This is a genomic window from Streptomyces araujoniae, assembly GCF_050871195.1.
Classification (GTDB): domain Bacteria; phylum Actinomycetota; class Actinomycetes; order Streptomycetales; family Streptomycetaceae; genus Streptomyces; species Streptomyces bacillaris.
In genome coordinates this window covers 1138740-1367994 of the sequence record NZ_CP194070.1, presented here as the reverse complement: position 1 = coordinate 1367994, position 229255 = coordinate 1138740, and the positions used below count along the sequence as shown (strand labels likewise).

The following is a 229255-nucleotide window of genomic DNA, read 5'->3' as shown; positions in this document are numbered from 1 at the left end:
GTGGAAGCCCTGTGAGGGGTGGAGCTGACTGGTACTAATAGGCCGAGGGCTTGTCCTCAGTTGCTCGCGTCCACTGTGTTGTTCCCGGGTTGCGAACAGTTATCGCGCCGGTTGAACAGCTTCACTACTTAATTGAAGAGTGTGCTTGTTCGCTAGAACCCGATAGGGTTTCGGTGGTCATTGCGTTAGGGAAACGCCCGGTTACATTCCGAACCCGGAAGCTAAGCCTTTCAGCGCCGATGGTACTGCAGGGGGGACCCTGTGGGAGAGTAGGACGCCGCCGAACAATCTTTCAAGGACCCCTGGTCCCAGCGTTCACGCTGGGACCAGGGGTCCTTTTGTTTTTGTCGAAGCGCGTCCGACGGTCGGCTGCGCGAGAATGTCTGTGGTACCCGAAGACAGGAGTCACACCCATGTCCACCAACTCTCCCGACGATCGTCCGGAGCGCGAGCCGCGCCGCCGGGACGGTGGTGACCGGGGCGGTTACCGCGGTGGTCGTGACGACCGGTCCGGTTCCGCGGGTCCTCGTCGCGACAACGACCGCGACTTCCGCCGTGATGACAACCGGGGCGGTGGCTCCGGTGGCGGCTTCCGTCGCGATGACAGCCGTCCTTCCGGTGGCGGTTTCCGGCGTGATGACCGCGACCGTGATCGTGACCGTGGACCTCGTCGGGATGACCGGCCGCGTGGTCCGCGTCGCGATGACGACCGTCCCAGTGGTGGTGGGTTCCGCCGTGACGACAACCGGCGCGACGACAACCGGGGCGGCGGCTACGGCGGCGGCTTCCCTCGCGATGACCGGGGGGGAAAGGCCGGCAGCGGCTTCCGTCGTGATGACAACCGTGGTGACGGTTCCGGCGGCGGTTTCCGTCGGGACGACCGGGGTGGTAGCGCCGGCGGCGGTTTCCGTCGGGACGACCGGGGTGGTAGCGCCGGCGGCGGGTTTCGGCGTGACGACGACCGTGGTGGTCGTGGGTTCGAGCGTCGTGACGACCGTCCCCGTGGCCCGCGTCGTGACGATGACCGTCCCAGTGGTGGTGGGTTCCGGCGTGACGACAACCGCCGTGATGACAACCGCGGTGGCGGTTCCGGCGGTGGGTTCCGTCGGGATGACCGGGGTGGTAGCGCCGGCGGCGGTTTCCGTCGGGACGACCGGGGTGGTAGCGCCGGCGGCGGGTTTCGGCGTGACGACGACCGTGGTGGTCGTGGGTTCGAGCGTCGTGACGACCGTCCCCGTGGCCCGCGTCGCGATGACGACCGTCCCAGTGGTGGTGGGTTCCGCCGTGACGACAACCGCCGTGACGACAACCGGGGCGGCGGCTACGGCGGCGGCTTCCGTCGCGATGACAGCCGTCCTTCCGGCGGTGGCTTCCGGCGTGATGACCGCGACCGTGATCGTGACCGTGGGCCTCGTCGTGATGATGACCGTGGTGGCTACCGAGGTGGTCGCCCCGGTGGCGGTGGCGGGTTCGAGCGTCGTGACGACCGGCCGCGCGGTCCGCGTCGCGACGACGACCGTCCGGGCGGCGGCGGTGGCTTCCGCCGCGACGACAACCGGGGTGGCTCCGGTGGCGGGTTCCGGCGGGACGACCGCGACCGTGACCGGGACCGCGGTGGTTACCGGGGCGGGCAGCGGGACGACCGCGGCCGCGGCGGGTTCCGTCGCGACGACCGGGACCGTGACCGCGACCGGGAGCCGATCAAGCGGCTGCCGATCCCCGAGGACGTCACCGGCGAGGAGATCGACAAGGACGTCCGCCAGGAGCTGATGAGCCTCCCGAAGACCCTGGCGGAGGACGTCGCGCGCAACCTCGTCATGGTGGCCCGGCTGATCGACGAGGACCCCGAGGAGGCGTACGCGTACTCCCGCATCGCCCTGCGGCTGGCCTCGCGCGTCGCCGCCGTCCGGGAAGCGGCCGGATTCGCGGCCTACGCCACGCAGAGGTACGCGGAGGCGCTGGCCGAGTTCCGGGCGTCGCGGCGGATGACCGGGTCCGTGGAGCTGTGGCCCGTCATGGCCGACTGCGAGCGCGGCCTCGGCCGGCCCGAGCGGGCGATGGCCATGGCCGGTGAGCCCGAGGTGCAGAAGCTGGACAAGGCCGGGCAGGTCGAGATGCGGCTCGTCGCCGCCGGGGCCCGTCGGGACATGGGGCAGATCGACGCCGCCATCGTCACGCTGCAGAGCCCCGAGCTGGCCTCCCACTCCATCCAGCCGTGGACCCCGCGCCTCCGTTACGCGTACGCGGACGCCCTGCTGGAGGCCGGGCGCGAGGACGAGGCACGTGAGTGGTTCGGCAAGGCCCTGGAGGCCGACAAGGACGGCTCGACCGACGCGTCGGACCGGCTCGCCGAGCTGGACGGGGTGGAGTTCGTCGACGCCCTCGGGGACGACGAGGACGAGACCGCCGACGCCCCTGAGGCGGCCACGGCTGACGCGGCGGACCAGGACGAGCGCGGTGACGAGCCGGGCAAGGACTAGGCCCTAGGACGCAGAACAGGAAAGGGGCGGTACTCCCTCGGGAGTACCGCCCCTTTCCTGTGTGCCCGTCGGTCTTCTCAGTCGAGGGTCAGACTGCGCATGACCAGGCCCGTCGCCGGCTTCGGGCCGAAGGACGTGGACTTACGGGGCATGGTGACCCCCTGCCGGGCCAGATCCCGGACGGTCTCCTCGCGTACCGGATGCATGAGCACCGCCGTGGCACCGAGGCGTTCGGCCTGTTCGACGGCGGCGCCCGTGTCGTGGATGTAGCCGATGTGCCCGGGGGCGTCGGGGATCCGCCAGACCTCGTCCAGCAGCGCCGAGTGGAGCACCGTCGCGTCCAGCGTGCGCCACGCCTCGGGGCGGTCCGTGCGGATCGTCCGGGCCAGCAGCTCCGGGTCCGGGCGGTCCACCAGGTGGAAGCCGCCGTCGCCGGCGAGGAGGAACGCGTTGCCCTCCGCCGCCGCACCGGCCAGGGCGTCCAGCGCGCGGGGCAGCGGGCCCGCCACCGTACGGAGCCGGAAGAGGCCCGACAGCCCTTCGAGCGCCCGGGCCACCGGCAGGCCGCGCAGCAGGCGGTGGATCGCGCGGACCTGGAGCGGGTGGCGGGCGGTGTCGACGAGGAGGACGAGCCCGAAGTCCCAGGGGCCCGGGGCGGACTGCTCCCGCTGGAGCCTGAGGTAGGTGGCCCAGCGGTGGTGCCCGTCGGCGATCAGCGCCTGGTGGCGGGCGAGATCCGTCTCGATCTCGCCGCGCTCGGCCGGGTCCGTGACCGCCCAGAGGCGGTGGTGGAAACCGTCCTCCGTCGTGGTGGAGAGCAGCGGAGGCCGCTCGGCCGTCCGCTCGATGACCGCCGCGGCGCCCGTGGCCGAGCCGTCGCCGCGGTAGGTCAGCAGCAGCGGTTCCAGATGGGCCTGGGCCGTGCGCATCAGCTCGGCGCGGTCCGCCACGATGTCGTCCATGACGTCCTCGTGCGGCAGCACGATCCCGTCGGCCGCGGGCGAGAGCGCCAGGGCGCCGATCACGCCGCGCTGGAGGATCCCGTCGGTGCGCTGCTCGTAGACGTAGAGCGCGGGCTCCGGGTCCGGGGCGATCACGCCCTCGGCCAGCCAGCGTTCCAGCGTCCTCGCCGCCTGCCGGTGCCGCTCCCCGGCGGTGTCCGCCTGGGGGAGGATGAGGCGCACGATGTTGTGCGGGTCCGCCGACTCCAGGTGGTGCAGACCGTCGGGCCTGACGACCACGTCGTACGGGGGCGAGGTCACCGCGGCCAGGCTGCCGACCCGCTCGGGGACGTAACGCAGTCCGCGGAACGGGATCAGCCGCAGCCCCTGCTCGTCGGGACCTGAAGTGTTCATTTGAGCATCGTATGTGTGCACGGGGCATGCGCGATGATCGGGGGAGAGACGTGGATGAGGAGCAGAGCCATATGAGCCAGAGCCAGAACCAGGGGCCGGGCACGGGCCCGCAGCACGACAGGGATCGGCCCGCCGGGAGCGGTACGGCGCTGAGCGCGGCGTACGACACGGCTCTCCTCGACCTGGACGGGGTCGTGTACGCGGGCGGCGAGGCGATCGTCCACGCCGTGGAGTCGCTGACCGCCGCCCGGGACGGCGGGATGCACCTCGCGTACGTCACCAACAACGCCCTGCGCACACCGGACGCGGTCGCGGAGCACCTGACCGAGCTGGGGGTGCCCGCCGAGGCCGCCGATGTGATCACCTCGGCCCAGGCGGTCGCCCGGCTGATGGCCGATCAGCTGCCCGCCGGGTCCCGTGTGCTGGTCGTCGGAGGCGAGGGGCTGCGGGTCGCCCTGCGGGAGCGCGGTCTCGTACCGGTGGAGTCGGCGGACGAGGATCCGGTGGCCGTGGTGCAGGGGTACGGCGGGCCGGAGCTGGCGTGGGGGCGGTTCGCGGAGGCGAGTTACGCCGTGGCGCGCGGGCTGCCGTGGTACGCGTCCAACACCGACCTGACCATTCCGGGCGCCCGGGGCATCGCACCCGGCAACGGCGCCGCCGTGGAGGTCGTACGGATCGCCACCGGCGCCGAACCGCAGGTGGCGGGGAAGCCGTTGCCGCCCATGCACCGGGAGACCGTGCTGCGGACCGGGGCGCGGCGGCCGCTCGTCGTGGGGGACCGGCTGGACACGGACATCGAGGGCGCGTTCAACGGGGGAGTGGACTCCCTGCTGGTGCTCACCGGGGTGACGGACGCGGCGCGGTTGCTCGCCGCGGAGCCCCGGCACCGGCCGACCTACGTGGACCGGGATCTGCGGGGGCTGCTGACCGGGCAGCCCGAGGTCGTCGCGGAGGGCGAGGCGTTCCGGTGCGGTGGATGGACCGCGGCCGTACGGGACGGGGAAGGGCTCGTCCTGGACGGGGACGGCGATCCGCTCGACGGGCTGCGGGCGCTCTGCGGCGCCGCGTGGACCTCCGCCGGGGGTGGGGCGTTCGGGCCGGACACCGGGAAGGCCGTGGCGCGGCTGGGGCTGTAGGCCCCGGGGGTCGCGGCCCCCGGCCGGGGCTGGTCGAGCGGACCGGGACCGGACCGGCCCCCGGGCGCCGGTGTGAAGACCCGGGGCGTCAGCGTGAAGATAGGCTAACCTAACTTGATGCTGGCCGGGGGTCCGTCCGGCTCCGATCCACCGGACACCCTCCGACTCCGGGAGTAACGACCATGCAGCGCCTCACCGCGGAATCGGTGACCCTCGGCTACGACCAGCGGATCATCGCCGAGGATCTCTCGGTCGAGATACCCGACAACTCCTTCACCGTGATCGTCGGGCCCAACGCCTGCGGCAAGTCGACGCTGCTGCGCTCGCTCGCCCGGATGCTGAAGCCGAGCCGGGGGCAGGTGCTGCTGGACGGGCAGATCATCCACCAGCTGCCCGCGAAGAAGGTCGCCCGGACGCTGGGGCTGCTGCCGCAGTCCTCCATCGCGCCCGACGGCATCACCGTCGCCGACCTCGTCGCCCGGGGCCGCTACCCCCATCAGGGGCTGCTGCGGCAGTGGTCGCCGGAGGACGAGAGGGTGGTCCAGGAGTCCATGGAGTCCACCGGGGTGGCCGGGCTGGCCGACCGTTACGTGGACGAGCTCTCCGGCGGTCAGCGGCAGCGGGTCTGGATCGCCATGGCCCTGGCCCAGCAGACGCCGCTGCTGCTGCTCGACGAGCCGACGACGTACCTCGACATCCAGCACCAGATCGATGTCCTCGACCTCTGTGCGGAGCTGCACGAGACGCAGGGGCGCACGCTCGTCGCCGTACTCCACGATCTGAACCATGCCGCGCGGTACGCCACGCACCTCATCGCGATGCGGGACGGGGAGATCGTCGCGGAGGGGGCGCCGTCCGACGTGGTCGACGCGGCGCTGGTGGAGCGGGTGTTCGGGATGCGGTGCCAGGTGATCGACGATCCGGAGACCGGGACGCCGCTCGTGGTGCCGGCGGCCAGGAAGGCGCGTCAGGCCGCCGCCTGAGGACGGTGGGCGCGGGCGGCGTCCTGGTGGGCGCTCCGTCCTCGATCGCCGGACGGGCTTGATCTTCTACAGCAGCGATCTCAGCTTCAGCAGGTCCCTGAGGCCCGCCTCCAGGCGGACGCGGCCCGACGCCCACGCCTTGGCGAAGTGGAGATCGCCGTCGACCAGGGCGACCAGGTCGTCGCCCGTCATCGTGAGGCGGATCTCGGCCTTCTCGCGGGGCGGCCCCTCGACCGTGTCCCCGACCTCGATCCGGCCATCGGCCAGGCGGCCGGTGAACGTGATGCCGAGGTCCTTGATGTGACAGCTCAGCGAGCGGTCGAGCGCGGCGGCGCCGCGTACGTCGCCGTCGGCCGCCGCGAGGTTGTCGGAGAGTTTGTCGAGTGCGCTGCGGCACTCCGCCATGGTCGCCATCGTGCTCGACGGTACACCGGCCCGTCGCGGTAGCGTTTCGGCATGAGCGACTGGATGCCGGAGGCCGAGGGGCCCTCCCACGAGCCCGCCGAGCCCGCGCCGCTGGGCGTCGGGCGCACCCCCACCGGCCGGGCCGAGGTCGACGTCCTCCTGGAGCGGCTGGCCGACGCGGACCACCTCCCGGCGGACGGGCACACCGAGGTGTACGAGGATGTACACGGTGGCCTCAAGGACGCGCTGACCTCGCTGGACGCCCGTCCCGCCGCCGTACCCGGGCCGCCCGGTCCGCCAGCCGTATCCGGAACCCCATCCGCGTACGACCACACGCACGACCACAGGAGCTGAACCGAACGTGGCAGGAGTGGCACGTCGCCGCCTCGACGCCGAGCTGGTACGCCGTAAGCTCGCCCGCTCGCGCGAGCACGCGAGCCAGCTGATCGCCGCGGGGCGGGTCACCGTCGGCCGGACCACCGCGACCAAACCCGCCACCCAGGTCGAGACGGCCGCCGCGATCGTCGTGGCCAAGGACGACGACGACCCCGAGTACGTCTCGCGCGGCGGGCACAAGCTGGCCGGGGCGCTGGCCGCCTTCGTCCCGCAGGGGCTGGCCGTCGAGGGGCGGCGGGCGCTGGACGCCGGGGCGTCGACCGGCGGGTTCACCGACGTCCTGCTGCGGGCCGGGGCCCGGCAGGTCGTCGCCGTCGACGTCGGGTACGGGCAGCTCGCCTGGTCGCTGCGGTCGGATGAACGCGTGGTCGTCAAGGACCGTACCAACGTACGGGAGTTGACGTTGGAGGACATCGACGGGGAGGTGGTCGACCTGGTGGTGGGGGATCTGTCCTTCATCCCGCTCGGGCTCGTGCTGCCCGCCCTCGCCCGGTGCGCGGCCCCCGACGCGGACCTGGTCCTCATGGTCAAACCGCAGTTCGAGGTGGGCAAGGAGCGGCTCGGCAGCGGGGGAGTGGTGCGCAGTACGGAGCTGCGCGCCGAGGCGGTACGTGAAGTGGCGCGCCGGGCCCGGGGGCTCGGCCTCGGGGTGTGCGGGGTGACGGCCAGTCCGCTGCCCGGCCCCTCGGGGAACGTCGAATACTTTCTGTGGCTGCGGGCCGGCGCACCTGAGCTGGATCCCGCGGATGTCGACCGTGCAGTGGCGGAGGGGCCTCGTTGACGACGAATGTGACGACGACGAATGTGACGACGAACGCGGAACGGACGGTCTTCCTTCTGGCGCACACCGGCCGCCCGGCCGCGATCCGCAGCGCGGAACTCGTCGTGCAGGGGCTGCTGCGCAACGGGCTCGGTGTACGGGTCCTGGCGACCGAGGCGGCCGATCTGCCGCTCCCGGAGGCCGTGGAGACGGTCACCGACACCAGCCCCGCCGCCGTGGACGGCTGCGAGCTGCTGATCGTCCTCGGCGGGGACGGGACGCTGCTGCGAGGCGCGGAGTTCTCCCGCGCCTCCGGGGTGCCGATGCTCGGCGTCAACCTCGGGCGTGTCGGATTCCTCGCGGAGGCCGAGCGCGACGACCTCGACAAGGTGGTCTCGCGGGTCGTCACCCGTGACTACGACGTCGAGGAGCGCATGACGATCGACGTCCTCGTGCACAGCAACGGGGACGTCGTGCACACCGACTGGGCGCTCAACGAGGCGGCCGTGCAGAAGGTGTCGCCCGAGCGGATGCTCGAAGTGGTCCTGGAGATCGACGGGCGTCCGGTGACCGGCTTCGGCTGCGACGGGATCGTCTGTGCGACCCCGACCGGTTCGACCGCGTACGCCTTCTCGGCGGGCGGTCCGGTCGTCTGGCCGGAGGTGGAGGCGCTGCTGATGGTCCCGATCAGCGCGCACGCCCTGTTCGCCAAGCCGCTGGTGACCTCGCCCACCTCCGTGCTGGCCGTGGAGGTCCAGCCGCACACGCCGCACGGGGTGCTCTGGTGCGACGGGCGGCGGACGGTGGAGCTGCCGGCCGGGGCCCGGGTCGAGGTGCGGCGCGGGGCGGTGCCCGTACGGCTGGCGCGGCTCCACCAGGCCTCGTTCACGGACCGGCTGGTCGCGAAGTTCGCGCTGCCGGTGTCGGGGTGGCGGGGCGCGCCCCACTGACCGGCACGGCGGCCCTCGACGGCGCCCGCGGCCCTCGGGCACGCCCGGGAGCGCCCGGGAACGCTCGGGAACGCTCGGGAGAGTGAATCCGGGAGCGGGGGCCGTCGCGCGTCCGCCTCGGAACCTCGTAAGGTCGTGTCCGTGTTGGAGGAGATGCGGATACGGTCGCTCGGAGTCATCGACGACGCGGTGGTGGAGCTGTCACCCGGCTTCACCGCGGTGACGGGTGAGACCGGCGCGGGCAAGACCATGGTCGTCACGAGCCTCGGGCTGCTGCTCGGCGGGCGTGCCGACCCCGCCCTCGTACGGGTCGGGGCGAAAGCCGCCGTCGTCGAGGGCCGGATCACGGTGTCCGAGGGCGACGCGGTGGTGGCACGGGCCGCGGAGGCCGGGGCGGAACTCGACGACGGCGCGCTGCTCATCAGCCGTACCGTTTCGGCGGAGGGACGCTCCCGGGCCCACCTCGGCGGCAGATCCGTGCCGGTCGGGGTCCTGACCGAGCTGGCGGACGAACTGGTCGCCGTGCACGGCCAGACCGACCAGCAGGGGCTGCTCAAACCCGCGCGGCAGCGGCAGGCGCTGGACCGGTACGCCGGGGACGGCGTGGAGGTCCCGCACACCAAGTACGCGGCGGCCTACCGGCGGCTGCGGGCCGTGGCGGCCGAGCTGGAGGAGCTGACCACCCGGGCCCGGGAGCGGGCCCAGGAGGCGGACCTGCTGCGGTTCGGGCTGAACGAGGTCGCCGCCGTCGAGCCGCTGCCGGGCGAGGACGCCGAACTGGCCGCCGAGGCGGAACGGCTCGGGCACGCCGAGGCCCTCGCCTCCGCCGCCGCCCTCGCGCACACCGCGCTGGCGGGGAACCCGGAGGACCCGGAGAGCGTCGACGCCACCACCGTGGTCGCCGCCGCCGGGCAGGCGCTGGACGGGGTCCGGGCCCACGACCCGGCGCTGGCCGCGCTGGCGGACCGGGTGGGGGAGATCTCCATCCTGCTCGCCGACGTCTCCGGCGAACTGGCCGGGTACGCGGACCAGCTCGACGCCGATCCGCTGCGGCTGGCCGCCGTGGAGGAGCGCCGGGCGGCCCTCACCACCCTGACCCGGAAGTACGGCGAGGACATCGCGGCCGTGCTCGCCTGGGCGCAGGAGGGCGCGGGCCGGCTCACCGAGCTGGAGGGCGACGACGAGCGGATCGGTGAGCTGACCGCCGAGCGGGACGCGCTGCGCGCCGAACTCTCCGTGCTGGGGCAGGCGTTGACCGACGCGCGGACGGAGGCGGCCGCCCGGTTCGCGGAGGCGGTCACCGAGGAGCTGGCCTCGCTCGCCATGCCGCACGCCCGGGTCTCCTTCGCCATCCGGCAGACCGAGGCGGCGGACGAGGCGTCCGGCATCGACATCGGCGGGCGGTCCGTCGTCTACGGCCCCTCGGGCGCGGACGAGGTGGAGCTGCTGCTCGCCCCGCACCCGGGCGCCCAGCCCCGGCCGATCGCCAAGGGCGCGTCGGGCGGTGAGCTGTCCCGGGTGATGCTCGCGGTGGAGGTCGTCTTCGCGGGCTCCGACCCGGTGCCCACGTACCTCTTCGACGAGGTCGACGCGGGTGTCGGCGGCAAGGCGGCGGTCGAGGTCGGGCGGCGCCTGGCCAAGCTCGCCCGGTCCGCGCAGGTCGTCGTCGTCACCCACCTCCCGCAGGTCGCGGCCTTCGCCGACCGGCAGTTGCTGGTCGAGAAGACCGTGGACGGCTCGGTGACCCGCAGCGGGGTCACCGTCCTGGAGGGCGAGGACCGGGTCCGCGAGCTGTCCCGGATGCTGGCCGGCCAGGAGGACTCCGAGACGGCCCGCGCCCATGCGGAGGAGCTGCTGGCCACGGCGCGCAAGGACGGGTAGCGCGGTCGGGCGTACGGGTCCGGGCGGGGAGGTCCCTGTCCGGGCCCGGACGCGTGTGCTGGGCGGGGAGGTCCCTGTCCAGGTCCGTACGCGTGTGGGTGGGGGCCCTGTCCGGGCCCGTACGCGTCTCCTGGGCGCGGAAGTCCCTGTCCGGATCCGTACGCGCGCCCTGGGCGGGAATCACGTGGTCCGGATCCCCGCAGAGGTCTCCCGGGCGGAGGCCCCCTCCGGGAGCGTGGCGTGTGCCCTGCCCACGGCCCCCCGGCATGAACGGCTCCTCCACGGCAACCTCGCGCCCCTGATTTCACCCGTGAGAGTGGTGCCGTGTGGCCGGTTGTCGCTGCGGGGAGGGCAGCAACGTTCCGCCGGTCCCGGAACGTGCGTACGGGCTGGCATCCTTGGCGCTGTACCTACCGCCGACTCGGGGACCCCGGGAGCCAATCAACGTGTCACAGCTGCGTACGGTCCAAGTCCTGGGCGGCGGCAGTGCGGGCAGCAGCGCGCATGTCGGGTCGCTGGCCGCCGGGCTGGTGGCGCGTGGGGTGCAGGTCACCGTCTGCGCCCCGCAAGAGGTGGATCGCGCCTACGACTTCGGGGCGACCGGGGCCCGCTTCCTGCCGGTGCCCCGGCGCAGCGACCCGGCCGCCGTCGCCGCGCTCCGGGCCGCCTGCACCGGGGCCGATGTGGTGCACGCGCACGGGCTGCACGCCGCCGCCCGGACCGCCCTCGCGCTCAGCGGACGGAGCGTGCCGCTGGTGATGACCTGGCACACCCGGCGGTACGCCGAGGGGGCCCGCCGTCAGATCCTGCACCTGCTGGAGCGAAGAGCCGTACGGGCGGCTGCCGTCGTCCTCGCTCCCTCCTCCGATCTGGTGGACCGGGCGCGGCTCCGGGGGGCCCGGGACGCGCGGCTCGCCCCGGCCGCCGCTCCGTCGCCGCGCTCCTCCCAGGCCCCGCACGAGGGCAAGGTCCGGGCCGAACTGGGGGCGGTGGAGCGGCCGTTGCTGGTCGCCGTGGGCAGCCTCGTCCCGCACCACGGCTTCGGCACCCTGCTGGACGCCGCCCGCGTCTGGCGGGCACTCGACCCCGTACCGCTGGTGGTCGTCGCGGGGGAGGGGCGGGACCGGTCCGCGCTGCAGCAGCGGATCAGGGACGAGGAGTTGCCCGTACGGCTGGTCGGGTCCCGGGACGACGCCGGTGAGCTGATCGCCGCCGCCGATCTGGCCGTGCTGCCCAGCCGCTGGGAGGGCCGCTCGCTGCTGGCGCAGGAGGCCCTGCGCCTCGGCGTGCCGCTGGTGGCGACCGAGGTCGGCGGTGTGCCCGAACTGGTCGGTGAAGCAGCCGAGTTGGTTCCGTTCGGGAACGGGGAGGCGCTGGCGCGGGCGGTCGTACGGCTGCTGGGGGATCCGGAGCGGTGCGCCTGGCTGGCCGAGGCCGGCCGGGAGCAGGCCGCGGGCTGGCCCACCGAGGACGACACCATCGCCCATGTCCTCAGCGTGTACGACGAGTTGGCGCAGCCCTCCCCGCACCCGCGCTGATCTACGTGGTGTGGCGGCGGGCCCGCAGCGCCAGGCTGAGAGCCAGCACCGTCTGCGGGTCGTCCAGGTCCGTGCCCAGCAGCTCGCCGATCCGGGCCAGCCGGTTGTAGAGCGTCTGGCGGTTGAGGTGCAGTTCGCGCGCGGTCTCCGCCTTGCGGCCCGCGTGCGCCAGATACGCCTGGAGCGTCGGCAGCAGCGGCGGGCGCGAGGTGCGGTCGTGCTCGCGCAGCGGACCGATCGCCCGGTTCACGAACGCCGCCAGGTCCGGATGGTCCCGCAGCCGCCAGAGCAGCAGGTCGATGTCGAGCCGGCGGGCGTCGTACCACGGCCGGTCGTCAAGACCCTGCGCCGCGGCCGCCGTCTCCGCCGCGTGCCGCAGCCCCGCGCCCGCCGCCGCCCAGCTCCCCGCCACCCCGACCACGACCACCGGCGGCTGCGACCCGGCCCGGTCCAGCCCCGCCCGTGCCACGCCCGCCCGCAGCGCCGCCGCCACCCGGTCCGCGACCGCCGCCCGCTCGCCCTCCGACCGCAGCCCGAGCAGCAGCGGAACCCGCCCCTCCACCGGCCGTACGCCCAGCAGCACCGGGACCCCGACCGAGGCCAGCTCCTCCAGCACCGCACGGGCCAGCAGCGCCCAGTTGCCCGACGGGGACAGCTCGGGCGCCAGCCGCATCACGACCGGGAGCAGCGGGGTGTCCCCGGGCCGGAAACCGAGCACCCGGGCCTGGGCGGGGGCGTCCTCCGGGGTGATCCGGCCCTCCGCGAGATCCGTGAGGAAGTCGCCCCGGCCCCGGGCCGCCAGCTCCTCCTCCTGCCGGGCCTGCATCAGCACCACCGCGAGCAGCCCCGCCGCCCGCTCGGCCGCCATCCGGTGCACGGTCGCCAGCGGCCCCGCGACGGCGAGCAGCACCAGCCGGGCCCGTACGGCACCGGTCTCCGGACCGCCGCCGGGCACGTCCACCAGGAGCGCGCCCGTCGGCGGGGACTCCCGGGCCGCCCGGTCGCCGCGCATCCCCTCCCAGACCTGGAGCGGGTCCGCGCCCACCGGGCCGGTGCCCGTGGACGCCGCGTACAGGAGCCGGCCGTCCGGCGTCTCCAGGAAGACCGGGTTGGCGGTGAAGTCGGCCAGGATGCCGAGCACCTGCGGCACCCCGCCGCCGTCGAGCAGCGCCCGGGTGGCGCGCCGGTGCACCTCCTCCGCCTGCTGGAGCAGGGCGTAGTGCCCGTTGACGATCTCGGTGTGCACCTCCTCGGTCACCGCGACGAACGGCACCTCGCGGTGGAGCTGCACCAGCGGCAGCCCGGCCGCGCGGGCCGCGTCCACGATGGAGGCGGGCAGCCTGCTGAAGCGCGGGCCCAGCTCCACCACCAGGGCGGCGATCCCCCGGTCGGCGAGGCGGCGGACGAACGCGCGCTGCTCGGCGGGGCGGGTGCCCAGGCCCAGGCCGGTGGTGAGGAGCAGCTCGCCGCCCTTGAGCAGGGACGCGATGTTGGGCACCTCGCCCGCGTGCACCCACCGCACCGTACGGTTCAGCCGGTCCGCGCCGGCCACCACCTCCGGGAGCCCGGCGCGCAGCCCCGGCAGCTCCAGCGCCCGCTGCACGGTGATCCCGCTCTGGCTCTCCACGTACCCGGCCCGCTTTCCCCTTGTTCCCGCCGCCCGTGCCCCGGGCGTCCGTCCTGTTCAGGACGCTACCGCCCGGGGCACGGGGTGCGCATGGCAGGGGAGGCGCGGCGGGCGCGGGATCAGGCGGCCGTGGAGGCGCCGGACGCGATGCCGAAGGACGGGTCCGGCACCTCCTCGGGGGAGATCAGCGTGGAGGAGCGGCCGTCCACGCCCACCGGCACGTCCCCGTCGACGGTGACACGGCGGAGCTTGCGCTCGTGGGCGTCGGAGTCGTCCACCCCGTAGTGCTGGGTGGCCCGGTTGTCCCAGATGGCCACGTCGCCCGCCTGCCACTGCCAGCGCACGGTGTTCTCCGGGCGCTCGATGTGCGACTGGAAGAGGTCCAGGAGCACACGGGAGTCCTTGCCGGTCAGCCCGGCGATCCGCTGCACGAAGTTGCCGAGCAGCAGGTTCCGCTCACCGGTCTCCGGGTGGACGCGCACCACCGGGTGCTCGGTGAGGAACTTCGTCGAGGTGAACACCTCCTTGTACTGCTTCAGCGCCTCCGGCACCGCCTGCGGGCGCAGCGCCGCGTAGTCGTAGTCGTTGGAGTGGACCGCGCGCAGCGAGTCGGCCAGCACCCGGAGCGGCTCGGGCAGCCCCTCGTAGGCGGTGGCGGTGTTGGCCCACAGCGTGTTGCCGCCGTACGGGGGGATGACGATCGCGCGCAGGATGGAGAAGGCCGGGTAGGCGGGGACGAAGGTGACGTCGGTGTGCCACTGGTTGGCCCGGCCGCCGTGGTCGGAGTCGATGCCGAGGGAGTAACGGCCGTCGGCGGACGGCACGGTGGGGTGGGCGACCGGGGTGCCGAGCAGTTTGCCGAACGCCTCGTGGCTCTCCTCGTCCAGGTGGTCCTGGCCGCGGAAGAAGACGACCTTGTTGGCGAGGAGCGCGGCGCGGATCTGCGCGACGGTCTCGGGGGAGAGGTCCCCGCCGAGCCGGACGCCGGAGATCACGGCGCCGATGCGGCCACCGACCTTCTGGACGGTGACGGCGGAGGTGTCGGCGGGGGCGGTGGTGGTCGCGAAGGACATGGCGGGTTCCTTTCGGGGGGTGCGGGGCGGGTCCGGAACTTCCGGGCGGCGGCCCACACCCTTGATTAATCTTGGAGAGAAATTAATTCGGGCGGAGATCGGCCCCCACGGGAGAACCAGGGGTGAAGCGGGGGCCGGAGAGGAGGAGACCGATGGGAGGAATCCGATGGGAGGAATCCGCTGAGGGGGACCCGGTGAAGAGGAAGCGGGTGATGCGTGGAGCGGGCCGGTGCGGCCGGAGCGGCGTGACCGGTCAGGCGGCGGTACAGCGCCGGGGACACCCGGGCGCTGTCGCGGTGCGGCCGGCGTGGGCGGGCCGCGCGTCGGAAACGGCCGTCGCGAACATGCCCCGGAGAATTCCAGCGCCCCTCCGCGTACGTCAAGCGCCCGCCCCCGCCCCGCGAGGTCCCCGGCGGTGGTTGAATCGGCGCTTGCGCACGGCCCGGCCGCTGTCCGGCGACGTACCGTCAAACCGCCTCTGAGCAGCGGTTTTCCCGGCGATACCGGACAGGTCGGCCACCTCGCCCGACACCCGGGCGGGGACCCCGGCGCGATTTCACGCCGCCGTAACGTTGCGAGCGCCCCCGTGGCGCGGAACCGAAGGAAGCCCCATGACCGCCGTCCCCCGCCTCCCCCGGACGACGACCGGACAGCCCGACCGGACCCCCGGCCGGGCTCCGGACCGCGCGGCCGATCGGAACGCCGACCGGAACGTCGGCCGGGCTTCCGGCCGGGGTTCCGGCCGGAGCGCAGACCTGACAGCAGACCGGGCCGCCGACCGGTTCTCCCGGGCCACCGGCGACGGCCGGCGCGAGGCCAATGCCGCGACCGTGCTGCGCGCGGTGCTCGACCACGGGCCCGTCGCCCGCGGATCGATCGCCCGGCTCTCCGGCCTCAGCCCCGCCGCCGTGTCCCGCCAGTGCGTCGACCTCCTCCGCCTCGGCCTCGTCCGCGAACTGCCCGAACGGGTGGAGAGCGGCGGGGTCGGACGGCCCCAGATCCCGGTGGACCTGCACACGGGGGAGGACGGCGGCCCGGTGGCGGGCGGGGTCCACATCGGGGTGCCCTGGTCGTCGTTCGGCCTGCTGGATCTACGGGGCCGGCTGCTGGCCCGCCGCACCTTCCCGCACGACGGCATCGCCCCCGGGGACCTCTCGCGCCAAGTCGTCGCCGGGCTGCGGGCCTTCCTCGCCGAGGCCACCGGGGACCGCCACCTCCTGGGGGTCGGCGCCGCGCTCGGCGGGTGGGTGGACCCCGCGCTCGGGACGGCCGTGCGCCACGACACCCTCGGCTGGCACCACCGCCCGCTCGCCGCCGAACTCTCCCGGGGCCTGGGCGGGATCGACGTACGCATCGACAACCACGCCCGCGCCATCGCCCAGTCCGAGATCCTCTTCGGCAGGCCCGCCGCCCGCCGCAGCCTGGTCCACCTCTTCATCGGCAACGTGGTCGACGCGGCCCTCGGCATCGCCGGGGTGGTCCACCAGGGGCCGGGCTCCGGCGCGGGGGACGTCGCCCACCTGCCCGTACCGGACTCCACGGTCACCTGCCCGTGCGGGCGGACCGGCTGCCTGGAGGCGACGGCCTCCAACCTGGCCGTCGCCCGGACCGCCGTACGGCGCGGGATCGTGCCCGAGGCGGATGCGTTCCTGCTGGTGGACGCGGCGGCGGCCGGGGACCGGCGGGCCGACCGGCTGCTGCGCGAGCGGGCCCGCGCGGTCGGCCGGGCGACGGCGCTGCTGCTCGACGTCCTCAACCCCGACCTGGTCGTGGTCACCGAGCACTCCAGCCTGCTCAACCCGGAGTACCTGGAGGAGATCCGGGGCGCCGCGGTCGACCTCTCGCATGTCTGCAAGGACCCGGAACGGATCGTCGGTCCGCATGCCGGAATGGCCGTGCTGCCCGTGGCGGGCGGCACCATCGCGCTGAATCCCCTGTTCAGAAGCCCTCTGGCGGCTTCCGGGCGGTAGCCGTGCGGAGGGGACAGGAGGTGATTTCGTACCAGGATCCGGACAGACCAGGTTGACCGCCCGGCGAAGCCGCTGTCATATTGCTCCCGTGAACCCGGACATGCGCCTCATCTCCCGCAGGCACGTCGACCTCTGTCGACAGGCCAGCGCGGTCTGTGCCGTCCGCCGCTGACCCGGACCACCACCCCTCCTCGTCGACGGGCTTCCTCCGCGGAGCCCTTCCGGGCCTGGTCCCGCGCTGATCCGGCGCACTGAGCGCCCCTCTTCCCGTACGCCGACGGGCGGCCCTTCGCGGTCGGCCCGCTTCCGGGACGTACGTACCTCCGCCTTCCCCGCACCACCGCGTTCCGCGCGCCGGTGACCCCTGCGGGCGCGTCTTCCTTCAATTGCTCCCGCAGCGGAACGAATAGGCGCCACCCCCTGGCACCTCGCGTCACCCCGCGCACCCCGGGCCCACCCACCGTCCCTCACTGTCACAGGCAGGCTTCGATGACCGAGCTGTACCCCTCCCCGTCTCCGTCCCCCTCCGTTCCGTCCCCCTCCGCGGGACTCGCGGGACTCTCCCGGCGCTCCACCCTGCTCGCCGGCGGCAGCGCCCTGCTGCTCGGACTGGGCCTGACGGGCTGCCGCTCGGCGGTCTCCGAGAGCGCCTCCGCTCCGCGGGAGACCGGTGCCGTACCCAAGCGGGGCGGCGTCCTCGACCTCGCCGTCAACGCCGACTTCACACCGGGCCTGCTCTTCGCGCAGAGCGGCCAGTCCCTCCAGCAGCGGCTGATCTACAACACCCTGACCCGGTACGACGACAGCCTCACCCCCGAGCCGGAGCTGGCCACCTCCTGGACCTACGCGAAGGACGGGCGCAGCATCACGCTGAAGCTGCGCGACGACGTCACCTTCCACGACGGCCGGCCCTTCACCGCCGATGACGTGATCTTCGCGGTGAAGAACCTCCAGAACCCGGTCAGGGCAGCCCAGTTGCGCAGTACGGCGGCGGCGGTCAACGGGTTCGAGAAGCGCGGGGACCACGAACTGGTGCTCAAGCTCGCCCACCCGGTCAACAATCTCTTCGACCTCTTCGAGTTCATGATCATCACGGATGAGAAGACCGTCGAGGACGCCGTCACCGGCAAGAAGCTCATCGGCACCGGACCGTTCAGGCTGAAGAAGTGGAGCCCCGGCTCCGGGCTCAGCCTGACCCGCAACGACACCTACTGGCTGCCGGACCGCCCCTACCTCGACGGGGTGGAACTGCGGGTGATACCCCAGGCCGACGCGCTGATCTCGTCCCTGCGCTCCGGCCAGTCCCAGCTCTCCTTCGGCGTCCCCGGCAAGAGCCTGGGCGTCGTCAGGAGCGACCCCAAGCTGAAGATCACCAACTACGACACCGGAGCCGGCGCCATCTACCTCGGCGTCAACACCACGATCGCCCCGCTGGACGACCGGGCCGTCCGCCAGGCCCTCGCCCGGGCCATCGACCGGGACCGGCTCCTCGCCCAGACCCTCGGCGGCTACGGCCTCGCCTCCGCCGCCCCCTGGCCCAAGTCCTCGCCCGCCTTCAGCGAGGCCCACCGCACCCACTACACCCACGACCCCGGCAAGGCGCGCGAACTGCTGCGGTCCGCCGGGCACAGCAAGCTCGAACTGCCGCTGCTGCACATCGCGCTGCCCGGCGAGACCGCCGTCGCCGAGTCCATCCAGTACGACCTCAAGCAGATCGGCGTCCACGTCACCCTGGAGCCCACCGACGGGGCCACCGCCCAGAAGAAGCTGATCTCGCAGGAGATGCCGGCCCTGTGGACCATGGGGCACGGCTTCGCCCAGGTCCAGCCCTCCACCCTCGCGGTCAGCGCCTACCCCTTCAACGAGGCCAAGAACACCTCCAAGTACCGCTCCGCCGCCTATACGAAGGTGGTCCAGGAGGCCTGGACGCGGACCGGGGCGAGCGCGGCCGAGGCCAACGCCCTGCACGAGGGGATCTCCCGCATCCTGCTCGACGAGGCGTTCATCATCGACCTCGTCGTCCGCGGCCAGGTCCAGGTCAGCTCCGACCGGCTGCACGGCGTCGCGCTCAACAAGTTCTCCTATCTCAACCTCGACCACGCCTACCTGGTCTGACATGCGCCGCTATCTGCTGAGGCGGCTGCCCTCCGCCCTCCTCGTCCTGCTCGGGGCCTCCTTCCTCGTCTTCGCCATCCTCCGGCTCGTCCCCGGCGACCCGGCCACCTCGCTGGCCGGGCCCGACGCGGACGCGGCGACCGTCGCCGCGATCCGCGAACGGCTCGGCCTGGACGCGCCGCTGCTCTCCCAGTACGCCCACTGGATCGGCTCCCTGGCCACCGGCGACCTCGGACCCTCGTACGCGATCGGCGGCCAGGTCTCCGACCTGATCGGGGACGGGCTCGGCGCCACCGCCGAACTCACCGCCGCCGCCCTGCTGTTCGTCGTCGTGCTCGGCGGCGCCTTCGGCATCCTCGGCGCCACCTCGCGCAGCGGCTGGATCCGCGGCGCGATCCGGGTGACCACGACGGCCGCCCTCGCCGTACCGCCGTTCGTCAGCGGTGTCCTGCTGGTGCTGCTGTTCGCCGTGGTCCTCGGGGTGCTGCCGCCGGGCGGGCGGGTGGCCTTCCTCGGGGCGCCCGACCTGGCCGCCCAGTATCTGCTGCTGCCCGCGCTCTGCCTCGCCCTCCCCAGCGCGGCCGTCCTCGGCCGCTACCTCAAGGACGGCATCGAACGCGCGCTGGACGAGGACTACATCCGTACCGCCACCGCCGCCGGAGTCGCACCCCGCCGGCTGCTGTGGCGCCACGCCCTGCCCAACGCCCTCCCGCCCGTCGTCACCCTGCTCGGCATGCAGACCGGCCACCTGCTCGGCGGGGCCGTGCTCGTCGAGGCGATCTTCGCCTGGCCCGGCCTCGGCCAACTCGCCGAGCAGGGCCTCAGCCGCCGCGACTACCCGGTCGTCCAGGACCTGCTGCTCCTCCTGGTCGCCGTCTTCGTCGTCGTCCAGCTGCTCACCGACCTCGTCTACGCCTGGCTCGACCCCCGGATCAGGTGGGAGTGACCGCCATGACCTCGACCCCCGACCTCGCCCCGGCCGACCCGGCGACTTCGCGGAAACCGGCGCGGACCCCTCAGCAGGGGAGCATCCGCACGGGCTCGCGGAAGACCCCCGGGAAGACCTCCCGCCACCCCTACCGCGCCGCCCTCTCCACCGCCCGCGCCCGCACCGGCCTCGTCCTCGTCGGCGCGGTCGTCCTCGCCGGGCTGCTGGCCCCGCACCTCGCCGGGCACGGGCCCACCGACCAGAGCGCCCTGAGCCTCGCGGGCGTCGGCACCCCCGGCCACCCGCTCGGCACCGACGACCTCGGCCGCGACCTGCTCAGCCGGGTGCTGTACGGCATCCGCGCCGACCTCGGGATCATCGCCGTCGCCGTACCCGTCGGCGCGGCCCTCGGCTGCCTCTTCGCCCTGGCGGCGGCCGCGCACCCGGTCCTCGACACCGTCGTCCAGCGGATCTTCGACCTCATCCTGGCGTTTCCCGGGCTGATCCTGGCCCTCGCCGTGACCGCGATCCTCGGCCCGGGCCGGCTCCCCGTCGTCCTGGTCATCGCCCTCGCGGAGATCCCCGCGTTCGGGCGGCTGCTGCGCGGCGGGATCCTCGTCCAGCGGGAACGGGAGTACGTCACCGCCGCCCGGGTCGGGGGCAGTTCGGGCCCCCGGGTGCTCGTACGGCACATCCTGCCCAACGCCGCCGACCCGCTCGTCGTCCAGATCGCCGTCTCCCTCACCGTCGCCGTCTTCATCGAGGGCGCGATGAGCTTCCTCGGCGTCGGCGTCCGGCCGCCGGAGCCCACCCTCGGCTCGGTCCTGAGCCAGTCCATGCCCTATCTCGCCCAGGCCCCGCACTTCGCGGCCGGGCCGCTGATCACCGTCACCGCGCTCGTCCTCGGGCTCTCGCTCATCGCCGAGGCGCTCAACCGGGAGGTACGCCGATGACCGCCCAGCCGCACGTCGCCCAGCCGCACGCCGTCCATCCGGCGGCCGACCGGGCCCTGCTCGAAGTCCGGGACCTGGGAGTCGAGTTCACCGCTCCCGACGGCTCCGCCCTGCGGGCCGTGCGCGGGGTCTCCTTCACCCTGCGCCGGGGCGAGACGCTCGCCGTCGTCGGTGAGTCCGGCTCGGGCAAGTCCACCACCGCCCTCGCGCTCACCCGGATGCTGCCCGGCACCGGGCGCGTCTCCACCGGCTCGGTGCTGCTGGACGGCCAGGATCTCGCCACCGCGAGCGCCGAGGAGCTGCGGGCGGTGCGCGGCGCCCGGATCGGCATGATCTTCCAGGACCCGATGACGGCCCTGAACCCGGTCCTCACCGTCGGCCGCCACCTGGACGAGGTGCTGCGGGCCCACGGGCCCCGGGACCGGCACGGCCGCCGCGACCGGGCCGCCCGCCGGGCCCGCGCCGTCGAACTCCTCGACCGGGTCGGGATCCCCGAGCCCCACCGCCGTATCGACGACCACCCGCACCAGTTCTCCGGCGGCCAGCGCCAGCGCGTCCTCATCGCCATGGCGCTCGCCGGGGAACCGGACGTCCTGCTCGCCGACGAACCGACGACCGCCCTCGACGCCACCGTCCAGGAACAGATCCTCGCCCTCCTCGCCGACCTCAACCGCGAGACGGGCACCGCCCTCGTCCTCATCACCCACAACATGGGCGTCGTCGCCCGCTCCTGCGCCCGCGTCCTCGTCATGTACGGCGGCACGGTCGTCGAGGACGGCCCGACCGCCGAAGTCCTCACCCACCCCCGCCACCCGTACACCGCCGGTCTGCTGGCCGCCGTCCCCCGCCTCTCCGCCCCCTCCGGCACCCGCCTCACCGGCATCCCCGGCTCCCCGCCCGACCTCACCCTCCTCGGGGACGGCTGCGCCTTCGCCGCCCGCTGCACCCTGGTGGAGGACCGCTGCCGTACGGGGGTGCCCCCGCTGGTGGCGCTGACCGACGGCGTACGGGCCGCCTGCCTCCCCGCCGCCGGGCGCACCGCACCCCTGCCCGCACCCGCCCCGCCCGCCCGGATCGACCGGCCCGCACCCGGGGCCGTGGTCCTGGCGGCGGACGGGCTGCGCAAGACGTACGGGCGGCGGGGCGTGCGCGGACGCGGGTTCACCGCCCTCGACGGGGTGTCGCTGACGCTGGCCGAGGGCGAGACCCTGGGCATCGTGGGGGAGTCCGGCTCCGGCAAGTCCACCCTCGCCCGGGTCCTCGCCCACGCCCACCCCTCCGACGGCGGCACGCTCCACCTGCGCGGCCAGGACATCACCCGGCCCGCCCGGCGCGAGCTGCACGCGGTGCGCCGGCAGATCCAGATGGTGTTCCAGGACCCCTACGCCTCGCTCAACCCCCGGATGACGGTCGGCCGGATCGTCGCGGAACCGCTCATCGCCTTCGGCCTGGGCGACCGGGAGGAGCGGGAGGCCCGGGTCGCGGAGCTGCTCACCCTCGCCGGGCTCGACCCGGCCGTCGCGGACCGCCACCCGAGCTCCTTCTCCGGCGGTCAGCGCCAGCGCATCGGGATCGCCCGCGCACTGGCCCCCGGCCCGTCCGTCCTCATCTGCGACGAACCCGTCTCCGCGCTCGACGTCTCCGTCCAGGCCCAGATCGTCGGCCTGCTCACCGACCTCCAGCGCGATCTCGGCCTGGCCCTGGTCTTCATCGCCCACGACCTCGCCGTCGTCCGGCAGGTCAGCCACCGCATCGCGGTCATGCACCGGGGCCGGATCGTGGAGACCGGCAGCGCCGACGACGTCTGCGAGCACCCCCGGGACCCGTACACCCGGGCCCTGCTGGCTGCGGCACCGGAGCCCGTACCCGTGACCCCCGTACTCCGGAAGGCCGGGGTGCCGGTATGAGCGCGTGCTGCACCCCGGGACGCGCCTGTACGGGAGGAGCGTCCGCGGCCGTCCTGCCGCTTCCGGCGGTACGCCGGCCGGCCACCATCGAAGCCGGGCGGATGACCGAACTCCCCGGCGGCACCTTCCGGATGGGCGACGCCTTCGGCGAGGGCTACCGCGCCGACCGGGAGGGGCCGGTACGGGATGTCACCGTGGCGCCCTTCGCCATCGACACCACCGCCGTCACCAACGCCGCATGGGCCGCCTTCGCGGAGGCCACCGGCTACCGCACCGACGCCGAACGGTACGGCAGCAGCTACGTCTTCCACCTGCTGCTCCACCCCGAGGCCGCCGGGCGCCATGTCATCGGCCGGGTGCCCGGCGCGCCCTGGTGGCTCGGCGTCACCGGGGCGTCCTGGGCCGCACCGGAAGGGCCGGGCTCCGACCTCGCGGACCGGGCGGACCACCCGGTCGTCCACATCTCGCACGGTGACGCCCTCGCCTACTGCGACTGGACCGGCACCCGGCTGCCCACCGAGGCCGAGTGGGAGTACGCGGCCCGCGGCGGCCTGGACGGCGCCCGCTACCCGTGGGGCGACGAACTCACCCCCGGCGGACGGGAGATGTGCAACACCTGGCTCGGCCGCTTCCCGCACCGCTCGGACCGGCCCGGCGGCCATACGGGCACCGTCCCCGTGACCGCGTACGAACCCAACGGCTACGGGCTCCACAACACCTCCGGCAACGTCTGGGAGTGGTGCGCCGACGCCTTCGGGCCCGGTGAGCGGGTCATCCGGGGCGGCTCCTACCTCTGCCACGCCTCGTACTGCAACCGCTACCGGGTCGCCGCCCGCTCCCGCAACACCCCCGACTCCTCGACCGGCCACGGCGGCTTCCGCCGCGCCCGCGACCTGACACCACCCGGCACGACGGAAGAGGGGGCCACCGCGTGACGGCCCGTTCCACCGGGGGCACGACCGGCCCCCGTACCCCGCTCGCGGAACTCCCGGCCCGACCGGCCGCGGCCGACACCGTCCGCCGGACCGTCCCCCGCCTGCCCGCCACCGAGCCGCTGACCGTCCGCGGCGGCCCCGCCCTCCTGCGGACCGCCGCCCTCACCGGCCACCCGGGGCGGGGCCGGTCCGCCGCCGTCGCCGACGAACCGGCCCGCCTCCTCCCGCTGCCCGACCACCACCGCCCCCGCCACGACGGAGAGTCCCGCCGATGACCACCGACCCCACCCGCCGCGACCCCTACGCCGGCTTCCCCGGCCGGATCGGCCGCACCTTCGCCGAGTCCGAGCCCTCCTGGCCGCCGCGCCCCGCACCCGGCGAGAAGGCCCCCAACATCGTGGTCGTCCTCGTCGACGACATGGGGTACAGCGACATCGGCCCGTTCGGCTCCGAGATCGCCACGCCGACGCTCGACACCCTGGCCGAGGAGGGCGTCCGGCTCTCCAACTACCACACGATGCCGCTCTGCTCCCCGGCCCGCGCCGCCCTGCTCACCGGCCTCAACCCGCACCGCGTCGGCTACTCGATGGTCGCCAACTCCGATCCCGGCTTCCCCGGTTACGGCATGGAGATAGCCGACGACATCCCCACCCTGGCCGAACTGCTCCACGACACCGGCTACGCCACCTACGCGGTCGGCAAGTGGCACCTGGTCCGCGACTCCGCCTCCAACGCGGCCGACGACCGGGGGAACTGGCCCCTGAACAAGGGCTTCGACCAGTACTACGGCGTCCTCGAAGGGCTCACCAGCCTCTTCCACCCGCACCAACTGGTCCGCGACAACAGCCCGCTGGACATCGACGAGTTCCCGGACGACTACTACTACACCGACGACATCACCGACCAGGCGATCTCCATGGTGAAGTCGCTCCGCGCCCACGACCCCGACAAGCCGTTCTTCCTCTACCTCGCCCACAACGCCGTCCACGGCCCGCTCCAGGCCAAGCCCGAGGACATCGCCCGCCACCGGGGCCGCTACGACGAGGGCTGGGACGTCCTGCGGGAACGCCGCTTCGCCGCCCAGCTCGCCGCGGGCCTTCTCCCGCCCGGCACCGAACTGCCCGACCGCAACAGCGAGGCCGGACTCGACGTCCCCGCCTGGGACAGCCTCGACCAGGAGCAACAGAGGCTCTACGCCCGCTACATGGAGGTGTACGCGGCGCTCGTCGACAACATCGACCAGAACCTGGCCCGGCTCACCGGCACCCTCGAAGCGCTCGGCGAACTCGACAACACCATCATCGTCTTCACCTCCGACAACGGCGGCACCGGCGAAGGCGGCCTCGAAGGCACCCGCTCCTACTTCAGCCGCTTCGTCCACCACCCCGCCCTCCCCGGCGACTGGACCCCGGATGTCGACCGCGACCCCGGACTCATCGGCGGCCCGCGCAGCCTGGTCCACTACCCGCGCGGCTGGGGCATGGCCTCCAACACCCCCTTCCGGCTCTACAAGGGCCACACGTACGCCGGCGGAGTCCGCGTCCCCTTCGTCCTCTCCTGGCCCCGGGGCGCCCGCGAGGGCCTGCTCGCTCCGGGCGTCCGGGCCCAGTACCAGTACGTCACCGACATCGCGCCCACCCTCCTGGGCCTGGCCGGTCTGGAGCGCCCCGCCGAGCGGCGCGGGACCACCCTCCAGGAACCGGACGGCATCAGCTTCACCCCCGTCCTGGCCGACCCGGACCACGCCTCCACCCACCCCGAGCAGTACTGCGAGATGACCGGCAACCGCAGCTACTACCGCGACGGCCACAAACTCGTCACCCTGCACCGCCCCGGCACCCCCTACGACGACTCCGAGTGGGCGCTCCACGACATCCGCACCGACCCCACCGAGATCCACGACCTGGCCGGCGAACGCCCGGACCTGGTCAAGGAGTTGTCCGAGGCCTGGGAGGCGGCCGCCTGGCGCAACGGGGTCTTCCCGCTCCCCGACGGCACCGGCGCCCTCGCCCGCCGCAACCCCGCCGAACAGCGCCTCGCCCGCCCCCTCACCCTGCTGCCCGGCACCCCGGAGCTGGAGCGCTACCGCTCCTCACGGCTGGTCTCCCTGCGCTCCTTCGAGATCACCGTCGTCGTCGACGAGACGGGGGAGGGGGTGCTCGTCTCCCACGGCGACCAGGGCGGCGGCTACAGCCTGTACGTCGAGGACGGGCGGCTCCACCTCGCGTACAACGAGTACGGCGTCCTCCACGAGACCGACGCCGGACCGCTCGCCCCGGGCCCCCACGTCATCGCCCTCGCCGCCACGGCCGAGAAGGGGCTGCGCTGGTCGTTCACGGTCAGCGTCGACGGCGAGGTGCGGGCCGCCCCGCCCAGCGTCCACCAGCTCATCGGCATGGCCCCGTTCCAGGGGATCAGCGTCGGCGTCGACCGCAAGTCCCCGGTCTCCTGGCCCCTGTTCGAACGCCACCGCTCGTTCCGTTACGGCGGCATCCTGCGCTCGGTCACCTACACCCCCGGCGCACCCGGCCCCGACGCCCCGGAAGCGGTCGCCGCGGCGCTCAAGCAGGCGGCAGCGGCCTTCGAGTGAGCCGGCTCGAAGGAACCGGGCCCGGTGGTGGACTCCCGTGTCGTGCCAGGAGGGCGGTGATCCCGGCGCGGACGAACTCCCGGGCCTGTTCGGCGCGCCGGGCCCGCCGGCCGGCAGAAGCGGACGGGTTCTTCAGGAGGTTCGTCCCGTATCTGCGTCGGCGGATGTCATCCACGACGGCTGCCGGTGCTCCCATGGAGCACAGTTCGTCGAGAGCTTGCCGTTTGGTGATCAACCGGCCGTCGCGGAGGGTCACCGACGCCCTCGCGAAGGTCAGCATCCCCAGATCCACCCAGATGTCCTGGAGCCATAGCCCCGCTTTGGCGCTGCTGGTCACCGGCAGCCAGTAGTCCTCCAGCTCGGCCCGGATGAACTCCGCCAGCTCCCGGTCGCTGACCCTGGGCAGCAGGCCGGCCGGCGGCGGTCCGTGGAGGACGACTGCCCCCATGGACAGTTCGCGCCGGCTCACCGGGGTGACGGGACGCTCGAACCACTCGCCCTGAGCCCAGGTCGGATGGCGCCGAGCCGTATCGGTCGCGTCTCCCCGGGGCACATAGGTGCAGTGCAGGCTCCGGGCAAGGGGGACGTCGGCGATCAGACGTTCATGCACGGCTCGCAGCTCCGCCTGCTGAGCGCCATCGAGCTCCGTACCGACCAGGGCCACCAGATCGAGATCACTGCGGCCCGACTGGTAGTCCCCCAGAGCCAGCGATCCGTGCGCCCAGAGAGCGACCAGGGGCACCGCGGCTCCGGCATCGGACATGAAGCGTGCGAGCAGGGGCTTCACAGCGGTGGGAAGGTCGCGCATGGAGGTCGTCCTCGTGCGGAAGTGGTCAAGGGCGGCGGACGACGCGAGCAGGCGTTCCCGGCGGCCCGATCGACCGCCGGACGCCGTGGGCACGCCCCGGTCGTCTGCGTCGACGACGACCGGGACGGCGCGGAACACGGAGAGGGGAACTGTTCGTCCGCAGGGCCTCAGCCCACGTAAGCCCCGCTCGCCGTCAGCCGCAGGGCCGTGTCGATCAGCGGCACATGGCTGAACGCCTGCGGGAAGTTGCCCACCTGGCGCTGGAGATTGGAGTCCCACTCCTCGGCCAGCAGGCCCAGGTCGTTGCGGAGCGACAGCAGCTTCTCGAAGAGCCGGCGCGCCTCGTCGACCCGGCCGATCATCGCCAGGTCGTCCGCCATCCAGAACGAGCAGGCCAGGAACGCGCCCTCGTCGCCCTCCAGGCCGTCGACGCCCGCCTCCGCGCCCTCGGTGGGGTAGCGCAGGATGAAGCCGTCCTCAGTGGACAGCTCCCGCTGGATCGCCTCGATGGTGCCGATGACCCGCTTGTCGTCCGGCGGCAGGAAGCCCATCTGCGGGATGAGGAGGAGGGAGGCGTCCAGCTCCTTGGAGCCGTAGGACTGGGTGAAGGTGTTGCGTTCCTTGTCGTAGCCGCGCTCGCAGACGTCCCGGTGGATGTCGTCGCGCAGCTCGTACCACCGCTCCAGCGGGCCGTCGGCGTCCCCGGCCTCGATCAGCTTGATCGTGCGGTCGACGGCCACCCACGCCATCACCTTGGAGTGGACGAAGTGGCGCCGGGGGCCGCGCACCTCCCAGATGCCCTCGTCGGGCTCCTCCCAGTGCTTCTCCAGATACTCGATCAGGCGGAGCTGGAGGCCCATCGCGTAGTCGTTGCGGGTCAGGCCGGTCATGTGCGCCAGGTGGAGTGCCTCGGTGACCTCGCCGTAGACGTCCAGCTGGAGCTGGTTGGCGGCGCCGTTGCCGACCCGGACCGGGGCGGAGTTCTCGTAACCGGGCAGCCAGTCCAGCTCCGCCTCGCCCAGCTCCCGCTCGCCGGCGATGCCGTACATGATCTGCAGGTTCTCCGGGTCGCCCGCGACCGCCCGCAGCAGCCACTCGCGCCACGCCCGTGCCTCTTCCCGGTAGCCGGTGCGCAGCAGGGAGGAGAGGGTGATGGCGGCGTCCCGCAGCCAGGTGTAGCGGTAGTCCCAGTTCCGTACGCCCCCGATCTCCTCGGGGAGCGAGGTGGTCGGCGCGGCGACGATGCCGCCGGTGGGGGCGTAGGTCAGGGCCTTGAGGGTGATGAGGGAGCGGACGACCGCCTCCCGGTAGGGCCCGTGGTACGTACACTGGTCGACCCATTCGCGCCAGAACAGCTCCGTGGCCTCCAGCGACCCCTCCGGGTCGGGGAGGGCGGGCGGCTCACGGTGGGAGGGCTGCCAGCTGATGGTGAACGCCACCCGGTCGCCGGGGCCGACGGTGAAGTCGGAGTAGGTGGTGAGGTTCTCGCCGTAGGTGTCGGCCTGGGTGTCCAGCCAGACGGAGTCCGGCCCGGCTACGGCGACCGTACGGCCGTCCACCTTGTGCACCCACGGCGTCACCCGGCCGTAGCTGAACCGCATCCGCAGCTCCGAGCGCATCGGCACCCGGCCGCTGACGCCCTCCACGATCCGGATGAGCTGCGGGGCGCCGTCACGCGGCGGCATGAAATCGGTCACCCGCACGGTGCCGCGCGGCGTGTCCCACTCCGATTCCAGGATCAGCGAGTCACCGCGGTAGCGGCGCCGGTCCGCCGGGGGCGCTTCGGTCCCCTCGGCCCGCGCCGGACTCAGCCGCCAGAAGCCGTGTTCCTCGGTGCCCAGCAGTCCCGCGAAGACGGCGTGCGAATCGAAGCGGGGCAGGCACAGCCAGTCCGCCGTGCCGTCCCGGCAGACCAGGGCAGCGGTCTGCATGTCTCCGATGAGTGCGTAATCCTCGATGCGCCCGGCCACGTGCGTCTCCAGTCGAACGGCCATGTCGCCCCCGTCGGGGGCGCTTACTGGGGGAGGGTCTAAGGGGTCGTAGTGCAACAGACGGTCCCGTACCGGTTGAGCGGGGCTGGGTGTGCCGCCGGCCGGCCGTCTCGGCAGCGAATGTCCGAGCAGGATACGACGCGGTACGAAGATCCGCGCGACGGTCTTGACAACATTTCTGCGCTGATCGGGTGGGGCGTGAAACGACTGGGGTGATGCTGTGACGCCCCTGTGCAGGGTGTGGCCGGAAGCAGCCTCCCCCTGTCGCTGTTACCCTGGTAGCCCGTGGACCGGTGGTCGTATCCGACAGCGGACGAGGCCCCCGAACCGCAGCGACGGCACCCCGGAATCCCCGGTTCGGCGGCCGGTACGCACCTCACAACCGCGACCACGGGAGCCCCCTTTGGCTATGCAGCCCACATCCACGACGACCAAGCACATCTTCGTCACCGGGGGTGTCGCCTCCTCCCTCGGCAAGGGTCTGACTGCCTCCAGCCTGGGTGCCCTGCTCAAGGCGCGTGGCCTGCGGGTCACCATGCAGAAGCTCGACCCATACCTCAACGTCGACCCCGGCACGATGAACCCCTTCCAGCACGGCGAGGTGTTCGTCACCAACGACGGGGCCGAGACCGACCTGGACATCGGCCACTACGAGCGCTTCCTCGACGTCGACCTCGACGGCTCCGCCAACGTCACCACCGGCCAGGTCTACTCGCAGGTCATCGCCAAGGAGCGGCGCGGCGAGTACCTGGGCGACACCGTCCAGGTCATCCCGCACATCACCAACGAGATCAAGCACCGCATCCGCCGCATGGCCACCGACGACGTGGACGTCGTCATCACCGAGGTCGGCGGCACGGTCGGTGACATCGAGTCGCTGCCGTTCCTGGAGACCGTCCGCCAGGTCCGCCACGAGGTCGGGCGGGACAACGTCTTCGTCGTGCACATCTCGCTGCTGCCCTACATCGGCCCCTCGGGCGAGCTGAAGACCAAGCCGACCCAGCACTCGGTCGCCGCCCTGCGCAACATCGGTATTCAGCCGGATGCGATCGTGCTCCGCGCCGACCGCGAGGTCCCCACCTCCATCAAGCGCAAGATCTCGCTGATGTGCGACGTGGACGAGGCCGCGGTGGTCGCCGCGATCGACGCCAAGTCGATCTACGACATTCCCAAGGTGCTGCACACCGAGGGCCTGGACGCCTATGTCGTCCGCAAGCTCGACCTGCCCTTCCGGGACGTCGACTGGACCACCTGGGACGACCTGCTGGACCGGGTCCACAACCCCGACCACGAGGTCACGGTCGCCCTGGTCGGCAAGTACATCGACCTGCCCGACGCCTACCTCTCGGTCACCGAGGCCATCCGCGCCGGCGGCTTCGCCAACAAGGCCCGGGTCAAGGTCAAGTGGGTCACCTCCGACGACTGCCGCACCGCCGCCGGTGCCGCCGAGCACCTGGGCGACGTGGACGGCATCCTCATCCCCGGCGGCTTCGGCGAGCGCGGGGTCGACGGCAAGGTCGGCGCCATCCGCTTCGCCCGCGAGAACAAGGTCCCGCTGCTCGGCCTCTGCCTCGGCCTCCAGTGCATCGTGATCGAGGCCGCGCGGAACCTGGCCGAGATCCCCGACGCCAACTCCACCGAGTTCGACGCGGCCACCGCCCACCCGGTCATCTCGACCATGGAGGAGCAGCTCGCCTACGTCGAGGGCGCGGGCGACCTGGGCGGCACCATGCGGCTCGGCCTCTACCCGGCCAAGCTCGCCGAGGGCTCCGTGGTGCGCGAGGCGTACGCCGGTGAGCCGTACGTCGAGGAGCGCCACCGCCACCGCTACGAGGTCAACAACGCCTACCGCGGCGAGCTGGAGAAGAAGGCCGGACTGGTCTTCTCCGGCACCTCCCCGGACAACAAGCTCGTGGAGTACGTGGAGTACCCGCGCGAGGTCCACCCCTACCTGGTCGCCACCCAGGCCCACCCGGAGCTGCGCTCCCGCCCGACCCGCCCCCACCCGCTCTTCGCGGGCCTGGTGAAGGCGGCCGTCGAGCGCAAGGTCGGTGCGGGCGAGTAACACCGAGGCATTACGGTTGACCGGGGTACGGGTCCCGCTCGTGGGACCCGTACCCCGGTTTCTCGTTTCGGTACAGGGCACGTGGGAGGACGCACATGGGGATCCAGGACACGCCCGAGGAGTGGCAGGTCACGGCGACCGTCACCCCCTTCACGGGCAACAAGACCAGCGTCCGCACCGACCAGGTGGTGATGCCGGACGGTTCCGTCCACGGCCGCGACTACCAGGTCCACCCCGGCTCCGTCGCCGTCCTCGCGATCGACGAGGACGACCAGGTCATCGTCGTACGCCAGTACCGCCACCCGGTCCGCCAGCGGCTCTGGGAGATCCCCGCCGGGCTGCTGGACGTCCCCGGCGAGAACCCGCTGCACGCCGCCCAGCGCGAGCTGTACGAGGAGGCACACGTCAAGGCCGAGGAGTGGCGGGTGCTGACCGACGTCTACACCACGCCCGGCGGCTGCGACGAGGCCGTACGGATCTTCCTCGCCCGGGGCCTCTCCGATGTGGAGGGCGAGCGGTTCGAGGTCTCCGAGGAGGAGGCCGACATGGAGCAGGCCCGGATCCCGCTGCCCGAGCTGGTCCGCTCGGTGATCGCGGGCGACCTGCACAACAACTGCCTGGTCGTCGGGGTGCTCGCGCTCACCGCCGCCCGCGCGGGCGACGGCGTCGACTCGCTCCGCCCGGCCGACGCGCCCTGGCCGGCCCGCCCGTTCGAGGCCTGACGGACCGTCGGCCCCGCTCCCGGCCCATCGGCCGGAGGTGGCCGGATGCAGTCGGACAATCAGAAGAGATGCTGATCCGATCGAGGGATGTTTGCCCCGTGGTCGGCGCCGCTCGGCAGTGATCCACACCGCCGCTGAACTACGCTCGAAAGGCCCCGACCGGAGCTCCGGCGGGGCACCGCGTGCAGCGAAGTGGAGCGTGGCCCGTGACCGATCAGGCGGTGGACACCAGCGGCCCGGCCGAAGCTGCGGGGACCCAGGAGCCGCCCGGCGCCGCCCCGCCCCGATTCTTCGGCCGGGAACGGGAGTTGAAGGCCCTGAGGGCCGACATCGAACGCGTCGGCCTGGACACCCTGGCCGGCCGCAAGGCGCCCCGCGCCCGGGTGCTCCTCATCGCCGGCCGCCCCGGCTCCGGCCGCAGCGCCCTCGCGGCCGAACTCGCGGGCGCCCTCACGGGAACGGGGGCGGGCCCCGCCGACGCCTCCGGGCCCGCGACCGGAACGGGCGCGCTGCCGTGGGCCGTTGCCGGTACGGGCTGCGGCGACTACCCGGACGGGGTGCTCCGGGTCGGCCTCACCGAACCCGGCGGCGACCCCGTCCCCACCGAACGCACCGCGGCCGAGATCCTCGGACTGCTCGGGCTCGCCGTCCCGCCCGGCGCCGACCAGGACGAGCTGTCCGAGATGGTCCGCGAGGCCCTCGCCGTACGCCGTCTCGTCCTGCTGCTCGACGACGCGGCCGACGCCGAACAGGTCGACCCGCTGCTCCCGGAGAACCCGGACTGCCTGGTCGTCGCCACCGCCACCGGCCCGCTCACCGGCATCCCCGACGTCCGGCCCTGCACCCTCGGCGGCCTTGAGGCGGGCGCCGCCGTCCGGTTGCTGGCGCGCGCCATCGGCCAGGTCCGCATCACCGTCGACCCGCGCACCGCCGAGACCCTGGCCGAGGAGTGCGGGGGGCAGCCCGCCGCTCTCACCCTGATCGGCGGCTGGCTGGCCACCCGCCCGATGGCCTCCGTCGCGGACGTCACCAAGCAGCTCCACGACCTCCCGGACTCCGGAGACCCCCAGCCCGCCGGCGCGCGCCCGCTGGCCCGCGCCTTCCGCCTGGTCCACGACGCGCTGCCGCAGGCCGCCGCCCGGATACTGCGGCTGCTCGCCCTCGCGCCCGCCGGACTCGCCGACGCCCACACGGCCTCCGCGCTGGCCGGCTGCTCGGTCTCGGCCGCCGAGAAGACCCTGGACGACTTCGTGAAGCTCGGGCTGCTGCGCACGGACGGCGCCGCCCACCCCCAGTACGGCATCCCCGGCTGCCTCGCCCCGATGCTGCGGGCCCTGCTGGAGGAGCGCGACCGCCCCGCCGAGATCCAGCTCGCCCGCGCCAGGATGCTGGAGCGGACCGTACGGAGGCTCCAGGCCTGCCGGGCGGTCACCGAACCGGAGGGCACCACCGCCCACCGCAGGCTGGCGGGCCTGCCCCGCTCCCTGCGCTTCCCCAACGCCGAGGAGGCGGGCGTCTGGCTGCGGCTGCGCCAGCCCGCCCTGCTGGCCTCCGCCCGGCTCGCCGTGGCCGACGGTGAGCTGGACACCCTGGCCCGCCGCCTGATCGCCGCCCTGGTCCGGGCGCTCGCCGCACACCGGGGCACCGAGGCCGCCGCCCCCGAGCTGTACGGGCTGCACGGCCTGGTCCTGGACGTGGCCGAGCGCCGCGACCTGCCCCGCGAGCAGGCGGCGGCCCTGCTGAACCTGGCGGACCTGGACGCCCGGACCGGCCGCCCCCGTGACGCCCTGACCCGCTACCGGGCCGCCCTGGACGCCGGACGGGCCGCCGGTGACCTGTACGCGACGGGCCGCGCGATGGAATCCGTAGGCAGTACGTACGCCGAGCTGGGCGACTTCCACCGGGCCTCCGACTGGTACGGCCGGGCCCTCGCCCAGCGGCTCACCCAGGGCGAGCGGGCCGACGAGGCGCGGCTCTACGGGCGGCTCGGGGCCGTCCACAGCTACGCGGGGCGCTACGGCGAGGCGCTGCGGAACTGGCGGGCCGCCGCCGCGGGCCACCGCCGGCTCGGCGACCTGCCGGCCCAGGCGCGGGCGCTCAGCGAGGCGGCCCGGGTCCAGGAGTACGCGGGGCGGCCCCACGAGGCGCTGCAGACCTGCCGGGAGGCGGCCGAGCTGGCCCGTCACGCCGATGACGTGCGGCTTCAGGCGGCGCTCCAGCTCCGGCTGGCCGACACCCTGGACCGGCTCGGTGATCCGGCGGCGGCCCGGCTGCACCGGTCCGCCGCTGACAGATTGCTGGGAGAGGAGGGTTCTGCCTACGAAATCCGCAGTGCTTCGGTGGAAAATTAAGGCTTTGTAAGGCTAGACAGCGCGAAGTCCTTCATTAGACTGGCTCTGCCGCGTTACTCCGTGGCGTCTCCATTTATGATGTACCTATCCGGTATGCACCGCTGTGTCCGGATTACCCTCCGAGCCAAGGACCGTGATCGACGTGAAGGTCGGCATCCCCCGCGAAGTCAAGAACAACGAGTTCCGGGTGGCGATCACCCCCGCCGGAGTGCACGAGCTCGTCCGCCACGGCCACGAGGTCGTCATCGAGCGCGACGCCGGCGTCGGCTCGTCCATCCCGGACGAGGAGTACGTCGCCGCCGGCGCGCGGATCCTGGCCACCGCCGACGAGGTCTGGGCCGCCGCCGACCTGCTGCTCAAGGTCAAGGAGCCGGTCGCCGAGGAGTACCACCGCCTCCGCAAGGACCAGACGCTCTTCACGTACCTGCACCTGGCCGCCTCCCGCGAGTGCACCGACGCGCTGCTGGCCTCCGGCACCACCGCCATCGCGTACGAGACGGTCGAGACCGCGGGCCGTGCGCTCCCGCTGCTCGCCCCGATGTCCGAGGTCGCGGGCCGCCTCGCCCCGCAGGTCGGCGCGTACCACCTGATGCGCTCGGTCGGCGGCCGGGGTGTGCTCCCCGGCGGCGTCCCGGGCACCCACGCCGGCGAGGCCGTCGTCATCGGCGGCGGTGTCTCCGGCTGGAACGCCACGCAGATCGCCGTGGGCCTCGGCTTCCACGTCACGCTGCTCGACCGCGACATCAACAAGCTCCGCGAGGCCGACAAGATCTTCGGCACCAAGGTGAAGACCGTCGTCTCCAACGCCTTCGAGCTGGAGAAGGCCGTCGTCGAGGCCGACCTCGTCATCGGCGCCGTGCTCATCCCCGGGGCCAAGGCCCCGAAGCTGGTCACCAACGAGCTGGTCGCCAAGATGAAGCCCGGAAGTGTCCTTGTCGACATTGCGATCGACCAGGGCGGCTGCTTCGAGGACTCGCACCCGACCACCCACGCCGAGCCGACCTTCCAGGTCCACGGATCGGTCTTCTACTGCGTCGCCAACATGCCCGGCGCGGTCCCGAACACCTCCACCTACGCGCTCACCAACGCCACGCTTCCCTACATCGTGGAGCTGGCGAACCGCGGCTGGGCCGACGCCCTGCGCCGCGACGCCGCCCTGGCCAAGGGCCTCAACACCCATGAGGGGCAGGTCGTTTACCGAGAGGTGGCCGAGGCGCACGGTCTCCCGCACGTCGAGCTGAGCGCTCTGCTCGGCTGACGGGTCAACATCCCCCGTCAACATCGGGACTCCGGCCGGACCTTGCCGAGCAAGGTCCGGCCGGACGCGTACCGGGGTCCGTGGGGCCCGTGCGCAACTCGCCTCGAACGTAACCCTTTACCCGTTTCGTGCTGCGGCGAAATGTGCGGCTTGCTCGCTGTGCACCCTTGACAGCGGGGTGTTCGATTGCCGACACATCGGGCCGGGTCCGGCGGATTGTGTTGCTGCGGACCGGTGACACGCCATAGAGTCGCCAATCGTCGGCATGGTGCCACGCTGACCTATCGATAAGTTTCCTGGTCACGTCCAAGGAGGTAAGACGACTTGTGAATGAGTCGACAATTACTCCCGGGGGTGGTCAACCAGGGATGCCTGCACGGGGTCTGAGCCCGATCGGGCTCGAAGCTGTCGGCTCCGTCGCGGTCCGCACCTTCGCCACCCAACAGCACATGACGACAGCCCCCCAGATGATGGACGGCCTACACGTGAACGCCACGGCCGGCAACGAGAGTGGCCGGAACACCGACCGCTTCGCCGACTTCGCCGAGGTGCCCGAGGGGCACTTCTACGACCCCGACGCCGAGTACGAGCCCGACCCGGAGTACGCGGCCACGCTCGCGCCCGACGCCGCGCGCCAGCGCCGCGAGCGCATCGGCCCCACCGGACGGCCCCTGCCGTACTTCCCGATCCCGGGTCCCCTGACCGACCACGGCCCCGCGAAGATCATCGCGATGTGCAACCAGAAGGGCGGCGTCGGCAAGACCACGTCGACCATCAACCTGGGTGCCGCGCTCGCCGAGTACGGCCGCCGTGTCCTGCTCGTCGACTTCGACCCGCAGGGCGCCCTCTCCGTCGGCCTCGGGGTCAACCCGATGGAGCTGGACCTCACCGTCTACAACCTGCTCATGGAGCGGGGCATGGCGGCGGACGAGGTCCTGCTCAAGACCGCCGTCCCCAACATGGACCTGCTGCCGAGCAACATCGACCTCTCGGCCGCCGAGGTGCAGCTCGTCAGCGAGGTGGCCCGCGAGTCCACCCTCCAGCGCGCCCTGAAGCCGCTGATGGCCGACTACGACTACATCGTGATCGACTGTCAGCCCTCGCTCGGCCTGCTCACCGTCAACGCCCTGACGGCGGCCCACAAGGTCATAGTGCCGCTGGAGTGCGAGTTCTTCGCGCTGCGCGGGGTGGCGCTGCTCACCGAGACCATCGAGAAGGTCCAGGAGCGGCTCAACCCCGAGCTGGAACTCGACGGCATCCTCGCCACGATGTACGACTCCCGCACGGTGCACAGCCGCGAGGTCCTCGCCCGCGTCGTCGAGGCCTTCGACGAGCACGTCTACCACACCGTCATCGGGCGCACGGTCCGCTTCCCGGAGACCACGGTCGCCGGTGAGCCCATCACCACCTACGCCTCCAACTCGGTCGGTGCCGCCGCCTATCGCCAGCTCGCCAGGGAGGTGCTCGCCCGGTGTCACGCCGAGTGAGTCTGCCCGGGGCCGACGAACTGTTCCGTACGACCGGGGGAGGCATGGGCCTGCAGCCCTCCTCCCCGGCGGACCGGCGACGCAAGGCGAACGGCGAACCGCGGGTGCCCGCACCGGCGGGGGAGAGCGACCCCGCGGCCCGGCCCGGGACCGGTGAGGAGCACGCCTCCGCCGACGCCGACGACACGCGCGCCCGGGGCGGCGAGGGCGACCGCCGGACCGCCGCCGCTGCCCCCGCCGCTCCCGCGTCCGCCCCGGCCGGCGACCGGACCGCGGCCACCGGGCCGGCGGAGCAGTCGGCGGCCGTCCAGCAGCAGCGCAGGCGCGGCACCGGACGCGGGGCGAACCGCCGCCCCAGCGGCCGGGAGCGCCACGACGAGAAGATCACGGTCTACGTCTCCGCCGAGGAGCTGATGGACCTCGAACACGCCCGGCTCGTCCTGCGCGGCGAGCACGGCCTCGCCGTCGACCGCGGCCGGATCGTCCGTGAGGCGGTGGCGGTGGTCCTCGCCGACCTGGAGTCCCGGGGCGACGCGAGCATCCTCGTACGGCGGCTGCGCGGCCGCTGACCGGCGCCCCGCCGGTAGCCTGCCGGAGGGACCCGCCGACCCGGCGGGCCCTCCGCTCCCCGCACCACCCCTGGACCACCATGCCGACGCCCCCCGACCCCACCGCCCCGCGCCGCCGTGCCCTGGGGCGGGGGCCGGGAGTGGCGGAACCGCCCGCGCCGGAGCCGGAGGCCGTACGGGGACCAGAAGCCGTTCCCGTACCGGAAGCACCGGAGGCACCGGAGGACGCGCCCGAGCGGGTGCCCGAGCCGGAGGCCGTACGGGAGCCCGGGACGGCCCCCCTGCCGGAGCCGGAGGACGTACGGGAGCCGGACACCGCAGCGGAGACGGCACCGGAGCCCGGGGACGTACCGGAGAACTCGCCGGGACCGGGGGACGCGCCGGAGCGTGAAGGCGACGACAAGCGGTTCACCGTCCGGCTGGTGAACTTCGAGGGGCCCTTCGACCTGCTCCTCCAGCTGATCTCCAAGCACAAGCTGGACGTCACCGAGGTCGCGCTCTCCAAGGTCACCGACGAGTTCATGGCGCACATCCGCGCCATGGGCCCGGACTGGGACCTCGACCAGACCACCGAGTTCCTGGTCGTCGCCGCCACCCTGCTCGACCTCAAGGCCGCCCGGCTGCTGCCCGCCGCCGAGGTGGAGGACGAGGCGGACCTGGCGCTCCTGGAGGCGCGGGACCTGCTCTTCGCCCGGCTGCTCCAGTACCGGGCGTACAAGCAGATCGCCGACATCTTCAGCGGCCGGCTGGAGGCGGAGGCCCGCCGCCACCCCCGTACCGTCGGCCTGGAGGACCACCACGCGGAGCTGCTGCCCGAGGTGGTCATCAGCATCGGGCCCGAGGGGTTCGCGAAGCTGGCGGTCAAGGCGATGCAGCCGAAGCCCAGGCCCCAGGTGTACGTGGACCACATCCACGCCCCCCTGGTCAGCGTGCGGGAACAGGCGGGCCTCGTGGTGGAGCGGCTGCGGGCGGCCGGGGCGGCGGTCAGCTTCCGGATCCTCACCGAGGACGCGCCGGACACCCTCACCGTGGTGGCCCGCTTCCTGGCCCTGCTGGAGCTGTACCGGGAGAAGGCCGTCACCCTGGACCAGGACGAGGCGCTGGGCGACCTGCTGGTGACCTGGTGCGGCGGGGAGGGCGCGGAGCCGGTGGTGACGGACGAGTTCGACCAGGAGCCGAACGGGACGGCCGAGCAGGAGGAGGACGTACGGGATGAGTGAGCAGCCGGTCCAGGGGGACGGTACGGGCGCGGTCGCCTCGCTCGACCTGAAGCCCGCCCTCGAAGCGGTCCTGATGGTCGTCGACGAGCCCGCCACCGTCGACCAGCTGGCCAAGGTGCTCCAGCGGCCCCGGCGGGCCGTCGCGGACGCGCTGCGGGAGCTGGCCGACGAGTACACCGCGCAGCGCCGGGGCTTCGACCTGCGGCTCGTCGCGGGCGGGTGGCGGTTCTACACCCGCCCGGAGTACGCGGCGGCCGTCGAGGGCTTCGTCCTGGACGGCCAGCACGCGCGGCTCACCCAGGCCGCGCTGGAGACCCTGGCGGTGGTCGCCTACCGGCAGCCGGTGAGCCGGTCGCGGGTCTCGGCGGTGCGCGGGGTGAACTGCGACGGCGTCATGCGGACCCTCCTCCAGAGGGGTCTGGTGGCCGAGGCGGGCGCGGAACCCGAAACAGGTGCGATCCTGTACAGGACGACGAACTACTTTCTGGAGCGCATGGGCCTGCGAGGCCTGGACGAGCTCCCGGAGCTCGCGCCCTTCCTCCCGGAGGCGGACGCGATCGAGGCTGAGACGCTAGAGGGTGTGCCGTCGTTCGATCCGGACGCACCGGACACCCCGGATACTCACGCAGACGACAAGACGGAATTTTGATGCGAAGCAGTGGCAGGAACAGCGGAAGCGGCAGCGGCGGTCAGGGCGGCCGGAGCGGCGGCCAGGGCGGCGGCGGCCAGGGCGGGCGGCCCGGAGCCTCGGGCGGGCGTCCCGGCGGCCAGGGTGGTCGTCCCTCCGGCGGTCAGGGCGGACGCGGCGGCAGCCAGGGCGGGCGTCCCGGCGGCCAGGGTGGCCGGCCCTTCGGCCAGGGCGGGCGTTCGGGCTCGCAGGGCGGACGTTCCCAGGACGGGCGTGGCAGCTACCAGGGCGGCCGCGACGAGCAGGAGCAGCGCCCCCGCCGCCCCCGCCCCGAGGAGCGCCGCTACGACGTGGGCAACGACGCCCCCGGCGCCCGGGACGGCCAGGACGGCCCCCGCAAGGGCCGTGGCGCGGCGGCCCGCGGCGGCGCCAAGGGCGGCCCCAAGCCCGCACAGGGCGGCGGCGGCCGCAGCGGTGGCCCCCGTCGAGGCGCCCCGGCCCGCCCCCGCGAGCTGGACGCCAAGATCGAGCAGCGCAACCGCGACCGGTACGCGAACAAGCCCGACATCAAGCTCCCCAAGACCCACCCGGGCGCCGAGCAGGAGGGCGAGCGGCTGCAGAAGGTCCTCGCCCGGGCCGGCATGGGCTCGCGCCGCGCGTGCGAGGAGCTGATCGAGCAGGCCCGCGTCGAGGTCAACGGCGAGATCGTCGTCGAGCAGGGCATGCGCGTCGACGTCCACAAGGACGAGATCAAGGTCGACGGGCTGACCGTCGCCGCCCAGTCGTACCTCTTCTTCGCGCTGAACAAGCCCGCGGGCGTCGTCTCCTCGATGGAGGACCCGGACGGCCGCCAGTGCCTCGGCGACTACGTGACCAACCGCGAGACGCGGCTGTTCCACGTCGGCCGGCTCGACACCGAGACCGAGGGCATCATCATGCTCACCAACCACGGTGAGCTGGCCCACCGCCTCACGCACCCCAAGTACGGAGTGAAGAAGACCTACCTGGCCGCCGTCCAGGGCCCCCTGCCGCGCGACCTCGGCAAGCGGCTCAAGGACGGCATCCAGCTGGAGGACGGGTACGCCCGCGCCGACCACTTCCGGGTCGTCGAGAACACCGGCAAGAACTACCTGGTCGAGGTCACCCTCCACGAGGGCCGCAAGCACATCGTGCGCCGGATGCTGGCCGAGGCGGGCTTCCCGGTCGAGCGGCTGGTGCGGACGTCCTTCGGGCCGATCCCGCTGGGCGACCAGAAGTCCGGCTGGCTGCGCCGCCTCACCAACACCGAGGTCGGCATGCTGATGCGCGAGGTCGGCCTCTAGCAGCGCTCTTCTCCACGGCCCGCGGCCGGTTCTGTTCGAACTTTCCCGAACAGAACCGGCCGCGGGCCTTTTGCCGCCTCCGCCCACCCTTTATAGTCAGAGTGACTATTAAGAAGGAGGCGGGCCCGTGAGCCTCGCGGACATACTCGATCCCCTGCAACAGCCCCTGGTGACGGTCCTGGACACCCCGGTCAGCTGGACCGAGGTGCTGGGCTTCGGCAGCGGGGCGCTCTGCGTCTGGCTGGTGGCCCGCCAGCACATCGCCAACTGGCCGATCGGCATCGCCAACAACGTCTTCTTCATCCTGCTCTTCGCCCAGGCCGGGCTGTACGCCGACGCCGGCCTCCAGATCGTCTTCATCACCCTCGCCGCGTACGGCTGGTGGACCTGGACCCACGGGGGTGGACCAGGCACCACGACCCTGCCGGTGCGCAGGACGACCCGCACCGAATGGGCCTGGCTGCTCGCGGCGGGGGTGGTGGGGACCGCCGGGATCACCCTGCTGCTCTCCCGGGCCACCGACTCCACCGTCCCGTTCTGGGACGCCCTGACGACCTCGCTCTCGCTGATGGCGACGTACGGGCAGTGCCGGAAGCGGCTGGAGTCCTGGTGGCTCTGGATCGCGGCGGACGTGGTCTACATCCCGCTCTACGCCCACAAGGGGCTGTATCTGACCTCGCTGCTGTACGCCGGGTTCCTCGCGCTCTGCGTCGTCGGCCTGCGCAGCTGGCACCGCGACCTGACCGCCCGCACCGCCCGCCCGCTGGAGGTGGCCGCCGCGTGAAGCGCTACGGACACGGCCTGGTCCTCGGCAAGTTCTACCCGCCGCACGCGGGCCACCACCACCTCGTCGAGACCGCCCGGGACCGCTGTGAGCGGCTGACCGTGCTGGTCTGCGCCGCCTCCGTGGAGTCCGTCCCGCTCGCGGACCGGGTGGCCTGGATGCGCGAGGCGCACCCGGACGTCACGGTGGTCGGCGCGGTCGACGACACGCACATGGACGTGACCGACCCGGCGGTCTGGGACGCGCACATGGCCGTCTTCACCGCCGCCGTCCCCGACCGCGTCGACGCGGTCTTCACCTCGGAGGCGTACGGGGAGGAGCTGGGCCGCCGCTTCGGCGCCGCGTCCGTGCTCGTCGACCCCGACCGCACCCGCTTCCCGGTCTCCGGCACCGCCGTCCGCAAGGACCCCGTCGGCTGCTGGGACTTCCTCCGCCCGCCCGTGCGGGCCGCCCTCGCCCGCCGGATCGTGGTCCTCGGCGCCGAGTCCACCGGCACCACCACCCTGGCGCGGGCGCTCACCGGCCACTACCGCGCCCGCGGCGGGGTCTGGGCGCGGACGGGGTACGTCGCGGAGTACGGGCGCGAGTACAGCGAACGCAAGCTCGCCGAGCTGCGCGAGCGGTGGCCCGGAGCCGTCTGGGAGGACGTCACCTTCACCACCGACGACTTCCCCGCCATCGCCCGCACCCAGAACGAGCGCGAGGAGGCCGCCGCCCGCACCGGCTCCCCGGTCCTCTTCTGCGACACGGACTCCTTCGCCACCACCGTCTGGCACGAGCGGTACGTCGGCGGCCGCAACCCCCTCGTCGAGGAGATCGCGGACCGGGCCGCCCCGCACCACCTCTGGCTCCTCACCGACCACGAGGGCGTCGCCTTCGAGGACGACGGGCTGCGCGACGGCGAGGAGCTGCGCCCCTGGATGACCGACCGCTTCCGCGCCGAACTCACCCGCACCGGACGCCGGTTCGTCGAGATCACCGGCCCGCCCGAGGCCCGGCTCGCCGCCGCCGTCGCCGCCGTGGACGGACTCCTCGCCACCGGCTGGGACTTCACCGCACCCCTCCCGGAGAAGCGATGAGCACCGGCGTACCCGAGGGGTACGACCCGCACGCCTTCCCGCCGTTCGCGGTCACCGTCGACCTCGCGGTCTTCACGGTCCGGGACGCGGCGCTCCACGTCCTGCTGGTCGAGCGCGGCCAGGACCCCTTCCGGGGGCGCTGGGCGCTGCCGGGCGGCTTCGTCCTGCCCCGCGAGTCCGCCGACGAGGCCGCCCGCCGCGAACTGGCCGAGGAGACCGGACTCGGCCCGGACGCCGTGGACGCCCTCCACCTGGAGCAGCTGCGCACCTACACCGACCCGGACCGCGATCCGAGGATGCGGGTCGTCTCCGTCGCGTACGCCGCCCTCCTGCCGGACCTCCCCGAACCGCGCGGCGGCGGCGACGCGGCGAGCGCGCGATGGTGGGCGGCGGGCGCCACCGGACCGCTCGCCTTCGACCACGACCGGATCCTGGCCGACGCCCGCGACCGGATCGGCGCCAAGCTCGAATACACCTGCCTGGCCACGGAGTTCTGCCCGCCCGAGTTCACCCTCGGGGAACTCCAGCAGGTCTACGAGACGGTGTGGGGCGTCGAACTGGACCGCCCCAACTTCCGCCGCAAGGTCCTGGGCGCGCCCGGCTTCGTCCAGCCCGTCGACGGCCCCCCGCGCCGCACGGGCGGCCGGGGCAAACCGGCCGCGCTCCACCGGGCGGGCCGTGCCACGACCCTCCACCCGCCCCTGCTCCGCCCGCAGCCCGCCGACGCACCCCTCTCCCGCCCGGAAGGACGAACGCCATGACCATCGCCACCCGGAGACTGACCAAGCAGGCGGCCACCGGCTCGCTGACCGGGCTCGCGCTCGGTGACGCGCTGGGCTTCCCCACCGAGTTCGACGACGTGCCCTCGATCCTCGCCAAGTGCGGCCCGTGGCGGGGGATGGAGCTGCCGACCCCCGCGTTCGTCACCGACGACACCCAGATGACCATCGCGCTCGGCCGGTCCATCCGCACCGCCATGGACAGCGGACTGCTCACGCCGGAGCGCATGGTGGACCCGGTGCGCCGGGAGTTCATCGCCTGGTACCACTCGCCGGACAACAACCGGGCCCCCGGCACCACCTGCCTCACCGCCTGCCGCCTCCTGGAAACCACCGGCGTCTGGCAGGAGGTGAGCCAGACGCACTCCAAGGGCTGCGGCGCCAACATGCGGGTCGCGCCCATCGGCCTCGTCCCCGGCCTCAGCACCGAACAGCGTGCCGGGGCCGCCCAGCTGCAGGCCGCCCTCACCCACGGCCACCCCACCGCGCTCGCCGCCTCCGACCTCACCGCCCGCGCGGTCCTCCTGCTCGCCCAGGGCGCCGAACCGCTCGGCCTGATCGGCCAGTTGCGCAGCTACGCGTACGAGAACAGCGGCCGCTACCACACCCGCTGGCTGGGCGACCTGTGGCGGTACGCCGGGGACACCTCGCCCGAGGCCTTCATCAGCCGCGGCTGGGACGAGTGCCAACACGCCCTGGCCGCCCTCCAGGAGGCCCTGCGCGACCCGTCGCCGGAGACCGACCCGTGCGAGCGCACCGGCGACGGCTGGATCGCCGAGGAGGCCCTCGCGACCGCCCTGCACTGCTTCCTGCTCTTCCCCGAGGAGCCGCTCACCGCCCTGCGCCGGGCCGCCTGCACCCGGGGCGACTCCGACTCGATCGCCTGCCTGGCGGGCGCCTTCGCCGGAGCCCACCTGGGCGCGGGGGCCTGGCCCCAGGAGTGGTCGGAACGCATCGAGTACCGGAGCGACCTGCTCTCCCTGGCGGCGCTCTGGGACGCTTGAGCGACGAGACCCACTCCTCTCACCCCGGCGCGGGCCGGCCTTCCGGTGGTCGGCCCGCGCCCCGCCCCGGCCGACACCCCGGCGCGCCCGTACTACCGTGCCGACGCCCTCCGCACCCGTACGAGGAAGTCCTCCACCGCCGCCCGGTCCGGTCCGGGCGGCAGCGGGGAGGACTCCGCCGCCTCCTCGCTCTCCTCGGCCAGGCGGTTCATCCGGCGCTCCACCTCCGGCCACGGCACCTCGCCCCGCTTCACCGCGAGCAGTTCCCCGCGCGCCTCGCCCACCTCGATGCGCAGCTCACCGGTGCGCAGCAGGTCCCGGCAGCTCGCCAGCAGCCGGAGCAGGTGCATGGCGTGCTTCCAGCGGGGCTCCCCGTACAGCCGGACGTCCGCCTCCAGCTTTCTGCGCTGGCCCAGCGCGTAGCGGACGAACGTGGTGTGCGCCTGGCGGGAGAGGAACGCCCCGCGCAGGGCGAGCAACTCCCGGCCGGTGGCGTCCACGTACTCCACCAGCGGGGAGTGCAGGCACTCCAGCATATTCGGATTGGCCCGCAGCGCCAGCTCGCAGAAGCGTTCCAGCTCCCAGGAGAACTGCTCGGGGGCCGGGCCCTCGACATGGGTCGGGGGCTTGGTGAAGCCCCAGAACAGCGGGGTGGGGGCGGCGTACACCCCGCGCAGGTCGGTGTCGCTGTCCTGCGTCGCCAGCCCGAACGCGCGGGAGCCCATCACACACGCGTAGACCGTGTGGTCACGTACGAGAGCCTCGTCGGCGGGAGTGATCATGGCCGTGAGGGTACGTGGACGACGGGCCGGGCCACATCCGGAAATCCCCGGCCGGGGCGGGGGCGGCCCCGCTGCTCAGCCCAGCCGGATCGCCCCGTCCGTGACCGTGATCCGCTCGGCCGGCAGCGGGCGGGTCGCCGGACCGGCCTCGACCGCCGCGTCGGTGAGGGAGAACTTGGAGCCGTGGCAGGGGCAGTTGATGGTGCCGTCGCTGACCGTCGAGACCAGGCAGCTCGCATGGGTGCAGACGGCGGAGAACGCCTTGAACTCGCCCTCCTCCGGCTGGGTCACCACCACCTTCTGCTCCTTGAAGACCGTGCCCCCGCCGACCGGGATGTCCTCGGTCGAGGCGAGCTGCTGCCCGCCACCGGGGGAGGCGTCCGGGGAGGTGCCGGGCGAGGTGGCGGCCGTGTCCCCGCCACCGCCCCCGTCGGCGTCCGATCCGCAGCCGGTCACCAGGGCGGCGGCCCCTGCCGCGCCCGCCGCCAGGACCGTCCTTCGCCGTGCGTTCATGGGCTCTCCAGTTGTCAGGTGTGAGTGGGGGGATCCGTGCCCGCCATGGTGGCGGCGGGGAGCGCGGAGGTGAAGCAACCGGGCGGGCCGGAGGTACTTCCTGTACAGTCGTCCAGGAAATCGCCCCGGGAGGCCGTTCGCCATGCACATCGCAGCTCAGACCCTGGTCGCGCTCGTCGCGCTGATCCACGCCTACTTCCTGGTCCTGGAGATGTTCCTCTGGGACACCGACCGCGGCCGCAAGGCCTTCGGTACGACCGCGGCCTTCTCCCGCGAGAGCGCCACCCTCGCCGCCAACCAGGGCCTCTACAACGGCTTCATGGCCGCCGGACTGGTCTGGGGCCTCCTCGCCGCCGACCCCGTCGCCTTCCAGGCCCAGGTCTTCTTCCTCGGCTGCCTGGTCGTCGCCGGGGTCTACGGGGCCGTCACCGTCAGCCGGAAGATCCTCTACGTCCAGGCCGTACCGTCCGCGATCGCCCTCGGCGCGGTCCTGCTCGCGGGCTGAGCCCCGTTGACGCCCGCGGTCACCGACGGCAGCGCCGACCCCCGTACCGCACGCACCCGGGCCAGGCTCCGGGCGGCCCTCCTCGCCGCCTGCGAGCACCGGCCGCTCGACCGGGTCAGCGTCGCGCAGGTGGTGCGCGGGGCCGGGGTCGGACGCGCCACCTTCTACCTCCACTACGACGACCTGAACGCCCTCGCGGTGGACGCCTGCGCCGATGTCGTCACCGAGGCGGTCGACGCCCTGCACGCCTGGGAGGGCGCCCCGCCCGGCCCGGACGCGCCCCCGGCCCCGCTCGCCGCCCTCCTCGCCTCCGTCCACGCCCGGGCGCCCGTCTACCGCGGCCTCCTGCGCGAAGGCGGCGGCGGGCCGCTCGGCGAACGGCTCCACCGGGAGCTGCGGCAGCGCAGCCTCGACGAGCTGGACGCCCGCCGCCCGGCGGAACCCGGACACGACCTCACCGCGAGCGCGGTGGCCGGAATCTTCACCGGGACGCTGGCCGACTGGGTGCACGGGGAGATCACCGCCACCCCCGGGCAACTCGCCGGCCGGATCTGGCAGCTGCTCCTCGCGGTCCACGCCACCGCCCGTCTCACCTGGAGAGCGCGGCAGCCGGACCCCGCGAAGCCCCTCTAGGGTGATCAGGAGCAGCGCGGAAGTGAACGAGCGAGGAGTCAGGACGTGGCGGTACGAGCGGTCCGAGGCGCCGTCCAGCTGGAGCGGGACGAGGCCGGACACATGGAGGAGCGGGTCGGTGAGCTGCTCACGGCCGTCCTGGAGCGCAACGAGCTGGTCGCCGACGACCTGATCAGCATCTGGTTCACCGCCACCCCCGATCTGCACAGCGACTTCCCGGCCGCCGCCGCGCGCGGTCTCGGGATCGTCGACGTCCCCCTGATCTGCGCCCAGGAGCTGGACGTCGAGGGGGCCATGCCCCGCGTCGTCCGGCTCCTCGCCCACGTCGAGACCTACCTCTCCCGCGCGGAGATCAGCCACGTCTACCTCGGCGCCACCGCCGCCCTGCGCAAGGACATCGCCCAGTGAGAACCGCCCTCGTCATCGGAACCGGGCTCGTCGGCACCTCCGCCGCCCTGGCCCTGGCCGGACGTGGCATCCACGTCCACCTCGTCGACCACGACCCCGAGTCGGCCCGCACCGCCGCCGCGCTCGGCGCCGGGACCGACGAGCCGCCCGCCGGGCCGGTCGACCTGGCCGTGATCGCCGTACCGCCCGCCCACACCGCCACCGTCCTGGCCACCGCCATGCGCGACGGGGTGGCCCGGGGCTACCTGGACGTGGCCAGCGTCAAGGGCGGCCCGCGCCGGGAGCTGGAGGCGCTGGGCCTCGACCTCACCCCGTACATCGGTACGCACCCGATGGCGGGCAAGGAGCGCTCGGGCCCGCTCGCCGCCACCGCCGACCTCTTCGAGGGGCGCCCCTGGGTCCTCACCCCGACCCGGGAGACCGACACCGAGGTCCTCAACCTCGCCCTGGAGCTGGTCGCGCTCTGCCGGGCCGTGCCCGTGGTGATGGACGCCGACGCCCACGACCGGGCCGTCGCCCTGGTCTCGCACACCCCGCAGCTGATCTCCTCCATGGTCGCCGCGCGGCTGGAGGAGGCCGACGAGTCCGCCGTGCGGCTCTGCGGGCAGGGCATACGGGACGTGACCCGGATCGCCGCCTCCGACCCCCGGATGTGGGTGGAGATCCTCTCCGCCAACCCGGGCCCGGTCGCGGACGTGCTGGCCGGGGTCGCGGCCGACCTGGCGGAGACCGTGACCGCGCTGCGGGGTCTGGACTCCGTGGACGAGGAGCGGCGGCGCGCGGGCACCGACGCCATCGAGGGCGTGCTGCGCCGTGGCAACGCGGGCCGGGTCCGGGTCCCGGGCAAGCACGGAGCCGCCCCGGCCGCCTACGAGACCGTGGCCGTCCTCATCGGGGACAAGCCGGGCGAGCTGGCCGCGATCTTCGCCGACGCGGGCCGGGCCGGGGTCAACATCGAGGACGTCCGCATCGAGCACGCCACCGGGCAGCAGGCGGGCCTGGTCCAGATCATGGTCGAGCCGAGCGCGGCCCCCGTGCTCGCGGCGGCCCTGACCGAACGCGGCTGGTCCGTCCGCGGCTGACCCCGGACGGACGGGGACGTGGCCCCGCACCGGCGGGACCCTGACCCCGGACCGGCGGGGGCGCGTCCCAGGGGCGTACGGGACACGCGCGTCCCACCCGCCGGGGGCGCCGGCCGCCCCGTACGGTCCCCAGGTCTGAGCCGTACGGGGTACAAGGCCGCGCCCCGCACTCGGTAACCTGGTACGAGGCCTCCCGTGGCCCGTCCGTCCCCACCCCGTGTACCAGGAAGGTGTCCACCGCCGTGGAAACCGCAAGCTCCGCCGTGATCGTCGCCATCGACGGGCCCTCCGGCACCGGAAAGTCGAGCACCTCGAAGGCCGTCGCCGCCAAGCTCGGCCTGAGCTACCTGGACACGGGCGCGCAGTACCGGGCCATCACCTGGTGGATGCTGAACAACGGCATCGACGTCGCCAGCCCGGCCGAGATCGCCACCGCCGCCGCCAAGCCGGTGATCGTCTCCGGCACCGACCCGTCCGCCCCGACGATCACCGTCGACGGCGAGGACGCCTCCGGCCCGATCCGCACCCAGGAGGTCACCTCCAAGGTCAGCGCGGTCAGCGCGGTCCCCGAGGTGCGCACGATCATCACCGAGCTGCAGCGCTCCATCGCCGCGGGCGCCGAGGGCGGCATCGTCGTCGAGGGCCGGGACATCGGCACCACCGTGCTGCCCGACGCCGACATCAAGATCTTCCTCACCGCCTCCCCGGAGGCCCGCGCCGCCCGCCGGAGCGGTGAGGTCAAGGGATCCGACCTCGCGGCCACCCGCGAGGCCCTGATCAGGCGGGACGCCGCCGACTCCGGCCGCAAGACCTCCCCCCTCGCCAAGGCGGACGACGCCGTCGAGGTGGACACCACCGAGCTGACCCTCCAGCAGGTCATCGAGTGCGTCGTCACCCTCGTCGAGGAGAAGCGGACCGCCGCGTGAGCGACGCCACGGCGGCGCCGACGCTGCGCGGTGCCGCGGTCGGGCGGCGGATCGGCATCGGCCTGATGTACGGGCTCTGGAAGCCGCGGGTGCTCGGCGCGTGGCGGGTGCCCGCCGCCGGACCCGTCATCCTCGCGGTGAACCACTCCCACAACATCGACGGCCCGATGCTGATGGGCACCGCGCCCCGGCCGGTGCACTTCCTGATCAAGAAGGAGGCGTTCGTCGGCCCCCTCGACCCGTTCCTGCACGGGATCGGCCAGATCGAGGTGGACCGTACGACCGTCGACCGCACCGCCATCAGCCACGCGCTGGGCGTGCTGGCGGACGGCGGGGCGCTCGGGATCTTCCCGGAGGGCACCCGGGGCGAGGGCGACTTCGCCTCGCTGCGGGCCGGACTCGCGTACTTCGCGGTACGCGGCGGGGCGCCGATCGTCCCCGTCGCCGTCCTGGGAAGCACCGAGCGCCGCGGACGGCTGATACGGGGGCTGCCCCCGCTGCGCAGCCGGGTCGACGTCGTCTTCGGCGACGCCTTCGACGCGGCCGCGGGTGACGGGCGGCGGACGCGCAAGGCGCTGGACGAGGCGACCCTGCGGATCCAGGAGCGGCTCACCGCCCACCTGGAGAGCGCCAAGCGCCTCACCGGCCGATAGGCCAGACTTGACCTGACTTGAGTAGTGGACGGCGCTGATCGCGGTCCATCGATGATGATGCAAAGAGGAACGGACTTCATGAACGACCAGATTCACTCCGGCGGCTCGGACCACGAGCACGGAGAGCTTGGCGATGCCGAGTACGCGGAGTTCATGGAGCTTGCCGCGCAGGAGGGCTTCGACGCCGAGGAGGTCGAGGGCGCTCTCGGCGAGGCCGGTCACGGCCCGCTCCCCGTGCTCGCCGTCGTCGGCCGCCCCAATGTCGGCAAGTCGACCCTGGTGAACCGGATCATCGGCCGCCGCGAGGCCGTCGTGCAGGACAAGCCCGGCGTCACCCGCGACCGCGTCACCTACGAGGCCGAGTGGGCGGGACGCCGGTTCAAGGTCGTCGACACCGGCGGCTGGGAACAGGACGTGCTGGGCCTCGACGCCTCCGTCGCCGCCCAGGCGGAGTACGCCATCGAGACGGCCGACGCCGTGGTCTTCGTGGTCGACTCCACCGTCGGCGCCACCGACACCGACGAGGCCGTCGTCAAGCTGCTGCGCCGGGCGGGCAAGCCCGTCGTGCTCTGCGCCAACAAGGTCGACGGCCAGAGCGGCGAGGCCGACGCCACCGCCCTCTGGTCGCTCGGCCTCGGTGAGCCCTACCCGGTCTCCTCGCTGCACGGCCGCGGCACCGGCGACATGCTGGACGCGGTCCTGGAGGCGCTCCCGGACGCCCCGGCCCAGAGGTTCGGCACCGCCCCCGGCGGCCCCCGCCGCATCGCCCTGATCGGCCGCCCGAACGTCGGCAAGTCCTCCCTGCTCAACAAGGTCGCGGGGGAGGACCGGGTCGTCGTCAACGAGCTGGCCGGGACCACCCGCGACCCGGTCGACGAGCTGATCACGCTCGGCGGCATCACCTGGAAGTTCATCGACACCGCCGGTATCCGCCGCCGCGTCCACCTCCAGGAGGGCGCCGACTACTACGCCTCGCTGCGGACCGCCGCCGCCCTGGAGAAGGCCGAGGTCGCCGTCGTCCTGATCGACGCCGGCGAGTCCATCAGCGTCCAGGACCAGCGGATCGTCACCATGGCCGTGGAGGCGGGGCGCGCCCTCGTCGTCGCCTTCAACAAGTGGGACACCCTCGACGAGGAGCGCCGCTACTACCTGGAGCGCGAGATCGAGACGGAGCTGGCGCAGATCGCCTGGGCCCCGCGCGTCAACGTCTCGGCCGTCACCGGCCGCCACATGGAGAAGCTGGTCCCGGCGATCGAGACCGCGATCGAGGGCTGGGAGACCCGCGTCCCCACCGGCCGGCTGAACGCCTTCCTCGGCGAGATCGTCGCCGCCCACCCGCACCCGATCCGCGGGGGCAAGCAGCCGCGCATCCTGTTCGGCACCCAGGCGGGCACCAAGCCGCCCCGGTTCGTCCTCTTCGCCTCCGGCTTCCTGGAGCACGGCTACCGCCGCTTCGTCGAGCGCCGGCTCCGTGAGGAGTTCGGCTTCGAGGGCACCCCGATCCACATCTCGGTCCGGGTCCGCGAGAAGCGCGGCCGCAACAAGTAGCGCACACGGGAGAGCCCCGGCACGGCCCGTACGAAGGGACCGTGCCGGGGCTCTCCCGTACCCGCTCTCAGGACTCCCGGGAGCCCGGCGGAAGCGCCGCCGGCCGGGGGCGCCCGGCGTGCCGGCCCACCCGCTGCCAGGAGCCGAGGGTCCCGGTGTGGTGGCTCTGGGCGCCGCCGGACCCGGTCTGCCGGGCGGACCCGGGTGGGGACGGGTGGCCGGGCAGCGGGGCCCGGGAGGCGAAGAACCCCGCGCTGAAGGCCGGGAAGCGGAGGTTCTCCTCACCGCTCCGGTCACCCGGCAGCGCCCGGAACGAGCGCCGGTACTCGGAGTACAGCGCGTCGTAGATCGGGGTGGCGGAGGCACCCGCCGATGGATCCTGCGCGGGACGCATGGCAGGAATCTGGCTCTGGTGCTGGCGGGACGGGTCGTATGAGTGCACGTAGGTGCCAACGACCTCGTCGCCCGTCGGATGCGGTTCCGCCGGAGAAAACGCTGTTCGGCGGGGGTGCCCGAGCGGGGCGGACATGCTCAGGTCCCGGCCAGCGGCATCGAGGCGGCGACCAGGACCCCGTTGACCGCGGCCTTCTCCAGGGCGTCCCGGAGCAGGTCCTCGCGCGGCTGCTGGCCGATGGTGCCGGCCGGGGCGGCGAAGACCAGGACCTGCTGCGACTTGTTGACCGCGGCCCGCCAGCCGTCGGTGACCTGGAGCGGCTGGTGGGCCTGCCACCAGGCGACCGGGTTCCCGCCGCCGGAGCCAGGCTGCAGCACGGCGTGCAGCTGGCCCACGGCGAGCAGCACCGACCAGCCCGGCAGCGGCGCGGGCAGCGTGTGCAGGTCCGGCGCCGGGTGGAAGCCCTGCTCCAGCAGCAGCTGGAGGAACTCGTCGCCCCCGCTGCCGTCGGTGCCGGGCCGGGCGACCGGGCCGGTCGGTTCGACGACCAGGGCCGGGCGGACATCGTCCTCGATGAGAACGAGACCGCTGGTGATGCCGAGGACGGCCTGTTCGGGCATGCGCCCCTCCGTATTCTTCTGCTCGCTGCCGGTGATGCTGCGCACCGCGCCCTGGAGCTGGTCCTCCGCGACCTTGACGACCTGCGAGGGGATGCACGTCGCGTGGGCGAACGCGAGCACGGCCGTCTCGTCCCCGATGAACAGCACGGTGCTGGTGCGCTCCTGGTCGGAGTCGCCGGGGGTGCGGCAGGAGGTGCAGTCGTAGCTGCCGGGGGTGTCGTCGCCGACGAGCAGCCGGTCGGCTTCGTCGTCGCCGATCTCGGCGCGTACGTCCTGGCTGACGTCGAGCATGCGCGGCACGGGTGGCTCCTCGGACTCGGTGCGTGGGCCGGGGAGTTCCCGGCTCATGAAGAGACAACGGGCGATCCGCGGCCGGGGTCACGCACCGGCGGGGACGGAAGTGAGGGGCATGTCGACTCATCGCTACATCGACGAGTCGACCCCCGGCCTCTTCGGGGAGCGGCCCTCCGGCCCCTCGGAGAACTGGGCGGGGCGGTCGGACGTATTCTCCGGAGATTTTCCCCGGACGCAGGCAACCTCCCCGCTATTTCCCACGTCAAGCACGGAGGAATGCGGCGCCGGAACGGGGGCGGACAGGCGGCCGGGAAATCAACCGGCCGTCCCCGGCGAATGCGCGGGGACCGGACGCCGAGCGTTATCCGGACCCGCGGCTTCCGGGAACGGGCTGGTCAGCCGCGGTTCCGGCGGTGCGGCGGGGGTACCGGAGGGTGCGACGCATTCCACGGCGGAATCCGCCCGGATTCCGGACCCGTTCGAGGTGGTGGAACGGGGCGGCGGAACAGGTGGTGAACCACCGGGACATACAGTCACGCAGTACCGGCCCGACCAGGGGGAAACGGCGGCTCCATGCATATCTCATTTCTTCTGCACAACGCGTACGGCATCGGCGGGACGATCCGTTCGACCTTCACGCTCGCCCGCACCCTCGCCGAACAGCACGACGTCGAGATCGTCTCCGTCCTCCGGCACCGCGACACACCCCAGCTCGGCGCGCCCGAGGGCGTGACGCTCCGCCACCTCGTCGACCTGCGGAGGAAGAGCGGTACCTACGAGGGGGACGCGGCCGAACACGCCCGGCCCGCCGTGGTGTTCCCGCGCGGCGACAGCCGGCACAAGCAGTACAGCAGGCTCACGGACGCCCGGATCGCCGACCACCTCCGGACGCTCGAAGCCGATGTCGTCGTCGGCACCCGCCCCGGGCTGAACGTGCACATCAGCCGGCAGACCCGCCGGGGCCCGGTGCGCGTCGGGCAGGAGCACCTGACCCTCGACAACCACGGCTACCGGCTGCGGCGCGAGATCGCCCACCGGTACACCCTGCTCGACGCCCTCACCACCGTCACGCGGGCCGACGCCGCCGACTACCGCCGCCGGATGAAGCTGCCCGGCGTGCGGATCGAGGCCATCCCCAACGCCGTACCCGTGCCCGGCTGCCCGCCCGCCGACGGCGATCTGAAGTGGGTCGTCGCGGCCGGCCGGCTGCACCGGGTCAAGCGGTACGACCTGCTCGTACGGGCCTTCGCCCAGGTCGCGGCCGCCCGCCCGGACTGGCGGCTGCGGATCTACGGCGGAGCGGACGCCAGCGGCGACGAACAGGCCACGCTGCGCGCGCTCGTCGACCGGCTGGACCTGCACAACCACGTGTTCCTGATGGGCGCGGCCAGCCCGCTGGAGGCCGAGTGGCCCAAGGGGTCGATCGCCGCCGTCACGTCGGAGCGCGAGTCCTTCGGGATGACCATCGTCGAGGCGATGCGCGGCGGACTGCCGGTCGTGGCCACCGCCTGTCCGCACGGACCGGCCGAGATCATCGAGGACGGCGTCGACGGCTGCCTCGTACCGGTGGGCGACACCGACGCGGTCGCCGCCGCGCTGCTCCGGCTGATCGAGGACGACGGCCTGCGCCACCGGATGGGCCGCGCCGCGCTGGCCGCGTCGGAACGCTTCGACCCGGCGCGGATCGCCGAGCGCCACGAGAGCCTCTTCACCGAGCTCGTCGCCCGGGGCGCCGGCAGCCGGAGCCACGGCCCGCTGCGCACCGCGCTGCACCGCACCCGGGGCACCGTGCTCGACGGGGCGTACGCCCTCCGCTACAAGGCCGCCGACGTGCTCCGCAAGGGGAGGACCGCATGACCGCCACCGCCACCGCCGACGCGACCGTACGCGCCGACTGCGTCGCCGACCCGGCCGGAACGCTCACCTTCGACCTGACCCCCGCCACCGCCCCCGCCTCCGGGGCCGTACTGCTCCTGCGCCGGAGGGGAGGGGAGGGCACCACGGTCCGGCTCCCGCTGAGCAGCAGCGCCCCCGGCCGGCTGCGGGCGGTGCTGGAATCCGCCACCGACCTGCCCGAGGGTTGGTGGGACACCTACGTCGAGGAGCCCGGCTCCGCGGACCCGCCGGCGGTCCTGCCCGGTCTGCGGGATCTGCGCACCCTCGTCGACCGCACCCCCGACGCCGCCACCGCCGCCGTCCGCTGGCGGGTGCCCTACCCCACCCTCGACGGCCGCCTCGCGGTCCGCAGCTGGGTCCGCGCCCCGCACGCCGAGGCCGGCGCCATCCGCGTCGGCCCGGCCGGCATGAGCGTCGAGGGCGTGCTGTACGGGGCCGGGGCGGGGGAGGACGCCGTGGTCGAGGCCCGGCTCCAGGGGGACCCCGCGCGCCTCCACCGGGTCCCGCTCACCGCCACCGGGGAGCCGGGCGGCTTCGCCTTCACCCTGCCCTACGCCCCGCTGGTCACCGGCCCGGTCGCCGGGGAGCAGCTCTGGTGGCTCTGGCTGATCCCGGCTCCCGGAGCGAAAGCCGTGCGGATCTCGCGCATCCTGGACGACGTCTGGACCCGGCACAAGACCTTCGTCTACCCGGGCCGTCCGGTGGCCGGGGGCGCCATGGCCACCCCCTGCTACTCCGTCGGCAACGACCTCTCCGTGCGGGTGGAGCCCCGGCCCGCCACCGCCTGAGCCGGCCGGGGCCAGGGCTTGCGGACAGCTCCTGTCCGCAAGCCCTGGCAGACTCCTCCCCATGCTGGAGACCTCGGCACGACTGCTGCGCCTGCTCTCACTGCTCCAGGCCCACCGGGACTGGTCCGGCGCCGATCTGGCCGAACGGCTCGGCGTCACCCCGCGCACCGTCCGCCGGGACGTGGAGAAGCTGCGCGAGCTGGGCTACCCGGTGAACGCCAGCCCCGGAACCGGCGGCGGCTACCAGCTCGGCGCCGGGGCCGAGCTGCCGCCGCTCCTGCTGGACGACGAGGAGGCCGTGGCGGTCGCCGTGGGGCTGCGTACGGCGGCGGGCCACGGCGTCGAGGGCATCGGCGAGACCTCCGTACGCGCCCTGGCCAAGCTGGAGCAGGTGCTCCCGAACCGGCTGCGGCGCCGGGTGAGCGCGCTCGGCGCCTTCACCGTGCCGATGCTGCACGGGGCGGACGCCGAGACCGTCGACCCGGCGCTCCTCACCGAACTCGCCGGGGCCTGCCGGGACAGCGAGCGGCTCCGCTTCTCCTACCGCGCCCACGGCGGCTCCGACTCCCGCCGGACCGTCGAACCGCACCGGCTCGTCTGCACCGAGCGCCGCTGGTACCTCGTCGCCTGGGACCTGGACCGGGCGGACTGGCGGACCTTCCGGGTGGACCGGATCACCCCGACACCCCCGCACGGCCCCCGTTTCGCGCCCCGCACCCCGCCCGCCGAGGACCTGGCCGCCTATGTCTCCCGGGGCGTCTCGGTCTCCGCCTACGCGGCGCGGGCGGTGCTCCTGCTGAAGGCCCCGGTGGCGGAGGCCGCCCGGCGCGTCTCGCCCTCCGCCGGGGTGCTGGAGCCCGTCGACGAGCGGAACTGCCGGCTCACCGTGGGCGCGCCCGACCTGGAGGTCCTGGTGATCCACGTGCTGCTCATGGGGATCGACTTCGAGGTGGTGGAGCCGCCCGAGCTGATCGAGGTGATGGCCCGGGCCCGGGACCGGCTGGACCGGGCGCTCGCCGGATCGTGGGATTCCTCCCGGTTCCGCGCGGGAGGGGGAACCGTGGATGAAGCGTGAGGAAATGTAGGACAGGTATAAGGGAGCATGAATTCCCGGTGCTCCGCCCATTCGGGTGACGGGGCCCGGCCGGGTAAAAGCGCCAGGTCACCCAGGGGGTTTCCGGAGTGCGGCGTACGGCCCCGCGGTGCGGCCGTACGGGGGCCGCCGGCCATTTCGCACCTCCGCTTCCCGGCGGGCTGTCCGGGTGAATAGGGCGGGATATGGGCGTGTGGGGATTCTGTGACACAAGCGTGACCGCGACGGCACGTGAGCATGCCGGGCCGGGCCCCGCTCCGGCCTTCCGTCCGGCCCCGCGGCCGCCTACGGTGAGGGGTATGGCCTCTCTACCGACCCCTCCCGAACAGCCCGACGACGCCCCCGACGCGTATGTCGGCCTCGCCGCCGACGCCGCCGAGCAGCTGGCCAGAAGCCGTGGCTGGGACACGGTCCGGGCGGTCCCGCCGGGCTCGTTCATGACGATGGAGTTCCGCTCCGGGCGCATCAACTTCCAGGTCGAGGACGCCACGGTGACCCGCTGCTGGGTCGGCTGACGGCCCCCTGGCCCCGGATACGACCGCGTACGGCGAAGGCCCCGACCACCAGGGTGTGGTCGGGGCCTTCGCCGTACGCGGGGGGCCTTAAGGCCTCTGGCCGCCGGTCATCGGCCCGCCGGGCTCGCGGTGCTCCGGGAGCCGTGGTCCGGGTGCTGCGGCGGGCGGCGGCTGCCCGCCGGGGCCACCGGCGGCCGCTCCGGGCAGACGGTGGGGGTGTGCGCCCGCGCCCGGGCCCCGGTCGCCGTGGCGGTCGCGGTGGCCGTGGACCCTCCGGTCACCCTCTGCGCGGCGGCTGCGGCGGGCATGACGGGTGTCGCCGCCGCGCCCGCGAAGGCCGCCCCCTCGCCCGCGATCGACTGCGGGAGCAGCACCGGCTGCGGCCCGTCCTGCGGGGCGACCGCCGGACGGACGGCCCTGCGCCGGGCCCGCCACTGCTCGCGTACGTCGAAGATCCAGCTCTCCGTCCGGGCGATCAGCGGCTCGAACCAGGGCAGCGCCAGCAGGATGAGCAGGCCCGCCGCCCAGCCCAGCAGCACATCGCTGAGCCAGTGCGTACCGATGTAGACGGTGGTGAGGCCGACGCCCAGCGAGACGGTGGCGGAGAGCGCCGACAGATAGCGCCTGGCCCGGGGCGTGGTGGCCAGATAGGCGAGGATTCCCCAGGTCACGACGGCGTTGGCGGTGTGACCGGAGGGAAATATATCGCCGCCGGCGAACATCTCGGCCGAGCCGATCTGCGTCGCGTAGTGCGGGCCGAGCCGCCCCAGACCCAGCTTGACCGCGCCCACCGTCACGTTCAGCAGCAGCAGGGCCGTGCCGAGGACCAGGAGCGGCCGGAGCGTGTGCTGACGCCAGGAGCGCCAGCCCAGCCAGCAGGCGACCATCACCGCCGTCGGGCCGCGCTGGCCGAGCACGACGTAGTAGTCGAGGAAGGCGTGCAGTTCGGGCCACTGCTGGTAGGGCCGGAACAGCATGACCTTCCAGTCCAGGGCCACCAGCCAGGACGTCACGAGCACGGCGAAGACGATGGCGAGATAGAACGCCAACGTCCCGCCGAAGAGGGCGATGCGGTGACGGCTCATCCGCGGTGCCACTATCTTCGGCGGTTCCGGCTCCCGGTCCAGGCGGGCGAAGATGTCGGTACGCACCCAATCGACGTTACAGCGAGTGAGTGTGCGTGCAGGCCAATCCGGCCGCTTTGTGATGACGATGTGATGTGGACTTCGTCTCAGCGGGGTTACTTTTTCCGGCCCCGGAGAACAAACCCCGTGATCTTGCGTCCCCTTTTCCCGGCGTCCCGTTCGGAAGTGTGTTTGATCTTCCGGGCAATTTCGTACGGGGGGAATCCGCGGGAATTGATCCGGCCATTCGGGGGAGGGGCGCACCGCCGCACCCCGCCCCCCGGCCCGCCCGGCGGGGCGCGGTGCGGGGCCCCACCGGTGGGGCCGCAGTGGCGTACGACACACTGTGTGGCGGACCGGCGTATGAGGTGGACCACGTGTCAGCAGCCCGAACTCGCGTACGCTGACGGCGCACTCGCCCGTCGATGCCGGGCCCCGGAGACGCGACACGCCACAGTCCCCGCCGGTCCACCGAGCGCGAGGGACCCATCGGGAGGTACGGAGATGTCCGGGACGACCACGGCCGCGGCACGGCTGCGCAGCGCCGCCGACGGCGCCAACCGCTGGGTCGTCCTCGTCGTCCTCTGCCTCAGCCTGCTGGTGGTCGCGCTCGACGCGACCGTGCTCCACGTCGCCGTCCCCTCGCTCACCGAGGATCTGCGCCCGAGCGCCACCGGACTCCTGTGGATCGTCGACGCCTACCCCCTCGTCTGCGCCTCCCTGCTCATCCTCTTCGGCACGCTGGGTGACCGGGTCGGCAGGCGGCGCGTACTGCTCCTCGGCTACGGCCTCTTCGGCGCCGCCTCCCTGCTCGCCGTCAGCGCCGACACCCCGGCCGTCCTCATAGCGGCCCGCGCCCTGCTCGGCGTCGGCGGCGCGATGATCATGCCCGCCACCCTGTCGATCCTGCGCCAGGTCTTCCCCGACCGGCGGGAACGGGCGCTCGCCATCGGGGTGTGGACCGCGGTGGCCGCGGTCGGCGCCGCCACCGGGCCGGTCGTCGGCGGCTTCCTGGTCGAGCACTTCTGGTGGGGCTCGGTCTTCCTGATCAACATCCCGCTGATGGCGGTCATCCTGCCGCTCGGCCGCTGGCTGCTGCCGGAGTCGCGCGGCTCCCAGGACGGGCCGTGGGACGTGCTGGGCGCACTGATGGCCGCCGCCGGGGTGCTCGGAGTCGTCCTCGGCGTCAAGCGGCTGGGCGGCGGGGCGGCACTCCTGGACCCGGTCGCGCTGGTCCCGCTGGCCCTCGGGCTGGCGCTGCTCGTCCTCTTCGTACGCCGCCAGAAGCGCCGTACGCACCCGCTGATCGACATCTCGATGTTCGCCCGCCCGGCCTTCTCCACCGCCGTCGGCTGCATCGTGCTCGCCATGCTGGCCCTGGTCGGCCTCCAGCTGATCGCCGTCCAGTACCTCCAGCTGGTGCTGGGGCTCAGCCCGCTGGAGACCGGACTGCGGCTGCTGCCGCTGACCTTCGCCGCGATGGCCGCGGGCGCCACCGGCTCGTACACCCTGCGCCGCCTCGGCCCCCGCAGGATGGTGGGCTGGGGCTTCGTGCTGACGGCCTCCTCCGTGCTGCTGCTCACCTCGATGGGCCACCACGACCGGCCCGCCCTGCTGGCCGGTGCCTTCGTCCTGCTCGGCTTCGGGCTCCAGACGACGCTCTTCGGGGCGTACGAGTCGATGCTCAGCGACGCCCCGGCGGAGCGGGCGGGCGGGGCCGCGGCGATAGGCGAGACCTCCTACCAGCTCGGCGCCGGGCTCGGCATCGCCCTCCTCGGCAGCGTCATGAACGCCGCCTACGCCCCCGGCCTCGCCTCCCTGCGCGACCAGGGCGTCCCCGCCCGGGCCGGAGCGGAGGCCTCCCACTCGCTGGGCGAGGCCTACCAGGTCGCCGCCGAGCTGGGCGGCCCGCTCGGAGACCTGCTGCGCTCCACGGCCCGGCACGCCTTCGTCGGCGGGCTGCACATCACGCTCCTCGTCAGCGCCGGGCTCCTGCTGCTCGGCGCGCTGGCCGCGCTGCGGCTGCCGAGGGCGATGGAGTGCCCGCCGAAGGAGTTCTGCTCCGAAGCCGTCCCCGGGCCCGAAGCCGTCCCCGGGCCCGAAGCCGTCCCCGGGCCCGAAGCCGTCCTCGCGCCCGAGGCCGGGGCCGGTGCCGACGAGCCCCGCGTCCCCGCCCCCGCCGGGCCCGAGGCCTCCCCGCGCCCGGCCGCCGGATCCAAGGCCGCAGACCGTCCGGCGCCCGCGACGGCCGAGCGCCCGGCCCGGCGCGTGACGCTCCCCGCGCGGCGCGAGCCGGCCGAGGCGACCGGCCCTGGACGGGCGGCACACTGAGCCGTAACGTCTCCCCGACGCCCTGACTACCACTGCTAGTTTTCGGAAGGCGTGGCCGGACCCCGCCCTTCCGGACACCGTGCGAGCCGCCGGAGGCACCCTCATGTCCAGCACCGAGTCCGCGAAGCCGTCGAAGCTCCCGCCGTTCGACGCCACCGACCCCCTCGGCATCGACGATCTGCTCGGCCCCGACGACCTCGCTATCCGCGACACCGTCCGCACCTGGGCCGCCGACCGGGTCCTGCCGCACATCGCCGAGTGGTACGAGAAGGGGGAGCTGCCCGACATCCGGGAGCTGGCCCGGGAGCTGGGATCGCTCGGCGCGCTCGGCATGTCCCTCGACGGCTATGGCTGCGCCGGGGCGAGCGCCGTCCAGTACGGGCTGGCCTGCCTGGAACTGGAGGCGGCCGACTCCGGGATCCGCTCGCTCGTCTCCGTACAGGGCTCGCTCGCCATGTACGCGATCCACCGCTTCGGTTCCGAGGAGCAGAAGCAGCGGTGGCTGCCCGGCATGGCGGCGGGCGAGACCATCGGCTGCTTCGGGCTGACCGAGCCCGACCACGGCTCCGACCCGGCCGCGATGCGGACGTACGCCAAGCGCGACGGCGACGACTGGGTGCTCACCGGCCGCAAGATGTGGATCACCAACGGCTCGGTCGCCGGGGTCGCGATCGTCTGGGCGCAGACCGACGAGGGCGACGAGGGCCGGGGCATCCGGGGCTTCGTCGTCCCCACCGACACCCCCGGCTTCTCGGCACCGGAGATCCACCACAAGTGGTCGCTGCGCGCCTCGGTCACCAGCGAACTGGTCATGGACGGCGTCCGGCTCCCCGCCGACGCGGTGCTGCCGGAGGCGAAGGGGCTGCGCGGTCCGCTCAGCTGTCTGAGCCACGCGCGGTACGGGATCGTGTGGGGCGCCATGGGCGCGGCGCGGGCGAGCTTCGCGTCGGCGCTCGACTACGCGCGCACCCGGGAACAGTTCGGCCGGCCGATCGGCGGCTTCCAGCTCACCCAGGCGAAGCTCGCGGACATGGCCCTCGAACTGCACAAGGGCATCCTGCTCGCCCACCATCTGGGGAGGCGCATGGACGCGGGACGGCTCCGCCCCGAGCAGGTCAGCTTCGGCAAGCTCAACAACGTGCGGGAGGCCATCGAGATCTGCCGCACCGCGCGCACGATCCTCGGGGCCAACGGGATCTCGCTGGAGTACCCCGTGATGCGGCACGCCACGAATCTGGAGTCGGTGCTCACGTACGAGGGCACCGTGGAGATGCACCAGCTGGTGCTGGGCAAGGCGCTCACCGGTCTCGACGCCTTCCGGTGACCGCGGCACGTCCCGCGGGGCGTGCCGGCCGGAGGCGCTGACCGGAACTTTCCGGCGAGCGCCCTGCTCAGCTCTGGTTGAAGAAGCCGTCGGTCTTCCGGCCGGCGGCTTCGCCCGCCACCACCTGGGTGTCGGCGGGGGAGAGCAGGAAGACCCGGGTGGCCACCCGGTCGATCGAGCCGCGCAGACCGAAGATCAGCCCGGCGGCGAAGTCCACCACGCGCTTGGCGTCGGCGGGGTCCATGGCCGTGAGGTTGACGATCACCGGCACGCCGTCCCGGAACAGCTCACCGATGGCCCGGGCGTCGCGGAAGCTGTCCGGCGTCACCGTGGCGATCCGGCGGTCCCGCTCCTCGGCCGCCTCGGCGGCCACCTGGACCCGGGGGTCGGTGACCCAGGCCTGGTTGCCCGTGCCCGTCTCCGTACCCTCCGTGTACTCGTCGTCGTAGTACCGCTCGTCGTTGTCCTCCACGAGGCCCAGCCAGGCACTTGCCTTGCGCACCGATCCCATGGACGCCTCCTCTCAACCGCGGTTCCTTGGTGTTCCGCATCTCTTACGTATCCCTATGGTCGTCCATGATGCGGATACCGCGCCAAGTGGATAGTCGCCGCGCAGGTGATTCGTGACGTTACTGGTGCAGAACATATGGCGGTTCGTCAGGGTTCCTCCTGGATAAAGGGGGTTCTGATGAGAAAATATGATGCGCCGGTCCGTACGGGTGACCTGGGGGACGTACGGGTGAACGGATCACTCGATACGATGCACGGCGCCCGGGTGCGCGAACGGCGCGCACCGGCTGGAACGGCTCGCGGGGGATCGTCGTGTTCGGAATCGTGAGGCCCTGTACCCACCGGCTCTCCGAAGGTCTGCGGACCGAGTGGATGGCCCATCTCTGCGGTCTCTGCCTGGCTCTGAGGGCGGATCACGGACAGTTCGCCCGGATTGTCACGAACTATGACGGTCTGATCGTCTCGGTCCTGACGGAGGCTCAGACGGGGACCACTCCGGCCGGGCGGCGCACCGCCGGGCCGTGCCCGCTGCGCGCCATGCGGACCGCTCCGGTCGCGATGGGTGAGGGGGCCAGGCTCGCCGCCGCCGTCTCGCTCGTCCTCGCCTCGGCCAAGGTGCGCGACCACGTGGCCGACCGGGACGGGCTGTTGGCCCGGCGGCCGGTCGCGGCGGCGGCCCGCCGGGTGGCGGCGGGCTGGGACCGGGCCGGTGCCCGTACGGGGGCGGCGCTCGGCTTCGACACCGCCCTCCTCGTCGACGCGGTCGACCGGCAGACCGGCATCGAGACGCTCGCCGGGCCCGGCACCCCCCTGCTGACGGTCACCGAGCCCACCGAGACGGCCACCGCGGCGGCCTTCGCCCACACCGCCGTCCTCGCCGGGAAGCCGCGGAACGCGGCCCCGCTCGCGGAGGCCGGACGCCTCTTCGGCCGGCTCGCGCATCTGCTGGACGCCGTGGAGGACCGGGAGGCCGACGCCGCGTCGGGTGCCTGGAACCCGCTCACGGCGACCGGCACCCCGACGGCCGAGGCGCGCCGGCTCTGCGACGACGCGCTGCACGGCGTACGGCTGGCGCTGCGCGAGGTGGAGTTCACGGACGGCCGCCTGGTCCACGTCCTGCTCGCCCATGAACTGCGGCGCTCGGTGGACCGGGCGTTCGGCACGTCGTCCTGCTCGCACCAGGGTCTGGACGTGTCCCAGGGGCTGGTGTCGCCCGACGGCTCCTTCGGGCCGCCGCCGGGGAATCCGTACGGCCCGCCGCCCGGCAACTCCTACGGTCCCACCCCCGGGAACCCGTACGGTCCCACCCCCGGCGGTCCCGCCGCGCCGCCCCCGCCCCGGCCGCCGCGCGACCGGCGCGGGCTGATCGCCGGTTGCCTGGTGTGGGCCGGACTCGCCTGCACCTGCCAGATGTGCTGCGGGAGCTACGAGGACCCGTGGAGCCGGGAGCGGCGGGAGGCACCCTGCCAGAGCTGCGGGGACTGCTGCGAGGCGTGCGACTGCTGCAGCCAGTGCGGTGACGGCTGCTGCTGTTGCGGCGAGTCCTGCGGCTGCGACTGCTGAGCCCGCGGGTGCCCGCCGGTGCGACTGCCGGCGGGCACCCGCGGACCCGCCGCCGGACTACTTCGGCTCGGGGCCCTTCAGCTCGGGCGGCGAGATCTGCGAGGTCTCGATCGCGGACTCGGTGGTGCCCCACTTCGTGAGGATCCGGTCGTAGGTCCCGTCCTTCTTGAGCTGGTTGACGGCCGCCTGGAAGGCCGGGGTCAGCGGACTGCCCTTCTTGAAGGCGAAGCCCACGTCGAGCCGCTTGTACTCGTTGAGGAAGCGGACCCCGTCCTGCTGGCTCACCGCGTAGCGCAGCCCGTTGATGGTGGACATGTTCACGTCGGTGCGGCCCTGCTTGAGGGAGAGCCAGACCGCCGTCGGGTCGGCGTAGGTCTTCACCTCGTAGGGCTTCTCGCCCTTCTCCGCGCACCGGGGCAGGTTCTCCTGGAGGGTCACCTCGAAGGTGGTGCCCGCTCCGGTGGCGACGTTCAGGCCGCACAGGTCGGTGAGGTCGGTGACCTGCTTCAGCTCGCTGTCGTCGCGGACGGCGAAGCCCTGGCCGTCGTTGATGTACGTCACGAAGTCGATGGTCTTGCGGCGCACGTCGGTGACGCCGAAGTTCCCGGTGCCCAGGTCGTACTTCCCGCTGCCGAGCGCCGGCAGGATCGCCTCGAAGGAGGCCACCTCGCGCTTCAGCTCGATGCCGAGCACCCTGGCGACGGCGTCAGCGAAGTCGATGTCCGCGCCGGAGAGCGTGGTGCCGTCCTTCTCGTAGAAGGCGCCGGGCGGGGAGCCGGTGGCCGCCGCGATCCGCAGGGTGCCGGCCTTCCGCACCTCCTCAGGCAGCAGCTTCGCCGCGGCCTCGTCCTTCTTCACCTGGGACACCACGTCGGTGGTGGGGGCGTCCCCCTTCCCGGCCCCGCTCTTCTCGGTGGTGCTCGCCCCGGGCTCCGCCGGGTCGGCGCAGCCGGAGAGGGTCAGCGCGGCGGCGGCGATCAGGGCGAAGAGGGCGCTCTGGCGTGGTCTGGGCATGGCTCTGTTCTTTCTCCGGGTTCGTCGAGGTACGCCGACCGGCCCCGGGCCCGGGAGGGCGCGGAGCGGCGACGGGAGGTTCAGTGGTGCGGACGCGCGGAACGGCGCGGCGGAGCGAGGGGAGGGCGACGCGGTGTGGTGGAGGTGAAGTCACGCGAGGAACAGTGCTCGAACGCCTCAGAGCGGGCGTGAGCAGGGAGAACGGAACAGCAGAGGGTCAGCTCAACAGGAAGAGGACCACACGCGACCGAAGTCGATGTGGGAGCGGGTGACCAGCCACTGCTGCGAATGCATGGGCTCAGTGGAACAGGCATCCGGGTGGACGTCAACCGACGTGAGACATACGGCTCAGAGTGTGGACAGGCTTGACAACGCGCCGTGTTCACCGTTTATCTCGGAGGCGGACCGGCGCTGAGGGGCCCGGTCCACGTGTGGTTCGTGGTGTGAAGGTACGCCCCGTGTTCGATCTCAGCATCCACGGAGCCTCCGCATGCCCCCGCAGACCGATCTGCTGCCTCCCTCCTCCTCCGCGCCACCGCCCGTGAAGAACGACGGCGACCGTGCGGTGCCCCGCATCGTCCCCGTCCGCCGAACAGGCCGCTGGGCGGCGGCAGTTGCCGTCATCATCCTGCTCGCTCTGGCGCTGGACTCGGTCATCCGCAACGAGGCCTTCCAGTGGGACGTCGTCCTCGCCTACTTCGGCACCGCGACCGTCCTGCGCGGGCTCTGGCTCACCCTGTGGCTCACCGCCGTCGTCATGGTGCTCGGCTTCGCGCTCGGGGCACTCCTCGCCGTGCTGCGACTCTCCGGCAACCCCGTTCTGCAGGCGGTGAGTTGGGGGTACGTCTGGCTCTTCCGGTCCACGCCGATCCTGGTCCAGCTGCTGTTCTGGTTCAACATCGGCGCCCTGTACCCGCAGATCCTCGGCGTCAACACCGTCACCCTCCTCGGCCCGGTCTCCATCGCCGTCATCGGGCTGACCCTGCACGAGGCCGCGTACGCCGCCGAGGTCGTCCGGGGCGGCATCCTCTCCGTCGAGCGGGGCCAGGTCGAGGCCGCCCAGTCCCTGGGGCTCGGCCCCTGGCGGCGCTTCCGGCGGATCGTGCTGCCGCAGGCCATGCGCTCCATCGTCCCGCCGGCCGGGAACATGCTGATCGGCACCCTCAAGGGCACCTCCATCGTCAGCATCATCGCCGTGCAGGACCTCCTCTACTCCGTCCAGCTCGTCTACCACCGCACCTACGAGGTCATCCCGCTGCTGCTCGTCGCCACCCTCTGGTACGCGCTCGTCACCTCGCTGCTGAGCATCGGCCAGCGCTATGTCGAGCGCTACTACGCCCGTGGCACGGCGGGTGCGCGATGAGCGCCGCACCCACCCTCGTGGTGATCGGCGGCGGCCCGCGGGGCACCGGCGTCATCGAGCGCATCGCCGCCAACGCCCTTGAGCTGTACGGGGATTCGCCTCTGGACATCCATCTCGTCGACCCCCACCCGGCGGGCGGCGGACGGATCTGGCGCCCCGACCAGTCACCGCTGCTCTGGATGAACTCCATGGCGGAGGACGTCACCATGTTCACCGACGACACGGTCCAGCTGGCCGGACCGGTCGTCGACGGACCCGCCCTGCACGCCTGGGCCGAGGACGTCCGCGCCGGGCGCGTCACCCCCGACGCCGAGCCCGCCGTCCTGGCCGAGATCCACGGCCTCACCGGCCAGACCTTCCCCAGCCGGCGGCTCCAGAGCGCCTACCTCCGCTGGACCTACCAGCGCGCCCTCGCCGCCCTGCCGCCCACCGTCACCGTCCACGAGCACCGCACCACCGCCCTCGCCGTCACCGGCCCCCGCGGCGGCCGCCAGCGCGTCCGGCTGAAGGACCGCACCGCACCCCTCCTCGCCGACCTCGTCGTCCTGACCGTCGGCCACCTGGACGCCGAACCCGACCCGGAACAGGCAGAGTTGAGCACCTTCGCGGCCCGGCACGGGCTGATCCACCTGCCGCCCGACTTCACCGCCGACACCGACCTCAGCGCCCTGCCCGCCGGGGAACCGGTCATCGTCCGGGGCTTCGGACTCGCCTTCGTCGACCTCATGGTCCTGCTCACCGAGGGACGCGGCGGCCGCCACGAGAACGGCGTCTACGTGCCCTCGGGACAGGAGCCCGTGCTGTACGTGGGGTCGCGGCGCGGGGTCCCGTACCACTCCAAGATCGGCTACACCTGGACCGGCGAACGCCCGCCGCCCCGCTACCTGACCCCGCGATGGGCCGACGGGCTGCTCGGCCGCCCCGGACCGCTCGACTTCCGGCGCGACGTGTGGCCGCTGGTCGCCAAGGAGCTGGGCCACGCCCACTACCACCGGCTCTTCACCGCGCACCCCGAGCGCACCGCCCTGGAGTTCGAGGTCTTCGAGGCGAAGTACGCCGCCGCCGACCCCGGCAGCCCCGAACTGGACGGCCTCGTCGCCGCCGCCGTACCCGACCCCGCCGACCGGCTCGACCTGGCGGCGCTCGACCGGCCGCTGGACGGGATCACGTACGAGAGCCCCGAAGCGCTCCAGGACGGGCTGCGCGCCTACATCACGGACGACCTGACCCGCCGTCACGACCCGGAGCACAGCGCGGACCTCGCGGTCTTCGTCGGGCTGCTCTCCGCCTACGCCCAGCTCGTCCGGCTCGGAGACATCGGCAGCTGGTGGCACGGTTTCTTCAGCTACCTCGCCTCCGGCCCGCCCGGCCCCCGCCTCGAACAGCTCCTCGCCCTCTCCCGGGCCGGGATCGTCCGCTTCCTCGGCGCCTCCGTCACCGTGACGGCCGACGAGGAGCGCGGCCTCTTCCGGGCGACCAGCCCCACGGTGCCCGGCGCCCGCACCGAGGCCCGCGCCCTGGTCGAGGCCCGCCTCCCGGACCCCTCGCTCCGGCACACCGCCAGCCCGCTGCTGCACACCCTGTACGAGGGCGGGGCCGCCGTCACCGACACCGGCCTGCTCGCCGTGGACCCTGCCGACAGCCGCGTCCTGGACCGCGACGGCACCCCGCACCCGCGCCGCTTCGCCCTCGGCCCGTTCACCACCGCACGCAACAGCGGGGCCTTCACCCGGCCCCGTACCGGCGGGCCCGCCTTCCGCCAGAACGACGACGCGGCCCGCGCCGCGCTCACCTTCCTGCGCGACCTCTCCTGTCGGGACCGGCTCGCCTCCTGAGCCGCCGCGCCCGCCCCCGTACCACCGCCACCACCGCTCCCAAGGACCCCGCCATGTCGCTCACCAGCGATCCGCCCATCGACCCAGCCGCCGGCACCCCCGGCGGACCCGCCGCGAAGAAGGCCGCCGGCCCCGGCACCGACTACGGGGAGCTGACCGTCGTCCCGGCCCGCCACCCCTGGCGCTGGGCCGCCATCGCCGTCACCGCGGTCCTGGTCGCCCAGTTCATCAGCGGGCTGGTCACCAACCCCGGCTGGGAGTGGGACGTCTTCGCGCAGTTCTTCGCCGCGCCGGTCATCCTCAAGGCCGTCTGGCTCACCCTCCAGCTGACCTTCTACGGCACGGCGCTCGGCTTCGCGCTCGGCATCGTGCTGGCCTTCATGCGGCTGTCGGCCAGCCCGTTCCTGCGGACCGTGGCGTACGGCTACATCTGGGCGTTCCGCTCGATCCCGCTCATCGTGCAGCTGCTGTTCTGGTTCAACCTCGCCTATCTGTACAAGGAGTTGCAGTTCGGCATCCCGTTCGGGCCGGGCTTCTTCACCTTCGACACGATGAACCTCGTCGGCGCGGTGAGCGCGGCCGTCCTCGGACTCGCGCTGCACCAGGCGGCCTACGCGGCGGAGATCGTCCGCGGTGGCGTACTCGCCGTCGGCAGCGGGCAGTTGGAGGCGGCGGCCGCCCTCGGCATCCCCAAGCTGCGCCAGCTGCGCAGGATCGTGCTGCCGCAGGCGATGCGCTCCATCCTGCCCAACGCGGCCAACGAGATCATCTCGCTCTTCAAGGGCACCTCGATCGTCTCCGTCATGGCGATCGGCGAACTCTTCTATCAGGTGCAGGTCGTCTACGGCCGCAGCGGCCGGGTCGTCCCGCTGCTGATGGTCGCCACCGCCTGGTACATCCTCCTCACCACCGCCCTCTCGGTCATCCAGTACTACGTCGAACGTCACTACGCCAAGGGGGCCGTGCGATGAGCGCACCCAGCGATGCCATGGTCGAGATCCGCGCCGTCCACAAGAGCTTCGGCTCCCTGGAGGTGCTGCGCGGCGTCGACCTCTCCGTGCGGCCCGGCGAGGTCACCGTGATCCTCGGCCCCTCCGGCTCCGGCAAGTCCACCCTGCTGCGCACCATCAACCACCTGGAGAAGGTCGACCAGGGGTGGATCAGCGTCGACGGCACCCTCGTCGGCTACCGCAGGGACGGCAACAAGCTCTACGAACTCCGCGAACGCGAAGTGCTCCGCCAGCGCACCAAGATCGGGTTCGTCTTCCAGAACTTCAACCTCTTCCCCCACCTCACCGTGGTGGAGAACATCATCGAGGCGCCCGTCTCCGCCCTGCGCCGCCCCCGCAAGGAGGCCGTCGAGGCGGCGGAGAAGCTGCTCGCCCGGGTCGGCCTCGCCGACAAGGCCTCCGCCTACCCCGGCCAGCTCTCCGGCGGCCAGCAGCAGCGCGTCGCCATCGCCCGCGCCCTCGCGCTGGAGCCCAAGCTGCTCCTCTTCGACGAGCCGACCTCCGCGCTCGACCCGGAGCTGGTCGGTGAGGTCCTCGACGTCATCAAGGACCTGGCCCACGGCGGCACCACGATGATCGTCGTCACCCATGAGATCGGCTTCGCCCGTGAGGTCGCCGACACCGTCGTCTTCATGGACGAGGGCCGGATCGTCGAGCAGGGCCCGCCCGCCGACGTCCTGGACCGTCCCGCCCGGGAACGCACCCGCGCGTTCCTCTCCAAGGTCCTCTGAACCGCCTTCGTGTCCCTTTCATCCGCATCATCCACAAGGAGTACGTACGTGTCCGTCCGCCGCAGCATCACCCTCGCCATCGCCACGCTCACCGCCACCGGACTGCTCACCGCCTGCGGCAACCCCGACGCCTCCACCGACGTGGCCGCGTCCAAGGACAAGAAGGACACCGGGATCAACACCAGCCCCGACCAGGACCGCCTCAGAGGCAAGAAGGCCGACGCCATCGCCGGCCTCGTCCCCGAGGAGATCCGCAAGCGCGGCACGCTGAAGGTCGGGGCCAGCGCGGACGCCGTGCCGCCGCTCGGCTTCTACGCCACCGACGACAAGACCCGGATCGGCTCCGAGATCGACATCGCCACCCTGGTCGCCGACACCCTCGGCCTGAAGCCGGAGTTCGAGCAGGTCTCCTGGGAGAACCTCTTCGTCGGCCTGGACAGCTCCAAGTTCGACGCGGTCCTCTCCAACGTCACCGTGACCGAGGAGCGCAAGGAGAAGTACGACTTCGCCACCTACCGGCTCGACAACATCGCCTTCGAGGCGAAGAAGGGCTCCGGCTGGAAGGTGAACGGCCCGGCCGACGTCGCCGGCAAGACGATCTCGGTCTCCTCCGGCACCAACCAGGAGAAGATCCTCGTCGAGTGGAGCGAGGAGAACGTCAGGGCCGGGCGCAAGCCCGTGGAGATCAAGTACTTCCAGAAGGAGAACGACTACTACCTGCCGCTCCAGTCGGGCCGTATCGACGCCCACCTCGGCCCGAGCCCGTCCGCCGCCTACCACGTGGCGACGGCCGGCCAGAGCGAGATCGCCGGACAGATCTCCGGGGCCGGCGGCGGCCTCCAGGGCAAGATCGCCGCCACCACCAAGAAGGACAGCGGCCTGGTCGAGGCGTACGCCGCCGCGATCGACCACATCATCGAGGACGGCTCGTACGGCAAGGTCCTGGAGCGCTGGGGCCTGACCGGCGAGGCCGTGGAGAAGTCCGAGATCAACCCGCCCGGCCTGCCCAAGACCAAGAGCTGACCCGGGGCACCCCCATCGGGGTCGCGCACCGCCGATGACCACCCGAGGGCTCCGGCCGGCCGGTCCCACTGCCACGGCCCGGCCGGCCGGACACCCCCGGAGCGAGACCCCCGCCCCACCCGTCGACCCGAGAGGTCCCGCCATGTCCGCCCGTACCTCCCTCCATCTGGCCGCCGAGATCGGCGGCCCGCCGCACTACGACGCCGGCCACTACCTCCGCCTCGCCCGGCTCGCCGAAGGCGGCGCCCTCGACTACGTCACCCTCGGCGACTCCTTCGCCCGCCCCGGGCTCGACGCGCTCGCGGTCCTCGCCCGCGTCGCGCCCGCCACCGACCGCATCGGCCTCGTCCCCACCGTCACCACCACCCACACCGAGCCCTTCCACGTCTCCTCGGCCGTCGCCTCCCTGGACTGGGTCAGCAACGGCCGGGCCGGCTGGCACGTCGAGGTCTCCACCACCGAGGCGGAGGCCCGGCTCTTCGGCCGCCGCCCCGCCGCCGCGCCAGCCGCCCTGTGGCAGGAGGCCGGCGAGGTGGCCGACGTCTCCGCGCGGCTCTGGGACAGCTGGGAGGACGACGCCGAGATCCGTGACACCGCGACCGGACGCTTCATCGACCGGGACAAGCTGCACTACGTCGACTTCACCGGCTCCACCTTCACCGTGAAGGGCCCGGCCATCGTGCCCCGGCCGCCCCAGGGCCGCCCCGTCACCGTCATCGACGCCGTCGGCGCCCCCGCCAAGGAGGCCGCCGCCCGGCACGCCGACGTCATCCACATCCGGGCCACCACCCCGGAACAGGCCGCCGCCCTCCGCCACGAACTGCGCACCAGGGCCGCCTCCCACGGGCGCGACCCCGACGCGCTGCGGGTCCTGGTCGCGCTCACCGTCGACCTCGGGGACGTCGAGAGCGCTCCCGAACCCGGACTGGAGAGCGGTCCCCGGCTCGCCGCCCGCGGCACCTACTTCCGCGGCGGACCGGTCGACCTGGCCGACCTCATCGCCCAGTGGCACCGCTCGGGCGCGGCCGACGGCTTCCACCTCACGCCCATCACCCCCGAGCGCGACCTCGAAAGGATCGTCAACGGCACCGTGGCCCTCCTCCAGCACCGCAGCCTCTTCCGCACCTTCCACCCCGGCGGAACCCTGCGCGAACACCTGGGCCTCACCCGCCCCGCCAGCCGCTACGCGCGTGCCGCGACCGCGTCGAAGGGGGCCTGACCGTGGCCCGCACCATGCATCTGGCCGCCCACTTCCCGGGCGTCAACGCCACCACCGTGTGGGCCGACCCCCGCTCCCGCAGCCAGATCGACTTCTCCTCCTTCGTCCATCTGGCCCGGACGGCGGAGCGCGGCAAGTTCGACTTCTTCTTCCTCGCCGAAGGGCTGCGGCTGCGCGAGCACAACGGGCGCATCCACGACCTCGACGTGGTCGGCCGCCCCGAGTCGCTGACCGTGCTGAGCGCGTTGGCCGCCGTCACCGAACGGCTCGGCCTCGCCGCCACCGTCAACGCCACCTTCAACGAGCCCTACGAACTGGCCCGCCGCCTCGCCACCCTCGACCACCTCAGCGAGGGGCGCGCCGCCTGGAACGTGGTGACCTCCTCCGACGCCTTCACCGGGGAGAACTTCCGCCGGGGCGGCTATCTGGACCGGGCGGAGCGCTACACCCGGGCCGCCGAGTTCGTCGCCACCGCCCGGGAGCTGTGGGACTCCTGGACCCCGGACGGCGCGTCGCGCCCCTTCGCGCACGAGGGCGGACAGTTCACGATCTCCGGCGAGTTCACCGTGCCCCGCTCCCCGCAGGGTCACCCGGTGGTCATCCAGGCCGGGGACTCCGGCGAGGGCCGGGAGTTCGCGGCCTCCGCCGCCGACATCATCTTCACCCGGCACGGCACCCTGGAGGCGGGCCGCGCCTTCTACGCCGACGTCAAGGCCCGGCTCGCCGCGTACGGGCGGGAGCCCGACGACCTCAAGATCATGCCCGGGGTCACCGTTGTGGTCGGGGACACCGACGCCGAGGCGCAGGAGCGGGCGTACGAGATCCGCCGGCAGCAGGTCTCCCCGCAGAACGCGCTCCTCGCCGCCGAACAGCTCTGGGGCCGCGACCTCTCCGCGTACGACCCCGACGGGCCGCTCCCCGAGGTCGACCCGGTCGTCGACTCGGGCCTGGTCAAGGGGCGGGTCCTGCACGGCGACCCGTTCGCGGTGGTCGCCCGGTGGCGGGCGGTCGCCGCGGCCAAGGGGCTCTCCCTGCGCCAGACGGTGATCGAGACGACCACCCGGCAGTCCTTCATCGGCTCGCCGCGGACGGTCGCGGCGGAGCTGACCGCGTTCGTCGACGAGCGGGCGGCCGACGGCTTCATCCTCGTCCCCCATCTCACCCCCGGCGGCCTGGACGACTTCGTCGACCGGGTCGTCCCGCTCCTCCAGGAGAGCGGCGCGTTCCGCTCCGAATACTCCGGCTCCACGCTGCGGTCGCACCTCGGCCTCGCGGAGCCGGTGTGGAAAGGTTGACCATATGAGCACGGACGCAGGACAGCACCAGCAGGCCGGGGGACCGGACGAGGCGGCCGAGGAGTGGCGGCGGTGGCACGAGGGGCGCGTCCTCGCGATCGCGGCCCCGTACGGCCCGCTCGCCCTGACCGGAACGCACTGGCTCTCCGACTACCCGGAAGGGCGAATTCCGGCCGTCCCGGGCCAGTGGCGCGAGGACGGTGACGCGGTGGTGCTGACCGCCACCGCCGAGGACGGCATCGTGGTCGACGGCAAGCCGCTGACCGGCGAGGTCCGGCTCGGCGCGGACAGCGGCCCCGCCGACGACGCCCGGGTGGCGCTCGGGGACCGGCGACTGGCCGTGATCCGCCGCGAAGGGCTCTGGGCGGTACGGGACTTCGACCCGGACGCACCCGCGCGGCACGCCTTCTCGACCGTCGACGCCACCCCGTACGACCCGGCCTGGGTGGTGCCGGGGACCTTCCGGCCGTACCCCGAGGAGCGGGACGTCCGGGTGGCGAACGCGGACGGGGCCGAACGGGGGCTCGGGCTCGGCGGGGAGCTGGCCTTCACGGTGGCCGGGGAGGAGCACACGCTCCAGGTCACGGTCGAGGAGGACGGTTCGCTCTGGGCCGTCTTCGCCGACGCCACCAGCGGGAACGGCAGCTACCGCTTCCGCTTCCTGCGCCCCGGGACGCCCGCCGGGGACGGCGGCCTGAGCATCGACTTCAACCGCGCGCTGCTGCCGCCGTGCGCCTTCGCGGACCACTTCCTCTGCCCCTTCCCGCCCCCGGGCAACACCCTCACCGTGCCGGTCGCGGCGGGGGAGCGGAACCGCCTGGACGCCTGACCCGCACGGGCTTCCCGGACCCGCGCGCACCCCGGCCCCCGGCGGCCCGACGGCTGCCGGGGGCCGGGGTGCGGGTGGGACCCGCGTGGCCGAAAGGCATCCTTGCGTCTGCTGTCCGGACGCCTCGATACTCCCGTCAGCGATTGTCAGGGGCATGGCGAATTCGAGATCCGGACACGCCCCCGACTGCGTCTCACGGGCCCGCCACCCCACAGGAGGGCCCCCGATTCCCCTCGGAGGAACCCGAAGTGAGGATCAAGCGCACCAACCCCCGCCGCAACCACGGGAGACGTGTCCGTACCACGGCCGTCCTCGCCGGACTCGCCGCCGTCGCGGCGTTCACCGTCCCCACCGCCAGTGCCGAACCCACCGGTACGTTCAGCGCCAACCAGCTGGCCTCCGCGAGCGACGCCGTCCTCGGTGCCGACATCGCGGGCACCGCCTGGAACATCGACCCGAAGACCAACCGCCTCCTGGTCACCGTGGACAGCACGGTCACCCAGGCGGAGATCGCGCAGATCAAGAAGGCCGCGGGGGCCAACGCCTCCGCCCTCACCATCGAGCGCACGCCCGGCACGTTCAGCAAGCTGATCTCCGGCGGCGACGCGATCTACTCCGCCACCGGACGCTGCTCGCTGGGCTTCAACGTCCGCAGCGGCTCCACCTACTACTTCCTGACCGCCGGCCACTGCACCAACGGCACGGGCACCTGGTACGCCAACTCCGCCCGCACCACCGTGCTCGGCACGACCTCCGGGTCCAGCTTCCCGAACAACGACTACGGCATCGTGCGCTACACCAACACCACGATCCCCAAGGACGGTTCGGTCGGCGGCCAGGACATCACCAGCGCCGCCAACGCCACCGTCGGGATGGCCGTCACCCGCCGCGGCTCCACCACCGGAACCCGCAGCGGCTCGGTGACCGGCCTCAACGCCACGGTCAACTACGGCGGCGGCGACGTCGTGTACGGCATGATCCGCACCAACGTCTGCGCCGAGCCCGGCGACTCCGGTGGCCCGCTGTACTCGGGCACCCGGGCGATCGGCCTCACCTCCGGCGGCAGCGGCAACTGCTCCTCCGGCGGCACGACCTTCTTCCAGCCGGTCGTGGAAGCCCTGAACGCGTACGGCGTCAGCGTGTACTGACCGGCGTACGGGGCGCACCGCGGCCCCTGACCCGGCGCACCGGGCCCGCCCCCCGACGTACCGGCCGGGCCCGGTGCGGACCGCACCCCCGAGCCCCCGTCCGGAACGCCGGACGGGGGCTCCCGCACGCCCCCGGCGCCTGAGACGATGGCGCGAGGACGGGCCGCACGGGAAGCGCCGACACCAGGGGGTCCAGCTCCGTGAATCGCATCGGGATCACCGGTCACCGCACCATCCCCGTCCGGGCCCGGAGCCATGTGCTCGCCGGACTGCGCTCGGCCCTCGCCGGGCTCGACGGCGCCACGGAGGTGCTCTCCAGCCTGGCCGTCGGCGCGGACCAGCTCTTCGCGGATCTGGCCCTCGCCCGGGGCGCCAAGCTGACGGCGGTGATCCCCAGCGGCGACTACGAGGCCTGCTTCGACACCGCCGCCGACCTCGCCCGCTACCGGCTCCTGAAGTCCCGTGCCGCCCAGGAGATCCGGCTCGACTTCCCGCACTCCACCGACGAGGCGTACTACGCGGCGGGCGCCTACATCGCCGACCACTGCGACCTGCTGCTGGCCGTCTGGGACGGCCACCCGGCCCGGGGCCTCGGCGGCACCGGGGACATCGTGGACTACGCCCGCACGTTGGGCCGCCCGGTCACCGTCATCTGGCGGGACGGCGTGGAGCGGGGCTGACCCAGAATTGATGATCCGTCATGTGCGGTGCCGGACCAGCCAGTCCGTGTGCTCGGGCGAGACGATCCGCTCGGTCTCGAAGACCGCCACCGGCCACTGCCGCTCGGTGAGCGTGGTCTCCATCGCGGCCTGCATCGACTCCAGATCGTCCTCCACCAGGGAGTGCGCGGAGACCAGCGGATGGTGGCGGCGCAGCTCGTTCCAGGCGAGACAGGCCGCGCCGGCCGCCGACAGCACCCCGGTCAGCCCGAGCGAGCGCCCCACCCCGAAGGTCTGCAGCACGCTCAGCACCAGCGCGGGCAGGGTCAGGGCGACGATCGCCCCGGACCAGACGAGCGCGCCGCGCCGGGAGGTCAGCCGCCGTCTGCGATACCACCGCCGCTGCTCGATCAGCCGGTCCCGTACGTAGGTCTCCTTGCGGACGGTGAAGGCCTTCTCCCGTAACTCCCGCATGGATTCCGTGATGACCGCGCCGTCCTTCTCCGCCATCGTCTCCCGGGGGTCCGTCCAGCCCACCTTCCGCAGTTCCTGGAGCCCCTCCTCCAGCCGGCTGGCGAAGAGCGCCTCGGGGTGCCGGGCAGAGGTGTCGAAGGGTGAACCGTGGACCGCGTACCGCCAGCAGAGGGACTTGATGAACTCCGCCGCGGAACGGTTGAGTTGCCAGTGCGACTTTGCTTTGCGGCGGGAGGCGAGATAGGTCGTGAACAGGACACCCAGATACGCCAACACCGAGGCTCCGTAGAGGAGTTGGACGGCCGGCCCGTCGTCGGCGTGCCAGGGGAGCGCCGCGGGCACCGCACCCGCCACGAGCAGCGCCAGCTGGGCCCGGGTGGTGTTCGCGGCCTCCCGCTGGCGGGAGACGGCGATGGCGTCCGTACGGTGAAAGAGGGCGGGCAGGTCGGCGTTCCTGAAGACCATGCTCTGAAGAGGTCCGGGAATCGCCGTCATGTTCACTCCCGTATCCCATGTAGTCGGGGCTCCGTTGTCGGAATGAAAGATTCCGAACCATTTGGAGCAGTCCCGTATGTCACTCGGACTACGAGGCCGCGACACGAGTTGCGCACCTTGTTCCTGAGAGTAAAGTCGTGCCGCCAGGCACTGCAATGGTGCAACTGGCGGTGGTGCCCCCCTGACCGGAACGAACCCCTCTAGGACGGCCGTGAAGACCTACGAATCATCCCCCATCTTCGCTGATGCGAAGGAGAGCCGTGTGCCGCTCGCCAAGATCGATCTCTCCGGCGGCCGGGCCGCCCGGAAGCTCGCGCGCGTGGTTCCCGCGGCCGGCGGTCGCCTTCCCCGCATTTCCACTTTCAACTCCGCTCTCTGAGACCCTCTCCGAAGGATTCGGTTCCCCTCCGAAGGCTTTCGCGCCGACGGAATTCCGGCCCGGAATGCTGGACTAGACTGGGGGAATGACAGGACCCGCGGTCCCGTTCCGCGAAATCGTTCTGAAGGTTCACAGCAGGTGCGATCTGGCCTGCGACCATTGTTATGTCTACGAACATGCTGATCAGAGCTGGCGAACCCGGCCGAAGACGATCTCTGACCAGGTTGTTTCCCGGACGGCTCGACGCCTGGCCGAACACGCCGGGACCCACGCCCTGCCCTCCGTGACAGTGATCCTGCACGGAGGGGAGCCCCTGCTCGCCGGACCGGCCCGACTGCGCCTGGTCTGCGAGGAGTTCACCTCGGCCCTGGCGGGCATCGCCGAACTGGATCTGCGGATCCACACCAACGGCCTCCAGCTCAGCCCCCGTTACCTCGACCTGTTCGACGAGTTCCACGTCAGGGTGGGCATCTCCCTCGACGGCGACCGCGCCGCCAACGACCGCCACCGCCGCTACGCCGACGGCCGCAGCAGCCACGCCCGGGTCCTCAAGGCCGTGGACCTGCTCCGCCAGGAGCGCTACCGCCACCTCGATCTCGGCCTCCTCTGCACGGTCGACCTCGCCAACGACCCGGTCGCGGTCCTCGACGCGCTCACCGAACTCCGGCCGCCCCTCATCGACTTCCTCCTGCCGCACGCCACCTGGGCCGAGCCGCCGCCGCGCCCGGACGGATCGCCCACCGCCTACGCCGCGTGGCTGCTCACCGTCTTCGACCGCTGGCAGGAACAGGGGCGGCCGATGCCGGTCCGCCTCTTCTCCTCGGTCCTCTCCACCCTCGACGGCGGCCCCAGCCTCACCGAATCCCTCGGGCTCGCCCCCACGGACCTGGTCGTCGTCGAGACCGACGGCCGGCTGGAGCAGGTCGACTCCCTCAAGAGCGCCTACGAAGGGGCCGCGGCCACCGGCTTCGACGTCTTCACCCACAGCTTCGACGAGGTCGCCGCGCACCCCGGGATCCGCGCCCGCCAGCTCGGTCTGGCCGGGGTCAGCGCGACCTGCCGCCGCTGCCCCGTCGTACGCTCGTGCGGCGGCGGGCTCTACACCCACCGCTACAGCCCGGCGGGCGGCTTCGACAACCCCTCCGTCTACTGCGCCGACCTGGCCGCGCTGATCCGGGGCATCGAGGAGCGCACGGCAGCCGCGCGCGAGTCGCCCGCCGTCCGCGATCCGGGCGAACTGCTCGCCGCCCAGCAGGATCTGACCCGCACCCTGCTCGCCCACCTCCACGACAGCCTCGACGGCGCGGGCGGGGAGACCTGGGCGCAGGCGTGGGAGCTGGCCGCCGAGGTGGAGAGTTCCCCGGCCGGCCAGGCGGGGCTGGACCTGGTCCTCGCCCACCCCTACACCCGGACCTGGCTGATCGACACCCTGGAGGCGGTGGTGGCCGGCCGGCCGGTGGACGGGCCCCCGGTGGAGCGGCTGGCCGCGTCGGTGGCCGCCGCCGCCGTGCACGCCCGTCTCGACCTGGCCGTCCCGGTGGTCCACCGCGACGGCCGCCTCTTCCTGCCGACCCTGGGGGAGGTCCGGATCGGCGGGGCCGGGGAGCCGGGGACGGCAGTGGTGCGCGCGGAGGGCGAGGGCTTCGCCGTACGCGCCGGAGCGACCGTGCTGCACATCGCACGCGGAGCCGGAGAGGGCGCGCACTGGCGGCCCGTACGCGCGCTGGGGGCGGGCGTCCGGTCCGTACGCGCCCCGGAGGCGACGGCCGACCGCCCCGGCCCCAGCACCGGACCCGGTCACGCACCGAACCCTGGACCCGGTCACGTACCGGCCCCCGAACCCGGAGACGTACGCGGCCCCGGTCCCGTACACGTACTCCTCGACGATCTCGATCCGTACCGCTCCTGCTTCGAGGCGCCCACCGCCCACCGGCTGGACGGGCCCGGCGCCGCCGCCTGGTCCGCCACGCTCGCGGAGGCCTGGGCGCTGCTGGCGGAGACCGTGCCGGACCAGGTCGCGGAGGCGGCCGCCGTCCTCACCACCCTCACCCCGCTCACCGGGGGCTCCCCGGTCCAGGCCGGGCGCCATGGGTACGGGGCGCTCGGGATCGCGGCAGGGGGCGACGCCCGCACCCTCGCGACCGCCCTGCTGCGCGGGTTCCGGCGGGCGAAGCTGCGGGCGCTGTGCCAGGTCACGGATCTGTACGCGTCGGACGGTTCCTGGGATCATCGGTTGCCCTGGCAGGAGGAGCGGGGGCGGCAGGAGGAGGCCGTTCCGTTCTCCCGGCTGCTGGCGGAGACCTATGAGCGGGCCGGGCTCGCCCTCTTCGCCCCGGAGTTCCTCGCCGGGGTTCCGCAAGCGCTCGACCTGATCGAGGAAGCGGCCGAGACGACCGTCGACGGTAAACAATTGCTCGCCGTGATGCGTAAAGAGATCAACGGAACAGACGGGACATCAGGGAAGAACGGTTGCAAGACCGGTACGGACCGGACGGCAGTGCGGTGAAGACGGACGCGGTTGACTGAAAAGTAGCGTTCAATGACCGAACGGCAGGGGGGTGGAGCGCAGTCCGCTCCGGAATGATGAATTCGCTCGCATTCCCTTCCTTCTCCCCGGATGCGAGTGCTCACACAGGACGGGGGTCGTGTGCACGCATCGACGCAGCAGCGAGCGGCGGACCATCGGCCGTACTTCTTTCTGAGCTACGCGCACACTCCGGGGGTCGCCAGCGGAACGGACCCCGATATGTGGGTCGAACGGCTTTTCCGCGACCTCTGCGGCCATGTGATGGCCATGACCGACCTTCCCGCCGGGGCCTCCGCCGGCTTCATGGACCGCGAGATACGCTCCGGCGAGGGCTGGTCGGAACGGCTCGGTGAAGTCCTCGCCACCTGCCGGGTGTTCGTGCCGCTCTTCTCCCCGCGCTACTTCGCCAGCGAGATGTGCGGCAAGGAGTGGCACGCCTTCGAGCAGCGGGCCATCCACCACCGGGCCCGCTCCAACCAGCCCGCCGAAGCGATCGTCCCGGCGCTATGGGTGCCGGTCCCGCCCAGCCAACTCCCGGGCTCAGCCGAGCGGTTACAGTTCAACCACCGCGACTTCGGGGAACGGTACGTCACCGACGGCCTCTACGGTCTGATCAAACTCAGGCTCTTCGCCCAGGAGTACGAACGGGCCGTCTACGAACTGGCCAAACGCATCGTCCGCGTCGCCGACACCGTCCGCATCGACACCGGCAGACCCGTCGACTACCGCCTCGCCCCCAGTGCCTTCGGCTCCCCGAGCAGCGGGGTCGGCGCCCCCCGCCCGATGCGGATCACCATCGCCGCCCCCACCCGCCACGACCTGCCCGACGGGCGCGACAGCCAGTATTACGGCGACCACCCGCAGGACTGGAACCCCTACCACCCGGCCGCCGCCCGCCCTCTGGCCTATGTCGCCGAGGAACTGGTCCGCTCGCTCAACTACCAGGCCCAGATCACCTCGTTCGACGAGGAGTCCGGCCGCCCCGAGGGCAAGACGCCGCCCAGCACCCCCGAGATCCTGCTCGTCGACCGCTGGGCCCTCCAGGACGAGGACCGCAGACGCCGGCTCGCCGCCTTCGACGCGGAGGACCGGCCCTGGGTGACCATGGTCGTGCCGTGGAGCCGCGAGGACCACCAGAGCCGGGCGGCGGAGGCCGAACTGACCCGGAGACTGGAAGCGACCATGCCGGCCAAGATGCGCCACGGACGGGCCTTCTGCCGGGCCGCCGCCCGGGGCGTGCCGACGATGGAGGCGTTCGGCCAGCTCCTGCCCCAGGTCGTCGAGGTCGCCGCCCAGCAGTATCTGCGGCACGCCACGGCCTACCCGCCGGGCCCCGGAGGCGGCGGCCACGGCGAACGGACCCGGCTCACCGGCCCCATGGGCCACACCAGCTTCACCCCCGACCCGCACGACCCTGCGACGGAAGCGGAGGACCTATGAGTGCCGGTCGTGACGGGCGCATCGTCACCTTCTACTCGTACAAGGGCGGCACCGGGCGCACCATGGCCCTGGCCAACACCGCCTGGATCCTCGCCGCCAACGGCAAGCGGGTGCTCGCCGTCGACTGGGACCTGGAGGCGCCCGGACTCCACCGGTTCTTCCACCCCTTCCTCGAACCCGCCACCCTCGGCGCCACCACCGGCGTGATCGACCTGATCACCGAGTACGCCTGGGCCGCGACCAGCCCCGCCCAGCGCGCCGACGACTGGCACCGCGACTACGCCCGCATCCAGCCGCACGCCGTCTCCCTCACCCCGGAGGTGCTGGGCTGGGAGTTCCCCAAGGGCGGCACGCTCGACTTCGTCTCCGCCGGACGGCAGAACCGCGAGTACTCCGCCACCGTCTCCACCTTCGACTGGGACAACTTCTACGACCGGCTCGGCGGCGGCCACTTCTTCGACGCGCTGCGCGAGGACATGAAGACCCACTACGACTACGTCCTCATCGACAGCCGGACCGGCCTCAGCGACATCGCGGACATCTGCACCGTCCACCTCCCCGACGTCCTCGTCGACTGCTTCACCCTCAGCGACCAGTCCATCGACGGCGCCGCCTCCGTCGCCCGCCAGATCTCCGAGCGCTACACCGGCCGCCCGATCCGGATCTTCCCCGTCCCGATGCGCATCGACGAGGGCGAGAAGGAGAAGGCGGACGCCGGCCGGGCGCTGGCCCGGCTCAAGTTCGACCGGCTGCCCCGCGACCTGTCCGGCGACGAACTCACCGCCTACTGGGGCGCGGTGGAGATCCCCTACCGCCCCTACTACGCCTACGAGGAGACGCTCGCCACCTTCGGGGACGAGACGGGCCTCACCAACTCCCTGCTCTCCGCCTTCGAACGGCTCACCGCCGTCATCACCGACCGCGAGATCACCTCGATGCCCCCGGTCGGCGAAGAGGTGCGGCTGCGCATCCGGGACGCCTTCACCCGCCGCCGCCCCGCCCTCCCCGCCGACCTCCTCCTCAGCTATGTGGCGGAGAACCGGATGTGGGCGGACTGGATCGAGGCGGTCCTCACCCGGGCCGGCTTCCGGGTCGTCCCGCGCGACGTCTCCGCCGAACGGCCCCCGGAGGAAGGGGCGCTCACCACCGAGACCGCCGCCCGCACCGTGGTGCTCCTCTCCGCCGCCTACCTCAAGTCACAGCGCGCGGTCGACCTGTGGCAGCGGGCCGTCGCCGAGGACCCGGGCGGCGGCCGGCGCCGGCTGCTGCCGCTGCGCGTCGGGGAGGTACGCCTGACCGCCCCGTACATCGACCGCAACCCGGTCGACCTCTTCCGCCTGGACGAGGTGCACGCCACCACGGCCCTGATGCGCGCCCTGGACCGGCCGGTCCAGCTGGTCGACGGGATGACCCCCGGACCGCGCTTCCCCGGCACCGTCCCGAGGATCTGGAACGTACCGCCCCGCAACCCCGGCTTCACCGGCCGCTCCCTCGTCCTGGAGCGGATGCGCGACCAGCTCGGCGGCGGCATGGCCGTGGTCCTGCCCCAGCCCCAGACGCTGTACGGGCTCGGCGGCGTCGGCAAGACCCAGGTCGCCCTGGAGTACGTGCACCGCTTCATGGCCGACTACGACCTCGTCTGGTGGATATCGTCCGAGCAGTCCGACGACGTCGTCGCCTCCCTCGCCGAACTCGCCGTCCGGCTCGGCGCCCAGGGCGGCGAGGACATGGCGGCCGCCTCCCAGGAGGCCGTCGACCTGCTGCGCCGCGGGGTGCCCTCCGACCGCTGGCTGCTGGTCTTCGACAACGCCGACGACCCCGAGACCCTGCGCCGCCGCTTCCCGCAGGGCGGCTCCGGCCACATCCTGGTCACCTCCCGCAACCAGAGCTGGTCCCAGCACGGGGACGCGCTGCCCGTCGACGTCTTCCTCCGCGAGGAGTCCGTCGAACACCTCCAGCGCCGCGCCCCCGGGCTGAGCGACGAGGACGCCGACCAGGTGGCCACCGCCGTCGGCGACCTGCCGCTCGCCGTCGAACAGGCGGCGGCCTGGATCGCGGAGACCGCCACCCCCATCGACACCTACCTCGAACAGCTCGCCCGCCAGGCGCCCCAGGTCCTCGCCCTCAACCAGCCCGCGGGCTACCCGGAACCGGTCGCCGCCACCTGGAACATCTCCATAGCCCGGCTCAAGGAGCGCTCACCGGCCGCGGTGCGCCTCCTCCAGCTCTGCGCCTTCTTCGCCCCCGAACCGATCTCCGCCAACCTGCTCTACAGCAAGGAGATGATCGAGGCGCTGAAGCCGTACGACTCCTCGCTCCAGGAGAAGCTGGTGCTGGGCCGGGTCATCCGGGAGATCGGCCGGTTCGCCCTCGCCAAGGTCGACCAGGTCTCCAACTCCATCCAGGTCCACCGCCTCGTCCAGGCCGTGATCAAGGCCCAGCTCAGCGAGGAGGAGCAGCGCGAGGCCCGCCATGTCGTCCACCGCATCCTGGCCGGCGCCCGGCCCGACGACGACGAGCCGATCGACAACCCGGAGACCTGGCCGCGCTTCGCCACGATCTGGCCGCACCTCGGCCCCTCCGACGCCCGCCACTGCAAGGAGCCCGAGACCCGCAGGCTCCTCATCGACCGGGTCCGCTACCTGTGGAAGCGCGGTGACGTCAGGACCGCGTGGACGCTGGGCGAGGAGCTGCGGCAGACCTGGCTGGAGATGCTGGGCGAGCGCGATCTGCAGTACCTCTACCTCTGCTTCCACCTCTCCAACATCCTGCGCACGCGCGGGCGTTACGTGGAGGCCAAGGAGCTGGACGAGTTCACCCTGCACCGGCAGCGGGAGGTGCTCGGCCCCGAGCACCCGCACACCTACATGACCACCAGCAGCCTGGCGATCGACCTGGGTCTGCTCGGGGACTACGAGCGGGCGATCGAGCTGGCCACCGAGGCCCACGAGGGCTTCGGCCAGATCTTCCACGACTCGCACCCCAGGACCCTGGCCGCCGCCAACAACCTGGCCCTGAACCTGCGGAGCATCGGCCAGTACGCGCGGGCCCGCGAGATCGACCAGGACGTCTACGACCGGCGCACCGAGGTGCTGGGCGCCAAGCACCCGTACTCCCTCTCCTCCGCCATGAATCTCGCCCGCGACCTGCGCGAGGTGGGGCGGTACGAGGACTCCGTGGGGCTGCTCAGCCGCACCTACGAGAGCTTCAAGGAGACGCTCGGCCGCACCTACCCGACGACGCTCAGCGCGGCCAAGAGCCTGGCGGTGTCGCTGCGGCGGGCCGGCCGGCTGGAGGACGCCCGCCGGCTGACGGTCGCCACCCGCGCCCGGTACAAGGCGAAGTACACCTCCGCCAACCCCGACTCGCTGGCCTGCGACCTCAACCTGGCGGCGGACCTGTTCGCCGCGGGGGAGGCGGTGGAGGCGCGGGACACCGCCCAGGAGGTGGTGGACCAGTACATGAAGGTGCCGGGGGAGAAGCACCCGTACACCCTGGCCGCCCAGAACAACCTGGGCGTCTACCTCTCGGGGACCGGGGAGGCGGAGCGGGCGGAGCAGATTCTGACGCTGGTGGTGGCCTCGATGCGGGAGCGGTTCGGCCGGGAGCACCCGAACACGCTCTTCTGCGTCATGAACCTGGCCAACGCCACGGCGGACCGGGGCGACCTCCCGCTGGTCCTGGAGACGGAACAGCGGCTGGCGGTGCAGCTGCGCCAGGCGCTGGGGGCGAACCACCCCGAGACCCTGGCGATGATCTCCAACATGGCGGCGACGCTCGACGCGCTGGGCCGCGAGCAGGAGGCCGTGCGGGTGCGGGTCGAGGTGCTGGGCGAACTCTCCCGGCAGCTCGGGGACGAACACCCGCTGACCCAGATAGCCCGCGACGAACGCCGCTTCCGGCGGGAGCTGGAACCGCTGGCGGTGTGAGGGGTCTTGGGGGTGGTGCCTCCGGTGCACCGGACCGGCCGCCGGGGCACCGGACCGGGGGCTGGGGCAGGGGGCCGGACCGGGGGCTGGGTCCGGCGGCGGGTCCGGCGGCGGGTCCGGTGGTCGGGGGTGCATAGGCCCCCTGCCCCGGTCGCTGCCCCTCCGGTCCGGTCGGCCCGGCTCCTCCCCGTCCGGTCCCTGCCCCTCCCGTCCGGTCAGCCCGGTGCCGGGGCGGGCAGTGGCCGTTCGGGCGGGTGTTCCCGCTCGTCCAGCAGCCAGTTGAGGATGCCGGGCAGGACGGAGAGCGCGTCGAAGTGCGCCGCCGCCGGTTCCAGTACGGCGGTGGCGCCCGGGATCTGCCCGGCCAGCCAGCGGGAGTGGCCGACGGGCGAGAACACGTCCTTCACCCCGTGCCAGAGCAGCACCCGGCCGGTGATCAGGGCCGGGTCGAACCCCCAGGGGCTGCAGAGCGCGATCGCGTCGTCGATCCACCCGTACGCCGAAGTCCGCAGCCCCTCGCTGTAGTTGCGCAGCAGCATGGAGCGGATGCCCGCGTCGTTGACCACCATCCGGTCGGAGTCGGTCAGCTCCCGGCGCAGATCGTCCAGGAGCCGCACCGGGTTCTGCCGGATCTGTGCCGACCGGACGATGAAGGACTCGGTGAAGGAGTCCGGGTCGCTGGCGGCCGTGGAGTACGCGCGCACGTTGGACGCGGCCATCCCGTCGAACCAGTCGAGCCCGGCCGCACCCCAGGGGGCCAGCGTCACCAGGGCGGCGGTCCGGGTCACCCGCTCGGGCAGCAGCGCCGCGCAGGCCAGCGCGTGCGGGGCCCCGCCGGACCGGCCGACCACGGCGAACCGCTCCAGCCCGAGCGAGTCCGCGATGGCCCGGACGTCCTCGACGACATCGGCGACCCGGCGGCCCGCCTGCCGGTCGCTGCCGCCGTATCCGGGCCGGTCGTAGGTGATGAGCTGGGTACGGCGCTGATAGAGGACCATGCCCCGGGGAGCGGGTCCGAGCCGGCTGCCCGGGGTCCCGTGGAGCAGGAACACCGGTCTGCCCCCGGGGTCCCCCAACCGCTCCACCATCAGATGCCGCCCGTCCGCCGCGCGCACCCGACCGCGCACCCGCGCCTCCTCAGCTCGGTCCCCCGGCGTCTGCCGCTTTTCGATGATGACCCATCAGGGCGCCCACCGGCACTCCCCGTCGGGATCTCATCACCGTCCCGTCGGGGTCCTGCCGACGGTCTGCCGGCGCCCGGTCGGCCCTCCGCAGGGGCGAATACCGGACAGGACTAGTCCTCACCCAGGGGCCGCCACCGGTTGCACCGGGTGTTCGCGAACGGAACCGACATGGCGTGACCCGAGGTAAGTGAACATGGCGCGGGCAAAGCGTCGGTGCCGTGTGCACGTCCGGAAGTCGACCTTGTGTGCTCCTGGTCCCCTCGGAATAGTGGGCGACCCATCCTCCGTGTTCGGGCACCCCACATGCTCCGTGCACGGCCCCACAGGAGGTCGAAATTGAAGCATCGACGCATATCCAGGAAGCGCACGACGGTCGCAGGGTCGGCCGTGGTGGCCCTGGTCGTAGCGGGTTTCACGTTCCAGTCTGCGAACGCCAGTGACGACGTGCCCCAGTTCACGGTCAAGACGCTCAGCGCGGACGCGGCCGGAAAGCTCGCCACCACACTCGACCGGGACCTGGGCGCGGACGCGGCCGGCTCGTACTACGACAGCGCGGCCAAGGCCCTCGTCGTGAACGTCGTCGACGAGGCCGCCGCCGAGCAGGTCCGTCAGGCGGGCGGCAAGGCCAAGGTCGTGGAGCACTCCCTCGCCGAGCTGAAGTCGGCCCGGCAGACCCTCACCGACAAGGCGACGATCCCGGGCACCTCCTGGGCCGTCGACCCGGTCAGCAACAAGGTCCTGGTCACCGCCGACCGCACGGTCGACGGCGCGGCCTGGAAGAAGCTCTCGGCCGTGGTCGAGGGGCTCGGCGGCAAGGCCGAACTGAACAAGACCGAGGGCGAGTTCAAGCCGCTCATCGCGGGTGGCGACGCGATCTACGGCTCCGGCTCCCGCTGCTCGCTCGGCTTCAACGTGGTCAAGGACGGCGAGCCGTACTTCCTCACCGCCGGCCACTGCACCGAGTCGGTCGCCAGCTGGTCCGACAGCCAGGGCGGCCAGGCGATCGGCACCACCGAGGGCTCCAGCTTCCCGGAGAACGACTACGGCCTGGTCAAGTACACCTCGGACATCGCGCACCCGAGCGAGGTCAACCTCTACGACGGCTCCACCCAGCAGATCACCGGGGCGGGGGACGCGACGGTCGGCCAGGCGGTCGTCCGCAGCGGCTCCACCACCCAGGTGCACGACGGCGAGGTCACCGCGCTGGACGCCACCGTCAACTACGGCAACGGAGACATCGTCAACGGCCTCATCCAGACGACGGTCTGCGCCGAGCCGGGCGACAGCGGCGGCGCGCTCTTCGCGGGCAGCACCGCGCTCGGTCTGACCTCGGGCGGCAGCGGCGACTGCTCCTCGGGCGGCACGACCTTCTTCCAGCCGGTTCCCGAGGCGCTCGCCGCCTACGGGGCCGAGATCGGCTGACGCAACACCGCGCTGACGCAGCACCGTACCGACGTACGGCTCCGTACCGACGTACGACCCCGTGTCGACGCGCGACCCCGTACCGACGTACGAGACCCCGTGCCGACGTGCGGAGGAGAGGCCCCCGGTCCCTGCCGGGGCCTCTCCCGTGTGTCCGTCGCGTCCGCACCGGGGCCGGGTGCGGGTCAGGCGGCCTTCGCCAGGTGGGCGGCCTCGGCGGTGGCCGGGGCGACACCGAAGGCGCGTACCGCCTGGTAGTAGGTCCAGGCCGTGCTGTTGCAGGAGGTCCGCTTGGCACCGGAGTAGGCGGCGCACACCCGCTTGAGGTCCTCGTAGAAGGCGGAGTCGAGCCGGGCCTTGTTGGCGGAGAACGTGCCTGCGGCCTTGTAGTTCCGGTAGCCGAAGTCGTGGCGGGCGCAGGAGGTCTGGAAGGGGAAGCCGAAGGGGTTGTCGGGGGAGCTGCTGCAGTAGTCGGTCGACCAGTCGAAGCCGTACGCGGACCAGGCGCCCTGATTGCTGCGGGCGGCCTTCCAGGCGTTGTGGCTGGCGGCGCTCGTCTGGGTCCAGGAGCTGAGCACCTGCGGCTTGTCGGCGGGGGCGGCCGACGCCGTGGTGGTGCTGATCAGGGTGAGCGGGAGCGACAGGGCGACCGCGGCGAGCGGGGCCATGAGACGACGACGCATGAGCGACCTCCGTGGGGGTGGAAGGAGTGGTCCCGGCCGTGCTCCTCGTCGGGTGGACGAGGCCGCTCCAGAATGTCGTCATGCACCTGTCATTCCTACCCCCTGTGTCGATCCGACCTCAAGAATTGGGCTGTACGTCACCTGGTCCGGGCCGCCCGGAAGGCGTGCGCACCGGTTATCGTACGAATGTTCGAAGCTGGTCTATGGTGGAGAGCAGGGGGTGGTGAGTGACGGAACGGTCGGAATGGTCCAGGAGGTGCGGATGTCCGGTTTCACGCACCTGCATACCGCCTCGGGATTCTCCCTGCGGTACGGGGCCTCGCACCCCGAGCGGCTCGTCGAGCGTGCCGCCGGGCAGGGGGCGGGCGCGCTCGCGCTGACCGACCGCGACACCCTCGCGGGAGCGATCCGCTTCGCCAAGGCCTGCATGGGCGCCGAGGGCGGGACCGAAGCGGGAGAAGGGGGCGGCGGGGTCCGGCCGATCTTCGGGGTGGACCTCGCGGTGGCGTCGTACGGGGAGGGGGCTCGCCGGACGGTGCGCCTGCGCACCCCTGCGCGCGGGGGTGCCTTTGTCGATGAATCCGCACCCCGGGTCACCTTCCTCGCTCGCGACGGCGCCCACGCCTGGGCCGAGCTGTGCCGACTGGTGACCTCGGCCCATGCGCGGGGCGCCCGGGGAGCGGGGAGTGCCGGGGGCGTCGGTGAGGCCGGTGGTCCGCTCGACGGATCCGGCCCCCTCTCCGTCGCCGCTCCGCCTGCCGTCGGTTCGTCTGTCGCCGGTCAGCCCGTCGCCGGTCAGCCCGTCATCGGTCCGCCCGTCGTCGGCCGGGCCGCGTTGCCCGCCGACGGGCTGATCGTGCTGCTCGGACCCGCCTCCGAGGTGGGCCGGGCGCTCGCCGCGGGCCGTCCCGACCGGGCCGCCGCGCTCCTCGCGCCCTGGCGTGAGCTGTACGGCGACGCCCTGCGCCTCGAAGCCGTCGACCACGGGCGCCCGGGCGCCGGGCCCGGGTCGCCGCGGCTGGCCGCCCGTACCCTCGGCTTCGCCGCCGAACAGGGCGTACGGGCCGTGCTGACCAACGCCGTCCGGTACGCCGACCCGGGGCAGGGTCCCATCGCGGACATCCTCGACTCCGCCCGCAGGCTCGTCCCCCTCGACCCGCGCCGCTCACCCCTGGACACCGGGGAGCGCTGGCTGAAGGGCGAGGGCGCCATGCGGGAGACCGCCGAGCGGATCGCCTCCGCCGCCGGGCTCGGCCGGGGCGCGGCGGCCCGGCTGCTGGCGGAGACCCGGGAGACCGCCGAGGCCTGCCGGGTCGACCCCGTCACCGACATCGGGCTGGACGGCATCCACTTCCCCGAGCCCCGCCTGGTCGGCGCCGACCGGCGTACCGCCCAGCGGGTGCTCACCTCCCGGGCCGCCGCCGGAATGGTGCTGCGCGGCTACGACCGCGACCGCGCGTACTGGGACCGGATGCACGAGGAGCTGGACGTCATCGCCCACCGGGGCGTTGCCTCGTACTTCCTGACGGTCGCTCAAGTCGTCGACGATGTGCGGGAGATGGGCATCCGGGTCGCCGCGCGCGGCTCGGGGGCGGGCTCCCTGGTCAACCATCTCCTCGGTATCGCCCACGCCGACCCCGTCGAGCACGGGCTGCTCATGGAGCGCTTCCTCTCCAAGCGCCGCATGGTCCTGCCCGACATCGACATCGACGTGGAGTCGGCCCGCCGGCTCGACGTCTACCGCCGGATCATCGAACGCTTCGGCCCCGAACGCGTCGCCACCGTCGCCATGCCCGAGACCTACCGGGTGCGCCACGCGATCCGCGACGTCGGGGCCGCGCTCTCCATGGACCCGGCCGAGACCGACCGGCTCGCCAAGGCGTTCCCGCACATCCGGGCCCGTGATGCGCGCGCCGCGATGGAGGAGCTGCCCGAGCTGAAGCAGGTGGCGCGGGACCAGGAGAAGTACGGGCGCCTCTGGGAGCTGGTGGAGGGGCTCGACGCGCTGCCGCGCGGGATCGCCATGCACCCGTGCGGGGTGCTGCTCTCGGACGCCGGGCTCATGGGCCGTACGCCGGTGGTGCCGACCAGCGGTGACGGCTTCCCGATGTCCCAGTTCGACAAGGAGGACGTGGAGGACCTCGGGCTGCTCAAACTCGATGTGCTGGGCGTACGGATGCAGTCCGCGATGGCGCACGCCGTCGCCGAGGTGAAACGGACCTCGGGCGCGGAGGTGGACCTGGACGCCGTACCGCAGGGCGACCCGGAGACGTACCGGCTGATCCGCTCCGCCGAGACGCTGGGCTGCTTCCAGATCGAGTCGCCCGGCCAGCGCGACCTGGTCGCCAGGCTCCAGCCCGCCACCTTCCACGACCTGGTCGTCGACATCTCGCTGTTCCGGCCGGGGCCGGTCGCCGCCGACATGGTGCGGCCGTTCATCGAGGCCCGGCACGGCCGCGCGCCGGTCCGCTACCCCCACCGTGACCTGGAGGAAGCGCTGAAAGGCACCTACGGCGTGGTCGTCTTCCACGAACAGGTCATCGAGATGATCCACATCATGACCGGCTGCGGCCGGGGCGAGGCCGACCGGGTGCGGCGCGGTCTCTCGCACCCGGAGTCGCGGGACCGGATCAGGGAGTGGTTCCCGCTGCGCGCGGCGGCCCGGGGGTACGACGCCGAGGTGATCGCCCGCACCTGGAAGATCATCGAGGCGTTCGGCAGCTACGGCTTCGCCAAGGCGCACGCCGTCGCGTTCGCCGTACCGACCTACCAGTCGGCCTGGCTCAAGGCGCACCATCCGGCCGCCTTCTACGCCGGTCTGCTCACGCACGATCCCGGGATGTACCCGAAGCGGCTGCTGCTCGCGGACGCCCGGCGGCGCGGGGTGCCGGTGCTGCCGCTGGACGTGAACCGGTCGGCGGTCGCTCATAGAATCGAACTGGTGTCTGATGATGAGGAACTGGGGCAGGCCCGGGACCGGAAGGGGGCGTGGGGACTGCGGCTCGCGCTCTCGGACGTCCACGGCATCAGCGAGGCCGAGGCGGCCCGGATCGAGGAGGGGCAGCCGTACACTTCGCTGCTCGACTTCTGGCGGCGCGCCCGGCCGGGCCGCCCGGTGGCCGAACGGCTGGCGCAGGTGGGCGCGTTGGACGCCTTCGGCGCCAACCGCCGCGATCTGCTGCTGCACCTCTCCGAACTCCACCGGGCCCACCGGGGCTCCGGTTCCGCAGCCCCCGGCGGGCAGCTCCCGCTGGACGACGGAGACCGTACGGGCTCGCTCGGACTGCCCGACCTCAACGAGGCGGAGCGGCTGAGCGCCGAACTCGGGGTGCTGAGCATGGACGTCTCGCGTCATCTGATGGGGGACCACCAGGCTTTCCTGGACGAGCTGGGAGTGGTCTCGGCCAAGCGGCTGCGCGAGGCCCGGCACGGCGAGACCGTCCTGGTCGCCGGGGCGAAGGTGGCCACCCAGACGCCCCCCATGCGCTCCGGCCGCCGGGTCGTCTTCACCACCCTGGACGACGGCTCCGGCCTGGCCGACCTGGCGTTCTTCGAGGACAGCCACGCCGCCTGCGCCCACACCGTCTTCCACTCCTGGCTGCTGCTGGTGCGCGGAGTGGTGCAGCGGCGCGGCGCGCGCAGTCTGAGCGTGGTGGGCCGGGTGGCCTGGAACCTCGCCGAACTGGCCGAACTCCGGCGCACCGGAGGGCTGGACGCGGTCGCGGCCCGACTGGCGGAGGGCGGGCCGGAGGCAGCCGCCGAGGAGGCGGAGCCCGGGACGGGGCGTCGTATACGGATGGAGACCGGTTACGAGATGAACCCCTGGGCCGACCTCCAGCCGCCCGGCGAGGGAACGCCCACCGGAAGGAAGTTGTGGCACCGGTCGCAGGGGAGCGCGGGATGACGGAGGATCCGGCGGGAGTTCTGTGCCTACGGTTCCGCAGGACCGCCGGCGGTCCTCCCGGCAGCGCCGCCTACACCGAACTGCTGTCCCTGCTGGGCGCGTTCACCCCGGTGGTGGAGGCTGCCCCGCCCGACGGGGCGCTGGCCGACGTGGGCGGCGCGCTCCGCTACTTCGGGCGGGACGTGGAGGACCTGGCCTCGCTGATCCGGGTCCGGGCGCTCGCCCTGCACGGGGTGGACTGCGCGGTCGGGGCGGGGCCCAACCCCATGGTGGCCCGCATGGCCGCCCGGCGGGCCGCGCCCGGGACCACCTTCGTGGTGGCCCGGGGCGCGGAGGCGGCGTTCCTCGCCCCGCTCCCGGCCGCCGCCCTGGACGGCGTCGGCACGTCCATGGCCCGCACTCTGTGCGGTTACGGGCTCGACTCCGTCGGCCGGATCGCCGCCGCACCCCTGGCCACGCTCCAGCGCATCACTGGCGTACGGACCGGGCGTGAGCTGTGGGAACGGGCGCGGGGCATCGACCGCACCCGGGTCGTCCCGAACGCCGCAGCCCGCTCGTTCGCCGCCGAACGCTCCTTCCCGCACGACGAGTTGGCTCCCGAGCAGCACCGCCGCGCCCTCCTCTCGCTCACCGAGGAACTGGGGGCGCGGCTGCGGGGCGAGGGGCAGGTGTGCCGGTCGCTGGCCCTCTCGGTGCGGTACGCGGACCGGACCGGCTACGCCACCCTCACCCGGAGCCGCACGCTGGGGGAGCCGACGGCGCACTCGGCCGCGCTCACGGCCCTCGCCTACCGGATCCACGAGTCCTTCGGTTTCCAGCGGGCCCGGGTGCGGGGGATCGCGCTGCGCGCGGAGGGGCTGGCCGACGCCGCCCGCGCCTCCCGTCAGCTCACCTTCGACCCGGCGGACGAGCGGTCGCACCGGATCGAGGAGGTGGCGGACCGGCTGCGGGAGAGGTTCGGCCCCGGCGCGGTGAAGCCGGCGGGACTGGCGGCCTGAACGGCGGGGTTGACGGACGGGGGGTGCTCCGGCGCCCGGCGGGGAGAGCCGAGCGCCCGCTCCTCGCCCTGCATCGAGACCGAGCCACTTTTTACCGACGCGTAACTTCCCACCGAACCTTACTCGTGCGTAATTTGGCATGAGCACATAAAGCTTGTGGTCCGGGCCACAGGGCGCACCGCCATCGCACCTCCCTTGAGCCGCAAGGAGACCACTCGATGCTGCCCTGGTTCCGTGCTGCGCGCGTCCCCCGCACGCGCAGCGTCTTCGCCGCCTTCCTCCTGGCCGTCACCCTGCTGGTCGCCCCCACGGCGACCGCGACCGCGGCGAGCCCCACCGCCGCGACGGCCACCTCACGTGGCTGGAACGACTACTCCTGCAAGCCCTCCGCCGCCCATCCCCGCCCCGTCGTCCTGGTCCACGGAACCTTCGGGAACTCGGTCGACAACTGGCTGGGTCTCGCCCCCTACCTGGTCAACCGGGGCTACTGCGTCTTCTCCCTCGACTACGGCCAGCTCCCCGGCGTGCCGTTCTTCCACGGCCTGGGACCTGTCGACAAGTCCGCCGAGCAGCTCAGCGTCTTCGTCGACAAGGTGCTGGCCGCCACCGGAGCCCCGAAGACCGACATCGTCGGCCACTCCCAGGGCGGCATGATGCCCAACTACTACCTGAAGTTCCTCGGCGGCGCGGCCAAGGTCAACGCCCTGATCGGGATCGCCCCGAGCAACCACGGCACCACGCTGCTCGGCCTCACCAACCTGTTGCCGTACTTCCCCGGCGTGGAGAAGTTCATCAACGACAAGACCCCCGCCCTCGCCGACCAGGTCGTGGGCTCGCCCTTCATCACCAAGCTCACGGCGGGCGGCGACACCGTGCCCGGCGTCCGCTACACGGTCATCGCCACCAAGTACGACCAGGTGGTGACCCCGTACCGCACGCAGTACCTGAACGGCCCCAACGTGCGCAACGTCCTGCTCCAGGACCTGTGCCCGCTGGACCTGTCCGAGCACCTGGCCATCGCCACCGTCTCCCGGATCGCCTTCCACGAGGTGAACAACGCCCTGGACCCGGCCCGCGCCACGCCGACGACCTGCGCCTCGGTGGTCGGCTGACGCACACAGGCCGAGGCCGTCGTCCGGTGGGGCGGACAACGGCCTCGGCCGGTTCATGGCCGCCTCACCCCGGACGCCCGGGGCGGCAGCGCCTCAGCGGGTCAACGGCCGTGACGGCCACCGGAGGCGGTGGCCCGGCGGCGCTGCGAGGCGAAGAGCACGCCCGCGCCGACGGCGAGCACGGCGGCCCCGCCCACCGCGAGGTAGGTGCTGCTGCTCGACCCTCCGGTCTCGGCCAGCACGTCGCCCTGCCCGACGGCGTTGGCCTGCGGCGCGTTACCTTCGGCTTCGGTCTTCTCCCCGGGGGCCGGAGCGGCGACATTGACCTTGGCGCCGGTGCCGGCGTCGTCGTCGCCGTGCCCGTTGTGCTCGACGGAGGACTTCTCGGCACCCTTGGTGATGTCGTCCTCGGAAGGCGCGGCGGGCGCGGAGGGCGCGGGCGCAGGAGCGGGAGCGCCACCGTCGGTCTTGGGCGCCTCACCCGCAGGCTTCTCCTCCGTCGGTGCCTCGCCACCACCGGCACCGCCCGACCCGCCACCGAAGACCACGTCGGAGCAGGCGTAGAAGGCCTCGGGGGAGTCGGAGCGCTGCCACACGGTGTAGATCAGCTGCCGCCCCGCCCGGTCCGGGATGTTCCCCTCGAAGACGTACGAACCGTCCACCAGCTTCGGGTCGGTGACCTCGGCGAACGGCTTCGCCTCCAGGTCCGACCAGGCCAGCGGCTTCGTCGGGTCGTACCCCGCCTTGGTCATGTACAGCTCGAAGGACCCCCTGTGCGGGGCGGTGGCCCGGAACTTGAAGGTGTGGTTGCCCGCCTTCACGGGGGAGGCCGGCCAGTCGGCGCGCGGCAGGTCGAGCCCGCGGAACTTGTCGTTGGCCGCGCTGCACAGCTTGCCGTCCGGGATCAACTCCCGGTGCTTACCGGCCGCGTTGGCGATGTTCACCCCGTTCCAGTCGTACAGCGCCTGCGTGCCCCCCGCCGCCACCGCCGCTTTGCACGCCGCCGACACCGGGCTCTCCGGCCCCTCCGCGAAGCACGCCGACACCCGGCTCACCGGGTCCGTCAGCGAACCGTGCGCGAGCGCCGGGGCAGCGGCGAGTCCGGCCAGCGCGAACGGTGCGAAACCGAGGGCGACGATCCCGGCGGCCTTGCGACGAGCGGTCATGGAGGGTTCTCCTTCACAGCGGCACAACAGTGGGGCGCCGGTCCCTGAATCCGTCCCGGCGCTCAGCAAGCTAGCCCCTCGAAACGCCGAAAACCCCTGCTGGGACGGGGTGGGGGAGATCCTTATGGTCCTATTAAGGAGGGGCTAAGAGGGCGCTGAGACGGGCCCCGCTCTACGGTGACGTGCTCCGGACGATGGGCGCCGATCAGCCGCGTATCTCCTCGGGGGCCGACGGGATCCGTCGCAGGATCCGTGCCGGGGCCGGTGCTGCCGGTGATCCGCCGGGTGGAGTCGCGTGGGGGCGCCACGCGCGCAGCGCGGGTCCCCGCCGGCATGCGGGGACCCGCGCTTCCCGTGTCGAAGGGGCCGGGGGCGGCTACGGAGTTGTGCAGCCGATCGAGCCGACCGGGAAGTTGTTGCCGGTCGATGTCGCGGTGAAGCCGAAGGTGACACTGCCGTCCGGCGCGATGGTGCGGTTGTGGGCGACGTTCCTGACCGTGAGGGTGCCGTCGGCCCCCGTGGTCAGCGCGCCGTTCCAGGTGCTGTTGACCGTGGTGCCCGGGCCGGGCTTCCACTGCACGGCCCAGCCGTCACGCGCTGTCGTGTCGTGGTTCATGACCTCGACGGAGCCCTGGAAGCCGCCGTTCCAGGAGTTGGTGACGCTGTAGACGGCCATGCACCCGGTGTGCGGGTCGGTGGGTGTGGGGCTCGGCGGGAGCGTCGGGGTGGGGGTCGGGGTGCCGTTCGAGCCCCGGATGCCGGTCACCTCGCCGTTGCCGCCGTCGAAGACGACGTCGGAGCAGGAGAAGAAGTTCTCCTGGCTGTCCGAGCGCACCCACTGGATGAACATCACCGCGTCGCCCGAACGGCCCGAGGGCAGGTCGAGGTTCCAGTAGTAGTGGCCGTCGTCCGTGCCGGGCCCGCCGGACTGCGGCGGGTCGGTGACGGTGTCGATCAGCTCCAGATCACCCCAGCCCAGGGCGGTGCTGGGAGAGTAGCCGGGCTTGGACAGGTACACCCGGAAGGAGCCCGGATGCGCCGCCCAGTTGCTGTGCTTGACCCGGATCGTGCTGCCGGACGTCAGGTGGGTCCTGGGCCAGTCGGAGCGCGGGGCGTTGTAGCCCGTGAAGTTGTACGGCGACCGGTTCCCGGCGCTGCACAGCGTCCCGTCCGGTACGTAACCCGCTCCCCGGCCACCGGCGTTGGAGTCGAGCACGGCGAACCAGTTGTACAGGGCGTTCGCCCCGCTCTCGGCGAGCGCGGCCTTGCACGCCGGGTTGGTCGGGTCCAGGGCGCCGGTGCCCGTTCTGGCGTCGAGCATGCAGAGGTAGGTGCGCGATCCCGGGGTCATCGTGGCGCCGTGGGCCTGCGCGCTGCTCTGGCCCATCAACGTCAGGCCGATGCCGCCGAGCAGTGTCGCGAGCACCGCCACCAGTGAGGTGAACAGCTTCTTGCGTCTGGCCATGAGGTCTCCTGTGCCTGTGTGGGGACAGCCTTCCGGTCGCGCTCGCATCGGAACCTCTCTGCGGAAGACAGCCGGAGGGGGAGGGACGATCGCGGAACGGGGAGCACCCGCCGCCCATGACTGGGAGCGCTCCCATCTGGAGGTACTACGGACCATAGAAGCGTGCCGTGCTCCTGACAACCCGTCGGACGGAATGCTTCGCACGGTACGGAGAGCGGGATGGAAGGGTCCCCATGGGGCGTCGAGCCGCCTTCGCCGACGGTGAATCCTGTTCAACTGCTTGACGGGTGCGTCCGGCTCACTCAGATTTGGGAGCGCTCCCATGTGTCGTGTACACCGCAGGGGGTGGTGCCGGTGCACCCGCCCCCTCCTCCCCTCACTCCCAAGGACGTCAGCGTGCCGTCACTCCCGCCCCTCCTGCCCCGTCCGTACCACCACCCGGGCCGCCCCCGACGCGTCAGTGTCTTAGCGGGCGTCACGGCGGCCGCCTGTCTGATGGCCGGCTCCCTCGTCGCGCCCGCCGACGCGGTCCAGCCTCTCGACGAGGCCCCGGAACTCATCGTCAACGGGGACTTCTCCGCCGGCACCGCCCCCTGGTGGTCGACGGCGAACAGTCCCGTCGCCGTCCTGGACGGGCGCCTGTGCGCCGACGTACCCGCGGGCACGGCCAATCCCTGGGACGCCATCATCGGCCAGAACGGCCTCTCCCTGACCGCCGGTGCGGCCTACACCCTGAGCTACACGGCGACAGCCACCGAGCCCGTCACCATCCGCACCAACGTGCAGATGGCGACCGAACCGTGGACCACGGAGCTGGCCACCGCCCGGCAGATCGGGACCACCGCCGCACAGGTCACGGAGACCTTCACGGCCGGAGCCGACCACGGCGCGGCACAACTCGTCTTCCAGGTCGGGGGCGGCGCCGAGGCCGTCACCTTCTGCGTCGACGACGTCTCGCTGCGCGGCGGGAGCGCGCCGCCGCCGTACGAACCGGACACCGGATCGCCGGTCCGGGTCAACCAGGTCGGCTACCTCACCCACGGGCCCAAGAGCGGCACCGTCGTCACCGACGCGACCGGGCCGCTGCGCTGGACCCTCGAATCGGCCGCGGGCGCCCGCGTGGCCGACGGCACCACCACCCCGGTGGGCACCGACCCCACCTCGCGGCAGAACGTCCACACCTTCGACTTCACCGCGGTGACCACCGCCGGGGAGGGGTACACCGTCACGGTCGCGGGGGACCGGAGCGAACCGTTCGCCATCGGCGACGACCTCTACGCCTCGCTGCGCACCGACGCGCTCGCGTACTTCTACCACAACCGCAGCGGTATCGAGATCGACGCGGACATCGTGGGCGAACGCTACGCGCGCCCGGCCGGACACATCGGGGTGAGCCCCAATCAGGGCGACGACGACGTGCCCTGCCAGCCGGGCGTGTGCGACTACCGGCTCGACGCGAGGGGTGGTTGGTACGACGCCGGCGACCACGGCAAATACGTGGTCAACGGCGGTATAGCGGTGGCCCAGTTGATGTCCACGTACGAACGGACCCTGTACGCGCCGACCGCCGACGCCGGGCCGCTCGGTGACGGGAGGCTCCGGCTGCCCGAGCACGGGAACGGCACGCCCGACATCCTCGACGAGGCGCGCTGGCAGCTGGAGTTCCTCATGCGGATGCAGGTCCCCGCGGGCGAGCCCCTCGCCGGCATGGCCCACCACAAGCTGCACGACAAGGAGTGGACCGGACTGCCGCTCCGGCCCGACCGCGATCCCCAGCCCCGGGAACTGCACCCGCCGACCACGGCGGCCACCCTCAACCTGGCGGCCACCGCCGCCCAGTGCGCCCGCCTCTTCCAGGTCCACGACCCGGACTTCGCCGAGCGGTGCCGGTCGGCCGCCCGGACCGCGTGGACGGCGGCCGGGAACCACCCGGACATCCTCGCCGATCCACAGGACGGCACGGGCGGTGGCGCCTACAGCGACGACGACGTGCGGGACGAGTTCTACTGGGCCGCGGCCGAACTCTTCCTCACCACCGGCGAGGACACCTACCGGACCGAGCTCCTCCGCTCCCCGCTGCACGGCGACACCGACGCGGTCTTCCCGCGCGGCGGCATGTCATGGGGTTCGGTCGCCGGTCTCGGCGCCCTGAACCTCGCGACCGTCCCGGGAGGGCTGTCGGCCGACCAGCTCGCCACGGTACGCGCCATGGTGACCGGGGCGGCCGACGGCTATGCGGCCGACGCGGCCCGGGCCGCTTACGGACTCCCGTACGCTCCCGACGGCGGGCACTACGTCTGGGGCTCGAACAGCCAGGTCGCCAACAACATGATCGTCCTGGGCTCCGCGCACGACCTGACCGGCAGGACCGTCTACCGTGACGCCGTGCTGCGCGGCCTCGACTACCTGCTGGGCCGCAACCCGCTGAACCGGTCGTACGTCACCGGGTACGGCGAGCGGGACGCGCGCAACCAGCACCACCGCTTCTGGGCCAACCAGCTCGACCCGGCCCTGCCCAACCCCGCACCGGGATCACTGGCCGGCGGCCCCAACGCGTCGATCGAGGACCCGGTCGCACAGGCCAAACTGAAGGGCTGCGCACCGGCGATGTGCTACATCGACGACATCGAGTCCTGGGCCACCAACGAGATCACCATCAACTGGAACGCCCCCCTCGCCTGGGTCGCCTCCTACGTCGACGATCTGGGCGGCGGTGAGCCCGTGCCGACGCGGTGCGAGGTGACCTACACCTCGCAGCGCTGGAGCAACGGTTTCACCACCCAGGTCGAGGTGAAGAACACCGGCGACCGTCCCCTCCCGTCCTGGCGGCTCGACTGGACCTTCGCCGACCAGCAGCGGGTGACCGACACCTGGGGCGCCGACATCCGGCAGAGCGGCCCGCGGGTCGGCGCCGAAGCCCTGGCCTGGAACGCCACGGTCGCCCCCGGGGCCACCGTACGGTTCGGATTCAACGGCCGGCCCACCGGCCTCGTTCACGACCCCCGGGTCTTCAGGCTGAACGGTGAGGCCTGCGCCACCGCAGCACCCCGGTGAGGATCGCATCACCCCGGTGAGGACGGCATCATCCCGGTGAGGACCGCATCACCCCGGTGACGGCTGACGCGCGCTCGTGCGGACGGACGGCACCGCCGGGCCCCCGCCCACCCCTTCCGGTGGGCGGGGGCCCGGCTCGCCGTCCCCGGCCCTTCCCGCCTCACCCCACCCACCGGTACCGCCGCTCCGGCCGCCCCGTGCCCCCGTACCGCAGGGTCACCTCCGCCCGGCCCGTGCCCACGAAGTGCTCCAGGTAGCGGCGGGCGCTCACGCGGGAGAGGGTGCCCGCCTCGGCGCACTCCGAGGCGGAGAGGCCCTCGGGGTGGGCGCGGAGGGTGCGTTCCACCAGGTCGGCCGTGGGGGCGGCCAGGCCCTTGGGGAGTTCCCGGGAGCCGGGTGGGCGGGGGCCGAAGATCTGGTCCACATCCTCCTGACGGGCCTCGCCCAACTCGTCCAGGCGGGTGCGGAGAGCGGCGACATGGCGCAGCTGCTCCTGGAGCGCCGACCGGTTGAACGGCTTGATGAGGTAGTGCAGAGCCCCGGCCCGCAGCGCCGCCCGGATCACTCCGGCGTCCTTGGCCGCCGTGATGAACAGGGCGTCCGTGCTGGGGCGCGAGGTGTCCCGTCCCTCCGCCGTGCGCAGGGCGCGCAGGACGTCGATCCCGTCCATGTCGGGCAGATAGATGTCCAACAGGACCAGATCGGGGCACAGCTGCTCGGCCGCCCGCAGGGCGTCGGCGCCGTTGTGTGCCACCCCGACGACCGTGAAGCCGTCCATCGCGGACACATAACGGCTGTGCAGTTTCGCGACCATGAAGTCGTCGTCCACCACCAGCACCGTCGTCACGCCGACACGCTAGGGCGCGACCGCAACGACCACAACGTCCGTTGATTCCGGAAGAGAGACATGCCCGTAACGCGGGGGCAACATGTGGGCCACTTCACAGCGAAAGGCGGAACCCGTGCGACTGCGCACTCCCCTCGCCCTGCTCGGAGCGGCCCTGTTGGTGCTTGTCGGGCCGCCCCTGCTCGCCACGGGCGACGGCTCCGACACCGGCACCCAGATCCCCGGGCTCCGCTTCATGGTCCCCAACACCCCCGGCGGCGGCTACGACATCACCGCCCGCACCATGGCCAGAAACGCCGAGGACGCCGGACTCACGCACAACATCGAGGTGTTCAACCTGCCGGGAGCCGGCGGTACGGTCGGCCTGACCCGGCTCGTCGGTGAGCACGGCAACGGCAAGCTCGCCCTCTCCATGGGCCTCGGCGTCGTCGGCGCCGTCCACACCAACAAGTCCCCGAGCACCCTCGCCGACACCACGCCCATCGCCCGGCTCACCGAGGAGCCGGACATCGTGGTCGTCGGCAAGGACTCCCCGTACCGCACCATCGGTGACCTCCTCGCGGCCTGGAAGAAGAACCCCGCCGCGGTGCCCGTCGGCGGCGGATCGTCGCCCGGCGGGCCCGACCACCTCGCCCCCATGCTCATGGCGCGGGCCGCCGGGATCGCCCCCAAGGCGGTCAACTACGTCCCCTTCGACGGCGGCGGGGAGCTGCTGGCCTCCGTCCTCGGCAACAAGGTCGGCTTCGGCGTCTCCGGCCTCGGTGAGTACCGCGACCAGATCGAGGCCGGCGAACTGCGCCTCCTCGCCGTCACCGGCCCGAAGCGGGTGCCCGGCATGGACGCGCCCACCTTGCGCGAGGCCGGACTCGACACCGAGTTCACCAACTGGCGCGGCATCGTCGCCCCGCCCGGCCTCTCCGACGCCGAACGCACCAAGCTCATCGGCCTGATCACCGAGCTGCACGCGTCGAAGCAGTGGAAGGAGTCGCTGGAGAAGAACGGCTGGGACGACGCCTTCCTCGCCGGTGAGCCCTTCGGGGACTTCCTCGACGAGCAGGACCGGCGCGTCGGCACCGTACTCAAGGAGCTGGGGCTGTGACCGCCGCATCCACCGGGCCTGACGAATCCACCGGGCCTGACGAATCCACCGGGCCTGAAGAATCTGCCGGAACCGCTGGAACCGCTGGAACCGCTGGAACCGCTGGAACCGCTGGAACCGCCGCATCCGCCGGACCCGCCGCATCCACTGGGCCCGCCGGACCCGCCGGGCCCGCCGCGCCCCAAGGGTCTGCCGGAGCCACAGGTTCCGGCAGAGGGCCCGCCCAGGACCGGAGCACTACCCCCCGCTCCTGGCTGCGCGACCACTCCGAACTCGGCGTCTGCGTCCTCCTCCTCGCCATCGGCGCCCTCGTCCTCACCGACGCCCTCACCATGAGCGTCGACATCGCCCAGCGCGGCCCCATCGGCCCCCGTACCGTCCCCTTCGTCGTCGGCTCCGCGCTCCTCCTGGTCGCGGTCCTCCTCGCCGTCGACGTCCTGCGCGGCGGGCGCGGCGAGGCCGAGGGCGGGGAGGACGTCGACCTCGACGAGCCCGCCGACTGGCGCACCGTCCTCCTGCTGAGCGGCGTCTTCCTCGCCACCGCCGTCCTGATCGGCCCCCTCGGCTTCCCCGTCGCCGGGGCCCTGCTCTTCTGGGGCTCCGCCTACGCGCTCGGCAGCCGCCACTACGACCGCGACCCGCTCATCGCCGCCGCGCTCTCCCTCGCCACCTACTTCCTCTTCGACAACCTCCTCGGTGTCCCCCTCCCGGGCGGCCCGCTGATGGGAGTGATCTGACCGATGGACTCCCTCAACTCCCTCCTCGACGGCTTCGGTACCGCGCTCACCCCGATGAACCTGCTGTGGGCCGCGATCGGCGTCCTGCTCGGCACCGCCATCGGGGTGCTGCCCGGCATCGGGCCCGCCATGGCCGTGGCGCTGCTGCTCCCGGTGACGTACGGACTCGACCCGACCGGCGCGTTCATCATGTTCGCCGGGATCTACTACGGGGCGATGTTCGGCGGCTCCACCACCTCGATCCTCCTCAACACCCCCGGCGAGAGCGCCGCCGTCGTCGCCGCGATCGAGGGCAACCCGATGGCGAAGGCCGGCCGCGGCGCCCAGGCGCTGGCCGCCGCGGCCATCGGCCACTTCGCGGGCGGGATGATCGGCACGATCCTGCTGGTCGCCCTCGCCCCGACGGTCGCCTCCCTCGCCATCGGCATCGGCGCTCCGGACTACTTCGCGATCATGGTGCTGGCCTTCATCGCCGTCACCTCCGTCCTCGGCGCCTCCCGCATCCGGGGGCTCGCCTCGCTCCTCATCGGCCTCACCGTCGGACTCGTCGGCCTCGACCAGATGACTGGCCAGCAGCGTCTGACCTTCGGCTCGCTCCAACTCGCGGACGGGGTCGACGTGGTGATCGTCGCGGTCGGCCTCTTCGCCATCGGCGAGGCCCTCTGGGTCGCCGCCCATCTGCGCCGGACCACCGGCGAGCCGATCCCCGTCGGGCGCCCCTGGCTCGGCCGCGGCGACCTCCGCCGTACCTGGAAGCCCTGGCTCCGCGGTCCGCTCATCGGCTTCCCGTTCGGCGCGATACCGGCGGGCGGCGCGGAGATCCCGACCTTCCTCAGTTACGTCACGGAGAAACGGCTCTCCAAGCACCGCGCCCAGTTCGGCAAAGGGGCCATCGAGGGCGTCGCCGGACCGGAGTCGGCGGCCTCCGCCTCCGCCGCCGGAACCCTCGTCTCGATGCTCACCCTCGGCCTGCCCACCACCGCCGTCGCCGCCGTGATGCTCGCCGCCTTCCAGCAGTACGGGATCCAGCCCGGGCCCCTGCTGTTCGAACGCGAACCCGAGCTGGTCTGGGGGCTCATCGCCTCGCTCTTCGTCGGCATGGTGCTGCTGCTCGCCCTCAACCTGCCGCTCGCCCCGGTCTGGGCCAAGCTCCTGCGCATCCCGCGCCCCTACCTCTACGCGGGCATCCTCTTCTTCGCCGCCGTCGGCGCGTACGCGGTCGGCGGGGAGTCGCTGGACCTGGTGATCCTCCTGATCATCGGTCTGATCGGGTTCGGCATGCGGCGGTACGGGCTGCCGGTGCTCCCCGCCGTCATCGGGGTCATCCTCGGACCGGCCGCCGAGCAGCAACTGCGGCGCGCGCTCCAGATCAGCGACGGCAGCGTCACCGGCCTCGTCAACACCCCGTTCTCCGTCACCGTCTACGTGATCGTGGCGCTGATCCTGGCCTGGCCGCTGGTGTACCGGCTGGCCGTCGTACGGCGGCGGGGCGACCGGCAGGAGAAAGGGAAATCCGGCGCTGTCAGTGGTGGCTGAGAGTATCGACGGCATGACGACGATCGACTGGGACGCGGCCGCCGGATCCTTCGACGAGGAGCCCGACCACGGGCTGCTCGACCCCGTCGTACGCGATGCGTGGGCCGCCCGGCTGGAGGGCTGGCTGCCCGCCACGCGCGGCGACGTGCTGGACCTCGGGTGCGGTACGGGGAGCCTCTCGCTGCTCGCCGCCGGGCAGGGGCACCGGGTCACCGCCGTGGACCGGTCGCCCCGGATGGCCGAGCTGGCCCGCGCCAAGCTCGCCGGGACCGGGGCGGAGGTCCTCGTCGGCGACGCGGCCCGGCCGCCGGTGGGGGAGCGGGCGTTCGACGTGATCGTGGCCCGGCACGTCGTCTGGCTGCTGCCCGATCCGGCGGCGGCCCTGGCCCACTGGTTCCGGCTGCTCAGGCCGGGTGGGCGGCTGGTCCTGATCGAAGGGGTGTGGGGCGGTGCCGGGCTCCCGGCGGAGCGGGTCACCGCCCTCCTCGCCGCACACACCGAGCGCGTCCACCACGAGGACCTGGCGGGTGACGCGCGGCTCTGGGGCAGGGAGGTCGACGACGAGCGGTATGCCCTGGTCGCCCGCGCCGAGCCGCCCCACCGGCACACCGAGGTCGTCGACGTCCACCTGATCCTGCGCCGGGGCCCGGACGTCCTGCTCGCCCGCCGCGCCGGTACGGGGTACGCGGACGGCCTGCTCCACCTGCCCTCCGGCCACGCGGAGGACGGCGAGGACGTCCGCGAGGCGATGCTCCGGGAGGCCGCCGAGGAGATCGGTGTCGTCCTGGACCCGGAGGAGGTGCGGGTCGCCCTCGTAATGCAGCACCGGGGGCCCGGCGGCGGGGCGCGCATGGGGTGGTTCTTCCTCGCGGAGTACGACGAGGGGCGCCCGCCGCGCAACGCGGAGCCGGAGAAGTGCTCCGAGCTGGACTGGTTCCCGCTGGACGCCCTCCCGGACGACATGGTCGCCTACTGCCGCGCGGGCCTGGACGGTTACCGGTCGGGCGAGCACTTCCTGATGCACTGGCACGAGGACGGCGACCCGGTCGCCCACCGGCCGGACGGCCCCCGCCGGGTCGTGCTCCTCCCCTCCGCCACGGAGCGGACCGGGCAGATCCACCACATCGAGCTGTGGGTGCCGGAGCTGGCGGCCGCCGAGCGGAGCTGGGGGTGGCTGCTGGAGCGGCTCGGCCATCTCCCGTACCAGCGCTGGGCGCACGGCCGCAGCTGGCGGCGCGGGGAGGGTTACGTGGTCGTCGAGCAGTCCCCGGACCTCACCGCCGGCCACCACGACCGCCGCCGCCCGGGCCTCAACCACCTGGCGTTCCACGTCGCGGACCGGGCCGCGCTGGACTCCCTGGCGGCCGAGGCGCCGTCGTACGGCTGGCGCCTGCTGTATCCCGACCGCCATCCGTACGCCGGTGGGGAGGGCCACCGCGCCGCCTATCTGGAGGACGCGGCGGGGTACGAGGTGGAGCTGGTGGTGGAGTCCATGTCCACGCCCAGCCCCTGAGCCCCCGCCGTCCCGTCCCCGGGCCCTGTCGTCCCGGCCTTGCGGCTCCGTCGTGCAGCCCCTGAGTGTCCCCGCCGTGCAGGCTCCGAGGCCGTGTCGGCGGGGCGGGGCGCGGGGCGCGGTCAGGTCAGCAGGTCCCTGAGGCCGCTCGGGCCCTGCGTCCGGGCCAGCCGTTCCAGCTCGTCCAGGGCGGCGGTCGCCGCGCCGGCCGCCCCGGGGTCGCGCCCGGCCAGCCCGCTCGCCGCGAACTCGTCCTCGTCCAGCCGCAGTACGGAGGAGCCGTCCGCCGACACCCACAGGTCCAGGTCCAGATCCTCGACCGTCAGCACCCCGTCCACCAGGACCGCGGGCCGGGTGATGTCGCAGTACCAGCCCTTCAGCCCGCCGTCCCCGGCGCGCACCTCCTTCACCGCGTACCACCGGTCCCGCCAGTAGTGCTCGGTGAGCACATCGCCCGGCTCGAACCGTACGAAGCCGAAATCCCGGGCCTCCGGAGCGGCCCAGGGCGCCCGGACGGTGATCCGGGTGCCGTCGTCGCGTACCGGCTCCGCCGGATACCTGATCTTGGTGCGGCCCGCCTTCGTCAGGACGACGGTGACGGGCCGGAGGCGGGGCGTGCCGGGTTCAGCCGAGGGTGCGGGCATGGCGGACCTCCGTGGCGCGGACCGTGTAGCCGAACCACTTGTTGATGGCGAGCATCGGGCCGTTGCCCGTGTCGTTGGAGGTGTAGGCGTCCGTGTAGCCGGCCGCCCGCGCCCGGTGCAGCGAGTCGTTCTTCGCCAGCTTGGCCAGGCCCCGCCCCCGGTAGGCCCGCAGCGTGCCGGTCATATTGCTGGTGTACGTCCGCTCCCCGTCGGTGCCCGCCGCGCTGAACGCCGCCACCCGGCCGTCCGCCAGGGCCACCGTGGTCAGCGCGGAGTCGAAGGCCGGGTGGCGCCAGACGGTCGTCAGCCAGTCCTCGTAGTCGTCCAGTTCGGTGGGGATGTCGCTCGGCTCGTCCAGCGTCACCTGGGCGTCCGCCTCGAAGAGCGGCCGGGGGTCGTCGTCGAAGTCGGACCCCGGCCTCAGCTCGACGCCCGCCGGGACCTCCTGGAGCGGGGGCAGGGTCCCGCCCGCCAGGTCCAGGTGCTGGAAGTGGGCGGAGCGGCCCGGCCGGTAGTCGCGGGCGCGCGCGAACTCCAGGTTCTCCGGTGTGTCCAGCACCCAGGCGTGCACGACCGTGGCCCCGGCCTGCGCGAGATGCTCCTCCGCCGTGCTCAGCAGCAGCGAGCCCGCCCCGTGGCCGGTGTGGCCGGGAAGCACGTGCGGGGTGCAGAAGCCCTGGCCCGGCTCCGGGCTGTCGTGGGCGATCCCGGCCTGCGCGGTGCCGACGATCTCGCCGTCCCGCTCCGCCACCAGCAGCCGGTAGCGGCGGTCCGGATGGGCGTGCGCCAGGTCGTGGACGACCTGCCGCGGGGTGGTGACCAGATACGGGACCACCGTCCGCCGGACGCGGGTCCACGCCTCGGCGTCGGACGGCCGGAAATCGCGCACAATCACTGTCATGCGGCGGAGGTTACGCGCGGCCCCGCCGCGATCGCCTCCCCTTTTTCCGGCGGTGGGGGACAATCGGCGGGTGACTGAGAAGATCGTCCTGGACCCGGACTCCGGCATCTCCCCGTACGAGCAACTGCGGCTCCAGCTCTCCGAACTGGCCCGCTCCGGCGCGCTCCCCGTCGGCCACCGGCTCCCGACCGTACGCGGCTTCGCCGAGGAGCTGGGCCTCGCCGCCAACACCGTGGCCAAGGCCTACCGCGCACTGGAGGCCGACGGCGTGATCGAGACCCGGGGGCGCAACGGGAGCTTCATCGCGGCCGCCGGGGGAGCGGCCGAGCAGAAGGCCGCGGCCGCCGCGCAGGGCTACGCGGAGGCCGCCCAGCGCCTCGGGCTCTCCCGCGAACGGGCCCTCGCGCTCGCCCAGGACGCGGTACGGGCGGCGTACGCCCGCTGAGGAGGCGGGCCCCGTCTGCCGAGGGGCTCGGGCCCGCCCCCCGGCATGAGCCCGCCGAGGAGGCGGACCCGTCGGCCGAGCGGGTCGGGCCCCTCTGCGTACGCCGGCGGGGAGGCCACCCCCGTACCCCCTCCTACAGATACAGCCCCGCATCCGCCCCCGCGTCCTGCTTCGGCACCGACGCGGGGCCCGTGCCCCGGCGCAGGGCGTACAGCTCCGCGAGCGAGCTGCCCTCGCGGCCTACGCCCTCCTCCGTGCCCAGCCAGGCCACCGACTCCCGGCGGGTCAGCGGGCCCACCTCGATCCGGGCCAGACAGCGCCCCGGGCGGACGACCGCCGGGTGCAGCCGCTCCAGGTCCTCGTTGGTGGTGACCCCCACCAGCACGTTCCGGCCCTGGCCGAGCAGGCCGTCCGTCAGGTTCAGCAGCCGGGACAGAGCCTGGCCCGCCGTGTGCCGGGCCTCGCCCCGGATCAGCTCGTCGCAGTCCTCCAGGAGCAGCAGCCGCCACCGGCCCTTCGCCGAGCCGTCGTCCTCGCCGATCGCGATGTCCATGAGATAGCCGACGTCGTTGAAGAGCCGCTCCGGGTCCAGTACGCAGTCGACCTGGCACCAGTCCCGCCAGGAGCGGGCCAGCGTGCGCAGCGCCGAGGTCTTGCCGGTGCCCGGCGGCCCGTGCAGCAGGAGCAGCCTCCCCGCGATGTCGTCCGGGGTGACCTTCATCAGCCGGTCCATGGCGTCGGCCACCGGGGCGGTGTAGTTGGGGCGGATCTCGTCCCAGCTCCCGGCGGTGATCTGCCGGGTGGTGCGGTACGGGCCGCGGCGCGGCGAGACGTACCAGAAGCCCATGGTCACGTTGTCGGGCTGCGGCTCCGGTTCGTCCTGGGCGCCGTCGGTCGCCTGGCCGAGGACCTTCGCCGCCAGTTCGGAGCTGGTCGCGGTGACCGTGACGTCCGCGCCGTGCTTCCACCGCGAGACCAGCAGGGTCCAGCCGTCGCCCTCGGCCAGCGTGGCGCTGCGGTCGTCGTCGCGTGCGGACCGCAGCACCGAGGCGTGCGGGGGCAGCAGGGTCGCCCCGGCCTTGACCCGGTCGAGGGACGAACTGTGGGAGTACGGCTGCTCGCCCGTCGCGAAGCGGCCGAGGAAGAGTGCGTCGACCACGTCGGACGGTGAATCGCTGTCGTCGACGTTGAGCTGGATCGGCAGAGCGGATTCGGGATTGGCTGGCATGGCGCCCATGATCCGGCACGGGGCCACCCCGTGCACCGGGTTTCCCCGGGTGGACGACCGCATCGGACGTGATGGACCGATACCCGGAAGAGCCGGATCCGACACCCGACGTGACGGAACGCCACCGGCGCGTCAAGGCGCGCGCGTTGAACTCCGGACGGCGGGCGGAAGCACTCGGAACTTATTTTTGGCATGAACACTTCCAGTAGGCCCGGCGCACTGCTACTACGGAGTAGCGCAGATACCCCCTGCTCACCGACTCCCCCCACCCCCAAGGAGTGCCCCCGTGAAGATGTCCAGACTTGTGGCGTTCTCGTCCTCGCTCCTGCTCGGTGCCGCCCTCGCCCTGACCGGTGCGGGGATCGCGAACGCCGACTCGTCGGCCAAGGCCGTCGACTACGTCGCCCTCGGTGACTCGTACTCCTCCGGTGTCGGCGCCGGCAGCTACGAGAGCGCCAGCGGCGACTGCAAGCGCAGCACCCGCGCCTTCCCCCGCCTCTGGGCCAACGCCAACTCCCCGTCCAGCTTCGCCTTCACCGCCTGCTCCGGTGCCCGCACCAACGACGTCACGAGCAGTCAGCTCGGGCCGCTCAACGCCTCCACCGACCTGGTCTCCATCTCCATCGGCGGCAACGACGCGGGCTTCGCGGACGTCATGACGACCTGCGTCCTCCAGTCCGAGGCCACCTGCCTCAACCGCATCGCCACCGCCCGCGCCTACGTCGACTCCACCCTGCCCGGCCGCCTCGACTCCGTGTACAACGCCATCAAGGCCAAGGCTCCCAACGCCCGGGTCGTCGTCCTCGGCTACCCCCGCTTCTACCAGCTGAGCGGCACCTGCGTGGCCGGTCTCAGCGAGCGGGAGCGCGCCGCCATCAACGGCGCCTCCGACCACCTGAACACCGCCACCGCCAAGCGCGCCGCCAACCACGGCTTCACCTTCGGTGACGTCAGGACGACCTTCACCGGTCACGAGATCTGCTCCAGCAGTTCCTGGTTGCACAGCGTGAACTGGCTCAACATCGGTGAGTCCTACCACCCCACCGCCGCCGGACAGTCGGGCGGCTATCTGCCGGTCTTCAACTCAGCTGCCTGACAAGCCGGTTGCTCCATCGGTCGGCTCTCCGTGCGGGAGGCCCCGGTCGCCGGGGTCTCCCGCACCTCCCTTCAACCCATCCGAACTGTCCGAAGTCGCCCGGGAATCAGGCGAATTCGGTAACTGGTCGTCAACCTCCGTATGTATGTGCTCGATCCTGCGGGCGGGATACCCGTGTGTCACCGTGGGGCGATAGGGTTAACCTGCCCGGACCGGGTGCCCTCGTACGGGTGGGGAGTGACATGGAACAGATAACGGTGCGGAGCAGGCCGCGAGTGCCTGCCATCACCTGCGGAAGCGGTGCGACCAGTACGCGCCTCGACCGCCATCTCGCGGTGCTCGGCGGACCTGTCGTGCCGCAGCGCGAGGCGGCGGAAGCGACGCTGCTGATGCGTGAGCTGACCTCGCGTGATGCCGCGCACACCCGCCGGAGCAGGAGCGCCCGTGTGTCGCTCTTCGCCCCGCTGCGGCGACTGCGGCGTTCGCTCTTCGGCAGCCGCCACTGACGGGTCCACCAGGGGCCGGCCCACCGCTCGGGGCGGCCCTGCGCTCGGTCCAAACCCAGCCGGCCCGGGGCCGGCCGGTGCCCGGTCCACCCCACCGTTCGGGGAGGGCCCGCGAGCCGATCCCTCCCACCACCCGGGGCGGGTCAGGCGACCACCCCGTCCCGGCGCAGCGCCGCCGTCCGCTCATCCGTCATCCCCAGCTCCCGCAGCAGCGCATCGGTGTGTTCCCCCAGCGCCGGTACGGCACCCATCCGGGGCTCCGCCCCGCCCGGCAGCGTGATCGGCGGCAGCAGCGCCCGCAACCGCCCCACCGGTGACTCCACCTCCCGCCACCGGTCCCGCGCCGCCAGCTGCGGATGCGCCGCCACATCGGCCACGGTGTTCAGCCGGGCGCACGCGATCCCCGCCGCCTCCAGCGCGTCCACCGCCTCCCGGGCCGTCAGCCTGGCCAGCGCCCGCCCCACCACCTCGTCCGTCCGCCTCCGGTTCGCGGTCCGCGCGGTGTTCGTCGCGAAGTCCGGGTCCTCCGCCAACTCCGGCTCCCCGAGCACCTGTTCGGCCAGTCGCCGCCACTCCCGGTCGTTCTGCACGGAGAGCAGCACCCGCTCGCCGTCGGCCGTGCCGTACGCGTCGTACGGGGCGATCACCGAGTGCGCCAGCCCGGTACGCGGCGGGGTCGCGGACCCGTGCATCCCCTGGTGCAGCGGGTGGCCCATCCACTCGGCCAGCGCGTCCAGCATGGAGACCCGCACCGGCCCGCCGCGCCCGGTCGTCCCACGCCGCAGCAGCGCCGCCAGCACCCCGGAGAACGCGTACATGGCCGCCGCGATGTCCGCCGCCGGAATGCCCGCCTTCACCGGCTGCCCGGCCGTCCCGGTCACCGAGACCAGCCCCGCCTCGCACTGCACCAGCATGTCGTAGGCCCGCTTGTGGGCGTACGGCCCGCCCTCCCCGTACCCGGAGATGTCCACGGCCACCAGCCGCGGGTGCGCCGCGCAGAGCGTCGTGGCGTCCAGCCCGAGCCGGGCCGCCGCGCCCTGTGCCAGATTCTGTACGAACACATCGGCCCCGGCGACGAGTTCCCGTACCACCGCCAGCCCCCGGGGGTCCTTCAGATCGACGGCCAGCGACTCCTTGCCCCGGTTGCACCAGACGAAGTGCGAGGCGAGCCCCCGGGCCGCCGTGTCGTAGCCGCGCGCGAAGTCACCGCCGTCCGGGCGCTCCACCTTGATCACCCTGGCCCCGAGATCGGCGAGCTGGCGGGTGGCGAAGGGGGCGGAGACGGCCTGTTCGACGGCCACCACGGTGATGCCGTCGAGGGGGAGGGGCGAGGTATCCATGGCCCGTGCTTACCGCGTGACCGGCGGATCTGTCATCCTTCCCGCCGTCCACGGCGCGCTCGCGCCCCTCACAGCAGCGCGAACTGCCCCTCCGGTCCCTCCTCCTGGTGGCCGAGGACCGAGGCCGGGCGCCGGGCGGAGGCGGGCACCGGCAGCACCCCGGCCGCGCGCAGCTCCTCCCGGGAGATCCGAGCCGCCCCCGCCAGCCGGGCCGCCAGCGCCTCCCGCCGGGGCCGCACCCCGTCCAGCAGAGCCAGTACGGTGATCAGCTCCAGCAGCTCCGAGGTCCACTCGGGCGTCCACCCGCGCGCCCCCACCGCGTCGAGCCCGTCCGCGTCCGCCCCCTCGGGCACCGCGCCCACCGAGGCCGCCGCCCGGCGCCCGAACCACAGCTCCAGCACCCGCACCCCGCTCACCGTGAACTCCCAGGCCTCCGCCGGGACCGGTGAGATCCGGCCCTCCCCGATGACCAGCGCCCCGGCCTCCGCGTCGTACGCGATCCCGGGCGGCCGGGCCGGGAGCGCCGCCCGGACGTAGGGCCTGCGCCCGCCCGGCAGCCGGGGCCGCTCCCCGCCCCGGGCCCCGCGCAGCTGGAGCCGTACCAGCTCCTCGCCCAGCTCCACCCCGGCCGCCCACACCTCGGGGTCGGCGGGCAGCGGGATCCGGCAGCCGGCCGGGGCGGGGACGGCGGCGGCCAGGGCCCAGGCGAGGACGGCCTCGGGTGTGGCCTCCGGGTCCAGCCGCGCCCGCACCGCGGCCAGCAGCCCCGGTGCCAGGTTGGGGTCGGTGCCACCGGGCCGCCGGTACAGCGGCCTGATCCGGCCCGGCCGCCCGGCGGGGGAGTGCCCGTCGGGAAGCAGATGGGTCACCGACAGGGCGGGGGCGGGCCCGATGCCCTGGGGCACGTAACCGTGTTCGACCGCGAAGAGCTGTCGCTCGTCGCTGACCCGCCACAGTTCGGGGCGGGCCGCGTCGATCAGCCGGTGGTCGGGGAGCAGCCACTGCTCGTCGAACGGGCCGTGCAGAATCCGTACGGGATCGGGGCAGGCGCCCGGCTCCCGCGCGAAGCGGCCGGTGCTGACGGCGGCCTCGCCGCCCGTCCCGGTGGCGGCGGCGGATCGGCCGGACCGTCCGGGCAGGGCGGCGACGGCGGTGTGCGGTGTACGGGAGCGGCTCGGGCGGAACAGCCGTTCCTGCTCGGCCCCTTCGGCGGCGGCCAGCCGCTCCCAGCGGGCCCGGAGCGCGGCGGGATCGGGGCCGGCCACCCAGGAACGGCCGGTCCTCAGGGGGCGTACCGACCACGGCATCAGCTCGTCCAGCTCCAGGGAGTCCGGACCGTCGGGGGCGTCCGTGATCGTGGCTGTGGCTGCGGTTGCCGCTGTGGCTGTAGTCGTGGCCCTGGCTCTCGCCGTGCCCGTGCCCGTGTCCGCGCCCGTGCTCATGTCCTTGTCCGAAGCCGCATCTGTAGCCTTCGCAGTCGCCGCCGCCCTGCGCGCTGCCACCGAGCCGCCCTCCCCTGTCCGCCGTAAACCGGGGCCGCCGTGACCCGTTCGCATCGTAACGGCGGGGCGGCGCGCCCGGGGGACGGGTCAGCGGGCCTCCACCGTGAGGGAGAAGGAGAACCGGTCGCCCCGGTAGCGGATCCGGGCCACGTCCACCACGCGGCCCCTCTCGTCGTACGTCACGCCCGTGTAGTGCAGGATCGGGCTGAGCAGGGGGACCTGGAGCAGGTCGGCGGTGACCGGGTCCGCGAGCCGGGCCTCGACGGTGTCGGTGATCCGGGAGATCTTGACCCCGACGATGTCGTGCAGCACCTTCGTCATCGGCCAGCGTTCGAGGTCGGCCAGGTCGATCCGGGCGGCGACCTCGGGCCGTACGGCGTTCTCCGCCCAGTTGGTCGGCTCGCCGCTCTCGCCGTCGCGGCGCAGCCGCCGGAAGCTGACCACCTCACCGCAGTCCGGGAAGAACTCGGCGAGATCGCCCGGCACCGGCACCGCCCCGTGGCCGAGCACCGTCGTCGCGTCCCCGGACTGCTGGGCGACGATCGCGTCGACCGAGCCCAGCAGCCGGACCGGGGTGGCCCGCCGGGCGCGCGGCTCGATGAACGTGCCCCGCCTCCGGTGCCTGCTGATCAGCCCCTCCGTCTCCAGCTCCTTCAGCGCCTGGCGCATCGTGAGCACGCTGACGCCGTAGTGCGTGGCGAGCTGCTCCTCGGTGGGCAGCCGGAGGGAGGCATCCTGCGGGCGGCCGAGTATGGACGCCCGCAGCGACTGGGAGACCTGGTACCAGAGCGGCAGCTTCCGGTTGAGCACGAGCGAGTCGGGGGCGAAGGAGGGTGCGGAGGAAGGGGCAGGGGAAGGCGCGGCGGAGGGCACGGAGGAAGGGGCGGTGGAGGGTGCGGAGGCCGCCCCGGAACCCTCACCGGCATCGACGTCCGCGCGCGTCGCGAACTCGCCCGTCGCCGTCTCATGGCTGTCTGTCACGTCGTCCCCGTCCCGTCCTCCGGGCCGCTCCGCCGCCCGCTCGCCCGCCCGTCGCCTGTGCCTACGGCCGGAAGTTGCGGCTCAGACCCTGCCACACGTCGTCGTAGCCGCGCTGCAGGTGGTCGGCCTCGGCCGCCTGCGGGGTGGCGATGATGGGCCACCGGGTCTCGAACATGAACGCCAGACCGTCGTCGATCTTCTGCGGCTTCAGCTCCGCCGCGCTCGCCCGGTCGAAGGTCTCCCGGTCCGGGCCGTGGGCCGACATCATGGTGTGGAGCGAGCCGCCGCCGGGGACGAAGCCGTCCGCCTTCGCGTCGTACGCGCCCTCGATCAGCCCCATGTACTCGCTCATCACGTTCCGGTGGAAGTACGGCGGCCGGAACGTGTCCTCGCCGACCAGCCAGCGCGGCGCGAAGACCACGAAGTCGACACCGGCCAGGCCCGGGGTGTCGGACGGCGAGGTCAGGACCGTGAAGATCGAGGGGTCGGGGTGGTCGTAGCTGATCGTGCCGATGACGTTGAACCGGCGCAGGTCGTAGACGTACGGAGCGTGCGTGCCGTACCAGGCGACGACGTCGAGCGGGGAGTGGTCGTACGTGGCGGTCCAGAGGTTCCCGCAGTACTTGTTGATCACCTCCACCGGCCGGTCCTCGTTCTCGTACGCGGCGACGGGGGCCAGGAAGTCCCGGGCGTGCGCCAGGCCGTTGGCGCCGATCGGCCCGAGGTCCGGGAGCGTGAACGGGCGGCCGTAGTTCTCGCAGACGTACCCGCGCGCGGTCTCGTCCAGCAGCTCCACCCGGAAACGGACCCCGCGCGGGATCAGCGCCACATGGCCCGGTTCGGCGCGCAGGAGGCCCAGTTCGGTGCGGAGCAGCAGTCCGCCGCGCTCCGGGACGATCAGCAGCTCACCGTCGGAGTCGCTGAACACCCGGTCGGTCATGGAGGTGTTGGCGTGGTAGAGGTGCACGGCCATGCCGGTGCGCTGGGTGGCGTCACCGTTGCCGCCGAGGGTCCACAGCCCGCTGACGAAGTCCGTGCCGGGGGCCGGGTCGGGGAGCGGGTTCCAGCGGAGCCGGTTGGGGTCCGGCACGGACTCGGTGAAGGGCGCCGTGCGCAGATCGCCGTTGCCGGTCCGGGTGAAGGCCGGGTGGGCGGCGGAGGGGCGGATCCGGTAGAGCCACGAGCGGCGGTTGTCCGCGCGGGGCTCGGTGAAGGCGGAGCCGCTCAGTTGCTCGGCGTAGAGGCCGAGGGGGGCGCGCTGGGGTGAGTTGCGGCCGTGCGGCAGCGCCCCGGCGATCGCCTCCGAACTGTGTTCGTTGCCGAAACCGGAGGAGTACGTCAGCGCCTCCGCCGTCTTCCTGGCCTGCTCGATCCCGCTCAACCCGCTCATCCCGCACTCCCGATGCCGATGAAGCCCGTGGATCCGCCGGACAACGAATCCTATAGGACACCGTAGGAATAGGAGGCGGGGCGCGTCAACGGCAGGGATCACGCCATTCGGGGCGTGTACGGGGGCGTATGCGGTCGAGGGGGTGCCGGGTGCGTACGTGTCGCGTCCGGTGGGCGGGGGAAGGCCCGGTCGCCCGGACGCGGAGGAACCGATGCCCGGACGCGGGAGGGGGCGATGTCCGGATGCGGGAGGGGGCGATGTCCGGGCGCGGGCGGTACGGGGAGGTCCGGCACTCCGGTTCCCGGGGCTCACGGCATCATGGGTCCGTGCACCACCCGAACCCGAACCTCCGCCGCGCCCCCGTGCAGCAGCGCAGCGCCGACCGGCTCGCCCGGATACTCGACGCCTGCGCCGGACTGCTCGACGAGACCGGCTACGAACAGCTCTCCACCCGTGACGTCGCCCTGCGCGCCGAGGTGCCCATCGGCTCCGTCTACCGCTTCTTCTCCAACAAGCGGGCCCTGGTCGAAGCCCTCGCGCTGCGGAACCTGGAGCTGTACGCCGAGCGCATCACGGCCCGGCTCGACTCCGTGCCCGCCGGGGACTGGCGTGGCGCGATCGACGCGGTGCTGGACGAGTACCTGGAGATGAAGCGGACCGTGCCGGGGTTCGCCCTGGTCGACTTCGGGCCCCCGTCGCCCGCCGAGGGCCCGGCGGACGACGCCAACCGGCGTCTGGCGGACCGCCTCGCCGAACTCCTCGCCGGGCACCTCGGCCGCGATCCCGGGCCGGAGCTGCTGCGGGCCATCCTGGTCAGCGTCGAGGCCGCCGACGCGCTGCTCCAGCTCGCCTTCCGTACGGACCCGGAGGGCGACCCGGCGATCGTGGCCGAGACCCGGACGCTGGTCCTGTCCTACCTCGCGCAGATCCTGGACTGAGGGCGCCCGGGGCGCGGAGTGGGAACCTCCGTCATCCCGGCCCGGTTCAACCCCGGCGCTCCCGTACCTCCCCGTCATGCGTACCGGTCGGTATGCTCGCCGTGCCGTTCACTGCCGTACGCGCGCCGTCGCCCGGGGAGGGCCCATGTCCCACGCATCCCGTACCGGAACCGGAACCGAGACCGGAGCCGGTACCCGCACCGCACCCCGTATCTGCCCCCTCTGCGAAGCCACCTGCGGCCTCACCCTCACCATCGAGGGGACCACCGTCACCGGAGCGCGCGGCGACCGGGACGACATCTTCAGCCGGGGTTTCATCTGCCCCAAGGGGGCGTCCTTCGGCGGACTCGACGCCGACCCCGACCGGCTGCGGGTCCCGCTGGTGCGCGGGGAGGACGGCGAGCTGCGGGAGGCGGCCTGGAGCGAGGCGTTCGACCGGGTCGCCGCCCGGATACCGGCCCTGACCGAGGCCCACGGTCCGCAGGCCGTCGGCGTGGTGCTCGGCAACCCCAACGTCCACACCATGGCGGGCGCCCTCTACCCGCCCCTGCTGCTGGCCGCCCTGCGCACCCGGAACGTCTTCACGGCCAGCACCCTGGACCAGATGCCCAAGCACGTCTCCAGCGGTCTGCTCTTCGGCGACGCGCACGCCATCCCCGTACCGGACCTCGACCGCACCGACCACCTCCTCCTGATCGGCGCCAACCCGCTGGAGTCCAACGGCAGCCTCTGCACCGCCCCCGACTTCCCGGGCCGCCTCAAGGCGCTGCGCCGGCGCGGCGGCACGCTCACGGTGATCGACCCGCGCCGCACCCGTACCGCCCGGCTCGCCGACCGGCACGTGGCGATCCGGCCGGGGGCCGACGCCCTGCTGCTCGCCGCGATGGCCCAGGTGCTCTTCGCGGAGCAGCTCGTGAAGCCCGGGGCGCTCACCGGGCAGCTGGAGGGCCTGGACGAACTCGGCACCGCCCTGGCCGACTTCACCCCGGACGCGGTCGCCGCCGCCTGCGACGTGGACGCGGCCACCATCACCGCGCTCGCCCGGGAACTGGCCGCCGCCCCCACCGCCGCCGTGTACGGGCGGATCGGCAGCTGCACCGTCGAGCACGGGACCCTCGCCAGCTGGCTGGTGGACGTCCTGAACATCCTCACCGGCAACCTCGACCGCCCCGGCGGCGCGCTGTTCCCGCTCTCCGCGACGGCCCGCGCCCCGCGCCCCGCCGCTCCCGGTCAAGGCTCCACCCCCGGCAAGGGCTTCGCCCTCGGCCGCTGGGCGAGCCGGGTCTCCGGCCATCCCGAGGCCAAGGGCGAACTCCCCGTCGCCGCCCTCGCGGAGGAGATCGAGACGCCCGGCGAGGGCCGTATCCGCGCCCTGATCGTGCTCGCTGCCAACCCCGTCCTCTCCGCCCCCGACGGCGACCGGCTCGACGCCGCCCTCGCCGGTCACCTCGACTTCATGGTCAGCGTCGACCCGTATCTCAACGAGACCTCCCGTCACGCCGATGTCGTCCTGCCCCCGCCGCCGCCCTCGCAGAGCGCCCACTTCGACTTCGCGTTCAACTCCTTCGCCGTCCACAACCAGGTCCGCTACACCCCCGCCCCCGTCCCCCTGGAGGAGGGGCGGATGGACGAGAGCGAGATCCACGCCCGGCTGGTCCTCGCGGTGAGCGGGATGCACGGAGCCCCGCCCTCCGCCGTCGACGACCTGGCCATCTCCACCACGCTCGGCAAGGCCGGCGCCCCGCCGGAGGCGGCGGCCGGACTCACCGGCGGCAGCGGCCCCGAACGCCGTCTGGACCTCATGCTGCGGCTCGGCCCGTACGGACTGACGCTGGAGGAACTCCTCGCCCATCCGCACGGCATCGACCTCGGCCCGCTGAAACCCCGTCTCCCGGAGGTCCTGCGCACCCGCTCCGGCCGGATCGAGCTGCTCCCCGCCCCGGTCGCCGCCGATCTGCCGCGCCTGCGCCGGGCGCTGGAGGGCCGGCCCGCGCCGCTCGTCCTCGTCGGCCGCCGACATCTGCGTTCCAACAACAGCTGGATGCACAACGTCGGTTCGCTCGGTGGCGGTTCCAACGTCTGCACCCTCCAGATCCACCCCGACGACGCGGCCCGGCTCGGGCTGAAGGACGGGACGACCGTACGGATCGAGTCGGCGGGCGGCGGGATCGAGGCCCCGGCCGAGATCACGGACACCGTACGGAGCGGAGTGGTGAGCCTCCCGCACGGCTGGGGCCACAGCCGTCCGGGCACCCGGATGTCCGTGGCCGCCGCCACCCCCGGGGCGAACGTGAACCAGCTGCTCGACGGCACCCTCCTGGACCCGCTCTCGGGGACGGCGGTGCTCAACGCCATCCCGGTCACCGTCACCCCATGCGGCTGACCCCGCCATCGGTTGACAGCACCGCGTTGACCTGGGGTTTTGCTCGTATTGCTCACACGTCAACGTCTTGTTAACTCTTCGGAGGCGCCCCTAACGTCGTCCGGACCGACCGCCGGGACCGGTGGAAGTTCAAGGATGAACGTTAGGTATCCCCCATGCTGACAATCCTCGGCTTCGCCATGATCGCGACCTTCCTGGTCCTGATCATGACGAAGAAGATGTCGCCGATCGCGGCGCTGGTACTGATCCCCGCACTGTTCTGTGTCGCCGTCGGGCAGGGAGCGAAGCTCGGCGACTACGTCATCGACGGCGTCGGCAACCTGGCGCCGACCGCCGCCATGCTGATGTTCGCCATCGTCTACTTCGGCGTGATGATCGACGTCGGCCTCTTCGACCCGATCGTCCGGGCCATCCTGCGCTTCTGCAAGGCCGACCCGATGCGGATCGTCGTCGGTACGGCGGTGCTCGCCGCGATCGTCTCGCTGGACGGCGACGGCTCGACCACGTTCATGATCACCGTCTCCGCGATGTACCCGCTCTACAAACGCCTCAAGATGAGCCTAGTCGTCATGACCGGGGTGGCGGCCACGGCGAACGGTGTCATGAACACCCTGCCCTGGGGCGGCCCCACCGCCCGCGCCGCCACCGCGCTCAAGCTGGACGCCTCCGAGATCTTCGTCCCCATGATCCCGGCCCTGGCCGTCGGACTGCTCGCCGTCTTCCTGCTGGCGTACGTGCTGGGCCTCCGCGAGCGCAAGCGCCTGGGTGTTCTCACGCTGGACGAGGCGCTGGTGCGGGAGCCGGAGCGGGAGACCGTCACGGTCGGCGGGAGCGGAGGCCGCAGCGGTGGCGCGGCTGCGGACGCCGGTACGCGTGGTGGCACGGGGGCCGGTACGCGTGGTGGCTCGGGTGGCGGTGCGGCGGGTGGCCGTACGGGTGGCGCCGGCACGGGCGGTGGCGTCCGGCTCCGCAAGAACCCGGCCGCCCTGTCCTCCCCGGCGGCCCCGCCCTCCCCGTCCGCCCCGGAGTTCCCGTCCTCCGGGACCACGGACGCGGACCGGACCGAAGGCGCGGGCGAGGAGGAGGAGTTCAAGGGCCTCGACCCGAACCGGCCCACCCTCCGCCCCCAGCTCTACTGGTTCAACGCCGGGCTGACCGTCGCCCTGCTGACGGCCATGATCATGGAACTGATGCCGATCCCGGTGCTGTTCCTCCTCGGTGCCGCCCTCGCCCTCACCGTCAACTTCCCCCACATGCCCGACCAGCGGGCCCGGATCGCCGCCCACGCCGACAACGTCCTCAACGTCTCCGGCATGGTCTTCGCCGCCGCCGTCTTCACCGGCGTCCTGACCGGGACCGGCATGGTCGAGCACATGGCCGACTGGGTCGTGGGCGCCGTCCCCGACGCGATGGGCCCGCACATGGCCGTCGTCACCGGTCTGCTCAGCCTGCCGCTCACCTACTTCATGTCCAACGACGGCTTCTACTTCGGCGTCGTCCCCGTCCTCGCGGAGGCCGGCGCGGCGCACGGCGTCTCCCCGCTGGAGATCGCCCGCGCCTCGCTGGCGGGCCAGGCCCTGCACATGTCCTCGCCGCTGGTCCCCGCCGTCTACGTCCTGGTCGGCATGGCCAAGGTGGAGTTCGGTGACCACACCCGGTTCACGGTGAAGTGGGCGGTGCTCACCTCGCTGGTGGTGCTCGGGGCGGGCATCCTGTTCGGCACGATCTGATGACCCCCGTACCCCTGGACACCTTCTGATGTCATCCGCACCGCGACCCGGGCCCGGCAGGGGCTGGCTGCTGCGCCTCGTCATCGCCTTCGCCTTCGCGCAGGGGGCGGTGTCGATGGCGCGGCCCGCCGTCTCCTACCGGGCTCTCGCGCTGGGCGAGTGGGGTCTCCCCTGCTCGAACGGAGTTGAGAGCTTGGGGAAGAGACGGCCGTCGGTGTCATCGCCGGGGTCTACGCCCTGCTGCCGCTGTTCGCCGCCGTCCCGCTCGGCCGCCGCACCGACCACGGCCGGTGCGCGCCCTTGCTGCCCATCGGGGTCGTGCTGATCTCCGGTGGCTGCGCGCTCAGCGGTGTCGTCTCCTCGCTCCCCGCGATGGCCGCGTGGAGCGGGGTGATGGGCCTGGGCCACCTCTGCTTCGTGATCGGCGCGCAGTCGATCGTGGCCCGGCAGTCCGCCCCGGCCGAACAGGACCGCAACTTCGGCCACTTCACCATCGGCGCCTCGCTCGGCCAGCTGGTCGGCCCGATCGCTGCGGGAGCGCTGATCTCCGGCGAGAGCGGCGCTCTGGGGCGTACGAGCGCCCTCGCGCTCCTCGTCTCGGCGGCGGTCTGCGCGGTCGCGCTCACCTCGCTCTGGCGCATCGAGCACCGGCGTACGCTCGGCGCCGCTCCTCCGGCCGGGAAGTCGAACACCAAGGCCAAGGCCAGGGTCCCGGTCACCGCCATCCTCGGCGCGCGGGGCGTCCCCGCCGGGATCTTCATCAGCATGGCGGTCCTCTCCGCCACCGATATCCTCACCGCCTATCTGCCGGTCGTCGGCGAGCACCGGGGGATCGCCCCCGCCACGGTCGGGCTGCTGCTCAGCCTGCGGGCCGCCGCCTCCATCGCCTGCCGCCTCGCGATGCCCCTGATGCTCCGGCTGCTGGGCCGGACGGCCCTCCTGGCCACGAGCTGCCTGCTGGCCGGGCTGATCTGCGCGGGGATGGTCCTCCCGGTTCCCGTACCGGCGCTCGCCGTGATGCTGGCCGCCCTCGGTTTCTGCCTCGGCGTCGGCCAGCCGCTGTCCATGACCACGGTGGTGCAGGCCGCCCCCGCCGACGCCCGGTCCACCGCCCTCGCCCTGCGGCTGACCGGCAACCGGCTGGGCCAGGCCGCCGCCCCCGCCGCCGCGGGCCTGATCGCGGGCACGGCGGGGGCGGCGGCCCCGTTCGCGCTGCTCGGCGCCCTGCTGCTGGCGGCGGCGGGCCTCGGCCTCCGGGGCGGTGGGCCGGGCCGGAGATCCGTACGACCGGAGCCCACCCCCGTACCGCCCGCGCCCGATCCCGTACGCGAGCGGGGCGCGCCCCGGGCCGACGCGCCCTGACGGCCCTGACCGCTCCGACCCGACGGAGAGCCCTGGTGGCGTGCCCCCGGGGGCGTACGCCTCCCGGCGTGACCGGCGTCTCGGGGGACTCCCTGGCGCCGGAAAACTAACGGCGCTAGTTTGGGCGGTCGGGACCGTACGCCCCAGTACATGGGCGCGTCCAGTACGTCGGCACGTCCAGTACGTCGTCAACGTCCAGTACGCCGGCGTCGGCACAGCCCGTCCAGTCCGTCCGGGAGGAAACAGCCATGAAGGCCCACGACCAGATGTACATCGGCGGCGCGTGGCGGCCCGCCCTCGGCCAGGACACGATCGCCGTCGTGAACCCGGCCGACGAGCGGCTCATCGGCCATGTCCCGGCGGGCACGGCCGAGGACGTCGACGCGGCGGTGCGGGCCGCGCGCGCCGCGTTCCCCGGCTGGGCCGCCACCCCGCCCGCCGAGCGCGCCGCCCGCCTCTCCGCGCTGAGCGACGCCCTGGCGGCCCGCAAGGACGCGCTGGCCGAGACGATCACCGCCGAGCTGGGCGCACCGCTGCCCCTCTCGCAGACGGTCCACGCGGGTCTCCCGATCCTGGTCGCCGCCTCCTACGCCGAACTGGCCGCCTCGTACGCCTTCGAGGAGAAGATCGGCACCTCCACCGTCCTGCTGGAGCCGGTCGGCGTCGTCGGTGCGATCACCCCCTGGAACTACCCGCTCCACCAGATCGTCGCCAAGGTCGCCCCCGCGCTCGCCGCGGGCTGCACGGTCGTCCTCAAGCCGGCCGAGGACACCCCGCTCACCGCCCAGCTCTTCGCGGAGGCCACCGAGGCCGCCGGGCTGCCGCCGGGGGTCTTCAACCTGGTCACCGGTCTCGGCCCGGTCGCCGGACAGGCGCTCGCCGCGCACGAGGGCGTCGACCTGGTCTCGTTCACCGGCTCGACCGCCGTCGGCAGGCAGATCGGCGCCACCGCCGGAGGGGCGGTCAAGCGCGTCGCCCTCGAACTGGGCGGCAAGTCCGCCAACGTGATCCTGCCCGGCGCCGATCTCGCCAAGGCGGTCAACGTCGGCATCGCCAACGTGATGTCCAACTCCGGCCAGACGTGCAGTGCGTGGACCCGGATGCTGGTCGACGCCGAGCGATACGAGGAGGCCGTGACGCTCGCGGCCGAGGCCGTCCTCAAGTACGTGCCCGGGGAGCGGGTCGGCCCGCTCGTCAACGCCAAGCAGCAGGCCAGGGTGCGGGGTTACATCCAGAAGGGGATGGAGGAGGGCGCCCGGCTGGTCGCGGGCGGCCCCGAAGCGCCCCTGGAGGCCGGCTACTACGTGAGCCCCACCGTCTTCGCCGACGTCACCCCGGACATGACCATCGCCCAGGAGGAGATCTTCGGCCCGGTGGTCTCGATCCTCCGGTACGAGGACGTGGACGACGCCCTCCGTATCGCCAACGGCACGGTGTACGGGCTCGCGGGAGCCGTGTGGGCGGCCGACGACGAGGAGGCGGTGGCCTTCGCCCGCCGGATGGAGACCGGGCAGGTCGACATCAACGGCGGCCGGTTCAACCCGCTGGCCCCCTTCGGCGGTTACAAGCAGTCGGGCGTGGGGCGGGAGCTGGGGGCGCACGGTCTGGCGGAGTACCTCCAGACGAAGTCGCTCCAGTTCTGACCCCCGCACCCCTTCGAGACGAGACCGAGGAGCCTGTTCGTGGTCCGCGCCGCCGTACTGCCCGCCGTCGGAGCTCCGCTGGAGATCACCGACATCGTCCTGCCGGAGCCCGGCCCCGGCCAGGTGCGCATCGCGCTCGCCGCCGCCGGGGTCTGCCACTCCGACCTGTCCCTGTCCAACGGCACCATGCGGGTCCCGGTGCCCGCCGTCCTCGGCCACGAGGGAGCGGGTACGGTCCTGGCGGTCGGTGAGGGCGTCACGCACGTCGCGCCCGGCGACGGCGTGGTCCTCAACTGGGCGCCCTCCTGCGGCGCCTGCTTCCACTGCGGGATCGGCGAGGTCTGGCTCTGCGCCGACGCCCTGAAGGGGACCGCCAACCTCCACGCCCGTACGGCCGACGGCACCGAACTCCACCCCGGCCTCAACGTGGCGGCCTTCGCGGAGGAGACCGTCGTCGCCGCGAACTGCGTCCTCCCCGCCCCCGACGGCATCCCCCTCACCGACGCCGCCCTCCTCGGCTGCGCGGTCCTCACCGGCTACGGGGCGGTCCACCACAGCGCCCGGGTCCGCGAGGGCGAGAGCGTCGTCGTGTTCGGGATCGGCGGCGTCGGCCTCGCCGTCCTCCAGGCGGCCCGGATCGCGGGCGCCTCGAAGATCATCGCGGTCGACGTCTCCCCGGCCAAGGAGGAGCTGGCCCGCCAGGCCGGGGCCACCGACTACGTCATCGCCTCCGCCACCACCCCGCGCGAGATCCGCAAGCTCACCGGCGGCCAGGGCACGGACGTGGCCGTGGAGTGCGTCGGCCGCCCCGCGACCATCCGGGCCGCCTGGGAGTCCACCCGGCGCGGCGGCCGTACGACGGTCGTCGGGATCGGCGGCAAGGACCAGGAGGTCACGTTCAACGCCCTGGAGATCTTCCACTGGGGCCGGTCCCTGACGGGCTGCGTCTACGGCAACAGCGACCCGGCCCGCGATCTGCCGGCCCTGGCGGACCACATCCGCGCGGGCCGGTTCGACCTGTCGATGATGGTCACCGAACGCATCGGACTGGACGCCATCCCGGCCGCCTTCGACAACATGGTCGCGGGCAAGGGCGGCCGGGCGCTGGTGGTGTTCTAGAGCGCTGCCAGGGCCTGTCGTCAACTGCCGCCTGCCGCCTGCCGTGCGACGACGGCAGTTGACGACAGGCCCTAGTAGTCCGTCGTCCGGGAGGTCGAGGCGACCGGCCCCAGCAGCCGGGCGTCCATCTCGCCCTCCTCGAACAGCCGGGAGGCCGGACCCACGATGAGCGGGTCCGGCACCCCGACGACCTTCGGGTCCTTCCCCGGGTAGTCGAAGCGGTCCAGCACGTGCCGCATCGCCTCCAGCCGGGCCCGCTTCTTGTCGTTGCTCTTCACCACCGTCCACGGCGCGTCGGCCGTGTCGGTGTGGAACAGCATCAGCTCCTTCGCCTCGGTGTACTCGTCCCACTTGTCCAGCGAGGCCAGGTCGACGGGGCTCAGCTTCCACCGCCGTACGGGATCGATCTGCCGGATCATGAACCGGTTGCGCTGCTCGTTGCGCGAGACGGAGAACCAGAACTTCACCAGGTGGATGCCGTCCCGGGCGAGCATCCGCTCGAACCCGGGCGCCTGGTGCATGAACTCCAGGTACTCCCGGGTCGTGCAGAACCCCATCACCCGCTCCACCCCGGCCCGGTTGTACCAGGAGCGGTCGAACAGCACGATCTCCCCGGCGCTCGGCAGATGCGCCACGTACCGCTGGAAGTACCACTGCGTGCGCTCGCGCTCGGTGGGCTTCTCCAGCGCGACTATTCGGGCACCACGGGGGTTCAGATGCTCGGTGAACCGCTTGATCGTGCCGCCCTTGCCCGCCGCGTCCCGCCCCTCGAAGAGGATCACCAGCCGCTCGTCGCGCTCCTTGACCCAGTGCTGGAGCTTCAGCAGCTCGATCTGGAGGGCGCGCTTGGCCTTCTCGTAGTCGCGGCGCCGGAGCTTGTGCTCGTACGGGTAGTCCTCCCGCCAGGCGTCCCGGGCATGGCCGTCCGGCTCCACCAGCACCGGGTCGTCGTCCCCGCTGTCGGCCACCTCGAACCCGTCGAGATACGGCCCCCCGTGCCGCGCCGCCCGCGCGGCCTCCTCGCCGTCGGCCTTCTTCCTGCCGCCGTTACGGTTGCCGTGCGCCTTGGTGCTCCGCGTCATGACGGTGTCCCTCCACCGGCCCAGCCGGATTTCCGCGTCTGGGCCCAGTCTGCTGGAGGACGCAGGCCCGCACCATCCCAGCCCGTCCGGCCGCCACCCAGCCCGTCCGGCGTTTGAGGCCCGTCCGGCGTTTGAGGATGGAACCCCGCCGGTGGACCGGGGCGCCCCTCCGTGGCAGGGAAGCACGGATGCCGCCGCCCCCACGCACCGGTTCCGTCCTCAAACGCCGGACGGGCCGGAAGGTGCGGCCCCGCCGTCAGCCGCACCGTACTCCTCGTACTGGAGCGCGAGCCCGTCCAGCAGCGCCCGCAGTCCCACCTCGAACGCCCCCTCGTCCACCTCCCGCCGCCGCTCGGCCAGCAGGTGCGCCTGGCCGAGGTGCGGGTAGTCGGCGGGGTCGTACGCGCTCTCGTCGTCGACGAAGCCGCCGGCGAAGGAGCCCAGCGCCGAGCCGGTGATGAAGTACCGCATCAGCGCCCCGATCCGGGTCGCCCGGGCCGGTGGCCATCCCGCCCCGACCATCGCCCCGAACACCGCGTCCGCGACCCGCAGTCCGGCCGGCCGGCGGCCGGGGCCGCGGGCGAGGACCGGGACGATGTGGGGGTGTGCGGCGAGGGCGGCCCGGTAGGAGAGGGCCCAGTCGTGCAGGGCCTCCCGCCAGTCGCGCGGGTCCGACTCGTCGAACATCGACAGGTCGACCTGTACGGAGACGGCGTCGGCGACCGCGTCGAGGATCTCGTCCTTGTTGCGGAAGTGGTTGTAGAGCGAGGGCCCGCTGACCCCCAGCTCCGCCGCCAGCCGGCGGGTCGAGACGGCGTCCAGTCCTTCGGCGTCCACGAGCGCGCTCGCCGCCTCGACGATGCGGTCTCTGCTCAGGAGGGGCTTGCGCGGTCGGGCCATGCGGCTCATAGTAGGCGCTGCGAACCAGAAACTAGCAGTGCTAATTAAAGGGCCGCTCGAGCGGTCCACGAAAGGCGGGGCGGCGCGCCATGAACCTGGAGCTCAGCGAGGAGCAGGAGGCCGTCCGTCGGCTGGCCGAGGAGTTCGTGGCCCGGGAGGTCACCCCGCACGTCGTCGCGTGGGACCGGGCCGAGAACGTCGACAGGGCGATCGTGAAGAAGCTCGGCGCGCTCGGCTTCCTCGGCCTCACCGTCCCCGAGGAGTACGGCGGCTCCGGCGGCGACCACCTCGCGTACTGCCTGGTCACCGAGGAGCTGGGCCGCGGGGACTCCTCGGTCCGGGGGATCGTCTCGGTCTCGCTCGGCCTGGTGGCCAAGACCGTCGCCACCTGGGGGAGCGAGGACCAGAAGCGGCAGTGGCTGCCCCGGCTCACCTCCGGCGAGGCGATCGGCTGCTTCGGCCTCACCGAACCCGGCACCGGCTCGGACGCCGGGAACCTCGCCACCCGCGCCGTGCGCGACGGAGGGGGCACCTCCCGTTCGAGCGGAGCCGAGAGCGGGGGAGACTACGTCATCAACGGCACCAAGACGTTCATCACCAACGGCACCTGGGCCGATGTCGTCCTGCTCTTCGCGCGGACGAACGACAGCCCCGGCCACCGCGGCGTCTCCGCCTTCCTGGTCCCCACCGACACCCCCGGCCTCACCCGCCGCACCATCCACGGCAAGCTCGGCCTGCGCGGCCAGGCCACCGCCGAACTGGTCCTGGAGGACGTCCGGGTCCCCGCCGCCGCCCTCCTCGGCCCCGAGGGCAAGGGGTTCACCGTCGCCATGTCGGCCCTCGCCAAGGGGCGGATGTCGGTCGCGGCGGGCTGTGTCGGCATCGCCCAGGCCGCCCTGGACGCCGCCGTACGGTACGCGGGGGAGCGCGAGCAGTTCGGCAAGGGCATCGCGGGCCACCAGCTCGTGCAGGAGCTGCTCAGCGACATCTCCGTGGACGTCGAGGCGGCCCGGCTGCTCACCTGGCGGGTCGCCGACCTGATCGACCGGGGGCGGGAGTTCGCCACCGCCGCCTCCCAGGCCAAGCTGTACGCCTCCGAGGCCGCCGTCCGCTGCGCCAACAACGCCCTCCAGGTCTTCGGCGGCTACGGCTACATCGACGAGTACCCGGTCGGCAAGCTCCTCCGCGACGCCCGCGTGATGACGCTCTACGAGGGCACCAGCCAGATCCAGAAGCTGATCATCGGCCGCGCGCTGACGGGCGTCTCGGCGTTCTGAACCCGTCCGCACCGGCCGCCGCGGCTCGCACGCCCGTCTGAGTACCCGCCTGAGTACGGGCACGGATGTGGCGTGCGCCACGTCGGCGGATGCTGTGCCCATGAGTGACACGACATCGGTCAAGCAGCAGAGCACCGCCGCCTTCTACGGCCAGGCCGTCGCCTCCTTCCTCGTGGCGATGGGCGCGGTGGCCCTCGGTATCTTCTTCCTCGACGCCGACGCCTGGGTGCGCGGCTTCCTCGCCATCGGCGTGCTCTACCTCGTCACGTCCTGCTTCACCCTCGCCAAGGTGATCCGGGACCGGCAGGAGGCCGGGCAGATCGTCAGCCGGGTCGACCAGGCCCGGCTGGAGAAGATCCTCGCCGAGCACGACCCCTTCCAGAAGCTCTGAATCCCGTACCGGCCCCCGAGACGCCCCTAAGCGCTTGCTCAGGTTCGGGGTATGGTGTTCGTCCTGTTGACGGAGAGGGGCACCGGGCGATGAGTACGCCGGAGGAGACGAGCGCCGAGGACGCCGCCTGGGGCGAGGTCACGCCCGAGGCGGCCAGGCGGCTCCTCGTCGCCGCGGTCGACGCCTTCGCCGAGCGCGGGTACCACGCGACCACCACCCGTGACATCGCCGGCCGGGCCGGGATGAGCCCGGCCGCGCTCTACATCCACTACAAGACGAAGGAAGAGCTGCTCCACCGGATCAGCAAGATCGGCCACGACCGGGCGCTGTACCTCCTGGAGGCCGAGGCGGACCGGGACGGCACCGCCGCCGAGCGGCTCGCCGGGGCCGTGCGGTCCTTCGTCCGCTGGCACGCGGAGCGCCACACCACCGCCCGTGTCGTCCAGTACGAGCTGGACGCCCTCGGCCCCGAGCACCGCACCGAGATCGTCGAACTGCGCCGCCGGAGCGACGCCGTGGTGCGCCGGATCATCAGCGAGGGTGTGCGGGCGGGCGAGTTCGACGTCCCCGACGTCCCCGGCACCACCCTCGCCGTGCTCTCTCTCTGCATCGACGTGGCCCGCTGGTTCAACGCCCAGGGCAGCCGCACGCCCGACGAGGTAGGCGCGCTCTACGCCGACCTCGTCCTGCGCATGGTCGGGGCCCCGCGGCGGCTCCAGGATCCCGGCACCGCTCAGCAGTAGGTCAGAAGTAGTAGCGCGACACCGACTCGGCCACGCACGCCGGCTTCTCGCCGCCCTCGCGCTCGACCGTGACCAGGGCCGTGACCTGCACCCCGCCCCCCGCCTCCTCGACGTTCGTCAGCACCGCCGTGGCCCGCAGCCGTGAGCCGACCGGGACGGGGGAGGGGAAACGGACCTTGCCGGTCCCGTAGTTGATGCCCATCTTCATGTTCTCGACCCGCATCACCTGCGGGACCAGCGCCGGCAGCAGCGAGAGCGTCAGATAGCCGTGCGCGATGGTCGTGCCGAACGGCCCGGACGCCGCGCGCTCCGGGTCCACATGGATCCACTGGTGGTCGCCGGTCGCCTCGGCGAACAGGTCGATCCGCTTCTGGTCCACCTCCAGCCAGTCGCTGTGGCCCAGTTGCTCGCCCACTCCGTCGAGCAGCTCCTGCGCGGACGTGAAGATCTTCGGCTCTGCCATGTTCCCGGTCCCTGCCTTCCGGCGTGCCGCACCCTGCGGCGCGAGGTGTCTAAGCGCTTGCTCAGCATCCTGGCGCGGCGCGCTCCTGTCAACGACATGGCAGTAGGTTTGACGAGTGCCCCAGCTTCCGCAGACACTCCACGAACTCTCGGTCGGCCAGCTCTCGGCGCGCAGCGGCGCCGCGGTCTCCGCTCTGCACTTCTACGAGTCCAAGGGGCTGATCAGCAGCCGCCGCACCAGCGGCAACCAGCGCCGCTACTCGCGTGACGCGCTCCGCCGGGTCGCCTTCGTGCGGGCCGCCCAGCGCGTCGGGATCCCGCTGGCCACGATCCGGGACGCCCTCGCCTCGCTGCCCGAGGAGCGCACGCCGAACCGGGACGACTGGGCCCGCCTCTCCGCGACCTGGCGCCAGGAACTGGACGAGCGCATCAAGCAGTTGCACCGGCTGCGCGACCATCTGACCGACTGCATCGGCTGCGGCTGTCTCTCGCTGGAGACCTGTGTCCTCTCCAACCCCGACGACATCTCCGGCGAACGCATCACCGGCTCCCGCCTGATGCCCGAGCGCAGGCGGGATCCGGCGGAGGAGCACCCCTCCTAGAGCACCCCTCCTAGAGCGCGGCCTCCTCCCGTAACCGCGCCGCCGCGGCGACCAGCTCCGCGTTGGAACGGGCCGGGCGGCCGTCCGGCAGCACCGTCACGTCCTCCGCGCCGATCCGCACCCCGAGACCGAGCCGGAAGGCCAGTGCGGCCACCGGCCAGGCCCCGCCCTCCTCCCCGTGCAGCAGCACCGGGCGGCCGTGGGCGGCGCCCACCTCCGCCAGGAGCAGCCGGGCGGAGCCGGTCGCGGTCGCCGGATCGGTGTCGGTCACCTCCGCCAGCACCCGCAGCACCCGGGGCGCCAGCGGGGAGCGGCGGAAGAGCCGGTGCCCCTCCGTGCCCGACCAGAGCCCCGCCTCCACGGCCACGCCCCGCTCCAGCAGCGCGGCGGCCAGCTCCTCGGCGCCCGGCTCGTGCCAGTTGACCGAGGCGTGGTCCGGCAGCACCGTCCACTCCCGCACCCGCTCCACCCGGCGCCGCGGATCCGGCTCGGCCCAGGCGCCCGTCGTCACCCCGACCGGGACGCGCACCGCCGCCCGTATCGCCGTCAGCGTCGCGGCCACCACCCGGGGCGAGAGCGTGTCCTGCCCGCAGGGGGTCCGCGGATGCACATGGATGTCGGTGGCCCCGGCGGCGACGGCCTCGGCCGCCGACCGGGCCAGCGCTTCGGGGGACAGGGGTACGGCGGCCGAGGCGTCCGCACCACGCCGGCCGTTCAGGCAGACCTGGATCATGTCCCCGATGGTGACATCCACCACTGACAACGGACCCGGCCCGGCGGCAGGACCGCGCCGACACCTGGCCGCGACCGGCCGCAGGCCCGGACCGGCCGCAGGCCCGGACCGGCAGCAGCCCCCGGACCGGCAGCGGCCCCGATCGGGCAGCAGCTGCGACCGGCGACCGGCACGGACCGGGCAGCAGCCTCGGAGCGGGCAGCAGCCCCGAACGGTGACCGGCACGGACCGGCAGCAGGCCCCCGAACGGGCGACAAGCCGGAGCCCAGGGCTTCCAGGCGGCGGTCGCCACCGGCTTCCGGAGCCTCCTACGCGGCCGCCGCCGCGAGCCTCCGGTGCCGTATCAGCCGGGCCCTGGCCAGCGCATGGTCCGTCAGCACCGGCTGGGGCACCGCGATCCCGCACCCCGTGCACACCGGACCCGCCCACGCCTCCTGATCGCGTGCCCGCTCCTGGCGCCACTCGATCCCGGTGTCCGCACAGACCGGGCAGGCGGAGCCGGGGCCGGAGCCCAGCGCCGCGATCAGCCGGCGCAGCACCTCGGCCAGCGGCTCGCTGGGGTGGACCTCCGGGTCGGCGCAGCGGGCCACCCCGTGGCCGCCCCACGTCCGCCGGTGCCAGTCGTCGAAGGCGCCCGGCCGCCGCAGGCCCTCGTGCTTCTCGCGCCGCCGCCGCTCCGCGAACCCCGCCTCGTAGGCGAGCCAGATGGCCCGCGCCTCCTCCAGCTCCTCCAGGGCGGCCAGCAGCCGCGCCGGATCGGGTGCCCGGTCCTCGGGGTCGATCCCGTGCCGGGCGCACAGATGGTCCCAGGTCGCCCGGTGCCCGTACGGGGCGAACCTCTCCAGGCACTTGCGCAGCGAGTACCGCCGCAGCGCCAGATCGCTCCGTGGATCGCGGACCTGTCTCGCAAGACTCCGGAAACCGGCCATGTCACCGCCACCTCCGTCGTTCGTCCATCGGCGTCAAGGAGTGGACGTACGCCTGCCCGTTTCGGCTCCATCGAAAGATGGAAACCGTCCATTGGCTGAGACTCCCCATGTCGGACGGGTGTCACGGACGGAAGCGGAAGGGCGCGCGGGCGGTGGTGCGAGGGCGCACCGCGATGCGGGCGCGGGCGGGGAAAGTCGGTGGCGGTGGCCCGGACGGGTGAGGTTGGCTGCCCGTATGACAGCAGCATCCCCGCGCCTGGAAGAGGTCACACCCGACACGGTCCTCGAAGCCTGTCGGCTGGAAGTCGCTCCTGAGCAGCGGAAGTTCGTCTCGCCGGTCGCGCAGTCCCTGGCCGAGGCCTATGTGCACCCCGAGATCGCCTGGCCCCGCCTGATCTGTGACGGCGACCGGATCGTGGGCTTCGTGATGGCCTTCTTCGGCGTCCCGTTCGACTACGACGCGGGCGTGCCGGACGCCCCGCCGCGCTCCGGCCTCTGGCGGCTGGCCGTCGCCGCCGGGGAGCAGGGGCGGGGATACGGGCGGTTCGCCGTGGGTGCGGTGAACGAGGAGATCAGGCGGCGCGGCGGGACGGTCTCGACGGTGACCTGGCACCCGGGGGAGGGCGGCCCGGAGGCGTTCTATCTCGGGCTCGGCTACCGCAAGCGGGGGCTGACCGCCGATGGCGAGTACCTCGGGGATCTGGACCTCACGGGCTGAGACGGCCCGGAGCGCCGGGACCGGCCGGCCCGGGGCCCCGCCTCCCGGAGGCCGGAGGACCGAGGCCTTCCGGAGGAGCGCCGCCTGCCCCGGAGGAGTCCCGCCTCCCGGAGGGGCCCCGCTTCCCGGAGGACCGAAGCCTCCCGGAGGAGTCCCGCTTCCAGGAGGGGCGCCGCCTCCCGGAGGCCGGAGGACCGAGGCCTCCCGGAGGAGCGCCGTGCCCCGGGCCCGTACAGCCCCGTGCTACCCCCCGTACCGCAGATACCGCCGCCGCTTCGCCCGGAACGCCGTCAGGTCCGCCTGCCACGCGGCCACCACCGCGTCCGTGTCCGCCCCCGCGTCGATCATGGTGCGGACCCTGGTGTTCCCCGTGAGCTTGTCGATCCAGTTGTCCGGGCGCCAGGCGAACCCGCTCCACGTCCGCTTCGCCGTCACCAGCAGGCCGATGCCCGTACGGACCGGGTCGAAGACCTCCCGGTCCTGGACGTGCACCTGCACCCCGCCCACCGTCTTCCCCTGGAACTTGGAGAACGTCGGCGCGAAGTACGCCTCCCGGAAGGCGACCCCCGGCAGTCGCAGCGCGTTGGCGGCGGCGGCCCAGTGGCGGTCGACGCCCTCCGCGCCCAGCAGTTCGAAGGGGCGCGTGGTGCCCCGGCCCTCGGAGAGGTTGGTGCCCTCGAAGAGGCAGGTGCCGGAGTAGACGAGGGCCGTCTCCGGCGTCGGCATGTTCGGGCTCGGCGGCACCCACGGCAGCCCCGTCTCGTCGAAGAAGTCCGACCGCCGCCACCCCGACATCGTCACCACCTCCAGCCGCACGGGATCTTCGTGCAGGAACTCCGCGTTGAAGAACAGCGCCAGCTCCGCCACCGTCATCCCGTGCGCCTGGGCGATCTCCCGGCGGCCGACGAACGTGGCGAACGCCGGGTCCAGCACCGGCCCCAGCGCCGCCCGCCCGGTCACCGGATTGGGCCGGTCCAGCACCACCAGCCGCTTGCCCGCGAGCGCGGCCGCCTCCATGCAGTCGTACAGCGTCCAGATGTACGTGTAGAAGCGGGCGCCCGCGTCCTGGATGTCGAAGAGCACCGTGTCCACGCCCGACGCGGTGAAGACGTCCGCGAGGTCCCGCCCGCTCTTGAGGTACGTGTCGTAGACCGGCAGCCCGGTCGCCGGGTCGTCGTACCGCCCCTCCGAGCCGCCCGCCTGTGCGGTGCCCCGGAAGCCGTGCTCGGGGCCGAAGACCGCGGTCAGGTTCACCCTGGCGTCCTCGTGCATCACATCGACGATGTGCCGTACGTCGGCGGTGACCCCGGTCGGGTTGGTGACGATCCCCACCGTGCGGCCGCGCAGCAGCCGGTAGCCGTCGGCGGCCAGCCGGTCGAAGCCGGTACGGACCCGGGGGCGGCCCCGGTCCCGTACGGAAGCGGCCGCTGCGGCGGCGGGAGCGCTGCCGGTCGCCGCCAGTGCTCCCAGGGCGCCGCCCGCCGCCAGCACACCACGTCGGGACAGGTTCATTCCGCTACCTCCATGATCGTGCGCCGACTGTCATGGCCACGCACGCTAGCGCGGCGACGGGCCGCGCGGAACGACCCCGGCCGTGGAGACCGCCCGCGCCGGTCCGCCGCTCCGGGGCCTTTCCCGATGACATACCGACCGGTTAGTCTGCCGGTGCTGACGGACCGGAATGCGGGCGTACGGGAGAGGCGGGACGGCGATGACCACAGGTGGGGCGGACGCGGTGCGGGGTGCCGGTGTGGTGGTCACGGGAGCCGCGGGCGGGATCGGCGCGGCTCTGGCCCGCCGGTTCGCCGAGCGGGGCGCCCGGGTGGTCGTCAACGACCTGGACCCCGCCCGTGTCGAACCGCTCGCGGAGGAGATCGGCGGGATCGCCGTCGCCGGGGACGCCTCGCAGATCGTGGAGGCCGCCCGGGACGCGCTGGGCGGCACGGTCGACATCTACTGCGCCAACGCCGGACTCGCCTCGCCCGGTGACGCGTTCGCGGACGAGGAGGTCTGGGCCGCCGCCTGGGACGTCAACGTGATGGCCCACGTCCGGGCGGCCAGGGCCCTGCTGCCGGAGTGGCTGGAGCGCGGTGGCGGGCGGTTCGTCACCACCGCCTCCGCCGCCGGACTGCTGACGATGATCGGCGCGGCCCCCTACAGCGTCACCAAGCACGGGGCGGTCGCCTTCGCGGAGTGGCTCTCGCTCACCTACCGCCACCGCGGCATCAAGGTCCACGCGATCTGCCCGCAGGGGGTGCGGACGGATATGCTCACCGCCGCGGGATCGGCCGGTGAACTGGTGCTCGCCCCCGGGGCCATCGAGCCGGACGCCGTCGCCGACGCCCTGTTCGACGCCATGGCGTCCGACCGGTTCCTGGTCCTGCCGCACCCGGAGGTCGCCGGGTACTACCGGGCCCGGGCCGAGGACCCCGACCGGTGGATGGGCAACATGAACCGCCTCCAGCAGAAGTGGGAGGCGACCGGCCCATGACCGACCCGGCCGCCACCGGCTCCCGCCCCGCCGCCCGGCCCCGCCACCGCCTTCACGGCGACGTCGGGTCCATGGGCGCGGCGGGGCGGCTCCACGTCGTCGACCGCGAGAAGGGCATGATCAACGCTTCCGGCTTCGAGGTCCGGCCGCGCGAGGTGGAGATCCTGGCCGCGCTGCCGAAGACCACGAGTGGGAAGATCCTCAGGCGGGAACTGCGTTCCTCCCGTTAGAACCACGTCGAAACAGCGAACGCACGGTACGAAAGGCAGGTGGCGGCTCATGGCCAAGGCGACGGAGCAGAACGGCACTCCCGTCCCCCAGAGGCTGCTGGCCGCCGCCACCCGGCTCTTCGCCGAGCGCGGGTACGACCGCACCTCGGTCCAGGAGATCGTCGAGGCGGCGGGCGTCACCAAGGGGGCGCTCTACCACTACTTCGGCTCCAAGGAGGACCTCCTCCAAGAGGTGTACGCCCGGGTGCTGCGGCTCCAGCAGGAGCGGCTCGACGCCTTCGCGGACGCCGACGCGCCGGTCGAGCAGCGGCTGCGCGACGCGGCCGCCGACGTGGTCGTCACGACCATCGACAACCTGGACGACGCGGCGATCTTCTTCCGCTCCATGCACCACCTGAGCCCGGAGAAGAACAAGCAGGTACGGGTGGAGCGCCGCCGCTACCACGAGCGGTTCCGGGCGCTGATCGAGGAGGGCCAGCGCAGCGGCGTGTTCTCCACCGCCACCCCGGCCGACCTGGTGGTCGACTACCACTTCGGCTCGGTCCACCACCTCTCCACCTGGTACCGCCCGGACGGCCCGCTCACCTGCCAGCAGGTCGCCGACCACCTCGCGGACCTGCTGCTGCGCGCCCTGCGCCCGTAACACCGGCCGGTTCAACGCAGGCCTGTTCAGAGCCGGTTGAACACATCCAAACGCCGATATGTGTTCGTTAATGGAACTGACATGTCCGCTTTCCGCTCTTGACGGAACACTGTCACCTCATTGACCATCGGTCACGCATCGCACCGGCCGTCGGCCTCGCGGTGCGCACCACCAGCTCCAGGACCCGGCCGTACGTTCCACGCGGCCGGGTGCCCCCCGCACGTTCCGTCAGTCCCCGAACGGAATCCGGAGCCCCACCATGAGACCGAACCGCCTCACCCTGCGCAGATCCCCGGCGGCCGTCGCCGCCGTCGCCCTCGCAGCCCTCCTCGCGTCCGCCGCGCCCACCGCGCAGGCGGCCCCGGCCACGACCGCCGCCGTCGCGGCGCCCGACATCCCGCTGGCCAACGTCAAGGCCCACCTCACGCAGTTCTCGACGATCGCCGCGAACAACGGCGGCAACCGCGCCCACGGCCGCCCCGGCTACAAGGCGTCCGTCGACTACGTGAAGGCCAAGCTCGACGCGGCCGGATACACCACCACGCTCCAGCAGTTCACCTCCAGCGGCGCCACCGGCTACAACCTCATAGCCGACTGGCCCGGCGGCGACCCCAACAAGGTCGTCTTCGCCGGAGCCCACCTGGACTCCGTCTCCTCCGGTGCCGGGATCAACGACAACGCCTCCGGCTCGGCCGCCGTCCTGGAGACCGCCCTCGCCGTCTCGCGCGCCGGCTACCGGCCCGACAAGCACCTGCGGTTCGCCTGGTGGGGAGCGGAGGAGCTGGGCCTGATCGGCTCCAAGTACTACGTCAACAACCTGCCGTCCGCCGAGCGTTCGAAGATCTCCGGCTACCTCAACTTCGACATGATCGGCTCGCCGAACGCCGGCTACTTCGTCTACGACGACGACCCGGTCATCGAGAAGACCTTCAAGGACTACTTCGCGGGCATCGGCGTGCCCACCGAGATCGAGACCGAGGGCGACGGCCGCTCCGACCACGCCCCGTTCAAGTCGGCGGGCGTCCCCGTCGGCGGCCTCTTCACCGGCGCCAGCCGCACCAAGACCGCGGCCCAGGTGCAGAAGTGGGGAGGGACGCAGGGCCAGGCCTTCGACCGCTGCTACCACTCCTCCTGCGACACCACGGCGAACATCAACGACACCGCCCTGGACCGCAACAGCGACGCCGCCGCCCACGCCGTCTGGACCCTCTCCGCGGGCTCCACGGGCGAGCCGCCCACCGGCACCGTCTTCTCCAACGACGCCGATGTCGCCATCCCGGACGCCGGCGCGGCCGTGACCTCCCCGGTCACCGTCTCCGGCCGGACCGGCAACGCGCCCGCCGCACTCCAGGTCGGCGTGGACATCAAGCACACCTACCGCGGCGACCTCGTCATCGACCTGCTGGCACCGGACGGCGCCGCCTTCCGGCTGAAGAACTCCAGCAGCGGCGACTCGGCGGACAACGTCATCACGACGTACACCGTCAACGCCTCCGCCAAGGCCGCCAACGGCGTCTGGAGGCTCCGGGTGCAGGACATCGCCCGCCAGGACACCGGCTACATCGACAGCTGGAAGCTCACCTTCTGACCGTGACGTGATCCCGTGACGTGACCCCGTGACATGACCCCGGTGCGGCCCCCTCCCACAGTTCTACGGGAGGGGGCCGCACCCGGTTCTCACACGTACCGCTTGATCTCCCGGCGGGCCAGCGACCGCTGGTGCACCTCGTCCGGACCGTCCGCCAGCCGCAGCGTCCGCGCCGACGCCCACAGCTCGGCCAGCGGGAAGTCCTGGCTCACCCCGCCCGCGCCGTACAGCTGCACCGCGGAGTCCAGGATGTCCACCACCGCGCGCGGGGTGGCGATCTTGATGGCCTGGATCTCGGTGTGCGCCCCCTTGTTGCCCACGGTGTCCATCAGCCAGGCCGTCTTCAGCACCAGCAGCCGCAGCTGCTCCACCGTCACCCGGGCGTCCGCGATCCAGTTCTGTACGACGCCCTGCGAGGCGAGCGGCTTGCCGAACGCCGTACGGGACACCGCCCGACGGCACATCAGCTCGATCGCCCGCTCCGCCATCCCGATCAGCCGCATGCAGTGGTGGATCCGCCCCGGGCCCAGCCGCGCCTGCGCGATGGCGAAACCGCCGCCCTCCTCGCCGATCAGGTTGGCCGCCGGCACCCGTACGTCGTGGAAGACCACCTCGGCGTGGCCGCCGTGGGAGTGGTCCTCGTACCCGTACACCTGCATGGCGCGCCGCACCTCGACACCCGGTGTGTCCCGCGGCACCAGGATCATCGACTGCTGGCGGCGGAGGTCGGCGCCGTCCGGGTCGGTCTTGCCCATCACGATGAAGACCGCGCAGTCCGGGTTCATCGCGCCGGAGATGTACCACTTGCGCCCGTTGACGACGTAGTTGTTGCCGTCCCGGATCATCCGGGTCTCGATGTTCGTCGCGTCCGATGACGCCACCTCCGGCTCCGTCATCGCGAACGCGGAACGGATCTCTCCGGCCAGCAGCGGCTCCAGCCACTGCTTCCTCTGCTCGTCGGTGGCGAACTGGAAGAGCACCTCCATGTTCCCGGTGTCCGGCGCCGCGCAGTTCAGCGCGATCGGCGCGAGGTGCGGGGAGCGGCCGGTGATCTCGGCGAGCGGCGCGTACTGCAGGTTCGTCAGCCCGGCCCCGTACTCCGCGTCCGGCAGGAAGAGGTTCCACAGCCCCTGCCGCCGCGCCTCGGCCTTCAGCTCCCCGACGATCGCGGGCGTGTCCCACGGCGAGGCGAGCTGCGCCCGCTGTTCCTCGGCGACCGGCTCGGCCGGATACACGTACTCGTCCATGAAGGCGAGCAGCCGGGACCGCAGCTCCTCGGTACGGGCGTCGAATGCGAAGTCCATGGGTGATCAGCCTTCCTTGAGGGTGGTGAGGCCGTGCTCGATGAAGACCGGGACCAGATCGCCGATCTGGTCGAAGCCCGCGCCGACGGTCTGGCCGAGGGTGTAGCGGTAGTGGATGCCCTCCAGGATCACGGCGAGCTTGAACCAGGCGAACGCGGTGTACCAGGAGATGGCGGAGGTGTCCCGGCCCGACCGGGCGGCGTACCGCTCGATCAGCTCGGCGGGGGAGGGGTGGCCGGCGGCGCCGCTGGTGGTGGAGACGGGTGAGCGCGGCAGGTCGAGCTCGGAGCTGTACATGACGAGCAGCCCGAGGTCGGTCAGCGGGTCGCCCAGCGTGGACATCTCCCAGTCCAGGACGGCGTTGATGCGCTCGTCCGGGCCGAGCAGCACGTTGTCCAGGCGGTAGTCGCCGTGGACGACGGTGGGCGCGGGCGAGGCGGGCAGCTCGCGGCCGAGGGCGGCGTGCAGCTCGTCGATGCCGGCCAGCTCGCGGTTGCGCGAGCCGTCCAGCTGCTTGCCCCAGCGCCGCAGCTGCCGGTCCAGGAACCCTTCCGGCCGCCCGAAGTCCCCGAGCCCCACCGCCTCCGGGTCCACCGCGTGCAGGTCGACCAGCGTGTCGACGAGCGCGAGGGCGGCGGCCCGGGTGCGCTCGGGACCCAGCGGCGCGAGCTGCTCGGCGGTCCGGTACGGGACGCCCTCGACGTGCTCCATGACGTAGAAGGGCGCACCGAGCACGGCCTCGTCCTCGCAGAGCAGCACCGGCTCCGGCACGGGGACGGCGGTGGGGTGCAGGGCGCTGATCACCCGGTGCTCGCGCTTCATGTCGTGCGCGGTGGCCAGCACATGGCCCAGCGGCGGCCTGCGGACCACCCACCGTCCGGTCCCGTCGGTGACGGTGTACGTGAGGTTCGACCGCCCGCCCTCGATCAGCCGGGCCTCCAGCGGTCCGCGCACCAGCCCGGGGCGCTCGCGGTCGAGATGGCCGCGCAGCAGCTCGGGGTCGAGACCTGGTGGGGGGACGGGACTCATGGGGCGTACCTCCGGGCGATGGGACCAGGGAATCAGGACGGTCGACGACCATGATGCCGACCAGTCGGTATGTCGTCCAGTGCGCTCCCGCGATCGGACGCCGGGAACGCGTCACCACCGCGCCCGGCGGCCTCGGGCGCCCCGGCCGCGCCCCGGGTGCCCCGCTGCCGCCGCACACCCTCGTCCGCCCTGAGTTGCGCGCGCCCCGACCCGCGCCGAAGGTCGAGGGATGAAGGCGATCAGCTACAGCGCGTACGGTTCGGCCGATGTCCTGGAGTACGGCGAGCGGCCCGACCCCAAGGTCGGCCCCGACGCGGTCCTGGTGAAGGTGCGGGCCGCCGCCGTCAACCCGGTCGACTGGAAGGCCCGCGAGGGGTTCCTGCAGGGCGGCCTGGAAGCCGTCTTCCCGGTGATCCCCGGCTGGGACGTCTCCGGCGTCGTCGTGCAACCGGGCGTCGCCGTCGACGAGTTCGCGGTCGGGGACGAGGTGATCGGCTACGTCCGGGAGGACTTCCTCTCCCGCGGTACGTTCGCGGAGTACGTCGCCGCCCCCGTGCGCACCCTCGCCCGCAAACCGCTCAGCCTGAGCTTCGAGGAGGCCGCCGGACTGCCGCTGGCCGGGCTCACCGCCTACCAGGTGCTGCACCGCACCCTGAAGATCCGCGACGGCGACACCGTCCTGGTCCACGCGGCGGCGGGCGGGGTCGGCTCCCTCGCCGTGCAGATCGCCCGCCACGAGGGGTGCCGGGTCATCGGCACCGCCAGCGAGCGCAACCACGCGTACGTACGCGGCCTGGGCGGCGAGCCCGTCACCTACGGGGAGGGCCTCGCCGAGCGGCTGCGGGAGCTGGTCCCCGACGGCTTCGACGCGGCCTTCGACACCGTGGGCGGGGAGGCGTTGCGGGTCTCGGCGGAGACCCTGGCCGAGGGCGGCCGGCTCGCCTCGATCGCGGACAGCGAGGTGTTCTCGTACGGCGGCCGCTACGCCTTCGTCCGCCCCGACGCGGCCGACCTGGCGCAGCTCGCGGAACTGGCCGAGCAGGGCATCGTCACCGTCCACGTGGACCGGGTCCTCCCGCTGGAGCAGGCGGCCGAGGCGTACCGGCTCAACCAGGAGGGACGTACGCGGGGGAAGATCGTCGTCACGGTGGACTGGGACGCCTGAACGGCCCCGGGACCGGCAAAACCGCCCCGGAGCCGGCGGAACCTGCCCCCGGGACGGCCACGGGAGGCCTGAGCGATCCCGGGCCGTACCCGGAACACCGGGCCGTACCCGGAACACCGGGCCGTACCCGGAACACCGGGCCGTACCCGGAACACCGGGCCGCGCCCGCAATCCCCGGGGCCGCGCCCGGACCCCCGCGCCGCACTCAGAACAGCATGGCCACCGCGAACACCGCGAACGCCACCGTGCACAGCGCCGCCGTCAGCGCCCCGCGCGGCGCCATCGCATCGGGCCGTGGGACGCCCAGCCGCTGCACCCTGCGGTGGCCGACGGCCAGGAACCCCAGCCAGGCGACCGCGGTCAGCGCTACCGCCACCAGTGCGGCCGGGGCCGCGCCGCTGTGCAGTGCCTGCCGCCCGGCGAGCAGGGCCACCACCGTGGCGGAGAGCGTCGTACGCCGCCACGCGAGCCGGGTCCGCTCGGGCTGCAGCCCGGGGTCCCGGTCCCGTACCGCCGTCACCGGCCCTCCCAGCCGAAGAGGACCACCACCACCATCGCGACGGCCACCACCGCGACCACCAGGCCGAGCACCGTCGGGAAGCGGGAGACCGGCAGATCCTCCCCGCGCCGCATCGCCCGCTCGCACCGCACCCAGTGGTTGACCGCCCGCAGCGCGCACAGCACTCCGGCGGCGAGCAGCCCCAGGGCGAGCCCGGCCCGGACTCCCCAGGCCAGGTCGGGCAGGAACTGGTCCACGGCGAAGCCGCCGCCGATCAGGGCCAGGGCCGTCCTGATCCAGGCGAGGAACGTGCGCTCGTTGGCCAGGGAGAACCGGTAGTCGGGGGTGTCCCCCTCCTCGCGGATCCGCTGCGGCGCGAACCACAGGCGTACGCTCTGCGCGATCTTGTTCACACGGGCACCTTACGAGGAGAGCGCCCGGAACTCCTTCAGCCGCCGGTACGCCTCCACCCCGTCCGGCACCCACAGCCACGTACCGAGCCGCTCCTCCAGCTCCGCCCCGTCCAGGAAGGCGTGCCAGGCGACCTCCTCGACCTGCGGCGAGACCGGAAGCTCGCACCGCACCTGGTAGACCGCCGACCACCAGGAGTGCTTCCCCCCGGTGTAGAGGAACCGGAACAGCGGCTCGGGCTCCGGCAGCCCCGCGACGCCCAGCTCCTCCTCCGCCTCGCGCAGCGCCGCCGCGTCGTAGGACTCGCCCGCGCCCACCACCCCGCCGACGAACATGTCGTAGAACGAGGGGAAGAGCAGCTTGGTCGCCGTGCGGCGGTGGACGAAGACCCGCCCCTCGGCGTCCCGCGCCTCGACGAAGACACAGCGGTGGCGCAGCCCCCGGGCGGTCGCCTCGCCGCGCGGGGCCTGCCCGACGACCTCGTCGTTCTCGTCGACGATGTCCAGGATCTCCTCGGAAGGCGTCATGCGTTTCATCCAACAGCACTCGGGTGGTTGACGTGGCAGCGGCCGGTACCCAAGATCTGACGCACGGGTAACTTGTCACCCCGCCGCCCCTCCCCGCCCCTCCCCGAACAGGATGGAACCCATGGCGTACGACGCTGATGTGATCGTGATCGGGGCAGGGCTCGCCGGACTCGTGGCCACCGCCGAACTGGCCGACGCGGGCCGCTCCGTGATCCTCCTCGACCAGGAGCCCGAGCAGTCGATCGGCGGACAGGCCCACTGGTCCTTCGGCGGCCTCTTCCTCGTCGACTCGCCCGAGCAGCGCCGGCTGCGGATCAAGGACAGCCGGGAGCTGGCCCTCCAGGACTGGTACGGCACCGCCGGGTTCGACCGCGAGGAGGACCACTGGCCGAGGAAGTGGGCCGAGGCGTACGTCGACTTCGCGGCCGGTGAGAAGCGCTCCTGGCTGCACCGGCAGGGGCTGCGGATCTTCCCGGTGGTCGGCTGGGCGGAGCGCGGCGGCTACGACGCGACCGGCCACGGCAACTCCGTGCCCCGCTTCCACATCACCTGGGGCACCGGCCCCGGCGTCGTCGCCCCCTTCGAGCGGCGCGTGCGCGAGGGCGTCGCCAAGGGGCTCGTCCAGCTGCGGTTCCGCCACCGGGTCACCGGTCTCGCCCGCACGGCCGGGGCGCTGGACACCGTCACCGGCGAGATCCTGGAGCCGAGCGGGGCCGGGCGCGGCACCGCCAGCAGCCGGGAGGCGACCGGCACCTTCGAGCTGAAGGCCCAGGCGGTGATCGTCACCTCCGGAGGCATCGGCGGCAACCACGACCTGGTCCGCTCCCAGTGGCCCGAGCGGCTCGGCACCCCGCCCGAGAAGCTGCTCTCCGGCGTCCCCGCCCATGTCGACGGTCTGATGCTGGGCATCGCCGAGGAGGCGGGCGCCCACCACATCAACCGGGACCGGATGTGGCACTACACCGAGGGCATCGAGAACTGGAACCCGATCTGGGCCAAGCACGCCATCCGCATCCTGCCCGGCCCCTCCTCCCTCTGGCTCGACGCCCGGGGCAAGCGGCTGCCGGTCCCGCTCTTCCCCGGCTTCGACACGCTCGGCACCCTCGAACACATCATGAAGTCGGGCCACGGGTACACCTGGTTCGTCCTCAACCAGCGGATCATCGGCAAGGAGTTCGCCCTCTCCGGCTCCGAGCAGAACCCGGACCTGACCGGCAAGTCGGTACGGGACGTGATCGGCCGGGCCCGCGCGGACGTGCCCGCACCGGTCAAGGCGTTCATGGACCACGGGGCGGACTTCGTCGTGGAGAAGGACCTCGACGCCCTGGTCCGGGGCATGAACGCGATCACCGGCGACGGCCTCATCGACGCGGCCGACCTGCGCCGCGAGATCACCTCCCGCGACCGGGAGATCGCCAACCCCTTCACCAAGGACCTCCAGGTCACCGCCATCCACGGCGCCCGCGCCTACCTCGGCGACCGCCTGATCCGCACGGCGAAACCGCACCGCATCCTGGACCCGGCGGCGGGCCCGCTCATCGCCGTACGCCTGAACATCCTGACCCGCAAGTCCCTGGGCGGCCTGGAGACGGACCTCTCCTCCCGGGTCCTCACCGCCGACGGCACCCCGCTCCCCGGCCTGTACGCGGCGGGCGAGGCGGCGGGCTTCGGCGGCGGCGGAGTCCACGGCTACCGCTCCCTGGAGGGCACGTTCCTCGGCGGCTGCATCTTCTCGGGGAGGGCGGCGGGCCGGGCGGCGGCAGAGGCAGTCACCTGACGGTTCGAGGACCGGGCCCGCCCTCCAAGCCCCTCCGGTGCCGGAGGAGCGGGGTCCGGGGCGGAGCGCCGGCGTCCTCCATCCCGCCGAAGGCCCGCCCGAGCCGTGCGGCCCGCCCGAGCTGTGCGGACCGCCCGAGCCGTGCGGCCCGCCCGGGTTCCGCGGTCACCCCAACCGCTCGACCACGCGAAACCGCTCCGCGACGATCATCGTCGCGTCGTCCACCGTGAACGCCGGATCCCCCAACGCCTCCCGCATCTCCTCCCCGTGCCAGAACCGCTCGTGCCCCGCCCGCCACTCCGCCACCGACGTGTACCCCTCACCCTCGTCCAGCGCGTGCTGCAGGCCGACCTCCCCGAGCGGCAGCACCCGTACGTCGGTCACCTCGATCACCGCCACCTCCCGCCCCCGCGAATCGATCAGCGCGGAGCGCTCGCCCACCGGCGGAAGCTCCTCCTGCTCCAGCTCGTACTCGGCCAGCAGCCCGGAGGTGGAGACCTTCTCGCCGGAGAGGACCGCCGCCACCAGCCGGTCGCGGAGCGGACCGGGGAAGGCGAGAAGGAAGGGTTTCAGGGGTTCACGAGGCTCCATGCCTCCAGTGTGTCAGGCGTCACCCCGGCCCCGCCCACCCCGCCGCGGCCTGCGGGAACGGCCCGTCCGCCCCGACGGCTTCCAGCCAACTCTCCGCGATCGGAGAAGAGTTGGTGTAGACCTGCCCTTGACGTGGGGCGCCCCCTACCGCTTTGCTGTGCGCGATCATCCGCTCGCACACCGCGTCGAAAGAAGTCTGCGGCATGTCCCCGCCTCCGCCGCCCCTGGGCCGCTCCCGCCGCCGGGGCGGCCGCTCGGACCATGCCTTCGACCCGGCCCTGGACGACCTCGAACTCATCGACGCCCGGACCCAGTTCACCCAGGGGCGATGGGGCGATGCCCGCGCCCTGCTGGTGGCGACCGGCAAGGACTGGGACCGCCGGGGGCACCGCCTGCTCTGCCTCGCCGAGATCCCCTCCGCCGCCGACTGGGCCGGTGACTGGCTGCTCGCCGAACCCGAGAGCGCCGACGCCGCCACCCTCCTCGGCTGCGCCCGTGCCGTACGGGCTCTGCGCCCCAAGGCGAGGGCCGACGAGGCGGCCCTCGCCCGGCAGGCGTGTCTCGCCGCCGCCCGGCTCACCCCCGACGACCCCACCCCGTGGCTCGCCCTGCTCATCCTCGACCGGGGCCGCGAGGACGGCAGCGACGAGACCGGCCGGCTCTTCGAGGAAGTCCGCTCCCGCCACCCCGAGCACCACCACGCCCACCACGTGATGACCGCGCAACTGGCCGAGAGCCGCCCCGACAGCGGGCAGGACCCGCTCCACGAGGTGTACGACTTCGCCGCCTGGGCCGCCGAACAGGCCCCGGCCGACTCACCGCTCGCCGTCCTGCCGGTGGTCGCCCACGCCGAGCGCTACCGCGTCCTCGTGGCGGCGGGCAGCGAGCCGGACGACCCCGTCGCCTCCGGGCACTGGTCGGGGCGGCGGGCCCGGCAGGTGATGAAGGCCGCCTTCGACTGGTGGCTGGAATGGGAGCGCGAGGACCACCCCCGCCACCGCGTCGACCTCAACTTCCTGGCCCACGCCAAGGTCTGCGAGGGCCGCACCGCCGAGGCCGCCGCCCTCTTCCACCGCATCGGCCCGTACGCCACGGCCGCGCCCTGGTCGTACGCGGGCCAGGACCCGTACACCGCGTTCACCGCCGCCCGCGACCACGCACTCGGCGCGCCCTGACCCACGCGCCCACCCCGGGAACCCGCGGACCGATCACCGCGGACGCCGGGCGTCGAGCACCAATCGACCGAAGACCGAAGAAGGGACCACCTCCGCCATGTCGACGGGCAGTTCATCTCCAGGCACGACCCGGCAGACCGGCACGACCCGGCAGACCGGCGACACCGGCGGGATCAACACCTACAAAGGTGAGGACCGCGCCCTGCGCGCCAACCGCCTCGGCACCCCCGGCCTGCTCCTCTCCGTGCTCGCCGCCAGCGCCCCCCTGATGGTGGTCGCCGGGGTGATGCCCACGGTCTTCGGTGTGATGGGCATCGTCGGAACGCCCCTCCTCTTCGTCATCCTCGGCGCCGTCCTGATGCTGTTCAGCGTCGGCTACGCGGAGATGAGCCGGCACGTCCACAACGCCGGGGCCTTCTACGCGTACATCGCCCGCGGCCTCGGCCCGACCGCCGGTGCCGGTGCCTCGCTGGTGGCGCTGGTGGCGTACAGCGCGATGCAGGTCGGCATCTACGGGATCCTCGGCTTCGAGGCCTCCGTCATCCTCTCCACGTACGCCGGTGTCGACGTGCAGTGGTGGATACCCGCGCTGATCGCGGTGGTCGTCGTCGGGGTCCTCGGCTGGCTGAAGATCGACCTCAACGCCAAGGTGCTCGGCGTCCTGCTGGTCATCGAGTGCGTGCTCGTCGTGGTCTTCGACATCGCCGCCGTCTCCGAACCGGGCCCCGAGGGGCTCTCGTTCCAGGCGTTCAACCCCGAGACCCTCACCGGGGCCGGGCTCTCCACCGCGCTCTGCTTCTGCATCGCCGCGTTCGTCGGCTTCGAGCAGGCGCCGGTCTACGCGGAGGAGACGAGCCGTCCGCAGATCGTGGTCTCCCGGGTGATGTTCCTCGCCGTCGGGTACGCGGCGGTCTTCCTGGCCCTCAGCTCCTGGGCCCTGACCGTGGCCGTCGGACCGGCCTCCATCGCGGACACCTCCCTGAAGGAGGGCCCGGGCATGCTCTTCGGCCTCACCGAGACCCGGCTCGGCTCCACCTTCACCGACGTCCTGCACGTCCTCTTCGTCACCGGCATCTTCGCGGCGCTCCTCAGCTTCCACAACGTGGTCGCCCGCTACGGGTTCGCGATGGGCCGCGAGGGGCTGCTGCCCGCCCGCTTCGGCCGCACCAACCGGGCGAGCGGCGCCCCCGGCATCGGCTCGCTGCTCCAGTCCGTCATCTCCGCGGTGATCGTCCTGGCCTTCGCCCTCAGCGACGACAACCACATCGGCGACCCCACCGTCCCCGTCCTGCGCCTCTTCACCTGGATGGGCAACGTGGGCGCGCTCGGCGTGATCCTGCTGATGGCCGCCGCCTCGTTCGCCGTCATCGCGTTCTTCGTCAAGCGCGGCGCGGGCCGGGTCCAGGCCCCGCGCCTGGTCGCCTCCGGCCTCGCCGGGATCGCGCTGCTGTCGATCGCCGTCTTCACCGTCCGCGACTTCGACGTCCTCGTGGGCTCCGGCTCCGGCTCGGCCCTCAACTGGCTGCTGCCCGGCGTGATCGTCCTCGCCCTCGTCGGCGGTCTGGTCTACGGGGCGGTGCTGCGCAGGGTCAAGCCCGAGGTGCACGCCCGGATCGGGCTGGGCAACGAGGCGTTCCAGCTGGAGAAGGCGGCCGAGAGCGAGTCGGGCCGCCGCTGACCGCTCCGTGCCCGCGCGGAAGGAGCCGCCCGCCCCGGCCCCGTACACGAAAGGGAACGCCCGCCCCGGCCCCGTACGCCAAAGGGAACGCCCGCCCCGGTACGGCACCGGGGCGGGCGTTCCCTCGTACGGAGGCGGCTACAGCAGCCACGACAGCGGCAGGATGAAGGCGATGGCCACCACGGAGATGATCGTCTCCATGACCGACCAGGTCTTCACCGTCTGCCCGACGTCCATCCCGAAGTACTCCTTCACCAGCCAGAACCCGGCGTCGTTCACATGGCTGAAGAAGAGCGAACCGGCACCGATCGCCAGCACGAGCAGGGCCGCGTGCGAGGTCGACATGTCGGCCGCGAGCGGGGCGACCAGACCGGCGGCGGAGATGGTGGCGACGGTGGCCGAGCCGGTGGCGAGGCGGATCGCGACGGCGATCAGCCAGCCGAGCAGCAGCGCGGGGATCGCCCAGTTCTCGGAGAAGTCCAGGATCATCTGGCCCACCCCGGCGTCGATCAGCGTCTGCTTGAAGCCACCGCCCGCGCCGACGATCAGCAGGATGCCCGCGATCGGGGCGAGCGACTTCTCCACGGTCCCGGCGAGCCTGCCCCGGGTGAACCCGGCGGCCCGGCCGAGGGTGACCATGCCCAGCAGCACGGCGGCGAGCAGCGCGATCATCGGCGAACCGATCACGTCCGTCACCCGCTGGAACCCGTTCTCCGGGTCGTCGACGACGATCTCGACGAGCGCCTTGAGCAGCATGAGCACGACCGGCAGCAGGATCGTCACCAGGGTGGCGCCGAAGCTCGGACGGCGGTCCAGCTCCTCGGAAGGACGCTGCGGGATCATCTTCTCCGGCGGCTCGATGTCCACCCAGCGCGCGGCGTACCGGGAGAAGACCGGACCGGCGATGATCACCGTCGGGATGGCCACCAGCACGCCGAGCGCCAGCGTCACCCCGAGGTTGGCGTCCAGGGCGTCGATCGCGACCAGCGGGCCGGGGTGCGGCGGGATCAGCCCGTGCATCACGGAGAGTCCGGCCAGCGCCGGGATGCCGATCCGCATCAGGGAGAAGTTGCCGCGCTTGGCGACGAGCAGCACCACCGGGATCATCAGCACGATCCCGACCTCGAAGAAGAGCGGCAGTCCGATGATCGAGGCGATGAGGACCATCGCCCACGGCATCGCCCCGCGGCTCGCCCTGGCCAGGATGGTGTCGACGATCTGGTCCGCCCCGCCCGAATCCGCGAGCAGTTTGCCCAGGATGGCGCCGAGCGCGATGAGCACGCCCACGCTCGCGACGGTGGAGCCGAGGCCCGCGGTGAAGCTGGCGATCGTGTCGGCCGGCGCCGCCCCCGCGAAGGAGCCGAGCGCCAGCGAACCGATGGTCAGCGCCAGGAACGCGTGCATCTTGAGCTTGGTGATCAGGAGAACGATGACGGCGATGCCCGCCAGGACGGCGATGCCCAGCTGCGCGTTGCCTGCCGAGGTGATCGGTTCGGCGGCGTCCGCTGCCAGCATCTCGACGCTGAGACTGGTCACGGTGGTGGTCCTTAGGTGTCGAGCCGGCGCAGCGCGGCGACGGCTCGCTGGGTGATTTCCGTAGGGGTGCCGGACACGTCGACATCCACCCCGGCCTCGTCGGCCTGGAGCGGCTGCAACGTCGCGAACTGGGAGTCGAGCAGCGCGGTGGGCATGAAGTGCCCCTTGCGGTCCGCCATCCGCTCCTCGATCAGCGCCCGGTCGCCGGTCAGATGCAGGAAGAGCGCGTCGGGCGCCCCGGCCCGCAGCCGGTCGCGGTACGACCGCTTCAGCGCCGAGCTGGAGACCACCCCGCCGAGCCCCGCCCGCCCGCGCGCCCACTCACCGATGGCGTCGAGCCACGGCCACCGGTCGTCGTCGTCCAGGGGGGTGCCGGCCGACATCTTCTCGATGTTGGCCGGGGGGTGGAAGTCGTCGCCTTCGGCGTACGGAACGCCGAGTTCGGCGGCGAGCAGGGGACCGATCGTGGTCTTGCCGGTTCCTGCTACGCCCATCACCACGACGACGTGGGGGGTGCTCATGGGGTGCCTCGCTGTCTCGCTGTCGTCCTCGACATCGGTCCGTCGCGCTACTGAAACCCATTAGGTACGACTTATTCAAGAGTCTGTGACACATACGTCGTACTTTTTGTTCCGGAGGGCCGCCCCGTAGGCTTGCCCCATGACCACACAGAGCCAGGGGTTGCATACGCATGTGCTGGACACCCTGGGTCTGGAGATCACCTCCGGCCAGTGCCCGCCCGGCAGCGTCCTACGCACCGACGAACTGGCCCAGCGCTTCGACGTCTCCCGTACGGTGGTCCGCGAAGTGGTCCGGGTCCTGGAGTCCATGCACCTGGTGGAGTCCCGCCGCCGGGTCGGGGTGACCGTCCGCCCCACCGAGACGTGGAACGTGTACGACCCCCGGGTCATCCGCTGGCGGCTGGCCGGCGCCGACCGCCCCCGCCAGCTGCGCTCCCTCACGGTCCTGCGCTCCGCCATCGAGCCGGTCGCGGCGGGCCTCGCCGCCCGCCACGCCACCGCCGAGCAGTGCGCCGAGCTGACCGAACGCGCCCTCGGCATGGTCGCCACCTCCCGCGGCCAGCAACTGGAGGGCTACCTCGAACACGACATCGCCTTCCACCGGATCGTCCTCAACGCCTCCGGCAACGAGATGTTCGCCCGCCTCGGGGACGTGGTCGCGGAGGTCCTGGCGGGCCGCACCCACCACCAGGTGATGTTCGAGGACCCCGACCCCGCCGCCGTCACCCTCCACGTACGCCTCGCGGAGGCGGTGCGCGAGGGCGATCCGGAGGCGGCCGAGCGCATCACCAAGGAGATCGCGGTCGGGGCCCTGCACGAACTGGACGTGCTCGCTCCCTAGGGGGCGCCTTGCCCATCACGCCGGGCTCGCGGGGTCCGGCCTGACCGGCAAGGCACCCCTGGAAGCCGCCCCGGGGCGTACGGTGGTCCGCGTTCGATCTTCGCGAAGCGCGGAAGCAGGGAGAGCAGGGTTATGCCACAGCAGGTGCAGGCGGTCATCGCACCGGGGGAGAACGAGCCGGTCAGGGTCGAGACGATCGTGATCCCGGACCCCGGCCCCGGAGAGGCCGTCGTGAAGATCCAGGCGTGCGGTGTCTGCCACACCGACCTGCACTACAAGCAGGGCGGGATCAACGACGAGTTCCCCTTCCTCCTCGGCCACGAGGCGGCGGGCGTCGTGGAGTCGGTCGGCGAGGGCGTCACGGACGTCGCCCCCGGTGACTTCGTCATCCTCAACTGGCGTGCCGTGTGCGGCCAGTGCCGTGCCTGTCTGCGCGGCCGCCCCTGGTACTGCTTCGACACCCACAACGCCAAGCAGAAGATGACGCTGCTCGACGGCACGGAGCTGTCGCCCGCCCTCGGCATCGGCGCCTTCGCGGAGAAGACCCTCGTCGCCTCCGGCCAGTGCACCAAGGTCGACCCGGAGGTCGCCCCCGAGGTGGCCGGACTCCTCGGCTGCGGCGTCATGGCGGGCATCGGCGCCGCCATCAACACCGGCCAGGTCGGCCGCGGCGACTCGGTCGCCGTCATCGGCTGCGGCGGCGTCGGTGACGCGGCCATCGCCGGATCCCGGCTCGCCGGAGCGGCGAAGATCATCGCGGTCGACATCGACGACCGCAAGCTGGAGACGGCGAGGACGATGGGCGCCACCCACACCGTCAACTCCCGCACCAGCGACCCCGTCGAGGCGATCCGCGCCCTCACCGACGGCAACGGCGCCGACGTCGTCATCGAGGCCGTCGGCCGACCGGAGACGTACGAACAGGCCTTCTACGCCCGCGACCTGGCGGGAACGGTCGTCCTCGTCGGCGTCCCCACCCCGGACATGAAGCTCGAACTCCCGCTCCTGGACGTCTTCGGCCGCGGCGGCTCGCTCAAGTCCTCCTGGTACGGCGACTGCCTGCCCTCCCGCGACTTCCCGATGCTGGTCGACCTCCACCAGCAGGGCCGCCTGGACCTCGCCGCCTTCGTCACCGAGACCATCGGCCTGGGCGACGTCGAGGAGGCCTTCGCCAAGATGCACGACGGCAACGTCCTGCGCTCGGTGGTGGTCTTCTGATGACCGCCCGCATCGACCACCTGGTCACCTCCGGCACCTTCGCCCTCGACGGCGGCGAGTGGGACGTCGACAACAACGTCTGGATCGTCGGCGACGACACCGAGGCGATCGTCATCGACGCCGCCCACGACGCCGCGGCCATCGAGACCGCGCTCGGCGGCCGCACGCTGCGCGCCATCGTCTGCACCCACGCGCACAACGACCACATCGACGCCGCCCCGGCCCTCGCCGAGGCCACCGGCGCCCCGATCCTGCTCCACCCGCACGACCTGCCGCTCTGGCTCCAGACCCACCCGGAGCGGACCCCCGACGGCCCGCTGGCCGACGGCCAGGAACTGGAGATCGCCGGCATCACCCTCACGGTCCTGCACACCCCCGGCCACGCCCCCGGCGCGGTCTGCCTGTACGCCCCCGAGCTGGCCACGGTCTTCACCGGGGACACGCTCTTCCAGGGCGGCCCGGGCGCCACCGGCCGCTCCTTCTCGTCGTTCCCCACGATCATCGACTCGATCCGGGACCGGCTGCTCACGCTCCCCGGCGACACCACGGTCCGCACCGGCCACGGCGACCCCACCACGATCGGCGCCGAGGCCCCGCAGCTCGACGACTGGATCAAGCGCGGCCACTGAGCAGGTGGAGCCTCACCCCTCCGGCCAGGCGGAGAGCCGCAGCCCGCTCACGAAGCGGCGCGGCTCTCCGCTGACCGGATCGGTGAACTCCAGCCGCCGCGCCAGCAGCTGCAACGGCCGGTCCCAGTCCTCCCCGGCCCCCTCCGGCGCCACCACCGGATAGAGCGGATCGTGGCGGATCGGCACCCCGAGCGCGTTCATGTGCACCCGCAGCTGATGCGTCCGCCCGGTGGCGGGCACCAGCCGGTACCGCCCGAGCCCGCCCCGCGCCGCCACCAGCTCCACCCGGCTCTCGCTGTTCGGCTCTCCCGGCTCCTCCCGGGCGGCGAGCACCCCGCGCTCCTTCACGATCCGGCTCCGTACGGTCCGCGGAAGGGCCAGCTCCGGGTCGTACGGGGCCACCGCCTCGTACTCCTTGCGCACCAGCCGGTCCCGGAACAGCGTCTGGTACGCGCCCCGCTCCTCCGGCCGCACCACGAAGAGCACCAGCCCCGCCGTCAACCGGTCCAGCCGGTGCGCGGGCTGGAGCGAGGGCACCCCCAGCTCCCGCCGCAGCCGGGCCACCGCGGTCTGCGTGATGTGCCGCCCCCGGGGCGTGGTGGCGAGGAAGTGCGGCTTGTCCGCCACCACCAGATGTGCGTCCCGGTACACGATCCCGATGGGGAAGGGCACCGGCTCCTCGGCCGCGAAGTCCCGGTGGAACCAGAGCGTCAGCCCGGCGGCGTACGGCTCACCGGCCCGCACCGGCACTCCGTCGGCCCCCACGAACCGCTCCGCGTCGAGCATCGTCGCGACCCGCTCCGCCCCGATCGCCCCGCCGAACCGCGCGACCAGATACTCCCCGACCGTGGACCACGCCCCGCCCGGATCCTCCGTCAGCCGCACCCGTACGGCGTCGATCCCGTCCCGCTGGGGGAGGGGCCCGGCGGACGCCTTCCTGCGGCCCCTCATGCCCGCCCCTTTCGGCTCTGGCCCCGGTGACGCAAAAGAGCCCCACCGAAGTGGGGCTCCCGCTGGTGTCCGAGGGGGGACTTGAACCCCCACGCCCGATAAAGGGCACTAGCACCTCAAGCTAGCGCGTCTGCCATTCCGCCACCCGGACAAGGTGTCTGTCTCGCGGGCCCGTGCCCGTTCCGACGTGGAAAACCATAGCAAACATTCGAGGGTGCTCGATCACGCCCCGATGGCTGTGAACGGTGCGTGACGGGGGATGCACGCCCTTGGGTGCGGGACGCGGGCGCGGGAGGATGGGAGGGAGCACCACAGCGACAGCGGAAGGAAGCAGCGTGAGCGAGAGCAGCACGGGCAGGGCCGTCGGCGTCGGGGACGCCGAGAGGGAGGTCGTGGACCTCTGTCGTGACCTCATCCGGATCGACACCAGCAACTACGGCGACCACTCGGGCCCCGGTGAGCGGCTCGCCGCCGAGTACGTGGCGGAGAAGCTCGCCGAGGTGGGGCTGGAGCCGCAGATCTTCGAGTCGCACAAGGGCCGCGCCTCCACCGTCGCGCGCATCGAGGGCGAGGACCCCTCCCGGCCCGCCCTGCTCATCCACGGGCACACCGACGTGGTCCCGGCCAACGCGGCGGACTGGACGCACGACCCGTTCTCCGGGGAGATCGCGGACGGCTGCGTCTGGGGCCGGGGCGCTGTCGACATGAAGGACATGGACGCGATGACCCTCGCGGTCGTACGGGAGCGGATGCGCACCGGCCGCAAGCCCCCGCGCGACATCGTGCTGGCCTTCCTCGCGGACGAGGAGGCGGGCGGGACGTACGGGGCCCGGTATCTCGTCGACCACCACCCGGGGCTCTTCGAGGGGGTCACCGAGGCGATCAGCGAGGTCGGCGGCTTCTCCTTCACCGTCAACGAGAACCTGCGGCTCTATCTGGTGGAGACGGCCCAGAAGGGCATGCACTGGATGAAGCTCACCGTGGACGGCACCGCCGGGCACGGATCGATGATCCACAAGGACAACGCGATCACGGAGCTGTCCGAGGCGGTCGGGCGGCTGGGGCGGCACAAGTTCCCGGTGCGGGTCACCAAGACCCTGCGGCACTTCCTGGACGAGCTGTCGGACGCGCTCGGCACCGAGCTGGACCCGGAGAACATGGACGAGACGCTGGCCAAGCTCGGCGGCATCGCCAAGCTGATCGGCGCCTCCCTCCAGAACACCGCCAACCCCACCCAGCTCGGCGCGGGCTACAAGGTCAACGTGATCCCGGGCCAGGCCACCGCCCACGTCGACGGCCGGTTCCTGCCGGGATACGAGGAGGAGTTCCTCGCCGACCTGGACCGGATCCTGGGCCCCCGGGTGAAGCGGGAGGACGTCCACGCGGACAAGGCCCTGGAGACCACGTTCGACGGGGCCCTGGTCGACGCCATGCAGACCGCGCTGGTGGCCGAGGACCCGATCGCCCGCGCCGTGCCGTACATGCTCTCGGCCGGCACCGACGCCAAGTCCTTCGACGACCTGGGCATCCGGGGCTTCGGCTTCGCCCCGCTGAAGCTGCCCCCGGAGCTGGACTTCGCCGGGATGTTCCACGGCGTCGACGAGCGCGTCCCGGTCGACGGTCTGCAGTTCGGGGTGCGGGTGCTCGACCGGTTCATCGACCACAGCTGACCGGTCCCGTCCGCAATTCGCCCGCCTGTGCGTATATGACCGAAAGAGTGAAACGGGCCGTTCACACGTAGCCCCGCTCCCCCCTCCTCGTTACAAGTTTTGCGGTCCGCGGCTGGGACCGCACTTTCCAACTAGGAGGAATCATGATCAAGAAGGTCGTCGCAGTTGCGGCTGCCACCGGTGGCCTCGTTCTCGCGGGTGCGGGCATGGCTTCCGCCGACGCGGGCGCCCAGGGTGCGGCCATCGGCAGCCCCGGCGTGCTCTCCGGCAACGTCGTCCAGGTCCCGATCCACGTGCCGGTGAACGTCTGCGGCAACACGGTCTCCGTGATCGGGCTGCTGAACCCCGCCTTCGGCAACACCTGCGTCAACGCGTGACGTTGCGTCAACCCGTAAGGGTTTGAGCTCGGTCGGTCCCGGAGTGCGTGCCATGCACTCCGGGACCGTTCGGCATTCGGCTCCCGCACGGTCATGTCCGGGGGTTTTTCGGAAGGCAGAAGGCAGGAAACGAACCTATGCGACAGGTCACTCGTAAAGGCCTGATCACCATGGCGGCGGCGGGCGGGGTCCTCGCTCTCAGTGGCGGCTACGCCCACGCCGACGCCGGGGCGGCCTCGACGGCCACCGGCTCACCGGGCGTGCTGTCCGGGAACTCGGTCTCGGTCCCGATCGACATCCCGGTCAACGTCTGCGGCAACTCGGTCACCGTCGGCGGTCTCATCAACCCGACGTTCGGCAACGACTGCCAGAACGGGCCGTCGGCGCCGAGCCACGGCTCCGGAACGCAGAACCGTATCGGCGGCGGCTCCGCCGACGGGGCCCAGGCCGGCAACACGGCCCAGGCCGGGGACACCACCGCCACCGACCGGACCGGCGAGCCCGGCACGGGCCGTCACCGGGCGGGCGGGGCCGGTGCGGAAGGGGTCGCGCAGGGCTCGCCCGGCATCCTCTCCGGCAACATGGTCCAGGCGCCGGTCAGCGTCCCCGTGAACGTCTGCGGCAACAGCGTCTCCGTCATCGGGCTGCTGAACCCGACCTTCGGCAACAGCTGCTCCAACGACGCCACACCGCCTCCGCCGCCCCCGACGCCGGAGGAGCCGCAGAAGCCCCCGGTCACGCCGGAGAAGCCGGTCGACCCGCCGGCCAACCAGCCGCCCGAGCCGAACGCGCCCGAGCCCCAGCTCGACCCGGAGGAGCAGCTCGCCCAGACCGGTGCGGGCGGCATGGAGATGCTCATCCCGGCCAGCGCCGGACTGATGCTGGCCGGCCTGGGATCGGTGCTCTACCGCCGCTCCCGCAGCGCCGCCTGACCCGGGCACGTACACCGGGAACAGCGGTACGGACAGCGAGCAGGTGAACACGGACGGGCCCCGCGATCCGCGGGGCCCGTTCCCGTGTCATCGCTCGTCGGACGCCCGGGGCATCGGATACCCGTGGCCCCGGGTGACCGCTGGTGTCACCAGGTGGCTCGCAGCTGACGGATGATCCGCCGGCGCAGCCGGACCCTCCGGCTGCCGTCCAGGCGCAGCGTCAGACGGTCCAGTTCCCAGTGTCCGTACTCGGCGTGGTCGGTCAGGATTCGGGCCGCTTCCTGGCGGGTGACCCCGCGCGGCACGTACACGTCGACAAATTCGTATTCCGGCATCGCATCTATTGTGCGGGCAGAGCCCCGGTACGGATAGCGTCTGCACTATGTCTGATGCTGCGCAGCCCACCGCTGCCGAGGTACGTGCCGCCGCCGAGGCGGTCAAAGCCGCGATCGACCGTCACCTCGACGCGGTCGAACGCCGTACCGGGGACGACGACCCCGCCGTCTACGAAGCGTTCAACTCACTGGCCGCCGCTGCCGAGGTCTACGACGAACTCCTCTACGACCGCTACGACGAGGTCACCCCCTTCGAGATCCCCGGCGCGGACGACACCCTGCCGCCCTACGCCGGACCCGCCGAGCCCAGCGCGCTGAGCGTGCTGATCCGGCGCGACTACGCGGTCGCGGAACCCCAGCGGCTGCTCGCCCAGGCACAGCGCCTCGCCGACCTCGACGCGGGACCCGGCGCGAACGGCTCCGCCACCCCGGTGGTCGGCACCAGCGTCCACGCCGCGCTCGGCATGCTCTTCGGGGAGTACGAACCCGACGAGATCGCCTCCCGGCACAAGGAGTTCGGCCTGGAGGAGGGTGACTCCACCCTCTGGGTCTCCGCCGCCGAGGCGCTCCCGGAGCCGGGGGAGTGGCTCGCCGCACCCTTCGAGGACGCCGACCCCGAGCTGGTGGTCTGCCGCTTCGACGTCAGCGCCGTCTTCGACGAGGAGGAGCTCGACGAGGAGCTGGACGAACCGGCGGCCGGCCGCGCATGACAGGGCAGCGGGCCCCGGCGCGGTGGTGCGCCGGGGCCCGCTCGCGCGTGCTGGTCAGGAAGCCGCGTCGGGCGTCGGCAGCGCCTCCAGAAGCGGGCGCAGCCGGGTCGTCCGCTCCGGGGCCGGGACCTGCGCCACCGCGTGCGGGAGCGCCTGGTCCACCCCGTGCACCACGGACAGATGCCGCTCGCCCCGGCCGAACGCCGTGTAGACCCACGGGCGGCTGAGCCCCGCCGCCGCGTCGCCCGGCAGCACCACCACCGCGGCGGGCCAGCGCATCCCGGCCGCCTGGTGGGCACTGAGCGCCCAGCCGTGCCGCACCACCGCCTCCACCCGCTCCTGCGGTACGACGACGGGGGTGCCGTCGCAGTCCAGATGCAGCCCCTCCACGTCGGCCGAGCGCACCACTCCGGGCACCGTGCGGCCGGGCGCGGGGACATGGACCACGCGGTCGCCCGGGTCGAACCCGCCGAACCGGCCGGGGCCGGGGTTGAGCCGCTGCTTCAGGGCCTCGTTGAGCGCCCGGGTCCCGGCCGCCCCGCCATGGCCGACCGTGATGACCTGGGTGTCGGCGGCGGGGATCGAGAACGCCCGGGGCACCGAGTCCGCGACCAGCTGCACCGTACGGTGGACCGCCTCGCCCGCGTCCCGGACGGGGACGATCACGACCTCCTTGCCCGGGGCCGCCACCTGGTTCAGCTCCCCGATGCCGATCCCGGAGACCAGCTCGCCGATGGGCCCGGGGTCCGGCGTACGGGAGACGACCTGCGGGCACGCGCGTGCGGCCAGCACATCGGCGAAGACCCGCCCGGCCCCCGCCGAACCCAGCACCCCGGGGTCACCGCTCAGCACCAGCCGGGCCCCGTCCGCCAGCGCCTCGACGAGGACCGCCGCGCCCTCCACGTCCAGCTGCGGGGCGTCCAGCACCACCAGCAGGTCCAGGGCGAGCGCCCCGTCCTCGTCCCGGCCCGGGCCCTCGGTGCCGGAGAGCAGCCCGGCCAGGGTGACCGCCGCCTCCGGGGCGCCGACGGCCTCGGCCAGTCTGCGGCGGCCGTCCTCGCTGTGGGCGGCGCCCAGGGCCCGCAGCCCCAGGCCCCGCGCCGCGGCGATCAGGGCGGCGGGCTCGGCCCGGGCCGCCTCGCCGCCGCTGTGGACGACGAGCCCGGCGGTGGCCGCCGTACGGATCAGCTCGGCGGCCGAGGGGGAGGGGGCGGCAGCGGCCGCCTCCGCCCAGTCGGCGCCCTTCTCGCAGGCGTTCAGCAGCCGGGCCAGGCCGTCGGCGAGGCTCTCCTCGGCCAGTGCGTAGCGGTCCAGGCCCAGCAGCACCTGGACCGGCTCCGGCGCCTCGGCCTCCTCGCCCTCGGGGGCGCCCTCTTCCGCCGGGTCCCCGGCCTCTGCGTCCCCTTCTCCTTCGAACCCGGCCTCCGCGCCCTCCTGGAAGACCAGGGCCACGCCCTCCTCCACGGCGTGGCGTACGGCCTCGTCCGGGTCGGGCACCGCCCGCTCGGCGAGCGCCGCCCGCACGGCCTCGGCGTCCAGCGCGGTGTGCCCCTGGAGGGCGGCGCGCTCCAGCACCCACCCGACCAGGGCGGCCGTGCGGCGCCCGTCGTCCGGCCCGCAGCCGGCGCCGAGCAGGGCCCGGGCGAAGCCGTCCGCCTGCTCGGGCCGGACGCCGGGGACGGCCAGCAGCTGCCAGGGGTCGGCGCGCAGCAGCTCGGCGGTCTGTTCGCCCAGCGTCCCGGTGGCCGGGCGGGCCAGTGCCTCGGGGGCCCCGCCCTCGGTGAGGACCGCCCGCACCGCGTCCACGGCCTCGGGGGAGGCGGCCGGGCGCTCCACGGGGGCGGCGGCCGGATCGGGGCGCCGGGGGGTTGCGGCGGGGGCCGGGGCGGCGCGGCGGGGCGTGGGCGTGCCGAGGTGCGAGTCGAAGAACTCGGTGCCCGCCTTCGCGCCGCTCTCCACGGCCCGGACGGCGGCGAGCAGGTCGGCCGCGGTGCCGCTCAGCTTCGTACCGGCGGCGACGGGGCCGTCCTTGGCCGCCTTGCGCTGGGCGATCCGCTCGCGCAGCTCCCGCTGGGCGGCCAGCTCGGCCTGTGCCTCGGAGAGCGCGGGCGCGGCGGCGTCCCCGTCCCCTTCCCCCTCCCCGTCGGCGGCAGCGCCCGCGGTGTCACCGGTGTTCTCGGTGGACCCGGTGGCCTCATCGGCGGCAGCCTCCACAGCCTCACCGGTGCCGGCGGCGGAGGCCCCGGAGTCCGTGGCCCCGGCGTCGGCGGCGTCGGGCGCTTCGGCGCGCGCGGGGGCCCCGGTGTCGGTGGCCTCCGCGGGCTCGTCGCCCTCCGGTGTGTCCGTGCCGGCGGTGCCGGGGGTCTCCCCGGGAAGCGCAGTCACAGCGTGCTCCAGTCCTGGTCGGGATAGCGGTGCACGGGCGCCGACACATCGTCGAGCGCCTGGCAGATCTCGTAGGGAAGAGTAAGCGTCTCCACTGACAGCGCCTCGGTGAGCTGCGCGGCGTTGCGCGCGCCGACGATCGGGGCGGCCACCCCGGGGCGGTCCCGCACCCAGGCCAGCGCCACCTGCAGGGGGCTCGTCGCCAGCCCGTCCGCCGCCGTCGCCACCGCGTCGGTGATCCGGGCCGCCGCGTCGTCGAGATAGGGCTCGACGAAGGGGGCCAGCAGCTCGGAGGCGCCCCGGGAGTCGGACGGGGTCCCTTGGCGGTACTTGCCGGTCAGCACCCCGCGCCCCAGCGGCGAGGACGGCAGCACCCCGATGCCGAGGTCCAGCGCGGCGGGCAGCACCTCCCGCTCGATGCCCCGCTGGAGCAGCGAGTACTCCATCTGCGTACTGGCCAGCCGGGTGCGCACCCCGGGCGCGGCGAGCTGCCAGGTGGCGGCCTTGGCCAGCTGCCAGCCGCAGAAGTTCGACACGCCCGCGTAGCGGACCCGGCCCGAGGAGACCGCCAGGTCCACCGCCTGGAGCGTCTCCTCCAGCGGGGTCTGCGGGTCGAAGGCGTGGACCTGCCACAGATCCACGTGGTCCGTGCCGAGCCGCTCCAGCGAGGCGTCCAGGGCGGCCAGCAGATGCCCGCGCGAGCCGTTGACCCTGCGGTACGGGTCGGGGACGTTGCCCGCCTTCGTGGAGATGACCAGATCCTCCCGTGGCACGAGGCTGTCCAGGAGCTGCCCGAGCATGAGTTCGGCCTCTCCGCCCCCGTACACGTCGGCGGTGTCCACCAGGGTGCCGCCCGCGTCCCAGAAGGCCTTGAGCTGGTCGGCGGCGTCGTGCTCGTCCGTGTCCCGGCCCCAGGTGAGGGTGCCGAGCCCGATCCGGGACACGCGTAGGCCGGTGCGGCCGAGATGCCTCTGCTCCATGGGCGCGAGATTACTGGCCACGGCCCCACCGGGTGGAAGCCTGTGGACAACGGGAGGTCGCGCGGGCCTGCCGGATCGCCGCCACCCGCGCTAGAGTCCCCGGGACGGGACGTTACTGATCAGTAAGGGGAGCGGCTATGCGGCTCGGCATCAATCTCGGTTACTGGGGCGCCGGCATGGACGGCGACAACCTCGCCGTCGCCCAGGAGGCCGACCGGCTCGGCTACGACGTCTGCTGGGCCGCCGAGGCCTACGGCTCCGACGCGCCGACCGTCCTGACCTGGGTCGCGGCCCAGACCGAATCCATCGACGTGGGCTCCGCGATCATGCAGATCCCGGCCCGCCAGCCCACCATGACGGCGATGACCGCCGCCACCCTGGACTCGCTCTCCGGCGGCCGCTTCCGGCTCGGCCTCGGCGTCTCGGGCCCGCAGGTCTCCGAGGGCTGGTACGGCGTCAGGTTCGACAAGCCGCTGGCCCGCACCCGCGAGTACGTCGAGATCGTCCGCCGGGCGATGACCCGCGAGCGGCTCTCGTACGAGGGGGACCACTGGACGCTCCCGCTGCCCGGCGGTCCCGGCAAGCCGATCAAGCTCACCGTCCACCCGGAGCGCGAGCACATCCCGCTCTACATCGCCGCGATCGGCCCGAAGAACCTGGAGCAGACCGGCGAGATCGCGGACGGCGCCCTGCTGATCTTCCCCTCCGCCGACCATCTGGAGGAGACCGCGATCTCCCCTCTGCGCGCGGGCCGGGAGAAGGCCGGCAAGACCATGGAGGGCTTCGACGTCTCCCCGACGCTCCCGCTCGCCGTCGGTGACGACGTCAAGGGCCTCGCGGACATGTTCCGCCCGTACACCGCTCTGTACGTCGGCGGGATGGGCAGCCGGAAGCAGAACTTCTACAACCAGCTCGCCCAGCGCATGGGGTACGAGAAGGAGGCCGCCGAGATCCAGGACAAGTACCTGGACGGCGACAAGGCCGGCGCCGCGGCCGCCGTACCGCACCAGCTGATCGACCAGACCGCGCTGCTCGGCCCCGTCGAGCGGATCGCGGAGCGGATGCAGGCGTACGCCGCCGCCGGGGTCACCACGCTCAACCTCGCCCCCGCCGGCTTCACCCTGGAGGAGCGGCTCACCGCCCTGCGCGCCGGGACCGACGCCCTGGAGCGCTCCGGACTCGCGTGACGCCTCCGGACAGCACTACGGCCGTGGTGGGGGCTCGGGGGTCTTCCCCGCCACGGCCGTCACCGGGAACAACGCGCCGCGCGCCCAGGGGTTACGCCGGGAACGCGCCGCGCCTCCTCGGCCGCTCCGGTTGCCGACCGCGTCCGGGCGCTTTTGACTGCTGCTCTGCGCACTACTGCCCCGCGGCGACCGTTCCGCGGGGTCCGGCACGGAGGTGGCGCTCATGCTCTCAGCCCGCGGCCTGTTCCAGGAGATCCTGGACGACGACGAGGCCTACCGGCTCTTCTGCTCCATCGCCGCCAGCGGGGAGTCCCAGGGCGGCTGGGAGAACGCCCGCATCGCCGCGCTGGTCCCGGAGAGCTGCCGCTCCCTGGCGCCCCGGATCGTCCGCCACGGCGCCGACGAGGACAAGCACGGCCGGATCTTCAACGCCCTCCTGAAGAAGCGCGGGCTCCGGCCGGCCGACGTCCCGCCGGAGACCGACTACACGATGCTCCTGGAACAGCAGGGCATCGGCCTCGCCCACTCCCGGCTGCGCGGCGACGAGCGGCTCACCGAGCGCGACATCATCACCTATCTGGCCCACAGCCGGATCACCGAACAGCGCGCGTCCGAACAGATGCGGCTGCTGCGCCGGTACTTCTCCGACCACCCCGACATCGGGCGCGCGGTGCGGATGATCTCCGACGACGAGGACAACCACCTCGCCTACTGCCACGAGGAGCTGCTGCGGCTCGCCCGGGAGGGCCACGGGCGCACCATCCAGCGGACCATGCGCGAGTGCGCCCTCGCGGAGATCGAGGTGTACCGCGACGTCAGCCTCGCGGTGATGGACCGGATGGGACGGCTGCTGGGCTGGCCGCGCGCCAAGGCCCTGACGCTGGCGGCCGGGATCCACGCCGTGTACGCGTACGAGCGCCTCGGCGGCTGGCGGCGCATGGTCAGCCTGGAGATGCCCGGACGCCGGGACGCCCTGGGCGGCCGGGCCGTACCGGAACCGGAGTTCGCGTGATCCGGCGGGGACTCCCCGGCTCCGGGACCCCGTACGGGCTCAGAGCCAGCCGCGCCGCTTGAACAGGCGGTGCAGGCCCAGCACCGCCGCCGCCATGAACAGGATGATCGCCGGGTACGTCCAGGCCCAGTGCAGCTCCGGCATGTGGTCGAAGTTCATGCCGTAGATGCCCGCGACCATCGTGGGGACGGCCGCCATCGCCGCCCACGCCGAGATCTTCCGCATGTCGTCGTTCTGCCGCACCCCCATCTGTGCGAGATGGGCCGAGAGGATGTCCGACAGCAGCCGGTCCAGCCCCTCCACCTGCTCGTTGACCCGGGTCAGATGGTCGGCGACGTCACGGAAGAACGGCTGCGCCTCCTGGTGGACGAACGGCACCCCGGCCCCCGCCAGCCGGGTCATCGGCGCCGTCAGCGGACCGGTGGCCCGGCGGAACTCCAGCACCTGCCGCTTGAACGTGTAGATCGTCGCCGCCGTGTTCGAGGAGCCGCCGCTCCCGCTCGGGGCGAAGACCTGGGTCTCCAGCTCCTCCAGGTCCACCTGGAGCTCCCCGGCCACGTCGATGTAGTGGTCCACCACCGCGTCGCTGATCGCGTAGAGGACCGCCGTCGGCCCGTGCGCCAGGATCTCCGGCTCCGACTCCAGACGGCGGCGGACGTCCGCGAGCGGGGCGCTCTCCCCGTGCCGGACCGTCACCACGAACGAGTCACCGATGAAGACCATCAGCTCGTCGGCGCTCACCGTGTCGTGGTCCGGCTCGTAGACCACCGGCTTCAGGACCGCGAACAGGGAGTCGTCGTACACCTCCAGCTTGGGCCGCTGGTGGGCGCGGAGCGCGTCCTCCACCGCGAGCGGGTGCAGCCCGAACTCCTGGCTCACCCGGCCGAACTCCTCCTCGGTCGGCTCGTGCAGGCCGATCCAGAGGAAGGCGTCACCGGACCTGCGCGCCTGCGCGAGGGCCTCGGAGAGGTCGCCGGACCCCTCGGCCCGGCGGCCGTCCTGGTAGATGGCACAGTCCACGATCATTCGGCATCCTCGGGAGGTCAGGGACCACGACGTACAAGGCGGTCCACCGTCGTCTCCTTCCCCGTGGCTCCTCTCTCGCACCGGGCGCCACGGGACATCTACCCTGGCCGGTATGCCGACGCTGATCCTCGTACGCCACGGACGCTCCACCGCCAACACCGCCGGAGTGCTCGCGGGCCGCACCCCCGGGGTCCTGCTCGACGAGCGCGGCACCGAACAGGCCGCCGCTCTGCCCGCCCGGCTCGCCGCTCTCCGGCTCGCCGTCGCCGTCAGCAGCCCCCTGGAGCGCTGCCACCAGACGCTCCGGCCGCTGCTGGAGGCCCGCCCCGGACTGGCCGCGCACACCGAGGAGCGCATCAGCGAGTGCGACTACGGCGACTGGTCGGGGCGCAAGCTCGCCGAGCTGTCCGACGAGCCCCTGATGTCCGTCGTCCAGCAGCACCCCTCCGCCGCCGCCTTCCCCGGCGGCGAGTCGATGCGCGCCATGCAGGCCCGCGCCGTCGACGCCGTACGCGACTGGAACGACCGGGTCGCGGCGGAGCACGGCGAGGACGCCGCCTACGTCATGTGCTCGCACGGCGACATCATCAAGTCCCTCGTCGCGGACGCCCTCGGCATGCATCTGGACCTCTTCCAGCGCATCCACGTCGACCCCTGCTCGGTCACCGCCATCCGCTACACCCGGCTGCGCCCCTTCCTCCTGCGCGTCGGGGACACCGGCGACCTCGCCCCCCTGGCACCGCGCGAACAGTCCGTCGGGGCGGGCGCCCAGCCGTCCGCCGCGGGTGACGGCACGTCGGACGCGGCGGTCGGGGGCGGCGGGGGCGCGCCGTGATCTCCGCGGGCAGTAGGGTGGACGCGCCGTAGCGCCGCTATCCGCCCATCGATTCTCAAGGGAGACAGGACGTGTCCCGTCAGGTGTTCCTCTACGACCCACCGGACCGATTCGTGGCCGGCACGGTCGGGTTGCCTGGCCGCCGTACGTTTTTCCTCCAGGCCTCGTCCAAGGGCCGGGTCACCAGCGTCGCCCTGGAGAAGACCCAGGTGGCCGCCCTGGCCGAGCGGATCGACGAACTGCTCGACGAGGTGGTCCGGCGGACCGGCGGCAACTCGCCGGTGCCCGCCGTGGCGCCCACCGACGTCGCGGACACCGCCCCCCTGGACGTCCCCGTCGAGGAGGAGTTCCGGGTCGGCACCATGGCCCTGGCCTGGGACGGCGACGAGCAGCGCATGATCGTCGAGGCGCAGGCCCTCGTCGAGCTGGACGCGGACTCCGAGGACGACCTCGCGGAGGCCGAGGAGAAGCTCCTCCAGGACGAGGAGAACGGCCCGCCGATGCTCCGCGTCCGGCTCAGCGGAGCCCAGGCCCGCGCGTTCGCCAAGCGCGCCCTGGACGTCGTCAACGCCGGCCGTCCGCCGTGCCCGCTGTGCAGCCTGCCGCTCGATCCGGAAGGACACGTATGCCCGCGCCAGAACGGATACCGTCGCGGAGCCTGACGGACACGGACCTGACCACCCTGCTCACCGAGGGCACGCTCACCGTCCTCGGCCAGGTCGGCGGGGCGTCCAACGCGGTGCTGCACTGCACCGTGGCGTACGAGGGCGAGGAGCGCACCTGCGCCTACAAGCCGGTCGCGGGCGAGCAGCCGCTCTGGGACTTCCCCGACGGGACGCTGGCGCAGCGGGAGGTGGCGGCGTACGAGATCTCCCGGGCCACCGGCTGGGACCTGGTGCCGCCCACCGTGCTGCGCGAGGGGCCCTACGGGCAGGGCATGTGCCAGCTCTGGATCGACGGGCCCGGGCCCGGTGAGGCCACGCCCGAGGTGCTGGCCCTGGTGGAGGGCGACGAGCCGGGCGAGGGCTGGAAGGCCGTGGGCCACGCGGACGTCGGGAACGGGAGGACCGCGCTGCTGGTGCACGCGGACGATCCCCGGCTGCGACGGCTCGCGGTGCTCGACGCGGTGATCAACAACGGTGACCGCAAGGGCGGCCATCTGCTGCCGGGCCCCGGCGGGCTGCTGTACGGCATCGACCACGGGGTCACCTTCAACGCCGACGACAAGCTGCGCACGCTCCTGTGGGGCTGGGCCGGGGAGCCGCTCACCGAGGAGGCGCTGGTGGTGCTCGCCCGGCTCGCCGGGGAGCTGGCGGCGGGTGAGCCGCTGGCCACCCGGATGGCGCAACTCATCACGGCCGCCGAACTGGACGCCCTGCGGGCGCGGGTGGCGGTGCTGCTGGACACGAAGGCGCACCCGGAGCCGAGCGGGCAGTGGCCCCCGATCCCCTGGCCGCCCGTGTAGCGGGCGCCGACGGGAGCCGGCGGAAGCTCGTTCCGTACAGTCTTTCGAAGGTTTATCGCAAGAGTGTCTCTTCGGACAGGAATCCGGATCCGGTTCGTATCCGGAAGGATCGTCCGGTTACGCTCATGACATGCATGCCTGGCCCGCTTCTGAGGTCCCCGCCCTGCCCGGCAAGGGCCGCGACCTTCGGATCCACGACACCGCGACCGGCGGACGGATCACCCTTGACCCCGGTCCCGTCGCCCGCATCTACGTCTGCGGCATCACGCCGTACGACGCGACCCACATGGGTCATGCGGCGACCTACAACGCGTTCGACCTCGTTCAGCGCGTGTGGCTCGACACCAAGCGGCAGGTTCACTACGTCCAGAACGTGACCGACGTGGACGATCCGCTCCTGGAGCGGGCCGTGCGCGACGGTCAGGACTGGTCCGAGCTGGCCGAGCGCGAGACGGCGCTCTTCCGCGAGGACATGACCGCCCTGCGGATGCTGCCCCCGCGCCACTACATCGGAGCCGTCGAGGCCATACCCGGCATCGTGCCCCTCGTCGAGCGGCTGCGGGAGGCGGGCGCCGCCTACGACCTCGAAGGCGACGTCTACTTCTCCGTCGACGCCGACCCGCACTTCGGCGAGGTCTCCGGCCTCGACGCGGCGGCCATGCGGCTGCTCTCCGCCGAACGCGGCGGCGACCCCGAGCGCCCCGGCAAGAAGAACCCCCTCGACCCGATGCTCTGGATGGCCGCCCGCCCGGGCGAGCCGAGCTGGGACGGGGCCTCCCTGGGCGAAGGCCGCCCCGGGTGGCACATCGAGTGCGTCGCCATCGCGCTGGACCACCTCGGTATGGGCTTCGACATCCAGGGCGGCGGCTCCGACCTGGTCTTCCCGCACCACGAGATGGGCGCGTCGCACGCCCAGGCGCTGACCGGCGAGCACCCGTTCGCCAAGGCGTACGTCCACGCCGGCATGGTCGGCCTCGACGGCGAGAAGATGTCCAAGTCCCGCGGCAACCTCGTCTTCGTCTCCGCCCTGCGCCGCGAGGGCGTGGACCCGGCGGCCATCCGTCTCGCCCTGCTCTCCCACCACTACCGCGCCGACTGGGAGTGGACCGACCAGGTCCTCACCGACGCCGTCGAGCGCCTCGCCCGCTGGCGCGCGGCGGTCTCACGCCCCGACGGGCGCTCGGCCGACGCCCTGGTGGAGGAGGTCCGCGAGGCCCTCGCCGACGACCTGGACACCCCCACGGCGCTCGCCGCCGTGGACCGCTGGGTCGCACTCCAGAGCGCGGAGGGCGGCAGCGACGAGGGGGCACCCGGCCTCGTCTCCCGTACCGTCGACGCCCTGCTGGGGGTCGCCCTGTAGGACGGATGGGCGGCCCGCCGCCGCCCCCGGAACCCACCGCACCGGCCCCGGACTTCGTGGAGAGGTCCGGGGCCGGTCCCGTCCGTCATCCGCCCGCGTGCGGACCGGGGCCACGGAAAGGGCGCCGTACGGGATCGGATCCCGTACGGCGCCCGGCCCTTGACGGCGCGTCGGAGATCACTCCCCGCCGGAGCCCTCCCCGGACGACTCGTCGGGGCCCTTGTCCTCGGGGCGCTCCTCCGGCTTCCGGCCCGGCCCCGGGTCCGTGCGCGGCGGCTTCGGCGGGCGGGCGCGGCTGCTGGACGGGTCGCGCAGATACGTCCCGTCCCCGCTCTCCGTCGCATGGCCGCCCGGTCCGGGACCGCCGTCCCGGCGCCGCAGATACCGCTCGAACTCCCGGGCGATGGCCTCACCGGATGCCTCGGGCAGCTCCGCGGTGTCCCGCGCCTCCTCCAGCGTCTGGACGTACTCCGCGACCTCGCTGTCCTCGGCCGCCAGCTGGTCCACGCCGAGCTGCCAGGCCCGCGCGTCCTCGGGCAGCTCGCCCAGCGGGATGCGCAGCCCGATCAGGTCCTCCAGCCGGTTGAGCAGGGCCAGCGTCGCCTTCGGGTTCGGCGGCTGCGACACGTAGTGCGGCACCGCCGCCCACAGGCTCACCGCGGGCACCCCGGCATGGGTGCACGCCTCCTGGAGGATGCCGACGATGCCCGTCGGACCCTCGTAGCGGGTCTCCTCCAGCTGCATCGTCCGCGCCAGATCCGGGTCGGAGGTGACCCCGCTCACCGGCACCGGCCGGGTGTGCGGGGTGTCCCCGAGCAACGCGCCCAGGATGACGACCATTTCGACGCCCAGCTCATGGGCGAAGCCGAGGATCTCGTTGCAGAACGAGCGCCAGCGCATCGACGGCTCGATCCCGCGCACCAGGACCAGGTCTCTGGGCTTCTCCCCGCCGACGCGCACCACCGACAGCCGGGTCGTCGGCCAGGTGACCTTGCGCACCCCGTTCTCCAGCCACACCGTGGGCCGGTTGACCTGGAAGTCGTAGTAGTCCTCGGCGTCCAGCGCCGCGAACACCTCGCCCTTCCACTCCCGGTCCAGATGGCCGACCGCTGTGGAGGCGGCGTCACCGGCGTCGTTCCAGCCTTCGAACGCGGCCACCATGACCGGGTCGACCAGCTCGGGCACCGACTCGAGCTCGATCACCCGGGCCTCCTTCCGCTGACTCCATACGTACGGAGCAACCTTACGGCTTCGGGCCCCTCCGGCCGCAGCCCGTTTGCACGGCCGGGTGAACCTTGCCAGCAGGAGTGGATCATCGGGCCGAACAGTGCATCGGCCCCGTCCGCCCGCACCTCCGCCTCACCGCCAGAGCGTGGAGGGCGCCTCCCGCCGCACCACCGGGGCGATCTCCTCCGCGAACCGCTGGAGCGTCTCCAGCTGCTCCGGGCGGCTCAGCCCGAAGCCGTCCACGGTGACCGACTGGAGGTCGTGGCGGTAGACGCCGTGCCAGCCGAGGATCTTGTCGATGATCTGCTGCGGGGAGCCGATGAGCTGCGGGCCGCCCTCGATCGCGTCCTCGATGGTGCGGAACGGGGTGTTGTAGCCGGCCTTCCCCGCCAGATGCGGTTTGAAGGTCTGCCGCACCCGCGCCTCGTACAGCTCCTTGTACCGCGCCACCGCCGCCTGCGAGCTGTCCGCGATGAGCAGTCCGCCGGAGCCCGCCGCGACCCGGGCGTCCGCCGGATCGTGCCCGTACGCCTCGAACCGCTCCCGGTAGTGCGCGATGAGCCTCGCGTACGCCTCGCGCGGCTGGATCGCGTTGGCGGTGAAGAGCGGATCGCCGTGCTTCGCCGCCAGCTCGGGGGAGTTGAGGCTGGTGGCCGAGCCGTGCCAGATCCTGGGGAGACCGTCGTACGGGCGGGGGACCGTGGTCACGTTCTTCAGCGGCGGGCGGAACTCGCCCTCCCAGTCGACGCCTTCCTCGGTCCAGAGCCGGCGCAGCAGCTCGTACTTCTCCTTCTGGAGGTCCCACTGCCGCTCCTCGTCCAGCCCGAAGAGGTCGAAGTGGCCCGCCTCGGCGCCCTTCCCGACGACCAGTTCGATCCGGCCCCGCGATATCTGGTCCAGCGTCGCGAAGTCCTCCGCCACCCGGACCGGGTCGAGGATCGCGACGACGGTCACCCCGGTGAGCAGCCGGATCGTGGAGGTACGGGCCGCGATCGCGCCGAGCACCACGCTCGGGCTGGAGGAGAGGAACGCCCCGGCGTGCCGCTCACCGACCGAACAGGAGTCGAAGCCCAGCTCCTCGGCTGCGGACGCGGTGGCGATCACCTCCTCGAACCGGTCGGCGGGGGAGGGGAGTTCACCGGTCAGCGGGTGCGGGTCGTGGCCGATCAGGGAGAGCACCGAGAATCTCATGGCCTCCACTCTCCCCGCGGCACGTTGCGCGCGTATGGCGGGAGTGTGGCGCGTGCCCGGGGGCGCGGGAGTCCCGTGGGCGTACGAGGACGGGGACGGCTCCCGTGGGGAAGCCGCCCCCGTCCTCGTACCCCGTGGGGAGGTCAGTCCCGGTCGGCCAGCAGCTTCTCGACGCCGTCGCGGACCTCGTCCGTCGCCAGCCCCCGGATCGTCAGCGTGGTCCGGCGGCGCAGCACGTCGTCCGCCGTCTCGGCCCACTCGTGGTCGCGCGCGTAGGCGACCTGGGCCCAGATCTCCGGGGCGTCCGGGTGGACGCGCTCGGCCAGCGCCGGGTTCTCGTTGGCCAGCCGCGCGATGTCGAAGGCGAGCGAGCCGTAGTGCGTGGCGAGGTGGCGGGCTGTGTCCGGGGCCATGCGCGGGCCGGGCGCCGGGCCGTCGATCAGCAGCCGGTGGGCGACCGCGTTCGGGTTGGCGATGCCGGGGAGCGGCAGCTTCCGCGGCAGCCGGTTCATCGGCTCCATGTCCTCGGCCAGCGGGTGCCCGGGCAGGGCGGCCAGCTTGTTCATGACCGTACGGCCGATGTGGCGGAAGGTCGTCCACTTGCCGCCCGCCACCGACAGCATCCCGCCGCGGCCCTCGGTGACGACCGTCTCGCGCTTGGCCTTGGAGGTGTCGCCGGGCCCGCCGGGCAGTACGCGCAGACCGGCGAAGGAGTAGGTGATCAGGTCGCGCGAGAGCTGCTGGTCCCTGATCGAGAACGCCGCCTCGTCGAGGATCTGCGCGGTGTCGGCCTCGGTCACCGAGACGTCCGCCGGGTCGCCCTCGTACTCCTCGTCCGTCGTGCCGAGGAGCAGCATGTCCTCCCACGGCAGCGCGAACGTGATCCGGTACTTGTCGATCGGGGTCGCCAGCGCCGCCCGCCACGGCCGGGTCCGCTTGAGGACCAGGTGGGCGCCCTTGGAGAGGCGGATGGAGGGGGCCGCGTTCGGGTCCTCCATCTTCCGCAGGTGGTCGACCCACGGGCCGGTGGCGTTGAGCACGAGCCGGGCGGTGACGCCGAACTCCGTACCGTCGACGCCGTCCTTCAGCTCGGCGCCCGTGACCCGGCCCCGGGTGAAGCGCAGGCCGGTGACGGCCGCGTGGTTGAGGACGACCGCGCCCGCGTCGACCGCCGCGCGGACCGTCATCAGCGCCATGCGGGCGTCGTTCATCTGGTCGTCGCGGTAGACCGCGACCGCCTTCAGGTCGTCCGTCCGCAGCTCGGGCACATCGCGCTGGGCCTTGGCCGGGGAGATGACGTGGCCGACGCCGTCGCCGAACGCGGAGAGCGCGGAGTAGGCGAAGACGCCCGCGCCGAGCTTGGCCGCGCCGTGCGGGCCGCCCTTGTAGACCGGCAGGTAGAAGGTGAGCGGGTTGGCCAGGTGCGGGGCCACCTCGCGGGAGACCGCGCGCCGCTCGAAGTGGTTCTCCGCGACCAGCTTGACCGCGCCGGTCTGGAGGTAGCGCAGACCGCCGTGGAGCAGCTTGGAGGAGGCGGAGGAGGTGGCGCCGGCGAAGTCACCGGCGTCCACCAGAGCCACCCGCAGCCCGGACTGCGCGGCATGCCAGGCGGTGGAGATGCCCAGGATGCCGCCGCCGATGACCAGGAGGTCGTACGTCGCCCGGGACAGCTGCTCCCGGGTTTCGGCGCGGCTCGGCAGGGAGCCGGAGGCCGGGTGCGTTCCGAGGGCGGGAACGCTCTGCAGGGTGGTCATGGTGAATGCTCCTCGTCAGCTTTCTTCGTCCTCGACCCAGCCCATGGTCCGTTCGACGGCCTTGAGCCAGCTCTTGTACTCGCGGGCACGGGTGTCCGCGTCCATGCGGGGGGTCCACTCGGCGGCCCGGCGCCAGTTGGCGCGCAGCGCGTCGGTGTCCGGCCAGAAGCCGACGGCGAGACCGGCGGCGTAGGCGGCGCCGAGGCAGGTGGTCTCGGCGACCATGGGGCGCACCACCGGCGCGTCCAGGAAGTCGGCGAGCGTCTGCATCAGCAGGTTGTTGGACGTCATACCGCCGTCGACCTTGAGCGCGGTCAGCTCGACCCCGGAGTCCTTCGTCATGGCGTCGCTGATCTCGCGGGTCTGCCAGGCGGTGGCCTCCAGGACGGCACGGGCGATGTGCGCCTTGGTGACGTAACGGGTGAGACCGGTGATCACGCCCCGGGCGTCGGGACGCCAGTAGGGGGCGAACAGTCCGGAGAAGGCGGGCACGAAGTAGGCGCCGCCGTTGTCCTCGACCGAGGAGGCCAGCGTCTCGATCTCGGCGGCCGACTTGATGAGGCCCATCTGGTCGCGCATCCACTGCACCAGCGAACCGGTGACCGCGATGGAGCCCTCCAGGGCGTACACCGGGGGCTTGTCGCCGATCTGGTAGCCGACGGTGGTGAGCAGCCCGTTGTAGGAGTTCACCGGGGTGCCGCCGGTGTTCATCAGCATGAAGGTGCCGGTGCCGTACGTGGACTTGGCCTCGCCCTCGGCGAAACAGGTCTGGCCGAACAGGGCCGCCTGCTGGTCGCCGAGCGCGGAGGCGACGGGCACGCCGTCGAGGATGCCGCCCTTGGCGTTGCCGTACACCTCGGCGGAGGAGCGGATCTCGGGGAGGACCGCGGCCGGGATGCCGATGGAGGAGAGGATCTTCTCGTCCCACTCCATCCGGTGCAGGTTCATCAGGAGGGTGCGCGAGGCGTTGGTGACGTCGGTGACGTGGACGCCGCCGTCGGTGCCGCCGGTCAGGTTCCAGATGACCCAGGAGTCCATGGTGCCGAAGAGGATGTCGCCGGCCTCGGCGCGCTCGCGCAGCCCCTCGACGTTGTCGAGCAGCCAGCGGACCTTGGGCCCGGCGAAGTACGAGGCGAGCGGCAGCCCGGTCTCGCGGCGGAAGCGGTCCTGGCCGACGTTGCGGCCCAGCTCCTTGCAGAGCGCGTCGGTGCGGGTGTCCTGCCAGACCAGCGCGTTGTGCACCGGCTCGCCGGTGTTCTTGTCCCAGAGCAGGGTGGTCTCGCGCTGGTTGGTGATGCCGATCGCCTTGACGTCGGCGGAGGTGATGCCGGCCTTGACGATGGCCCCGGCGACGACCTCCTGCACGTTCTCCCAGATCTCGGTGGCGTCGTGCTCGACCCAGCCCGGCTTGGGGAAGATCTGCTCGTGCTCCTTCTGGTCGACCGAGACGATCCGGCCGTCCTTGTCGAAGACGATGCAGCGGCTGGAGGTGGTGCCCTGGTCGATGGCGGCGATGAACGGCCCGCTGCCGTGGGTGCCGGTGGTGTGTGCGTCGGTCACGGTGTGCTCCCGGAGGTCTGTGGAGTGAAAGGGGTTACGGCGCTGATACCCGGGTGGGCTAGGCGAAGGCCAGGTTGTAGAGCCCACCGGCGAGGGCGCCACCGATGAGCGGACCCACGATGGGTACCCAGGCGTAGCCCCAGTCCGAACCACCCTTGTTCGGCAGCGGCAGCACGGCGTGCACGATGCGCGGTCCGAGGTCGCGGACCGGGTTGATGGCGTAGCCGGTGGGCCCGCCGAGCGAGAGGCCGATGCCGACCACGACCAGGGCGGTGATCAGGGCGCCGAGCGTGCCCAGACCGTTGCCCTCGTTGTTGAGGCCCTGGGTCAGGATGGCCAGGACCAGCACCACCGTGGCGATGACCTCAGTGAGGACGTTCTGCACACCGTTGCGGATCTCCGGGCCGGTGGAGAAGATCCCGAGCACCGGGCCGGCCTTCGGGGCGGAGGTCTGGTCGACCATGCCCTCGTCGGGGGATTTCGTCCCCACGATCTCCGGGTCGGTCAGGTGGGCGTGGAACTGCCCGTAGTAGACCGCGTAGACCAGGACGGCGCCGATCATCGCGCCGAGCAGCTGGGAGCCGAGGTAGAGGGGCACGTCGCCCCACGGGGTGCCGCCCTGGATGGCGAGACCCAGGGTGACCGCGGGGTTGAGGTGGGCGCCCGAGACGCCGCCGGCGAGATAGGCGCCGGTCAGCACGGCGAAGCCCCACCCGAAGGTGATGGCCAGCCAGCCCGCGTTGCGGGCCTTCGAGCGCTTCAGCGTGACGGCGGCACAGACACCGCCGCCGAGCAGGATGAGTACGGCGGTACCGATGGTCTCGCCGATGAATATGTCGGAGCTGGACACCCGCGACTCCTTCGTCCTTCGTCCAGGGGAGAGCGGAACACCGGGTCCCTCCGGTGATCCGCGCCCCAGATCAGGTGTCCACGAGGCGTGGGCACCCCATCTGTAGGGCTTGACCGGCCCTTGGCACTGTCACACCCTAACGCGTATTGCCGTTAGGCGTTCGACAATGCCGACCGTTGAGCGGCAGTGTTTCCCTCGAGTGAAGGAAGCGTCAAGGGTTCTGTGGCCGAGGACTCGGTGCGCGACGCGATCGTTACCCCACGATGCGCCCGGACGCGCGAACGCGCGAGTGGGCGCATCGTGGCGGCGGGGGCCCGGGCGGTGCGGCGGGCGTCGTGGCGGAGGGCGCGGCCGGGGGGTGCGGCAGGCGTTGCCCGGGGTGCGGCAGGCGCTGCGGAGACGGTGCCTGGCCTTGGGGGCGGACGTGGCGGAGGCGGTCCCTGGCCTTCGCGGGCGGACGTGACGGAGTCGGCGCGCGGTCCTCGGGGGCGGACGTGGCGGAGGTGGCCCCCACCCTCGGGGCGGACGTGGCGGGGAGGGCCCTCCGGCCCTCAGAAGCGGCCGGCGCCCAGGTCCCGGGAGACCGCCCGCGCGCAGTCCCGTACGGCCGCGATCAGCTCGGGGCGCAGCACGCCCCCCGGCGCCACCCGCTCCACCGCCCCCGTGACGGCCACCGCGCCCACCGGCATCCTGCGCCGGTCGTGGACGGGTGCGGCGACGGCCGCCACGCCCTCCCAGGTCTCCTCGGCGTCGGCGGCCCACCCCTGGGCGCGGATCAGGTCGAGCATCGCCTCGAACTCGTCGGAGGCCGTCACCGTGCGGCCGGTGAACGAGCGGCGCTCCGCCTCCATGACCTCGCTGTGCGCCACCGGGTCGTACGCGGACAGCACCTTGCCCAGCGCCGTGGAGTGCAGCGGCTGCATCGCCCCGACCTCCAGCACCTGGCGGCTGTCGTCGGGCCGGAAGACGTGGTGCACGATGAGCACCCCGTGCTGGTGGAGCACGCCCAGGTGGACGCTCTCGCCGCTGGAGCGGGCCAGGTCGTCCGTCCAGACCAGGGCGCGGGCCCGCAGCTCGTGGACGTCGAGATAGCTGTTGCCGAGGCGCAGCAGCTCCGCGCCCAGCTGGTAGCGCCCCGACGCGGCGTCCTGCTCGACGAACCCCTCCAGCTGGAGCGTGCGGAGGATTCCGTGGGCGGTGCCCTTGGCCAGCCCCAGGGAGGAGGCGATGTCGGACAGCCCGAGCCGCCGCTCGCCGCCCGCCAGCAGGCGCAGCATCGCGGCCGCCCGCTCCAGCGACTGGATGTTCTTGGCCATCGCGCCGTACTCCTCCACCTCGGTTCGACAATGCTGAACACTATCGGTCGATGCCGACCTGCGCCGGACTCCGGGGGAAAGTCTCCTCCGGGCGGCCCGCCGCGCCCGCATCCGCACAGCATGCAGTCCGCCCCATGGACGGACCGACCACCTGTCGGGCTGTCCGGCTACGCTGACGGGGTGCGCCTTCCCCGAGAAGGACGCAAAGCCGACAGCCGTCGCATCCCTGGGAGATCATCCATGGCCTCGTTGCCGACACCCGCCCCCGACAGCCGGACCCGCGCAGCAGCCCTGCGCGAGGCGCTCGCCACCCGGGTGGTGGTGGCCGACGGTGCGATGGGCACCATGCTCCAGGCGCAGGACCCGACCCTTGAGGACTTCGAGAACCTCGAGGGCTGCAACGAGATCCTCAACATCACGCGCCCCGACATCGTGCGCTCCGTCCACGAGGAGTACTTCGCGGTCGGCGTCGACTGCGTGGAGACCAACACCTTCGGGGCCAACCACTCCGCCGCCAACGAGTACGAGATCGCGCACCGGATCCACGAGCTGTCCGAGTCCGGCGCCCGCATCGCCCGCGAGGTCGCGGACGAGTTCGCCGCGAAGGACGGCCGCCAGCGGTGGGTCCTCGGCTCGATCGGCCCCGGCACCAAGCTGCCCTCGCTCGGCCACATCACGTACGACATCCTGCGCGACGGCTACCAGCGGAACGCCGAGGGACTCCTCGCGGGCGGCTCCGACGCCCTGATCGTCGAGACCACCCAGGACCTGCTCCAGACCAAGGCCAGCATCATCGGTGCCCGCCGGGCCATGGAGGCCCTCGGCGCCGACGTGCCCCTGATCTGTTCCCTGGCCTTCGAGACCACCGGCGTCATGCTGCTCGGCTCCGAGATCGGGGCCGCCCTGACCGCCCTGGAGCCGCTCGGCATCGACTTCATCGGCCTGAACTGTTCCACCGGCCCGGACGAGATGAGCGAGCACCTGCGCTATCTCGCGCGCCACTCCCGTACGCCCCTGATGTGCATGCCCAACGCCGGCCTGCCCGTCCTCACCAAGGACGGCGCGCACTTCCCGCTCGGCCCCGACGGCCTCGCCGACTCCCAGGAGACGTTCGTCCGGGACTACGGCCTCTCCCTCATCGGCGGTTGCTGCGGTACGACCCCGGCCCACATGAAGGCCGTCGTGGACCGGGTCCAGGGGCTTACCCCGCCCGAGCGCGAGCCGCGCCCCGAGCCCGGCGCCGCCTCGCTCTACCAGCACGTGCCCTTCCGACAGGACACCGCCTACCTGGCGATCGGCGAGCGCACCAACGCCAACGGCTCCAAGAAGTTCCGCGAGGCCATGCTGGAGGCCCGCTGGGACGACTGCGTGGAGATGGCCCGCGACCAGATCCGCGAGGGCGCCCACATGCTCGACCTCTGCGTCGACTACGTGGGCCGTGACGGCGTCGCGGACATGACCGAGCTGGCCGGCCGCTTCGCCACCGCCTCCACCCTGCCGATCGTGCTGGACTCCACCGAGCTGGACGTCCTGCGCGCCGGACTGGAGCAGCTCGGCGGCCGGGCCGTGCTCAACTCGGTCAACTACGAGGACGGCGACGGCCCCGAATCCCGGTTCGCGCAGGTCAGCGCTTTGGCCGCCGAGCACGGCGCCGCCCTGATCGCGCTGACGATCGACGAGGAGGGCCAGGCCCGCACCATCGAGCACAAGGTCGCCATCGCCGAGCGGCTCATCGAGGACCTCACCACCAACTGGTCCATCCGCGAGTCCGACATCCTCATCGACACCCTGACCTTCACCATCTGCACCGGCCAGGAGGAGTCCCGGGGCGACGGCATCGCCACCATCGGGGCGATCCGCGAGCTGAAGAAGCGCCACCCGGACGTCCAGACCACGCTGGGCCTCTCCAACATCTCCTTCGGCCTCAACCCGGCCGCGCGCGTCGTGCTGAACTCCGTCTTCCTCGACGAGTGCGTCAAGGCGGGCCTGGACTCCGCGATCGTGCACGCCTCCAAGATCCTGCCCATCGCCCGGCTGGAGGAGGAGCAGGTCAAGGTCGCCCTCGACCTGATCTACGACCGCCGCGCCGAGGGCTACGACCCCCTCCAGAAGCTCATGGAGCTGTTCGAGGGCGTCAACATGAAGTCGATGAAGGCGGGCAAGGCCGAGGAGCTGATGGCCCTCCCGCTGGACGAGCGGCTCCAGCGCCGCATCATCGACGGCGAGAAGAACGGCCTGGAGGCCGACCTCGACGAGGCCCTCCAGGACACCCCGGCCCTGGACATCGTCAACAACACCCTCCTGGAGGGCATGAAGGTCGTCGGTGAGCTGTTCGGCTCCGGCCAGATGCAGCTGCCGTTCGTCCTCCAGTCCGCCGAGGTCATGAAGAGCGCGGTGGCCCACCTGGAGCCGCACATGGAGAAGTCCGACGACGAGGGCAAGGGCACCATCGTGCTCGCCACCGTCCGCGGCGACGTCCACGACATCGGCAAGAACCTCGTCGACATCATCCTCTCCAACAACGGCTACAACGTCGTCAACCTGGGCATCAAGCAGCCCGTCTCCGCGATCCTGGAGGCCGCCGAGGAGCACCGCGCCGACGTCATCGGCATGTCCGGCCTCCTGGTGAAGTCCACCGTGATCATGAAGGAGAACCTCCAGGAGCTGAACCAGCGCAAGATGGCCGCCGACTTCCCGGTGATCCTCGGCGGCGCCGCGCTGACCCGGGCCTACGTCGAGCAGGACCTGCACGAGATCTACGAGGGCGAGGTGCGCTACGCCCGCGACGCCTTCGAGGGGCTGCGCCTCATGGACGCGCTGATCGGCGTCAAGCGCGGGGTGCCGGGAGCGGCCCTGCCCGAGCTGAAGCAGCGCCGGGTCCCCAAGAAGGACGTCCCCGTGCTGGAGGTCCAGGAGCCCGAGGGCTCGGTCCGCTCGGACGTCTCCACCACCAACCCGATCCCCGAGCCGCCGTTCTGGGGCACCCGGGTGATCAAGGGCATCCCGCTCAAGGAGTACGCCTCCTGGCTGGACGAGGGCGCCCTGTTCAAGGGGCAGTGGGGCCTGAAGCAGGCCAGGACCGGTGACGGGCCGACGTACGAGGAGCTGGTGGAGACCGAGGGCCGCCCGCACCTGCGCGGCTGGCTCGACCACCTCCAGTCCAACAACCTCCTGGAAGCCGCCGTCGTCTACGGCTACTTCCCCTGCGTCTCCAAGGGCGAGGACCTGATCCTCCTCCACGAGGACGGCTCCGAGCGCACCCGCTTCACCTTCCCGCGCCAGCGCCGCGGCCGCCGCCTCTGCCTCGCGGACTTCTTCCGCCCCGAGGAGTCCGGCGAGACCGATGTGATCGGCCTCCAGGTCGTCACCGTCGGCTCCCGGATCGGGGAGGCCACCGCCGAGCTGTTCGCCGCCAACTCCTACCGCGACTACCTGGAGCTGCACGGCCTCTCCGTCCAGCTCGCGGAGGCCCTGGCGGAGTACTGGCACGCCCGGGTCCGCAGCGAGCTGGGCTTCGGCGGCGAGGACCCGGCCGAGGTGGAGGACATGTTCGCGCTGAAGTACCGGGGCGCGCGCTTCTCGCTCGGTTACGGGGCCTGCCCCGACCTGGAGGACCGCGCGAAGATCGCGGACCTGCTGCGGCCGGAGCGGATCGGGGTGGAGCTGTCCGAGGAGTTCCAGCTGCACCCGGAGCAGTCCACCGACGCCATCGTCATCCACCACCCCGAGGCGAAGTACTTCAACGCCCGGTAGCCGCCCGGTCGCACCACGGCCCCGCGCCGTTCGCGCACCGTAGCCGCACAGGTCGTACACTGGTCGGTCCAGTGCAGGCCGGTCGCCCTCCCGACTTCGGGGAATGGCGGCCGGCCTTCTCGTCCCTTACGGAAGGTGTGCCGGATGACCAGTACGGTCCCCGCGTCCTTGACCCGCACGGCCGGAGGCGCCGCCCTGCAGGCGGTCCTTCTCGACATGGACGGAACCCTGGTCGATACCGAGGGCTTCTGGTGGGACGTCGAGAAGGAGGTCTTCGCCGGACTCGGACACGAGCTGGACGAGGCCTGGCGCGATGTCGTCGTCGGCGGACCGATGTCCCGCAGCGCGGGCTACCTCATCGACGTGACCGGCGCCGACATCGCCATGGACGAGCTGACCGTGCTGCTCAACGACGGCTTCGAGAAGCGCATCCTGCGCGGGGTGCCGCTGATGCCCGGCGCCGAGCGGCTGCTCGCCGAGCTGTCCGCGGCCAGGATCCCCACCGCGCTCGTCTCCGCCTCCCACCGCCGGATCATCGACCGGGTGCTGGACTCGGTCGGCCACCACCACTTCGCGCTCACGGTCGCCGGGGACGAGGTCACCCGGACCAAGCCGCACCCCGAGCCCTATCTCACCGCCGCCGCGGGCTTCGGCGCCGACCCGTGGCGCTGCGCGGTCGTGGAGGACACCGCGACCGGGGTGGCCGCCGCCGAGGCGGCCGGGTGCCGGGTGGTCGCCGTCCCCTCCGTGGCCCCCATCGCCCCCGCCGCGGGCCGGGTGGTCGTCGGCTCCCTCGAAGAGGTCGACCTGCCCTTCCTGCGGCGGCTCATCACCCCCACGGGCTGAGCGCTCAGGCCCGGCGATCGGCGTGGAACATCGTTTCGTGTTGAACGTTCCGTGTGCGTTCCGGCACCTTTCCATGGACGTGAATCAGCCATGGGCGGGAAATGTGAAGAGGGCGGGCGGGTGAGCTTCCTCACCTGTGAGCGCCCTGTGGTTCGCCGGCATCGGATGGTCTGTCCGGAATGGTGATCAAATATCGCCCCCTCCGGACGCCGGAGGCGAAGAGGCCGCTCCGCGTGCGGTCGGAGCGGCCACCGGCGGCTACTAACTTTGATTCCTCACCCACCGTGATGAGGGAGAAAGCCCGTATGAACCGCAAGACCCTGGTGCTGCCGGCCGTCGTCGGCCTGCTCGCCCCCGTGCTCGCCGCCTGCGGCAGCACGGACAGCGGCGCCGGTGGCGAAGGCGCCATCGTCGTCGGCACCACGGACCAGCTCGTGGCCTCCGAGGAGAACCCCGCTCCTCTCGACCCGGCCATCGGGTACGAGGCAGGCGTCTGGAACGTCCTGCGGCAGACGGTGCAGACCCTGACCAGCGTCCCCGTCGGCGGCGGCGCGCCGATCCCCGAGGCCGCCCGGAGCTGCACCTTCACCGACACCGCCAACGAGAGCTACCGCTGCACCCTGCGGCCCGGCCTCACGTTCGCGGACGGCACCCCCGTCACCGCCGAGGATGTGAAGTACTCCATCCAGCGGGTCATCGACATCGACTCCGACAGCGGGCCGGTCGGACTCCTCGCCAACATCGACATGATCGAGACCAAGGGCGACAACCAGGTGGTCTTCCACCTGAACACGCCCGACGCCACCTTCCCGTACAAGCTCGCCACCCCCGCCGCCGGCATCGTCCCCAAGGCGAAGTACCCGGCGAAGGAGGCGCGCACCGGCTTCCAGGTCGACGGCTCGGGTCCCTACACCATGAAGCCGCAGACCGAGGACGGCCGGATCACCCGGATCGTCTTCACCAAGAACCCCTCGTACAAGGGCGAGCTGAAGGTCCTCAACGAGAAGGTCGAGATGGACCTCTTCCCCGACGCCGACGCCATGGGCAAGGCGCTGGAGGAGAAGAAGATCCACATGATGACCCGGGCCATGTCCCCCGAGCAGGCCCGCGAGATGCTCGTCAGCCCGAAGAAGGGCATCGAGCTGACCGAGATGCCCGGCCTGGCCATCAGCTACCTCGGCTTCAACACCAAGGACCCGGTGGTCAACAAGGCCGTACGGCAGGCTATGGCGCAGATCATCGACCGGGGCGAGATCGCGGGCAAGGTCTACGGCACCACCGCCGAGCCGCTCTACTCGCTGATCCCCTCCAGCATCACCGGCCACACCAACGCCTTCTTCAACAAGTACGGCGACCCCAGCACCGCCAAGGCCGCCGAGACGCTGGAGAAGGCCGGGGTCAAGACGCCGGTGAAGTTCACCCTGCACTACACCAACGACCACTACGGCTCCGCCACCGCCAAGGAGTTCAAGGCGCTCCAGCAGCAGCTGAACCGCTCGGGCCTCTTCAAGGTCGACGTCGAGGGCAAGGAGTGGTCGAAGTACCGCCCCGAGCAGAAGCGCGGCGACTACGCGGCCTACGGCATGGGCTGGTTCCCCGACTTCCCGGACCCGGACAACTACACCGCCCCGTTCCTGGACAAGAACAACTTCCTCAACTCGCCGTACCGGTCGGAAGAGGCGCAGGAGGTCCTGATCCCCAAGTCGCGCCGCGAGGCCGACCGCAGCGCCGCCGCCACGACCTACGAGAAGCTCCAGGACATCGTCGCCACCGACGTCCCCGTCCTGCCGATCTGGCAGGGCAAGCAGTACGTGGCCTCGCGCAGCGGCGTCGCGGGCGTCGAGCGCTCCATCAGCGCCACCTCCGAACTCCAGCTCTGGGAGCTGAACAAGAACGCCTGACCCCGGACCCGGAACCGCGAAAGCCGTCCGGTCCGCCCCCACTCACCCGGGGGCGGGCCGGACGGCCGCGTTCCAGGGCCTACCGGCCGCGTTTCCGGGGCTCCTACTGGGCGCCCGGACGCACCAGCCCGCTCTCGTACGCGTACACCGCGGCCTGCACCCGGTCGCGCAGGCCCAGCTTCGTCAGCACATGGCCCACATGCGTCTTCACCGTCGTCTCGCTGACGAACAGGTCCGCGGCGATCTCCGCGTTGGACAGCCCCCGCGCCACCAGCTTCAGGACCTCCACCTCACGGTCCGTCAGCGTGTGCAGGGCGTCCGGCACCGGGTCCTCGCCCGAGGGCAGATGGTCCGCGTACTTGTCGAGCAGCCGCCGCGTGATGCTGGGCGCGAGCATCGCCTCGCCCGCCGCGACCACCCGGATCGCCTGGACCAGCTCGGCCGCCGGGGCGTCCTTCAGCAGGAACCCGCTCGCCCCCGCCCGCAGCGCCTCCACCACGTACTCGTCGAGATCGAACGTGGTCAGCACCAGCACCTTCGCCGGACCGTCCTTGCCGGGACCGGTGATCTGGCGGGTCGCCTCCACCCCGTCCATCCGCGGCATCCGGATGTCCATCAGCACCACATCGGGCTGCAGCGCCCGCACCTGGTCGATGGCCTGCAGACCGTCACCGGCCTCACCGACCACCGCGAGATCGCCCTCGGCCTCCAGAATCATCCGGAAACCGGTGCGCAGCAGCGGCTGGTCGTCGACCAGTAGGACGCGGATCGCCACGGAAACTCCTTACAGGCCCTCAAGAGCCACGGGTCGGCCGGCCTCGGCCCGGACGGCCTCCATTCTGCCCTGGTCACCCTCGCCGGGCTCCGCCGGGCGGACCGAGAGCGGATAGACCGGGGGAGTCCCGCCGAACTCCGGACAGACCGCCTGATGGTCGCACCAGCCGCACAGCTTCGTCGGGCGCGGCCGCCAGTCACCGGTCTCCGTCGCCAGCGAGATCGCCTCCCACAGCGCGAGCAGCTTGCGCTCCACCCGCTCCAGATCCGCCACCACCGGGTCGTACGTCAGCACGTCGCCGCTGCCCAGATAGACCAGCTGGAGCCGGCGCGGCACGATCCCCTTCAGCCGCCAGATCACCAGCGCGTAAAACTTCATCTGGAACAGCGGGCCCTCGGAATACTCCGGCCGCGGCGCCTTCCCCGTCTTGTAGTCGACGATCCGCACCTCACCGGTGGGCGCCACATCGATCCGGTCGATCACCCCGCGCAGCCGCAGCCCCGACTCCAGCTCCGTCTCGACGAACATCTCCCGCTCCGCCGGCTCCAGACGCGTCGGGTCCTCCAGCGAGAACCACCGCTCCACCAGCCGCTCCGCCTCGCCCAGCCAGCGCGCCAGCCGCTCGCCCCCGGCATCGTCCGCGAACAGCCCGCCCAGCTCCGGCCGCGCCTCCAGGAGCCGGTCCCACTGGCCGGGCACCAGCGCCCGCGCCCTCGGCGCCGTACGGTCCGCCGCCGGGGCGTCGAACAGCCGCTCCAGCACCGCATGGACCAGCGTGCCCCGGGTAGCGGCCTCGCTGGGCTTCTCCGGCAGTTTGTCGATGACCCGGAAGCGGTAGAGCAGAGGGCACTGCATGAAATCGCTCGCCCGCGACGGCGACAGGGACGAAGGCGGCTGCGGCGGCCGGGGCACGGAGGTCATGTCCCAGACCCTACGGCCCGCCACCGACAGTCAGCGGCATACCATCGACGGCAGACCCTCGCGACGGCGTGATCGTGGCGCGGGCCACCCACCGAACCGAAGGGACCACGTGGACAAGAGCGGCGACAGCGGGCGGCCGCAGCCCGGCGCAGGGGGAACCGGCCCCGGCGCCGCCCCCGGTGGCGAGCAGCCCAGACGCCCCGCCGAGCCGGGCGGCGGCCTGCTCATGGGCCGCCCCTTCGGCGTACCCGTCTACGTGGCGCCCAGCTGGTTCGTCGTCGCCGCCCTGATCACCTGGGTCTTCGGCGGCCAGCTCGACCGGGTCCTGCCCGAGCTGGGCGGCGCCCGCTATCTCGTCGCCCTCTTCTTCGCGATCGCCTTCTACGCCTCCGTGCTCGTCCACGAACTGGCCCACACGGTCGCCGCCCTCCGCTACGAGCTGCCCGTCCGCCGCATCCAGCTCCAGTTCTTCGGCGGCGTCTCCGAGATCGAGAAGGAGACCGAGACCCCCGGCCGCGAGTTCATCCTCGCCTTCGTCGGCCCCCTCCTCTCCCTCGTCCTCGGCGGGGTCTTCTACGGCGCGATGCAGTTCGTCGAGCCCGGCACCGTCCCCGGCGTCCTGCTCGCCGGGCTGATGATCTCCAACCTCATCGTCGCCGCCTTCAACCTGCTCCCCGGCCTGCCCCTCGACGGCGGCCGGATGCTCCGCGCCGTCGTCTGGAAGATCACCGGCAAGCCCATGAGCGGCACCGTCGCCGCCGCCTGGGTCGGCCGGGGCCTCGCCGTCACCGTCCTCATCGGACTGCCGCTGCTCACCCACACCGGGGCCGTCGGCAGCGCCAACCAGGAGATCGGCGGGGTGGAGACCGTCATGGACGCGCTCCTCGCCGCGATCCTGGCCGGCATCATCTGGACCGGCGCCGGGAACAGCCTGCGCATGGCCCGCCTCCGCGAGCACCTGCCCGACCTGCGCGCCCGCACCCTCACCCGCCGCGCCGTCCCCGTCGAGTCCGCCACCCCCCTCTCCGAGGCGCTGCGCCGGGCCAACGAGGCGGGCGCCCGCGCACTCGTCGTCGTCGACGGACAGGGCAACCCCAAGGGCGTCGTCCGCGAGGCCGCCATCGTCGGCGTCCCCGAACACCGCCGCCCCTGGGTCGCCGTCAGCGGCCTCGCCCAGGACCTCACCGAGGGCATGAGGATCCCCGCCGAACTGGCCGGCGAAGCCCTCCTGGACCGGCTCAAGGCCACCCCGGCCACCGAGTACCTGGTCGTCGAGGAGACCGGCCAGATCTACGGAGTCCTCTCCACCGCCGATGTCGAGCGCGCCTTCGTCAAGGCCATGGCCCGCCCCGAGTCCTGAAGGGGCCCCGAAGCACCGGTAGGCTGGTCACATGTCTGAACCGACCGGTGCCGCCCGCCGACGTGGGCCCTTCAAGGTCGGGGACCAGGTACAGCTCACCGACCCCAAGGGACGCCACTACACCTTCACGCTCGAAGCCGGCAAGAACTTCCACACCCACAAGGGTTCTTTCCAGCACGACGAGCTGATCGGTGCTCCCGAGGGCAGTGTTGTCCGCACCACGGGAAACGTCGCCTACCTCGCGCTGCGCCCCCTGCTCCCCGACTACGTCCTCTCCATGCCCCGCGGCGCCGCCGTGGTCTACCCCAAGGACGCGGGCCAGATCCTGGCCTTCGCGGACATCTTCCCCGGCGCCCGCGTCGTGGAGGCGGGGGTCGGCTCCGGCTCCCTCTCCACCTTCCTGCTGCGGGCCATCGGCGAGCAGGGCATGCTGCACTCCTACGAGCGCCGTGAGGACTTCGCGGAGATCGCCCGGCAGAACGTCGAGCGCTACTTCGGCTCGCCGCACCCGGCCTGGCAGCTCACCGTCGGAGACCTCCAGGACAACCTCTCCGACACCGACGTCGACCGCGTCGTGCTGGACATGCTCGCCCCCTGGGAGTGCCTGGAGGCCGTCTCCAAGGCCCTGGTGCCCGGCGGCATCCTCTGCGCCTACGTGGCCACCACCACCCAGCTCTCGCGCACGGTGGAGTCGATCCGCGAGATCGGCTGCTTCGCCGAACCGCAGCCCTGGGAGTCGATGATCCGCAACTGGCACGTCGAGGGCCTCGCCGTCCGCCCCGACCACCGGATGATCGGCCACACCGGCTTCCTGGTCACCGCCCGCCGGCTCGCGGACGGCGTCGAGCCGCCGCTGCGCCGCCGCCGCCCCTCCAAGGGCGCCTACGGCGAGGACTACGAGGGGCCGGGCAGCCAGAGCCGCGGAGGCTCCGCCGACCGCGGCTGACCCTCCCAACGAACCGGCGCCGCCGTGGAGTTCCCCGACCGACCGGGGAACTCCACGGCGGCGCCTTCCCGTTGCCGTCCGGAACGCGCCCCTGCCGTGAAACCGGCGCACACCCCGCCGTTCCCCCGGCGTGTGAGGTGTGGCACGATGCTGGCCACCCCTCGGGGTGCCCCGCCCCTCCCGGGCTCCCAGGAACCACATGGAGACACACCGCGTGCAGACCTCCGCGCTCCCGGACCTCGCGCACACCGCCACGAAGCCGGTGCACTGGCTGGCCACGGCCGCCGCCATGGCCGCCGTCGTCGCCCTGGCTGGGCTGCTCCAGCCCCGTACGGCCACCGCCACCGCCACGGCCCCCGAGAAGCGCACCACCACGCCCGTGGCCGCCCCGGACCCGGCGGAGGTCGACTTCCCCCTGGAGTGCGGCGGAGCCGGGACCACGGTGGCCGATCAGGCCCCCGGAGACCTCGACGGGGACGGACGACCGGAGACGGTCGCCGTGGTGCACTGCGACGCGGGCTCCGGGACCCCGCCGAGCGGCATCTACGTGCTGACCCAGGGGAGCGGGGCCGCGCCGAGGGTCGTGGCGACCCTGGTGGACCCCGCCGACAGGAAGACCGTCACCGACTTCGCCGTACGGGAGGGACGCGTCTCGGCCACCCTGCTCGGCTACTCCTCGCTGGAGGTCCCCCGCTGCTGCCCCGACCAGGAGGAACAGGCCTCCTGGCGGTATCAGGGCACGGCGTTCGTCCGCACGACCGGAGACCTGGCCCGCGCCGTGTGACGGGACCGTACGGGCGGGGGCGGCCGTACGGGGCGGGCCGTCACCGCACGGATCAGGCCGCGTCCGGCCCGTACACCTCGACGCTGTCCTTGACCCGCCGGACATGGATGCAGTCCCCGGGGCACTCCTTGGCCGAATCGACCACGTCCTGGAGGAGCGTCAGCGGCACCGGGGTGGTGGCGCCCGGGTCCTGCAGCAGCTCGTCCTCGGCGCTCTTCACGTACGCCAGGCCGTCGATGTCCAGCTCGAAGACCTCCGGCGCGTACTGCGCGCAGATGCCGTCGCCCGTACAGAGGTCCTGGTCGATCCAGACCTCCAGGTCCTGCGCGTCACCGTCGCCCGGCGCGTCCTGCTGCACGCTCATGTGTCCTGCCGTTCCTGCGTATCCGAACCCATGGGAGCCAGCCCTGACGGGTGTTGAACGCTTCGACGATACAACCGGCGGCTTTCCGGCGCCGAAGGGTGGGTATTCCCTTGGCGTGAGGGAGAGCGCAAGGGTGAAGATCGGACACACCCCGCAGTCTTTGTGATCTAGGGGTTTCAATCACCACCAGCCCAGGTAGGGTCAGGAAGCGTCCAGCTCCCCATGGAGGAGGTGAGGACCGTGGCAGCCCACGACGACGACATCAACCGCGGCATCCGGCCCGCGCGCGGGTCCGAGGACCCAGCCGGCCAGGTTGCCTATCTCGAGCAGGAAATCGCCGTCCTGCGACGTAAGCTCGCCGACTCTCCGCGTCATACGAGGATTCTCGAAGAGCGGATCGTCGAATTGCAGACGAATCTGGCAGGCGTGTCCGCACAGAACGAGCGGCTCGCCAACACGCTCCGTGAGGCGCGTGACCAGATCGTGGCCCTCAAGGAGGAGGTCGACCGGCTGGCCCAGCCGCCGGCCGGCTTCGGTGTCTTCCTGCAGGCCAACGAGGACGGCACCTGCGACATCTTCACCGGGGGCCGCAAGCTCCGGGTGAACGTGTCTCCCAGCGTCGAGCTGGAGGACCTCCGGCGCGGCCAGGAGGTCATGCTCAACGAAGCGCTCAACGTGGTCGAGGCCATGGAGTTCGAGCGGGCCGGGGACATCGTCACCCTCAAGGAGATCCTTGAGGACGGCGAGCGGGCCCTGGTGGTCGGGCACACCGACGAGGAGCGGGTGGTGCGGCTCGCCGAGCCGCTGCTGGACATCACCATCCGCCCCGGCGACGCCCTGCTGCTCGACTCCCGGTCCGGCTACGTCTACGAGGTGGTCCCGAAGAGCGAGGTCGAGGAGCTCGTCCTCGAAGAGGTTCCGGACATCGACTACGACAAGATCGGCGGTCTGGGCGACCAGATCGAGCTGATCCGCGACGCGGTCGAACTGCCCTACCTCCACCCCGACCTCTTCAAGGAGCACGAACTGCGACCGCCGAAGGGCATCCTGCTCTACGGCCCGCCCGGCTGCGGCAAGACGCTCATCGCCAAGGCCGTCGCCAATTCGCTCGCCAAGAAGGTCGCCGAGGTGACCGGGCAGCCCGCGGGGAAGAGCTACTTCCTCAATATCAAGGGACCCGAGCTGCTCAACAAGTACGTCGGTGAGACCGAGCGGCACATCCGCCTGGTCTTCCAGCGTGCCCGGGAGAAGGCGAGCGAGGGCACGCCCGTCATCGTCTTCTTCGACGAGATGGAGTCCCTCTTCCGCACCCGCGGCAGCGGCGTCAGCTCGGACGTGGAGAACACCATCGTCCCGCAGCTGCTCGCCGAGATCGACGGTGTGGAGGGCCTGGAGAACGTCATCGTCATCGGCGCCTCCAACCGCGAGGACATGATCGACCCGGCCATCCTGCGCCCCGGCCGGCTCGATGTGAAGATCAAGATCGAGCGTCCGGACGCCGAGGCCGCGAAGGACATCTTCGCGAAGTACCTGACCCCCTCGCTGCCGCTGCACGCGGACGACCTCTCCGAGCACACCGGCTCGCGCGAGGCCGCCGCCCACGCCATGATCCAGTCGGTCGTGGAGCGGATGTACACGGAGTCCGAGGAGAACCGCTTCCTCGAGGTGACGTACGCCAACGGCGACAAGGAAGTCCTCTACTTCAAGGACTTCAACTCCGGCGCGATGATTCAGAACATCGTCGACCGGGCAAAGAAAATGGCCATCAAGGCATTCCTGGAACAGGGCCAGAAGGGGCTGCGGGTCGCTCATCTCCTGCAGGCCTGCGTGGACGAGTTCAAGGAGAACGAGGACCTGCCCAACACGACCAACCCGGACGACTGGGCCAGGATTTCCGGCAAGAAGGGCGAGCGGATCGTCTTCATCCGCACGCTCGTCACCGGAAAGCAGGGCGCGGACACCGGGCGCTCCATCGACACGGTGGCCAATACCGGCCAGTACCTGTAATACGCCGACCGGCTGCGGATGCCTGGAGAGGTATCCGCAGCCGGTCGTTTTCCCCCGTTCCGGCCATGCCGGAGCAATGTCGTAATTGATCTCCCCACCGGCGCAGAGGCGCTCTAGGCTCTGCGGTACCGCCGAGTCGCGCAGTGCGGTCACGGGCACCGCACACGCACCGGACAAGCAGCGGTACTTGAGCGTCGCTCCCGGACGGGACCGACGCCGGGCAAGGAGGGCCGCATGACCGTACGGCGAGTGATGGGCATCGAGACGGAGTACGGGATCTCCGTCCCCGGTCACCCGAACGCCAATGCCATGCTCACCTCGTCCCAGATCGTCAACGCGTACGCGGCGGCGATGCACCGGGCGCGACGCGCCCGCTGGGACTTCGAGGAGGAGAATCCGCTGCGTGACGCGCGAGGCTTCGACCTCGCCCGTGAGACCGCCGACTCCAGCCAGCTCACCGACGAGGACATCGGCCTGGCCAATGTGATCCTCACCAACGGTGCCCGGCTCTACGTCGACCACGCACACCCCGAATACAGCTCACCGGAGATCACCAACCCGCTCGACGCGGTCCTCTGGGACAAGGCCGGCGAACGGATCATGGCCGAGGCCGCCGAGCGGGCCGCCGCCATCCCCGGTGCCCAGCCGATCCACCTCTACAAGAACAACACCGACAACAAGGGCGCGTCCTACGGCACGCACGAGAACTACCTGATGAAGCGGGAGACCCCGTTCTCGGACATCGTGCGCCATCTGACGCCGTTCTTCGTCTCCCGCCAGGTCGTGACCGGAGCGGGACGGGTCGGCATCGGCCAGGACGGCCAGGAGCACGGCTTCCAGATCAGCCAGCGCGCCGACTACTTCGAGGTCGAGGTCGGGCTGGAGACCACGCTCAAGCGCCCCATCATCAACACCCGGGACGAGCCCCACTCCGACGCGGAGAAGTACCGCCGGCTCCATGTGATCATCGGCGACGCCAACCTCTCGGAGATCTCCACCTATCTGAAGCTCGGCACCACCTCCCTGGTGCTGTCCATGATCGAGGACGCCTTCATCACCGTCGACCTCGCCGTCGACCAGCCCGTCCGCACCCTCCACCAGGTCTCGCACGACCCGGACCTCCGCCACCTGATCACGCTCCGCAGCGGCCGGACACTCACCGCCGTACAGCTCCAGATGGAGTACTTCGAGCTGGCGCGCAAATACGTGGACGAGCGGTACGGCACCGACGCCGACGAGCAGACCAAGGACGTCCTGACCCGGTGGGAGGACACCCTCAACCGGCTGGAGACCGACCCGATGAGCCTGGCCGGGGAGCTGGACTGGATCGCCAAGCGGGAGCTGATGGAGGGCTACCGCCGCCGCGACTCGCTGGACTGGGACGCCCCCCGGCTGCACCTCGTCGACCTCCAGTACGCCGACGTACGTCCCGACAAGGGCCTCTACAACCGTCTGGCGGCCCGCGGGCGGATGAAGCGGCTCCTGGACGAGGACGATGTCACCAGGGCCCGTACGAAGCCTCCGGAGGACACCCGGGCCTACTTCCGGGGCCGCTGTCTGGAGCAGTACGCCGACGACGTGGCGGCCGCCTCCTGGGACTCGGTGATCTTCGACCTGCCGGACCGCGACTCGCTCCAGCGCGTGCCCACCCTGGAGCCCCTGCGGGGGACCCGGGAGCACGTCGAGGGCCTGCTCGACCGCTGCCGTACGGCGGAGGAGCTGGTCCGGGAGCTCTCGGGCGGCTGAAAGGTGTCCGGGCTGGGAATCAATCAACCGAGGCCCGGACGTTCACCAACTACCGGGCCAAATGTCGGACCCCGTGGGTAGGGTCTGATCAAGAGCTTCGATTGCTTCGAACCGAGCGGGGTGAGCTACATGGCGACCAAGGACACCGGCGGCGGACAGCAGAAGGCGACGCGCTCCACCGAGGAGGTCGAGGAGCAGGCGCAGGACGCGCAGGCGTCCGAGGACCTCGCGGAGCGCCAGGAGAAGCTGAGCGACGACGTCGACTCGGTCCTGGACGAGATCGACGACGTCCTGGAGGAGAACGCGGAGGACTTCGTCCGCTCCTTCGTTCAGAAGGGTGGACAGTAGTCCACGAGTGTGAACGCCCGGGAGGTTTCCGGGCGACCGCAGTAACCGGGGGAGACGGGGTGACGGCGACCGCCGCGGCGGTCGCCGTCACCCCGCTCACCACCCTGAGGAGCGCCACCGGCCGGCGGGCGCGGGATCCGCGCAGATCCGTCCGCCGAACATGTGGATCACCGCCCCCGGGCGGGTAGGGTCCGTGGCGTACGTCGCTTCAACGGCAATTCGGCCATCGGCAAGTTGGGGGATGATCCTGACTCTCTTGCGCAGGGCCATCGCATACCTGGAGGGAAACGCGTGGAAGCCAACACTCGTAGCACCGGGCGTCTACCAGCTGCCTTCCTGACGCCGGGCTCGTCCTCGTTCATGGACTTCCTGGCCGACCAGTCGCCCGAGATGCTCCCGGGCAACCGGAGCCTGCCGCCGCTCCAGGGGGCGATCGAGGCGCCGCACGGGACGACCATCGTCGCGGCCGCCTTCCCCGGTGGCGTGGTCCTGGCCGGTGACCGGCGCGCCACCATGGGCAACATGATCGCGCAGCGCGACATCGAGAAGGTCTTCCCGGCCGACGAGTACTCGGCGGTGGGCATCGCCGGCACCGCCGGACTGGCCGTGGAGATGGTCAAGCTCTTCCAGCTGGAGCTGGAGCACTTCGAGAAGGTCGAGGGCGCCCAGCTCTCCCTGGAGGGCAAGGCCAACCGGCTCTCCACCATGATCCGCTCCAACCTGGCCATGGCCATGCAGGGTCTCGCCGTGGTCCCCCTCTTCGCGGGATACGACGTCGACCGCGAGAAGGGCCGCATCTTCTCGTACGACGTCACCGGCGGCCGTTCGGAGGAGAACGGTTACGCCGCCACCGGCTCCGGGTCCATCTTCGCCCGGGGCTCCATGAAGAAGCTCTACCGCGACGACCTGACGGAGGAGCAGGCCCTCACCCTCGTCGTGCAGGCGCTGTACGACGCCGCGGACGACGACTCGGCGACCGGCGGTCCGGACGTGGCCCGCCGGATCTATCCGATCGTCACCGTCATCACCGACGAAGGCTTCCGGAGGCTGAGCGACCAGGAGTCCTCCGACATCGCGCGCTCCATCCTGGAGCGCCGCCTGGAGCAGCCCGACGGCCCGCGCGCCGCGCTGCTCTGATCCGGACTCCGAGCCTCCGCAGAAGCACTCGTCACTGACAGAAAGGGACGGATAGCCGGTGTCGACGCCGTTCTATGTCTCACCCCAGCAGGCCATGGCCGACCGGGCGGAATACGCCCGCAAGGGCATCGCCCGTGGTCGCAGCCTCGTTGTGCTGCAGTACGCCGACGGCATTGTGTTCGTCGGCGAGAACCCGTCCCGCGCGCTGCACAAGTTCAGCGAGATCTATGACCGGATCGGCTTCGCGGCCGCCGGCAAGTACAACGAGTACGAGAACCTCCGCATCGGCGGCGTCCGCTACGCCGATCTCCGCGGATACACCTACGACCGGGACGATGTGACGGCCCGTGGGCTGGCCAACGTCTACGCCCAGACGCTCGGCACCATCTTCTCCAGCGCGGCCGAGAAGCCGTACGAGGTGGAGCTGGTCGTCGCCGAGGTCGGCACCGCCCCCGAGGGCGACCAGATCTACCGGCTGCCGCACGACGGTTCGATCGTGGACGAGCACGGCTCGGTCGCGGTCGGCGGCAACGCCGAGCAGATCAGCGGGTTCCTGGACCAGCGCCACCGCGACGGCATGACGCTCGCCGAGGCGCTCAAGCTGGCCGTCCAGGCGCTCTCCCGGGAGCCCGGAGGCGGCGAGCGGGAGATCCCCGCCGAGCGCCTCGAAGTCGCCGTGCTGGACCGTACGCGGCCCCAGCAGCGCAAGTTCAAGCGGATCGTCGGCCGCCAGCTGACCCGGCTGCTGGAGGCGGAGGCGGCGAGCACCACCCCGACGGACGCCCCGTCCGACGTGGAGGAGACCGACACGGCCGGGCCGGACACCGGCACCGGCAGCTCCTCCGGCTCCACCGAGGAGTAGCCGGGCACGCTCCCCGATGCCCCCGGGCCCCCGGCCCGGGGGCATCCGTCATGCCCGGGAGGCGGCGGCCGGTGGCGCCGTGGAGCCGCGGACGACCAGCCGCACCGGCAGGCTGTCCGCCTCGGTCCCGCGGCCCTCCAGGACCGCCAGCAGGGCCGCCATGCCGCGCTCCCCGACCTGCTCGGCGGGCAGCTGCACGGTGGTCAGCTCCGGTTCCACGGCGGTGGCCAGGGCCAGGTCGTCGAAGCCGGTGACCGAGAGGTCGTCCGGGACCCGCAGCCCGAGCCGCCGGGCCGCCTTGCAGGCCCCCGCCGCCAGGATGTCGTCGTCGCAGACGATCGCCGTGGGCCGCTCCCCGGCGACGGTCAGCGCCTGCTCGGCCGCCTCCCGGCCGGCCCGTACGTCGAGCGGGGCCCGTACCGTACGCACCTCGGCGTCCGGCACCGCGTCCACGGCCTCGCGCAGCGCCCCGGCGCGGACCGCGAACGTCCAGGTGTCCACGGCGGACGCGAGATGGACGAAGCGGCGGTGGCCGAGGCCCAGCAGATGGTCCGTGACCTGGCGCATGCCGTCGGCGATGTCCAGGTTGACGTGGGCCGCCGCGTCCGTCCCGGCCGGGTCGCTGTCCAGCATCACCAGCGGCAGATCGGCCCCGTGCAGGGCGCTCAGCGCGTCGGAGGCCATCGAGGAGGCGATCACCCCGTCCAGCGAGGCGCGCGCCGAGGCGAAGGGGTCCCGGGCCGGGCCCGTGCCGTCCGGCGAGGGGTAGAGCACCACGCCGAAGTCGTGCTCGGCGGCGACGGCGGCGGCCCCCGTGTAGACCCGGGCGAAGAACTCGTTGGTGAGCGCCGGCACCACCAGCAGGGCCGTCCTGGTCCGGCCGAGCCGGAGGCTGCGGGCGGCCAGATTGGGCCGGTACCCCAGCTCCGCCGCGCTCTCCCGGACCCGCCGGGCGGTGGCCTCGGAGACCCGGCCCGGCCACTTCCCGCCCAGCACCAGCGAGACCGTCGCCTGCGAGACGCCCGCGGCACGGGCCACGTCGCGGCTGGTGGGCCGGGGCGGAGCGGGCTGGTGCGGGTCGGTCACGCGGGCCTCCGTGCGGGCTGGTTCCGTGCCGCCGCGAGGTGGACCGGCGGGCTGCGCACATGGTACGTATGACGCTCGACGTTATACGTAAAACCCCGGGTGGTGGCAGCCGTCCGGCGGAGAGGGGCAGGGAATGGCCGCGGGATATCTGGACATCCTCCGGGCGCGGCACGCCGCCCGGCTGCTGACCGGCACGCTGGTGGGGCGGCTGCCCAACGGCACCGCGCACATCGCGATCGTGCTCTTCACCCGGGCCGAGGGCGGGAGCTACACCCTGGCCGGCGCCCTGGCCGCCGCGTACGGGCTGGCCACCGCCGTCGGGCAGCCGCTGCTCGGCCGGGCCGTCGACCTGTACGGGCAGCCGCGCGTCCAGTTCCCCGCCGCCGTGCTCTCCGCGGTCGGCATGGCCCTGTTCGCCGTGGCCGGACTCGGCTCGCTGCCGCTGGCGTACGCGGCCGTGGTCCTCGCCGGAGTCGCCACCCCGCCCCTGGAGGGCGGTCTGCGGGCCCTGTGGCCCACCGTGCTGAAGCGCGAGGACCGGGTGCACCGCGCCTACGCCCTGGACGCCGTGGCGCAGGAGATCATGTTCACCGTCGGGCCGCTCCTGGTGACGCTCCTGGTCTCCCTCTGGTCCCCGGCCGCCGCCCTGCTCGTCATCAACGCCATCGGCGTCCTCGGCGCCCTGTCGGTGGTCCTCTCCGAGCCCTCCCGCACCTGGCGCTCCGCGCCCCGCGAGGCCCACTGGCTGGGCGCCCTGCGCTCGCCCGGGCTCCTCGCCCTGCTGGGCGCGTTCTTCTTCGTCGGGCTCGCGCTCGGCTCCATCACCGTGGCCGGGGTCGCCTACGCCGACGACCACGGCCGGGAGTCGGTGTACGGCTGGCTGATGGCCGCGCTGGGGCTCGGCGCCCTGATCGGAGGGCTCGGCTACGGGGCGCGGCAGTGGTCGGGGGAGCCGGAGAAGCGGCTGCGCGTCATCGTGGCGCTGCTGGCGCTCGGCTACCTGCCGCTGATGCTCACCCCGTCGGTCCCCGCCATGACCGCCCTCGCCGCCCTGGCCGGTGTCTTCCTCGCCCCGGCCATCGCCTGCTCGTTCATCGTGGTCGACCGGCACGCCCCGCGCGGCACGGTGACCGAGGCGTTCTCCTGGCTCGTCACCACCTTCGGGGTGGGCGCGGCCGTCGGCACGGCCGCCGCCGGCCCCGCCGTCGAACTGGGCTCGACCGCCTGGAGCTTCGCCGTCGCGGGGGCCGGGGGAGTGGCCGCCCTCGCCGTCCTGCTGGCCACCGGAAGGGTCCTCCGGGGTGCCCCGGTGCCCCCCGCCTCCGCGGCCCGGGTCGTGGCGGGATCGGAAAATGATCGCAACGGTGCTGTCGAACCCGGTTTCAGCACCGGCCGTAAGGCGTAATGTTCAGTCATGGACCGCCGCATTTTCGGGCTGGAGAACGAGTACGGCGTCACGTGCACGTTCAGGGGACAGCGCCGACTGTCACCTGACGAAGTGGCGCGCTACCTCTTCCGCCGTGTTGTGTCATGGGGCCGCAGCAGCAACGTCTTCCTGCGAAACGGCGCCCGCCTCTACCTCGACGTGGGATCGCATCCGGAATATGCAACCCCCGAATGCGACAACGTGACCGAGCTGGTCACGCACGACAAGGCCGGCGAGCGCATTCTCGAAGGCCTGCTCGTCGACGCCGAACGCCGCCTGCACGAGGAGGGAATCGCGGGCGACGTCTATCTCTTCAAGAACAACACCGACTCGGCGGGAAACTCCTACGGGTGCCACGAGAACTACCTCGTCGCCCGGCACGGAGAATTCTCCCGGCTCGCGGACATCCTCATCCCCTTCCTCGTCACCCGGCAGCTCATCTGCGGGGCGGGCAAGGTGCTCCAGACCCCGCGCGGCGCCGTCTACTGCGTCAGCCAGCGCGCCGAGCACATCTGGGAGGGCGTCAGCTCCGCGACCACCCGCTCCCGGCCGATCATCAACACCCGCGACGAACCCCACGCCGACGCCGAGCGGTACCGCCGCCTCCACGTCATCGTCGGTGACTCGAACATGTCCGAGACGACCATGCTGCTCAAGGTCGGCGCCACCGACCTGGTGCTGCGCATGATCGAGGCGGGCACGGTGATGCGCGACCTGACCCTGGAGAACCCGATCCGGGCCATCCGCGAGGTCAGCCACGACCTCACCGGCCGCCGCAAGGTGCGCCTGGCCAGCGGCCGCGAGGCCTCGGCCATCGAGATCCAGCGGGAGTACTACGAGAAGGCCGTGGACTTCGTCGAGCGCCGGGGCATCCGCACCGGCACCGTCGACCAGGTCCTGGAGCTGTGGGGCCGCACGCTCGACGCCGTCGAGGCCGAGGATCTCGACCGGATCGACACCGAGATCGACTGGGTCATGAAGTACAAGCTCATCGAGCGGTACCGGGCCAAGCACAACATGACCATGTCGAACCCGCGGGTCGCGCAGATAGACCTCGCCTACCACGACATCCACCGCCGCCGGGGTCTCTTCTACCTCCTGGAGAAGAAGGGCCAGACCGCCCGTATCTGCAACGACCTGAAGATCTTCGAGGGCAAGTCCGTGCCCCCGCAGACCACCCGGGCCAGGCTCCGCGGCGACTTCATCCGCCGGGCCCAGGAGCAGCGGCGGGACTTCACCGTCGACTGGGTCCACCTCAAGCTCAACGACCAGGCGCAGCGCACGGTGCTCTGCAAGGACCCGTTCCGCTCCGTGGACGAGCGGGTGGAGAAGCTGATCGCCGGCATGTGAGCGGTGCCGGGGGCGCCCCCGGACCTCCGTCGTACGACAGGGCCCCGTACGTTCCTCGTACGGGGCCTTCTCCACGGCCTAGAGTGGTTCGGACCAACCACCGTGCCCCCTGAGATCTGAGGAACCAGTGCGCCGAATTGCCGGCCTTCTCGTCGCCCCCCTCCTGCTGCTGTCGGCAGTGGCCTGCGGCAGCGACGACAAGGCCTCCGACTCCGCCTCGTCCAAGAACGGCGTGCCCGCGATCACCGCGGGTGCGAAGTTCGGCGAGAAGCCCACCCTCTCGAAGGGCAAGGGAGACCCGCCCAAGGAGCTGAAGACCGAGGTCATCAGTGAGGGGGACGGCGCGAAGCTCAAGAACGGCGACGCGATCCAGGTCAACTACCTCGGTCAGTCGTGGGACTCCGACAAGCCGTTCGACAACAGCTTCGACCGCAAGCAGCCCTTCGACCTGACGCTCGGCGCGGGCATGGTCATCCAGGGCTGGGACAAGGGCCTCGTCGGCCAGAAGGTCGGCAGCCGCGTCCAGCTCGTCATCCCGCCGGACCTCGGCTACGGCGAGCAGGGCCAGGGCGACATCAAGCCCAACGCCACCCTCGTCTTCGTCGTCGACATCCTGAAGGCCATCCAGATCCCGGCCTCCGCCAAGGGCACCGAGGTCGCCCAGGACAACATCGACCTGCCCAAGGTCGGCACCAACGACGACGGCAAGGCGCCGAAGGTCACCATCCCCAAGAGCGACCCGCCGAAGAAGCTGTCCTCCACCTACATCCTGGAGTCCGACGGTGAGGTCATCAAGGAGACCGACAGCGTCGTCGTGAACTACGTGGGCATGATCTGGAAGGACGCCAAGGAGTTCGACTCCACCTACACCCAGGGCAAGACCCAGACCTTCCCGCTGGCCCAGGTCACCCTGAAGGGACTCAAGGACGGCCTGGTCGGCAAGAAGGTCGGCAGCCGCGTCCTCCTGGTCATCCCGCCGGACCAGGCCTTCGGCGACCAGCAGCAGCAGGCCATCCCGAAGAACTCCACGCTGGTCTTCGCCGTGGACGTCCTTGCCAAGATGTGAGGCCGTCCCGGCCGGGGATGTAAGACTGTCCCGGTTGCCCAGTTCATCATTTTGAGGAGCAATTCCGTGAGCATCGAGAAGCCCGAGATCGACTTCCCGGGTGGCGAGCCGCCGGCCGACCTGGAGATCAAGGACATCTGGGAGGGCGACGGCCCCGTCGCCAAGGCCGGCGACCGGGTCCAGGTCCACTACGTGGGCGTGGCCTTCTCCACCGGCGAGGAGTTCGACGCCTCCTGGAACCGCGGCACCCCGCTGGCCTTCCAGCTCGGTGTCGGCCAGGTCATCTCCGGCTGGGACCAGGGCGTGCAGGGCATGAAGGTCGGCGGCCGCCGCCAGCTGACCATCCCGGCGCACCTCGCGTACGGCGACCGCGGCGCGGGCAGCGCCATCGCCCCGGGCGAGACGCTGATCTTCGTCTGCGACCTGGTCTCGGTCTGAGCCGTCCCGGACGCGTGAGTGAGGGCCCCCACCGGTGCGGTGGGGGCCCTCGCCGTCCGGCGGACCGCGCCGTGGTCCGGACCACGGGCTCGCTTTGGAACCGACACCCCGGGGCGGTACGGTCGACCGTCGTAGAGCACCAGAGAAAGGGCGTCGATGGCGATTGCCAAGGCCGAGCGGTTGATGAACCTCGCGCTGTGCCTCCTGGGGACCCGGCGCCCGCTCAGCAAGCGCGAACTCCGCGGCTCCATCGAGGCCTACCTCGAAGCGGGCTCCGACGACTCCTTCAACCGGATGTTCGAGCGGGACAAGGACGACCTGCGCGAGCTGGGCCTGGTCATCGAGACCGTCGAGAACCTGGACGGCGACACCGGCTATCTGGCCCGCCGCGACAGCAACCGGCTGCCGCCCATCACCCTGGACGCCGAGGAGGCCGCCGCCCTCGGCCTCGCCGCCAAGGTCTGGCAGCAGGCCCGCCTCGCCGGGGCCGCCAGCGGCGCGCTCCAGAAGCTCCGCGCGGCCGGCATGCCCGAGGCCGAGGACGCCTACGAGGTGCACAGCGCCCTCGAACCCCGTATCCCGGTCCACGAGGCGGCCTTCGAGCCGCTGATGCTCGCCTGCCGCGACCGCCGCCCCGTCACCTTCGACTACCGCAAGGCCAATTCCGCCGCCCCCGAGCAGCGCCAGGTCGAGCCCTGGACCCTCGAATGCTGGCGCGGCCACTGGTACCTCGCGGGCTGGGACCGGGGCCGCGGTGCCGAACGCGTCTTCCGGCTCTCCCGCATCACCGGCAGGGTCCGCTCCCGCGCCGGAGCCTTCACCGCCGAGGTGCCCGACGTCGTCACCGTCCGCGAGACCGTGGAGAGCTGGGCCGGCGAGACCGCCACCCGGACCGCCCGGATCAGGCTCCGCGCCGGGGCCGGCTACCCGCTGCGGTCGCGGGCGATATCGGTCAGGGAGCGCGGCGACGGCTGGGACGAGCTGGAGATCCCGTACGGACACGGTCTCGACGCCTGGCTCGTCGAGTTCGGACCGGACGTGGTCGTGGAGGAACCCGCCGATCTGCGGGCCGATGTGGTGGACCGGCTGCGCGCCGTGGCCAAGGACTAGGAGGAACCGAGCGATGGCCACGAACGCGATCGACCAGACCCGTCGGATGCTCTCCCTGGTGACCTACCTCCGCGAGCGCCCCGGTGCCCACGTCCAGGACGTGGCACGGGCCTTCGGCATCACCGAGGACGAGCTGATCTCCGACCTCGACGTCCTGCCCATGTGCGGCACCAGCTTCCGCGGCGGCGACCTCCTCGACATCGACACCGACGGCGACCGCATCTGGTGGCACAACCCGGACGACGTCGCGGAGCCGCTCCGGCTCGCCGCCGACGAGGCGACCGCCCTGCTCGTCGCCGCCCGTGCCGTCGCCACCCTGCCCGGGCTGCGCGAGAGCGACCGCGAGGCCCTGCTCCGGGCCACCGCCAAGCTGGAGACGGCGGCCGGGGAGTCCGGGGCCGCCAGCTCCCGGCTCTCGGTGACCTTCGAGTCCGAGGGCGGCGTCTTCGCGGACGTCGACCGGGCCATCTCCGAGCGCCGCCGCCTCTGGCTGCGCTACTACTCGCCCGCCCGCGACGAACTCACCGAGCGCGAGGTCGACCCGATCCGGCTCTTCGCCGTCGGCCACACCTATATGGAGGGCTGGTGCCGGCTCTCGGAGGACCGCCGTACCTTCCGGCTCGACCGGGTCGCGGAGATCCGCCTCCTGGACGCCCCCGCCGCCCCGCCCGAGCTGGAGCTGCGCGACCTCTCCGAAGGGCTCGTCCACCCCGCCGCCGAGGACCCCGAGGTCGTCATCGAGGTCACCACCGGCGGCCGCTGGGTCGCGGAGTACTACCCGCACGACAGCGCCGAGGAACTGCCGGACGGCGGCCTCCGCATCACCCTGCGCACCCCCGACCCGGCCTCGCTGCGCCGCCTCGCCCTGCGCCTGGGCGGCGAGGGCCGCATCGTCACCCCGCCGGAGCTGGCCGAGAGCGCCCGCACGGCCGCCCGCGAGGCGCTGGCCGCGTACGACGAGACGCTCTGAGCGGGCCGGGAGCGGAGACGAGATGCACCCGACGTACCTGATGCCGGCCACCGTTCGTACCGGCGCTCCCGGCGCTCCCGGTGGAACCGCTCCGAACGCCGCCGCCACCGTTCGTACCGGCGCTCCCGGTGGAACCGCTCCGAACGCCGCCGCCGCCACCGTCCGTACCGGCGCTCCCGGTGGAACCGCTCCGAACGCCGCCGCCACCGTCCGTACCGGGCCCGTTCCGGTGCCCGTGCCCGCCGCCGTGCGGTTCCGGGCCGCGTGTCCCGAGTGCCGGGGGCGCTTCGAGCTGGCCGCGGGAGCGCTGCGGCTGGCCATCGGCGCCAGCCGCCGTACCACCTTCTACACCTTCACCTGCCCCCAGTGCGCGGCTCCGGTCCGCAAGCCCGCGGGGGAGCGCATCATCGAACTGCTCACCGGCGGCGGGGTACGCACCCTGCGCCTGCACGCCACGCCCTAGCGCCCCCGCACCGCCCGTAGGAAGAGGCACGCCCCCATGTTCTGGCCCATGCTCGCCATCGCCCTGGGATTCCTGGGCGTCGCCGTCCTCGGCGTCCTCGGCATCAAGGTCTTCGTCGAGGCGCAGCGGCTCGGCCGCCAGGTCACCGCCACGACCGAGCGGATCAGCCAGGCGTCGGAAGACCTGGAGCGGGCGGCCACCCGCCTCGCGGCCACCGGCGACAGCCTGCGGTGACGGCCCGGCGCGGCAGGCCCGCGCCCTGATGCCCGACAGCCCCGAGGGGTACGCTGCATGGGGCGGCCCAGGCAGCGAGGTACGGGCCGCAAGCCGCAGTACGCACGGGCATTGCCTCGCGTTTACCCCTGCGGGTTACGATCGCTGTCAAGCGCAATGATCGGACGTATGCCCGGTCGAACGGGTAGCGAGCCCATCCTCCAGCCGCCTCAGTGAGAAGGAAGTCGCACATGATCGGCAATCTGAAGCCCCTCGAGATCGTTCTGATCATCGCTGTCATCCTGCTGCTCTTCGGTGCCAAGAAGCTTCCCGACATGGCGCGTTCGCTCGGCAAGTCGGCCCGCATCCTCAAGAGCGAGGCCAAGGCCATGAAGAAGGACGACGCGGCGACCGCCACGCCCACCACGGAGACCGTCGCGGACCCGGCGCCCCCGCAGTCCACCACCGCCCGCACGATCCAGGCCGCCCCGGGAGACGTCACCAGCTCCCGCCCGGTCAACGAGCCCAAGCCCACCACCCAGAGCTGACCGCCGACACGCTCCGCCGACAGCCGCCGCACGAGACGAGGGAAGTGGGTTGCTCAAGTCTGCCCGCAAGCAGGAGAAGGACGCAGAGGGGCGGATGCCCCTCCTCGATCACCTGCGTGAGCTGCGTAACCGGCTGCTGAAGGCCGTGCTGGCGATCGTCGTCGTGATGATCGTGGCGGCGTTCTTCCAGAAGGAGATCTACGAGTTCCTCCTGGCGCCCATTCAGGACTCGGTCGGCTGCAAGAACGGCGTCGTCACCACGGTCGACGGCAAGTCCTGCGCGCTCCTGAAGACGGACACCCTGATCGGCCCGTTCACCAACGCGCTCAAGGTCGCGCTGATGTCAGGCGTCCTGCTGGCCACCCCGATCTGGCTGTACCAGCTCTGGGCGTTCGTGGCCCCGGGGCTTCACAAGGGCGAGAAGCGTTACGCCTATGCCTTCGCGGTCGTGGGCGCACCCCTCTTCCTGGCCGGTGGCTACCTCGCCTACGCGATCCTTCCGCAGACCGCGGAGATCATGCTCGGGTTCAGCCCCGACGACGTGCAGAACCAGATCGGGCTCGACAGCTATCTGGATCTGCTCGTCCGCATGGTCATCGTCTTCGGGCTCGCCTTCGAGCTGCCCCTGCTGCTCATCGCGCTGAACATGACGGGCGTCATCACAGGCAAGCGGATGCTCGGCTGGTGGCGCGGGATGATCGTCGGCCTCACCGTCTTCGCCGCCTTCGCCACGCCCGGCGGCGAGCCCATCTCCATGCTGCTGCTGGCCGGACCGCTCGCCCTCCTCTACTTCATCGCCGTCGGCTTCTCCCTGCTGAACGACAAGCGCCGCAACCGGAAGAACCCCGACGCCGAGCTGAGCGACGACGAGGCCTCGCACCTCGACCTGACCCCCGAACCGGTCGGCCGCATCGAGCCGGTGACCGACCCGCGCAGGGCGCTGCCGGGGCAGGCATCCGGTGAGGCGGACGGGCCGGGACCGCACCGGCTCAACGGTTACGACGACATCACCTGACCTTGTAGGGTCCGGAAGGGTGACCAGCGAGATCACCCTCTTCGTCAATCCCACCGCGGGACGCGGCCGGGGCGCGCACGCCGCGCAGCCGGCCGCTTCCGCGTTGCGGGATGCCGGATTCTCCGTCCGTACGGTCCTCGGTGAGGACGCCGGCGACGCGCTGCGCCGGGCGCGGGAGGCTGTGGCGGCGGGGACCGGGGCGCTGATAGCCGTGGGCGGGGACGGGCTGGTGTCCCTCGCCCTCCAGGCCGTCGCGGGGACCGGCACACCGCTCGGGGTCGTCGCCGTCGGCACCGGCAACGACTTCGCCCGGGCGCTCGGCCTGCCGATCCGCGACCCGGCCGCGGCGGGAGCGCTGGCGGCCCGGGCGCTCAAGGCGGGCGGCCACCGGGACATCGACCTCGGGCGGGTCGGGGAGCGATGGTTCGGCTCCGTGCTGGCCTCCGGCTTCGACTCCCGGGTCAACGACCGGGGCAACCGGATGCGCTGGATCGGCGGCCGGTTCACGTACGACCTGGCCATCCTCGCCGAACTCGCCGCCTTCGCCCCGATCCCGTACCGCATCCGGCTCGACGGGGGAGAGGCCCGTGAGATCGGGGCCACGCTCATCGCGGTCGGCAACGGCACCACGTACGGCGGGGGCATGCGCATCTGCGCCGGGGCCGCGATGGACGACGGCCTCTTCGACGTGACCGTGGTGGGGGAGTGCTCCCGCACCACCCTCCTCAAGGTGTTCCCGAAGGTCTACAAGGGCACGCATCTGAGCCACCCGGCCGTCACCACGCACCGGGTCTCCTCGATCGAGCTGGCGGCGGCCGGTGTCACGGCGTACGCGGACGGTGAACCGCTGGGCGCGCTGCCGCTCACCGCGACCTGTGTGCCGGGGGCCGTGCGGGTGCTCACCGGGTGAGGAGCCCGGCGGATTTAAAGATCGGGCTGAGTGTCGGAGGTGGCGGGTAGGCTCGTAGCCAAGATGACAGAGGACCTCTCACCAGCTGAGCGATACCAGGCATCCCGCGTCCGCGCGGCCGAGATGGCGACGGCCCTCGGGCCCTTCCGGGAGATGTACGAATTCGGACTGGACCCGTTCCAGATCGAGGCCTGCCAGGCACTGGAGGCGGGCAAGGGGGTGCTGGTCGCGGCCCCCACCGGGTCGGGCAAGACGATCGTCGGCGAGTTCGCCGTGCACCTGGCCCTGGAGCAGGGCCGCAAGTGCTTCTACACCACGCCGATCAAGGCGCTCTCCAACCAGAAGTTCGCGGACCTGGTCAAGAGGTACGGGGCCGACAAGGTCGGCCTGCTGACCGGTGACAACAGCGTCAACTCCGAGGCACCGGTGGTCGTGATGACCACCGAGGTGCTGCGGAACATGCTGTACGCGGGCTCGCAGTCGCTCTCCGGCCTCGGTTACGTCGTCATGGACGAGGTCCACTACCTCTCCGACCGCTTCCGGGGCGCGGTCTGGGAGGAAGTGATCATCCACCTCCCGGAGTCGGTGACGCTGGTCTCCCTGTCGGCCACGGTCTCCAACGCCGAGGAGTTCGGCGACTGGCTGGACACCGTGCGCGGCGACACCGAGGTGATCGTCTCCGAGCACCGGCCGGTGCCGCTCTGGCAGCACGTGATGGCCGGACGCAAGATGTACGACCTCTTCGAGGAGACCACCGACCACGGAGGGCGCGGCGCCGGACGCCGCGAGGTCAACCCCGACCTGGTGCGGCTCGCCCGCATGGAGAATCAGCAGGGGTACAACCCGCGCGACCGCCGCCGGGGCAAGATGGTCCGCGAGGCCGACCGCGAGCGCGAGCGGCGCCAGCGCGGCCGGATCTGGACGCCCGGGCGGCCCGAGGTCATCGAGCGGCTGGACAACGAGGGGCTGCTCCCCGCGATCACGTTCATCTTCAGCCGGGCCGGCTGCGAGGCCGCCGTACAGCAGTGCCTGTACGCCGGGCTCCGGCTCAACGACGAGGACAAGCGGCGGCTGGTGCGGGAGATCGTCGAGGAGCGGACCGCCTCCATCCCCGGCGAGGACCTGCACGTCCTGGGGTACTACGAGTGGCTCGAAGGGCTGGAGCGGGGCATCGCCGCGCACCACGCGGGCATGCTGCCGACGTTCAAGGAGGTCGTCGAGGAGCTGTTCGTACGGGGCTTGGTGAAGGCGGTCTTCGCCACCGAGACGCTGGCGCTCGGCATCAACATGCCCGCGCGCTCGGTGGTCCTGGAGAAGCTCGTCAAGTGGAACGGTGAGCAGCACGCCGACATCACCCCCGGCGAGTACACCCAGCTCACCGGCCGGGCCGGACGCCGCGGCATCGACGTCGAGGGCCACGCGGTGGTCCTCTGGCAGCGCGGCATGGACCCGACGGCGCTGGCCGGACTCGCGGGGACGCGGACGTATCCGCTCCGGTCCAGCTTCCGCCCCTCGTACAACATGGCCGTCAACCTGGTGCAGCAGTTCGGGCGGCACCGGTCGCGGGAGCTGCTGGAGACCTCGTTCGCCCAGTTCCAGGCGGACAAGTCGGTGGTCGGGATCTCGCGGCAGGTACAGCGCAACGAGGAGGGCCTGGAGGGCTACAAGGAGGGCATGAGCTGCCACCTCGGTGACTTCGAGGAGTACGCGCGGCTGCGCCGCGACCTCAAGGACCGGGAGACGGACCTGGCCAAGCAGGGCGCGGCGCAGCGGCGTGCGGCGGCGGCCTCCTCGCTGGAGAAGCTGAAGCCGGGCGACGTCATCCACGTCCCGACCGGGAAGTTCGCGGGGCTGGCGCTCGTGCTGGATCCGGGGCTGCCCGCCGGGCGGGCCAACGGGCACCGGGGCTTCGACCACCACGACGGGCCGCGGCCGCTGGTGCTGACCGCCGAGCGGCAGGTCAAGCGGCTGGCCTCGATGGACTTCCCGGTGCCGGTGGAGGCGCTGGACCGGATGCGGGTGCCGAAGTCGTTCAACCCGCGCTCGCCGCAGTCCCGGCGGGACCTGGCCTCCGCGCTGCGGACGAAGGCCGGGCACATCGTGCCGGACCGGCACCGCAAGGGGCGGGCGCCCGCCGCCGACGACCGCGAGATCGCCCGGCTGCGGGCCGAGCTGCGCGCGCACCCCTGCCACGGATGCGACGAGCGGGAGGACCACGCGCGGTGGGCCGAGCGCTACCACCGGTTGCAGCGGGACACCCGGCAGTTGGAGAAGCGCATCGAGGGGCGGACGAACACGATCGCCCGCACCTTCGACCGGATCGTCGCGCTCCTCACCGAGCTGGACTACCTCCGGGGCAACGAGGTCACGGAGAACGGACGGCGGCTGGCCCGGCTCTACGGGGAGCTGGACCTGCTCGCCAGCGAGTGCCTGCGGGACGGCGTCTGGGAAGGGCTCAACCCCGCTGAGCTGGCCGCGTGCGTCTCCGCCCTGGTGTACGAGGCGCGCCAGGCCGATGACGCGGTGGCGCCGAAGCTGCCGTCGGGGCCGGCGAAGGTCGCGCTGGGCGAGATGGTGCGGATCTGGGGGCGGCTGGATGCCCTGGAGGACGACTTCAAGATCAACCAGACGGAGGGCGTCGGGCAGCGCGAGCCCGATCTCGGCTTCGCCTGGGCCGTCTACATGTGGGCCTCCGGGCGCACGCTGGACGAGGTGCTGCGCGAGGCGGAGATGCCGGCGGGGGACTTCGTACGGTGGTGCAAGCAGGTGATCGACGTGCTGGGGCAGGTGGCCGCGGCGGCTCCTCGGGAGGGGAGTGCGGGGAGTTCCGTCGCCCGTAATGCGCGGAAGGCGGTCGACGCGGTGTTGCGGGGGGTCGTGGCGTACAGCTCTGTCGGCTGACGGCGGGGTGGGGCGGGGAGCCGGGGGGCGTGGTTGCGGGTGGGTTGCCCGGGCCGGTCCTTGCGGTGGGGCGCCTGCGGCGGGCCTGTTCCCCTGCCCGCCCCTTCCCGGAACCGGGGCGCTGCCCCGGACCCCGCTCCTCAGGCGCCGGAGCGGCTGGTGGGGGCGGGGTCCGGGTGGGTGGCGTCAGGTGGTGGTGCGGCTTCTCATGGCTGCTCCGGCGCAGACCATGCCCAGCAGTACCGTCAATCCGCCGACGATGATGTTGTTGACCACCACTCCGGCGTCCGGGCTGCTTCCGACGACCCAGGTCGACACGATGATCCACGCACCGATCGCGCACATCGCCCAGCTCAGGCCGTACATGCGCTCGGGCATCATCGTGAAGCCGAGGGCCAGTACGGCGATCGCGATACCCATCACGAGGTTGTGCGTCACCAGCGCGGGCTGGCTGGCCGTGAAGTGGAGTACCCACGGCGAGACGGCGCAGTAGAGGCCGACGAGGAACACCGGAGCGTCCACCAGGGCCACATCACGACCGCCCATCACTCTGTCGTACCGCGCGCGCATTTCGGAGGCGTCGGGGTGACCTGACAGGTCGCCTCTGACGGTGCTCCTGGCGTCCGAGACGTTGCTCATGAGATTCGTCTCCTTCGGTCCTGCGGGCCCCGACGCCGTGCGGAGTGTGCGCCAGGCACCCATATGTCCATTCTGCTCTTATTTCTGCCTTATGTGTAGTTCTGGGGGGCTTCGCTGTCCAGGCGTGCGGCCAGGCCGAGAAGCTCGGGGGTGCGCAGTACCCGGTCCCCGTATCCCGGCAGCGGTACGTGCAGGAGCGTGGTCCAGCGGTCCGGGACGGCGTCGATGCCGTACACCGCGCCGGCCAGGCCGCCCGTCACGGCGGCCACCGTGTCGGTGTCCCCGCCCACGTCGACGGCGGCGGCGAGGGCGGACGCGAACGTGTCCGTCGTGCGGAGCGCCCACAGGGCGGTGGCCAGGCAGGGCCAGACCGCCCCGTTGAACTCGGTCGCCAGGGCGGGGTGCCAGCCGGGGGCCAGGGCTGTCGCCCATCGCGGGCCGTGGTCCGGGTGGACCTCGTCGAGCGTCCTCGGGACGGCGGTCAGCGGGTCCTCGCCCGTCAGGGCCACCCGGAGCAGTTCGTGGAAGACCGCCGTGCCCTCCCAGGCGGCGCGGTCGCCATGGGTGAGGGCCGCGATCCGGCGGGCCGCCTCCATCGTCGCCGTACGTCCGGCGCGGGCGAAGTAGACCGCCGACGTGGTCGCCCGCATCAGCGAACCGTTGCCGGCGGCCCGCCCGTTGACCTGGAAGTGCAGGGCCGAGGCCCGGTCCCACGGCTCTCCGTTGGTCAGGACGTCCTCGGTCTGGAGGCCGATGTCCTTCGGCTCGCTCGCCGCCCACCGCCGGAACCGGTCGAACACGTCCGGCAGGTCCAACCCGCCGCACTCCAGCAGCGATTCGCCGACCAGCACCGCCATCTGTGTGTCGTCCGTCGCCTCGCCCGGGTCCCAGCCGCCGCCCCCGCACAGCAGGCCGGCGCCGTCGGGGAAGCGGGCCGAGAAGACCCCCGCCGGGCCGAACTCGAAGGGGGCGCCGAGCGCGTCGCCCGCGGCCGAGCCGACGACGGCACCGGCCACGCGGTCGGCCCGGGGGAGTGTGCGCGGTGTGATCATCCGGCAAGGGTAGGGCGGCAGCGGAGGCCCTGGGGCATGGAGAAGGGCGGTGTACCGCCAGGGGTGCGGTACACCGCCCTCCGCTTCCGGGTTACTTCGGCGGCATCAGGACCGAGTCCACGATGTAGACCGTGGCGTTGGCCGTCGGGACGTTGCCGCAGACGACCTTCGAGGAGTCGTTCACGGTGTACTCCATGCCGGAACCGGCCGTGGTCAGCTTGCTCTTCTCCAGCGTGTCGAAGGAGCCCTTCTCCAGCTGCTTCGGCGTCAGCTTCTCGCCCACCACGTGGTAGGTCAGGACCTTGGTCAGCTCGGCCTTGTCCGCCAGCAGGGCGTCCAGGTCGGCCTTCGGGATCTTCGCGAAGGCCTCGTTGGTCGGCGCGAACACCGTGATGTTCTGGGCGTTGTTGAGCGTGTCGACCAGGCCGGCCTGCTTCACGGCGGTCACCAGCGTCGACAGCTCGGGGTTGTTGGACGCGGCCGTGGCGACCGGGTCCTTCGCCATGCCGTCGAACGAGCCCGCGCCGTCCTTGGGCACCGAGGCACAGGCCGGGCCGAAGGGCTCGTCCATCGTCATCGAGTCGTCGGGCGCGGCGCTCGTCGACGCGGCCGCGCTGGGCGTCGAGCCCGCCGCCGCGTCCTTGGAGGAGTCGTCCGAGGAGCAGGCGGTCAGCGCCAGCGGCAGCACGGCGGCGGTGGCCACGGCGACGGCGGTGCGGCGGAAGCGGAGGGTGTTCATGGTGTCTCTCCTGGATCGAAGGTGATGAGGGAAAAGAAACGGTGTTCAGGGGTGGTGCGGGGGAACCGGCGGTGGCCCCTGGCCACCGGGGCCGTCTCCCAGCCGCGGGAGACGGGCCCGGCGCCGGAGCCGGCCGTCCGACCAGGAGCCGCCTCGCTCCTGCGGCCGGCCCCGATCTGCTGTCACACGAGGAATTCGGCGCGGCCTGCCCGACGGATTGGTCCGGATGGCGCGTTCACTCGATCGAGTTACTTCCGATCATCGACCAATCCTTCCGGCCACCTGCGACGAATGCAGGTCAGAGGAGCGGTGCGGCACTGCTCCGGACAGCTCAGCAGCGGCGGAGGGAACCGGGATGGCACGGGAGCGGCGGCGGACGGCCGTGGTGGGGAGCGGGGTCGCGGGACTGACCGCCGCCCACGTTCTGCGCGAGGCGCACGACGTCACGCTGTACGAGGCGGACGACCGCGTCGGCGGCCACGCCCACACGCACGAACTGGCCGCCTCCGACGGCCGGGTGCACCGCGTCGACTCGGGCTTCATCGTGCACAACCGGCGGACCTACCCCCACCTCCTGCGGCTCTTCGACGAACTGGGCGTCGCCACCCAGGAGTCGGAGATGTCGATGTCCGTACGGTGCGAAGGGTGCGGCCTGGAGTACGCCGGCGCCCGGGGGGCCGTCGGGCTTCTCGCCCAGCCCCGGTCAGCGCTCCGGGGGCCGTATCTGCGGATGCTCGCCGAAGTGCCCCGCTTCCACCGGGCCGCACGGGCGCTCCTGGCGCTGCCGGAGGGGCCCGCCACCGAGATGACCCTCGGGGAGTTCACCCGGCGAGGCCGCTTCTCCCCCTACTTCCACGCCCACTTCCTCACCCCCATGGTCTCCGCCGTCTGGTCCTGCGACCCGGTCACCGCCCTGCGCTACCCCGCCCGCTACCTCTTCCGCTTCCTGGACCACCACGGCATGCTCACCATCGGCGGCTCCCCGGTCTGGCGCACCGTCACCGGCGGCTCGCACGCCTACGTGGAGCGCGTCGTCAAAGAGCTGGCCGCCGTCCACACCTCCACCCCCGTCCGGGCCGTCACCCGCCACGCGGACGGCGTCGAACTCACCACCGAGGACGGCACCACCACCCCGTACGACTCCGTCGTCATCGCCACCCACCCCGACCAGGCGCTCCGGCTGCTGGCCGATCCGACGGAGGCCGAACGCACCACGCTCGGCGCCTTCACCTACTCCCGCAACCCCACCCTCCTGCACACCGACACCACGCTGCTGCCCCGCAGCCGGGGCGCCCGGGCCTCCTGGAACTACCTGATGCCCTCCTGCGCCGCCGACGCCGACCACGTCACCGTCAGCTACGACATGAACCGGCTCCAACGGCTCGACGCGCCCGAGCGGTTCGTCGTCACGCTCAACGGTTCCGACCGGGTCGACCCCGCCTCCGTACGCGCCCGCATGGTCTACGAACACCCCGTCTACACCCCGGAGTCCGTCTCCGCCCAGGCCCGGCTGCCCGCCCTCTCCGGACCCGTCACCGCCTTCGCGGGCGCCTACCACGGGTGGGGGTTCCACGAGGACGGCTGCCGCTCGGGGGCCGAGGCCGCCGCCGCCCTGGGGGTGACGTGGTGAGCGTCCGTGGAAGCGGTGCGGTGAGCGGCTCCGTGAGCGCCCTGTACCCCTGCACGATCACGCACGTGCGGACCCGGCCCGGCCGGTACGCGCTGCGGCACCGGACCTATCTCTGGCTGATCGACCCCGACGCCCCGCCCCGGCTGCCGCGCGCGCTGCGGGCGCTGGCCCGCTTCGAGGCGCGGGACCACTTCGGCGGCACCGCGCCCACCATCCGCGCCGGGCTGGACCGCTTCCTGGCCGCCCGGGGCGTGGACCTCGCCGACGGCACGGTCACCATGCTCACCCAGGCCCGGGTCCTCGGCCATGTCTTCAACCCGCTCACCGTCTACTGGTGCCACCGCGCCGACGGGTCCCCGCTCTGTGTGGTGGCCGAGGTCCACAACACGTACGGCGAACGGCACGGCTATCTGCTCCACCCGGACGGGGACGGCCGTGCCGTCGTCGGCAAGGAGTTCTACGTCTCGCCGTTCTTCCCCGTCGACGGCGGCTACCGCATGCGGCTGCCCGAGCCCGGGGAGCGGCTCGATCTGACCGTGCACCTGGAGCGTGCGGGCGGCCGTCCGTTCACCGCGACCGTACGGGGCACCCGCCGCCCGGCCACCCCACGGGCGCTGGTCCGGCTCGCCCTGCGCCACCCGTTCTCCACCGTCGCCGTCTCCCTCGCCATCCGGCTGCACGGCATCCGGCTCTATCTGCGCGGCCTCCCCGTGCAGCCGCGTCCCCACCACCGCCCACAGGAAGGCATGCAGTGACCGCGCCGACCCACCCACTGCCGACGGGACCCACCCCCGGCCCGCTGGAGCCCACCCCCGCGTCGGCCCCGGCCTCCCCCGCGGCCGAACCCACCCCCGCGTCGGTCCCGGCCCCCGCGGCGCGGAACGGCGTCCCCGGCCCGGCGGAACCCGCCCGCGGTGCCGCTCCGTCGTCCCTCCCCGGCCCGGCCGTTCAGCAGCGCCCCGGCGTCGACCCCGCCCGCTGGCCCGACGTCGCCGCCCCGCCCCGCGCCTCCCGCCTCCGTACGGCCCTCGCGGAACGCATCGTCCGCCGCGCCCTCGCCCGCCTCCCCCTGCGCGCCCGGCTCGCCGGGACGGAGGACATCGGGCTCGGCGGGCCGCTGATGGACATCCGGGAGCCCGAGGCCTTCTTCCGGCGGATCGGCGCGAGCGGGCTCATCGGCTTCGGGGAGTCCTACATGGCGGGGGAGTGGGACGCGCCCGACCTCGTCGCCGTGCTCACCGTCCTCGCCGGCAACGCCGCCGACCTGGTCCCCGCCCCGCTCCAACGGCTGCGCTCCCTCTGGGCGTTGCGCAAGCCCGCCGCCCAGCTCAACACCCCCGAGGGCTCGCGGGAGAACATCAGCCGCCACTACGACCTCTCCAACGACCTCTTCGCCCTCTTCCTCGACGGGACGCTCTCCTACTCCTCCGCCGTCTTCCGGAGCCTGCCCGCCACGCAGGACCTGCTCCCGGCCGCCCAGCACCGCAAGATCGACCTCCTCCTGGACGCCGCCGGGGTCGGGGAGGGCACCCGGCTCCTTGAGATCGGCACCGGCTGGGGCGAACTGGCCCTCCGGGCGGCCGCCCGCGGCGCCCGGGTCGTCTCCGTCACCCTCTCCGCCGAACAGCGCGAGCTGGCCCGTACCCGCATCCGCGCGGCCGGGTACGAGGACCGGGTCGAGATCCGGCTCTGCGACTACCGGCAGGTCACCGGCGAGTACGACGCCGTCGTCAGCGTCGAGATGATCGAGGCGGTCGGGGAGGAGTTCTGGCCCGTCTACTTCACGACCCTGGACCGGCTGCTCGCCCCCGGCGGCCGGGTGGCCCTCCAGGCCATCACCATGCCCGACGACCGGCTGCGCGCCAGCCGGGCCACGTACACCTGGATCCACAAGTACATCTTCCCCGGCGGACTGCTGCCCTCCACCGAGGCGATCGAACGGGTCACCACCGAGCACACCCGGCTGCGGACCGTACGGCGCAGCGGCTACGGGGCGCACTACGCCGAGACGCTGCGGCTCTGGCGCGAACGGTTCACCGAACGCTCCGCCGAGGTCGACGCCCTCGGCTTCGACGCCGTCTTCCGCCGCATGTGGACCTTCTATCTCGCCTACTCCGAGGCGGGGTTCCGCTCCGGCTACCTCGATGTGCAGCAACTGCTCCTGACCCGCGACCAGAGCCCTGCCCAGGAGGCGCAGTGAACACCACCGTGACCCGGCACCCCGCACGCCCCGCCACCGGCGCCGCCCAGCGGCTGGTCCCCCTGGCCGAGCGGCTGCTCGGGGGCGCGCTGCCCGTCCGCGTACGGATGTGGGACGGCAGCGAGGCCGGGCCCGAGGACGCCCCGACCGTGCACCTGCGCTCCCGGCGCGCCCTGCGCCGGCTGCTCTGGGCCCCGGGCGAACTCGGCCTGGCCGAGGCCTACATCACCGGCGACCTCGACCTCGCGCCGGAGGAGGGCGCCGACCTGGGCGATGTGCTGCGCACCGTGCGCCGCGCGGTGAGCGAGCGGGGGCTCGCCCCGCCCGTGCTCTCGCTCTCCGACCGGCTCACCGCCGTCGGGACCGCCCTGCGCCTCGGTGCCGCCGGGCCCCGCCCGCCCGTTCCCGCCGCGCGGGCCGGGCTGAGCGGCACCCTGCACAGCAAGGCCCGGGACCGGGCGGCGATCAGCCACCACTACGACCTCTCCAACGCCTTCTACGCGCTGCTCCTCGACGCGACCATGGCGTACTCCTGCGGCTACTGGACCAGCGACGCCCCCGGCTACGGGCCCGCCGACGCCCAGCGCGACAAGCTGGAGCTGATCTGCCGCAAGCTCGGACTGCGGCCCGGGGCACGGCTGCTGGACATCGGCTGCGGCTGGGGTTCGCTGACCCTGTACGCGGCCCAGCACCACGGCGTCCGCGTCACCGCCGTCACGCTCGCCGCCGAGCAGGCCGCGTACGTCCGCGGGCAGGTGGCGGAACGCGGGCTGGAGGAGCTGGTCGAGGTCGAGAACATCGACTACCGGGACATCGCGGAGCGGCCGGAGACCCGGGGCGCCTACGACGCCGTCTCCACCATCGAGATGGGCGAGCACGTCGGGGACGCCGAGTACCCCGCCTTCACCCGCATCCTGCACGACTCGCTGCGCCCCCGGGGCCGGGTGCTGGTCCAGCAGATGTCGCGGGGTGCGAACGCCCCGGGCGGGGGCGCGTTCATCGAGGCGTACATCGCCCCGGACATGCACATGCGGCCGGTCGGGGAGACCGTCGGGCTGCTGGAGGGCGCCGGGCTCGAAGTGCGGGACGTCGAAGCCCTGCGCGAGCACTACGTGCTCACCGTGGACGCCTGGCGGCGGACGCTGGAGGAGCGGTGGGCGGAGTTCACCGCGCTGGTGGGGGAGGAGACCGCGCGGGTCTGGCGGCTCTACCTCGTCGGCGGCTCCCTCGCGTTCGAGGAGCGGCGGATGGGCGTCGACCAGATCCTCTGCGTACGTCCCGACCGGGCGGGGAAGGCCGCGATGCCGGCCACCCGGGCCGAGTGGTGGGGGGCGGACCGGTGAGCGGCTTCGACTGGGGCGCCTTCGCCGGCGGGCTGGCGGGCGCGGCCGGGGCCGCCCTCGCCGTCATGCTCGTCACCTTCGCCATCGCCCTGAAGAAGGGCGTCCACCGCATCGTCGACGTCGCCTGGGGCCTCGGATTCGCCGCCGTCGCCCTCGTCTCCTACAGCCTCTCGGCCGGTGGCGGGGACGAGGTGCGGCGCCTGGTGGTGACCGTGCTGACCGTCGTCTGGGGGCTGCGGCTCGCCGTCCACATCGGGCGCCGCGGGCGCGGCCACGGCGAGGACCCGCGCTACGAGAAGATGCTCGCCAAGGCGCCGGGCCACCCCCAGCTCTACGCCCTGCGCAAGGTCTATCTGCTCCAGGGCGCGCTGGTCTGGCTGGTCTCGCTGCCGGTGCAGGCCGCGCAGTACCTGACCGGGCCGATGGCGTGGTGGGCCTGGACGGGCGCCGTGCTGTGGGCGGTCGGGCTCGCCTTCGAGGCGATCGGGGACCACCAGCTCGCCCGGTTCAAGGCCGACCCCGCCAACCAGGGGAAGATCATGGACCGGGGGCTCTGGTCCTGGACCCGCCACCCGAACTACTTCGGCGACTTCCTCGTCTGGTGGGGGCTGTTCCTCTTCGTCTGCCAGGCGCCCGCCGCAGCCGCCGCGACCGTCGTCGCCCCGGTGGTGATGAGCCTCCTGCTGACCAAGGGGAGCGGGGCCGCCCTGCTGGAACGCCACATGGCCGACCGGCCCGGGTACGCCGAGTACCGGGCCCGCACCAGCGGCTTCTTCCCCCGGCCGCCCCGGCGGGCCTGATCACGCGGAAGGGCCCGCTCCACCTCGGCGGAGCGGGCCCTTCCTCTTCCTCGTACCGTCAGTCCAGCCCGCGCGCCCGCTCGAACCGGGCCCGCGCCTCGCCCAGGTCCACCACCGGCTCCGGGTAGTCCAGTTCATCCTTGATCTTCCACGGCTCGTGGACCGCCGCCCCCTTCACCTCCGCCAGCTCCGGCACCCACCGCCGTACGTAGTCGCCGTGCGGGTCGTACCGCTTGGCCTGGGCCACCGGGTTGAGCAGCCGGTTGGGGCGGGTGTCCGTGCCGGTGCCCGCGACCCACTGCCAGTTGAGCTGGTTGTTGGCGATGTCGCCGTCCACCAGCAGCTCCAGGAAGTGGCGGGCGCCCACCCGCCAGTCCACGTACAGCGTCTTGGCGAGGAAGCTCGCGGCCAGCAGCCGGCCCCGGTTGTGCATCCACCCCTCGTGCGCCAGCTGCCGCATCGCCGCGTCCACCACCGGGTAGCCGGTGTGCCCGGTCCTCCACGCGGTGATCTCGTCCTCGTCCGAGCGCCAGCGGTCACCGCGCGGCCGGTAGTCGGACCAGGAGGCGTCGTGGCGGGCGGCCAGCACCTGGTGGTGGAAGTCGCGCCAGGCCAGCTGCCGCACGAACGCGTCGGCGCCCGGCCCGCCCTTCTCCCGGGCCCGCTCGACCAGTTCGGCGGCGGAGACCGTACCGAAGTGGAGGTGCGGGGAGAGCCGGGAGGTGGCGTCCCCCGCGAGGTCGTCGTGGCCGTCCGCGTAGTCGCCCATGTCCCCGTCGAGCCAGGCCTTCATCAGCTTGCGGCCCGCCTCCTCGCCGCCGTCCGCCAGACCCGGCGAGACGTTCTCGACGTCGGCGCGGGCGGGCAGGTCGTCGGAGGCGAGGGTGGTGTCGGGCAGCCGGACCGTGCGCGGCGCGCCCAGTGTGCCCCGTACCCCCACCGCCTCCCAACGGCGGAAGTACGGGGTGAACACCGCGAAGTGGTCCTTGCCCGACGGGACCACCCGGCCCGGAGCGAGCGCGGTGACCACCGCGTCATAGAGGCGCAGTTCGCAGCCGGTGTCCGCCAGGGCGGTACGCAGCTCCTCCTCACGCCGTTGCGCGTACCCGCTCACCCCGGCGGCCATGTGCACCGCCCGGGCCCCGGTCTCCTCGACCAGCCGGCGCACCTCCCCGGCCACCGTGCCGGTGCGCAGGACGAGCCGGCCGCCGCGTTTCCGCAGCCCGGCGTCGAGACCGGCCAGGCAGTCGGCGAGGAAGGCGAGCCGGTTGGGGGCGTCGAACCCGGCCCGGTGGACGGCCTCGTCCCGGACGAAGAGCGGGACGACCCGGTCCGCGTCCCGCAGGGCGGAACGCAGCACCGGGTTGTCGTGCAGACGGAGATCGGAGGTGAACAGCACCACCGCGACGTTCATGGAACGGGCGCTCCTTGCAGCGTGGGGGGAAGGCAGGAGGTCAGACGGTCGGGAAGTCCATCAGGGCCACCGGGTCCGAGGTCGGTTCGGCCGAGCCGCCCGCCGGTTCGACCGTGATCCCCATCCCCGTCGCCCGGTCCACCGGCCCGTCCAGCAGCACCGCGTCATCGCCGGCCTTCGGGTCCATCAGACCGGCCGAACGCATGGTGCCCTCGTCGTTGAACCAGATCTGGTACACCTTGCCGCTCGGCGGCGGAGCCATCCCGGAGGCCAGGAACACCGCCCGGTTCTGCTGCTGCGAGACGACCACCGTGCCGCGTGCGCCGCCGGTCAGCTCGCCGGAGCTGGTCCTCGCGTCGGGGGCGGAGAGCACCTGGGCCAGCTGCTCGTTCTGCCGCTGGGCCCGGTCCGCCTCCTGACGCGCGTTCTCCGCCACCTGGTTCTGCCACACCGCCACCCCGCCGAAGGCGGCCGCCGCCGCGAGGCAGGCGGCCAGGGCGTAGGCGGACCAGCGGCCGGTGCGCCCGCCCGCCGCACGCCCGGGCCTGCCGTGCGACGGTGTCTCCTGGCGTACGGTCGTGATCTCCCGCAGCACCCGGTCCCGCAGCTCGCGCGGCGGGGCCTCGGCGACGGCCAGGCCGAGCCGGGCGGCGGTCGCCGACAGCTCCCGCACCTCCTGGGCGCAGGCCTCGCAGTCGGCCAGATGGCGTTCGAACTCCCGGCGCTCGTCCTCCGGCAGCGCGTGCAGGGCATAGGCCCCGGTCAGCGTGTGCAGTTCGGCCGTGCTCATGCGCTCACCCCCAGGCAGTCGCGCAGCCGGATGAGGCCGTCGCGCAGTCGAGTCTTGATGGTGCCCAGGGGCACGGTGAGGAGTTCCGCCACCTCACGGTAGGTCAGGCCCCGGTAGTAGGCCAGGGTCACGGACTGCCGCTGGAGTTCGGAGAGGGTGCGCAGACAGCGGCGCACCTGCTCCCTCTCCAGCCGGGTCTCCACCTGTTCGGAGACCTCGTCGAAGGCGGGCGTCCGGTCCAGGAGCGCCGCCCGGTGCTCCCGGGCCGCCGCCGCCTCCGCCGAGCGGACCCGGTCGACGGCCCGGTGGTGGGCGAGGGTGAGCACCCAGTTCATCGCGCTGCCCCGGGAGGCCTGGAAGCGGGGCGCGGTACGCCACACCTCGACCAGCACCTCCTGGGCGACCTCCTCCGACTGGGCCGGGTCGCGGAGGATGCTCCGTACGAGGCCGAGCACGGGCCCGGAGACCGCGTCGTACACGTGGGCGAACGCCTCCTGGTCCCCGCGCGCGACCCGCACCAGGAGCTCCTGGAGATCGGGTCCGGGTGAGGGCACCCCGCTGATCTGTACGGCTTCGTTCACGCGGGTTTCCTCCCGGGACGTCATCGGTTCCAGGAGTGATTCGGAGCCGGTGGATGTGCGGATTGGTCCCACGGCCGCGATCTTTCCAGAACCTGTCCCGCCGGGCCGTGCGGCGCGGCGGCGCGCCTCAGTCGCCCGACGCGACCGGCGGGGCGGAGCCGGTCCGGGCCGCGTCCCGAGCTCCGTCGGTCCGGGCCGCGTCAGGCCGGGACGTGCGGCGCAGGGTGGCCCGCAGGGCGAGGAAGAGCAGCAGTGCGAGGGGTGAGAGCAGGATCGCGAGGACGAGCAGCGGGCCCGTCAGCCAGGGGGAGAATCCGAGCTTCCGGCCCTGGAGGAACATCCACTGGCCGACCAGCAGGTCCCACGCGATGATGTGGGCCCAGACGGCCGCGGCGCCGTTGGGCAGCGTCATCAGCTCCTGGAAACCGGGGAGTTCGGGCCCGGTCACCGCCGCCCAGACCTCGGGGAGGACCGGCGCGACGAGGACGGCGTACACCACGGCGACCGGCACCGCCGTCAGCGGCGACGAGACGATCCGGGTGGTGACGGACCAGGCGGGCGCGAGGATCATCAGCAGCCAGAACGGGGCGGCCAGGAGGAACGTGAGGTCGAAGAGGGTACCGGCGCTCGTCATGCGGTGAACTCCTTGCTGCGGGAGGACGGTTCGGATTCCTGCGGTTCGGGTCTCCGCTGTACGGGAGTGGGCGGCCGCCGCAGCGCCATCCGCACCCCGGCGGCCACCGCCACGAGGAGGACGCCGGCCGCGACGAGCGTCACCGCGTCCGGGCGGACCAGGGGCTGCCCGCGCAGCGCCTGCCAGGTGGTCAGGGCCACCAGACCCGCGTGACCGGCCGTCACCACCCGTACGAGACGCAGCCGCAGCCCGGCATCGCGGAACCGGGCGATCCGGGGCGCGAGCACCACCAGGGCGATCAGGAACAGCGGGATCAGCTGGAGCGCGTGCATGCCCACGAAGTGCGGGATCCGCAGATCGCCGCCGGTCGTGGACCAGCCGGTCAGCGGCATCGAGGGGCCGCCGTCCGGCACGCCGACGGAGTGGGCGCCGATCACGTCGGGGTCTGCCCTGCCCCCGGCCCGCTGCTCCGCGCCGGGCAGCGTCATCAGGAAGCCGATCGCCGCGCCCGCCAGCGCGATCACCACACCGCCCCGGATCGCCCAGGCGGTGGCCCGGTCCGCGAACGGGGTGCGCAGCAGCAGGAGGCCGATGACCAGGGTGGCCGTCCACAGCACGATGACCGTGATCCCCATCGCCGTGAACAGGGCCTGGTCGAACGGTGTCCCGACATTGAAGTGGCTCCGCTTCCCGCGGACGACCTGCCCGGTGATGATCGCCATCTCGGCGATGCCGGTGGCGACGACCACGTTCCCCGCCCACCAGCCGGTCCGGCGCCCCCGGGTCGACCGGGTGAGCATCCAGGCCAGGGTCAGGCCGTAGACGGTGAAGGAGAGGAAGAACTTGAACGGCTTCGCCCAGATCGGGGCGCCCACCAGGACCCGGTCGTCGACCGCGAGACCCACGGAGGACAGGACGGCCCCGAGGGCCATCACGGCGGAGAAGACGACTAACGGGCGGTGCCAGGAACGCCATGACGGCATGGGAGACCCCCTGAGAACGAGTGTATGGATAGTGGCACTTGCCGCTATCCGGTAGGGGCACTATCTATGATGGCGGTCTGATCCGGCAAGGGCGGAAAGGCGAACACGCGGTGCGCATAGGTGAATTGAGTCGTAGGTCCGGGGTTCCGGTGCCGACGATCAAGTACTACGTACGGGAACGGCTCCTGCCCGCCGGGGAGTTGACCAGCCCCAACCAGGCGGAGTACGGCCCCGGCCACGAACGGCGCCTCCGCCTGATCCGGGTCCTGCTGGAGGTGGGCGGCCTCTCGCTCGCCACCATCGGGGAGGTCCTGAAGGCCGCCGACGATCCCGCGCAGCCGGTGCTCAACGTGCTCGGTGCGGCGGCGAAGGGGGTCACACCGCTGGAGGAGGGCGAGAGCGGCCCGGAGCTGGAACAGGCCCGGAAGGACGTGGCCGAACTGCTGCGGCGGCGCGACTGGCAGGTGAGCGCGGGGACGACGGCCGCCGAGTCGCTGGCCGGGGTGATCTCGGCGCTGCGCCGGGTCGGCCACGGCGGTCTGGTCGACCTGATCGAGGGGTACGCGGACGCGGCCGAATCCGTGGCCCGCGCCGACATCGGGTACGTACAGCGCCGGGTGGCCCGGGAGGATCTGGTCGAGAGCGTGGTCGTGGGCACCGTCCTGGGCGAGGCCATGTTCGGCGCGCTGCGCAGACTCGCCCACGAGGACGTCTCGTTCCGGCTGTACGAGGGGCTGGGCGCGGGCGGCGGTCAGGTGCCTGCCGGTGACGGTGGGGCTGCCGGTGCGTCCGACGGTGCGGGAGGTGCGGGGGCGGCGGGGGTCTGAGGCCCGGTGGTCGGGGCGCCCCCCCGGCGGACGCGGAGACCCCGCTCACCGGGAGTGCGGTGGGCGGGGTCCTGAGCGGGGGGTGGGTGTGGCGGCTGCCACCGGGGCCCGGGTCTGGCGGTGGCCCGGACGCTGCCACCGGGGCCCGGCCGACGTGCTCGCTGCCGGACCCGGATTCCGGCCGGATCGGACGCGACCGTGGTCTCGCCCTGGGCGCACACGACCGTTCTCTGGCCCGGAGTGTGCGCGTCCGTTCTCTGGCCCGGAGCGCACCCGACTGACGCCGCGCCCTGGGGCTGCGTGACCGTCGCCGGGCCCTGGAGACAGGGGCGCGCGCCCTCCACGGGCCCTGGCCGAGGGATCGCGGCCCGGCCCCGCCCCGTCCCCGACGGAGCGCTACGCGGCTGCCGTCGGCCCCTCCTGCTCGCGTTCCACCTGCTCGTTCCACTCGCGCTTCACCGCGCGCCAGGCGTCGTCGTTCTGGCCGAGGCGCCAGTAGCCGGAGATCGACAGCTGGGCGAGCGGGATCTGCCGCTCCACGCGCAGATAGCGGCGGATCTCCTTCACGAAGCCCGCCTCCCCGTGCACGAACGCCTGGACCTCGCCCTCGGGGAAGTCCAGCCCCTTCACGGCGGCGGTCAGCAGCTCACCGACCGGCCGGTCGCCGCGGTGCAGCCAGGTCACGGCCACCCCGTCGGGCGACACGATCTTCTGCTCCTCGGAGGCGTCCGGCACCTCGACGAAGGCGTGCACCAGCGCGCCCGCCGGCATCTGCTCCAGCGAGGCGGCGATCGCCGGCAGGGCGCTCTCGTCGCCGACCAGCAGGTGCCAGCCGGCCGAGGCCTGCGGGGCGTAGGCGCCGCCGGGGCCGAGGAAGGTCACCTGCTCGCCGACCTCGGCGCGCTGCGCCCACGGCCCGGCGAGGCCCTCGTCGCCGTGGACCACGAAGTCGACGGCCATCTCCCGGGCGACCGGGTCCCAGGAGCGGATCGTGTACGTCCGCGTCGTGGGCCACAGCTCGCGCGGGTGGCTCTCGCGGATGGCGGCGATGTCGAACGGGTGCGGGTAGTCCGCGCCCTCGGGGGCGAAGCACAGCTTGATGTAGTGGTCGGTGAAGCCGTCGAGGGAGAAGTCCGCGAGCCCCTCGCCGCCGAGGACCACCCGCACCATGTGCGGGGTGATCTGCTCGGTGCGCACGACCTGCGCCCCCTGGGCCTTGGGTCCTTGCCGGGCCGGCCGCTCTGCCACGAGGTTCTCCCTGGGTTGTGACGTACGGGCGGGTCCGCCGGTGGACGGATCCGTGCCGCGCACGTATCGGCGCACGGGGCCGGACACCTCCGGCCCCTATGACTTAGGTATGCCTAAGTTAACACTTCAGGCCCGGAGTGTGGTGAGGAGCCGCTGAAGCGCCCCGCCCAGCCCCCACTGCCCGGCAAGCGCTTCCAGGGCGGCCGGGTCGCGGGGCTCGCGGGGGAGCGCCGGGTCGAAGTCGGGCAGCGGCACGTCCGCCGCCACCCGCACGACCTTCGGCGCCACCGCCACATAGTCGCGCGCCTCGTCCAGCCGCTTGCGCTGCGAGGGGGTGAGCTTCGCCTTCGGGTCGTCCACCGCCGCCATGATCCCGGCCAGGTCCCCGTACGCATCCAGCAGCTTGGCCGCCGTCTTCTCGCCGATGCCGGGCACCCCCGGGAGGCCGTCGCTCGGGTCGCCGCGGAGGAGGGCCAGGTCGACATAGCCCGCGCCGTCCACCCCGTACTTCTCGCGGAGCCACGCCTCGTCGGTCAGCTGGAGCGTGCCGACCCCCTTGAGCGGATAGAGCACCCGCACCCGCCGGGCGTCGTCGACCAGCTGATACAGGTCGCGGTCGCCGGTCACGATGTCCACCGGACCGGTCGCGCGGGCGGTGAGCGTGCCGATCACGTCGTCCGCCTCGTACGGCGTGACGCCGACCCGGGCGATCCCCAGTGCGTCCAGCACGTCCTCGATGATCGGGACCTGCGGGGAGAGCGTGTCCGGGACCTCCTCCTCGTCCGTCTCCCCGGCGGGCGTCTCCTCGGCCACCCGGTGCGCCTTGTACGTCGGGATCAGGTCCACCCGCCACTGCGGGCGCCAGTCGTTGTCCCAGCAGGCCACCAGCTCGTCCGGCCGGTGGTCCTGCACCAGGCGGGCGATGAAGTCGAGCAGCCCGCGCGCGGCGTTGACCGGGGTCCCGTCCGGTGCGCGCACCGAGTCGGGGACGCCGAAATAGGCGCGGAAGTAGAGGGAGGCGGTGTCGAGGAGCATCAGGCGTCGCGTCACGGAACCGATGATGCCCCACACCACTGACAGTCGCCGCCGATGGCTCCCGGTGACCGAAAAGCATCGCTGACGTGAGCTGGATCACTCTTCCGTTTGCTCCGTGTAAGGACGGGCAGGCGCGCCACCGGAGCGAACCACGTCCCTTTTTCGCGGGGGCACGGGCCACGCGGGCCGAATCCGCACCGCTCCACGGTCTGCCGGCGGGGGCGGCAGACCGTTTTTTCAGTTCAACCCGTGAGGTGCATGTGTCAAGGCTGCAAGCCGAAAACTTGTACAAAGTGTTCGGCCGACGACCCGATCAAGCCGTCCGGAAGCTGGAGGACGGCGCGGACCGCGACGAACTCCGGGCCGACGGAACGACCGCAGCGGTGATCGACGCCTCCTTCACGGTGGAGCCGGGCCAGATCTTCGTGGTGATGGGGCTCTCCGGCTCGGGCAAGTCCACCCTGCTGCGGATGCTCAACGGGCTCCTCGAACCCACCGCCGGACGCGTCCTCTTCGACGGCCAGGACCTGACCGCCCTGGCCCCCCGCGAGCTGCGCCAGGTGCGCTCCACCAAGATCAGCATGGTCTTCCAGCACTTCGCGCTCTTCCCGCACCGGAGCGTGCTGGACAACGCCGCCTACGGCCTGGAGGTCCAGGGCGTGCCCAAGGCCGAGCGGATCGAGCGCGCCACCGAGGCCCTCCAGCTCACCGGCCTGGCCGGCTGGGAGGACTCCTGGCCCGACGAACTGTCCGGCGGCATGCAGCAGCGCGTCGGCCTCGCCCGCGCCCTCGCCACCGACGCCGACCTGCTCCTCATGGACGAGTCCTTCAGCGCGCTCGACCCGCTGATCCGCCGTGACATGCAGGACCAGCTCCTGGAGCTGCAGAAGCGGCTGAAGAAGACCATCGTCTTCATCACCCACGACCTCAACGAGGCCATGCGCCTGGGCGACCGGATCGCCGTGATGCGCGACGGCCGGATCGTCCAGCTCGGCACCGCCGAGGACATCCTCGTCACCCCGGCCAACGACTACGTCGCCTCCTTCACCCAGGACGTCGACCGCTCCCGGGTCCTCACCGCGGGCGCCATCATGGCCGAACCGCACACCGTGATGGGTTCCACCACCGAGGCCGGCACCGAACTGCGCACCCCGCAGGACGTCCTCACCGCCGCCCCCGCCACGGTCGGGGAGTCCACGCCGGTCATCGAGCTGTTCGGGCCCTGCTCCACCAGCGCGGACCCGGTGGCCGTCACCGACACCCAGGGCAGGCTCGTCGGCGTCGTCCCCGGCGCCCGGCTGCTCGCCGTCCTCGGCGACCCGATGACGCCCACGGAATCACCGCAGGTCACAGCCTCCGACAACGATGCCGTAACGAACGGTGACGGCGGGCTGGACGGACTGAAGAAGGTGGCCCGTGTCTAAGCTCCCTCTCGGTGACTGGGTCGACTCCGCCGTCGACTGGCTGCAGACGCACCTCGCCTGGCTCTTCGACGCGATCAGTACGGTCGTCGGGGGCATGTTCGACGGCATAGCCGCCGTCCTCTCCGCCCCCCACCCGCTCCTCTTCGCCGGCATCGTCGCGATCATCGCCTGGTGGCTGCGCGGGCTGCCGGCCGGGCTGCTGGCCTTCGCCGGGTTCACCCTCATCGACTCCGTCGAGCTGTGGGCGGAGGCGATGGACACCCTCACCCTGGTGCTCGTCGCGACCATCGTCACGCTGGTCATCGCCGTACCGCTCGGCATCTGGTCCTCCCGGTCCAAGACCGTCAGCGCGATCATCCGGCCGGTCCTGGACTTCATGCAGACCATGCCCGCCATGGTCTACCTGATCCCCGGCGTCATCTTCTTCGGCGTCGGCGTCGTCCCCGGCATCATCGCCACCATCATCTTCGCGCTGCCCCCGGGCGTCCGGATGACCGAACTCGGCATCCGCCAGGTCGACGGCGAACTCGTCGAGGCGGCCGAGGCGTTCGGCACCACCTCGCGCAACACCCTGCTGCGCATCCAGCTCCCGCTGGCGCTCCCCACGATCATGGCGGGCATCAACCAGGTCATCATGCTGGGCCTCTCCATGGTCGTCATCGCGGGCATGGTCGGCGGCGGCGGCCTCGGCGGCTCCGTCTACCGCGCGATCGGCAACATCGACGTCGGTCTCGGCTTCGAGGCGGGCATCTCCATCGTCATCCTCGCCATGTACCTGGACCGGATGACCGGCGCGCTCGGCCGCGAGGTCTCCCCGCTGGGCCGCCGCGCCGCCGCCAAGGCCCAGGCCGCCGCCGAGGGCTGGAAGATCTGGACGTACCGTCCGCAGCCCGTCGTCGCGGTCGCCGGCATCCTCGCCCTCGCGCTCGTCGCGGGCGGCATGGGCGTCTTCGGCGGCTCCGCCAAGGACGCCACCGCCTCCGGCAGCGCGCAGATCGGCGCGGGCAAGAAGGTCAGCATCGGCTACATCCCCTGGGACGAGGGCATCGCCTCCACGTACCTGTGGAAGGAGATGCTGGAGCGGCGCGGCTTCGAGGTCGACGTCACCCAGTACGAGGCCGGGTCGCTCTACACCGGTATGGCCAACGGCCAGATCGACTTCCAGACCGACTCCTGGCTCCCCGTCACCCACGCCAGCTACTGGGAGAAGTACCAGGACCGCCTGGACGACCTCGGCGCCTGGTACGCCCCCACCTCGCTGGAGCTGGCCGTCCCGGCGTACATGAGCGACATCAAGTCGATGGAGGACCTGAAGGGCCGGGCCTCCGAGTTCAAGGGCCGGATCGTCGGCATCGAGCCCAGCGCCGGTGAGATGGGCCTGCTGAAGTCGAAGCTCCTGCCGGGCTACGGCCTGGACAAGGAGTACAAGCTCATCGACGGCTCCACCCAGTCCATGCTGGCCGAGCTGAAGCGCGCGTACGCCAAGAAGGAACCGATCGTCGTCCCGCTCTGGTCGCCGCACTGGGCCTACAACGAGTACGACCTCACCAAGCTGGCCGACCCCAAGAAGCTCTGGGGCGAGGGCGACGGTGTGCACACCCTCTCCCGCAAGGGCTTCGCGAAGGACCGGCCCGAGGTCGCGAAGTGGCTCAAGAGCTTCAAGATGACCGAGAAGCAGCTCACCAGCCTCGAGGCCGAGATCCAGAAGACCGGCGCGGGCAAGGAGCAGGAGGCCGTCCGCATCTGGCTGGAGGCCAACCCGGGCGTCGCGGACAAGTGGACCCCGCTCCCCGAGGGCGCCGAGAACGCGCAGGCCGCCGGGGCGCAGCAGGTCGCCGCGGGCGGGAAGGACGAGCGCGAGCGCCCCGTCGAGGTCGCCTGGTTCCCCTGGGAGGAGGACATCGCCGCCACCTACCTGTGGAAGGCGGTCCTGGAGGAGCGCGGCTACACGATCAACCTCAAGCAGTTCGAGGTCGGCCCGATGTACGCCGCCATGTCGCGCGGCCAGATCGACGTGCAGTTCGACGGCTGGCTGCCGTACACGCAGAAGAACTACTGGGACAAGTACGGCGACAAGCTGACGAACCTCGGCTCCTGGTACGGCCCCACCTCCATCGAGGTCGCCGTCCCCGACTACGTCAAGGACGTCCGGTCCCTCGACGACCTCAAGGGCAAGGGCTCCGACTTCAAGGGCCGGATCGTCGGCATCGAGCCCGGCACCGCCACCATGGAGAACCTCAAGAAGAACGTCCTGCCGCAGTACGGCCTGGACGGGGAGTACAAGGTCGTCGACTCCTCCACGCCCGGCATGCTGGCCGAGCTGAAGCGCGCGTACGCCAAGAAGGAGCCCATCGCCGTCCTGCTCTGGACCCCGCACTGGGCGTACAACGAGTACGGGCTCACCAAGCTCGAGGACCCGAAGAAGACCTTCGGTGACGGCGACCGGCTGCATACGATCGCCTCCAAGGAGTTCCCGAAGCAGTACCCGCAGCTGACGGAGTGGTTCAAGAAGTTCGAGCTGAACGAGAAGCAGCTCGGCGGTCTGGAGAACGAGATCCAGAAGCGCGGCGCGGGCCACGAGGAGGAGGCCGTGAAGGCCTGGATGGCCGACAACCCGGGCATCGCGGACACCATGGCGCCTCTGTAGCGGCTCCGTTCCGGTAAAAGCGCAGGTGAAGGGGTGGGTGCCGCCGACGGGCGGGGCCCACCCCTTCCGGCTGTCCGAAGGCCGATTACCGGACGTCTTGCGCAACCATGTGCGTAAGGTGCTGGCAGCCGGGAGGATGGCTGAGGCGGGAGGGAGCCGTTCATGGACGACAAGGACACACCGCGGGTGGGTGCCGCGGTCCGCCGCAGACGCCGCACCCTGGGCCTCACGCTGGCCGCGGTCGCCGAGCGCAGCGGGCTCTCCGTGCCCTTCCTCAGCCAGATCGAGAACGAGCGCGCCCGCCCCAGCGCCCGCTCCCTCGACCGGGTCGCCGAGGCCCTGGAGACCACCACCTCCCGGCTGCGGGCCGCCGCCGACTCGGCCCGCGCGGTGGACGTCGTACGGGGCGAGGAGGGCGACGGCATCCGCCGGGTGGTGCGCGGCCGCCACCAGCTCAGCGCCCTGGAGTTCACCGGCGAGATCGACCTCGGGCGCGAGTTCCAGCACCGCAACGACGAGCTGATGTACGTCGTGGAGGGCGCCGCCGAGGTCGAGGCGGAGGGCCAGGCGTACCGGCTGGAGCGCGGCGACACCCTGTTCCTCTCCGGCGGTGTACGGCACCGCTGGCGCGCCACCCGCCCCGGCACCCGGCTCCTGCTCGTCGCCGTCGCGGAGCACATCGACGCCACGTACGACTCGCGCCGCTGAGCGACCGGGAGAGGCGGGGGAGCAGGGGGTGTCCGAAGTGCCGGGAGCACCGGAAGCATCAGGAGCACCGGGGGCGTCCGACGCGCCGGAACGGTCCGAGGCGGCGTCCGACGTGCCGACCTGGTCCGACGGCGCCTCCGGCGCGCGGACCGGGCCCGAAGGAGCGTCCGACGGGACGATCCGCGGGGGCCCGTCCGGCGTGCCGACCCGGCCCGGAGCGCCGAGCGTCCGCCCCCGGGTCGTCTCCCTGGTCCCCTCCCTCACCGAGGCCGTTGCCGCCACCGCCCCCGGGCTGCTCGTCGGCGTCACCGACTGGTGCACGCACCCGGCGGATCTCGCCGCCGCCCGCGTCGGCGGCACCAAGAACCCGGACGTGGCCGCGATCACCGCCCTCGCCCCGGATCTGGTGATCGCCAACGAGGAGGAGAACCGCGCCCCCGACCTCGCCGCACTGCGGGCGGCCGGACTGGACGTCCTGGTCACCCGGGTCCGCACGCTGGAGCAGGCCTTCACCGAGCTGGACCGGGTCCTCACCGCCGGCTGCGGCCTGCCCCGCCCCCGCTGGCTGGACGAGGCCGAGGCCGCCTGGGCCGCCCTCCCCGCGCCGTCCGACGACCCCCGGCCCGCCGTCGTGCCGATCTGGCGCCGCCCCTGGATGGTGCTCGGCTCCGACACCTTCGCCGGCGACCTGCTGGCCCGGCTCGGGGTGCGCAACGTCTACGCGGACCACGCCGAGCGCTACCCGCGCATCCCGCTCGACGAGCTGAACGCGTCCGGTGCCGAACTGGTCGTCCTGCCGGACGAGCCCTACCGCTTCACCGCCGACGACGGGCCCGAGGCCTTCCCCCGCCTGCCCGCCGCCCTCGTCGACGGCCGCCTGCTCACCTGGTACGGGCCGTCGCTGGCGCGGGCCGCCCGGGAGCTGCCGTCAGCGCTCCGCTGACCACCCCCCGTACGGTCCGCACCCCGGCCACCGCCCACGCCACCACCAGGAACACGTAGAGCGCCACGGCCGGCCAGGTCAGGGCGGAGAGCCCGGTGTGCCGGGCCAGTCCGGCCACCCCCGTCACACACGTACCGACGGGGAAGGTGAACGCCCACCAGGTCATCGCGAACCCCATGCCGTTCCGCGCCGCCCTGATCACCATCGCGCCCGCCAGCGCCAGCCACAGCACCGCGAACCCCATCACCGGCACCCCGTAGAGCACGGCGAACGCGCCGAACGCCGAGGCGTAGGGGCTCGCCACCGCCCCCGGAGCCGCGTCGGCCAGCTGGTTGACGGCGGTCGTCGACTGGCCCAGCGGCCCCAGCACCAGGAAGAGCGTCGGGGTCAGCGCCAGGGGCAGCGGACCGTGGTGGACGAGCCGGGCGAAGACCAGCGGCAGCACCACCAGCGTGGCCAGCAGGGAGAGCCCGAACATGGCGTAGCAGGCCAGCAGCAGCGCCTCCCGCCCCTGCCCCCCGGGCACATGGGGCACCAGCAGCGCCCCCTGCGTGGCCGAGACCATCGGGGCGACCAGCGGCAGCAGCCAGACGGGCGACGCGGTCCCCGGCGCCGGACGGTGCCGTACGACCATCAGATACGGGACCACCACGGCGGCGCCCAGCCCGATCGCCGTCCCCGCGACGAAGAGCACCACGTCCACGGCGAGC

General features: G+C 72.5%; 202 protein-coding genes, 1 tRNA gene, 2 rRNA genes and 2 pseudogenes (2 of these 207 only partly in view). 139 read left to right on the top strand and 68 right to left on the bottom strand.

Features of this window, described 5'->3' with window-relative positions; genetic code table 11:
• The 4 genes from ACQ9ZG_RS05765 to ACQ9ZG_RS05750 form a co-directional block, all read left to right on the top strand.
• Window positions 1-58 (top strand): 23S ribosomal RNA (locus tag ACQ9ZG_RS05765) (it extends 3067 nt beyond the left edge of the window).
• A gap of 111 nt (window positions 59-169) precedes the next feature.
• Window positions 170-286, top strand: a 5S ribosomal RNA gene (gene rrf / locus ACQ9ZG_RS05760).
• Window positions 287-498: 212 nt separating this feature from the next.
• Entirely contained in the window at window positions 499-1770 is a 1272-nt protein-coding gene (locus ACQ9ZG_RS05755) for a hypothetical protein (RefSeq protein ID WP_219995641.1), read from the top strand.
• Window positions 1770-2480: a tetratricopeptide repeat protein gene (locus tag ACQ9ZG_RS05750; RefSeq protein ID WP_109917263.1), complete on the top strand. Its 711-nt coding sequence runs from the start codon at window positions 1770-1772 to the stop codon at window positions 2478-2480. The genes ACQ9ZG_RS05755 and ACQ9ZG_RS05750 overlap by 1 nt, the downstream gene beginning before the upstream one ends.
• Before the next feature lie 77 nt (window positions 2481-2557).
• Here ACQ9ZG_RS05750 and ACQ9ZG_RS05745 read toward each other — a convergent pair whose 3' ends face one another.
• The gene (locus ACQ9ZG_RS05745; protein WP_499280052.1) at window positions 2558-3835 is read right to left on the bottom strand and encodes a DUF1015 family protein; all 1278 of its coding nucleotides are present in this window, start codon (window positions 3833-3835) and stop codon (window positions 2558-2560) included.
• 71 nt (window positions 3836-3906) lie between these two features.
• On the opposite strand from ACQ9ZG_RS05745, the gene ACQ9ZG_RS05740 reads away from it, so the two are divergent.
• Together ACQ9ZG_RS05740 and ACQ9ZG_RS05735 are read left to right on the top strand one after the other, a co-directional pair.
• The gene (locus ACQ9ZG_RS05740) at window positions 3907-4971 is read left to right on the top strand and encodes an HAD-IIA family hydrolase (RefSeq protein WP_028419855.1); all 1065 of its coding nucleotides are present in this window, start codon (window positions 3907-3909) and stop codon (window positions 4969-4971) included.
• A 182-nt stretch (window positions 4972-5153) separates the two neighbouring features.
• Entirely contained in the window at window positions 5154-5954 is an 801-nt protein-coding gene (locus ACQ9ZG_RS05735; RefSeq protein ID WP_028419856.1) for an ABC transporter ATP-binding protein, read from the top strand.
• Between the two features lie 66 nt (window positions 5955-6020).
• On the opposite strand, the gene ACQ9ZG_RS05730 is transcribed toward ACQ9ZG_RS05735, so the two are convergent.
• On the bottom strand, window positions 6021-6368 hold the full coding sequence (locus ACQ9ZG_RS05730; RefSeq protein ID WP_109916770.1) for an SCP2 sterol-binding domain-containing protein: 348 nt from the start codon (window positions 6366-6368) through the stop codon (window positions 6021-6023).
• A 42-nt stretch (window positions 6369-6410) separates the two neighbouring features.
• Here ACQ9ZG_RS05730 and ACQ9ZG_RS05725 point away from each other — a divergent pair, with 42 nt between their 5' ends.
• The 5 genes from ACQ9ZG_RS05725 (at window position 6411) to ACQ9ZG_RS05705 (ending at window position 11884) form a co-directional block, all read left to right on the top strand.
• Window positions 6411-6713, top strand: a complete 303-nt coding sequence (locus tag ACQ9ZG_RS05725; protein ID WP_109916771.1) for a hypothetical protein — start codon at window positions 6411-6413, stop codon at window positions 6711-6713.
• Window positions 6714-6720: 7 nt separating this feature from the next.
• Complete coding sequence (locus ACQ9ZG_RS05720) at window positions 6721-7536, top strand: TlyA family RNA methyltransferase (RefSeq protein WP_499280051.1); 816 nt, start codon at window positions 6721-6723, stop codon at window positions 7534-7536.
• 23 nt (window positions 7537-7559) lie between these two features.
• Entirely contained in the window at window positions 7560-8465 is a 906-nt protein-coding gene (locus ACQ9ZG_RS05715; RefSeq protein WP_018488045.1) for an NAD kinase, read from the top strand.
• A gap of 135 nt (window positions 8466-8600) precedes the next feature.
• On the top strand, window positions 8601-10346 hold the full coding sequence (gene recN / locus ACQ9ZG_RS05710; RefSeq protein ID WP_499280049.1) for a DNA repair protein RecN: 1746 nt from the start codon (window positions 8601-8603) through the stop codon (window positions 10344-10346).
• A 446-nt stretch (window positions 10347-10792) separates the two neighbouring features.
• Complete coding sequence (locus ACQ9ZG_RS05705; protein ID WP_499280048.1) at window positions 10793-11884, top strand: glycosyltransferase family 4 protein; 1092 nt, start codon at window positions 10793-10795, stop codon at window positions 11882-11884.
• Between the two features lies 1 nt (window position 11885).
• Here the strand turns inward: ACQ9ZG_RS05705 and ACQ9ZG_RS05700 are convergent, their stop codons facing one another.
• Window positions 11886-13511: a PucR family transcriptional regulator gene (locus ACQ9ZG_RS05700; RefSeq protein WP_119823786.1), complete on the bottom strand. Its 1626-nt coding sequence runs from the start codon at window positions 13509-13511 to the stop codon at window positions 11886-11888.
• Window positions 13512-13630: 119 nt separating this feature from the next.
• Window positions 13631-14584 carry a TauD/TfdA dioxygenase family protein gene (locus ACQ9ZG_RS05695; protein ID WP_109917110.1) on the bottom strand — a complete coding sequence of 318 codons (954 nt, stop codon included), beginning with the start codon at window positions 14582-14584 and terminating at the stop codon, window positions 13631-13633.
• Between the two features lie 611 nt (window positions 14585-15195).
• On the opposite strand from ACQ9ZG_RS05695, the gene ACQ9ZG_RS05690 reads away from it, so the two are divergent.
• From ACQ9ZG_RS05690 to ACQ9ZG_RS05650, 9 genes are all read left to right on the top strand, one after another.
• Entirely contained in the window at window positions 15196-16554 is a 1359-nt protein-coding gene (locus tag ACQ9ZG_RS05690) for an ROK family protein (protein WP_499280046.1), read from the top strand.
• A gap of 100 nt (window positions 16555-16654) precedes the next feature.
• Window positions 16655-16726, top strand: coding sequence for a putative leader peptide (locus ACQ9ZG_RS05685; RefSeq protein ID WP_313960202.1), 72 nt, complete (start codon window positions 16655-16657; stop codon window positions 16724-16726).
• Window positions 16727-17043: 317 nt separating this feature from the next.
• Entirely contained in the window at window positions 17044-18669 is a 1626-nt protein-coding gene (locus tag ACQ9ZG_RS05680; protein ID WP_181398358.1) for an ABC transporter substrate-binding protein, read from the top strand.
• 1 nt (window position 18670) lies between these two features.
• Window positions 18671-19615: an ABC transporter permease gene (locus ACQ9ZG_RS05675; RefSeq protein WP_028419867.1), complete on the top strand. Its 945-nt coding sequence runs from the start codon at window positions 18671-18673 to the stop codon at window positions 19613-19615.
• 5 nt (window positions 19616-19620) lie between these two features.
• The gene (locus tag ACQ9ZG_RS05670; RefSeq protein WP_499280045.1) at window positions 19621-20550 is read left to right on the top strand and encodes an ABC transporter permease; all 930 of its coding nucleotides are present in this window, start codon (window positions 19621-19623) and stop codon (window positions 20548-20550) included.
• Window positions 20547-22457 (top strand): dipeptide ABC transporter ATP-binding protein, encoded by a 1911-nt coding sequence (locus ACQ9ZG_RS05665; protein WP_499280043.1) that lies wholly within the window; start codon window positions 20547-20549, stop codon window positions 22455-22457. The genes ACQ9ZG_RS05670 and ACQ9ZG_RS05665 overlap by 4 nt, the downstream gene beginning before the upstream one ends.
• Window positions 22454-23392: a formylglycine-generating enzyme family protein gene (locus tag ACQ9ZG_RS05660; protein ID WP_499280041.1), complete on the top strand. Its 939-nt coding sequence runs from the start codon at window positions 22454-22456 to the stop codon at window positions 23390-23392. Before ACQ9ZG_RS05665 ends, ACQ9ZG_RS05660 begins: the two co-directional genes overlap by 4 nt.
• Complete coding sequence (locus ACQ9ZG_RS05655; RefSeq protein WP_499280039.1) at window positions 23389-23667, top strand: hypothetical protein; 279 nt, start codon at window positions 23389-23391, stop codon at window positions 23665-23667. Before ACQ9ZG_RS05660 ends, ACQ9ZG_RS05655 begins: the two co-directional genes overlap by 4 nt.
• On the top strand, window positions 23664-25982 hold the full coding sequence (locus tag ACQ9ZG_RS05650) for an arylsulfatase (RefSeq protein WP_499280038.1): 2319 nt from the start codon (window positions 23664-23666) through the stop codon (window positions 25980-25982). Before ACQ9ZG_RS05655 ends, ACQ9ZG_RS05650 begins: the two co-directional genes overlap by 4 nt.
• Here the strand turns inward: ACQ9ZG_RS05650 and ACQ9ZG_RS05645 are convergent.
• Window positions 25954-26928, bottom strand: a complete 975-nt coding sequence (locus ACQ9ZG_RS05645; protein WP_499280037.1) for a hypothetical protein — start codon at window positions 26926-26928, stop codon at window positions 25954-25956. The genes ACQ9ZG_RS05650 and ACQ9ZG_RS05645 overlap by 29 nt on opposite strands.
• Before the next feature lie 29 nt (window positions 26929-26957).
• Entirely contained in the window at window positions 26958-28760 is a 1803-nt protein-coding gene (locus ACQ9ZG_RS05640) for a glycoside hydrolase family 15 protein (RefSeq protein ID WP_109914846.1), read from the bottom strand.
• A gap of 430 nt (window positions 28761-29190) precedes the next feature.
• Here ACQ9ZG_RS05640 and pyrG point away from each other — a divergent pair, with 430 nt between their 5' ends.
• From pyrG to ACQ9ZG_RS05575, 13 genes are all read left to right on the top strand, one after another.
• Window positions 29191-30846, top strand: a complete 1656-nt coding sequence (pyrG, locus tag ACQ9ZG_RS05635; RefSeq protein WP_028419875.1) for a CTP synthase — start codon at window positions 29191-29193, stop codon at window positions 30844-30846.
• A gap of 95 nt (window positions 30847-30941) precedes the next feature.
• Window positions 30942-31568 carry an NUDIX domain-containing protein gene (locus tag ACQ9ZG_RS05630; RefSeq protein WP_028419876.1) on the top strand — a complete coding sequence of 209 codons (627 nt, stop codon included), beginning with the start codon at window positions 30942-30944 and terminating at the stop codon, window positions 31566-31568.
• Window positions 31569-31774: 206 nt separating this feature from the next.
• Window positions 31775-33919: a tetratricopeptide repeat protein gene (locus ACQ9ZG_RS05625; protein ID WP_499280034.1), complete on the top strand. Its 2145-nt coding sequence runs from the start codon at window positions 31775-31777 to the stop codon at window positions 33917-33919.
• 142 nt (window positions 33920-34061) lie between these two features.
• Window positions 34062-35177 (top strand): alanine dehydrogenase, encoded by a 1116-nt coding sequence (gene ald / locus ACQ9ZG_RS05620; protein WP_109917201.1) that lies wholly within the window; start codon window positions 34062-34064, stop codon window positions 35175-35177.
• A 368-nt stretch (window positions 35178-35545) separates the two neighbouring features.
• The gene (locus ACQ9ZG_RS05615; protein WP_018488026.1) at window positions 35546-36664 is read left to right on the top strand and encodes a ParA family protein; all 1119 of its coding nucleotides are present in this window, start codon (window positions 35546-35548) and stop codon (window positions 36662-36664) included.
• A complete protein-coding gene (locus ACQ9ZG_RS05610; protein WP_499281572.1) occupies window positions 36661-37233 on the top strand; it encodes a hypothetical protein in 573 nt (190 codons plus the stop codon). Before ACQ9ZG_RS05615 ends, ACQ9ZG_RS05610 begins: the two co-directional genes overlap by 4 nt.
• 80 nt (window positions 37234-37313) lie before the next feature.
• Complete coding sequence (locus ACQ9ZG_RS05605) at window positions 37314-38453, top strand: segregation and condensation protein A (protein ID WP_499280033.1); 1140 nt, start codon at window positions 37314-37316, stop codon at window positions 38451-38453.
• Complete coding sequence (gene scpB / locus ACQ9ZG_RS05600; protein WP_018488023.1) at window positions 38446-39102, top strand: SMC-Scp complex subunit ScpB; 657 nt, start codon at window positions 38446-38448, stop codon at window positions 39100-39102. Before ACQ9ZG_RS05605 ends, scpB begins: the two co-directional genes overlap by 8 nt.
• Entirely contained in the window at window positions 39102-40403 is a 1302-nt protein-coding gene (locus ACQ9ZG_RS05595) for a pseudouridine synthase (protein ID WP_499280030.1), read from the top strand. The genes scpB and ACQ9ZG_RS05595 overlap by 1 nt, the downstream gene beginning before the upstream one ends.
• 127 nt (window positions 40404-40530) lie before the next feature.
• Window positions 40531-41187, top strand: a complete 657-nt coding sequence (gene pnuC / locus ACQ9ZG_RS05590; RefSeq protein WP_084996206.1) for a nicotinamide riboside transporter PnuC — start codon at window positions 40531-40533, stop codon at window positions 41185-41187.
• Window positions 41184-42266 carry an AAA family ATPase gene (locus ACQ9ZG_RS05585; RefSeq protein WP_109917225.1) on the top strand — a complete coding sequence of 361 codons (1083 nt, stop codon included), beginning with the start codon at window positions 41184-41186 and terminating at the stop codon, window positions 42264-42266. The genes pnuC and ACQ9ZG_RS05585 overlap by 4 nt, the downstream gene beginning before the upstream one ends.
• Window positions 42263-43027, top strand: a complete 765-nt coding sequence (locus ACQ9ZG_RS05580) for an NUDIX hydrolase (RefSeq protein WP_136016154.1) — start codon at window positions 42263-42265, stop codon at window positions 43025-43027. The genes ACQ9ZG_RS05585 and ACQ9ZG_RS05580 overlap by 4 nt, the downstream gene beginning before the upstream one ends.
• Window positions 43024-44049: an ADP-ribosylglycohydrolase family protein gene (locus ACQ9ZG_RS05575; protein ID WP_109917171.1), complete on the top strand. Its 1026-nt coding sequence runs from the start codon at window positions 43024-43026 to the stop codon at window positions 44047-44049. The genes ACQ9ZG_RS05580 and ACQ9ZG_RS05575 overlap by 4 nt, the downstream gene beginning before the upstream one ends.
• 92 nt (window positions 44050-44141) lie before the next feature.
• On the opposite strand, the gene ACQ9ZG_RS05570 is transcribed toward ACQ9ZG_RS05575, so the two are convergent.
• Together ACQ9ZG_RS05570 and ACQ9ZG_RS05565 are read right to left on the bottom strand one after the other, a co-directional pair.
• Window positions 44142-44831 carry a nucleotidyltransferase domain-containing protein gene (locus ACQ9ZG_RS05570; RefSeq protein ID WP_109917172.1) on the bottom strand — a complete coding sequence of 230 codons (690 nt, stop codon included), beginning with the start codon at window positions 44829-44831 and terminating at the stop codon, window positions 44142-44144.
• Window positions 44832-44906: 75 nt separating this feature from the next.
• Window positions 44907-45344, bottom strand: a complete 438-nt coding sequence (locus tag ACQ9ZG_RS05565; RefSeq protein WP_109917173.1) for a Rieske (2Fe-2S) protein — start codon at window positions 45342-45344, stop codon at window positions 44907-44909.
• Between the two features lie 142 nt (window positions 45345-45486).
• Between ACQ9ZG_RS05565 and ACQ9ZG_RS05560 the strand changes: the two genes are divergently transcribed.
• The 7 genes from ACQ9ZG_RS05560 to der all read left to right on the top strand — a co-directional run bounded on the left by ACQ9ZG_RS05560 (window position 45487) and on the right by der (window position 51099).
• Complete coding sequence (locus ACQ9ZG_RS05560; RefSeq protein ID WP_018488014.1) at window positions 45487-45849, top strand: DUF1304 domain-containing protein; 363 nt, start codon at window positions 45487-45489, stop codon at window positions 45847-45849.
• A gap of 6 nt (window positions 45850-45855) precedes the next feature.
• The gene (locus ACQ9ZG_RS05555) at window positions 45856-46482 is read left to right on the top strand and encodes a TetR family transcriptional regulator (protein ID WP_028419887.1); all 627 of its coding nucleotides are present in this window, start codon (window positions 45856-45858) and stop codon (window positions 46480-46482) included.
• A gap of 45 nt (window positions 46483-46527) precedes the next feature.
• Window positions 46528-46890 (top strand): chorismate mutase, encoded by a 363-nt coding sequence (gene aroH / locus ACQ9ZG_RS05550; protein WP_018488012.1) that lies wholly within the window; start codon window positions 46528-46530, stop codon window positions 46888-46890.
• Window positions 46887-47972 (top strand): prephenate dehydrogenase, encoded by a 1086-nt coding sequence (locus ACQ9ZG_RS05545; protein ID WP_386698423.1) that lies wholly within the window; start codon window positions 46887-46889, stop codon window positions 47970-47972. Before aroH ends, ACQ9ZG_RS05545 begins: the two co-directional genes overlap by 4 nt.
• Before the next feature lie 230 nt (window positions 47973-48202).
• Complete coding sequence (gene cmk, locus ACQ9ZG_RS05540) at window positions 48203-48898, top strand: (d)CMP kinase (RefSeq protein ID WP_018488010.1); 696 nt, start codon at window positions 48203-48205, stop codon at window positions 48896-48898.
• Complete coding sequence (locus ACQ9ZG_RS05535; protein WP_084996214.1) at window positions 48895-49551, top strand: lysophospholipid acyltransferase family protein; 657 nt, start codon at window positions 48895-48897, stop codon at window positions 49549-49551. The genes cmk and ACQ9ZG_RS05535 overlap by 4 nt, the downstream gene beginning before the upstream one ends.
• Window positions 49552-49629: 78 nt before the next feature.
• Entirely contained in the window at window positions 49630-51099 is a 1470-nt protein-coding gene (gene der / locus ACQ9ZG_RS05530; protein WP_109917170.1) for a ribosome biogenesis GTPase Der, read from the top strand.
• Between the two features lie 67 nt (window positions 51100-51166).
• Here der and ACQ9ZG_RS05525 read toward each other — a convergent pair whose 3' ends face one another.
• Both ACQ9ZG_RS05525 and ACQ9ZG_RS05520 read right to left on the bottom strand, forming a co-directional pair.
• The gene (locus tag ACQ9ZG_RS05525) at window positions 51167-51493 is read right to left on the bottom strand and encodes a hypothetical protein (RefSeq protein WP_028419891.1); all 327 of its coding nucleotides are present in this window, start codon (window positions 51491-51493) and stop codon (window positions 51167-51169) included.
• Between the two features lie 137 nt (window positions 51494-51630).
• Window positions 51631-52413 (bottom strand): DUF8842 C-terminal domain-containing protein, encoded by a 783-nt coding sequence (locus ACQ9ZG_RS05520; protein ID WP_028419892.1) that lies wholly within the window; start codon window positions 52411-52413, stop codon window positions 51631-51633.
• Between the two features lie 567 nt (window positions 52414-52980).
• On the opposite strand from ACQ9ZG_RS05520, the gene ACQ9ZG_RS05515 reads away from it, so the two are divergent.
• The 4 genes from ACQ9ZG_RS05515 to ACQ9ZG_RS05500 all read left to right on the top strand — a co-directional run bounded on the left by ACQ9ZG_RS05515 (window position 52981) and on the right by ACQ9ZG_RS05500 (window position 56699).
• Entirely contained in the window at window positions 52981-54264 is a 1284-nt protein-coding gene (locus ACQ9ZG_RS05515) for a glycosyltransferase family 4 protein (protein WP_028419893.1), read from the top strand.
• Window positions 54261-55091: a transferase gene (locus tag ACQ9ZG_RS05510; RefSeq protein WP_499280025.1), complete on the top strand. Its 831-nt coding sequence runs from the start codon at window positions 54261-54263 to the stop codon at window positions 55089-55091. Before ACQ9ZG_RS05515 ends, ACQ9ZG_RS05510 begins: the two co-directional genes overlap by 4 nt.
• A 61-nt stretch (window positions 55092-55152) precedes the next feature.
• Window positions 55153-56166: a helix-turn-helix transcriptional regulator gene (locus ACQ9ZG_RS05505; RefSeq protein ID WP_032756746.1), complete on the top strand. Its 1014-nt coding sequence runs from the start codon at window positions 55153-55155 to the stop codon at window positions 56164-56166.
• A 317-nt stretch (window positions 56167-56483) separates the two neighbouring features.
• On the top strand, window positions 56484-56699 hold the full coding sequence (locus ACQ9ZG_RS05500) for an I78 family peptidase inhibitor (RefSeq protein ID WP_018488002.1): 216 nt from the start codon (window positions 56484-56486) through the stop codon (window positions 56697-56699).
• Window positions 56700-56806: 107 nt separating this feature from the next.
• Here the strand turns inward: ACQ9ZG_RS05500 and ACQ9ZG_RS05495 are convergent, their stop codons facing one another.
• Window positions 56807-57850, bottom strand: a complete 1044-nt coding sequence (locus ACQ9ZG_RS05495) for a phosphatase PAP2 family protein (protein WP_084996218.1) — start codon at window positions 57848-57850, stop codon at window positions 56807-56809.
• A 477-nt stretch (window positions 57851-58327) separates the two neighbouring features.
• Here ACQ9ZG_RS05495 and ACQ9ZG_RS05490 point away from each other — a divergent pair, with 477 nt between their 5' ends.
• Window positions 58328-60154 carry an MFS transporter gene (locus tag ACQ9ZG_RS05490; protein ID WP_499280023.1) on the top strand — a complete coding sequence of 609 codons (1827 nt, stop codon included), beginning with the start codon at window positions 58328-58330 and terminating at the stop codon, window positions 60152-60154.
• A 103-nt stretch (window positions 60155-60257) separates the two neighbouring features.
• Window positions 60258-61478 (top strand): acyl-CoA dehydrogenase family protein, encoded by a 1221-nt coding sequence (locus ACQ9ZG_RS05485; protein ID WP_109917542.1) that lies wholly within the window; start codon window positions 60258-60260, stop codon window positions 61476-61478.
• A gap of 67 nt (window positions 61479-61545) precedes the next feature.
• Here ACQ9ZG_RS05485 and ACQ9ZG_RS05480 read toward each other — a convergent pair whose 3' ends face one another.
• Window positions 61546-61989, bottom strand: a complete 444-nt coding sequence (locus ACQ9ZG_RS05480) for a cell division protein SepF (RefSeq protein ID WP_028419897.1) — start codon at window positions 61987-61989, stop codon at window positions 61546-61548.
• A 311-nt stretch (window positions 61990-62300) separates the two neighbouring features.
• Between ACQ9ZG_RS05480 and ACQ9ZG_RS05475 the strand changes: the two genes are divergently transcribed.
• The gene (locus ACQ9ZG_RS05475) at window positions 62301-63551 is read left to right on the top strand and encodes a DUF5685 family protein (RefSeq protein WP_499280021.1); all 1251 of its coding nucleotides are present in this window, start codon (window positions 62301-62303) and stop codon (window positions 63549-63551) included.
• A gap of 57 nt (window positions 63552-63608) precedes the next feature.
• On the opposite strand, the gene ACQ9ZG_RS05470 is transcribed toward ACQ9ZG_RS05475, so the two are convergent.
• Window positions 63609-64565, bottom strand: coding sequence for an ABC transporter substrate-binding protein (locus ACQ9ZG_RS05470; RefSeq protein WP_109915672.1), 957 nt, complete (start codon window positions 64563-64565; stop codon window positions 63609-63611).
• 490 nt (window positions 64566-65055) lie between these two features.
• Between ACQ9ZG_RS05470 and ACQ9ZG_RS05465 the strand changes: the two genes are divergently transcribed.
• The 10 genes from ACQ9ZG_RS05465 (at window position 65056) to ACQ9ZG_RS05420 (ending at window position 75698) form a co-directional block, all read left to right on the top strand.
• Complete coding sequence (locus ACQ9ZG_RS05465) at window positions 65056-65928, top strand: amino acid ABC transporter permease (protein ID WP_109915671.1); 873 nt, start codon at window positions 65056-65058, stop codon at window positions 65926-65928.
• The gene (locus ACQ9ZG_RS05460; protein WP_109915670.1) at window positions 65925-67763 is read left to right on the top strand and encodes an FAD/NAD(P)-binding protein; all 1839 of its coding nucleotides are present in this window, start codon (window positions 65925-65927) and stop codon (window positions 67761-67763) included. Before ACQ9ZG_RS05465 ends, ACQ9ZG_RS05460 begins: the two co-directional genes overlap by 4 nt.
• 53 nt (window positions 67764-67816) lie before the next feature.
• A complete protein-coding gene (locus tag ACQ9ZG_RS05455) occupies window positions 67817-68734 on the top strand; it encodes an amino acid ABC transporter permease (RefSeq protein ID WP_109915669.1) in 918 nt (305 codons plus the stop codon).
• A 17-nt stretch (window positions 68735-68751) separates the two neighbouring features.
• Window positions 68752-69504 (top strand): amino acid ABC transporter ATP-binding protein, encoded by a 753-nt coding sequence (locus ACQ9ZG_RS05450; protein WP_109915668.1) that lies wholly within the window; start codon window positions 68752-68754, stop codon window positions 69502-69504.
• Window positions 69505-69552: 48 nt separating this feature from the next.
• Window positions 69553-70527: an ABC transporter substrate-binding protein gene (locus ACQ9ZG_RS05445; RefSeq protein WP_109915667.1), complete on the top strand. Its 975-nt coding sequence runs from the start codon at window positions 69553-69555 to the stop codon at window positions 70525-70527.
• 142 nt (window positions 70528-70669) lie between these two features.
• Window positions 70670-71746: an LLM class flavin-dependent oxidoreductase gene (locus tag ACQ9ZG_RS05440; RefSeq protein WP_109915666.1), complete on the top strand. Its 1077-nt coding sequence runs from the start codon at window positions 70670-70672 to the stop codon at window positions 71744-71746.
• Between the two features lie 14 nt (window positions 71747-71760).
• The gene (locus tag ACQ9ZG_RS05435; protein WP_109915673.1) at window positions 71761-73041 is read left to right on the top strand and encodes an NtaA/DmoA family FMN-dependent monooxygenase; all 1281 of its coding nucleotides are present in this window, start codon (window positions 71761-71763) and stop codon (window positions 73039-73041) included.
• 4 nt (window positions 73042-73045) lie between these two features.
• Window positions 73046-73870: a DUF1684 domain-containing protein gene (locus ACQ9ZG_RS05430; RefSeq protein ID WP_109915665.1), complete on the top strand. Its 825-nt coding sequence runs from the start codon at window positions 73046-73048 to the stop codon at window positions 73868-73870.
• A 248-nt stretch (window positions 73871-74118) separates the two neighbouring features.
• Complete coding sequence (locus ACQ9ZG_RS05425) at window positions 74119-75018, top strand: S1 family peptidase (RefSeq protein WP_018487987.1); 900 nt, start codon at window positions 74119-74121, stop codon at window positions 75016-75018.
• 200 nt (window positions 75019-75218) lie between these two features.
• The gene (locus ACQ9ZG_RS05420) at window positions 75219-75698 is read left to right on the top strand and encodes a hypothetical protein (RefSeq protein WP_084996228.1); all 480 of its coding nucleotides are present in this window, start codon (window positions 75219-75221) and stop codon (window positions 75696-75698) included.
• 18 nt (window positions 75699-75716) lie between these two features.
• Here the strand turns inward: ACQ9ZG_RS05420 and ACQ9ZG_RS05415 are convergent, their stop codons facing one another.
• A complete protein-coding gene (locus tag ACQ9ZG_RS05415; protein ID WP_181398262.1) occupies window positions 75717-76646 on the bottom strand; it encodes a DUF4231 domain-containing protein in 930 nt (309 codons plus the stop codon).
• Between the two features lie 211 nt (window positions 76647-76857).
• On the opposite strand from ACQ9ZG_RS05415, the gene fxsA reads away from it, so the two are divergent.
• The 4 genes from fxsA (at window position 76858) to fxsT (ending at window position 84921) form a co-directional block, all read left to right on the top strand.
• On the top strand, window positions 76858-77025 hold the full coding sequence (fxsA, locus tag ACQ9ZG_RS05410) for an FxSxx-COOH cyclophane-containing RiPP peptide (RefSeq protein ID WP_078562717.1): 168 nt from the start codon (window positions 76858-76860) through the stop codon (window positions 77023-77025).
• Window positions 77026-77110: 85 nt separating this feature from the next.
• Window positions 77111-79531, top strand: coding sequence for a radical SAM/SPASM protein FxsBH, inactivated beta-hydroxylase extension form (gene fxsBH, locus ACQ9ZG_RS05405; RefSeq protein ID WP_499280019.1), 2421 nt, complete (start codon window positions 77111-77113; stop codon window positions 79529-79531).
• Window positions 79532-79642: 111 nt separating this feature from the next.
• Complete coding sequence (gene fsxC, locus ACQ9ZG_RS05400; protein WP_181398273.1) at window positions 79643-80992, top strand: FxsC protein; 1350 nt, start codon at window positions 79643-79645, stop codon at window positions 80990-80992.
• Window positions 80989-84921, top strand: a complete 3933-nt coding sequence (gene fxsT / locus ACQ9ZG_RS05395; protein ID WP_109915974.1) for an FxSxx-COOH system tetratricopeptide repeat protein — start codon at window positions 80989-80991, stop codon at window positions 84919-84921. The genes fsxC and fxsT overlap by 4 nt, the downstream gene beginning before the upstream one ends.
• A gap of 215 nt (window positions 84922-85136) precedes the next feature.
• Here the strand turns inward: fxsT and ACQ9ZG_RS05390 are convergent, their stop codons facing one another.
• Entirely contained in the window at window positions 85137-86048 is a 912-nt protein-coding gene (locus tag ACQ9ZG_RS05390) for an alpha/beta fold hydrolase (RefSeq protein WP_028419913.1), read from the bottom strand.
• Between the two features lie 393 nt (window positions 86049-86441).
• Between ACQ9ZG_RS05390 and ACQ9ZG_RS05385 the strand changes: the two genes are divergently transcribed.
• On the top strand, window positions 86442-87527 hold the full coding sequence (locus ACQ9ZG_RS05385) for a S1 family peptidase (RefSeq protein ID WP_028419914.1): 1086 nt from the start codon (window positions 86442-86444) through the stop codon (window positions 87525-87527).
• Window positions 87528-87712: 185 nt separating this feature from the next.
• On the opposite strand, the gene ACQ9ZG_RS05380 is transcribed toward ACQ9ZG_RS05385, so the two are convergent.
• Entirely contained in the window at window positions 87713-88210 is a 498-nt protein-coding gene (locus ACQ9ZG_RS05380) for a phospholipase (protein ID WP_026237517.1), read from the bottom strand.
• Window positions 88211-88472: 262 nt separating this feature from the next.
• Between ACQ9ZG_RS05380 and ACQ9ZG_RS05375 the strand changes: the two genes are divergently transcribed.
• The 3 genes from ACQ9ZG_RS05375 (at window position 88473) to ACQ9ZG_RS05365 (ending at window position 94224) form a co-directional block, all read left to right on the top strand.
• Window positions 88473-92114, top strand: a complete 3642-nt coding sequence (locus ACQ9ZG_RS05375) for a DNA polymerase III subunit alpha (protein WP_499280017.1) — start codon at window positions 88473-88475, stop codon at window positions 92112-92114.
• Entirely contained in the window at window positions 92111-93112 is a 1002-nt protein-coding gene (locus tag ACQ9ZG_RS05370) for a DNA polymerase Y family protein (RefSeq protein ID WP_028419917.1), read from the top strand. The genes ACQ9ZG_RS05375 and ACQ9ZG_RS05370 overlap by 4 nt, the downstream gene beginning before the upstream one ends.
• A gap of 218 nt (window positions 93113-93330) precedes the next feature.
• The gene (locus tag ACQ9ZG_RS05365; protein ID WP_028419918.1) at window positions 93331-94224 is read left to right on the top strand and encodes an esterase/lipase family protein; all 894 of its coding nucleotides are present in this window, start codon (window positions 93331-93333) and stop codon (window positions 94222-94224) included.
• A gap of 101 nt (window positions 94225-94325) precedes the next feature.
• On the opposite strand, the gene ACQ9ZG_RS05360 is transcribed toward ACQ9ZG_RS05365, so the two are convergent.
• Together ACQ9ZG_RS05360 and ACQ9ZG_RS05355 are read right to left on the bottom strand one after the other, a co-directional pair.
• The gene (locus ACQ9ZG_RS05360; protein WP_415738621.1) at window positions 94326-95390 is read right to left on the bottom strand and encodes a lytic polysaccharide monooxygenase; all 1065 of its coding nucleotides are present in this window, start codon (window positions 95388-95390) and stop codon (window positions 94326-94328) included.
• Between the two features lie 376 nt (window positions 95391-95766).
• Window positions 95767-96855 (bottom strand): lytic polysaccharide monooxygenase, encoded by a 1089-nt coding sequence (locus ACQ9ZG_RS05355; RefSeq protein WP_109916094.1) that lies wholly within the window; start codon window positions 96853-96855, stop codon window positions 95767-95769.
• Between the two features lie 495 nt (window positions 96856-97350).
• On the opposite strand from ACQ9ZG_RS05355, the gene ACQ9ZG_RS05350 reads away from it, so the two are divergent.
• A complete protein-coding gene (locus ACQ9ZG_RS05350; RefSeq protein WP_109916095.1) occupies window positions 97351-99909 on the top strand; it encodes a glycoside hydrolase family 9 protein in 2559 nt (852 codons plus the stop codon).
• 160 nt (window positions 99910-100069) lie between these two features.
• Here ACQ9ZG_RS05350 and ACQ9ZG_RS05345 read toward each other — a convergent pair whose 3' ends face one another.
• Window positions 100070-100723: a response regulator gene (locus ACQ9ZG_RS05345; RefSeq protein WP_202485072.1), complete on the bottom strand. Its 654-nt coding sequence runs from the start codon at window positions 100721-100723 to the stop codon at window positions 100070-100072.
• 148 nt (window positions 100724-100871) lie between these two features.
• Between ACQ9ZG_RS05345 and ACQ9ZG_RS05340 the strand changes: the two genes are divergently transcribed.
• The 4 genes from ACQ9ZG_RS05340 (at window position 100872) to ACQ9ZG_RS05325 (ending at window position 105641) form a co-directional block, all read left to right on the top strand.
• Window positions 100872-101855, top strand: a complete 984-nt coding sequence (locus ACQ9ZG_RS05340) for a Bug family tripartite tricarboxylate transporter substrate binding protein (RefSeq protein ID WP_028419923.1) — start codon at window positions 100872-100874, stop codon at window positions 101853-101855.
• Between the two features lie 254 nt (window positions 101856-102109).
• A complete protein-coding gene (locus ACQ9ZG_RS05335; RefSeq protein ID WP_202485073.1) occupies window positions 102110-102592 on the top strand; it encodes a tripartite tricarboxylate transporter TctB family protein in 483 nt (160 codons plus the stop codon).
• A 3-nt stretch (window positions 102593-102595) separates the two neighbouring features.
• Window positions 102596-104128, top strand: a complete 1533-nt coding sequence (locus ACQ9ZG_RS05330) for a tripartite tricarboxylate transporter permease (protein WP_109916637.1) — start codon at window positions 102596-102598, stop codon at window positions 104126-104128.
• 13 nt (window positions 104129-104141) lie between these two features.
• On the top strand, window positions 104142-105641 hold the full coding sequence (locus ACQ9ZG_RS05325) for a trifunctional class I SAM-dependent methyltransferase/NUDIX hydrolase/VOC family protein (RefSeq protein ID WP_499281571.1): 1500 nt from the start codon (window positions 104142-104144) through the stop codon (window positions 105639-105641).
• A gap of 122 nt (window positions 105642-105763) precedes the next feature.
• Here the strand turns inward: ACQ9ZG_RS05325 and ACQ9ZG_RS05320 are convergent, their stop codons facing one another.
• Both ACQ9ZG_RS05320 and ACQ9ZG_RS05315 read right to left on the bottom strand, forming a co-directional pair.
• Entirely contained in the window at window positions 105764-106285 is a 522-nt protein-coding gene (locus ACQ9ZG_RS05320; protein ID WP_165274271.1) for a ribonuclease FAU-1 family protein, read from the bottom strand.
• Window positions 106266-107186 carry a GNAT family N-acetyltransferase gene (locus tag ACQ9ZG_RS05315; protein ID WP_028419927.1) on the bottom strand — a complete coding sequence of 307 codons (921 nt, stop codon included), beginning with the start codon at window positions 107184-107186 and terminating at the stop codon, window positions 106266-106268. The genes ACQ9ZG_RS05320 and ACQ9ZG_RS05315 overlap by 20 nt, the downstream gene beginning before the upstream one ends.
• 70 nt (window positions 107187-107256) lie before the next feature.
• Here ACQ9ZG_RS05315 and ACQ9ZG_RS05310 point away from each other — a divergent pair, with 70 nt between their 5' ends.
• Complete coding sequence (locus ACQ9ZG_RS05310; protein ID WP_499280013.1) at window positions 107257-107631, top strand: GntR family transcriptional regulator; 375 nt, start codon at window positions 107257-107259, stop codon at window positions 107629-107631.
• 133 nt (window positions 107632-107764) lie between these two features.
• Here the strand turns inward: ACQ9ZG_RS05310 and ACQ9ZG_RS05305 are convergent, their stop codons facing one another.
• Window positions 107765-108859, bottom strand: a complete 1095-nt coding sequence (locus ACQ9ZG_RS05305) for a DUF5925 domain-containing protein (protein ID WP_109916482.1) — start codon at window positions 108857-108859, stop codon at window positions 107765-107767.
• A 292-nt stretch (window positions 108860-109151) separates the two neighbouring features.
• Here ACQ9ZG_RS05305 and ACQ9ZG_RS05300 point away from each other — a divergent pair, with 292 nt between their 5' ends.
• Window positions 109152-109955 (top strand): SGNH/GDSL hydrolase family protein, encoded by an 804-nt coding sequence (locus ACQ9ZG_RS05300; RefSeq protein ID WP_026237512.1) that lies wholly within the window; start codon window positions 109152-109154, stop codon window positions 109953-109955.
• A 242-nt stretch (window positions 109956-110197) separates the two neighbouring features.
• Window positions 110198-110461, top strand: coding sequence for a hypothetical protein (locus ACQ9ZG_RS05295; protein ID WP_026237511.1), 264 nt, complete (start codon window positions 110198-110200; stop codon window positions 110459-110461).
• A gap of 143 nt (window positions 110462-110604) precedes the next feature.
• Here the strand turns inward: ACQ9ZG_RS05295 and ACQ9ZG_RS05290 are convergent, their stop codons facing one another.
• The 4 genes from ACQ9ZG_RS05290 to hmgA all read right to left on the bottom strand — a co-directional run bounded on the left by ACQ9ZG_RS05290 (window position 110605) and on the right by hmgA (window position 115665).
• Window positions 110605-111801 (bottom strand): CaiB/BaiF CoA transferase family protein, encoded by a 1197-nt coding sequence (locus ACQ9ZG_RS05290; protein ID WP_109916481.1) that lies wholly within the window; start codon window positions 111799-111801, stop codon window positions 110605-110607.
• A gap of 68 nt (window positions 111802-111869) precedes the next feature.
• Window positions 111870-113243, bottom strand: coding sequence for a type ISP restriction/modification enzyme (locus ACQ9ZG_RS05285; protein ID WP_499280008.1), 1374 nt, complete (start codon window positions 113241-113243; stop codon window positions 111870-111872).
• Window positions 113244-113390: 147 nt separating this feature from the next.
• Window positions 113391-114284 (bottom strand): GntR family transcriptional regulator, encoded by an 894-nt coding sequence (locus tag ACQ9ZG_RS05280; RefSeq protein WP_181398315.1) that lies wholly within the window; start codon window positions 114282-114284, stop codon window positions 113391-113393.
• A gap of 61 nt (window positions 114285-114345) precedes the next feature.
• On the bottom strand, window positions 114346-115665 hold the full coding sequence (hmgA, locus tag ACQ9ZG_RS05275) for a homogentisate 1,2-dioxygenase (RefSeq protein WP_109916561.1): 1320 nt from the start codon (window positions 115663-115665) through the stop codon (window positions 114346-114348).
• A gap of 335 nt (window positions 115666-116000) precedes the next feature.
• Between hmgA and ACQ9ZG_RS05270 the strand changes: the two genes are divergently transcribed.
• The 6 genes and pseudogenes from ACQ9ZG_RS05270 to ACQ9ZG_RS05245 all read left to right on the top strand — a co-directional run bounded on the left by ACQ9ZG_RS05270 (window position 116001) and on the right by ACQ9ZG_RS05245 (window position 124849).
• The gene (locus tag ACQ9ZG_RS05270) at window positions 116001-116612 is read left to right on the top strand and encodes a TetR/AcrR family transcriptional regulator (protein WP_181398314.1); all 612 of its coding nucleotides are present in this window, start codon (window positions 116001-116003) and stop codon (window positions 116610-116612) included.
• A gap of 145 nt (window positions 116613-116757) precedes the next feature.
• Window positions 116758-118995, top strand: a complete 2238-nt coding sequence (locus tag ACQ9ZG_RS05265; RefSeq protein WP_499280003.1) for a molybdopterin-dependent oxidoreductase — start codon at window positions 116758-116760, stop codon at window positions 118993-118995.
• 155 nt (window positions 118996-119150) lie between these two features.
• Window positions 119151-120725, top strand: a complete 1575-nt coding sequence (locus ACQ9ZG_RS05260) for a CitMHS family transporter (protein WP_109916554.1) — start codon at window positions 119151-119153, stop codon at window positions 120723-120725.
• A 28-nt stretch (window positions 120726-120753) separates the two neighbouring features.
• Window positions 120754-122087 (top strand): annotated as a pseudogene (locus ACQ9ZG_RS05255) (MFS transporter).
• Window positions 122088-122335: 248 nt separating this feature from the next.
• Window positions 122336-123730: an aldehyde dehydrogenase family protein gene (locus ACQ9ZG_RS05250; protein ID WP_499280001.1), complete on the top strand. Its 1395-nt coding sequence runs from the start codon at window positions 122336-122338 to the stop codon at window positions 123728-123730.
• A gap of 39 nt (window positions 123731-123769) precedes the next feature.
• Window positions 123770-124849 (top strand): Zn-dependent alcohol dehydrogenase, encoded by a 1080-nt coding sequence (locus ACQ9ZG_RS05245; RefSeq protein ID WP_084996260.1) that lies wholly within the window; start codon window positions 123770-123772, stop codon window positions 124847-124849.
• A 71-nt stretch (window positions 124850-124920) separates the two neighbouring features.
• On the opposite strand, the gene ppk2 is transcribed toward ACQ9ZG_RS05245, so the two are convergent.
• Both ppk2 and ACQ9ZG_RS05235 read right to left on the bottom strand, forming a co-directional pair.
• The gene (gene ppk2, locus ACQ9ZG_RS05240) at window positions 124921-125931 is read right to left on the bottom strand and encodes a polyphosphate kinase 2 (protein ID WP_028419939.1); all 1011 of its coding nucleotides are present in this window, start codon (window positions 125929-125931) and stop codon (window positions 124921-124923) included.
• A 219-nt stretch (window positions 125932-126150) separates the two neighbouring features.
• On the bottom strand, window positions 126151-126831 hold the full coding sequence (locus ACQ9ZG_RS05235) for a TetR/AcrR family transcriptional regulator (protein ID WP_109915238.1): 681 nt from the start codon (window positions 126829-126831) through the stop codon (window positions 126151-126153).
• Between the two features lie 89 nt (window positions 126832-126920).
• Between ACQ9ZG_RS05235 and ACQ9ZG_RS05230 the strand changes: the two genes are divergently transcribed.
• From ACQ9ZG_RS05230 to ACQ9ZG_RS05220, 3 genes are all read left to right on the top strand, one after another.
• Window positions 126921-128108: an acyl-CoA dehydrogenase family protein gene (locus ACQ9ZG_RS05230; protein ID WP_109915239.1), complete on the top strand. Its 1188-nt coding sequence runs from the start codon at window positions 126921-126923 to the stop codon at window positions 128106-128108.
• 100 nt (window positions 128109-128208) lie between these two features.
• On the top strand, window positions 128209-128499 hold the full coding sequence (locus ACQ9ZG_RS05225) for a YiaA/YiaB family inner membrane protein (protein ID WP_015607581.1): 291 nt from the start codon (window positions 128209-128211) through the stop codon (window positions 128497-128499).
• Window positions 128500-128588: 89 nt separating this feature from the next.
• On the top strand, window positions 128589-129242 hold the full coding sequence (locus ACQ9ZG_RS05220; protein ID WP_028419942.1) for a TetR/AcrR family transcriptional regulator: 654 nt from the start codon (window positions 128589-128591) through the stop codon (window positions 129240-129242).
• 1 nt (window position 129243) lies between these two features.
• On the opposite strand, the gene ACQ9ZG_RS05215 is transcribed toward ACQ9ZG_RS05220, so the two are convergent.
• Window positions 129244-129705: a MaoC family dehydratase gene (locus tag ACQ9ZG_RS05215; protein ID WP_018487947.1), complete on the bottom strand. Its 462-nt coding sequence runs from the start codon at window positions 129703-129705 to the stop codon at window positions 129244-129246.
• Between the two features lie 115 nt (window positions 129706-129820).
• On the opposite strand from ACQ9ZG_RS05215, the gene soxR reads away from it, so the two are divergent.
• Complete coding sequence (gene soxR, locus ACQ9ZG_RS05210; protein ID WP_109915240.1) at window positions 129821-130306, top strand: redox-sensitive transcriptional activator SoxR; 486 nt, start codon at window positions 129821-129823, stop codon at window positions 130304-130306.
• Between the two features lie 10 nt (window positions 130307-130316).
• Here soxR and ACQ9ZG_RS05205 read toward each other — a convergent pair whose 3' ends face one another.
• Window positions 130317-131039 carry a 3-keto-5-aminohexanoate cleavage protein gene (locus ACQ9ZG_RS05205; protein WP_084997236.1) on the bottom strand — a complete coding sequence of 241 codons (723 nt, stop codon included), beginning with the start codon at window positions 131037-131039 and terminating at the stop codon, window positions 130317-130319.
• Between the two features lie 308 nt (window positions 131040-131347).
• Complete coding sequence (locus tag ACQ9ZG_RS05200) at window positions 131348-131968, bottom strand: hypothetical protein (protein ID WP_018487944.1); 621 nt, start codon at window positions 131966-131968, stop codon at window positions 131348-131350.
• A gap of 235 nt (window positions 131969-132203) precedes the next feature.
• Between ACQ9ZG_RS05200 and ACQ9ZG_RS05195 the strand changes: the two genes are divergently transcribed.
• The gene (locus ACQ9ZG_RS05195) at window positions 132204-132686 is read left to right on the top strand and encodes a GNAT family N-acetyltransferase (RefSeq protein ID WP_084996265.1); all 483 of its coding nucleotides are present in this window, start codon (window positions 132204-132206) and stop codon (window positions 132684-132686) included.
• A gap of 243 nt (window positions 132687-132929) precedes the next feature.
• Here ACQ9ZG_RS05195 and ACQ9ZG_RS05190 read toward each other — a convergent pair whose 3' ends face one another.
• The gene (locus tag ACQ9ZG_RS05190) at window positions 132930-134198 is read right to left on the bottom strand and encodes an exo-beta-N-acetylmuramidase NamZ family protein (RefSeq protein WP_109916462.1); all 1269 of its coding nucleotides are present in this window, start codon (window positions 134196-134198) and stop codon (window positions 132930-132932) included.
• Window positions 134199-134397: 199 nt separating this feature from the next.
• Here ACQ9ZG_RS05190 and ACQ9ZG_RS05185 point away from each other — a divergent pair, with 199 nt between their 5' ends.
• From ACQ9ZG_RS05185 to ACQ9ZG_RS05170, 4 genes are all read left to right on the top strand, one after another.
• Complete coding sequence (locus tag ACQ9ZG_RS05185; RefSeq protein ID WP_109916461.1) at window positions 134398-135177, top strand: SDR family oxidoreductase; 780 nt, start codon at window positions 134398-134400, stop codon at window positions 135175-135177.
• Entirely contained in the window at window positions 135174-135407 is a 234-nt protein-coding gene (locus tag ACQ9ZG_RS05180) for a hypothetical protein (protein ID WP_181398309.1), read from the top strand. Before ACQ9ZG_RS05185 ends, ACQ9ZG_RS05180 begins: the two co-directional genes overlap by 4 nt.
• A gap of 49 nt (window positions 135408-135456) precedes the next feature.
• Window positions 135457-136050, top strand: coding sequence for a TetR/AcrR family transcriptional regulator (locus ACQ9ZG_RS05175; protein ID WP_109916459.1), 594 nt, complete (start codon window positions 135457-135459; stop codon window positions 136048-136050).
• 259 nt (window positions 136051-136309) lie between these two features.
• Complete coding sequence (locus ACQ9ZG_RS05170) at window positions 136310-137638, top strand: M28 family metallopeptidase (RefSeq protein ID WP_499279995.1); 1329 nt, start codon at window positions 136310-136312, stop codon at window positions 137636-137638.
• A gap of 89 nt (window positions 137639-137727) precedes the next feature.
• Here the strand turns inward: ACQ9ZG_RS05170 and ACQ9ZG_RS05165 are convergent, their stop codons facing one another.
• Window positions 137728-138942, bottom strand: coding sequence for an acyl-CoA dehydrogenase family protein (locus ACQ9ZG_RS05165; RefSeq protein WP_109916362.1), 1215 nt, complete (start codon window positions 138940-138942; stop codon window positions 137728-137730).
• A gap of 6 nt (window positions 138943-138948) precedes the next feature.
• Window positions 138949-139971, bottom strand: coding sequence for a phosphotransferase family protein (locus ACQ9ZG_RS05160; protein ID WP_109916363.1), 1023 nt, complete (start codon window positions 139969-139971; stop codon window positions 138949-138951).
• A 229-nt stretch (window positions 139972-140200) separates the two neighbouring features.
• On the opposite strand from ACQ9ZG_RS05160, the gene ACQ9ZG_RS05155 reads away from it, so the two are divergent.
• The gene (locus ACQ9ZG_RS05155) at window positions 140201-141136 is read left to right on the top strand and encodes an NADP-dependent oxidoreductase (protein ID WP_028419953.1); all 936 of its coding nucleotides are present in this window, start codon (window positions 140201-140203) and stop codon (window positions 141134-141136) included.
• A gap of 205 nt (window positions 141137-141341) precedes the next feature.
• On the opposite strand, the gene ACQ9ZG_RS05150 is transcribed toward ACQ9ZG_RS05155, so the two are convergent.
• Genes ACQ9ZG_RS05150 through ACQ9ZG_RS05140 form a run of 3 tightly spaced genes read right to left on the bottom strand, consistent with a single transcriptional unit; the run spans window position 141342 to window position 142573 of the window.
• Window positions 141342-141656, bottom strand: coding sequence for a DUF202 domain-containing protein (locus ACQ9ZG_RS05150; RefSeq protein WP_028419954.1), 315 nt, complete (start codon window positions 141654-141656; stop codon window positions 141342-141344).
• Complete coding sequence (locus ACQ9ZG_RS05145; protein WP_018487934.1) at window positions 141653-142048, bottom strand: YidH family protein; 396 nt, start codon at window positions 142046-142048, stop codon at window positions 141653-141655. The genes ACQ9ZG_RS05150 and ACQ9ZG_RS05145 overlap by 4 nt, the downstream gene beginning before the upstream one ends.
• Before the next feature lie 9 nt (window positions 142049-142057).
• The gene (locus ACQ9ZG_RS05140) at window positions 142058-142573 is read right to left on the bottom strand and encodes an NUDIX domain-containing protein (protein WP_084996271.1); all 516 of its coding nucleotides are present in this window, start codon (window positions 142571-142573) and stop codon (window positions 142058-142060) included.
• A gap of 121 nt (window positions 142574-142694) precedes the next feature.
• Between ACQ9ZG_RS05140 and ACQ9ZG_RS05135 the strand changes: the two genes are divergently transcribed.
• Window positions 142695-144350 (top strand): FAD-binding dehydrogenase, encoded by a 1656-nt coding sequence (locus tag ACQ9ZG_RS05135; RefSeq protein WP_109917305.1) that lies wholly within the window; start codon window positions 142695-142697, stop codon window positions 144348-144350.
• Window positions 144351-144515: 165 nt separating this feature from the next.
• Here ACQ9ZG_RS05135 and ACQ9ZG_RS05130 read toward each other — a convergent pair whose 3' ends face one another.
• Complete coding sequence (locus ACQ9ZG_RS05130) at window positions 144516-144941, bottom strand: ASCH domain-containing protein (RefSeq protein ID WP_084996273.1); 426 nt, start codon at window positions 144939-144941, stop codon at window positions 144516-144518.
• A gap of 19 nt (window positions 144942-144960) precedes the next feature.
• Window positions 144961-145146 carry a hypothetical protein gene (locus ACQ9ZG_RS05125; protein ID WP_109917199.1) on the bottom strand — a complete coding sequence of 62 codons (186 nt, stop codon included), beginning with the start codon at window positions 145144-145146 and terminating at the stop codon, window positions 144961-144963.
• Between ACQ9ZG_RS05125 and ACQ9ZG_RS05120 the strand changes: the two genes are divergently transcribed.
• Window positions 145145-146116: a hypothetical protein gene (locus ACQ9ZG_RS05120; protein ID WP_109917198.1), complete on the top strand. Its 972-nt coding sequence runs from the start codon at window positions 145145-145147 to the stop codon at window positions 146114-146116. The two genes, ACQ9ZG_RS05125 and ACQ9ZG_RS05120, sit on opposite strands and share 2 nt — an antisense overlap.
• A 97-nt stretch (window positions 146117-146213) precedes the next feature.
• The gene (locus ACQ9ZG_RS05115) at window positions 146214-147794 is read left to right on the top strand and encodes an APC family permease (RefSeq protein ID WP_109917197.1); all 1581 of its coding nucleotides are present in this window, start codon (window positions 146214-146216) and stop codon (window positions 147792-147794) included.
• 138 nt (window positions 147795-147932) lie between these two features.
• Here the strand turns inward: ACQ9ZG_RS05115 and ACQ9ZG_RS05110 are convergent, their stop codons facing one another.
• A complete protein-coding gene (locus ACQ9ZG_RS05110) occupies window positions 147933-149330 on the bottom strand; it encodes a GntP family permease (protein ID WP_099219596.1) in 1398 nt (465 codons plus the stop codon).
• A gap of 11 nt (window positions 149331-149341) precedes the next feature.
• The gene (locus tag ACQ9ZG_RS05105; protein WP_028419962.1) at window positions 149342-149851 is read right to left on the bottom strand and encodes a gluconokinase; all 510 of its coding nucleotides are present in this window, start codon (window positions 149849-149851) and stop codon (window positions 149342-149344) included.
• A 139-nt stretch (window positions 149852-149990) separates the two neighbouring features.
• Here ACQ9ZG_RS05105 and ACQ9ZG_RS05100 point away from each other — a divergent pair, with 139 nt between their 5' ends.
• The 3 genes from ACQ9ZG_RS05100 to ACQ9ZG_RS05090 all read left to right on the top strand — a co-directional run bounded on the left by ACQ9ZG_RS05100 (window position 149991) and on the right by ACQ9ZG_RS05090 (window position 152539).
• Window positions 149991-150692: a FadR/GntR family transcriptional regulator gene (locus ACQ9ZG_RS05100; protein ID WP_084996279.1), complete on the top strand. Its 702-nt coding sequence runs from the start codon at window positions 149991-149993 to the stop codon at window positions 150690-150692.
• Between the two features lie 132 nt (window positions 150693-150824).
• A complete protein-coding gene (locus ACQ9ZG_RS05095) occupies window positions 150825-151910 on the top strand; it encodes an S-(hydroxymethyl)mycothiol dehydrogenase (protein WP_109917196.1) in 1086 nt (361 codons plus the stop codon).
• Window positions 151910-152539: an MBL fold metallo-hydrolase gene (locus ACQ9ZG_RS05090; RefSeq protein ID WP_018487923.1), complete on the top strand. Its 630-nt coding sequence runs from the start codon at window positions 151910-151912 to the stop codon at window positions 152537-152539. Before ACQ9ZG_RS05095 ends, ACQ9ZG_RS05090 begins: the two co-directional genes overlap by 1 nt.
• A 12-nt stretch (window positions 152540-152551) precedes the next feature.
• Here ACQ9ZG_RS05090 and ACQ9ZG_RS05085 read toward each other — a convergent pair whose 3' ends face one another.
• A complete protein-coding gene (locus ACQ9ZG_RS05085) occupies window positions 152552-153490 on the bottom strand; it encodes an RluA family pseudouridine synthase (RefSeq protein ID WP_109917195.1) in 939 nt (312 codons plus the stop codon).
• Between the two features lie 63 nt (window positions 153491-153553).
• Window positions 153554-153641, bottom strand: a tRNA-Leu gene (locus ACQ9ZG_RS05080).
• Window positions 153642-153825: 184 nt separating this feature from the next.
• Between ACQ9ZG_RS05080 and ACQ9ZG_RS05075 the strand changes: the two genes are divergently transcribed.
• The 3 genes from ACQ9ZG_RS05075 (at window position 153826) to ACQ9ZG_RS05065 (ending at window position 156469) form a co-directional block, all read left to right on the top strand.
• Window positions 153826-155160 (top strand): M20/M25/M40 family metallo-hydrolase, encoded by a 1335-nt coding sequence (locus ACQ9ZG_RS05075; protein WP_018487921.1) that lies wholly within the window; start codon window positions 153826-153828, stop codon window positions 155158-155160.
• Window positions 155161-155303: 143 nt separating this feature from the next.
• A complete protein-coding gene (gene chpH, locus ACQ9ZG_RS05070) occupies window positions 155304-155537 on the top strand; it encodes a chaplin ChpH (protein WP_018487920.1) in 234 nt (77 codons plus the stop codon).
• Between the two features lie 137 nt (window positions 155538-155674).
• Window positions 155675-156469 carry a chaplin gene (locus ACQ9ZG_RS05065; protein ID WP_099219593.1) on the top strand — a complete coding sequence of 265 codons (795 nt, stop codon included), beginning with the start codon at window positions 155675-155677 and terminating at the stop codon, window positions 156467-156469.
• A 146-nt stretch (window positions 156470-156615) separates the two neighbouring features.
• Here ACQ9ZG_RS05065 and ACQ9ZG_RS05060 read toward each other — a convergent pair whose 3' ends face one another.
• On the bottom strand, window positions 156616-156804 hold the full coding sequence (locus ACQ9ZG_RS05060) for a DUF5703 family protein (protein WP_026237501.1): 189 nt from the start codon (window positions 156802-156804) through the stop codon (window positions 156616-156618).
• 47 nt (window positions 156805-156851) lie between these two features.
• Here ACQ9ZG_RS05060 and ACQ9ZG_RS05055 point away from each other — a divergent pair, with 47 nt between their 5' ends.
• A complete protein-coding gene (locus ACQ9ZG_RS05055; RefSeq protein WP_028419968.1) occupies window positions 156852-157514 on the top strand; it encodes a hypothetical protein in 663 nt (220 codons plus the stop codon).
• Between the two features lie 54 nt (window positions 157515-157568).
• Here ACQ9ZG_RS05055 and ACQ9ZG_RS05050 read toward each other — a convergent pair whose 3' ends face one another.
• Both ACQ9ZG_RS05050 and ACQ9ZG_RS05045 read right to left on the bottom strand, forming a co-directional pair.
• Window positions 157569-159899: a helix-hairpin-helix domain-containing protein gene (locus ACQ9ZG_RS05050; protein ID WP_499279991.1), complete on the bottom strand. Its 2331-nt coding sequence runs from the start codon at window positions 159897-159899 to the stop codon at window positions 157569-157571.
• A complete protein-coding gene (locus tag ACQ9ZG_RS05045; RefSeq protein ID WP_028419970.1) occupies window positions 159896-160879 on the bottom strand; it encodes an aldo/keto reductase in 984 nt (327 codons plus the stop codon). Before ACQ9ZG_RS05045 ends, ACQ9ZG_RS05050 begins: the two co-directional genes overlap by 4 nt.
• A 137-nt stretch (window positions 160880-161016) precedes the next feature.
• Here ACQ9ZG_RS05045 and ACQ9ZG_RS05040 point away from each other — a divergent pair, with 137 nt between their 5' ends.
• Entirely contained in the window at window positions 161017-162066 is a 1050-nt protein-coding gene (locus tag ACQ9ZG_RS05040; protein ID WP_084996284.1) for an LLM class F420-dependent oxidoreductase, read from the top strand.
• Between the two features lie 223 nt (window positions 162067-162289).
• Complete coding sequence (locus tag ACQ9ZG_RS05035) at window positions 162290-163078, top strand: hypothetical protein (RefSeq protein WP_109916727.1); 789 nt, start codon at window positions 162290-162292, stop codon at window positions 163076-163078.
• A 39-nt stretch (window positions 163079-163117) separates the two neighbouring features.
• Here the strand turns inward: ACQ9ZG_RS05035 and corA are convergent, their stop codons facing one another.
• Window positions 163118-164104 carry a magnesium/cobalt transporter CorA gene (corA, locus tag ACQ9ZG_RS05030; RefSeq protein WP_109916726.1) on the bottom strand — a complete coding sequence of 329 codons (987 nt, stop codon included), beginning with the start codon at window positions 164102-164104 and terminating at the stop codon, window positions 163118-163120.
• A gap of 112 nt (window positions 164105-164216) precedes the next feature.
• On the opposite strand from corA, the gene ACQ9ZG_RS05025 reads away from it, so the two are divergent.
• From ACQ9ZG_RS05025 to mshC, 4 genes are all read left to right on the top strand, one after another.
• The gene (locus ACQ9ZG_RS05025) at window positions 164217-164939 is read left to right on the top strand and encodes a histidine phosphatase family protein (RefSeq protein WP_109916725.1); all 723 of its coding nucleotides are present in this window, start codon (window positions 164217-164219) and stop codon (window positions 164937-164939) included.
• Between the two features lie 71 nt (window positions 164940-165010).
• Window positions 165011-165601: a DUF3090 domain-containing protein gene (locus ACQ9ZG_RS05020; protein WP_018487910.1), complete on the top strand. Its 591-nt coding sequence runs from the start codon at window positions 165011-165013 to the stop codon at window positions 165599-165601.
• Entirely contained in the window at window positions 165565-166404 is an 840-nt protein-coding gene (locus tag ACQ9ZG_RS05015) for an SCO1664 family protein (protein ID WP_109916724.1), read from the top strand. The genes ACQ9ZG_RS05020 and ACQ9ZG_RS05015 overlap by 37 nt, the downstream gene beginning before the upstream one ends.
• 130 nt (window positions 166405-166534) lie before the next feature.
• On the top strand, window positions 166535-167764 hold the full coding sequence (gene mshC / locus ACQ9ZG_RS05010) for a cysteine--1-D-myo-inosityl 2-amino-2-deoxy-alpha-D-glucopyranoside ligase (protein WP_109916723.1): 1230 nt from the start codon (window positions 166535-166537) through the stop codon (window positions 167762-167764).
• A 177-nt stretch (window positions 167765-167941) separates the two neighbouring features.
• Here mshC and ACQ9ZG_RS05005 read toward each other — a convergent pair whose 3' ends face one another.
• The 6 genes from ACQ9ZG_RS05005 to ACQ9ZG_RS04980 all read right to left on the bottom strand — a co-directional run bounded on the left by ACQ9ZG_RS05005 (window position 167942) and on the right by ACQ9ZG_RS04980 (window position 175662).
• Entirely contained in the window at window positions 167942-168967 is a 1026-nt protein-coding gene (locus tag ACQ9ZG_RS05005) for a PAC2 family protein (protein WP_109916722.1), read from the bottom strand.
• A 156-nt stretch (window positions 168968-169123) separates the two neighbouring features.
• Window positions 169124-170182, bottom strand: coding sequence for an LLM class flavin-dependent oxidoreductase (locus tag ACQ9ZG_RS05000; protein WP_084996289.1), 1059 nt, complete (start codon window positions 170180-170182; stop codon window positions 169124-169126).
• 143 nt (window positions 170183-170325) lie between these two features.
• Entirely contained in the window at window positions 170326-171936 is a 1611-nt protein-coding gene (locus ACQ9ZG_RS04995; protein ID WP_018487905.1) for a glycerol-3-phosphate dehydrogenase/oxidase, read from the bottom strand.
• 15 nt (window positions 171937-171951) lie between these two features.
• Window positions 171952-173496, bottom strand: a complete 1545-nt coding sequence (gene glpK, locus ACQ9ZG_RS04990) for a glycerol kinase GlpK (RefSeq protein ID WP_018487904.1) — start codon at window positions 173494-173496, stop codon at window positions 171952-171954.
• 58 nt (window positions 173497-173554) lie between these two features.
• A complete protein-coding gene (locus ACQ9ZG_RS04985) occupies window positions 173555-174346 on the bottom strand; it encodes an MIP/aquaporin family protein (RefSeq protein WP_028419979.1) in 792 nt (263 codons plus the stop codon).
• A gap of 551 nt (window positions 174347-174897) precedes the next feature.
• The gene (locus ACQ9ZG_RS04980) at window positions 174898-175662 is read right to left on the bottom strand and encodes an IclR family transcriptional regulator (protein ID WP_018487902.1); all 765 of its coding nucleotides are present in this window, start codon (window positions 175660-175662) and stop codon (window positions 174898-174900) included.
• Between the two features lie 240 nt (window positions 175663-175902).
• Here ACQ9ZG_RS04980 and metH point away from each other — a divergent pair, with 240 nt between their 5' ends.
• The 3 genes from metH (at window position 175903) to ACQ9ZG_RS04965 (ending at window position 182162) form a co-directional block, all read left to right on the top strand.
• On the top strand, window positions 175903-179415 hold the full coding sequence (metH, locus tag ACQ9ZG_RS04975; RefSeq protein WP_109914902.1) for a methionine synthase: 3513 nt from the start codon (window positions 175903-175905) through the stop codon (window positions 179413-179415).
• Window positions 179416-179559: 144 nt separating this feature from the next.
• Window positions 179560-180261: an HAD family hydrolase gene (locus tag ACQ9ZG_RS04970; RefSeq protein WP_028419982.1), complete on the top strand. Its 702-nt coding sequence runs from the start codon at window positions 179560-179562 to the stop codon at window positions 180259-180261.
• Window positions 180262-180566: 305 nt separating this feature from the next.
• Window positions 180567-182162, top strand: coding sequence for an ABC transporter substrate-binding protein (locus ACQ9ZG_RS04965; RefSeq protein WP_109914901.1), 1596 nt, complete (start codon window positions 180567-180569; stop codon window positions 182160-182162).
• A 103-nt stretch (window positions 182163-182265) separates the two neighbouring features.
• Here the strand turns inward: ACQ9ZG_RS04965 and ACQ9ZG_RS04960 are convergent, their stop codons facing one another.
• Both ACQ9ZG_RS04960 and ACQ9ZG_RS04955 read right to left on the bottom strand, forming a co-directional pair.
• Window positions 182266-182937: a response regulator gene (locus ACQ9ZG_RS04960; RefSeq protein WP_003970158.1), complete on the bottom strand. Its 672-nt coding sequence runs from the start codon at window positions 182935-182937 to the stop codon at window positions 182266-182268.
• Between the two features lie 9 nt (window positions 182938-182946).
• The gene (locus tag ACQ9ZG_RS04955; RefSeq protein ID WP_258312069.1) at window positions 182947-183792 is read right to left on the bottom strand and encodes a RecB family exonuclease; all 846 of its coding nucleotides are present in this window, start codon (window positions 183790-183792) and stop codon (window positions 182947-182949) included.
• 175 nt (window positions 183793-183967) lie between these two features.
• Here ACQ9ZG_RS04955 and ACQ9ZG_RS04950 point away from each other — a divergent pair, with 175 nt between their 5' ends.
• The 3 genes from ACQ9ZG_RS04950 (at window position 183968) to ACQ9ZG_RS04940 (ending at window position 186948) form a co-directional block, all read left to right on the top strand.
• Window positions 183968-185218, top strand: a complete 1251-nt coding sequence (locus tag ACQ9ZG_RS04950; RefSeq protein WP_499279988.1) for a site-2 protease family protein — start codon at window positions 183968-183970, stop codon at window positions 185216-185218.
• A gap of 31 nt (window positions 185219-185249) precedes the next feature.
• The gene (locus ACQ9ZG_RS04945; protein ID WP_018487896.1) at window positions 185250-186164 is read left to right on the top strand and encodes a tRNA (adenine-N1)-methyltransferase; all 915 of its coding nucleotides are present in this window, start codon (window positions 185250-185252) and stop codon (window positions 186162-186164) included.
• Window positions 186165-186378: 214 nt separating this feature from the next.
• Window positions 186379-186948 carry a hypothetical protein gene (locus ACQ9ZG_RS04940; RefSeq protein WP_028419986.1) on the top strand — a complete coding sequence of 190 codons (570 nt, stop codon included), beginning with the start codon at window positions 186379-186381 and terminating at the stop codon, window positions 186946-186948.
• Between the two features lie 52 nt (window positions 186949-187000).
• Here ACQ9ZG_RS04940 and ACQ9ZG_RS04935 read toward each other — a convergent pair whose 3' ends face one another.
• Entirely contained in the window at window positions 187001-187312 is a 312-nt protein-coding gene (locus ACQ9ZG_RS04935) for a ferredoxin (protein ID WP_018487894.1), read from the bottom strand.
• 240 nt (window positions 187313-187552) lie between these two features.
• Between ACQ9ZG_RS04935 and arc the strand changes: the two genes are divergently transcribed.
• From arc to prcA, 6 genes and pseudogenes are all read left to right on the top strand, one after another.
• Window positions 187553-189319: a proteasome ATPase gene (gene arc, locus ACQ9ZG_RS04930; RefSeq protein ID WP_026237498.1), complete on the top strand. Its 1767-nt coding sequence runs from the start codon at window positions 187553-187555 to the stop codon at window positions 189317-189319.
• Window positions 189320-189553: 234 nt separating this feature from the next.
• Window positions 189554-191065: a depupylase/deamidase Dop gene (gene dop / locus ACQ9ZG_RS04925; protein WP_028419987.1), complete on the top strand. Its 1512-nt coding sequence runs from the start codon at window positions 189554-189556 to the stop codon at window positions 191063-191065.
• A gap of 129 nt (window positions 191066-191194) precedes the next feature.
• Window positions 191195-191413: a ubiquitin-like protein Pup gene (locus ACQ9ZG_RS04920; RefSeq protein WP_003970166.1), complete on the top strand. Its 219-nt coding sequence runs from the start codon at window positions 191195-191197 to the stop codon at window positions 191411-191413.
• 153 nt (window positions 191414-191566) lie between these two features.
• Window positions 191567-191753: pseudogene (locus tag ACQ9ZG_RS04915) on the top strand (endonuclease domain-containing protein); the annotation flags it as partial.
• Window positions 191705-192550, top strand: a complete 846-nt coding sequence (gene prcB / locus ACQ9ZG_RS04910) for a proteasome subunit beta (RefSeq protein ID WP_028419988.1) — start codon at window positions 191705-191707, stop codon at window positions 192548-192550. The pseudogene ACQ9ZG_RS04915 and the gene prcB, both read left to right, overlap by 49 nt.
• A gap of 58 nt (window positions 192551-192608) precedes the next feature.
• Complete coding sequence (prcA, locus tag ACQ9ZG_RS04905; protein ID WP_028419989.1) at window positions 192609-193412, top strand: proteasome subunit alpha; 804 nt, start codon at window positions 192609-192611, stop codon at window positions 193410-193412.
• Window positions 193413-193460: 48 nt separating this feature from the next.
• On the opposite strand, the gene ACQ9ZG_RS04900 is transcribed toward prcA, so the two are convergent.
• Complete coding sequence (locus ACQ9ZG_RS04900) at window positions 193461-194498, bottom strand: LacI family DNA-binding transcriptional regulator (protein WP_499279986.1); 1038 nt, start codon at window positions 194496-194498, stop codon at window positions 193461-193463.
• 133 nt (window positions 194499-194631) lie between these two features.
• Between ACQ9ZG_RS04900 and ACQ9ZG_RS04895 the strand changes: the two genes are divergently transcribed.
• From ACQ9ZG_RS04895 to ACQ9ZG_RS04840, 12 genes are all read left to right on the top strand, one after another.
• The gene (locus ACQ9ZG_RS04895) at window positions 194632-195903 is read left to right on the top strand and encodes an MFS transporter (RefSeq protein ID WP_499279985.1); all 1272 of its coding nucleotides are present in this window, start codon (window positions 194632-194634) and stop codon (window positions 195901-195903) included.
• A gap of 9 nt (window positions 195904-195912) precedes the next feature.
• Complete coding sequence (gene pafA / locus ACQ9ZG_RS04890; RefSeq protein ID WP_026237495.1) at window positions 195913-197274, top strand: Pup--protein ligase; 1362 nt, start codon at window positions 195913-195915, stop codon at window positions 197272-197274.
• Between the two features lie 127 nt (window positions 197275-197401).
• A complete protein-coding gene (locus ACQ9ZG_RS04885; RefSeq protein ID WP_109916008.1) occupies window positions 197402-198340 on the top strand; it encodes an FKBP-type peptidyl-prolyl cis-trans isomerase in 939 nt (312 codons plus the stop codon).
• Between the two features lie 66 nt (window positions 198341-198406).
• On the top strand, window positions 198407-198778 hold the full coding sequence (locus ACQ9ZG_RS04880) for an FKBP-type peptidyl-prolyl cis-trans isomerase (RefSeq protein ID WP_019766127.1): 372 nt from the start codon (window positions 198407-198409) through the stop codon (window positions 198776-198778).
• Window positions 198779-198934: 156 nt separating this feature from the next.
• Window positions 198935-199888, top strand: a complete 954-nt coding sequence (locus tag ACQ9ZG_RS04875; protein WP_084996298.1) for a helix-turn-helix transcriptional regulator — start codon at window positions 198935-198937, stop codon at window positions 199886-199888.
• 13 nt (window positions 199889-199901) lie between these two features.
• On the top strand, window positions 199902-200858 hold the full coding sequence (locus tag ACQ9ZG_RS04870; protein ID WP_028419994.1) for a helix-turn-helix transcriptional regulator: 957 nt from the start codon (window positions 199902-199904) through the stop codon (window positions 200856-200858).
• A 229-nt stretch (window positions 200859-201087) separates the two neighbouring features.
• A complete protein-coding gene (locus ACQ9ZG_RS04865; protein ID WP_026237494.1) occupies window positions 201088-201321 on the top strand; it encodes a hypothetical protein in 234 nt (77 codons plus the stop codon).
• A gap of 36 nt (window positions 201322-201357) precedes the next feature.
• A complete protein-coding gene (locus tag ACQ9ZG_RS04860; RefSeq protein WP_028419996.1) occupies window positions 201358-201555 on the top strand; it encodes a hypothetical protein in 198 nt (65 codons plus the stop codon).
• Window positions 201556-201785: 230 nt separating this feature from the next.
• Window positions 201786-202082 carry a Sec-independent protein translocase subunit TatA gene (gene tatA, locus ACQ9ZG_RS04855; RefSeq protein ID WP_015607501.1) on the top strand — a complete coding sequence of 99 codons (297 nt, stop codon included), beginning with the start codon at window positions 201786-201788 and terminating at the stop codon, window positions 202080-202082.
• Window positions 202083-202131: 49 nt separating this feature from the next.
• Complete coding sequence (gene tatC, locus ACQ9ZG_RS04850) at window positions 202132-203097, top strand: twin-arginine translocase subunit TatC (RefSeq protein WP_026237493.1); 966 nt, start codon at window positions 202132-202134, stop codon at window positions 203095-203097.
• 19 nt (window positions 203098-203116) lie between these two features.
• Window positions 203117-204007 carry a diacylglycerol kinase gene (locus ACQ9ZG_RS04845; protein WP_499279984.1) on the top strand — a complete coding sequence of 297 codons (891 nt, stop codon included), beginning with the start codon at window positions 203117-203119 and terminating at the stop codon, window positions 204005-204007.
• Window positions 204008-204070: 63 nt separating this feature from the next.
• Window positions 204071-206908: a DEAD/DEAH box helicase gene (locus ACQ9ZG_RS04840; RefSeq protein WP_109917229.1), complete on the top strand. Its 2838-nt coding sequence runs from the start codon at window positions 204071-204073 to the stop codon at window positions 206906-206908.
• A 186-nt stretch (window positions 206909-207094) separates the two neighbouring features.
• Here ACQ9ZG_RS04840 and ACQ9ZG_RS04835 read toward each other — a convergent pair whose 3' ends face one another.
• The 3 genes from ACQ9ZG_RS04835 to ACQ9ZG_RS04825 all read right to left on the bottom strand — a co-directional run bounded on the left by ACQ9ZG_RS04835 (window position 207095) and on the right by ACQ9ZG_RS04825 (window position 209338).
• Window positions 207095-207547: an SPW repeat protein gene (locus ACQ9ZG_RS04835; RefSeq protein WP_018487876.1), complete on the bottom strand. Its 453-nt coding sequence runs from the start codon at window positions 207545-207547 to the stop codon at window positions 207095-207097.
• A gap of 89 nt (window positions 207548-207636) precedes the next feature.
• Window positions 207637-208599: an ADP-ribosylglycohydrolase family protein gene (locus ACQ9ZG_RS04830; protein WP_109916712.1), complete on the bottom strand. Its 963-nt coding sequence runs from the start codon at window positions 208597-208599 to the stop codon at window positions 207637-207639.
• Between the two features lie 91 nt (window positions 208600-208690).
• On the bottom strand, window positions 208691-209338 hold the full coding sequence (locus ACQ9ZG_RS04825; protein WP_109916713.1) for a fasciclin domain-containing protein: 648 nt from the start codon (window positions 209336-209338) through the stop codon (window positions 208691-208693).
• A gap of 355 nt (window positions 209339-209693) precedes the next feature.
• Here ACQ9ZG_RS04825 and ACQ9ZG_RS04820 point away from each other — a divergent pair, with 355 nt between their 5' ends.
• From ACQ9ZG_RS04820 to ACQ9ZG_RS04800, 5 genes are read left to right on the top strand one after another with little or no spacing between them, the layout of a single operon-like run.
• Window positions 209694-210968: an NAD(P)/FAD-dependent oxidoreductase gene (locus tag ACQ9ZG_RS04820; protein ID WP_109916714.1), complete on the top strand. Its 1275-nt coding sequence runs from the start codon at window positions 209694-209696 to the stop codon at window positions 210966-210968.
• A gap of 32 nt (window positions 210969-211000) precedes the next feature.
• Window positions 211001-211723, top strand: coding sequence for a DUF1365 domain-containing protein (locus ACQ9ZG_RS04815; RefSeq protein ID WP_499279981.1), 723 nt, complete (start codon window positions 211001-211003; stop codon window positions 211721-211723).
• Window positions 211720-213168, top strand: a complete 1449-nt coding sequence (locus ACQ9ZG_RS04810) for a class I SAM-dependent methyltransferase (protein WP_499279980.1) — start codon at window positions 211720-211722, stop codon at window positions 213166-213168. Before ACQ9ZG_RS04815 ends, ACQ9ZG_RS04810 begins: the two co-directional genes overlap by 4 nt.
• Entirely contained in the window at window positions 213165-214511 is a 1347-nt protein-coding gene (locus ACQ9ZG_RS04805; protein WP_499279979.1) for a class I SAM-dependent methyltransferase, read from the top strand. Before ACQ9ZG_RS04810 ends, ACQ9ZG_RS04805 begins: the two co-directional genes overlap by 4 nt.
• Entirely contained in the window at window positions 214508-215311 is an 804-nt protein-coding gene (locus ACQ9ZG_RS04800; protein ID WP_109916906.1) for a DUF1295 domain-containing protein, read from the top strand. Before ACQ9ZG_RS04805 ends, ACQ9ZG_RS04800 begins: the two co-directional genes overlap by 4 nt.
• A gap of 58 nt (window positions 215312-215369) precedes the next feature.
• Here ACQ9ZG_RS04800 and ACQ9ZG_RS04795 read toward each other — a convergent pair whose 3' ends face one another.
• The 5 genes from ACQ9ZG_RS04795 to ACQ9ZG_RS04775 all read right to left on the bottom strand — a co-directional run bounded on the left by ACQ9ZG_RS04795 (window position 215370) and on the right by ACQ9ZG_RS04775 (window position 219662).
• On the bottom strand, window positions 215370-216725 hold the full coding sequence (locus ACQ9ZG_RS04795; RefSeq protein WP_109916905.1) for a cryptochrome/photolyase family protein: 1356 nt from the start codon (window positions 216723-216725) through the stop codon (window positions 215370-215372).
• A 40-nt stretch (window positions 216726-216765) separates the two neighbouring features.
• Complete coding sequence (locus ACQ9ZG_RS04790) at window positions 216766-217515, bottom strand: anti-sigma factor (RefSeq protein ID WP_499279976.1); 750 nt, start codon at window positions 217513-217515, stop codon at window positions 216766-216768.
• The gene (locus ACQ9ZG_RS04785; RefSeq protein ID WP_028420009.1) at window positions 217512-218096 is read right to left on the bottom strand and encodes a sigma-70 family RNA polymerase sigma factor; all 585 of its coding nucleotides are present in this window, start codon (window positions 218094-218096) and stop codon (window positions 217512-217514) included. The genes ACQ9ZG_RS04790 and ACQ9ZG_RS04785 overlap by 4 nt, the downstream gene beginning before the upstream one ends.
• A 127-nt stretch (window positions 218097-218223) precedes the next feature.
• Window positions 218224-218730, bottom strand: coding sequence for an ABA4-like family protein (locus ACQ9ZG_RS04780; protein ID WP_499279974.1), 507 nt, complete (start codon window positions 218728-218730; stop codon window positions 218224-218226).
• On the bottom strand, window positions 218727-219662 hold the full coding sequence (locus tag ACQ9ZG_RS04775) for a hypothetical protein (RefSeq protein WP_181398442.1): 936 nt from the start codon (window positions 219660-219662) through the stop codon (window positions 218727-218729). The genes ACQ9ZG_RS04780 and ACQ9ZG_RS04775 overlap by 4 nt, the downstream gene beginning before the upstream one ends.
• Before the next feature lie 200 nt (window positions 219663-219862).
• On the opposite strand from ACQ9ZG_RS04775, the gene ACQ9ZG_RS04770 reads away from it, so the two are divergent.
• Window positions 219863-220540, top strand: a complete 678-nt coding sequence (locus tag ACQ9ZG_RS04770) for a MerR family transcriptional regulator (protein WP_375138376.1) — start codon at window positions 219863-219865, stop codon at window positions 220538-220540.
• 396 nt (window positions 220541-220936) lie between these two features.
• On the opposite strand, the gene ACQ9ZG_RS04765 is transcribed toward ACQ9ZG_RS04770, so the two are convergent.
• Both ACQ9ZG_RS04765 and ACQ9ZG_RS04760 read right to left on the bottom strand, forming a co-directional pair.
• A complete protein-coding gene (locus ACQ9ZG_RS04765; RefSeq protein WP_028420013.1) occupies window positions 220937-221788 on the bottom strand; it encodes a siderophore-interacting protein in 852 nt (283 codons plus the stop codon).
• Window positions 221789-221914: 126 nt separating this feature from the next.
• Window positions 221915-222823, bottom strand: coding sequence for a 5'-3' exonuclease (locus ACQ9ZG_RS04760; RefSeq protein ID WP_181398172.1), 909 nt, complete (start codon window positions 222821-222823; stop codon window positions 221915-221917).
• Between the two features lie 260 nt (window positions 222824-223083).
• Here ACQ9ZG_RS04760 and ACQ9ZG_RS04755 point away from each other — a divergent pair, with 260 nt between their 5' ends.
• The 4 genes from ACQ9ZG_RS04755 to ACQ9ZG_RS04740 all read left to right on the top strand — a co-directional run bounded on the left by ACQ9ZG_RS04755 (window position 223084) and on the right by ACQ9ZG_RS04740 (window position 228545).
• Window positions 223084-224247, top strand: a complete 1164-nt coding sequence (locus ACQ9ZG_RS04755) for a quaternary amine ABC transporter ATP-binding protein (RefSeq protein WP_078562720.1) — start codon at window positions 223084-223086, stop codon at window positions 224245-224247.
• On the top strand, window positions 224240-226894 hold the full coding sequence (locus tag ACQ9ZG_RS04750) for an ABC transporter permease/substrate binding protein (protein ID WP_028420015.1): 2655 nt from the start codon (window positions 224240-224242) through the stop codon (window positions 226892-226894). Before ACQ9ZG_RS04755 ends, ACQ9ZG_RS04750 begins: the two co-directional genes overlap by 8 nt.
• Window positions 226895-227056: 162 nt before the next feature.
• A complete protein-coding gene (locus ACQ9ZG_RS04745; protein WP_018487858.1) occupies window positions 227057-227602 on the top strand; it encodes a helix-turn-helix domain-containing protein in 546 nt (181 codons plus the stop codon).
• A gap of 199 nt (window positions 227603-227801) precedes the next feature.
• Window positions 227802-228545: a helical backbone metal receptor gene (locus ACQ9ZG_RS04740; RefSeq protein ID WP_109914976.1), complete on the top strand. Its 744-nt coding sequence runs from the start codon at window positions 227802-227804 to the stop codon at window positions 228543-228545.
• On the opposite strand, the gene ACQ9ZG_RS04735 is transcribed toward ACQ9ZG_RS04740, so the two are convergent.
• Window positions 228484-229255 carry the 3' portion of a TDT family transporter gene (locus tag ACQ9ZG_RS04735; protein ID WP_499279971.1) on the bottom strand. It continues 500 nt past the right edge of the window, so 772 of the gene's 1272 nt are visible here — the last part of the coding sequence; the start codon falls outside the window, past its right edge; its stop codon occupies window positions 228484-228486. The two genes, ACQ9ZG_RS04740 and ACQ9ZG_RS04735, sit on opposite strands and share 62 nt — an antisense overlap.

Coding starts and splice junctions, on each gene's coding strand:
- ACQ9ZG_RS05180 (WP_181398309.1), top strand. CDS start 135,174: ATGACCGACCCGGCCGCCACCGGCTCCCGCCCCGCCGCCCGGCCCCGC.
- ACQ9ZG_RS05560 (WP_018488014.1), top strand. CDS start 45,487: ATGCACATCGCAGCTCAGACCCTGGTCGCGCTCGTCGCGCTGATCCAC.
- ACQ9ZG_RS05485 (WP_109917542.1), top strand. CDS start 60,258: ATGTCCAGCACCGAGTCCGCGAAGCCGTCGAAGCTCCCGCCGTTCGAC.
- ACQ9ZG_RS04935 (WP_018487894.1), bottom strand. CDS start 187,312: ATGAGCGTGCAGCAGGACGCGCCGGGCGACGGTGACGCGCAGGACCTG.
- ACQ9ZG_RS05125 (WP_109917199.1), bottom strand. CDS start 145,146: ATGCCGCAGACTTCTTTCGACGCGGTGTGCGAGCGGATGATCGCGCAC.
- ACQ9ZG_RS04840 (WP_109917229.1), top strand. CDS start 204,071: ATGACAGAGGACCTCTCACCAGCTGAGCGATACCAGGCATCCCGCGTC.
- ACQ9ZG_RS04980 (WP_018487902.1), bottom strand. CDS start 175,662: ATGGCCAAGAACATCCAGTCGCTGGAGCGGGCGGCCGCGATGCTGCGC.
- ACQ9ZG_RS04945 (WP_018487896.1), top strand. CDS start 185,250: ATGTCTGAACCGACCGGTGCCGCCCGCCGACGTGGGCCCTTCAAGGTC.
- ACQ9ZG_RS05735 (WP_028419856.1), top strand. CDS start 5,154: ATGCAGCGCCTCACCGCGGAATCGGTGACCCTCGGCTACGACCAGCGG.
- ACQ9ZG_RS04830 (WP_109916712.1), bottom strand. CDS start 208,599: ATGATCACACCGCGCACACTCCCCCGGGCCGACCGCGTGGCCGGTGCC.
- tatA (WP_015607501.1), top strand. CDS start 201,786: ATGATCGGCAATCTGAAGCCCCTCGAGATCGTTCTGATCATCGCTGTC.
- corA (WP_109916726.1), bottom strand. CDS start 164,104: ATGATCGTGGACTGTGCCATCTACCAGGACGGCCGCCGGGCCGAGGGG.
- ACQ9ZG_RS05085 (WP_109917195.1), bottom strand. CDS start 153,490: ATGAGGGGCCGCAGGAAGGCGTCCGCCGGGCCCCTCCCCCAGCGGGAC.
- ACQ9ZG_RS04995 (WP_018487905.1), bottom strand. CDS start 171,936: ATGACCACCCTGCAGAGCGTTCCCGCCCTCGGAACGCACCCGGCCTCC.
- ACQ9ZG_RS05170 (WP_499279995.1), top strand. CDS start 136,310: ATGAGACCGAACCGCCTCACCCTGCGCAGATCCCCGGCGGCCGTCGCC.
- ACQ9ZG_RS05650 (WP_499280038.1), top strand. CDS start 23,664: ATGACCACCGACCCCACCCGCCGCGACCCCTACGCCGGCTTCCCCGGC.
- ACQ9ZG_RS05730 (WP_109916770.1), bottom strand. CDS start 6,368: ATGGCGACCATGGCGGAGTGCCGCAGCGCACTCGACAAACTCTCCGAC.
- ACQ9ZG_RS04965 (WP_109914901.1), top strand. CDS start 180,567: ATGAACCGCAAGACCCTGGTGCTGCCGGCCGTCGTCGGCCTGCTCGCC.
- ACQ9ZG_RS05305 (WP_109916482.1), bottom strand. CDS start 108,859: ATGCCAGCCAATCCCGAATCCGCTCTGCCGATCCAGCTCAACGTCGAC.
- ACQ9ZG_RS05100 (WP_084996279.1), top strand. CDS start 149,991: ATGACCACACAGAGCCAGGGGTTGCATACGCATGTGCTGGACACCCTG.
- ACQ9ZG_RS05435 (WP_109915673.1), top strand. CDS start 71,761: ATGCATCTGGCCGCCCACTTCCCGGGCGTCAACGCCACCACCGTGTGG.
- ACQ9ZG_RS05380 (WP_026237517.1), bottom strand. CDS start 88,210: ATGCGTCGTCGTCTCATGGCCCCGCTCGCCGCGGTCGCCCTGTCGCTC.
- ACQ9ZG_RS05265 (WP_499280003.1), top strand. CDS start 116,758: ATGTCCCACGCATCCCGTACCGGAACCGGAACCGAGACCGGAGCCGGT.
- ACQ9ZG_RS05130 (WP_084996273.1), bottom strand. CDS start 144,941: ATGGAGCCTCGTGAACCCCTGAAACCCTTCCTTCTCGCCTTCCCCGGT.
- ACQ9ZG_RS05315 (WP_028419927.1), bottom strand. CDS start 107,186: ATGACAGTGATTGTGCGCGATTTCCGGCCGTCCGACGCCGAGGCGTGG.
- ACQ9ZG_RS05025 (WP_109916725.1), top strand. CDS start 164,217: ATGCCGACGCTGATCCTCGTACGCCACGGACGCTCCACCGCCAACACC.
- ACQ9ZG_RS04875 (WP_084996298.1), top strand. CDS start 198,935: ATGGCGATTGCCAAGGCCGAGCGGTTGATGAACCTCGCGCTGTGCCTC.
- ACQ9ZG_RS04775 (WP_181398442.1), bottom strand. CDS start 219,662: ATGGCCCTCGGGGCCGTCCTGTCCTCCGTGGGTCTCGCGGTCGACGAC.
- ACQ9ZG_RS05510 (WP_499280025.1), top strand. CDS start 54,261: ATGACCGCCACCGCCACCGCCGACGCGACCGTACGCGCCGACTGCGTC.
- ACQ9ZG_RS05290 (WP_109916481.1), bottom strand. CDS start 111,801: ATGGATACCTCGCCCCTCCCCCTCGACGGCATCACCGTGGTGGCCGTC.
- ACQ9ZG_RS05675 (WP_028419867.1), top strand. CDS start 18,671: ATGCGCCGCTATCTGCTGAGGCGGCTGCCCTCCGCCCTCCTCGTCCTG.
- ACQ9ZG_RS05605 (WP_499280033.1), top strand. CDS start 37,314: ATGCCGACGCCCCCCGACCCCACCGCCCCGCGCCGCCGTGCCCTGGGG.
- ACQ9ZG_RS05095 (WP_109917196.1), top strand. CDS start 150,825: ATGCCACAGCAGGTGCAGGCGGTCATCGCACCGGGGGAGAACGAGCCG.
- dop (WP_028419987.1), top strand. CDS start 189,554: ATGACCGTACGGCGAGTGATGGGCATCGAGACGGAGTACGGGATCTCC.
- ACQ9ZG_RS05595 (WP_499280030.1), top strand. CDS start 39,102: ATGCGAAGCAGTGGCAGGAACAGCGGAAGCGGCAGCGGCGGTCAGGGC.
- pyrG (WP_028419875.1), top strand. CDS start 29,191: ATGCAGCCCACATCCACGACGACCAAGCACATCTTCGTCACCGGGGGT.
- ACQ9ZG_RS05120 (WP_109917198.1), top strand. CDS start 145,145: ATGTCCCCGCCTCCGCCGCCCCTGGGCCGCTCCCGCCGCCGGGGCGGC.
- ACQ9ZG_RS05570 (WP_109917172.1), bottom strand. CDS start 44,831: ATGATCACTCCCGCCGACGAGGCTCTCGTACGTGACCACACGGTCTAC.
- ACQ9ZG_RS05745 (WP_499280052.1), bottom strand. CDS start 3,835: ATGAACACTTCAGGTCCCGACGAGCAGGGGCTGCGGCTGATCCCGTTC.
- ACQ9ZG_RS05450 (WP_109915668.1), top strand. CDS start 68,752: ATGGTCGAGATCCGCGCCGTCCACAAGAGCTTCGGCTCCCTGGAGGTG.
- pafA (WP_026237495.1), top strand. CDS start 195,913: ATGGACCGCCGCATTTTCGGGCTGGAGAACGAGTACGGCGTCACGTGC.
- ACQ9ZG_RS05365 (WP_028419918.1), top strand. CDS start 93,331: ATGCTGCCCTGGTTCCGTGCTGCGCGCGTCCCCCGCACGCGCAGCGTC.
- ACQ9ZG_RS04860 (WP_028419996.1), top strand. CDS start 201,358: ATGTTCTGGCCCATGCTCGCCATCGCCCTGGGATTCCTGGGCGTCGCC.
- chpH (WP_018487920.1), top strand. CDS start 155,304: ATGATCAAGAAGGTCGTCGCAGTTGCGGCTGCCACCGGTGGCCTCGTT.
- metH (WP_109914902.1), top strand. CDS start 175,903: ATGGCCTCGTTGCCGACACCCGCCCCCGACAGCCGGACCCGCGCAGCA.
- ACQ9ZG_RS05525 (WP_028419891.1), bottom strand. CDS start 51,493: ATGCGTCCCGCGCAGGATCCATCGGCGGGTGCCTCCGCCACCCCGATC.
- ACQ9ZG_RS05695 (WP_109917110.1), bottom strand. CDS start 14,584: ATGTCCTTCGCGACCACCACCGCCCCCGCCGACACCTCCGCCGTCACC.
- ACQ9ZG_RS05630 (WP_028419876.1), top strand. CDS start 30,942: ATGGGGATCCAGGACACGCCCGAGGAGTGGCAGGTCACGGCGACCGTC.
- ACQ9ZG_RS05060 (WP_026237501.1), bottom strand. CDS start 156,804: ATGCCGGAATACGAATTTGTCGACGTGTACGTGCCGCGCGGGGTCACC.
- ACQ9ZG_RS05055 (WP_028419968.1), top strand. CDS start 156,852: ATGTCTGATGCTGCGCAGCCCACCGCTGCCGAGGTACGTGCCGCCGCC.
- ACQ9ZG_RS05220 (WP_028419942.1), top strand. CDS start 128,589: ATGAGTACGCCGGAGGAGACGAGCGCCGAGGACGCCGCCTGGGGCGAG.
- ACQ9ZG_RS04780 (WP_499279974.1), bottom strand. CDS start 218,730: ATGACGAGCGCCGGTACCCTCTTCGACCTCACGTTCCTCCTGGCCGCC.
- fxsBH (WP_499280019.1), top strand. CDS start 77,111: ATGACAGGACCCGCGGTCCCGTTCCGCGAAATCGTTCTGAAGGTTCAC.
- ACQ9ZG_RS05285 (WP_499280008.1), bottom strand. CDS start 113,243: ATGAGCACGGGCGCGGACACGGGCACGGGCACGGCGAGAGCCAGGGCC.
- ACQ9ZG_RS05320 (WP_165274271.1), bottom strand. CDS start 106,285: ATGCCCGCACCCTCGGCTGAACCCGGCACGCCCCGCCTCCGGCCCGTC.
- mshC (WP_109916723.1), top strand. CDS start 166,535: ATGCATGCCTGGCCCGCTTCTGAGGTCCCCGCCCTGCCCGGCAAGGGC.
- ACQ9ZG_RS05725 (WP_109916771.1), top strand. CDS start 6,411: ATGAGCGACTGGATGCCGGAGGCCGAGGGGCCCTCCCACGAGCCCGCC.
- ppk2 (WP_028419939.1), bottom strand. CDS start 125,931: ATGACGCGGAGCACCAAGGCGCACGGCAACCGTAACGGCGGCAGGAAG.
- der (WP_109917170.1), top strand. CDS start 49,630: ATGAACGACCAGATTCACTCCGGCGGCTCGGACCACGAGCACGGAGAG.
- ACQ9ZG_RS05225 (WP_015607581.1), top strand. CDS start 128,209: ATGAGTGACACGACATCGGTCAAGCAGCAGAGCACCGCCGCCTTCTAC.
- ACQ9ZG_RS04835 (WP_018487876.1), bottom strand. CDS start 207,547: ATGAGCAACGTCTCGGACGCCAGGAGCACCGTCAGAGGCGACCTGTCA.
- ACQ9ZG_RS05565 (WP_109917173.1), bottom strand. CDS start 45,344: ATGAACGCACGGCGAAGGACGGTCCTGGCGGCGGGCGCGGCAGGGGCC.
- ACQ9ZG_RS04820 (WP_109916714.1), top strand. CDS start 209,694: ATGGCACGGGAGCGGCGGCGGACGGCCGTGGTGGGGAGCGGGGTCGCG.
- ACQ9ZG_RS04920 (WP_003970166.1), top strand. CDS start 191,195: ATGGCGACCAAGGACACCGGCGGCGGACAGCAGAAGGCGACGCGCTCC.
- fsxC (WP_181398273.1), top strand. CDS start 79,643: ATGCGAGTGCTCACACAGGACGGGGGTCGTGTGCACGCATCGACGCAG.
- ACQ9ZG_RS05045 (WP_028419970.1), bottom strand. CDS start 160,879: ATGGAGCAGAGGCATCTCGGCCGCACCGGCCTACGCGTGTCCCGGATC.
- ACQ9ZG_RS05260 (WP_109916554.1), top strand. CDS start 119,151: ATGCTGACAATCCTCGGCTTCGCCATGATCGCGACCTTCCTGGTCCTG.
- ACQ9ZG_RS04745 (WP_018487858.1), top strand. CDS start 227,057: ATGGACGACAAGGACACACCGCGGGTGGGTGCCGCGGTCCGCCGCAGA.
- ACQ9ZG_RS05200 (WP_018487944.1), bottom strand. CDS start 131,968: ATGGCCGGTTTCCGGAGTCTTGCGAGACAGGTCCGCGATCCACGGAGC.
- ACQ9ZG_RS05135 (WP_109917305.1), top strand. CDS start 142,695: ATGGCGTACGACGCTGATGTGATCGTGATCGGGGCAGGGCTCGCCGGA.
- ACQ9ZG_RS05680 (WP_181398358.1), top strand. CDS start 17,044: ATGACCGAGCTGTACCCCTCCCCGTCTCCGTCCCCCTCCGTTCCGTCC.
- ACQ9ZG_RS04795 (WP_109916905.1), bottom strand. CDS start 216,725: ATGAACGTCGCGGTGGTGCTGTTCACCTCCGATCTCCGTCTGCACGAC.
- ACQ9ZG_RS05140 (WP_084996271.1), bottom strand. CDS start 142,573: ATGACGCCTTCCGAGGAGATCCTGGACATCGTCGACGAGAACGACGAG.
- ACQ9ZG_RS05430 (WP_109915665.1), top strand. CDS start 73,046: ATGAGCACGGACGCAGGACAGCACCAGCAGGCCGGGGGACCGGACGAG.
- ACQ9ZG_RS05115 (WP_109917197.1), top strand. CDS start 146,214: ATGTCGACGGGCAGTTCATCTCCAGGCACGACCCGGCAGACCGGCACG.
- ACQ9ZG_RS04760 (WP_181398172.1), bottom strand. CDS start 222,823: ATGCTCCTCGACACCGCCTCCCTCTACTTCCGCGCCTATTTCGGCGTC.
- ACQ9ZG_RS05040 (WP_084996284.1), top strand. CDS start 161,017: ATGCGGCTCGGCATCAATCTCGGTTACTGGGGCGCCGGCATGGACGGC.
- ACQ9ZG_RS04790 (WP_499279976.1), bottom strand. CDS start 217,515: ATGAGCACGGCCGAACTGCACACGCTGACCGGGGCCTATGCCCTGCAC.
- ACQ9ZG_RS05740 (WP_028419855.1), top strand. CDS start 3,907: ATGAGCCAGAGCCAGAACCAGGGGCCGGGCACGGGCCCGCAGCACGAC.
- ACQ9ZG_RS05750 (WP_109917263.1), top strand. CDS start 1,770: ATGAGCCTCCCGAAGACCCTGGCGGAGGACGTCGCGCGCAACCTCGTC.
- ACQ9ZG_RS05190 (WP_109916462.1), bottom strand. CDS start 134,198: ATGAACCTGTCCCGACGTGGTGTGCTGGCGGCGGGCGGCGCCCTGGGA.
- ACQ9ZG_RS04895 (WP_499279985.1), top strand. CDS start 194,632: ATGGCCGCGGGATATCTGGACATCCTCCGGGCGCGGCACGCCGCCCGG.
- ACQ9ZG_RS05155 (WP_028419953.1), top strand. CDS start 140,201: ATGAAGGCGATCAGCTACAGCGCGTACGGTTCGGCCGATGTCCTGGAG.
- ACQ9ZG_RS05500 (WP_018488002.1), top strand. CDS start 56,484: ATGGCCTCTCTACCGACCCCTCCCGAACAGCCCGACGACGCCCCCGAC.
- scpB (WP_018488023.1), top strand. CDS start 38,446: ATGAGTGAGCAGCCGGTCCAGGGGGACGGTACGGGCGCGGTCGCCTCG.
- ACQ9ZG_RS05670 (WP_499280045.1), top strand. CDS start 19,621: ATGACCTCGACCCCCGACCTCGCCCCGGCCGACCCGGCGACTTCGCGG.
- ACQ9ZG_RS05360 (WP_415738621.1), bottom strand. CDS start 95,390: ATGACCGCTCGTCGCAAGGCCGCCGGGATCGTCGCCCTCGGTTTCGCA.
- ACQ9ZG_RS05215 (WP_018487947.1), bottom strand. CDS start 129,705: ATGGCAGAGCCGAAGATCTTCACGTCCGCGCAGGAGCTGCTCGACGGA.
- ACQ9ZG_RS05470 (WP_109915672.1), bottom strand. CDS start 64,565: ATGCCCAGACCACGCCAGAGCGCCCTCTTCGCCCTGATCGCCGCCGCC.
- ACQ9ZG_RS05465 (WP_109915671.1), top strand. CDS start 65,056: ATGCCCCCGCAGACCGATCTGCTGCCTCCCTCCTCCTCCGCGCCACCG.
- ACQ9ZG_RS05370 (WP_028419917.1), top strand. CDS start 92,111: ATGACGGAGGATCCGGCGGGAGTTCTGTGCCTACGGTTCCGCAGGACC.
- ACQ9ZG_RS05300 (WP_026237512.1), top strand. CDS start 109,152: ATGTCCAGACTTGTGGCGTTCTCGTCCTCGCTCCTGCTCGGTGCCGCC.
- ACQ9ZG_RS05615 (WP_018488026.1), top strand. CDS start 35,546: ATGCCTGCACGGGGTCTGAGCCCGATCGGGCTCGAAGCTGTCGGCTCC.
- ACQ9ZG_RS05185 (WP_109916461.1), top strand. CDS start 134,398: ATGACCACAGGTGGGGCGGACGCGGTGCGGGGTGCCGGTGTGGTGGTC.
- ACQ9ZG_RS05665 (WP_499280043.1), top strand. CDS start 20,547: ATGACCGCCCAGCCGCACGTCGCCCAGCCGCACGCCGTCCATCCGGCG.
- ACQ9ZG_RS04870 (WP_028419994.1), top strand. CDS start 199,902: ATGGCCACGAACGCGATCGACCAGACCCGTCGGATGCTCTCCCTGGTG.
- ACQ9ZG_RS05440 (WP_109915666.1), top strand. CDS start 70,670: ATGTCCGCCCGTACCTCCCTCCATCTGGCCGCCGAGATCGGCGGCCCG.
- ACQ9ZG_RS05355 (WP_109916094.1), bottom strand. CDS start 96,855: ATGGCCAGACGCAAGAAGCTGTTCACCTCACTGGTGGCGGTGCTCGCG.
- ACQ9ZG_RS05295 (WP_026237511.1), top strand. CDS start 110,198: ATGGAACAGATAACGGTGCGGAGCAGGCCGCGAGTGCCTGCCATCACC.
- ACQ9ZG_RS05455 (WP_109915669.1), top strand. CDS start 67,817: ATGTCGCTCACCAGCGATCCGCCCATCGACCCAGCCGCCGGCACCCCC.
- ACQ9ZG_RS05660 (WP_499280041.1), top strand. CDS start 22,454: ATGAGCGCGTGCTGCACCCCGGGACGCGCCTGTACGGGAGGAGCGTCC.
- ACQ9ZG_RS05235 (WP_109915238.1), bottom strand. CDS start 126,831: ATGGCCCGACCGCGCAAGCCCCTCCTGAGCAGAGACCGCATCGTCGAG.
- ACQ9ZG_RS04955 (WP_258312069.1), bottom strand. CDS start 183,792: ATGCAGTGCCCTCTGCTCTACCGCTTCCGGGTCATCGACAAACTGCCG.
- ACQ9ZG_RS04970 (WP_028419982.1), top strand. CDS start 179,560: ATGACCAGTACGGTCCCCGCGTCCTTGACCCGCACGGCCGGAGGCGCC.
- ACQ9ZG_RS05490 (WP_499280023.1), top strand. CDS start 58,328: ATGTCCGGGACGACCACGGCCGCGGCACGGCTGCGCAGCGCCGCCGAC.
- ACQ9ZG_RS05195 (WP_084996265.1), top strand. CDS start 132,204: ATGACAGCAGCATCCCCGCGCCTGGAAGAGGTCACACCCGACACGGTC.
- ACQ9ZG_RS04825 (WP_109916713.1), bottom strand. CDS start 209,338: ATGAACACCCTCCGCTTCCGCCGCACCGCCGTCGCCGTGGCCACCGCC.
- ACQ9ZG_RS05000 (WP_084996289.1), bottom strand. CDS start 170,182: ATGAGATTCTCGGTGCTCTCCCTGATCGGCCACGACCCGCACCCGCTG.
- ACQ9ZG_RS05330 (WP_109916637.1), top strand. CDS start 102,596: ATGGACTCCCTCAACTCCCTCCTCGACGGCTTCGGTACCGCGCTCACC.
- ACQ9ZG_RS05690 (WP_499280046.1), top strand. CDS start 15,196: ATGACCGCCGTCCCCCGCCTCCCCCGGACGACGACCGGACAGCCCGAC.
- ACQ9ZG_RS05015 (WP_109916724.1), top strand. CDS start 165,565: ATGCCCGCGCCAGAACGGATACCGTCGCGGAGCCTGACGGACACGGAC.
- ACQ9ZG_RS05325 (WP_499281571.1), top strand. CDS start 104,142: ATGACGACGATCGACTGGGACGCGGCCGCCGGATCCTTCGACGAGGAG.
- ACQ9ZG_RS05515 (WP_028419893.1), top strand. CDS start 52,981: ATGCATATCTCATTTCTTCTGCACAACGCGTACGGCATCGGCGGGACG.
- ACQ9ZG_RS05460 (WP_109915670.1), top strand. CDS start 65,925: ATGAGCGCCGCACCCACCCTCGTGGTGATCGGCGGCGGCCCGCGGGGC.
- ACQ9ZG_RS05505 (WP_032756746.1), top strand. CDS start 55,153: ATGCTGGAGACCTCGGCACGACTGCTGCGCCTGCTCTCACTGCTCCAG.
- ACQ9ZG_RS05090 (WP_018487923.1), top strand. CDS start 151,910: ATGACCGCCCGCATCGACCACCTGGTCACCTCCGGCACCTTCGCCCTC.
- ACQ9ZG_RS05415 (WP_181398262.1), bottom strand. CDS start 76,646: ATGACGGCGATTCCCGGACCTCTTCAGAGCATGGTCTTCAGGAACGCC.
- ACQ9ZG_RS05175 (WP_109916459.1), top strand. CDS start 135,457: ATGGCCAAGGCGACGGAGCAGAACGGCACTCCCGTCCCCCAGAGGCTG.
- ACQ9ZG_RS05345 (WP_202485072.1), bottom strand. CDS start 100,723: ATGGTCGCGAAACTGCACAGCCGTTATGTGTCCGCGATGGACGGCTTC.
- fxsT (WP_109915974.1), top strand. CDS start 80,989: ATGAGTGCCGGTCGTGACGGGCGCATCGTCACCTTCTACTCGTACAAG.
- ACQ9ZG_RS05480 (WP_028419897.1), bottom strand. CDS start 61,989: ATGGGATCGGTGCGCAAGGCAAGTGCCTGGCTGGGCCTCGTGGAGGAC.
- ACQ9ZG_RS05205 (WP_084997236.1), bottom strand. CDS start 131,039: ATGATCCAGGTCTGCCTGAACGGCCGGCGTGGTGCGGACGCCTCGGCC.
- ACQ9ZG_RS05165 (WP_109916362.1), bottom strand. CDS start 138,942: ATGGACTTCGCATTCGACGCCCGTACCGAGGAGCTGCGGTCCCGGCTG.
- ACQ9ZG_RS05230 (WP_109915239.1), top strand. CDS start 126,921: ATGAACCTGGAGCTCAGCGAGGAGCAGGAGGCCGTCCGTCGGCTGGCC.
- ACQ9ZG_RS05580 (WP_136016154.1), top strand. CDS start 42,263: ATGAGCACCGGCGTACCCGAGGGGTACGACCCGCACGCCTTCCCGCCG.
- ACQ9ZG_RS05350 (WP_109916095.1), top strand. CDS start 97,351: ATGGCCGGCTCCCTCGTCGCGCCCGCCGACGCGGTCCAGCCTCTCGAC.
- ACQ9ZG_RS05575 (WP_109917171.1), top strand. CDS start 43,024: ATGACCATCGCCACCCGGAGACTGACCAAGCAGGCGGCCACCGGCTCG.
- ACQ9ZG_RS05375 (WP_499280017.1), top strand. CDS start 88,473: ATGTCCGGTTTCACGCACCTGCATACCGCCTCGGGATTCTCCCTGCGG.
- ACQ9ZG_RS05065 (WP_099219593.1), top strand. CDS start 155,675: ATGCGACAGGTCACTCGTAAAGGCCTGATCACCATGGCGGCGGCGGGC.
- ACQ9ZG_RS05105 (WP_028419962.1), bottom strand. CDS start 149,851: ATGAGCACCCCCCACGTCGTCGTGGTGATGGGCGTAGCAGGAACCGGC.
- ACQ9ZG_RS05250 (WP_499280001.1), top strand. CDS start 122,336: ATGAAGGCCCACGACCAGATGTACATCGGCGGCGCGTGGCGGCCCGCC.
- ACQ9ZG_RS05160 (WP_109916363.1), bottom strand. CDS start 139,971: ATGAGTCCCGTCCCCCCACCAGGTCTCGACCCCGAGCTGCTGCGCGGC.
- ACQ9ZG_RS05035 (WP_109916727.1), top strand. CDS start 162,290: ATGCTCTCAGCCCGCGGCCTGTTCCAGGAGATCCTGGACGACGACGAG.